The sequence below is a fragment of the Pseudomonas frederiksbergensis genome (genome assembly GCF_001952935.1).
GTDB classification, from domain to species: domain Bacteria; phylum Pseudomonadota; class Gammaproteobacteria; order Pseudomonadales; family Pseudomonadaceae; genus Aquipseudomonas; species Aquipseudomonas frederiksbergensis.
Genome location: NZ_CP018319.1, coordinates 3600851 through 3827882 on the forward strand (window position 1 = coordinate 3600851; position 227032 = coordinate 3827882).

The window sequence follows — 227032 nt, forward strand, 5'->3', positions numbered from 1 at the left end:
CTGACGGCGCTGTCAGTTTGGACCGCTGCGGGGCGATGCCGATCCTTCCTTGGCGGCCTTTGGGCCGACCATGTTGCTGTTGGTGGTGTACATATCCGTTTCTGCGGTAACGGCGGCTTAGGGTTTCGCCCTTACGGCGAGTCCCTTTTGTCAAACGCCACAAAATGAACCAAAAAGTCTCGCCCCGGCGTCCGGCCCCTCGCTTGGGCTCGGCGTTCCTTCGTTCCGAAGGGGCGGGTGGATCAAGATCAAGAGCTGCAGGCGAGCTAACGCTCGGCCTGATGAGTGGTGAGGAGCGAAAGGCGAAAGGCGTACGCGATCTCCTGTGAGCGAGCCTGCTCGCGATGGCGGCCTGACAGCCGACCAATGTCGCTCAGATGGATACTGTTCAATTGGGTCCGGGCGGGTTCCGACGAAGGCGTCAGGTCAGTCAATACAAAACCCGACGGACTCGCTTGCTGCTTGAAGCTTGCAACTCCCGACACAGGTATACTGCCGCCTTTCGCGGCTCGCTGATCGGGCCCGACTCTATTGCATCACCCGGAGCTTTCATGACTTCCCCGACACAACCGCCGGTTGCCGACGCTTTGAGCGACGACCAGGCAGACCTGCCAGACAGCGTCGACTCCAGCGCAGACAGCGAAACCAAAGCCGCGATCCCGGCGTTCAAGTTCCCGTTCAAGCCGGGCGACCTGGCCGCCGCGAAGAATGCCAGCCAGCCCTGGTACAAGAACGGCGCAAAGAACGGCCATACCAAGACCCCGGGCGCAGCGCCTCCTGGCACTCGTCGCTCGATGGGCAAGCGCTGACGGTCGGGCATTTTGTTGCGCGGTAATTGTTCTGTCTGTCATTGAGATAGTTCCCACAAGGATGAGCGATTCGTCCTCTGGGAAAGTCGGTGGCCTCTCGTCGAAGATTCATGCCCGTGAATTTTCGATGCAGGCCGCCAAAAATGTCTCTGGTAAAAACCCTCTCTTTCCTGTCGCTGGTGGCCCTGACCACTGGCTGCATGTCGACTGTGCCCGATCCACAAATCCGTTTCGGTGTCGAAGCGCTGGTTCCGCCGTTCGAGAGCCGTAACGACAAGGGTGAGCTGGTCGGATTGAATATCGAGTTGGGCAACGCGCTGTGTGCCGAACTCAAATCCCGCTGTGTCTGGGTTGATCAGGATTACGCGACCAACCTTCATGCCCTTGAAGCCAACCGTTTCGACGTGATCATGCCGATGACCGCCACCCCTGCGCGTCGTGAGCAGGTTGATTTCACCGAAGACCTGTATCCCTTGAGTAACCGTCTGGTGGCTCGCGTGGGCTCGAATCTGCAGCCGGATGCGCAATCACTCAAGGGCAAGCGTATCGGCGTGCTTGCGGGCACAAGCCGCGAGGCTTTCGCCAAGGCTCGCTGGGCAGCGGCCGGGGTGACGGTGCGCAGTTTCAATTTCAACAACCAATTGGTCGACAGCCTGCTCGCGGGTGATATCGATGCCACCCTGCAAGACTCCGTTGAAATTACCCACGCGTTATTAAGCCTGCCCCAAGGGCAGGCTTTCGAGTTTGCCGGAGCCCCTGTCAGGGACCCGATGCTGGGCAGTGGCGTGGCCATGGCCGTGCGAAAAACCGACACTCTGCTGCGCGATAACCTGAATGCGGCGCTGGAGCGTCTTAAGCAAAATGGCCAGTATCAGGCAATTACCCAGCGTTATTTGCCGCCCGCAGTGCCAGACTCACCACGCTACATTGCGAATGAGGAAGGTCTGGCATTTTCCGATGCGGTGCAGGTCGGCGAGACCCTTTACCTTTCCGGGGTGCTCGGCCTCGGGGCTGATGGCGAACTGGTGAAGGGCGGCATCGGCCCGCAGACGACCCAGGTCATGGAGAACTTGCGTACCGCGCTGCAACGCAACGGTTCGTCCCTGGCTCAAGTGGCCAAATGCACGGTCATCCTTGCCGACATAAGGGACTTTTCCGCCATGAATGCTGTGTATCGCAGTTTCTTTGCGGCAGATCGTTTGCCCGCACGTACGACGTTTGCCGGCAAGTTGGTCGAGAACGCGCGGGTAGAAGTGGAATGTCTGGCAGTGACGGCCAGCTAATCTTCTTGGCGACGAATCACTGCGCAACGGTATTGCGCAGTGATTCCGAGACTGGCGCCTCAGGCCACCCGCAACGAAATAAACGCATAGTTCGCTGGCGTATCTGTCGCCACTTGCGCACCCGCCGCCTGCACTTGCCCGGCGATGTCCTCGCCCGACACATGAAATAACCAGTCAGCGCCTGACCCGACCAATGGCTGCGCCGCAACCTGATCGATGACCCTCGCGAACGCCGTCATGTCCGGCAGGTAAGCGGTAAACCCATCACCCTTCAACGCTGTAGTCCCAATCCCCAGCAACGCGCAAATCGCTTCCTTGGTCCGAATGTCATCGCGATCCGCCTGACGGGAGCGCTGGATTAATTCCGCCAACTCCTGATCGACCAATTCACCTCCCACAATCAGGTTCGGTCCCTTTTCCCACGACTCGGGCGGACATTCTTTCGCCGCAGTGTTCAGGGGAATATGCGGATTGATTTCCATCGGGTAGATGCGGCACACCAGCGGTCGGCGTTCATAGATGCGGCAGAGGTTGTCGTCGTCAAGATTCCGGCAAGGACCGACGTTGTAAGCGGCAAAAGTGATGGCTATGTACGCCTCGGATACGCCGCTTCGAACCTTCACTGAGCGGCGTTCGGCATGTTCGCGCTGCTGCTCTTGCAAGCCCAGGCCATTGCCGAGGAAACCTTCCACCAGCACGATCACTTGACCGCCATCGGCCGCCCACATCCGCGCTTCGGGCAGGGTCAGGGGCACGTGATGGTCGTTGCAGCATTTGCCACAGCCTACGCAGGAAAACGTCGTATTCATTGAACGGCCAGTTGCATTGAAGAACATGAAAACGGCGACAGAATGTCGCCGCAAAGGCCGCTATCGAAGCAAGTTATGCGCCAGTCACTGCGCCTTGGCGGTTGGGCGAATGGAGTCCCATTCGGTGACGTAGGCGGTTTTGCTTTTTTTGTTATAGAGACACAGTTCGGTGCCTTGTTGGCCTTTCATGTGTTTTTGCGGGTATTGGCCTTGCACCAGCAGTGCGGTGTAGCCAACCCGGTCATCGAACTGCGCGGCGTTGCCCACGGGTTTGGCATTTTTCAAACCGCTGGCCTTGGTGCAACTGGCGAGCACGGCTTTGTCGTAGGCGGCCCAGGCGTCGGTGCTGGATGCGTGAGCCTGAAAGGCGAGAGCGGTGAGGCAGAGGAAGGTCAGGCTTGCGGCTTTCATGGGGCGGGCATCCTTGGGGGGGGGCAAGGTTGGAGTATGCCTGATGGTTTCAGGTTGAATGTGTCGGCCCCCTCGCCACAGTCAGGCCGGAACCGGTTCCCGGCGGACCACGCGCATCCCGGCACTTTCATACAGCCGCTGCGCCCGAAGGTTGTCTTCCAGCACCTTCAAGTCGACGAAACCCTCGCGCCGTTGCTGAAAAATGTTGAAAGCATGTAGCAGCAACGCGCGTCCCAAACCTTGGCCCTGAGCTCGTGGATGGACGACCAGGTTCTTGATGTAGGCGCTGGTCCAGCACTGGCACACCCCAACGATGCCTTCGGCATCCAGAGCGATGAAACACAGGCTCGGATCATATTCAGGATCGGTTTCAAAACGCTGTTGCCACACGTCCAGCGCCGGCACGCGACCGCCACCTTCCTGATAGCCCAATTCCATCAAACGATGAATGGCTTCAGCCAGATCGGGGCGGTATTCGCTGAGGACGATTCCCTCAGGCCAAGTGATTGCGGGCACAACTTCAGCGAGGTTACGCCGCATCAGAAAACAGAAGTCCTTGCTCAAGCCTCAATGACCTTGTTCAGCGACCGCCTTGGCCGCTTCGATCAGGCACTTGGTCAGTTCTGGCGAGGAGAACTTGGTCAGCACTGCGTTCGCGCCGGCAAGACGGGCCTTTTCGCTGTTCATCGCGCTGTCCAAAGAGGTGTGCAGCAGCACATAGAGGTGCGAGAAGTCGGGGGTTTCGCGCAGGGTTCGGGTAAATGCGTAACCGTCCATCTCCGACATTTCGATGTCCGAGACGATCAGGTTGATTTGCTGGGCCGTGCCTTGCAGGTCCAGCAGGCAGTCGATGGCTTCCTTGGCACTGCGAGCGGTGTGGCATTGCAGGCCGAGGTTGCGCAGGGTGTGCACTGATTGTTGCAACGCCACCTGGCTGTCATCGACCACCAGAATCCGCGCGTTGCCGAGTACTTCGGCGTCTTCCATGCTCAGTTCGGTCGGCGCCGTTTCGATCTGCGCCGGGGCGATGCCATGGATCACTTTTTCGATGTCCAGCACCTGTACCAACGTGCCGTCGACCGAGGTCACGCCAGTGATGTACGAACGCACGCCGCCAGAGCCAAACGGCGGCGGACGGATGTCGGTGGTCAGGCAGTGGACGATCTTGCTCACGGCTTGAACGTGCAAACCCTGCTTGGAGCGGCTGACATCGGTGACGATCAGGCAGCCACCGTTCGGGTCTTCCAGCGGTCGTTCGCCGATGGCACGGCTGAGGTCGATCACTGATAACGACGCGCCGCGCAAGGTGGCGATGCCTTTGACGTGGGGATGCGCCTCCGGCAGCTTGGTCAGCGGTGGGCAGGGAATGATTTCGCTGACTTTCAGCAGGTTGATCGCCATCAGCTTGCCGCTGCGCAAGGTAAACAGCAGAAGCGAAAGTGAATCTGCGCGGGCTTTGTTTGAAGACATAAAAACCTTCTGTGGAAAAAGGTGATGGGCAGTCGCGAGGATCGCCAACAGCTATCGATGCCGGGTTATCGACTTGTTACGGGCAGGCTTTAGGGTTATTCCCTATCCATTGGTCCAACAGCAAACCCTGTGGTGAGGGGGCAAGCCCCCTCGCCACAAGGATCCCATTCGCCACACTGATCGGGTTACTTCATGCCCAGGCGTTTGGCCATCCTTCCAAGATTCGCCCGATCCAAGCCTAGCTCACGCGCTGCGCTTGCCCAATTGTTATGGTGCCGTTCCAGGCAGGCGTTGATCAGTCGACGCTGATAATCCTCGGTCGCCGCCCGCAAGTCTCCCGAGACCAAAGCCGCAGGGCTGGCAGGGACCGGCTCGGTTGCCAGCTCAACGCTGCCATTGGGCAAATCCAGATCCGCCGCGCTCAAACTCAGAATCTTCGGCCGTTCCTTGCAGTTACCCAACGCCTTCAAGGCACTGCGGCCAATCAAGTGTTCCAGCTCCCGCACATTGCCCGGCCATGTATAGGCCAGCAATGCCGCCTGCGCATCGCTGGTCAGCCGCAGGCTGTTGAGGCCCATGCGCGAGCGGTTTTGCTCCAGGAAGTAGCCGCTGAGCAGCAGCACATCCCGCCCACGGTCACGCAACGCTGGCACCAGCAGCGGATAAACGCTCAGACGGTGATAGAAGTCGGCGCGGTAGCGGCCGCTGCGCACTTCCTCGGCCAGGTCGCGGTTGGTCGCGGCGATCAGTCGTACGTCGACCAGATGCTCTTTATCCGACCCCAATCGCTGCAGCTGACCGCTTTGCAGGACGCGCAGCAATTTGGCCTGGACGGTCAGGGACAGCTCACCGACTTCATCGAGAAACAGCGTGCCGCCATTGGCCAGTTCAAACTTGCCGCGCCGATCGTTCATCGCGCCGGTGAAGGCGCCGCGAACGTGGCCGAACAATTCGCTCTCCACCAGTGTGTCCGGCAGCGCGGCGCAGTTGAGGCTGATGATCGGCTTGTCAGCCCGGGGCGATGCGGCGTGGATGGCTTGGGCGACCAGTTCCTTGCCGACTCCGGTTTCGCCGGTGATCAGCACGGTAAGGTCGCTGCCGCCCACCAGATTGATTTCTTCCACCAACCGTTTGTGGGCCTTGCTCTGGCCAATCATCTCGCGGTTCTGCTGGCCGCTGGCCTGTCGGTAAACCTCGGCACGCTGATGTTCGTCTTCGACACGATTGGCCAGGCGTTCGATGCGCTCGGCGGCGTTGACGGTGGCGGCGGCGAGGCTGGCGAAAGCTTCCAGGGCGTCCAGTTCGATCGGTTCGAAGCGCTCCGGATCGAGGGCGTCGAGGGTCAGCAAACCCCACGGACGCTCATCGATAAACAGCGGGCAACCCATGCAATCGTGGACTTCCAGATGCTCATCGAGGCCATCGACCAATCCGTCGTAAGGGTCGGGCAGGTCGCTGTCGGCGGCAAAACGGGTCGGGCCGTGGCTGCTGAGCAGCGCTTCGAAACGCGGGTGTTCGCTGACTTTGAAGCGTCGGCCGAGGGTGTCGGTGCTCAACCCGTCGACGGCCAGTGGCACCAGCCATTCGCCATCAAGTCGCAGCAGGGCGGCGGCATCGCACGGGAGCAAGGCGCGCATGGCTTCGAGCAAGCGTCGATAGCGCTCGCCTTCAGGGAGTTCGCGGGACAGGTCAGCGACCAGTGGCAGCAGGGTGGTGAGCAAGGCTTTTGCAGTCATAGTGACTCCGTGTAGTCGGTATGACTATAAGTCAGGGTGTGTCGATATGACTATCAAGAATTTAACTTGTTGATTTATAGGGTTTTAATTTTTGGCACGAAAACTGATAGCTATAAGGCAAACAGTTAGCAATCCAAGTAGTTCAGGAGTCGCCTTATGCTTAGCGTTCAAGACCGTGCAATCGTCAAATCCACTGTGCCCTTGCTGGAAAGCGGTGGCGAAGCATTGATCACCCATTTCTACCGCATGATGCTGTCCGAGTACCCGGAAGTTCGCCCGCTGTTCAACCAGGCCCACCAGGCCAGCGGTGATCAGCCGCGTGCCCTGGCCAACGGTGTCTTGATGTATGCGCGGCACATCGATCAGCTCGACCAGTTGGGCGACCTGGTGGCCAAGATCATCAACAAGCACGTGGCCCTGCAAATCCTTCCGGAACATTACCCTATTGTCGGTTCATGCCTGCTGCGAGCCATCTCTGAAGTGCTGGGTGAAGAGATCGCCACACCTGAAGTAATGGCTGCCTGGGGGGCTGCTTACGGTCAATTGGCCGACATCCTGATCGGCGCCGAAACCAGCATCTATGACCAGAAGGAGCAGGCACCGGGCGGCTGGCGCGGGGCGCGGGAATTCATCGTGGTGGCCAAGATCGACGAAAGCGAGGAAATCACCTCGTTCTACTTTGAACCGGCCGACAAAGGCCCGATTCTGGCGGCAGAGCCAGGCCAGTACATCGGCATGAAACTGATCCTCGATGGCGAAGAAATTCGTCGTAACTACTCGCTGTCGGCCTTGACCAACAAGGGCCAGTACCGGATCAGCGTCAAACGTGAAACCGGTGGCCGCGCCTCCAACCACCTGCACGATCATTTGCATGTGGGCTCCAGCATCCAGTTGTTCCCGCCATCGGGCGAATTCACTCTGACCGACAGCGACAAACCGCTGGTGCTGATCAGCGGCGGCGTCGGCATCACTCCGACCCTGGCAATGCTCGAAGCGGCGCTGGCGACCGAACGGCCGGTGCACTTTATCCACTGCGCACGTAACGGTAGCGTTCACGCCTTCCGCGACTGGATCGATGGCTTGGCCGAGCGTCATCCGCAACTCAAACGCTTTTATTGCTACGACGAAGATGACGGCGTGAGCCCGGCTGCGGACAAGGTTGGGTTGTTGAGTCAGGAGCAACTGGGCGAGTGGTTGCCGCAGCAGCGCGATCTGGACGCGTACTTCCTCGGCCCTAAAGGCTTCATGGCGGCGGTGAAGCGTCACCTGAAAGCGTTGGGTGTACCGGAGAAGCAAAGCCGTTACGAGTTCTTCGGGCCGGCGTCGGTTCTGGAGTAACCACTAAAGCGAGAAACCTGTGGCGAGGGAGCTTGCTCCCGCTGGGCCGGGAACCGGCCCCGCTCTACCTGAAAAGAAGGGACTGCTGCGCAGTCCAGCGGGAGCAAGCTCCCTCGCCACAATTAGCCCTTCAATTCCTTCAAATGTTTGTACACCGTTGCCCGCCCCATGTTCAGCACGTTCGCCACATAGTTGGAGGCGCTTTTGCCTTTGAAGGCGCCTTCGGCGTGCAGTGCCAGCACCAGTTCGCGCTTATGGTCACGGGTCAGCAGGTTCAGGCTCAGCTGACGCTCGCGCAGCCAGGCGTGCAGGAACGTGTTGATCCGCTCCTGCCAGTCATCGCGAAACAGCGAATCGGGCTGCGGAATCAATTTGCTCGGTGACAGGAACAGATCCAGCGCCGCCTTGGCATTTTCGAACAACGAAATATTCAGGTTAATGCACAGCACCGCCAGCGGACGACCTTCGCTGTCGCGCAGGACACTGCTCAGGCTGCGAATCTTCTGGCCATCCCAATTGAGCTTTTCGTACGGCCCGATGTTTCGTTCGCTGATCTCCTCGCTGAGCATGTCCTCCAGCGACGAGTCGTCACCGATTTCCCGTTTGGACAGGTTGTTGGCGATGTAGTCGACCTTCTGCGTGCGCAGGTCGTGCAGCACCACCTCGGCGTGCGGAAAGAACAATGTGGCGATGGCATCGGCGATCGCGCGGAAATTGTCCAGCGGCGAACTCTTCAATGCAGAGTCGTTACCGACTGGTTCTTGTTCTTGGGCGTTCATAGAGTGGAGCTCCGGACAGCATCAGCGCCCCGTCAAAAAAGGGCGCTGGAAGTTTGCCGCAATCGTGTCGACACGTCACCTGCGTCCGAAAGTCAGCCCAGTCGCGAAGGAGAGAGCATTTGGGTGTTCAGACCGAAGCGCGTCAGGTGTTCGGGCAAGGCTTCACCGCGGACCAGTGCAGCGCTGGCCTGGCCCATGGCCGGCGAGGTCTGGATGCCATAACCGCCTTGTGCCGCTACCCAGAATAACCCCGGCACCTGCGGATCGAAACCGCACAGCAAATCACCGTCACTGACGAAACTGCGCAAGCCGGCCCAGGTGCGGGTCGGACGCCGGATGGTCAGGGTGGTGGCTTCTTCGATCTGGTAGATGCCCAACGCGATGTCCAGCTCTTCGGGCTGCACATCGTGCGGTTCCACCGGGTCGGCGTTGGCGGGCGAGCCGAGGAACATTCCGGCGTCGGGCTTCATGTAGAAGGATTCGTCGAGGCTGACCAGCATTGGCCAATCGTGGATGTCCACGCCCTCGGGGCCGGCGAAGATGAACGCTGCACGGCGCTTGGGTTGCAGGCCCAGTGGACTGGCACCGGCGAGCTCAGCGATTTTGTCGGCCCAGGCGCCTGCCGCGTTGATGATGATCGGGGCACTGTAGGTCTGACCGTTGGTTCGCACGTGCCACATACCTTCGGCGTCGCGGGTCAGGCTCAGGACTTCGCTGTCGGTATGAACTTCACCTTTGTTGCGTCGGATGCCGCGCAGGTAGCCCTGGTGCAAGGCATCGGTGTCGATGTCGCTGGCGGTCGGGTCGTAAATCGCACCATGGACTTTTTCCCGGCGCAGGATCGGCAGGCGTACGCAGGCCTCGTCGGCGCTGAGCAACTGCATCTGCGGCACCGTGGCTTTGGCGCTCAGGTATTGATTATTCAGTTCGGCCGGGTCACCGGTGAAGTCCACGGTCATCTCGCCACGCGGGGTCAGCAGCGGGTGCTCGCAGAAACCGGCCGGCGGCGCGTCGAAGAAATCACGGCTGGCCTGAGTCAGCGCTCGAACCTGCGGGGTACCGTAGGCGGCGGTGAACAGTGCGGCGGAACGTCCGGTGGAGTGGTAAGCCGGATGGGATTCGCGTTCGAGCACGATCACCCGGGCGTGCTGCGACAACCAGAAACCGGTGGAAGCACCGGCAATCCCGCCGCCGATGATGATGAAATCTGCCTGGCTCATGAACGTCTCCTGATGGGGCGTAAATGCCGAATGTGTCGATGATCCTTGTGGGAGCGGGCTTGCTCGCGAAAGCGGTGTGTCAGTCGACATCATTGGTGAATGTCAGACCGCTTTCGCGAGCAAGCCCGCTCCCACAGGGTTTGTGGTGTTTGTGGTGTTAGTGCTGTAGGCGGTAGATGGCATTGGCCAGTGCGATGTCTTCCAGGCCCAGGCCAATGGAGCGGAAGAACACATGACGGTCGTAGCCAGGGCGCTGGACTTTTTCGCTGAGCAGGTCGGGCAAGTCGCCGATGATCGCGTTTTTGTCCCAGCCATATTGTTCACCGGCAATCAGCATCTCGCCGGCCGAGCCCGGGGTGGTCAGGCGATAGTCGCAGAACACTTGCATGCCATTGAGGCTCTGCGGCGGCACCTCGTGGGCACGCGGTGCGTTGGTACTGATGGAGGTGATCAGCGCCGGTTTGCTCAAGCTCGACGGGTCGATCACCGGGCCTGCGGACGAGGTGCAGAGCATGATCACGTCGGCGTCTTGAACCGCTGCTTCAAGACTGTCGAGGATGCTCAGGCGCGGATCGAGGCGTTTGAGCTGCGCCAATTCTTCGGGACTCTTGTCGCTCAGGCTCGGCGAGTAGAGGCTGATGCTCTGCCAGTCGCGCAGGCCTTTGACGTAGTGCACGTGCGCCTGGGCGACCTTGCCGCTGCCGATGATCGCCAGGCGCTGCGCCTTCAGCGGGGCGAGGGCGTCGACCGCCACGGCGGTGGTTGCGGCGGTGCGTGCCGTGGTCAGTTCACCGGCATCGCAGAGCAACAGCGGCTGGCCGGTTTGCATCGACATCAACAGCGTCCAGGCGGTCACCAGCGGGCCTTGTTCACGCACGATGTACGGCGAGGTCTTGACCCCGTAAACGCCGTCTTCGGCCAGCACGCCCAGGTAGTTGATGAAGTCGCCAGCGCCCTGGGGAAACTCCACCAGTTGCTGCGCCGGTTGTACGGCTTGGCCGGCGGCCAGGTCGCGGAACAGCTTGCGCAGGATCTGCGGCACGTCGACCTGCGCCAGCAGCTCGCGAACTTGAGGTTGGGTGATCACGTAAGGCGTACTGGGCATGGTCGGCTCCGAGAGCTGAAAGTAAACTAATTTGTCTATTATGGACATTTAGTTGTCGCGAGCAAGCCTGTTGAAAAAACTGGACGAAAAAAAAGCGCAGTCCGTTTCCGGCTGCGCCTCTTTTAGTGCGACCCGCGTTACGGGCGCTTGCGCTCAACCGCTCGCAGCAGATGCGTCGGTGGCGTTTCGCAGCTGATCTTGCGACCCAGCAGCGCCTCGATGGACGGTAGCTGGTAGGAGTCGTCTTCACCGGCAAAACTGATGGACACGCCATCGGCGCCGGCACGACCGGTACGACCGATGCGATGCACGTAGTCGTCCGGGACTTCCGGCAGGGTGAAGTTGATCACGTGGCTGATACCGTCGATGTGAATGCCGCGACCAGCCACATCGGTGGCGACCAGGACGCGGATCTTGCCTTCGCGGAAACCTTCCAGGGTCTTGATGCGCTTGTGCTGCGGCACGTCGCCGGACAGTTGCGCGGCGTTGACGCCATCGCGCACCAGGCGTTCTTCGATGCGCCGCACTTCATCCTTGCGGTTGGCGAACACCATCACCCGCTCCCAACCGTTGTCGTTGATCAGGTTGTAGAGCAGTTTGTATTTGTCGGCACCGGCGACCGCGTAGATGTGCTGCTCGACGTTTTCGCTGGCCACGTTCTGCGACTCGATCTCGACGATCGACGGGTCGGTGGTCCATTGCTTGGCGAGGTTCATCACGTCTTCGGTGAAGGTCGCGGAGAACAGCAGCGTCTGACGCTCGTTCTTCGGCGGAGTCTGGCGAATGATCTGACGCACTTGTGGGATGAAACCCATATCGAGCATCCGGTCGGCTTCGTCCAGGACCATGACTTCGACCATGTCCAGGTGCACGTCGCCGCGCTGGTTGAAGTCCAGCAGACGGCCCGGTGTGGCGACGAGGATGTCGCAGTGACGGGCTTCGAGGTGCTTGAGCTGCTTGTCGAAGTCCATGCCGCCGACGAACGTCATGACGTTGAGGCCGGTGTACTTGGTCAGGTCGGCCGCGTCCTTGGCGATCTGCACCACCAGTTCCCGGGTCGGCGCGATGATCAGTGCCCGCGGCTCACCCATGTAACGCTCTTTCGGCGGTGGGGTTTGCAGCAGCTGGGTGATGATCGAAATCAGAAAGGCAGCGGTTTTGCCGGTGCCGGTCTGGGCGCGACCGATGGCATCTTTGCCGGCCAGGGTGAAGCCGAGGACTTGTGCCTGGATCGGCGTGCAATACGGGAAGCCCAGGTCCTGGATGGCATGCATCAGTTCGGGGGCGAGTTTGAAATCGTGGAAACGGGTTTTGCCTTCCTGGGGTTCGACGGCGAAGTCTTCGAGTTTCCAGGGGATGACCGGTGCTTTGGGCTTGGGTTCGCGACGCGGTCGGGCAGGTTTCGCAGCTTCGTTGCCCGGTTCTTCAGAGGCCTGGGCCTCAACGGGTTGGACGGCCGGTGTGGTGATCGGCTCGTGCTTCGGTACCGCTACGGTGGCGGTCCGGCCAGACTGACTACCGTCGGTGCGGTGGCTGGGATGGTGAGACGGAGCGCTGGAGACTGGCGCGAGCTGCTCAGTCTCGCTTTTACCGAACATTTTCTTGAGTGCTTTGAGCACGGTCATCTCATCGATTGGTTAAGGAATATACGCCGGCCAGTGTAATGCAAGAATCGGGCGCGGCGTAGGGGGATGGATCAATGGGTTGCTTTTCACATAAACAGTTAACGCAAGCGCTCGGCGAGCCAGACACTAATGTCGCGAATTTCCTCGGGTAACACTTCATGACCCATTGGGTATTCCTGCCATGTCACGGTGACACCATGCTGCTTTAGATACTCATAAGCGGTGCGGCCCATGGAGTTTTGAACGACGTCATCGTACTGGCCGTGCAAAGACAGCACGGGAATGCGCTGCTGGCTGGCGGAAAGCTCCAGTTCATCGCTGAAGGTCGGCGCATAAGTCGAGAGGGCAAGTACGCCACCCAGCGGCCCCTGCCATTTCAGGAAAGCGGTGTGCAGCACCACCGCGCCACCCTGGGAAAAACCTGCCAGAAAGATTCGCGAGGCGTCTATTCCGCTGGCGCGCTGCTCCTCGATCAAATCAAAGACTCTTTGCGCGGACGCTTCCAGCTGCTCGCGGTTGATCGCGCGCGCCGGGCTCATGGCCAATATGTCGTACCAGCTCGGCATCTCGTAGCCACCATTGATGGTCACGGCGCGGGTCGGTGCCTGAGGGAGAACGAAGCGGGTGGTCAGCAGGGTTTCCTGTAACGCCTCTGCCACCGGCAGGAAGTCGTAGCGATCGGCGCCCAGGCCGTGCAGCCAGATAACGCAGGCGTCTGCGGGCTTGACGGGCTGAAGAATCAAGGGCTCGGTCATGGTTGCTCCAATATTGTGCAGGCGCGCTCATTGAGTGCGAGGTCTGAGGGCGTGCCTGGTTGATCAGTTAAGAAGATGTCGCAAGGCTACAAGTTTTGCTATTGACCTGTCGCGTAATCGCTTCAGCGAGCGGTCTGGTACGGGCTTTGCTATGGGGAAACGGTGCAACCCATCTCGCGCCTTGCGGTAACACTATCAGTGTACTGCTGGCGGTGGGATAGCAAAGAATCCGGTGATGGATGTTCGCCAGTGGCCGCTACGGGCTTCGCGAACGTGAAAGGGCTACAGCCCGTTCGGCCGATTGGTGAGAAGTGAGTTGTCCATGATGTGGATTTTCTCCTACTAGACTCATAGCGCAGGTCTTACGTCGGTTGACCCCAAAAAAAGCCAACACGGGTCAACAACGCCTCATAAGGGTGCGACTGGACTCAAGCTCCGACACAACAAGAGCAAAACTGGAGGTTTGAATGAAGATGTTGAAATCCACCCTGGCTATCGTGACTGCAGCCGCAGTACTCGGTGTCAGTGGGTTCGCTCAGGCGGGTGCAACCCTGGATGCAGTGCAGAAGAAAGGTTTCGTACAGTGCGGCGTAAGTGATGGTCTGCCGGGCTTCTCGGTTCCAGACTCGACTGGCAAGATCATCGGCATCGATGCCGACGTCTGCCGCGCTGTGGCCGCTGCCGTATTCGGCGATGCGACCAAGGTCAAATTCAGCCAGTTGAACGCCAAAGAGCGCTTCACCGCGCTGCAGTCCGGCGAAATCGACGTGCTGTCGCGTAACACCACCTGGACCAGCTCCCGCGATTCGGGCATGGGCCTGGTGTTTGCCGGCGTGACGTACTACGACGGCATCGGCTTCCTGGTGAACAACAAGCTGGGCGTGAAGAGCGCTAAAGAGCTCGACGGCGCCACCATCTGCATTCAAGCCGGTACCACGACCGAGCTGAACGTTTCCGATTACTTCCGCGGTAACGGTCTGAAATACACCCCGATCACCTTCGACACCTCCGATGAAAGCGCCAAGTCGCTGGAATCCGGTCGTTGCGACGTGCTGACCTCCGACAAATCCCAGCTCTACGCACAACGCAGCAAGCTGGCGACCCCGACCGACTACGTCGTTCTGCCGGAAACCATCTCCAAGGAGCCTCTGGGCCCGGTCGTGCGTAAAGGCGACGAAGAGTGGTTCAGCATCGTCAAGTGGACCCTGTTCGCGATGCTCAACGCTGAAGAAATGGGTATCACCCAGAAAAACGTTGAAGCTGAAGCCAAAGCCACCAAGAACCCGGACGTTGCTCGTCTGCTGGGCGCTGACGGTGAATACGGCAAAGACCTGAAAGTGAAGAAAGACTGGGTCGTGCAGATCGTCAAGCAAGTGGGTAACTACGGTGAAGTGTTCGAGAAAAACCTCGGCAAGAGCACGCCACTGGCCATCGACCGCGGGCTGAACGCTCTGTGGAACAACGGCGGCATTCAATACGCACCACCAGTGCGCTGATGGTTCTATCACCCGGTGGGCCAACCACCGGGTGATGTTCTGTTCCATTCTTTGCGGGGCACTTCATGCAAAATTCAATCGGCGCACCAAAGCAGAGGCTCAGCCTCAGCGATCCAAAAGTGCGTGCGTGGCTATTTCAGATCATCACCATCGTGGCGGTGGTCTCGATGGGCTGGTATCTGTTCGACAACACACAGACCAACCTTGAGCACCGGGGCATTACCTCCGGTTTCAGCTTTCTGGAGCGCAGTGCCGGTTTCGGCATCGCTCAACACCTGATCGACTACACCGAATCGGACAGCTATGCCCGGGTGTTTGTCATCGGCCTGCTCAACACGCTGCTGGTGACCTTCATCGGCGTGATCCTGGCGACGATCCTCGGGTTCATCGTTGGTGTGTCACGGCTGTCGAAGAACTGGATCATTGCCAAGCTGGCGACGGTGTATGTAGAGGTTTTCCGTAACATTCCGCCGCTGCTGCAAATCCTGTTCTGGTACTTCGCGGTGTTCCTGACCATGCCGGGGCCACGCAACAGCCATAACTTCGGCGACACCTTCTTTGTCAGCAGTCGTGGCCTGAACATGCCGGCCGCGTTGGCTGCGGATGGTTTTTGGCCGTTTGTGGTCAGCATCGTCGTGGCCATTGTCGCCATCGTGCTGATGAGCCGCTGGGCGACCAAACGCTTCGAAGCGACCGGCGCACCGTTCCACAAGTTCTGGGTGGGGCTGGCACTGTTCCTGGTGATCCCTGCGCTGTGCGCATTGATCTTCGGCGCGCCAGTGCACTGGGAAATGCCGAAGCTGCAAGGCTTCAACTTCGTCGGTGGCTGGGTGCTGATCCCGGAACTGCTGGCGCTGACCCTGGCCCTGACCGTATACACCGCGGCGTTTATCGCCGAGATCGTGCGTTCGGGCATCAAGTCGGTCAGCCACGGCCAGACGGAAGCGGCGCACTCGTTGGGGTTGCGCAACGGTCCGACCCTGCGCAAGGTGATCATCCCGCAAGCCCTGCGCGTGATCATCCCACCGCTGACCAGCCAATACCTGAACCTGGCGAAGAACTCCTCGCTGGCGGCCGGTATCGGTTACCCGGAAATGGTCTCGTTGTTTGCCGGTACGGTGCTGAACCAGACCGGGCAGGCGATCGAGGTGATTGCCATCACCATGAGCGTATACCTGGCGATCAGTATCAGCATTTCCCTGCTGATGAACTGGTACAACAAGCGCATTGCGCTGATCGAGCGGTAAGGAAAAGCGCATGACGACTCATACTTTCAAACCTGACATGCCGCCCCCGAACCGCAGCATCGGTGTCGTGGCGTGGATGCGCGCCAACATGTTCTCCAGCTGGCTCAACACCCTGCTGACCCTGTTCGCGTTCTACCTGATCTACCTGGTGGTGCCGCCGATCCTGAGCTGGGCGATCCTCGATGCCAACTGGGTCGGCACCAGCCAGGCCGACTGCACCAAGGAGGGCGCCTGCTGGGTGTTCATCCAACAGCGCTTCGGCCAGTTCATGTACGGCTACTACCCGGTGGACTTGCGCTGGCGCGTTGACCTGACCGTATGGTTGGCGGTCATCGGCGTGGCACCGTTGTTCATCTCGCGTTTTCACCATAAAGCGGTGTACGGGCTGAGCTTTCTGGTGGTGTATCCGATTGTTGCCTGGTGCCTGCTGCACGGCGGCGTCTTCGGCCTGACCCAGGTGGCGACCAGCCAGTGGGGCGGCTTGATGCTGACCCTGGTGATCGCCACTGTCGGTATTGCCGGTGCATTGCCGCTGGGTATCGTCCTGGCGCTGGGCCGTCGTTCGAACATGCCGGCGATTCGTGTGGTCTGCGTGACCTTCATCGAATTCTGGCGCGGCGTGCCGTTGATCACGGTGCTGTTCATGTCCTCGGTGATGTTGCCGTTGTTCCTGCCTGAAGGCATGAACTTCGACAAACTGTTGCGGGCACTGATCGGTGTGATCCTGTTCCAGTCGGCCTACGTTGCCGAAGTGGTGCGTGGCGGTCTGCAAGCGATTCCCAAAGGTCAGTACGAAGCCGCTGCAGCGATGGGCCTCGGCTACTGGCGCAGCATGGGCCTGGTGATTCTGCCGCAAGCCCTGAAGCTGGTGATTCCCGGTATCGTCAACACCTTCATTGCGCTGTTCAAGGACACGAGCCTGGTGATCATCATCGGCCTGTTCGACTTGCTCAACAGCGTCAAACAAGCCGCCGCCGACCCGAAATGGTTGGGCATGGCCACCGAAGGCTATGTGTTCGCGGCCCTGGTGTTCTGGATTTTCTGTTTTGGTATGTCGCGCTATTCCATGCATCTGGAACGCAAGCTCGACACTGGCCACAAGCGTTAGGAGTTCTGAAATGAGCGAAGCAATCAAAAAGCCTGTGAGCCCTGAAGGCATTATTCAGATGCAGGGCGTGAACAAGTGGTACGGCCAGTTCCACGTGTTGAAAGACATCAACCTGAACGTTAAACAGGGCGAGCGTATCGTCCTGTGTGGCCCGTCGGGTTCAGGCAAGTCCACCACCATTCGTTGCCTCAACCGTCTGGAAGAACACCAGCAGGGCCGCATCGTGGTCGACGGCGTGGAGCTGACCAACGACCTCAAGCAGATCGAATCGGTACGCCGTGAAGTCGGCATGGTGTTTCAGCACTTCAACCTGTTCCCGCACCTGACCATCCTGCAGAACTGTACCCTGGCGCCGATGTGGGTGCGCAAGATGCCTAAGCGCAAGGCCGAGGAAATCGCCATGCATTATCTGGAGCGCGTACGCATTCCGGAACAGGCGCATAAATTCCCGGGGCAACTGTCCGGCGGTCAGCAACAGCGTGTGGCGATTGCCCGTGCACTGTGCATGAAACCGAAAATCATGTTGTTCGACGAACCGACTTCGGCACTCGATCCAGAGATGGTGAAAGAGGTTCTCGACACCATGATCGGCCTGGCCGAAGACGGCATGACCATGCTCTGCGTGACCCACGAAATGGGCTTCGCGCGCACCGTGGCCAACCGCGTGATCTTCATGGACAAGGGCGAAATCGTCGAACAGGCCGCGCCGAACGACTTCTTCGATAATCCGCAGAATGAACGGACCAAGCTGTTCTTGAGCCAGATTTTGCATTGATGCCAGCTGACTCGTAGAAACAAACCCGGCCTCGCGCCGGGTTTGTTTTTTGCGCTCAGGAAACAGTGAGGGTTTCGTGCTCTTTGTGCGCTGTATGCTTGAAACCCCTCAAATCCGCCCCTTCACCCAGTGATTTCACATCGGCGAGCAAATGCGGATAGCGGTCAAGCAGGCGCATCAGCAGCACCAATGTTTTCGGAGGAAGTATTTCGCCGCGCTCGTAACGGGAAAACGCGTTGTGTCCGCCACCGGACAGTAGTTGCACAGTTTCTTTTTGCGTCAGATGCAGTTTGCGACGGATTCGCTTCATCTCGTCGCCGATCATCTGCCTTGCTGCGATAACCAGTTCGTCGCCCGCATCTGAATGACGCTCTGAACAACTGTCGTCTAACTCGACCTCGCCACACATCTGGCATTCCCAGCCAGATAAATCATTTACGCGGCGCTCCATACCTTTGACGCTCATGGTTTCGCCGCGACCCTCGAAATGTCGCATTCCTTCCTGGGCTCCACAGCTAAAACACTGCCGGGTTTTCATTGGGATTTCTCCTTGAAGGAGATTACGGGTGGACCACCGCCGGGGCGATACGTCACCTTGATATAAATCTCCAGACCGTATGAGTTGATGTGATAAACGTCTTGCCAGACGCGATGATCGTCATAGGTGGTCATCGACTTGTACAGCATCTTTCCCTGGAGCTCGAAAATGACCTCCTGCATCTCCACGAGGTTTAAGCCAAGAACCCTGCCGCCGTTTTTAGCACTGCTGGTGAATGCTTTGCCTCCAAGTCGCCTGACATCCGCTTTGATCACCGCCAAGTCGTAATGGGGTGTGTTCTTTTCCATAAGAAGCCGCTAACCCTGTCCCTAAAATTACCCTTAAAGGGTAATTTTGACTAATCGAAAATCCCGCTCCATTTCCCTCTCCCTGACCGTAGGCGGTTGCCGTCCTACGCGTAGCTGACTAACATGTCAGAAAATTCATCCTATGATTGGATGAAAGGGCGAATCCAATGTCAGAAATTTCTCCACTCATAAAGCGGTCCTTGGTCGATCAGGCCCTGGATCAGTTACGCAAGCGCATCAACGAAGGCGCATGGGTTGTCGGCCAGCGTTTACCCACCGAACCCGAGCTATCCGCCGAGTTGGGCATCAGCCGCAATACCGTGCGTGAAGCCATGCGCGTACTGGCGTTTTCCGGATTGATCGAAATCCGTCAGGGCGACGGCAGCTATCTGCGGGCAGTGGTCGATCCGCTCGACACCATGAAGGCGTTGTCCCGTTGCTCCCACGAGCAAGCCCGGGAGACTCGGCACATTCTGGAAGTCGAGGCCATCGGCCTGGCCGCGTTGCGTCGTACCGACGAAGACCTGGTGGCATTGCGCGAGGCGTTGGGCGTCAGTGGCAGCCATTACCACGGCGATCTCGACACGTATATCGCTTGCGATCTGGTGTTCCACCGCCGCTTGGTTGACGCCGCACACAACCCGACCCTCAGCGAGCTGTATCGCTATTTTTCCAGTGTCATCGGCGCGCAATTGCGCGAAACCCTGAACATTTCCCCCGACGCCAAGAAGTGTTCGACCTCCATATCGAACTGCTTGATGCCGTCGAGCAACGCGACCCGGAACGGGCCAAAGCCCTGTCGAGGCAGTTGATCAATGAACCTTGAAACCGAGAACCCCATGTCCAGCCAGCAGGTCAACCAAAGCAGCCTCCCCCAAGCCAAGCGCACGGCGGAGCTTGAAGCGCTGCTGATCGACGCCGAGGCGGATGACGAACAGGTCCAGCTAAGTCCGCCGATCCTGCGGCGGCCGTGGCTGCTGTTGCTGGGCCTGATTCTGGTGGCGCTGAACCTGCGTCCGGCGCTGTCGAGCATGGCGCCGATGCTCAGCGAGGTGTCGAAGACCCTCGGTTTGTCGGCCGCCCACGCCGGTTTGCTGACGACGTTGCCGGTGTTGTGCCTCGGCTTGTTTGCACCGCTGGCGCCCGTGCTGGCTCGACGTTTCGGCGCTGAGCGAGTGGTGCTGGGCATTCTCTTGATGCTGGCCGGCGGGATCATCCTGCGCAGTTCTTTCGGCGAGATCGGCCTGTTTGCCGGCAGCGTGCTGGCCGGCGCGAGCATCGGCGTGATCGGCGTATTGCTGCCCGGCATCGTCAAACGTGACTTCGCGAAACACGCGGGCACCATGACCGGCGTCTACACCATGGCCCTGTGCCTGGGGGCGGCGATGGCCGCGGGCGCGACCGTGCCGTTGAGCGAGCATTTCGACAAGAGCTGGGCCTTGGGCCTCGGCTTCTGGGTGGTTCCGGCATTGGTCGCGGCGATTTTCTGGTTGCCACAAGTCGGGCAGAAACACGGCGCGCACAACGTCGCGTATCGGGTTCGCGGTCTGTTGCGTGATCCTCTGGCCTGGCAAGTGACGTTCTACATGGGCCTGCAATCCTCTTTGGCCTACATCGTGTTCGGCTGGTTGCCGTCGATCCTGATCGGTCGCGGCCTGACGCCGACCCAGGCGGGTCTGGTGCTGTCAGGTTCGGTCATCGTTCAGTTGGCGAGTTCACTGGCGGCGCCATGGCTGGCGACGCGTGGCAAGGATCAGCGTCTGGCGATTGTCATCGTCATGCTGCTGACCCTTGGCGGCTTGTTCGGTTGTCTTTACGCACCGATCGAAGGCTTGTGGGGCTGGGCGATCCTGCTGGGTCTGGGGCAGGGCGGGGCGTTCAGTCTGGCGTTGACCCTGATCGTGCTGCGTTCGCGGGACTCCCATGTCGCGGCGAACCTGTCGAGCATGGCCCAGGGCTTCGGCTACACCCTGGCGTCCATGGGCCCGTTCGCGGTCGGCATCGTGCATGACTGGACCGGCGGCTGGAGTGCCGTGGGCTGGATCTTCGGTGTCATTGGCCTCGGCGCGATCATCGCCGGCCTCGGTGCCGGGCGTTCGCAATACGTCCAGGTCGAAAGCGAAAAGGTCTGACACCCGCGCACTGTCGGTATTCGGCTCACGAATGCCGATAGTGTTTCGCGCCTTTGTTGACTATCGTGCAGGCAATCTTTTGAAACCACTTTGCGCATCTATTTGCACATACAGAGGGAGCCTGTTCATGAGTGATGCCCACAATGCATTGATCACCCAGTTCTACCAAGCCTTCCAGCGACTCGATGCCGAAGCCATGAGCGCCTGCTACACCGACGACGTGGTGTTCAGTGATCCGGCGTTCGGCGAACTTCACGGCCGCGATGCAGGCGACATGTGGCGGATGCTCACCACTCGGGCCAAGGATTTTTCCCTGACGTTCGATAACGTGCGCAGTGATGAGCGCACGGGCGGTGCCCATTGGGTGGCGACCTACCTGTTCAGCCAGACCGGCAACACCGTGGTCAACGACATTCAGGCGCGTTTCGTGTTTCGCGACGGCAAGATTTGCGAGCATCACGACAGCTTCGATCTGTGGGCCTGGTCCCGACAGGCGCTGGGTTTCAAAGGGCTATTGTTGGGCTGGACGCCGGTAGTGAGAAACGCCGTGCGCGCTCAAGCTTTGAAGGGGCTGAAGGCATTCCAGGCCAGTCGCTGATAAGATCGCGGCTTGTTTCCTTTCAAGCCTTGATCGTCACGTGAACACCCTCAGCGAATCTTCCGTCCCCGCCGCCGAACCCTCGCTGCCTGTCAGCAAGCCCTGGTTCGTCTACCTCGTTCGCGCGGCCAATGGTTCGCTCTACTGCGGGATCAGCGACGATCCCGCGCGCCGCTTCGCCACTCACCAGAGTGGCAAGGGCGCGCGCTTCTTTCTCTCCAGCCCTGCCGTAGCATTGGTTTACACGGAAGCCTGCCGCGATAAAGGCGAAGCGCTGCGTCAGGAACGGCTGATCAAAAAACTCAAGAAAAGCGCCAAGGAATGCTTGGTGGCGAGTGCTGCTGCGGGCTTATCAATCTGACTGATAAGCGCCCATCAGGGAGATGGGTAGGCCGCGTGCGGATTGCGCGCTAAGCTGCGGTTTCCTTATCCGAGCGACGGAACCGAGCATGTCCGAGTTGATTCTGCATCATTACCCGACGTCCCCTTTCGCCGAAAAGGCTCGCTTGTTGCTGGGCTTCAAGGGACTGTCCTGGCGTTCGGTGAACATCTCGCCAGTGATGCCGAAACCCGATCTGACGGCGCTGACCGGCGGCTACCGCAAGACGCCGGTGTTGCAGATTGGCGCTGATGTTTATTGCGACACGGCGCTAATGGCACGTTGTCTGGAGCAGGAAAAAGCCTTGCCGGCGTTCTTTCCGGAAGGTCAGGAAATGATCACCGCGACCTTCGCCGCGTGGGCCGATTCGGTGGTGTTCCAGCATGCGGTCAGCCTGGTGTTCCAGCCGGCGTCGGTGGCGGTGCGCTTCGGTAAATTGTCACCTGAAGCGATCAAGGCCTTCCTGGCCGATCGCGCCGGCCTGTTCAGCGGTGGCAGCGCCACACGGTTGTCGGCTGAACAGGCCCGGCATCAGTGGCCGACCATCATGGCGCGTCTGGAGCAACAGCTTCAGCGCGAACAGGGCGACTTCCTGTTCGGCGAGCCGTCGATTGCCGACTTCGCCCTGGCCCATCCGTTGTGGTTCCTTAAGGCCACGCCCGTCACGTCACCGTTGGTCGATGCTTATCCAGCGGTTTCGGCATGGCTGGGGCGCGTGTTGGGCTTCGGTCATGGCGCGTTCAGCGAGATGACTTCCGAGGAGGCGCTTGAAGTCGCGCGCAACACCACGCCGGCTGCATTGCCGGATGAGCAGTTCGATGAGCCGAACGGGTTCGAAGTAGGCCAGCAAGTGGTGATCGCTGCGACCGATTACGGCGTTGATCCGGTGGCGGGAGAGTTGCTGTTTGCGGGTAGCGAAGAATTGATTCTGCGTCGCGAAGACGAGCGGGCGGGTGTGGTGCATGTGCACTTTCCGCGGTTCGGGTTTCGTATCGAAAAACGCTGACGCACACTCATACCTGTGGCGAGGGGGCTTGCCCCCGTTCGGCTGCGCAGCAGTCGTAAATCCTGTAGTTGCGGCTCGACGATAAAATGCTGGGGCCGCTTCGCTGCCCAACGGGGGCAAGCCCCCTCACCACAGGGATTGAGTGAGCCAATAGGTTATTTCAGGGCAGCGAGAATGGCGTCCGGGTCATACCCGCGAAGCAACGTCCCGTTCACAGCGATGATCGGAATTCCGCCGCCACCCAGCGCTTCGTAGGCTTTGCGCGCCTCGGCATCTTTCTCGATATCGAACTCCTTGTACGGAATTCCCTTCTGATCGAGAAAGCGCCGGGTCAGTTTGCAGTAACCGCACCATTCGGTGGCATAGAGCACGACGTTGGCCTTGGCCTGAGTCTGCTCGGACACCCCTTGCGCCGGATGGAACACCCGCTCGATCTTGCCCCAGTTCTGGTAGACCACGACCACCAGCAGGATCAGCAGGCATTTCTTCAGTACGCTGCCGAGCATCAGTTACGTCGCTTGAGCTGATCGGTGAGCTGGGTCGGCAGACCTTTGATGATCAGCGTGCCGGCTTCTTCGTCGTATTCGATCTTCGAGCCCAGCAGGTGCGCTTCGAAGCTGATGGACAAGCCTTCGGCGCGACCGGTGAAGCGGCGGAACTGGTTGAGGGTACGTTTATCGGCCGGGATCTCCGGCGACAAACCGTAGTCCTTGTTGCGGATGTGATCGTAAAAGGCTTTCGGGCGCTCTTCGTCGATCAGCTCCGAGAGTTCTTCCAGGCCCATGGGTTCACCCAGTTTTGCCTGGCTGCTGGCGTAATCCACCAGGGTCTTGGTCTTCTCGCGGGCGGATTCTTCTGGCAGGTCTTCGCTTTCGACGAAGTCACTGAAAGCCTTGAGCAGGGTGCGGGTTTCGCCGGGGCCGTCGACGCCTTCCTGGCAGCCGATGAAGTCGCGGAAATACTCCGACACCTTTTTGCCGTTCTTGCCTTTGATGAACGAAATGTACTGCTTGGACTGCTTGTTGTTCTGCCACTCGGAGACGTTGATCCGCGCCGCCAGGTGCAGTTGGCCCAGGTCCAGGTGCCGGGACGGGGTCACGTCCAGCTGATCGGTCACTGCAACGCCTTCACTGTGGTGTAGCAGGGCGATCGCCAGGTAGTCGGTCATGCCTTGCTGATAATGCGCAAACAGCACGTGGCCGCCCACTGAGAGGTTCGATTCCTCCATCAGCTTTTGCAGATGTTCCACCGCCACCCGGCTGAACGCTGTGAAGTCCTTGCCGCCATCGAGGTATTCCTTCAGCCAGCCGCTGAACGGATGCGCCCCGGACTCGGCATGGAAGAAACCCCAGGCCTTGCCTTGTTTGGCGTTGTAGCTCTCGTTGAGGTCGGCAAGCATGTACTCGATGGCGCTCGACTCGGCCAGTTCGGAATCGCGAGCGTGGAGAACTGCGGGCGTGCCGTCGGGTTTTTTGTCGATCAGGTGGACGATGCAATGGCGGATCGGCATGGGCTTCTCGGCTGATGGAAGAGAGGAGGGCGTGCTCCCCCAAAAAGTGCCAAGTGTACCGCAACCACTGGTTTTGGCGCGGCACGAAGGGCAATTCGCAGGTGTCCGATGGCGCTTATGCAGTTTTTTGCCGATTTAGAGTAATAAAGCTGACCAAATGGGTAGCTAGAGGCGGATATTTCCCCGTCTCTGTGCTAGTTTTGCCCGGTCTTACGCGAAGTCACTGCGTTAAGCGTGCATTCAGCATTTGTCAGGTCGAACCAAACCCTGATTTCGGTATCTATAACCCCGACTCGTCGCGGTTGTGGCCGAGGGTGCCAGATCCAGAAGATCGGGCTCGATGGCTGACACTGCACTCTGCAATCCATATGAATTTGATAGGGAAGGAACACTACATGGCTCTTACTAAAGACCAACTGATCGCCGACATCGCTGAAGCTATCGACGCGCCAAAAACCACCGCGCGTAACGCTCTGGACCAACTGGGCCAAATCGTTGCCGATCAGCTGGAAAACGGCGGCGAAATCACTCTGCCAGGTATCGGCAAACTGAAAGTGACTGAGCGTCCTGCCCGTACCGGCCGCAACCCTTCGACTGGCGCTGCCATCGAAATCGCTGCCAAGAAAGTTATCAAGCTGGTTGTGGCCAAAGGCCTGACCGACGCTGTTAACAAGTAAGACTTGTTATAAAAAAACCGTGCTTCGGAGCAATCCGGGCACGTTTTTTTTGTGCCATAAATTCTTCAAACACCGCCGATCCTTGTGGGAGCGGGCTTGCCCGCGATGGCGGCGAGTCAGTCGCCTTCTTTGACGCCTGGCACACTGCTTTCGCGGGCAAGCCCGCTCCCACAGGGATTTCAGCACTCAGTAATTTGGCTTGTCAGCAATTACTCAGCTTTTACGCGCCCAACGTTCGCGCCAGACCTGCTGCTCGCTTTTAGTCTGGAACGTCCAGGCGACGAAGCGGCTTTGCTTCTGCCCTTGCGACATTTCCACGACCTGGCTTTCCAGCACGCCAGCCTTTTTCAGCGCCGTCTGGATCGCAGGCAGGTTTGAGGCTTTCGAGACCAGGGTGCTGAACCAAAGCACTTTGTGTTGAAAATGCGCGCTCTCGGCGATCAGTTGCGTCACAAACCGTGCTTCCCCGCCTTCGCACCACAGTTCGGCCGATTGACCGCCAAAGTTCAGCACCGGCAGTTTGCGTTTTGGATCGGCGCGGCCCAGGGCGCGCCATTTACGCTCGCTGCCCTTGGTCGCTTCGTCCATCGATGCGTGGAACGGCGGGTTGCACATGGTCAGGTCAAAACGTTCGCCGGGTTCAAGCAGGCCCAGCAGAATGTGCTTGGGGTTGCTTTGCTGACGCAACTGGATGGCCTTGTTCAGCCCGTTGGACTGGACGATGGCTTTAGCGGCGGCCACGGCTGTCGGGTCGATTTCCGAGCCGAGGAAGTGCCAGCGATAGTCGCTGTAGCCGATCAACGGATAGACGCAGTTGGCGCCCATGCCGATATCGAGCACCTTGACCGGCGCACCGCGCGGGATCTCACCGTCGTTGACGCTGGCCAGCAGGTCGGCCAGGAAGTGCACGTAATCGGCACGGCCCGGAACCGGCGGGCAGAGATAGTCAGCCGGGATGTCCCAGTGGGCGACGCCGTAGAACGACTTGAGCAAAGCACGGTTGAACACCCGCACCGCGTCCGGGCTGGCAAAGTCGATGCTTTCCTTGCCGTACGGGTTGATGATCACGAACTTCGCCAGTTCCGGCGTGGTTTTGATCAGCGCCGGGAAGTCGTAACGACCCTGATGGCGATTGCGCGGATGCAGGCTGGCCTTTTCACGCGGTTCCACGGTTTTGGCCGGGGTGGCGGAGTCAGGCTTCTTACGCGCAGGGCGGGGTGTGCGGGGGGCGTTCATGGGTGTGGTCGATTCGGGTATGGCTGAAAGTGGCGGGTATTGTCCCACATCCCGGCCTTGTGAACGCAATCCCTGTGGGAGCGGGCTTGCTCGCGAAGGCGGTTTCCCATTCAGCACTAATGTTGGCTGACACGCCGCCTTCGCGAGCAAGCCCGCTCCCACAGGGGATGTGCGGTGTTTGGGGATAAGGGGCGGGCATAAAAAAGGGAGGCCATTTCTGGCCTCCCTTTTTCATTGCGATTTGCCGTTACAGGCTGGCAATCCGCGCATGCTGCTCGGCCAGCTTGCCCAAAGCCTGTTCGGCTTCAGCCAGTTTGGCGCGTTCCTTCTCGATGACTTCGGCCGGGGCCTTGTCGACGAAACCGGCGTTGGACAGCTTGCCGCCCACGCGCTGAACTTCGCCCTGCAGACGCAGGATCTCCTTGTCCAGTCGTGCCAGTTCGGCGTCTTTGTCGATCAGGCCGGCCATCGGTACCAGCACTTCCATCTCGCCGACCAGTGCGGTGGCGGACAGCGGTGCTTCTTCGCCAGCAGCCAATACGGTGATCGATTCGAGGCGAGCCAGCTTCTTCAGCAAGGCTTCGTTTTCGGTGAGACGACGCTGATCTTCGGCGCTGACGTTTTTCAGGAACAGGTTCAACGGCTTGCCTGGACCGATGTTCATTTCGCCGCGGATGTTACGCGTGCCGAGCATCAGCTCCTTGAGCCATTCGATGTCGTTTTCGGCGCCCTGATCGATGCGTGCTTCATTGGCCACAGGCCATGGTTGCAGCATGATCGTCTTGCCTTCGATACCGGCCAGCGGCGCGATGCGCTGCCAGATTTCTTCGGTGATGAACGGCATGAACGGATGTGCCAGGCGCAGCGCGACTTCCAATACCCGAACCAGCGTGCGACGGGTGCCACGCTGACGTTCGACCGGCGCGTTTTCGTCCCACAGCACAGGCTTGGAGAGTTCCAGGTACCAGTCGCAATACTGGTTCCAGATGAACTCGTACAAGGCTTGTGCGGCCAGGTCGAAGCGGAACTGATCGAGTTGGCGGGTCACTTCGGCTTCGGTGCGTTGCAACTGCGAAATGATCCAGCGATCCGCCAGCGACAGCTCATAAGCTTCGCCGTTCTGCCCGCAGTCTTCGCCCTTGTCCAGCACGTAGCGCGCGGCGTTCCAGATCTTGTTGCAGAAGTTGCGATAGCCTTCGACGCGGCCCATGTCGAACTTGATGTCGCGACCGGTGGACGCCAGCGAACAGAAGGTGAAGCGCAGGGCATCGGTGCCGTAGCTGGCGATGCCGTCGGCGAACTCGTCGCGGGTCTGCTTCTCGATCTTCTTCGCCAGTTTCGGCTGCATCATGCCGGAGGTGCGTTTCTGCACCAGGTCTTCGAGCTCGATGCCGTCGATGATGTCCAGCGGGTCCAGGACGTTGCCCTTGGACTTGGACATCTTCTGTCCCTGGCCATCACGCACCAGACCGTGCACATAAACGGTCTTGAACGGAACCTGCGGCGTGCCGTCTTCGTTCTTCACCAAGTGCATGGTGAGCATGATCATCCGGGCAACCCAGAAGAAAATGATGTCAAAACCGGTGACCAGCACGTCGGTGGAGTGGAATTTCTTCAGGAATTCGGTCTGCTCAGGCCAGCCGAGCGTGGAGAACGTCCACAGGCCCGAACTGAACCAGGTGTCGAGTACGTCGTTGTCCTGTTGCAGTGCAACGTCCGGGCCGAGGTTGTGCTTGGCACGCACTTCGGCTTCGTCGCGACCGACATAGACCTTGCCCGACTCGTCGTACCAGGCCGGAATCCGGTGGCCCCACCACAGCTGACGGCTGATGCACCAGTCCTGGATGTCGCGCATCCACGAGAAGTACATGTTTTCGTATTGTTTCGGCACGAACTGAATGCGGCCGTCTTCAACCGCAGCGATGGCCGGCTCGGCCAATGGCTTGGTCGACACGTACCACTGGTCGGTCAGCCACGGCTCGATGATGGTGCCGGAGCGGTCGCCTTTCGGTACTTTCAACGCGTGATCGTTGACACTGACCAAGAGGCCGGCGGCATCAAACGCTGCAACGATCTGCTTGCGCGCTTCGAAGCGATCCAGGCCGGCGTATTCGGCCGGGATCTTGCCGTCGATGCTTTCGTTCAGGGTGCCGTCGAGGTTGAACACCTGACAGGCCGGCAATACAGCGGCGTTCTTGTCGAAGATGTTCAGCAGCGGCAGGTTGTGGCGCTTGCCGACTTCATAGTCGTTGAAATCATGGGCCGGGGTGATTTTCACGCAGCCGGTGCCGAATTCAGGGTCGCAGTAATCGTCGGCGATGATCGGGATGCGACGGCCGACCAGCGGCAGCTCGACAAATTTGCCGATCAAGGCTTTGTAGCGTTCGTCGTTCGGGTTAACCGCGACGGCTGCGTCGCCGAGCATGGTTTCCGGGCGAGTGGTCGCGACGATCAGGTAATCGTTGCCTTCAGCGGTCTTCACGCCGTCGGCCAGCGGGTATTTCAGGTTCCACAGGAAACCTTTCTCGTCGTGGTTTTCCACTTCGAGGTCGGAAATCGCCGTGTGCAACTTGGTGTCCCAGTTGACCAGGCGCTTGCCGCGGTAGATCAGGCCGTCTTCGTGCAGGCGCACAAAGGCTTCTTTCACGGCTTCCGAGAGGCCGTCGTCCATGGTGAAGCGCTCGCGACCCCAGTCCACGGAAGAGCCGAGACGGCGGATCTGACGGCTGATGTTGCCGCCGGACTGATCCTTCCACTCCCAGACTTTCTCAAGGAATTTCTCACGGCCCAGATCATGACGACTCTGGCCCTGGGCTTCGAGTTGGCGCTCCACCAGCATTTGCGTGGCGATACCGGCATGGTCGGTACCCGGCTGCCACAGGGTGTTTCGACCCTGCATGCGACGGAAACGGATCAGGGCGTCCATGATTGCGTTGTTGAAGCCGTGACCCATGTGCAGGCTGCCGGTGACGTTCGGCGGCGGGATCATGATGGTGTAGGACTCGCCCGCGCCTTGCGGGGCGAAGTAATTCTCTGACTCCCAGGTGTTGTACCAGGAAGTTTCAATGGCGTGCGGCTGGTAGGTCTTATCCATGCGCGGCGGGACCCTATTGGCATTTATTCAGGAAAAGCCGGCAAGTATAGCGGGGCATGGGGCGGAGGGCGAGCCGGGGTAGACCGGGCGCAGATCAAACTGTGGAATGAACCTGTGGCGAGGGAGCTTGCTCCCGCTGGGGCGCGAAGCGGCCCCGACATCAGCAAGTTAGGTATGCCAGGTACACGGCTTTGCGGCTGCTGCGCAACCGAGCGGGAGCAAGCCCCCTCGCCACAGAAACCCGCCGGGCTTGGGGTTATTCGTATTGGCTCAACAACCGTTCCATCCGCGCGCTGAGGCGGCGTTTGATTTCGGTTTCGATGTGCGGGGCGAAGTCGTCGATCACGTCTTGCATGATCAATTGCGCGGCGGCGCGCAGTTCGTCTTCCAGGTGCAGCAGCTCGTCGGCGCTCTTGCTGGCGGCGGGTGCCGGTTGGGCGGCAGGGGCTGCTGGGGTGGGTGGCGCCGGTTCGAGTATGGGCGGGTTGGCGCCAACGGTATCGAACAGCATCGGAATCTGCTCCTGGTCACCTTCCTCGACCGTTTCGGTGAGCAAGGGCGGTTGCAGGTTGTCGTCGCCGAGCAATTGACGGATCGACTCAAGGTCGTCCAGCAGGTGCGCGGACTTTTGCAGCGGTTTTGGAGTGTCCATCGGAATGCTCAGAGTCGCTGTAAACGGTGATCTTGCAAAGGATAGCCCTGTTCGCGGTAGAAACGGAAACTCTCCCGCGCAGCCGTACGAATCGTCGGATCTTCCACCACCACTTCCGCCACTCGGGCGAACTTGTTGGCGAATGCCGGGACTTTCAGGGCGAGATTGACCAACAGGTCCTGATGCGGACCGCAGTCATCGCCAAAGCCCAGGACAATCAAGCTGTCCGGCTCATTTTCAGCGGGGCCGTGAGGCACGAAGCTTTCGCCCTTGAAGGCCCACAAACGCGCATCGAGATCGTCACGCTGGGCAGCATCGCTGCAATGCAGGTAGATGCGGTGGCCCATGCGCCAGGCTTTTTCGGTGAGTTTGCAGGCAAAATCCAGCCGTGCCGAAGGATCGGCGCTGGGCAGGATATAGAAGTCGACTTTGGTCATTGCGGTTCCTGAGCTTCAAGTGGCATCACCCGAGAGTGACGCCACCGCAAGTCATCGGTTTCAGGCTTTGGCGCGGTCCAGCAGGTATTGGGTCAGCAATGGAACCGGACGGCCAGTGGCGCCCTTATCCTTGCCGCCGCTGGTCCAGGCCGTACCGGCGATGTCCAGGTGCGCCCAGTTGAGGTTCTTGGTGAAGCGCGACAGGAAGCAGGCCGCGGTGATGGTGCCGGCTTTCGGACCGCCGATGTTGGCGATGTCGGCGAACGGGCTGTCCAGCTGTTCCTGGTACTCATCGAACAACGGCAGTTGCCAGGCACGGTCGTCGGCGGATTGGCCAGCGCTCAGCAGTTGGCCGATCAGTTCGTCGTTGTTGCCCAGCAGGCCCGACGTGTGGGAACCCAGCGCAACGACGCAAGCGCCGGTCAGTGTCGCGATGTCGATTACCGCTTGCGGCTTGAAGCGCTCGGAGTAGGTCAGGGCGTCGCACAGCACCAGACGGCCTTCGGCGTCGGTGTTGAGGATTTCCACGGTCTGGCCGCTCATGGTGGTGACGATGTCGCCAGGACGCGAAGCGTTGCCGCTCGGCATGTTCTCGGCGCAAGCCAGGATGCACACCAGGTTGATCGGCAGTTTCAGCTCGAGCACCGCACGCAGGGTGCCGAAGACGCTGGCTGCGCCGCCCATGTCGTACTTCATTTCATCCATGCCGGCGCCCGGTTTCAGGCTGATGCCGCCAGTGTCAAAGGTGATGCCTTTGCCGACCAGTGCGTACGGCTTCTCGGATTTCTTGCCGCCGTTGTATTGCATGACGATCAGGCGTGGTGGCTGGGCGCTGCCCTGGCCGACGGCGTAGAACGAACCCATGCCCAGGTCCTTGATCTTCTTCTCATCAAGGACTTCGACTTTCAGGCTCTTGAATTCTTTGCCCAGGTTCTTCGCTTGCTCGCCGAGGAACGTCGGGTGGCAGATGTTTGGCGGCAGGTTGCCCAGGTTACGGGTGAACGCCATGCCGTTGGCGATGGCGGTGGCGTGGGCCACGGCGCGCTCGACTTCAGCTTGTGCAGCCTTGATGGTCACCAGGGTGATCTTTTTCAGGCTGCGAGGCTCGGCTTTCTGGCTCTTGAACTGATCGAACGTGTATTCGCCGTCCACCAGGGTTTCGGCCAGCAGGCGGGTCTTGCCGTAGCTGTCACGGCCTTTGACCACGACTTCGTCCAGGGCCAGCACGGCGTCGCTGCCGCCCAGGCCTTTAAGGGTATTGAGGATGCCGGCGATGATTTTGCGGAACGGGCGGTCGCCCAGCTCTTCGTCTTTGCCCACGCCTACCAGCAGCACGCGTTCAGCCTTGAGGTTCGGCAGGCTGTGCAACAACAGGCTTTGACCGACTTTGCCCGCCAGGTCGCCGCGCTTGAGCACAGCACTGATGGCGCCGCCGCTCAGTTCGTCGAGTTGTTTGGCAACAGCGCCGAGCTTGCGGCCTTCGCCGACGGCGACTACCAGAGTGGCGGTTTTCAACGTTTCTGGGCTAACGCTTTTTACAACCAGTTCCATGTCCGGGTCCCTGAATTAATGGTCAACACGCAAGAGCTCGACAGCATGCATTCGAGCTTGCTTATAAATAGAAAGACGCAGGTCACGGCCCGCGACAAAGGCCGCAGTTTGAACCTCGTGCCCCGAGCCTGACAACCCTCGGTCGTACGATCTTCAGCGCTTTACCCGCCTGCTTGAGCATGCGCAGTGACAGGCGCACCCAATCACAGGATAATGCGCCAACTTTTTCGGCGGCTCTGCCCTGCGGGCCGTCTGATACGTTTGCTTGTTTGGCCGCCTTAGCCTGACAACCCTGGAGTGTCTGGTTTGATCGTCTTCCGTTACCTATCCCGCGAAGTCCTGTTGACCTTGAGCGCCGTCAGCGCTGTGCTGCTGGTCATCATCATGAGCGGTCGCTTCATCAAGTACCTCGCCCAGGCGGCCTCAGGCCTCCTGGATCCGGGCTCGCTATTCCTGATCATGGGCTTTCGCCTGCCGGGTTTCCTGCAGTTGATTTTGCCTTTGGGCCTGTTTCTCGGAATCCTGCTGGCCTACGGTCGCCTGTACCTTGAAAGCGAAATGACGGTGCTGTCTGCCACCGGCATGAGCCAGCAGCGTCTGTTTGCCATGACCCTTTTCCCAGCCACCCTGGTCGCACTGGTGGTGGCATGGCTGAGCCTGAGCCTGGCGCCCCAAGGTGCCAATCAATTCCAGTTGCTGCTGAACAAGCAGGATGCCCTGACCGAGTTCGACACCCTCGAGCCCGGTCGCTTCCAGGCGCTGCGTGACGGGACGCGGGTGACCTACACCGAATCGCTGTCGGATGACCGCATCAACCTCGGTGGTGTATTCATTTCGCAGAAAAACGTCAATTCCGATAAGAAGGACCGCGGGATTTCCGTGCTGGTGGCCGAGAAGGGCCGTCAGGAAATTCGCCCCGACGGTAACCGTTACCTGATTCTCGACAACGGCTATCGCTATGACGGCAATCCGGGTCAGGCCGACTACCGGGCGATCAAGTACGAGGAGTACGGCGTACTGCTGCCCAAGCCGGACGTCAGCGACGAAGTGACCGACCGTGATGCAATGACCACCGGTTCCCTGATCGGCAGCGATGACATTCGCTCCCGCACCGAACTTCAGTGGCGTCTATCCCTGCCATTGCTGGTCTTCATCGTGACCCTCATGGCGGTACCGCTGTCGCGGGTCAATCCGCGCCAGGGCCGTTTCCTCAAGCTGTTGCCGGCGATTCTTCTATATATGGCTTACCTGTCCATCCTGATTGCCGCTCGCGGCGCCCTTGAAAAGGGCAAGATCCCGCCAGCTCTGGGGTTGTGGTGGGTGCATGCAATCTTCCTGGCCATCGGCCTGGGCTTGCTCTATTGGGAACCCCTGCAGTTGAAGCGGGCGAGTCGCCGCAGCGCGCTGGAGGTGGCTCGTGGATAAGCTCGATCGCTACATTGGCAGCAGCGTGTTCGTGGCCATTCTGGCGGTGCTGGGGATCATTCTCGGTCTGGCGACGCTGTTCGCGTTTATCGATGAGATGGGGGATGTCAGCGATACCTACACCTTGGTCGACGTGTTGAGTTATGTCCTGCTGACCGCGCCGCGTCGTCTTTACGACATGTTGCCGATGGCTGCACTGATCGGTTGCCTGATCGGCCTCGGCAGTCTGGCCAGTCACAGCGAGCTGACCATCATGCGCGCTGCGGGCGTGTCGATCGGGCGCATTGTCTGGGCGGTCATGAAGCCCATGCTGGTCTTGATGGTGGTGGGTGTGCTGATCGGCGAATACGTAGCGCCGGCCACCGAAGTCACCGCTCAGGCCAATCGCTCCCTGGCTCAGGGCGGCGGCGATGCGCAGAGCGCCAAGCACGGTTTGTGGCACCGCCAGGGGGATGAGTTCATTCACGTCAACTCTGTGCAACCCAACGGCCTGCTGTACGGCGTCACCCGTTATCGTTTCGACGATGAGCGGCATATGCTCTCTTCCAGCTTCGCCAAGCGGGCGGAGTTCGATCAGGATCACTGGCAGTTGAGCGACGTCACCACCACGCTGTTCCATGAAAAGAGCACTGAAGTGGTCACTACCCCGGTCGAGCGCTGGAATGTCGCCTTGAGTCCGCAGTTGCTGAGCACCGTGGTCATGTCGCCTGACACGCTGTCGATCAGTGGTCTGTGGGGGTACATCCACTACCTGGCGGACCAGGGCTTGAGCAATGGTCGTTACTGGCTGGCATTTTGGGTCAAGGTGTTGCAACCGCTGGTCACCGCCGCGCTGGTGCTGATGGCGATTTCCTTCATCTTCGGTCCGTTGCGCTCGGTGACCCTCGGTCAGCGGGTGTTCACTGGCGTGCTGGTGGGCTTCACCTTCCGCATCGTTCAGGATTTGCTCGGCCCTTCGAGCCTGGTCTTCGGTTTCTCGCCATTGTTTGCGGTGCTTGTTCCGGCAGGTGTTTGTGCCTTGGCCGGGCTCTGGTTGTTGCGCCGGGCCGGTTGATCAAGGGTTTCCCTTGCCCTTGATGGTCACTCGAAACGCCCCTGTCGCAAGACCGGGGCGTTTTTGTATCCGCCGTCTGACCTGCGAACGTGACGCTTGCGCCGTGGATCAGGTACAATTCCCGGCTATTTTTCGGCGGGCTATGCCTGCAGCCTTTTTGAGTGTTGATCCGTGAGTGATTTGAGTCATATCCGCAATTTCTCCATCATCGCCCACATTGACCATGGCAAGTCGACGCTGGCCGATCGCTTCATCCAGATGTGTGGCGGCCTTGCCGAGCGCGAAATGGAAGCCCAGGTTCTGGACTCCATGGACCTGGAACGTGAACGCGGGATCACCATCAAGGCCCACAGCGTCACCCTGTATTACACCGCTCGCGATGGCATCAAGTACCAGTTGAACTTCATTGACACCCCGGGCCACGTCGACTTCACCTATGAAGTCAGCCGGTCGCTGGCGGCCTGTGAAGGCGCGTTGCTGGTGGTCGATGCCGGTCAGGGCGTTGAAGCGCAGTCGGTAGCCAACTGCTACACCGCGATCGAGCAGGGCCTGGAAGTGATGCCGGTCCTGAACAAGATCGACCTGCCTCAGGCCGATCCGGACCGCGTGAAAGAAGAAATCGAAAAAATCATCGGTATCGATGCCACCGACGCAGTCGAGTGCAGTGCCAAGACCGGACTGGGCGTCGACGAAGTGCTGGAGCGCCTGGTCAAGACCATTCCTGCGCCGACCGGCAACTATGAAGATCCGCTGCAAGCGTTGATCATCGACTCCTGGTTCGACAACTACCTGGGTGTTGTCTCCCTGGTTCGCGTGCGCCACGGTCGTGTGAAGAAGGGCGACAAGATCCTGGTCAAGTCCACCGGCAAGATCCACCTCGTGGACAGCGTCGGTGTCTTTAACCCGAAACACACCGCTACCGTTGACCTGAAGGCCGGCGAAGTGGGCTTCATCATCGCCGGCATCAAGGACATTCACGGGGCACCGGTCGGTGACACCCTGACCTTGAGCTCCACGCCGGACGTCGACGTGCTGCCAGGCTTCAAGCGCATTCAGCCGCAGGTTTACGCCGGCCTGTTCCCGGTCAGCTCCGACGACTTCGAAGATTTCCGTGAGGCCCTGCAAAAGCTCACGCTCAACGACTCGTCCCTGCAATACACCCCGGAAAGCTCCGACGCGCTGGGCTTCGGCTTCCGTTGCGGGTTCCTCGGCATGCTGCACATGGAAATCATCCAGGAGCGCCTGGAGCGCGAGTATGACCTGGACCTGATCACCACGGCGCCGACGGTAATTTTCGAGCTGCTGCTGAAAACCGGTGAAACGATTTACGTCGACAACCCGTCGAAGCTGCCAGACCTGTCCTCGATCGAAGACATGCGCGAGCCGATCGTGCGGGCCAATATTCTTGTGCCGCAAGAGCACCTGGGCAACGTCATTACCCTGTGCATCGAGAAGCGTGGCGTCCAGCACGACATGCTGTTCCTCGGTACCCAGGTTCAAGTGACCTACGATTTGCCGATGAACGAAGTGGTCCTGGACTTCTTCGACCGTCTGAAATCCACCAGCCGTGGCTATGCTTCGCTGGATTACCATTTCGATCGTTATCAATCGGCTAATCTGGTGAAACTGGATGTGCTGATCAACGGTGACAAGGTCGACGCCCTGGCGCTGATCGTGCACAAGGATAACGCGCATTACAAAGGTCGCCAGCTGACCGAGAAGATGAAAGAACTGATTCCACGCCAGATGTTCGACGTCGCGATCCAGGCCGCCATTGGCGGGCAGATCATTGCGCGGACCTCCGTCAAGGCACTCAGAAAGAACGTATTGGCCAAATGCTACGGCGGTGACGTTAGCCGTAAGAAAAAACTGCTGGAAAAGCAAAAGGCCGGTAAGAAACGCATGAAGCAAGTCGGTAACGTGGAAATTCCACAAGAAGCCTTCCTTGCAGTGCTCAGGTTGGATAGTTAGGTCCTATGTCACTAAATTTCCCGCTGTTGCTGGTCATCGCCGTGTTCGTCTGCGGCCTGTTGGCGTTGCTCGATCTGCTGTTCCTGGCGCCACGGCGCCGGGCTGCCATTAACTCTTACCAGGGTAGCGTCAGCCAGGCTGACATGGTGGTGGTCGAGAAACTGAACAAAGAGCCGCTGCTGGTCGAATACGGCAAGTCGTTCTTCCCGGTGTTGTTCATCGTGCTGGTGCTGCGTTCGTTCCTGGTGGAACCGTTCCAGATTCCTTCCGGTTCGATGAAACCGACCCTGGACGTCGGCGACTTCATTCTGGTGAACAAGTTTTCTTACGGGATCCGCTTGCCGGTGATCGACAAGAAAGTCATCGAAGTCGGTGATCCACAGCGCGGCGATGTGATGGTGTTCCGCTACCCGAGCGATCCGAACGTCAACTACATTAAACGTGTGGTGGGCCTGCCGGGTGACCAGATTCGTTACACCGCCGACAAGCGTCTGTTCGTCAACGGTGAGTCGATTGCCGAACAACTGGTCGGCTCCGAGCCGGGCACGTTGGGCAGCGCCGAGCTCTACAAGGAAAAACTCGGCGTCGCCGAGCACCAGATCCGCAAGGAAATGAGCCGCTATCGTGCATCGCCGGACCGTACATGGACCGTGCCTGCCGGGCACTACTTCATGATGGGCGACAACCGCGACAACTCGAACGACAGTCGCTACTGGGATGACCCGAGCATTCCCAAGGATCTGCTGGGCATGGTTCCCGACAAGAATATCGTCGGCAAGGCCTTCGCAGTCTGGATGAGCTGGCCAGAACCTAAACTCAGTCACCTGCCGAATTTCTCGCGGGTTGGCCTGATCAAGTAATCACACACGGCGCTGTTGAACACAGCGCCGAATGCATTTCTGGAACCGGCACAATCGGCGCCAGAAGCATGAAAACAATGATATTCAGGACGTAATTTTTGAACACAGCGTTAATTGTCCCAAGCCTGCGCAGACTCTCGGCGATGGCGGTGGAATCCAGCCACGAACTCAGCGTGGGTAAACCGTGAGCGTCTCCTTAAGCCGTCTCGAGCGTCAGCTCGGTTACACCTTCAAGGATCAGGAACTGATGGTCCTGGCCCTGACTCACCGCAGCTTTGCCGGGCGTAACAACGAACGCCTGGAATTCCTCGGTGATGCCATCCTTAACTTTGTCGCTGGCGAGGCGCTGTTCGATCGCTTCCCGCTGGCCCGCGAAGGTCAGTTGTCGCGCTTGCGCGCACGCCTGGTGAAAGGCGAGACCCTGGCCGTACTGGCTCGTGGTTTCGATCTGGGCGAATACCTGCGCCTGGGTTCCGGTGAATTGAAAAGCGGCGGTTTCCGTCGCGAGTCGATTCTGGCCGATGCCCTTGAAGCGCTGATCGGTGCGATCTACCTGGATGCCGGCATGGACATGGCGCGCGAACGCGTGCTGGCGTGGCTGGCCGGGGAGTTCGAAGGCTTGACGCTGGTCGACACCAACAAAGATCCGAAAACCCGCCTGCAAGAATTCTTGCAGTCCCGTGGTTGCGAACTGCCGCGTTACGAAGTGGTGGATATCCAGGGTGAGCCGCATTGCCGGACGTTCTTCGTCGAATGTGAAATCACCTTACTGAATGAAAAAAGCCGAGGTCAGGGTGTGAGCCGTCGTATTGCCGAACAGGTAGCGGCCGCTGCAGCACTGATTGCCCTGGGCGTGGAGAATGGCCATGACTGATTCAACTGCAACTCGCTGTGGCTATGTCGCCATCGTTGGCCGTCCCAACGTGGGCAAGTCCACGCTGCTGAACCACATCCTCGGTCAGAAGCTGGCGATCACCTCGCGCAAGCCTCAGACCACTCGCCACAACATGCTCGGCATCAAGACCGAAGGCGCCGTGCAGGCGATCTACGTCGACACCCCCGGCATGCACAAAGGTGGCGAGAAAGCCCTGAACCGCTACATGAACAAGACCGCTTCGGCGGCGTTGAAAGACGTCGACGTGGTGATCTTCGTGGTTGACCGCACCAAGTGGACCGACGAAGACCAGATGGTCCTCGAGCGCGTCCAATACGTGACCGGCCCGCTGATCGTGGCGCTGAACAAGACTGACCGCATTGAAGACAAAGCCGAGCTGATGCCGCACCTGACCTGGTTGCAGGAACAGTTGCCGAACGCGCAGATCATGCCGATCTCGGCCCAGCACGGGCATAACCTCGAAACGCTGGAGCGCGTGATTGCCGGTTACCTGCCGGAAAACGATCACTTCTTCCCGGAAGACCAGATCACCGACCGCAGCAGCCGCTTCCTCGCCGCTGAACTGGTACGCGAGAAAATCATGCGCCAGATGGGCGCCGAACTGCCGTACCAGATCACCGTCGAAATCGAAGAGTTCAAGCAGCAGGGCAAAACCCTGCACATCCATGCCTTGATTCTCGTCGAGCGCGACGGCCAGAAAAAAATCATCATTGGCGACAAGGGCGAACGGATCAAACGCATCGGCACCGAGGCACGCAAGGACATGGAGTTGCTGTTCGACTCCAAGATCATGCTCAACCTCTGGGTCAAGGTGAAAGGCGGCTGGTCCGACGATGAGCGCGCCTTGCGTTCGCTGGGTTACGGCGACCTGTAACACCGGTTCCTGAGACACCGAAGTACCCTGTGGGAGCGGGCTTGCTCGCGAAGAGGATGTAACATTCAGCATTGATGTTGACTGTTACACCGCTTTCGCGAGCAAGCCCGCTCCCACATTGGTTTTGGGTGGTTTATAAATCTGTGCTGACTCATTGAGAACGCTGACTTCCATGTCCCCAACCCAACCCATCGGCCAACCCGCCTTCGTGCTCCACTCCCGCGCTTACCGCGAGAACAGCGCATTGGTGGATTTCCTCACGCCGCAAGGCCGGCTGCGGGCGGTGTTGCGCAGTGCGCGGGGCAAGGCCGGGACGTTGGCGCGGCCGTTCGTGCCGCTGGAAGTCGAGTTCCGTGGTCGTGGTGAACTGAAGAACGTCGGTCGCATGGAAAGCGCTGGCGTCTCTACCTGGCTCAACGGTGAGGCGCTGTTCAGCGGTCTCTACCTCAATGAGCTGTTGATTCGGCTGTTGCCGTCCGAAGACCCGCATCCCGCTGTGTTTGACCATTACGCCGCGACCCTGCTTGCGCTGGCCGAAGGTCGTCCGCTGGAGCCGTTATTGCGTTCCTTCGAATGGCGGCTGCTGGATGACTTGGGTTACGGCTTCGCCCTGACCACCGACATCCATGGCGAGCCTATCGCGCCGGACGGTCTCTACCGCCTGCAAGTGGATGCGGGGCTCGAACGGGTCTACCTGCTGCAACCCGGTCTGTTCAATGGCACCGAGCTGTTGGCCATGGCTGATGCAGATTGGTCTGCCCCCGGCGCGCTATCGGCAGCCAAGCGATTGATGCGTCAGGCTCTGGCGGTTCATCTGGGCGGTCGTCCCTTGGTGAGTCGCGAGTTGTTTCGCAAGCCCTGATCACCCCGTATGCTGTGCACCGAACTTTCCCTTCTTCAGGAGCGCTTCCGTGACCACCAGCAATCGCATTCTTCTTGGCGTGAACATCGACCACGTTGCCACTCTGCGTCAGGCCCGGGGCACGCGCTATCCAGATCCGGTCAAGGCTGCGCTGGACGCGGAAGAGGCGGGCGCTGACGGCATCACCGTGCACCTGCGCGAGGACCGTCGGCACATTCAAGAGCGCGACGTGTTGCTGCTCAAGGATGTGCTGCAAACCCGCATGAACTTCGAAATGGGCGTCACCGAAGAGATGATGGCGTTCGCCGAGCGCATTCGTCCGGCGCACATTTGCCTGGTGCCGGAAACCCGTCAGGAGCTGACGACCGAAGGTGGTCTGGACGTGGCGGGGCAGGAGGCGCGGATCAAGGCGGCGGTGGATCGTCTGTCAAAGATCGGCTGTGAAGTGTCACTGTTCATCGACGCTGACGAGCGGCAGATCGAAGCGTCCCGTCGTGTGGGTGCGCCGGCTATTGAGCTGCATACCGGTCGTTACGCCGATGCCGAGACGCCGACCGAGGTGGCTGAAGAGCTCAAGCGTGTGGCGGATGGCGTAGCGTTTGGCCTGGCCCAAGGGTTGATCGTCAATGCGGGTCACGGTCTGCACTACCACAACGTTGAAGCTGTAGCGGCGATCAAAGGCATCAACGAACTGAACATCGGCCATGCGCTGGTGGCTCATGCGTTGTTCGTCGGGTTCAAGTCGGCGGTGTCTGAAATGAAAGCACTGATCCTGGCTGCTGCAAAAGCCTAAGGCCAACCACAAAACACTGTGGGAGCGGGCTTGCTCGCGAAAGCTGTTCAACATTCGACATCTTAGTCGACTGTCATACCGCTTTCGCGAGCAAGCCCGCTCCCACATTTTGATTGGGGTCAGGCTTTAAAGCTGTGGGGTTTCCTGATTCGGCTTGGTCTTGTCGACCCCCGGCACATGCAGGTTGCCCTCGGCGACCTGATTGCCTTCCAGCTGCGGCTGCGTCACCCACGTCAGGATGTCGTAGTAGCGGCGGATGTTCGCCACGAAGTGAACGGGTTCGCCGCCACGGGCGTAGCCGTAACGGGTTTTGCTGAACCACTTCTTCTCGGACAAACGCGGCAGGATCTTTTTCACATCCAGCCACTTGTCCGGATTCAGACCTTCCTTGGCCGCCAGTTTGCGCGCGTCATCCAGATGACCACTGCCAACGTTGTAGGCCGCCAGTGCAAACCAGGTGCGATCCGGCTCCTGGATCGACTCGTCCAGCTGTTCCTTCATGTAGGCCAGGTACTTGGCGCCGCCCATGATGCTTTGTTTGGGGTCCAGTCGATTGGACACGCCCATGGCCTGCGCAGTGTTCTGGGTCAGCATCATCAGGCCGCGCACGCCGGTCTTCGACGTGACGGCCGCTTGCCACAGCGATTCCTGATAGCCGACCGCGGCCAGCAAGCGCCAATCGACTTTCTCTTTCTTGGCGTACGTCTTGAAGTGCTGTTCGTATTTGGGCAGGCGTTGCTGCAAGTGTTGGGCGAAGGTGGTGGCGCCCATGTAACCCAGTACATCGACGTGCCCGTAATAGCGGTCTTTCAGCCGTTGCAGGGTGCCGTTTTTCTTCACTTTGTCGAGGTAGTCGTTGATTTCGTTGAGCAGGCTGTTGTCGTCGCCAGCGGCCACCGCCCAGCTCTGGTTGCTGGCGTCACCGAGGTCGAAGGCTACCCGCACTTTGGGGAAATAGACCTGGTTCATCGCGACTTCGTTTGAGTCCACCAGGGTCAGGTCAATCTGATCTTCATCGACCATGCGCAGCAAGTCGACGACTTCAACAGCGTCGGACTCTTCGTATTCGATGCCGGGATATTTCTTTTTCAGCTCCGCCAATTGCTCGGCGTGGGTGCTGCCCTTGAGCACCATGATCTTCTTGCCCACCAGGTCCTTCGCGTCGGTCGGTCGCGATTGGCCGTTGCGATAGATGACCTGTGGGGTGACTTCGAGATAGGAGTGGGAAAACCGCACCTGCTTTTTACGTGCTTCGCTGCTGACCAGGCCGGCAGCAGCGATCACCGGGCCGTTGGGCTTGCCCACCTGATTGAACAGGTCGTCGAGGTTGTCGGCGGTTTCGATTTTGAGTTCCACCCCCAGATCGTCGGCGAAGCGCTTCACCAGCTCGTATTCGAAGCCGGTTTCACCGTTGCGATCCTGAAAGTAGGTGGCGGGGCTGTTTCGGGTAACCACCCGCAGCACGCCATCCTCCTTTACGCGCTCCAGCGTGTTGGGTTTATCAACACAGCCACTGAGCACCAGGAAGAGTCCGGTTGCGATCAGCCATTTGGCGAACCGCGGACGCAAAGCCGTTGGGGAAAACATCTGCGCAGTATACGCAAAGGACCACGAGCGCCATATCTCGACAGCGAAGGGCTTGTCTGCTAGGTAACTGAAAACCGCTCATGAGCCCGCAGGAATGGGCCCGGACAGCATTTTGTGACAAAAAAAATAACGCTCGGCATGCGCCTGTTTTATGTCCGAACCCCCGGCCCGACGCCCGGGTGCAGCCGCCCGTACCGTTTCGGGTGATGTCGCCGCCTGTTTAGGCTAGAATGCACGGCCTCAAAGCACACCCCTTCCCGAGGCTGTCCCGAAGATGTTGATCCTGCGCGGCGCTCCTGCCCTTTCTGCCTTTCGCCACAGCAAACTCCTTGAGCAACTGAGCCAGAAAGTTCCGGCTGTCAGTGGCTTGTATGCTGAATTCGCTCACTTCGCCGAAGTCACCGGCGTCCTGACCGGCGACGAACAGCAGGTGCTCGCGCGCCTTCTGAAGTACGGCCCAAGTGTTCCGGTACAAGAGCCGACCGGTCGTCTGTTCCTGGTGTTGCCGCGGTTCGGCACCATCTCGCCATGGTCAAGTAAAGCCAGCGACATCGCTCGCAACTGCGGCCTGACGAAAATCCAGCGCCTGGAGCGCGGCATCGCGTTCTACGTCGCCGGCCAGTTCAGCGACGCTGAAGCGCAGCTTATTGCCGATGGTCTGCACGACCGCATGACCCAGATCGTCCTCGGCAACCTTGAACAAGCCGCCGGCCTGTTCAGCCACGCCGAACCGAAACCGCTGACTGCCATCGACGTACTGGGTGGCGGCCGCGCCGCGCTGGAAAAAGCCAACACCGAGCTGGGCCTGGCCCTGGCCGAAGACGAGATCGACTACCTGGTCAACGCTTTCGTCGGCTTGAAGCGCAACCCCCACGACATCGAACTGATGATGTTCGCCCAGGCGAACTCCGAGCACTGCCGTCACAAGATCTTCAACGCCAGTTGGGACATCGACGGCCAGAGCCAGGAAAAAAGCCTGTTCGGCATGATCAAGAACACCTACGTGATGCACAGCGAAGGCGTTCTGTCGGCTTATAAGGACAACGCTTCGGTGATTGTCGGCAACGTCGCCGGCCGTTTCTTCCCGGACCCTGAAACCCGCCAGTACGGCGCGGTGCAGGAACCGGTGCACATCCTGATGAAAGTCGAAACGCACAACCACCCGACCGCGATTGCCCCGTTCCCGGGCGCGTCCACCGGTTCCGGTGGCGAGATTCGCGACGAAGGCGCTACCGGTCGCGGCGCCAAGCCAAAGGCTGGCCTGACCGGTTTCACCGTATCGAACTTGCAGATCCCGGGCTTCGAACAGCCGTGGGAAGTACCGTACGGCAAGCCTGAGCGCATCGTGACCGCGCTGGACATCATGATCGAAGGCCCACTGGGTGGCGCCGCGTTCAACAACGAATTCGGTCGTCCGGCCCTGACCGGTTATTTCCGTACCTTCGAACAGTCGATCACCACCCCGCGTGGCGACGAGGTTCGCGGTTACCACAAGCCGATCATGCTGGCCGGCGGTATGGGTAACATCCGTGCCGAACACGTGCAGAAAGGCGAGATCACCGTTGGCTCCAAGCTGATCGTCCTCGGCGGCCCGGCGATGCTGATTGGCCTAGGCGGCGGCGCGGCTTCCTCCATGGCCACCGGCACCAGCTCGGCAGACCTGGACTTCGCATCCGTACAGCGCGAAAACCCGGAAATGGAACGTCGTTGCCAGGAAGTCATCGACCGTTGCTGGCAGTTGGGTGAACACAACCCGATCAGCTTCATCCACGACGTCGGCGCGGGCGGTCTGTCCAACGCCTTCCCGGAACTGGTCAACGATGGCAACCGTGGCGGTCGCTTCGAATTGCGCAACATTCCAAACGACGAGCCGGGCATGGCCCCGCACGAAATCTGGAGTAACGAATCCCAGGAACGCTACGTTCTGGCGGTCGGCCCGGCTGACTTCGAACGCTTCCAGGCGATCTGCGAACGCGAGCGTTGCCCGTTTGCCGTGGTCGGCGAAGCCACTGCCGAACCGCAACTGACGGTCACCGACAGCCACTTCGGCAACAGCCCGGTGGACATGCCGCTGGAAGTGCTGCTGGGCAAAGCCCCGCGCATGCACCGTTCGGCCGTTCGCGAAAACGAGCTGGGCGACGATTTCGATCCGTCGACGCTGGAGATCGCAGACTGCGTCGAGCGCGTTCTGCATCACCCGGCCGTGGCGAGCAAAAGCTTCCTGATCACCATCGGCGACCGCACCATCACCGGCCTCGTGGCCCGTGATCAGATGGTCGGCCCGTGGCAGGTTCCGGTGGCCGACGTTGCCGTCACCGCCACCAGCTTCGACGTCTACACGGGTGAAGCCATGGCCATGGGCGAGCGCACTCCGCTGGCACTGCTGGACGCTCCGGCGTCGGGCCGCATGGCCATCGGCGAAACCCTGACCAACATCGCGGCTTCGCGCATCAACAAGATCTCCGACATCAAACTGTCGGCCAACTGGATGTCCGCTGCCGGTCACCCAGGCGAAGACGCGCGTCTGTACGACACCGTGAAAGCAGTCGGCATGGAACTGTGCCCGGACCTGGGCATTACCATTCCGGTGGGCAAGGACTCCATGTCCATGGCCACGCGCTGGAACGACGAAGGCGTCGACAAGACCGTGACCTCGCCGATGTCCCTGATCGTGACCGGTTTTGCGCCTGTGGCTGACATCCGTCAGACCCTGACGCCGGAACTGCGCATGGACAAGGGCACCACCGACCTGATCCTGATCGATTTGGGCCGTGGCCAGAACCGCATGGGCGCCTCGATCCTGGCCCAGGTTCACGGCAAGCTCGGTTCGCAAGCGCCGGACGTCGACGACGCCGAAGACCTCAAAGCCTTCTTCGCCGTGATCCAGGGCCTCAACGCCGACGGTCATTTGCTGGCTTACCACGACCGTTCCGACGGTGGTCTGCTGACCAGCGTCGTGGAAATGGCCTTCGCCGGTCATTGCGGCCTGAGCCTGAACCTCGATGGTCTGGCCGAGACTTCCGCCGACATCGCCGCGATCCTGTTCAACGAAGAACTGGGCGCCGTGATCCAGGTTCGCCAGGACGCCACTCCGGACATCCTTGCGCAGTTCAGCGCTGCCGGTCTGGGCGAGTGCGTGTCGGTGATCGGTCAGCCGATGAACAACGGCGAGATCAGCATCACCTTCAACGGCGAAACCGTGTTCGAAGGTCAGCGTCGTCTGCTGCAACGTCAGTGGGCGGAGACTAGCTACCAGATCCAGCGCCTGCGTGATAACGCCGATTGCGCCGAACAAGAGTTCGACGTGCTGCTGGAAGAAGACAACCCGGGTCTGAGCGTCAAGCTGAGCTACGACGTCAACCAGGACGTCGCCGCGCCTTACATCAAGAAAGGCATCCGTCCACAGGTTGCCGTGCTGCGTGAGCAGGGCGTCAACGGTCAGGTGGAAATGGCGGCCGCGTTCGACCGCGCCGGCTTCAACGCAATCGACGTGCACATGAGCGACATTCTGGCCGGCCGTGTCGACCTGAACGAGTTCAAAGGTCTGGTGGCTTGCGGCGGTTTCTCCTACGGCGACGTATTGGGCGCCGGTGAAGGCTGGGCCAAGTCCGCGCTGTTCAACAGCCGCGCTCGCGATGCGTTCCAGGGCTTCTTCGAACGTAACGACAGCTTCACCCTCGGCGTGTGCAACGGTTGCCAGATGATGTCCAACCTGCACGAGCTGATCCCGGGCAGCGAGTTCTGGCCGCACTTCGTGCGTAACCGTTCCGAGCAGTTCGAAGCCCGTGTGGCAATGGTTCAGGTCCAGGAATCGAACTCGATCTTCCTGCAAGGCATGGCCGGTTCGCGTATGCCGATCGCCATTGCTCACGGTGAAGGTCATGCCGAGTTCGCCAGCGAAGAAGCGTTGCTGGAGGCCGATCTGTCCGGTTGCGTGGCGATGCGTTTCGTCGACAACCACGGCAAGGTCACCGAAAACTACCCGGCCAACCCGAACGGCTCGCCGCGCGGGATCACCGGTTTGACCAGCCGCGACGGTCGCGTAACGATCATGATGCCGCACCCGGAACGTGTGTTCCGCGCCGTGCAGAACTCGTGGCGTTCGGAAGACTGGAACGAAGACGCACCTTGGATGCGTATGTTCCGTAATGCGCGCGTCTGGGTGAACTAAGAGCGGGTGAACTAAGCGCTGTGTACAAGCTCAGTTTTTTTGTTCCAACCAGTCACGTCGAAGACGTGAAAAGTGCCGTATTCGCCGCCGGTGGCGGACGGATCGGTGCGTACGACCATTGCGCCTGGCAAGTGCTCGGCCTCGGTCAGTTTCGCCCGCTGGATGGCAGTCAGCCGTTCATTGGGGAAGCGGGGCAGGTCGAGCAGGTTGAGGAATGGAAGGTTGAGCTTGTGGTCAGCGACGAGTTGATTCGCGCTGTGGTGTTGGCTCTGAAGCAGAGTCATCCCTATGAGACGCCGGCTTATGAGGTGTGGCGGTTAAAGGATTTTTGATCTGCCTGCCGCTGAAATGAAAAACCCGCTGATGAAGATCAGCGGGTTTTTTTTTTTGCCTGAAAATGATCGTTCCCACGCTCTGCGTGGGAATGCATCCCGTGACGCTCTGCGTCACATTCTGAAGCGGAACGCGGAGCGTCCCTGGCGGCATTCCCACGCAGAGCGTGGGAACGATCGGGCCAGGATCTAAACCTTGGCACTCACCTCACTGCGATTCACCAATGCCTCCAGTGCCTCATTCAAAATCGATGCCTTGTCGCCAATCAGCAGATGCCAAATCCCGCCCTCCAACTGACTGACACCCAGGCATCCCAACGCTTTCAGATCACATTCCGACAACGCCTTGCCGTCTGCCAGTTGCAATCGAATCCGGGTCATGGCGATGCAGTCCATCTGCAACACGTTCTCGCCGCCGCCCAACGCATTCAGCCATTGCTGCGCTTCGAGCGGCGCCACCGCAGCTAGTTTCGGCGCATCGATCACCGCAGCAGGGGAGGAAATGATCGCTCGTCCCAAAGCAGGCATCGCCAGGCGAATCTCATCGGCAATGCTGTCGGCCATCGGCCCGACCACCACCTGCAAACTCCCGCCCTTGCCCGGACGTACCACCGCCATCGCCCCCAACGCTTTCAACTGCGCATCGTTCGCTTTGTTGCGATCCACCATGTCCAGTCGTAACCGAGTAGTACACGCCCCCACGGTGATCAAATTCTGCGCACCGCCCAGCGCTTTGATGTAAGCGCCGGCCCGTTCGTTGTCGGCGATGACGACTTTGTCGCCATTGAGAACATCTTCACGCCCCGGCGTCTTCAAGTTGAACCGACGAATGCAGAAATCAAACACCCCGTAGTAGATCACCGCATACGCCAGGCCGACCGGTACCATCCGCCAGCCATTGGTGGATTTCCCCCAACCGAGAATCATGTCGATCAAGCCACCGGAAAACGTAAACCCGAGGTGAATGTTCAACAGGTTGGTGACGGCCATCGACAGCCCGGTCAGCAACGCATGCACTAGAAAAAGCAGCGGCGCGAGGAACATGAAGGCGAATTCGATTGGCTCAGTCACCCCCGTCAAAAATGACGTCAGCGCCATCGACAGAAAGATCCCGCCCATGACCTTGCGGCGCTCCGGCAAAGCATTGCGGTACATCGCCAGGCACGCGGCGGGCAGACCGAAGATCATCACCGGGAACATACCGGTCATGAACTGGCCGCCCTTCGGGTCACCGGCGAAGTAGCGCGACAAGTCACCAGTGACGATGGCGCCCGTGGTCGGATCAGTGAAGTTGCCGAAGACGAACCACGCCATGTTGTTGAGGATGTGGTGCAGCCCGGTGACGATCAGCAGGCGGTTGAATACGCCAAAGACGAACGCGCCGAAGCTGCCGCTCTCCATCATCAAGGTGCCGAAGCTGTTGATGCCGTGTTGGATGGGCGGCCAGATCAAACCGAAAATGACACCTAGGCCGACGGCGGCGAACCCGGTGACAATCGGCACGAAGCGCCGGCCGCCGAAGAACGCCAGGTACTCCGGCAGTTTGATGTCCTTGAAACGGTTGTACAGCGCGCCCGCCATCAAGCCGCTGACGATCCCGGCGAGCATGCCCATGTTGATGCTCGCGTCGAGCACCTTGAGGGTGGAGATCATCACCAGGTAACCGATGACTCCGGCCAAACCGGCGGTGCCGTTGTTGTCCTTGGCGAAACCGACGGCGATGCCGATGGCGAAGATCATTGCCAGGTTGGCGAAGATGACTTGGCCGGCGTCGTGGATGATCGCGATGTTCAGCAGGTCGGTGTCGCCCAGACGCAGCAACAGGCCGGCGATCGGCAGGATCGCGATCGGCAGCATCAGCGCGCGGCCTAGGCGTTGCAGGCCTTCGATGAAGTATTGGTACATGGCGAATCTCCCTGGGTTCTTGTTGTTTTGTTGTTGAGAGCTCAGCTCAGAGGCCATTGCTGGTGACAGGCGTGACGCACCGCAGTGGCGCTGCTCAACTTGAGCAAACCCTGGCTGATGCGTCGGCATTCGCTCGCGTCCAGATGGCGGACGCGATCCTTGATTTCACCGATCTGCACCGGGCTGACCGACAACTCGCTGACGCCCAGGCCAATCAGTACCGGGGTGGCTAGCGGATCGGAGGCGAGCGCGCCGCAGACACCGACCCAACGGTTATGCAGCGCAGCACCGGCGCAGGTCTGGGCGATCAGCCGCAGCAATGCCGGGTGCATGGCGTCGACCCGCGAAGCGAGGCCGGCGTGGTCGCGGTCCATGGCCAGGGTGTATTGCGACAAGTCGTTGGTGCCGATCGACAGGAAGTCCGCATGCTCTGCAAGCTGCTCGGCCAGCAGCGCGGCGGCGGGGACTTCGATCATCACGCCCAGCTCCGGGCGTTCAAGCACACCGAGTTCAGTGCACAACGCGTCGAGACGCTGGCGGATGTGCAGCAACTCATCGACTTCGGTCACCATCGGCAGCAGGATCCGGCAGCGCGACAGCGGGCTGACGTGCAGCAAGGCGCGCAGTTGCTGATCGAGGATTTCCGGACGGACCTGAGCCAAGCGAATGCCGCGCAGGCCGAGCACCGGATTGGCCTCAACCGGCAGCGGCAAGTAGTCGAGTTGTTTGTCGCCGCCAACGTCGATGGTGCGAATGATCACTGACTTGTCGCCCATGGCGTCGAGTACGGCTTGATAGGCGGCGCGCTGTTCCTCTTCGTCCGGCGCGGTGTTGCGGTCGACGAAGAGAAACTCGGTACGCAGCAAGCCGACGCCGTCGGCGCCATTGGCCAGGGCATCAGCCGCTTCGGCGCTGGAGGCCACATTGGCGGCGACTTCAATCTGCAAACCGTCGAGCGTCAGCGCCGGGGTGTGAGCCTGAGCCTGTTGCTCGGCGCGGCGCTGTTGATGATCGAGTTGTGCCTGATGCACTTCGGCCAAACGTTCGGCACTTGGCATCAGTTCGAGACGACCGCCATCGGCATCCAGCACAACCGCTTGGCCTTGCTGCTGATCCAGCAGCGTAGAACCCAGCGCGACCATGCACGGCAGGCCTTTGCCACGCGCGAGAATCGCCACGTGGGAAGTCGCGCCGCCCTCAACCATGCACAACCCGGCAACCCCTTGCTGACTGAGTTGCAGCAGATCGGACGGCGTCAGTTCATGCGCAGCGACGATGGCGCCGGCCGGCACGTCGTAGTGCCAGGTTTCGCCGAGCAAGGCACGCAGCACGCGTTGTTTGAGGTCGCGCAGATCGTTGGCGCGTTCGGCCAACAGCGGGCTGCCGAGTTGCTGGAGCACCTCGCACTGCACGTCGATTGATTGGCTCCAGGCGTGGGTCGCGGCCATGCCTTGGTCGATGGAAGTGTTCGCCGCGTTCAGCAGCGCCGGGTCTTCGAGCAGGGCGAGGTGTGCGGCGAAAATCGCTTCTTCGTCGGTGTTTTTATGTTTCCTGGCTTGGGCCAGCGTGTGGTCGATTTCACTGCGCACAACGGTCAGCGCGGTGTCGAGAATGTGCAGCTGTTGCTCGGGATCATGGTTGCCGGCGTCCACCGGAAGGCTGATGGCGGTCAAGCGGAACAACGGCCCGCCAACCAAACCGGGAGCGGCGCAGATACCGTGCAGCACGCCCGCTTCGGCAGTTCGAGTGCGTCGGGTAATCGGTGTCGGCGCGGCGGCGTGGCTGTCTTCGGCCAGCGCTGTGGATAACGCGATCAGCAACGCTTGCAACGCGGCTTCGGCGTCCGGGCCCTGGCAGCTGACCTGAACCTCGTCCTGCTCGCCGATAGCCAAGCCCATCAACCCGATCAAGCTGTCGCAGGTCGCCGATTTGCCAGCGAAGTGCAGCTGCGATTTGCTCTTGAAACCTTGCGCCGTCTGACGAATCAGCGCTGCCGGACGAGCATGCAGACCTCCACGATGGGCGATGCGAATGTGGCCATGAATCTCTTCCCCGCAGAGCTCCGCTTCGGCCTGCGCGCCCGACGCGTGCCGACGAATGATGTGCAGCAATGGCTCGCCAACTTTTACCGACTTCAGCGTGATTGGCCGCGCTTGAAAATCCTGGCTGTTGGTCAGGATCATCAGGCTGACCAGGCTTTTGCACTGCTGCGCGACCTTGTCCAGGTCATAGCGCAACAGCGGTTGGCCATTGCTGACCCGCGCGCCTTCCTTGACCAGCATCGAGAAGCCTTCACCCTGCAATTCGACCGTGTCGAGGCCCAAATGCAGCAGCAATTCGGCGCCGTTGTCGGCACGCAAGGTGACGGCGTGGCCGGTGCGCGCGACGTGCACCACGACGCCGGCGCACGGGGCGTGGAGGGTGTCGTTCAGTGGATCGATGGCGATCCCGTCGCCCATGGCGCCGCTGGCGAACACCGGGTCCGGGACTTTGGCGAGCGTGAGCACCGGACCGCTGAGCGGGGCGCTGAGGGTCAGCTCTTTATTATTGTTGTGCATGGCTCGGTCTCATCAGTAAAAAACTACGGTTCGGATCAACTCGCCCTTTCGGATCAACTCGCCCTGTAGCAGCTGTCGAGTGAAACGAGGCTGCGATCTTTTCAACGCAGGATCAAAAAACGCAGCCTCGTTTCACTCGACAGCTGCTACAGGGTTTTCCACTCAATGGGTGCGCGTCACTTTGCTCAAGTGCCGTGGCTGGTCCGGGTCCAGGCCTCGGGCGACGGCCAGACCGGCGGCCATGACGTAGAAACTCTGGATCGCCAGAATCGGGTCGAGGGCCGGGTGCTCGGCGCGGGTCAGGGTGAGGTCGCGTTCGGCAACATCATCCGGTGCGGCCAGCAATACACGGGCACCGCGCTGACGCATGTCGGTGGCGAGGCTCAGCAAACCGGCTTGCTCGGCGCCGCGCGGGGCGAAGATCAGCAGTGGATAATGTTCGTCGATCAACGCCATCGGGCCGTGGCGGACCTCGGCGCTGCTGAAGGCTTCGGCCTGGATCGCCGAGGTTTCCTTGAATTTCAACGCGGCTTCCTGGGCGATGGCGAAACCGGCGCCACGGCCAATCACCATCAGGCGCTGGCAATCACGCAAGGCATCGATGGCCAGGCTCCAGTCCTGTTTCGCCGCTTCGCGCAAACCTTCCGGCAGGGCGAGGCCGGCCTCCAGCAATTCCACGTCCTCTTTCCAGTGGCCGATCAGACGGGCGCTGGCGCTGAGAGTGGCGATAAAACTCTTGGTTGCCGCAACGCTACTTTCGGTGCCGGCGCACAGCGGCAGGCTGAATTCACACGCGGCCTCCAGCGGCGAACTCTCGGCGTTGACCATCGAGATGCTCAGGGCGCCGCGCTTGCGCAGCAGGCGCATGCTGTTCACCAGATCGGGACTTTGCCCGGACTGCGAAAAGGCGAACGCCACCTGGCCGCTGACCTTCAACGGCGCTTGCAGCATGGTCACCACCGACATCGGCAACGATGCCACCGGGAAGCCCAATTGCTGCATGGTCAGGTAGGCGAAGTAACTGGCGGCATGATCGGAGCTGCCGCGAGCGACGGTCATCACCACTTGCGGCGGCTGACGGCGCAGGCGCCCGGCGATCTCGATCATCTGCGGGTCGAGCTCTTGCAATTGGGCTTGCACGGCCTCGAACGAGGACAGCGCCTCTTCAAGCATTTTTGAAGTCAATGTCTTCTCCTTCGACCATGACGGCGGTCAGTGTGAGTGAACGATCGAGGCGCACGCAGTCGGCCCAGCTGCCGGGTTGCAGGCGCCCGCGTTCGTTGAGGCCGAGGTAGTCGGCGGGGAATTGCGAAAGACGTTGCGAGGCCTCGGCGATGGGCAAACCGATCTTCACCAGATTGCGCAGGGCCTGATCCATGGTCAGTGTGCTGCCGGCCAGCGTGCCGTCGGGCAAGCGCACGCCGCCCAGGCATTTGGTCACGGTGTGGCTGCCGAGCTTGTATTCACCGTCGGGCATGCCGGCGGCGGCGGTGGAATCGGTGACGCAATACAGGCACGGGATCGAACGCAAGGCCACACGGATGGCGCCGGGGTGCACGTGCAGCAAATCCGGAATCAGTTCGGCGTATTTGGCGTGAGCCAGTGCCGCGCCGACGATCCCCGGCTCGCGGTGATGCAGCGGGCTCATGGCGTTGTAGAGGTGGGTGAAACTGCTGGCGCCGGCTTCAAGCGCGGCAACGCCTTCCTCGTAACTGCCCAGGGTATGGCCGATTTGCATGCGCACGCCGCGAGCGCTGAGGTCACGGATCAAGGCGTCGTGGCCGGCGATTTCCGGGGCGATGGTGATCACTCGGATTGGCGCCAGTGCCAGGTATTCTTCGACTTCGGCCATCAACGCGGTGTGGGCGAAATTCGGTTGCGCGCCAAGTTTGCCGGGGTTGATGTACGGGCCTTCGAGGTGCACGCCGAGGACTCGGGCGCTGCCTTTCGGGCGCTGTTCGCAATATTCGCCGACGGCTTTGAGCACGCTGGAGATTTCTGCGGGCGGCGCGGTCATGGTGGTCGCCAGCAGCGAGGTCGTGCCGAAACGCACGTGGGTTTTGGTGATGGTCTCGAAGGCTGGCGCACCTTCCATGATGTCTTTGCCGCCGCCGCCATGAACGTGCAGGTCGATGAAACCCGGAAGCAGGTAAGGCAGGTCGTTGTCGGCCGGATCGCACGGTTGGCCTTCGATCGAGACGACCTTGCCGTGTTCGTGAATCAGCCGGCCGCGAACCCAGCCGTGGGCGGTGAGGATATTGTCTTCGGACATGATCGGTTCTCGTTGCTCGATTGGCGGCAATCTTTTAGCGGCGAAGCTCTGCGACAAAGTCGTAGTAGTCGTTGCGGCAATAGGTGTCGGTGACTTCGATCGGCGTGTTGTCTTCCAGGTAGCCGACCCGGGTCATCAGCAGCATCGCGGTGCCGGGGGCGATGCCCACCAGGGCGGCGAACTCGTCCGAGGCGTTGATCGCCTGAATGTGCTGCAGGGCACGGACGATCGGCTTGCCGATGCCGTCGAGGTATTCGTACAGGGAATCGCCCACCGCTTGCGGCTTGGGAATGATCGAGGCGGGCAGGGTGCTCATCTCGATCGCCATCACCGTATCGTCGGCTTTGCGCAGACGCTTGAGCCGCGCAACCTTGTCGTTCGGCGAGAGGCCCAGGCGGATCAGTTCTTCGTGGGTCGGCGGAGTGATTTCCCGTTCCAGCCATTGCGAGCCGGGGACGAAGCCTTTCAGCCGCAGCATCTCGCTGAAACCCGAGAGGCGCGACAGCGGTTGTTCCAGGCGCGGGGTGATAAAGGTACCGGAACCCTGGTTGCGGCGAATCAGGCCTTGTTCGAACAGAACTTCCAGTGCCTTGCGGGCGGTGACGCGGGAGATGCCCAGCATTTCGCTGAGGTTGCGCTCCGACGGCATGGCCTGTTCGGCTTTCCACTGGCCGGCATGGATCGCCGCTTCCAGATTACGCGCCAGTTGCAGGTACAACGGCGTGGGCTGGGTGTCGTCAGGGCGTAGGGCCTGGAGGTCATTCATGTAGGTTTGGTCCGATGCGGATATAGGATTGTTGTCGCCCGGTGGTGAGGTGAAACCTAATACCACTTAAATACCATGTCAATGAGACCACTTTGCGGTTGGCGCTGGAAAGCCTGCCCGGATTGATGGGCAATAGGGTTGATGGTTTGAAGTGGTATTAGCGGTGGGAGTTTTGAGCGCAAAGATCGCAGCTTGCGGCAGCTCTTACACGGTGAATTGGTATCTACCCGGTAGGCGCTGCCGCAGGCTGCGATCTTTTGAATTTATTTTTTGATGAGCGACCAAAGGTAGCCCAATTGATCGTTCCCACGCAGAGCGTGGGAACGATCATAGAAGGGGGATTACGGGCGGATTTCGATCATCGTGCCGTCCGGCACCAAACCCCAAACCTCGCGCATGTCCATGTTACGCATGGCAATGCAGCCGTCGGTCCAGTCCAGCGTGTGGAACAGGTCCTCTGGGTTTTCTTCCGTGTCCGGGGTGCCGTGGATCATGATCATGCCGCCGGGGTCCACGCCTTCACGCCGGGAACGCGCGGAATCACTGATGTTCGGGTAGGAGATGTGCATCGCCAGGTTGAATTTATCGCTGACCTTGCGCCAGTCCAGCCAATAGAAACCTTCAGGCGTGCGTTTGTCGCCTTCCATCAGCTTCGGCCCCTTGGGGCGTTTGCCCAGGGAAATGCGATAGGTCTTGATTGGCTTGCCGTCATTGATCAATTGCAATTGATGGGCGGACTTGAGCACCAGGACTTTTTCGATGACTTTGCCGTCCAGCGTTTCCGCAACGGAAGCCTGGGAAACAGCGACGAACGCCAAGCAAAACAGGGCAAGCAACCAGCGCATTGAAACGATATCCCTAAAAGGTGTCGCGACTATATAAGTTATAGGTGATTTTAGAGCCAGGAGCTTATGTGTTGGCAGGCTGAGCGAGCGGCGGGATTGACTCGGACCGCACGGGGTAGACCTCGGTCCGCCGGTCAGCGAAGAAGCATTCTAAGGTACGGCCCACTGTGCGGAAAGCCAACTCGGACCACGGGATGTCGGCTTCGTCGAAAAGCTGCACTTCCAGGCTTTCGGGGCCGGCGGCAAAGTCCAGGTCCACCAGTTCGGCACGGAAGAACACATGCACCTGGCTGATGTGCGGCACGTCGATCAACGTATAGAGGGTCAGGTTGCGCACCCGCGCGCAGGCTTCTTCGGCCGTCTCGCGAATGGCCGCCTGCTCGATGGTTTCACCGTTTTCCATGAAGCCGGCGGGCAGGGTCCAATAACCGAGCCGAGGCTCGATGGCGCGTCGGCACAGCAAGACCTTGGAACCCCAGGTCGCGACGCAACCGGCGACGATATTGGGGTTCTGGTAGTGAATCGCCTGACAGCTGTCACAGACAAAACGCAGGCGCGAATCGCCCTCTGGAATACGCTGGGTCACCGGGTTGCCGCACTGACTGCAAAATTTCATGCTTGGGTTCCTGAATGCTGCGCCTATCTTGGCGTGCGGCGGTGTCTGTCGGCAAGTTGTCGTTTAGCGACATGCAGTGTTTATGGGGTTGGGCGGCCGGTTCGATTGGTGCATGATGCGAGATAGAGAACAAATCGAGAAGACTCATGCTGGACGAGCTACTTCACCGAGTTAGCAATCACACCCCAAGCACACTGGAAACCGATAAACGTTTCCCTGAAGCCGCCGTGCTGGTGCCCATCACCCGCAGCGACGAGCCGGAACTGGTTCTGACCCTGCGCGCCAGCGGGCTCTCGACCCATGGCGGCGAAGTCGCCTTTCCCGGCGGGCGACGCGACCCTGAAGACCCGGACCTTGTTTTCACCGCCCTGCGCGAAGCCGAAGAAGAAATCGGCCTGCCGCCGGGACTGGTCGAAGTGATCGGCCCGCTGAGCCCGTTGATCTCCCTGCACGGCATCAAGGTCACACCCTATGTCGGTGTGATTCCGGACTTTGTCGAGTACCGGGCCAACGATGCCGAGATTGCCGCCGTTTTCAGCGTACCGCTGGAGTTCTTCCGCAAGGACCCACGCGAGCACACCCATCGAATCGATTACCAGGGGCGCAGTTGGTACGTGCCGAGCTATCGTTATGGCGAGTACAAAATCTGGGGCCTCACGGCGATTATGATCGTCGAGTTGATCAACCTGCTCTATGACGCCAAAATCAGCCTGCACCAGCCACCCAAGACATTTATCAATACCTGACGCCATCGCCCGTATGGCGTGAAGCCGATTTTTGCAAGTGAGCCAGCCTGGCCTTGAGGACAACAAGATGAAATATCGCCTGGGCGACGCCCGTGTCGAAACCCATCCGCAGAGCTGGGTCGCACCCAATGCCGTGCTGGTGGGCAAGGTCAAGCTGGAAGAGGGTGCCAACGTCTGGTTCAACGCGGTGCTGCGTGGCGACAACGAACTGATCCTGATCGGCAAGAACAGCAACGTCCAGGACGGCACGGTGATGCACACCGACATGGGTTATCCCCTGACCATCGGCACCGGCGTGACCATCGGCCATAACGCCATGCTTCATGGCTGCACGGTGGGCGATTACAGCTTGATCGGGATTAACGCGGTGATCCTCAACGGCGCGAAAATCGGCAAGAACTGCATCATCGGCGCCAACTCACTCATCGGTGAGGGCAAGGAGATTCCAGACGGTTCGCTGGTCATGGGCTCCCCCGGCAAAGTAGTACGAGAGCTGACGGAGCCGCAGAAAAAAATGCTGGAAGCCAGTGCTGCTCACTATGTGCATAACTCGCAACGTTATGCCCGCGATCTGGTCGAGCAGGAAGAATGAGCACGCCCGAACGCCCGGTTCGATCGCCTTGCGTGAATATATGCGCGCTGGATGAAGACGATATTTGCACCGGGTGTCAGCGCACAGTGGAAGAAATCACCCGCTGGAGCCGGATGGACAACGAAGAGCGGCGCACGGTGTTGGGGTTGTGTCATGAGCGGGCCAAATCCAGCGGGATTCTCTGGATGCTGCCTTCAAAATCCGATACCTGAGGTATTGGGGCTTTTGTGGCGAGGGGGCTTGTCGGAACGCCGTATCGCCCCGTTGCGCTGCGAAACAGCGCTAAAACCTGCAATCGTGTTCAGCCAGACCCACCGCGCATACCGAATTTACGACTCCTGCGCAGCCGAACGGGGGCGAGCCCCCTCGCCACAGGTTATTTGTGAGCCAAAGATAAAGTACCCTGTGCGCCAAATTGACAGGTATCCCGCCGTCCCATGCTCTTCCTGATCGCCTACATCAGCAGCGTCGTGCTGACCAACTACGCCTTTTCCACCGCCCCGCACCTGGACATCATCTGGTCGGCCTGGGGTGGTTTGATCTTCGTTTTGCGCGACATGGTGCAAACCCGTTTCGGCCATGGCGCAATCGTGGCGATGCTGGCAGCGCTGGTGTTGTCCTACGTGACATCCGATCCCTCCATCGCGCTGGCCAGCGCCACGGCGTTCGCCGTCTCGGAGTGCATCGACTGGCTGGTGTTCAGCATCACCAAGCGTCCCTTGCACGACCGCCTGTGGATAAGTTCGGCGCTGAGCATTCCCCTCGATACCTTCATTTTCTTCGGCATGATCGATGCTTTTACTCCAGGCGTGATCCTCACGGCCATGGGCTCGAAGTTCGCAGGAGTGACCGTGGTGTGGATCGTGATGGCCTGGCGCTTGCGCAAGCAGGCAGTCGTCAGCTGAAGCCAAACCCGCCGGTTCATGTAAAATGCCGCGCTTTCTCCCCATGGGAAGCGCGCCAGGCGTCGCGTCCCTCGATGATCCGCTCCTTTGAGGACCTGAGATGACCCGTATCGGAACTCCATTGTCGCCAACCGCGACCCGCGTACTGCTGTGTGGCTGTGGTGAGTTGGGCAAGGAAGTGGTGATCGAGCTGCAACGCCTGGGCGTTGAAGTGATTGCCGTGGATCGCTACGCCAACGCGCCGGCCATGCAGGTCGCGCATCGCAGCCATGTGATCAACATGCTCGACGGCGCCGCCCTGCGTGCGGTGATCGAAGCCGAAAAGCCGCATTTCATCGTGCCGGAAATCGAAGCCATTGCCACCGCGACCCTCGTGGAACTGGAAGCCGAAGGCTTCACGGTGATTCCGACTGCTCGCGCCGCGCAATTGACCATGAACCGCGAAGGCATCCGTCGTCTGGCCGCTGAAGAACTGGACCTGCCGACCTCGCCGTACCACTTTGCCGACACCTTCGAGGATTACAGCAAGGCTGTCGAAGACCTCGGTTTCCCCTGTGTGGTCAAGCCGGTGATGAGCTCGTCGGGCAAAGGCCAGAGCCTGCTGCGCAGCGCCGATGACGTGAAAACCGCTTGGGATTACGCGCAAGAAGGTGGCCGTGCCGGTAAAGGCCGCGTGATCGTCGAAGGCTTTATCGACTTTGACTACGAAATCACCCTGTTGACCGTGCGCCACGTTGGCGGCACTACGTTCTGCGCGCCAGTCGGCCACCGTCAGGAGAAGGGCGACTATCAGGAATCCTGGCAGCCACAAGCCATGAGCCCGATTGCCCTGGCCGAATCCGAGCGCGTTGCCAAAGCCGTCACTGAAGCCTTGGGTGGCCGTGGTCTGTTTGGTGTCGAGCTGTTCATCAAAGGCGATCAAGTCTGGTTCAGCGAAGTCTCGCCGCGTCCACATGACACCGGTCTGGTGACGTTGATTTCCCAGGACCTGTCGCAATTCGCACTGCACGCACGGGCGATTCTGGGCCTGCCGATTCCATTGATCCGTCAGTTCGGGCCATCGGCTTCGGCGGTGATTCTGGTGGAAGGGCAGTCGACTCAGACAGCTTTCGCCAATCTCGGTGCTGCGTTGAGCGAGCCGGATACGGCGTTGCGTCTGTTCGGCAAGCCTGAGGTCAATGGTCAGCGCCGGATGGGTGTGGCGTTGGCGCGGGATGAGTCGATTGAGGCTGCACGGGCTAAAGCGACCCGCGCTTCCCAGGCTGTTGTTGTAGAGTTGTAACCGAGTCGCGCCATTCGCGAGCAAGCCCGCTCCCACACTTGACCGGTGTGAACACAGATTTTGTATACATCCAAAATCTAATGTGGGAGCGGGCTTGCTCGCGAAGCTTTTGCTTTTTCTTCAGGCCACTCGATTCAGATCGTTATCACGCGTTTCCTTCAGGCACAGCACAGCAATCAAGCTCAGCACCGCCGCCCCCGACACATACCCGCCGACATAACTCAAACCACCCATCGCCACCAGCTTCTGGGCGAAGAACGGTGCCGCCGAGGCCCCGACAATGCCGCCCAGGTTGTAGGCCGCCGACGCACCGGTATAACGCACGTGGGTTGGAAACAGTTCCGGCAGCAGTGCGCCCATCGGCGCAAACGTCACGCCCATCAGAAACAGCTCGATGCACAGAAACAGCGCCACGCCCCAGGTCGAACCTTGGGTCAACAGGGGCTCCATCAGGAAACCGGACAGAATCGCCAGCACACCGCCGATGATCAGCACCGGTTTGCGCCCGTATCGATCACTGGCCAAGGCCGACAGCGGCGTGGCGGCGGCCATGAACAGCACGGCGAAGCACAGCAGCGCGAGGAAGGTCTCGCGGGTGTAGCCGAGCGTCGACACGCCATAGCTCAGCGAAAACACCGTCGAGATATAGAACAGCGCGTAGCACACCACCATCGATCCGGCACCCAGCAGCATCGGTGCCCAATATTGGCTGAACAGCTCGACCAGCGGGATTTTCACCCGCTCCTGGCGCGCCATTGCGTTGGCAAATACCGGGGTTTCGTGAAGCTTGAGCCGCACGTACAGGCCAACCATCACCAGCGCGGCACTGAGCAGGAACGGAATCCGCCAGCCCCATGAGCGGAACTGCTCGTCGTCCAGGGTCATGGCCAGTGTAAGAAACAGGCCGTTGGCCGCGAGGAAACCAATCGAGGGGCCGAGTTGCGGGAACATGCCAAACCAGGCGCGTTTGCCCTTCGGTGCATTCTCCGTCGCCAGCAACGCCGCGCCGCCCCATTCGCCGCCGAGTCCCAGGCCTTGGCCGAAGCGCAGCACGCAAAGCAGGATCGGCGCCCAGGCGCCAATGCTGTCGTAACCCGGGAGCACGCCGATCAGCGTGGTGCATACGCCCATCAGCAGCAGCGAGGCAACCAGTGTCGATTTGCGCCCGATACGGTCGCCGAAGTGACCGAAAAGCGCTGAGCCCAGCGGTCGAGCCAGGAAGGCGATGCCGAAGGTGAGGAATGCCGACAGCATCTGGGCTGTGCCGGAGGTCTGCGGAAAAAACACCGGACCGATCACCAGCGCAGCGGCAGTGGCATAGACGTAGAAGTCGTAGAACTCGATGGCGGTGCCGATGAAACTCGCGGTCGCCACGCGGGTGGCGGAGTTCGTCGGTTGTGCAGGCGCGGTGTCGTTATAAGTCGTGCTGGTCGTCATGCGGTTATCCCTGACAGTCATGTGCCCCAGTGGAGCGAATTATTATGGTCGAACACCCAGGGATGTGGGTTTGATGCGGGGTGCGGGTAGCACGGGGGTATGGCGGGGCTTTGGTAAGCTGGGGGGATTATAGGAAGGAGGCTAACGATCGAACAAGGGGCCAAGGACTGGCGATGGAATTGTGGCGAGGGGGCTTGCCCCCTCGCCACAAGGTACGTGCTGGGTCTTAGATAACAACAGGCACTGAACTGGTATGCCAGATCAATACGCGACTGACGCGATTGTCTTCAGTCTCCAGAATCTCCAGCCGATAACGCCCGATCTTCAGGCATACCGCACTGTCCGGAATCGTCTCCAGGGCCTCGGTCACCAACCCGTTGAGGGTTTTCGGGCCGTCGCTCGGCAAGTGCCAGCCCAGGCTCTTGTTCAGTTCGCGAATCGACGCTGCACCTTCGATCACCAGGCGGCCATCGGCCTGTGGGTGGATATGCGGGTTATCCAGGCTGTGCTGGCTTTCGAACTCGCCGACGATTTCTTCGAGAATGTCTTCCAGGGTGACGATGCCAAGCACTTCACCGTACTCGTCGACCACCATGCCCAGGCGTCGCTGTTGTTTGTGGAAATTCAGCAGCTGCAATTGCAACGGAGTGCTTTCCGGCACGAAGTAGGGGTCGTGACACGCTGACAGCAGTGCTTCACGGGTCAGGCTGGCGTCGGGCAGCAGATGACGGATCTGGCGGGTATTGAGCACCGCTTCGACCTGATTGATGTCGCTGTGGAAAACCGGCAAGCGCGTGCGTTTATTGGCGCGAAGCTGTTCGATGATCTCCTCGAGGGAGTCATCCAGATTGACCCCTTCGACGTCACTGCGTGGCACCAGAATGTCGTTGACCGTGATGTTGTCCAGCGCATGGATGCCTGACAGCGGGTGCGGGCGGCAGACGGCGTGTTCGTGATCGTCGTGCCGATCGTTCGGGGTCTCGTCTTCGCTCTGCTGCACCACTTTGACTTGGCGGGCGAACGGTCGCATCAGCAGTTGGCTTATGCCATTGAGCAGCCAGGCGGCGGGATAGATGATTTTCAGTGGTACGCCAAGCAAGGTGTTGCCCAGGGCCAGGACGGCGTCCGGATAACGGGCGGCGAGGGTGCGCGGCAGGTAGTCGGCGAACACCAGAAGCACAGCGCCAGCCCCCAGGCAGGCGATCCATGGACCGTTTTCCGCCCAAATGAAAATCGCCAGCAAGGTGCTGATGACCACCACCAATGCGCGGCATAGGGTGTTGCAGAGGATCAGGCTATTGAGCGAAAAGCTCAGCTTTGCCACCGGTTTGTCGCTCGAACGCGAAGCGGTTCGCTGGGCGAGCAAGTGCTGTTGCGCCGCTTCGATGGCGGTAAACAGCCCCGACCATAAAATCAGCAGGGCCATTACCGCGAGCATCGGCCCTATGGGCAAGTCGTCCATTAATGCCGCCCGTCAGATATGCAGGATGTATTCACGGACCAGTTTACTGCCGAAATAGGCCAGCATCAGCAGGCAGAAACCGGCGAGGGTCCAGCGAATGGCCTTGTGTCCGCGCCAGCCGAGGCGATTGCGCCCCCATAGCAGCACGCTGAAAACGATCCAGGCCAGGCAGGCCAGCAAGGTTTTGTGCACCAGGTGCTGGGCGAAAAGATTGTCCACGAACAGCCAGCCGGAAATCAGCGACAGCGACAGCAGGGTCCAGCCGGCCCAGAGGAAACCGAACAGCAGGCTTTCCATGGTTTGCAGCGGCGGGAAGTTCTTGATCAGGCCGGACGGGTGTTTGTGCTTGAGCTGATGGTCTTGAACCAGTAGCAGCAACGCCTGGAACACCGCAATGGTGAACATGCCGTAGGCGAGGATCGACAGCAGGATATGGGCGAGGATGCCCGGCTCTTCGTCGATGATCTGCACGGTGCCGGCGGGGGCGAGCTGTGCGAGCAGTACGGTGGCGGCGCCGAGCGGGAACAGCAATATAAGCAGGTTTTCCACCGGGATCCGTGAGCAGGCCAACAGCGTCAGGGCAATCACCGCGGCGGCAATCAGGCTGGCGGCGCTGAAAAAATCCAGGCCCAGGCCAATCGGTGTCAGCAGGTGGGTGAACAGGCTGGCGCTATGAGCCAGCACGGCGAGCACGCCGAGCGTGACCAGCAGGCGTTTGTTCGCCTTGGCACCGGTGGCCAGGCGAGTGCCCTGATAGAGGGTCGCAGCGGCGTATAAGCAGGCGGCGGCGAGGGTAACTAGCAAACTGGGTGGCAAGGGGAGCATAAATCCTGTTAGGCAAGCCCGAAAGGCGCTGAGTTTGGCATAGAACCCCTACAGCACGAAAGACCATGCAAGCTGACGACGAGGTGTCCGCCAGACGCAGTCTTCGCTATAATCCGCGACCTGCCCACGCCGCAGGCTCGCCGAGCACATGTTTATTCCGGTCTGGGCCGCCATTATCCCGGTCTACACAGGGCCTGAAAGGATCGCGCAATGTTTGAAAACTTAACCGACCGTCTCTCGCAGACGCTGCGCCATGTCACCGGCAAGGCCAAGCTGACCGAAGACAACATCAAAGACACCCTGCGCGAAGTGCGCATGGCGTTGCTCGAAGCTGACGTCGCCCTGCCGGTCGTCAAGGACTTCGTCAATTCGGTCAAGGAACGCGCCGTCGGCACCGAGGTGTCGCGCAGCCTGACGCCGGGCCAGGCCTTCGTGAAGATCGTCCAGGCCGAACTCGAAAGCCTGATGGGCGCGGCCAACGAAGACTTGAACCTGAGCGCCGTTCCTCCGGCCGTCGTGCTGATGGCCGGTTTGCAGGGCGCGGGTAAAACCACTACCGCCGGCAAACTTGCGCGCTTTCTCAAAGAGCGCAAGAAGAAGTCGGTCATGGTCGTATCGGCGGACGTTTACCGCCCGGCGGCGATCAAGCAGCTGGAAATGCTCGCCGGTGAAGTCGGCGTAACCTTCTTCCCGTCCGACCTGAGCCAGAAGCCGGTCGACATCGCGCAAGCGGCTATTAAAGAAGCAAAACTGAAATTCATCGACGTGGTCATCGTCGATACCGCCGGTCGCCTGCACATCGATGAAGAGATGATGGGCGAGATCAAGGCGCTGCATGCCGCGATCAACCCGGTCGAAACGCTGTTCGTGGTCGACGCCATGACCGGCCAGGACGCCGCCAACACGGCCAAGGCCTTTGGCGACGCGCTGCCGCTGACCGGTGTGATCCTGACCAAGGTCGACGGTGATGCCCGTGGCGGTGCTGCACTGTCGGTGCGCGCAATCACCGGCAAGCCGATCAAGTTCATCGGTATGGGCGAGAAGAGCGACGCGCTCGAGCCGTTCCATCCTGAACGTATTGCTTCGCGCATCCTCGGGATGGGCGATGTGCTCAGCCTGATCGAGCAGGCCGAACAGACCCTCGACAAGGACAAGGCCGACAAACTGGCCAAGAAGCTGAAGAAGGGCAAGGGTTTCGACCTCGAAGACTTCCGCGATCAGCTGCAACAGATGAAAAACATGGGCGGCCTCGGCGGCCTCATGGACAAACTGCCAAACATGGGCGGTATGAACCTGGCGCAGATGGGCAACGCCCAGGGTGCGGCAGAGAAACAATTCAAGCAGATGGAAGCCATCATCAATTCCATGACCCCGGCCGAGCGCCGCGACCCTGAGATGATCAGCGGTTCGCGCAAACGCCGGATCGCCATGGGTTCCGGCACTCAGGTGCAGGACATCGGTCGCTTGATCAAGCAGCACAAGCAGATGCAGAAGATGATGAAGAAGTTCTCCGCAAAAGGCGGAATGGCCAAAATGATGCGCGGCATGGGCGGTATGTTGCCCGGCGGCGGCATGCCAAGAATGTAAATAATTTACGCAAGGGCTTGCCCTTGCACCTCCCACACGGAAGTGGGATCTCCAGCAAACCCGCACTTGGCGGGAGCTGACTGGCCGTTTTCAACGACGGCTCTATAGCAAATCTTGATGGCGGCCGAAAGACCGCTGGAAAAAGACATTTGCAAAAGTCCGGATATTCCTTAGAATATGCGGCCTTTCGGGCACCTATGCCCGCTGTGCCTTTAGATTTGCAGCACCGACTACAGGAACGATGTTCACATGCTAACAATCCGTCTTGCCCTTGGCGGCTCCAAAAAGCGCCCGTTTTACCACTTGACCGTAACCGACAGCCGCAACCCGCGCGACGGTTCGCACAAGGAACAGGTTGGTTTCTTCAACCCTGTTGCTCGTGGTCAAGAAGTCCGTCTGTCCGTGAACCAAGAGCGCGTAGCCTACTGGCTGAGCGTTGGTGCACAGCCTTCCGAGCGTGTTGCTCAGTTGCTGAAAGACGCGGCTAAGGCTGCGGCCTGAGCAATATGAACGCGACGCCAGCTGTTGCTGATGATTTGATCGTTATCGGCAAAATTTACTCGGTTCATGGCGTTCGCGGCGAAGTGAAGGTGTATTCCTTTACTGATCCGACTGAAAACCTGTTGCAGTACAAAACCTGGACGCTCAAGCGCGAAGGCAATGTGAAACAGGTCGAGCTGGTCAGCGGACGCGGGAACGACAAGTTCCTGGTCGCAAAGCTCAAGGGTCTCGATGATCGTGAAGAAGCGCGTCTTCTGGCCGGTTATGAGATCTGCGTGCCGCGCAACCTGTTCCCTGAATTGACCGACGGCGAGTACTACTGGTACCAGCTGGAAGGTCTGAAGGTCATTGATCAACTCGGGCAATTGCTCGGGAAAATCGATCATCTTCTGGAAACCGGCGCCAATGATGTAATGGTGGTCAAGCCTTGCGCTGGCAGCCTGGATGATCGCGAACGCCTGTTGCCCTATACGGAGCAATGCGTGTTGGCTGTCGACCTTGCCGCAGGCGAGATGAAGGTGGAATGGGATGCGGACTTCTAAGCGTGGCTAACTTGCGCGTAGAAGTGATCAGTTTGTTTCCCGAGATGTTCTCCGCCATCAGCGAGTACGGCATCACCAGTCGTGCGGTGAAACAGGGGCTCTTGCAGCTCACCTGTTGGAATCCGCGAGACTACACGACGGATCGACATCACACTGTGGACGATCGCCCATTTGGCGGTGGTCCGGGCATGGTGATGAAGATCAAGCCCCTGGAAGATGCGTTGGTTCAGGCCAAGGCAGCAGCCGGGGAGGCGGCGAAGGTGATTTACCTGTCCCCCCAAGGCCGTCAACTGACTCAGTCGGCGGTACGCGAGTTGGCGAATCTGGATGCATTGATCCTGATTGCCGGCCGCTATGAAGGCATTGACGAGCGTTTTATTGATGCTCATGTCGATGAAGAGTGGTCGATTGGCGACTATGTACTGTCTGGCGGCGAGCTGCCGGCGATGGTCCTGATCGATGCGGTTACACGACTGCTGCCTGGAGCTTTAGGGCATGCGGACTCCGCCGAGGAAGATTCCTTTACGGATGGTTTGCTGGATTGCCCGCACTACACCCGACCGGAGGTGTATGCGGATCAGCGTGTTCCCGACGTATTGCTAAGTGGCAATCACGCGCATATCCGGCGTTGGCGTTTACAGCAGTCCCTTGGTAGGACCTTTGAACGACGCGCCGATCTTCTGGAAAGCCGCTCGCTTTCTGGAGAAGAGAAGAAGCTGCTCGAGGAATACATCCGCGAGCGGGACGATAGTTAACAACGTATCGATGGTAGATCCGACGATTTACCTTAGGAGCACAGCATGACTAACAAAATCATCCTTGCACTCGAAGCAGAGCAGATGACCAAAGAGATCCCTACCTTTGCCCCGGGCGACACCATTGTCGTTCAGGTGAAAGTGAAGGAAGGCGACCGTTCGCGTCTGCAAGCGTTCGAAGGTGTTGTTATCGCCAAGCGTAACCGCGGCGTAAACAGTGCTTTCACCGTTCGTAAAATCTCCAACGGTGTTGGCGTAGAGCGTACTTTCCAGACCTACAGCCCGCAAATCGACAGCATGGCCGTTAAACGTCGCGGTGACGTACGTAAAGCCAAGCTGTACTACCTGCGTGACCTGTCCGGTAAAGCAGCTCGCATCAAGGAAAAACTGGCTTAAGTCCAGCTTCCGATGCAGAAAAAAGCAGCCTACGGGCTGCTTTTTTGTTGCCTGCGATTTATCTTCCCTGACCGTACTGTCGGTCTTGCCTGAGCCTTTATGCCCGCCATCGATCATCCTTTGATAGACCAGTTTCTCGACGCGCTATGGCTGGAGAAAGGTCTTTCCGATAACACCCGCGATGCCTATCGCAGCGACCTTGCCCTGTTCAACGGCTGGCTGCAGGAAAAAAACCTGGAGCTGATCAACGCCGGACGCGAGTTGATCCTCGATCACTTGGCCTGGCGTCTGGAGCAAAATTACAAGCCCCGTTCCACCGCGAGATTTCTCTCGGGGGTGCGCGGCTTTTATCGTTATCTGCTGCGGGAAAAGTTGATCGCGGTCGATCCCACGTTACGGGTCGATATGCCTCAACTCGGTAGGCCGTTGCCCAAATCTCTGTCGGAAGCAGACGTAGAAGCGCTGTTGAAGGCTCCGGACTTGAGCGAAGCCATCGGCCAACGCGACCGCGCCATGCTCGAAGTGCTTTATGCCTGCGGCTTGCGCGTGACGGAACTGATCAGCCTGACGCTGGAACAGGTCAACCTGCGCCAAGGCGTTTTGCGGGTGATGGGCAAGGGCAGCAAGGAGCGGCTGGTGCCGATGGGCGAAGAGGCGATTGTCTGGGTCGAGCGTTACCTGCGCGATGGCCGCCAGGAGCTGCTTGGCGGGCGTCCCAGCGATGTCATGTTCCCCAGCCAGCGTGGCGAGCAGATGACGCGGCAGACCTTCTGGCATCGCATCAAGCACCAGGCCAAGGTTGCCGGGATCGGCAAGTCGTTGTCGCCGCATACCCTGCGTCATGCCTTTGCCACCCACTTGCTCAACCACGGCGCCGACCTGCGGGTGGTGCAAATGCTGCTCGGCCACAGCGATCTGTCGACTACGCAGATCTACACCCACGTCGCCCGCGCCCGCTTGCAGGACCTGCACGCCAAACACCACCCCCGCGGATAACACAATTCCTGAAGTGGAATGCTCACCTGTGGCGAGGGGGTTTACCCCCGTTCGGCTGCGCAGCAGTCGTCAAGTCGCACACACCGGTCTATCTGGCTGCTTGAGATCGTCAAAATGGGGCTGCTTCGCAACCCAACGGGGGCAAGCCCCCTCGCCACAAGGGCCTTATGTGGTAGGCTTTGCCGGTTTGCACGATGGGCGTTTATGACCCGGTGTTTCGGCACGGGCGTTCTGATCGTCCCATTTGTCCGCCTTCAGGAGTTCTCATGCGTCTGACCCAGATTTTCGCCGCCGCAGCCATTGCGTTGGTCAGCACCTTTGCCGTCGCCGATGACGCGGCCGACAAAGCCATTCGTAAAAGCCTGGAAAACCTCCAGCTGGAAGTGCCGGTAGAAAGCATCTCCGCCAGCCCGCTGCCGGGCCTGTACGAAGTCAAGCTCAAGGGCAGCCGCGTGCTCTACGCCAGCGCCGACGGCCAGTACGTCGTTCAGGGGTATATGTTCCAGCTCAAGGACGGCAAACCGGTCAACCTGACCGAGAAGACCGAACGCCTGGGCGTGTCCAAACTGGTCAACGCCATTCCAGTCGCGGAAACCGTGGTCTACCCCGCGATCGGCGAAACCAAATCGCACATCACCGTGTTCACCGACACCACCTGCCCGTACTGCCACAAACTGCACGCCGAAGTGCCTGAGCTGAACAAGCGCGGCATCGAAGTGCGTTATGTCGCCTTCCCGCGCCAGGGCCTGGGCTCGCCGGGTGATGAGCAGCTGCAAGCGGTCTGGTGCTCCAAAGACAAGAAAGCGGCGATGGACAAGATGGTCGACGGCAAGGAAATCAAGGCCGCCAAGTGCGATAACCCGGTTTCCAAGCAGTTCGCCCTCGGCCAGTCGATTGGCGTGAACGGTACACCGGCCATCGTTTTGGCCGACGGCCAGGTCATTCCGGGCTACCAGCCAGCGCCACAAGTCGCCAAACTGGCGCTGGACGCGAAATAAATTCGCATCGTCACGGCCAGCCATTGACGATCATGGTTCGACGGCAGTGTTCGCCGAGCCATTAATAGAGAGCCGCGAGTATGCGGTTGTTTTCACGGCCGGCCTTGAGTCGGCCGTTTTATGGGGAGTTCACAGTGAAACCGGTCAAAGTAGGCATCTGTGGGTTAGGGACCGTCGGTGGCGGTACCTTCAACGTACTTCAGCGTAACGCCGAGGAAATTTCTCGTCGTGCCGGGCGTGGAATCGAAGTGGCACAAATTGCCATGCGCACGCCAAAGCCTCAGTTCCAGACGACCGGTATTGCGATTACCAACGATGTCTTCGAAGTGGCCACGAACCCTGAGATCGACATCGTCATAGAGCTGATGGGCGGCTACACCGTTGCCCGCGAGCTGGTACTCAAAGCGATCGAGAACGGAAAACATGTGGTGACCGCGAACAAGGCGTTGATCGCCGTTCACGGTAATGAAATTTTCGCCAAGGCCCGCGAGAAGGGCGTGATTGTGGCGTTCGAAGCCGCCGTGGCCGGTGGCATCCCGGTGATCAAGGCGATTCGTGAAGGCCTGTCGGCCAACCGCATCAACTGGGTCGCCGGCATCATCAACGGCACCGGTAACTTCATCCTCACCGAAATGCGTGAGAAGGGCCGTACCTTCGAAGACGTACTCGCCGAGGCTCAAGCCCTGGGTTACGCCGAGGCCGATCCGACCTTCGACGTTGAAGGCATCGACGCCGCCCACAAACTGACGATCCTGGCGTCCATCGCCTTCGGTATTCCGCTGCAATTCGACAAGGCCTACACCGAAGGCATCACCAAGCTGACCACCGCTGACGTGAACTACGCCGAAGCGCTGGGCTATCGCATCAAGCACCTGGGCGTGGCGCGCAGCACCGCGGCCGGCATCGAGTTGCGCGTGCACCCGACGCTGATCCCGGCCGATCGCCTGATCGCCAACGTCAACGGCGTGATGAACGCAGTGATGGTCAACGGTGATGCTGCCGGTTCGACCCTGTTCTACGGCGCTGGCGCTGGCATGGAGCCGACCGCTTCGTCGGTGATCGCCGATCTGGTGGACGTGGTTCGCGCCATGACGTCCGACCCGGAAAACCGCGTACCGCACCTGGCGTTCCAGCCGGATTCGCTGTCGGCCCACCCGATCCTGCCGATCGAGGCCTGCGAAAGCTCCTATTACCTGCGCATCCAGGCCAAGGATCATCCGGGCGTGTTGGCGCAGGTGGCGAGCATCCTGTCGGAGCGCGGCATCAACATCGAATCGATCATGCAGAAGGAAGTCGAAGAACACGACGGCCTGGTGCCGATGATCCTGCTGACTCACCGCGTGCTGGAACAGCACATGAACGACGCGATCGCCGCCCTGGAAGCCTTGGCGGGCGTAGTCGGTCCGGTCGTACGGATCCGCGTCGAGCACCTGAACTAAGCCGTTATCGTTCACCGGGCTCGCCTGCGGGCCCGGGTTTGCGAACACTGTCTATTGGAGCCAGTCATGCGTTATATCAGTACCCGCGGCCAGGCACCGGCCCTGAATTTCGAAGACGTCCTGCTGGCCGGCCTGGCCACGGACGGTGGTCTGTACGTCCCGGAAAACCTGCCACGCTTCACCCAGGAAGAAATCGCTTCGTGGGCCGGCCTGCCGTATCACGAGCTGGCCTTCCGGGTGATGCGCCCGTTCGTCACCGGCAGCATCCCTGATGCCGATTTCAAAAAGATTCTGGAAGAAACCTACGGCGTGTTTTCCCACAACGCCGTGGCACCATTGCGTCAGCTGAACGGTAACGAATGGGTGCTGGAGCTGTTCCACGGTCCGACCCTCGCGTTCAAAGACTTCGCCTTGCAGCTGCTGGGTCGTCTGCTCGACTACGTGCTGGAAAAACGGGGTGAGCGCGTTGTGATTGTCGGCGCCACCTCCGGCGACACCGGCTCGGCCGCCATCGAAGGCTGCAAGCATTGCGAAAACGTCGACATCTTTATCCTGCACCCGCACAACCGCGTGTCCGAAGTGCAGCGCCGCCAGATGACCACCATCTTCGGCGAGAACATCCATAACATCGCCATCGAAGGCAACTTCGATGACTGCCAGGAAATGGTCAAGGCCAGCTTCGCCGACCAGAGCTTCCTCAAAGGCACGCGTCTGGTGGCGGTGAACTCGATCAACTGGGCGCGAATCATGGCCCAGATCGTTTACTACTTCCATGCAGCCCTGCAGTTGGGCGGCCCGGCACGTTCGGTATCGTTCTCGGTGCCGACCGGCAACTTCGGCGACATTTTCGCCGGTTACCTGGCGCGCAACATGGGCCTGCCGATCAACCAGTTGATCGTCGCCACCAACCGCAACGACATCCTGCACCGCTTCATGAGCGGCAATCAGTACGTCAAGGACACCCTGCACGCCACGCTGTCGCCGTCGATGGACATCATGGTGTCGTCGAACTTCGAACGCCTGCTGTTCGACCTGCACGGTCGCAACGGTGCAGCGATCGCCGGGTTGATGGACACCTTCAAACAAGGTGGCGGTTTCAGCGTCGAACAGGAACGCTGGACCGAAGCTCGCAAGCTGTTCGATTCGCTGGCCGTGGATGACGCTCAAACTTGCGAAACCATTGCCGAGGTTTTCGAGCAAACCGGCGAGCTGCTGGATCCGCACACTGCCATCGGCGTGAAGGCAGCGCGCGAGTGCCGTCGCAGCCTGGATATCCCGATGGTGATCCTCGGTACGGCGCATCCGGTCAAATTCCCCGACGCAGTGGAAAAAGCAGGTGTAGGAAAAGCACTCGAACTACCTGCACATCTTTCTGATTTGTTTGAGCGAGATGAGCGCTGCACCGTGCTGCCAAATGACTTGAAAGCCGTGCAGGCCTTTGTCAGCAAGCATGGCAACCGCGGCAAGCCTCTGTAACCAATTAAATCTGTCACATTTTGAAGCCCGTCTCCTGACGGGCTTTCTCATTTCTGCATGTCACACTTGCTGGGTTTTCGCCCTATGAAGGACGGGCGAGTTGATCACGAAGGAAGTGGCAATGCTGTTTTTCATAGGGTTAAAACCAGCCGCGTGCTGGATGTTTTTTTTACTCGGCACCCTGGGCTTTGCTCAATGGGGGAGCGCGTCGCAATTGGCGGCAACCGATTCCAAAGGGACGGTGGCTGGCCCCAGGATCGAGCTGGATGCTCAGGAGTTGAAGTGGATTGCCGAGCATTCAAATGTCGTCGTCGCGTCGGTGCAATATCCGTTGTACCTGTTCAAGGATAAGCACGGCCAATGGAATGGCTTGAACAATGATCTGCTCAACCGCATCAGCGCGATGACGGGGTTGCGGTTTGTTCACGAAGAGTCGTTTTCCACCGATCAGTTGCTCGGGCGCCTGGAAAGTGGTGCAGCGGACATGAGCACGACGCTGGCGATGAATGACGAACGCAAGACGTTTCTGGATTTCAGTCATGCATTCGGTGGTGCTGGCTGGGTGTTCGTCGGGCGGGCCGGAGCGCCAGAGGTGCAATCGCTGGAGCAGCTGTCGGGAAGGGTTCTGGTGTTGCCGACCCGGCATGCGCTGGAGGCTACGATTCGCCGCGACTATTCGGACATCGAGCTGCGCTCGGTTAAAACCTACGCGGAGGCCCGGGCGCTGGTCGAGAGCGGCGAGGCCTATGCCACCATCGAAAACGAAACCGGAGCCCACCTCTATCCGTCCGGGCAACTCAAGGTCGGGTATACGGTGGAGGGCAAATGGGAGGCGGACCACCTGGCCGTCCGCAAAGGTCAACCTCAGCTGTCGAGCATTCTCAACAAGGCGCTTGAGGCGCTTGATCCTGCCGAACTGCGCGCCATGCGCCTGAAATGGCTCAATGGGATTGTCCCCGTCAAGGTGCCCGGTACCTGGAATCGACTCGCCGAGTGGGGCTGCTGGGGAATGTTTATCGTCAGTCTGTTCGGCTTGTTGTCCCTGCTCTGGAACCGACGGCTCACGATATTGATCCAGCAGCGCCTGGATGCCGAGAAAAGTCTGAGTGATCAACTCACCTTCCAGCACGCGTTGATGGACGCCATGCCCGATCCGATGTTTGTTCGCGATCTGGAAGGGCGTTTGATCATGTGCAACAAAAGTTATGAGGAAGGCTTGTCGACCCGTTTCGACCAGGTTCAGGGACGACAGCTGATTGAACTGGATGTCTTGCCCAAAGAGACTGCTGAACTGCTGCACGCAGAGTTCATGGCCCAGCTCGGTACGCGCAAGACGCGCTTCAGTGAGCGTCAATTGAAGTTCAACAACGGCGTCAGACATATCTATCAGTGGACGGTGCCTTTTTACGGTGCCGACGGACAATTGCGGGGCCTGCTGGGTGGATGGACCGATATCGGCAAGCGCAAGCAGCAGGCATGACGCGGCTGTTTTCTATCTGTCATCTTGGCCGTGCATGCTCTATTGACCCGCAGCGCAGGTTCACCAGCAGTCGGTATCCAGAACTTTCTTCTCGAGCCCGTGGTCATTTACTGTAGGAACGCCTCTGGCACTTTGTTTTCGGACTATTGAGTGGTGATCGAGATGGAAAGTATCAGTCTATTGCTCGGTGAAGCTCTGAGCCCGTATCAGGTAACGTTGACCCCGTCGGGAACCCATGGCGAATGCCTGGTGACACTGAAAAATGCGACCGGCGCGATCGTGGTCGAACGGGCGTTCAATCAGGCCCAACTGACCAGCAAGCGTCTGCTGACGGATGTCGTCGACGGATTGCATCGCGACGTGCTGATTGCCGAAGGCAGGCTGGAGCCCTGCGTCATCGCGGCGTTGCGCAATGCTGCCCAGGACAAGATCCTGGCCAACCGAAATTGAATTGTTTTTTGTGGGAACCTTCCTGCGCTCGGGTCAGTCAGACCATGTAACAGCAGGATCGAGCATTGTGCTCCGGTGCTTGTAGCTTGCTGCCACTGGTCTTTATGTAGGCCACGTTTAACCCCGAGTCGTCTCCCCACTTCTCGGGGTTTCTTTTTGCCTGCGATTTGTCATTGCCCGGCCTGCTGCAGGAAAAATACCCGACTGGCTTCCAGGTAGTCGCTGCGGCTTTCGGGGTCCAGCCAGGCGGCATATGCCTCGCTCAAGTGATCGTGGGGCAGGGTGCGCAGCACTTGGTTGATCTCGATGATCGCCTGCCGGCCCTGAGGGGTGTCGGTACAGCCGATGTAGCCGGACAGGTATTTACCCGTGCCGCGAATCGGGTAGAACTGCAGTTCCTCTTCCGCGATCCCTTGCTGCTGGGCCTGGTAGCGGATCTCCGAACGGTACCCCAACAGCGTCCGCAAGCGCCCCAGGCGTTGCATTTGCAACAGGCTGCCCAACGCATCGTTCCCGTAATGGAGAGTCAGTGAGTTGGCTGGCGCTTGTTTGAGCAGCGCGTCGAGATATTCGCCGTAATTGCGCTCGGCAATAATGCCCAGTTTCTCCCGGCCACTGGTCAGCAGGGCCGCCAGGTCCACTTCGCCGTCCTTGATAAAGGGCGCCAGCGCCTCTCGATCAATGCGCCGCACTGCCAGGCCGTTACTCATGGCGCGAAAGACCGGAATGGAAAACGCAATCCAGCCAGCGCGCTCCTTGCTCCAGTTCAGCGCCGCATCGCACGTGAGGGAGGGCTCGTGGAGCATTTGCAAGCCGCGAGCGCGATTGACTCGCATCAGGGTGTGTTCGTATTGCGGCATGCGGGCGATCAGCATGGGTAATAGCTGATCGATGACTCCCTGGCCCTTTTTCGATCCCTCGAAAATCATCAGCGGTGGAAGGTCGCGCAGTAACCAGACCAGGGTTTCTTTCGGTTGCGCCAACGTTGGCTGAGCCTGGCCAGCGAGCAGCAAGAAAAACGCAAACGCGCACAAAGCTCGCCCGCCGCGCAACAGGCAGTGGTTGATGGGGCGCGCAAGCAGGCAGCCCAGCTTAGATGGCCCCGTCTTCACGCAGCTTTGCGATCTGTTCCTTGTCATAACCAAGATCGTTGAGTACCTGCGCATTGTGTTCGCCCAACTGCGGCCCGACCCATTCCGATGTTCCGGGTGTCTCTGAGAGTTTCGGCACGATTCCCGGCATCTTGAAATCTTTGCCGTCCGGCAACTTGGCCTTGAGGAACATTTCCCTGGCCAGGTACTGCGGATCACTGAACATGTCCTCAGCACTGAAGATCCGGCTGGCCGGTACGTCGGCCTGATTCAACTGCTCGATGAGGGTGTCCAGCGGCAGCGAGTTGGCCCAGCGATCAATCACCCCATAAATCTCGTCGCGACGGTTATCGCGTCCGTCGTTGCTGGCCAGCGCAGGGTCGTTGGCCAGATCCTCGCGTCCAATGACCAGCATGAAACGCTTGAAGATCGCGTCGCCATTGGCGCCGATCTGCACATGTTTGCCGTCGGCACTGGTGTGGATCGACGAGGGCGTGATGCCCGGCATGATGTTGCCGGTGCGTTCGCGGATGAAACCGAACACGTCGAATTCCGGGACCATGCTTTCCATCATGGCGAAGATCGCTTCATATAGCGCCACATCCACCACTTGGCCAAGGCCACCGTTGACCTCGCGATGACGCAAAGCCATCAATGCGCCGATCACGCCCCAGAGCGCGGCAATAGAGTCGCCGATGGAAATCCCGGTGCGCACCGGTGGTCGGTCTTCGAACCCGGTGATGTAGCGCAAGCCGCCCATGGATTCACCGACGGCGCCAAAGCCTGGCTGGTCCTTCATCGGCCCGGTCTGACCGAAACCCGAGAGGCGCACCATCACCAGTTTCGGGTTCAGTGCGTGCAAGACTTCCCAGCCCAGGCCGAGTTTTTCCAGCACGCCAGGGCGAAAGTTCTCGATCAGGATGTCCGCCTCGCTGAGCAGTTTTTTCAGAATCGCCAGCCCGTCGGGGTGTTTGAGGTTCAGGGTCAGGGATTTTTTGTTGCGCGCCTGGACGAACCACCACAGCGAGGTGCCTTCATACAGTTTTCGCCATTTGCGCAACGGATCGCCGCCATCGGGGGACTCGATTTTGATCACCTCGGCACCGAACTCGCCGCAAATGCGCGAGGCAAACGGCCCGGCGATCAACGTACCCAATTCAATGACTTTCAGCCCTGAGAGCGGTTTTCCGGTGAGCGGCATGCTGGATCCTGTAGGACAAAGGTTGAGCGAAGACAGGGTTTTAACATAGCCGAACGTCAGACGACCAAGGTTGATCGCCTTCAATTCGTGGATTGCCTACCGCATCGGTTAGACTTGCCGCCTTTCCCCGTATCAAGAAGCCCGTTCATGGCCCAGCCGTCCACGACCTACAAGTTTGAACTGAACCTTACCGACCTCGACCGCAGCGTGTACGAGAGCGTGAAGCAGACCATCGCCCGTCACCCTTCGGAGACCGAAGAGCGTATGACCGTGCGGCTGCTGGCCTACGCCTTTTGGTACAACGAGCAGTTGTCGTTCGGTCGCGGTCTGTCAGACGTGGACGAACCTGCCCTGTGGGAAAAGAGCCTGGACGACCGCGTCCTGCACTGGATCGAAGTCGGCCAGCCAGACGCCGATCGCCTGACCTGGTGCTCGCGTCGCACCGAGCGCACCAGCCTGCTGGCCTACGGCAGCCTGCGCGTCTGGGAGACCAAAGTGATCCCGGCGATCAAAAACCTGAAAAACGTGCACATCGCTGCTGTTCCGCAGGAAGTGCTGGAAACCCTGGCCAAAGACATGCCCCGGGTTATCAAGTGGGACGTGATGATCAGCGAAGGAACGATTTTCGTCACCGACGACCGTGGTCAGCACGAAGTCCAGTTGCAGTGGCTGAGCGGCGAACGCGGCTGATTATTCGCTGCTGGTCCGCGTTATCCGGTTTTGTCCTACGTCTCCAAGAGAAGCACCTGTCACCCCATGCGCATCGAACCTCGCCTGTTGCCCGATACCCTGCCATTCCTCGGTGATCTGCCGCCACTGCTGACCCGTCTGTACGCGGCGCGGGGCGTGCTGTCCGAGGCTGAACTGGACAAGAGCCTGGCGCGGCTGATTCCGTTCCAGCAGCTCAAAGGCATCGATGCCGCGGTGGATTTGCTGGTGACGGCGCTCGAGCAGCGTCAGCGGATTCTGATCGTCGGTGACTTCGACGCCGATGGCGCGACGGCCAGCACCGTGGGCATGTTGGGCTTGCGCCTGCTGGGCGCGGCGCACGTCGACTATTTGGTGCCGAACCGGTTCGAGTATGGCTACGGCCTGACGCCGGAAATCGTCGAAGTGGCGCTGACCCGTACACCCCAATTGCTGATCACTGTGGACAACGGGATCTCCAGCGTTGAAGGCGTGGCGGCGGCGAAAAAGGCCGGGCTCCAAGTGCTGGTCACCGACCACCACTTGCCCGGTGACGAGTTGCCGCTGGCCGATGCCATCGTCAATCCGAATCAGCCGGGTTGCGGGTTTGCGAGCAAGGCGCTGGCCGGCGTCGGAGTGATCTTCTATGTACTGATGGCCCTGCGCGCGCGTTTGCGTAGCCTCGGCTGGTACGAGAGCAAGCCGCAGCCGAACATCGGCGAGTTGCTGGACCTTGTGGCCCTGGGCAGCGTCGCCGACGTGGTTCCGCTGGATGCCAACAACCGGATTCTGGTGCACCAAGGCCTCGAGCGGATTCGCGCCGGGCGTGCACGACCGGGGATCAAGGCGATCCTCGAAGTTGCCAAGCGTGATCACACGCGCATCACCTCTACCGACCTGGGTTTCATTGTTGGCCCGCGTCTGAACGCGGCGGGGCGGCTGGATGACATGAGCCTGGGCATCGAATGCCTGCTCACCGAAGACGCTGGTCTGGCACGTGAAATGGCCGCTCAACTCGACGGCATGAACCAGGACCGCAAATCCATTGAGCAGGGCATGCAGCGTGAAGCGCTGGCTCAACTCAAGGATTTGCCGGTCGAGTCGATGCCGTTCGGCCTGTGCCTGTTCGATCCCGAGTGGCACCAGGGTGTCATCGGAATCCTCGCATCGCGTATGAAAGATCGCTATTTCCGTCCGACCATTGCCTTTGCTGATGCCGGCGATGGCTTGCTTAAGGGCTCGGGACGTTCGGTTCAGGGTTTTCATATTCGCGACGCATTGAGCGTGGTGGCGGCGCAGCATCCGAATCTGATCAGCAAATACGGTGGCCATGCGATGGCCGCCGGCCTGACGCTGCCGGAAGCGAACTTTCCGTTGTTCGCCGAAGCCTTTGACGCGGAAGTGCGTAGGCAATTACGCGAAGAAGACCTGACCGGGCGATTGTTGTCGGACGGCACGCTGGCGGTCGAGGAATTCCACCTGGAACTGGCCCGTGCCCTGCGCCATGCCGGACCTTGGGGGCAGCACTTCCCGGAGCCGTTGTTCCACGGCGTGTTCCAGCTGGTCGAGCAGCGAGTGGTCGGTGAGCGGCACCTCAAAGTGGTGCTGAAGAGTGAATGCGGTTCGGTAAAACTGGATGGCATTGCCTTCGGAATCGACCGCGACATCTGGCCGAATCCGACCATCAAGTGGGTGGAATTGGCCTACAAACTCGACCTCAACGAGTTTCGTGGCAACGAAACGGTGCAGTTGATGATTGCCCACATCGAACCGCGTTGAATCCTTCGCGAGCAAGCCCGCTCCCACAGGATTTGCGCAACCCCTGTGGGAGCGGGCTTGCTCGCGAAGGCGATCTCCGTGACACCAAATATCCCCGGAACCCTCCCTCATCCCCCGATGTCGACTAGTCTCTAAGCACTGCTTGATTCTCCTTGTGACGTCTTGTCGAATTTTTTGCCCGCGGGGGCGGGTGCTGCACCTTTTTCCTGTCACTCGTCGACTTTCAAACAGAACCCTGGAGCCTGCCCACTGATTCGAGAGGTGCCCCATGAGTCTGCTGCTTGAACCCTATACCCTTCGTCAATTGACCCTGCTCAACCGCATTGCGGTATCGCCGATGTGCCAGTACTCCAGCGTTGATGGACTGGCCAATGACTGGCACCTGGTCCACCTCGGCAGTCGCGCTGTCGGCGGGGCCGGCCTGGTATTTACCGAAGCCACGGCGGTCACGGCCGACGGGCGCATCACCGCCGAGGACCTCGGCCTGTGGAACGATGAACAGATCGAACCGTTGCAACGCATCACTCGCTTCATTGCGGCGCAAGGCGCTGTGGCCGGCATTCAGTTGGCTCACGCCGGGCGCAAGGCCAGCACCCATCGGCCGTGGATCGGTAAACATGGCAGCGTCAAACCCGAAGACGGTGGCTGGATCCCGGTGGGGCCGTCGCCGATTGCTTTCGACCCGCAGCACACCCATCCCAAACAGCTCGATGAAAGCGAGATTGCCGAGGTCATTCAGGCGTTTGTCGCTTCGGCCAAGCGAGCGCTGACCGCCGGTTTCAAAGTGGTGGAAATACACGCTGCCCACGGCTACCTGTTGCATCAATTTCTTTCGCCCCTGAGCAATCAGCGGCGCGATCAATTTGGTGGCTCGTTCGAGAATCGCATCCGGCTGGTGCTGCAAGTCACCGAAGCGGTGCGGGCGGTGTGGCCTGAAGAGTTACCGCTGTTCGTGCGGGTGTCGGCCACCGATTGGGTGGAAGACGGCTGGAACCCGGATGAAACCGTGGAGCTGGCGCGACGCCTCCACGCGTTGGGCGTAGACCTGATTGACGTCTCGTCGGGCGGTACGGCGGTGAACGCCGAGATTCCTACAGGTCCCGGTTATCAGACCCGCTTCGCTGAACGTGTACGCAAAGAGTCAGGCATTGCCACCGGCACGGTAGGAATGATTACCGAGCCGGCGCAGGCCGAGCACATTCTGCGCACCTGTCAGGCTGACATCATCTTTCTGGCCCGCGAGCTGTTGCGTGATCCGTACTGGCCGCTGCATGCCGATGATGACCTGGGTGGACGCAAGGCCATCTGGCCGGCGCAGTATCATCGGGCTACCCATCGTGAGCAGCCGATTCATGAGTCGGATTTGCGCGACTGATTGAGGCGGTAAAACCAAAAAGCCCCGATTGTTGTGATCGGGGCTTTTCTGATTCTGTGCAGTGAGGTTTGTTGTCTGTCAGGCCCTCATCGCGAGCAGGCTCGCTCCCACATTGGATCTCCATTGGATGTAAATTTTGTATCCAACAAAGATCACCTGTGGGAGCGAGCCTGCTCACGATGGGGCCAGCCCAGACCCCCCGATTACTCTCAGGTGTACTTGCGCTTCTCAGGCGCCGGCGGGAAATACTGGTACAACCAGGTCTCACTTAACGTCCGGTCATTGGTGCGAATGAACAACCGCAGCTCAACCGGAGCCACGCTGTCATTGGTCGGGTACCAGTCAAAGGTAATGCGGTAACCCTTGATGTCATCCAGCACCAGCACGTTGAAATCCTTGACCTGCCCATTCGAGCACGTGACCACCGGCTCGATCCCCGTGCCTTCAGGCAAGCGATCCAGGCCGCCTCCGGTGAAGTCCACGGCAAACCGTCGAGCCCAGACCTCCGGGTAATGCTCGCCAGGTGCCCAGCCTTCGATGAAGCCGCCCATGCCCGAACGAGTGGCGTTGACCCGCGCCAACGGTGTGCCGACCGGTGGCAGTGCGCTCCAGTACAGCTTGTAGCCGTAGTTCAGGGAGTCGCCGGCCGCGACCGGTTTCTTCGGGGTCCAGAACGCGACGATGTTATCCAGTGTTTCGCCAGTCGTAGGAATTTCCAACAGATCGATAGAGCCTTCGCCCCACGCGGTCGTAGGTTCTACCCACAGGCTCGGACGCTTGCTGTACCAGTCGACGGTGTCTTGATAACTGTCGAACTCATGATCGGTCTGCACCAGACCGAAACCTTTCGGGTCGGTGTCGGCGAAGGCGTTGAATTGCAGGGTGGCCGGGTTGTTCAGCGGGCGGCAGATCCACTCGCCGTTGCCGCGCCACATGGCCAGGCGATCAGAGTCGTGGATTTGCGGGTGAATCGTGTCGCACATCCGCCGTTCATGGGTGCCGCAGCTGAACATGCTGGTCATCGGCGCGATGCCCAGTTGTTCGATGGAAGTGCGCGCATTGATGTGGGCATCGATGGCCATGACAACCTGGCTGGCCTGGCAGTCGATGTCGAAACGGTAGGCACCGGTGGCGCTCGGCGAATCCAGCAGGGCGTAGACCACGAAGCGGGTGCTGTTTTTGTCCGGGGTCTCGAACCAGAACTTGGTGAAATCCGGGAATTCTTCACGCTTCTTGGCATAGGTATCGATCGCCAGCCCGCGTGCCGACAGACCGTACTGCCCTGAGGCATCGACCGCGCGGAAATAGCTGGCGCCGAGGAAGGACAGTACGTCGTGCCGGTCCAGCTCCGGGGCCTTGAACAGCTTGAACCCGGAGAACCCCAGGTCGCCCGTGAGCTGTTTGGTGTCGACCGTGGTTTTTTCATAGTTGAACAGGGAAGGGCGGAAATGCACTTCCCGCGCCTGACGCGTCTTGGGGTCGACGCTGTACATGCGCACCGGCTGCTTGAACCCCATGCCCACATGGAAGAACTGCACATCCAGCTGACCCTTGAGGTCATGCCAGAGCGAGTGATTGCCGTCGTAGCGGATCGCGTTGAAGTTTTGCGGAGTCATGGTCGCCAGGGTCGGCGGCAACACCTGCTTGGTGTCCTGATAGCGATTGCCGGCGAGCTGCTTGGCCTGGATCTTCAGCGCTTCGAAATCGAACGCCTGAGCCTCGCCATCTGCCGCGCCGGTACCGGCCCAGGCCCGCGAAGCCAGCAGGCCGGTGGCTGATAAACCGGTGTAGGCGGCGATGGCCATGGATGCTTTGAGCAAATTCCTGCGGTGCATAAGTTCAACCTGTCGTGAACAATCCCGCGCCGTTCCTGGCACGTGCTGGATCAAAAATAAAGGTTCGGACATGCCTTCGGCCAAACGCAACGGACATTAAACAGATAACAAATAGCTTAAACCGTTCGGTTGTGTAGAAAAAATGATTGGTAGCACTTTGGCTTCGCGGCAATGAAACAAGAAATGTCGGTTAAGTTTTCTGACAGTGCTTTCTGATTTATAGGGCATTTCTGCTTTTTTCGACTAATTACTCTAAAAATCGCTTTTCACCGCCGCGATAGTTCCTATTCTGTGTTCATGACCGACCCTGCCCTTCAGGCCGGCGACTAGAAAAAGGAGAGGGCGATGCGGTTTTTGAAGTTTTCTCGGGCTTATAGAAGGACATCGTCCATGACGAAAGTACAAGGCATCACTCAGTTGCTGGGAATCCTACCTTGCCTGAGCACTGCGCGCCGAAGGCGTCGGGTCAGCTCGGACGAGATGAAGTTGTTGGAGCGCTATCGGGAGCTGTCGGAAAGCGACCAGATTGCGATGCGGTATCTGGTGGAGGCGATGAGGAGTGTTTCGCGGTTTTAAGGGGGTACGACATTCAGCCGCGGCGATAGTGTTGCGGCTGAATGTCGCCGATTACCAATTTTGCGATCGCTCTGCCCGCTGGTGCAGAACACGCAGTACCTGTATCTGGCCATGCATCAATCGATAGGGAGCGATAAATGGATAACGGCCAAATACCAGCTCACGTACATCCGGTACTACTGAAGGCCTTCCTGACCCTGGAAACTGCTCCAGTTGATGGAAGGATTGCAGAAAAATCGCTATGACCTCCAGTGCGGCATCAGCACCAAGGATGCCTTGGTAATACTCATGAATAGAATCGAGGTCACTTTCAGCTTTTTCAGTCAGTGCTACGCTCGGCACGTTTTGCCCACTTAGCCTTTACGGCATCCAGATCGGTGAGATTTCCTGCGTCGGCGTCTTTTATGCCGTCGCTTATGGCTTGCAGATGCCATGACTCGGCTTCTACATATCGAACCAATGCACGCTTGAGATGGTACTGACGGTCTCGATCGGTGGCCGCTGCCAGATTATCCAGCTGTTGGGCCAGCGATTCTTCAACTCGAAAGGACAAAACGGGTGAGGCCATGGTGGCTCTCCTAGAGGTGTATACGCTGTAAACGACGTAAACACCCTAGGTCTTACCGGCTTGTTCGTCAACCGATTGCCTTGCATTGGTTTGAAGAAACCTTAGCGGGCGAAAGAAGAATGGGAGGAGGGGATGTATTTCGAAATGCTCTGAGTGCCCCGCTGCCATTGGTGGCACAGGTTTCGGTTTTCCGGGACGAAGTGGTGCACCAGAAGCCATCGCGGGCAAGCCTTGCTCCTACAGGTTTTGTGGTCGTGCACCAGTCTTGCGAACGACATCAATCCTGTAGGAGCAAAGCCTGCTCGCGATGCTTTTAGTGCTTGAACATCACATGCCGAACGACGGTGTAGTCCTCCAGCCCGTACATGGACATGTCCTTGCCATAACCGGACAGTTTCTGACCGCCGTGGGGCATTTCGCTGACCAGCATGAAGTGCGTATTCACCCAGGTGCAGCCGTACTGCAAACGCGCAGACAGGCGATGCGCACGACCGACGTCCGAGGTCCAGACCGACGACGCCAGGCCATAGTTCGAATCGTTGGCCCAGCCCAGCACCTGTGCTTCATCGGTGAATTTGGTCACCGACACCACCGGCCCGAACACTTCACGACGGACGATTTCATCGTCCTGTTGCGCGTCGGCCAACACGGTGGGTTCGAAGAAGAATCCATTGCCTTCCACAGCCTTGCCGCCGGTGATCAATCGGATATGCGGCTGCGCCACGGCACGCTCGACAAACCCGGTCACGCGGTCGCGATGTTGCGCGGTGATCAACGGACCCAGCTCGGTCGATGGATCATCCTGCAAGCCGCACTTGATGCTGCTGACCGCTTCGCCGAGCTTCTCGACGAACGTGTCGTAGATGCCTTCCTGCGCGTAGATGCGGCAGGCGGCGGTGCAGTCCTGGCCGGCGTTGTAGAAACCGAAGGTGCGAATGCCTTCCACGGCGGCGTCGATGTCGGCGTCGTCGAAGATGATCACCGGGGCCTTGCCGCCCAGTTCCATGTGCATGCGTTTGACGCTGTCGGCGGTGCTGGAAATGATGTTCGAACCGGTGGCGATCGAACCGGTCAACGAGACCATGCGCACTTTCGGGTGTGTGACCAGTGGATGACCCACCGTAGGACCACGACCGAACACCAGGTTAAGCACGCCGGCCGGGAAAATATCCGACGCCAGTTCCGCCAGGCGCAGCGCGGTCAGCGGGGTTTGTTCCGACGGTTTGAGCACCACGGTATTACCTACGGCGAGGGCCGGGGCGATTTTCCAGGCGACCATCATCAGCGGGTAGTTCCATGGTGCGATGGACGCGATCACGCCGACCGGGTCGCGGCGGATCATCGAGGTGTGGCCGGGGAGGTATTCACCGCCCGCCGAACCGCTCATGCAACGGCTGGCGCCAGCGAAGAAACGGAACACGTCGGCAATCGCCGGGATCTCGTCGTTCAATGCGGCGCTGTAGGGTTTTCCGCAGTTATCCGATTCCAGTTTGGCCAGTTCTTCGCCATGGGCTTCGATGGCGTCGGCGAGTTTGAGCAGCAGCAATGAGCGTTCTTTCGGCGTGGTTTGCGACCAGCCTTCGAAGGCGCTGTCGGCGGCACGCACGGCGGCATCGACCTGGGCTTCACTGGCTTCGTTGATTTCCACCAACACACGACCGAGGGCCGGGTTGAACACCGGTTGGGCGGGGCCTTCGCCGTCGATCAGTTGGCCATTGATCAAGAGTTTGGTTTGCATGGCTTTGTCCTCTTCGCAACTGTTGTTTTTTCTCTGTAGGAGCCCGATCAAATTGTGGGAGTGAGCCTGCTCGCGATAGCGGTGTATCAGCTGACATCAATGTTGAATGTGATGTCCTCATCGCGAGCAGGCTCACTCCTACAGAGATTCGATTCCTTCAGTGGTCATTCGGTTATTTCCCGCCACTGCCCGCAACGCTTTCGCCGCCACGGGTCAGGTAATAGGCGCCGAGGATCGGCAGCATGGTCACCATCATCACCAGCATCGCGACGACGTTGGTCACCGGCACGTCCCGTGGGCGGCTGAGCTGGTTGAGCAGCCACAGCGGCAGGGTGCGTTCATGGCCGGCGGTGAAGGTAGTGACGATGATTTCGTCGAACGACAGGGCAAACGCCAACATGCCGCCGGCCAGCAACGCCGAGCCGAGGTTCGGCAGGACGATGTAGCGGAAGGTCTGCCAGCCGTCGGCACCGAGGTCCATCGAAGCCTCGATCAAACTGTGAGACGTGCGACGCAAGCGGGCGATGACGTTGTTGTAGACGATCACCACACAGAAGGTCGCGTGGCCGACAATGATGGTGAACATTCCCGGCTCGATCCCCAGCGTCTTGAAGGTCGCCAGCAAGGCGATGCCGGTGATGATCCCCGGCAAGGCAATCGGCAGGATCAGCATCAGCGAAATGCCTTGCTTGCCGAAGAAATCCCGCCGGTACAAGGCCGCCGACGCTAGCGTGCCGAGGATCAGCGCAATCAACGTCGCGACGGAAGCGATTTGCAGTGACAGCTTGATCGCTTCCAGCACGTCGGGACGCGAGAACGCCACGCCGATCCACTTCAACGTGAAGCCTTTAGGCGGAAAACTGAACGCCGCGTCTTCGGTGTTGAAGGCGTACAGGAAGATGATCAGGATCGGAAAGTGCAGAAACAGCAACCCGCCCCAGGCTGCGATGCGCAGGCCAAGCGAAGCTTTCTCTCCGTGGGTTTCCGGCACTGGTTTTTTTGCATCAGAGCGCATCGAAGGCCCCCAGTCGTTTCACGATAGTCAGGTAAATGGCGATCAACACAATCGGCACCAACGTGAAGGCCGCAGCCATCGGCATGTTGCCGATCGCGCCTTGCTGGGCGTACACCATGCTGCCGACGAAGTAGCCCGGCGGGCCCACCAGTTGCGGCACGATGAAGTCGCCCAGGGTCAGTGAAAAGGTGAAGATCGAACCGGCCGCGATGCCCGGAATCGACAGCGGCAAAATCACTTGCATAAAGGTCTGGCGCGGCTTTGCGCCAAGGTCGGCCGACGCTTGCAGCAAGGACGGGGGCAGACGTTCCAGCGAGGCCTGGATCGGCAGGATCATGAACGGCAGCCAGATGTAGACGAACACCATGAACCGGCCCAGGTGCGAGGTCGACAAGGTGCTGCCGCCGACACCCGGAATGCCCAAAACGAATTGCAACACCGGCTCAAGCCCCAGGTGCTGAACGAACCACTGTGCCACGCCGCCCTTGGCCAGCAGCAACGTCCAGGCATACGCCTTGACGATGTAGCTGGCCCACATCGGCATCATCACCGCGATGTAGAAAAACGCCTTGGTCTTGCCGGTGGTGTAGCGCGCCATGTAGTAGGCGATCGGGAACGCGACGATGGCACTGGCGATCGACACGACGACGGCCATGCTCAAGGTGCGCAGGATGATGTCGAAGTTCGACGGCTGGAACAGGGCTGCGAAGTTCGCCAGGGTCAGGTCGGGCGTGACCGCCATGGTGAAGTCATCGAAGGTGTAGAAGCCTTGCCACAACAGAACCAGCAGCGAGCCGAGGTAGATCGCGCCGAACCACAGCAGTGGCGGCACCAGCAGCAGCGACAGGTAAAAATTCGGCCGGCGATACAGCAGGTTGGAAAACCGGCGCAGCGGCGAGCCGCCGGCCGGGGTTTGAGGGAGAGCCACGCTGTTCATCTCACACCCCGCCGACAGCGTTGTCGTGCAGCGGGATCATCGCTTCCCGTGCCCAGCGTGCGCTGATGCGTTGGCCGGTCTGATGTTGCGCGCTGACGTCGAGCCACTGGACGTTGGCCTGGCTGATGTTCAGGGTCTGGCCGTTTTCCAGTTTCACTTCATAGCGCGTGGCGCTGCCCTGGTACTGAATGTCGTGGAGCAAGCCGCTGACTTCGATTTCATGACTGGCCAACGGTCCTTCGGCGAAACGCACGTGTTCCGGGCGAATCGAAAACGGCTGTGGATTGCCACTCAATTGTTTCGCCAGGTCGCCGCGAATCACGTTGGAGGTGCCGACGAATTCGGCGACAAAGGTTGTGGCCGGTTTCATGTAGAGGTTGCGCGGGGTATCGACCTGCTCGATGCGCCCCTTGTTGAACACCGCCACCCGATCCGACATTGACAGCGCTTCGGTCTGGTCGTGGGTGACGAAGATGAAAGTGATGCCGAGCTGGCGTTGCAGCTTCTTCAATTCACTCTGCATTTGCTCGCGCAGTTTTAAATCGAGCGCGCCCAACGGTTCATCGAGCAGCAGCACGCGCGGACGATTGACCAGGGCGCGGGCCAGGGCCACACGCTGGCGCTGACCGCCGGACAGTTGCACCGGTTTACGCGCGCCGTAGCCGCCGAGGGCGACCATGTCGAGGGCTTCTTCGGCGCGTTTCTGGCGTTCGGTTTTGCCGACGCCTTTGACCTTCAAACCGTAGGCGACGTTGTCGAGTACGTTCATGTGCGGGAACAACGCGTAATCCTGGAACACGGTGTTCACGTCACGCTGATAGGGCGGCAGCCCGGCGGCCTCGAAGCCGTGAATCCGGATAGAGCCTGCACTCGGTTGTTCGAAACCGGCGATCAGGCGCAGACAGGTGGTTTTGCCCGAGCCGGAAGGGCCCAGCATGGAAAAGAACTCGCCGTCCTGGATGTCGATGGAAACCCGGTCAACGGCCTTCACTTCGCCGAACTGACGGGAAACGTTGGTGAACTGGACTGCAAGCGTCATGGTGCGGTGCTCCAAAAAATCGAGGGCTGGTGATGATCGTTCCCATGCTCTGCGTGGGAATGCAGCCCGTGACGCTCTGCGTCACTTTTGCGCGAATGGACGCGGAGCGTCCGGTGATGCATTCCCACGCAGAGCGTGGGAACGATCGGTACGGGGTGTGTCAGCGACCACCCATGATCGAGATGTAGTCCTGGGTCCAGCGGCTGTACGGCACGAATTTGCCGCCCTCAGCCTGTGGGGTCTTCCAGAAGGCGATCTTCTCGAACTGGTCGAAGCCATTGGTTTTACAACCCTCGGCGCCGAGCAACTCGCTTTCTTTGCAGCCCGCAGGAACCGCTGGCAACGAACCGAACCAGGCCGCCAGGTCACCCTGGACTTTCGGTTGCAGCGACCAGTCCATCCACTTGTAGGCGCAGTTCGGGTGCTTGGCTTCGGCGTGCAACATGGTGGTGTCGGCCCAGCCCGTTGCACCTTCTTTTGGAATGACCGAGGCAACCGGCTGCTTGTCCGCCACCAGGCCGTTGACCATGTAGCCCCAGGTGCTGGACGCCGCCACGCCTTCGTTCTTGACGTCACTCATCTGGACCGTTGCGTCGTGCCAGTAGCGGTGGACCAAGGGCTGTTGCTTGCGAAGCAGGTCCAGCGCCGCTTTGTATTGCGCTTCATTGAGCTGGTACGGGTCCTTGATGCCCAGTTCCGGCTGTTTCGATTTGAGATAAAGCGCCGCATCGGCGATGTAGATCGGGCCGTCATAGGCCTGGACCCGGCCCTTGTTGGACTTGCCGTCCGGCAGGGTCTGTTCTTCGAACACCACGCTCCAGCTGTCCGGCGCCGTTTTGAAGATATTGGTGTTGTACATCAACACGTTCGGCCCCCATTGGTACGGGGTGCCGTAGGTTTGCTGGTTGACGACATACCACGGGCCATCCTTGAGCCGAGGGTCAATGGTCTTCCAGTTCGGGATCAACGCCGTATTGATCGGCTGCACACGTTTGCCGGCGATCAACCGCAGGGAGGCGTCGCCGGATGCCGTCACCAGGTCATAACCACCCTTGGACATCAGGCTGACCATCTCATCGGAGGTTGCAGCAGTCTTGACGTTGATCTTGCAGCCGGTTTCTTTTTCGAAACCGGTGACCCAGTCATAGGCCTTGTCGCTTTCGCCACGTTCGATGTAGCCAGGCCAGGCCACAATATCCAGCTGACCTTCGCCGGCACCGACGGCTTTCAGCGGTTCGGCGGCCTGGATACTGGCACTGGCCAGCAGCGCGGTGGTAATTGCACTGAGCAGTGCGGTCTTGTGCACGAACATGGGGTTTCCCTCTTCTTTAATTATGGTCGGGGCAGTTTTGAACGTGGTGAGGCAGGCCGTTAGCGGGCTTGTTATAAGCGTAGTCAGAGATGCTGGCCGTGGCGGGCCATGATGTGCCGCACCACGCTGTAGTCCTGGAGCGAATCGCTGGATAAGTCTTTGCCGTAGCCCGAACGCTTCAGGCCGCCGTGGGGCATTTCGCTGACCAGCATGAAATGGCTGTTGATCCAGGTGCAGCCGTACTGCAAGCGCGCCGCAACCTGCATCGCCTTGTCCAGGTTCTGGGTCCAGACCGAGGAGGCGAGGCCGTATTCCGAGTCGTTGGCCCAGTCCACGGCTTGTTCGAGCTGATCGAAACGGGTCACGGTGACCACCGGCCCGAACACTTCGCGCTGGACGATCTCATCAGTCTGTTTGCAACCGGCCAGCAAGGTTGGCTGGTAATAGAAGCCGGCCCCGGAATGCACCGCCGCGCCGGTCACTCGTTCGATGTGCGGCTGACCGAGGGCGCGCTCGACGAAACTCGCCACGCGATCACGCTGGCGGGTGCTGATCAGCGGGCCGATCTCGTTGTCGGCGTCGCGCTTGCCGGCGAAGCGCAAACTGCTGACCGCCGCCCCGAGTTCGGCCACCAAGCGATCATGAATTCCGGCCTGTGCATAAATGCGGCAGGCCGCGGTGCAGTCCTGGCCGGCGTTGTAATAGCCATAAGTGCGAACGCCTTCGACCACGGCTTGTATGTCCGCATCGTTGCAAACGATCACCGGGGCCTTGCCACCGAGTTCGAGGTGAGTGCGTTTCAGGGTTTTCGCCGCGGCCTGGAGGATTTTTTGCCCGGTGACGATATCGCCGGTCAGCGACACCATGCGCACTTTAGGATGACTGACCAAGTGGCTGCCGACGCCTTCACCGCCACCGCAAATGATGTTGATCACACCGCGCGGCAGGATCTCGGCCAGCGCCGGCGCCAGGGCCAGAATCGACAGCGGCGTGTGTTCGGAGGGCTTGAACACCAACGTGTTGCCGGCAGCCAGGGCCGGGGCGATTTTCCACGCGGCCATCATGATCGGGTAGTTCCACGGCGCAATCGACGCTACCACACCAATCGGATCGCGGCGAACCATGCTGGTATAGCCGGGCAGGTATTCGCCGCTGAGCTGGCCGGTCTGGCAACGCACGGCACCGGCGAAGAAGCGGAACACATCGACCGTGGCGCTCAAGTCATCCTGACGCGCCAGGTGCAACGGCTTGCCACAGTTCAGGGATTCGAGGCGGGCGAGAAGGTCGGCTTGTTTTTCGATGGCGTTGGCGATGTCCAGCAACAGGTTCGAGCGTTGTTGCGGCGTGGTCCGCGACCAACCGGCGAAGGCGCGGTGGGCGGCGAGGATCGCGGCTTCGACTTGCTCGGTGCTCGCTTCGGCGATGTGGGTCAGCACTTCCCCGGTGGCTGGGTTGAGGATCGGTTCGACAAAACCCTGGCCCGCGACCAATTCGCCATCGATCAACAACGCGGTGAACAACGGGGTCTGCGCGCCAGCCATTTTTCGGGTTCTCTTTTCTTGTGTGGCCATGCTGCTCCCTGTGACCGGGGCGCGACCGTCTTTTAGATGTACCAAGACTAGGCGCCGCACCCGAGGTCGACAAATTCTAAATACTGAAGGTGGCGTTCGATTAAATAGATGGCTTGCGCCCGCCGGGAGGTTGCTCGCGGGCGACGGTCAGGAACGGGTCCACCAGCGCTGGGCGCGCGGTGCCGCGACGCCAGGCCAGACCGACGTCGAGGGTCTGGCTCAGGTCGGCAATCGGCCGCGCTTCGATGATGTCGCCCTCCAGTGACCATGGGCGATAAGTCATGTCGGGCTGGATCGACACGCCCAATCCGGCTGCCACCAGGCTTCGCACCGCTTCCGTCGATGCCGTTCGCAAGGTAATGCGCGGTTGCAGGGAGGCGGCTGCCCACATGCGCTGGGCGTTGCGGTCCATTTCATCGACGTTCAGCTGAATCAACGGCTCACGGGCCACATCGGCGAGGTTGATGCTGTCGTGTTCCAGCAGCGGATGCTGGGCCGGCAGCCACAACCGATGGGGTGAGTGGGTCAGCACTTCGGTCTGCAAGGCGTGGCGGTCCTCAAGGTTGGAGAGAATCAGCACGCCGACATCGATCTCACCGCTGACCAGCAAATGCTCGATATATGGGCGCTCATCTTCCATCACCCGGATTTCGACGTTGGGGTAGGCGCGCTGGAAACGAGTGAGTAGATCCGCGAGGTAATAACCGGCCACCAGGCTGGTCACGCCGATGATCAACTGCCCGGCGACCTGATCGGTGCTCTGTTGCAGGCTGCGTTTGGCGTTGTCTACCGTTGCCAGAATCAGGTGCGCCTGGCGTAGGAATTGGTGACCCTGGTGGGTCAGCGTCATGCCCTTGGCGTGGCGGTTGAACAGGCCGACGCCGATTTCCTGCTCCAGTTGCTGGATCGCCAGGGTCAGTGTCGATTGCGAAATAAACGCGGTTTGTGCGGCGGCGGAGATCGAGCCGGTCTCGGCCACGGCGATGAAATGACGGATCTGACGCAAGGTCATCATGGGCGCATTACCGGGTGGGCGGTTTTTATAGATTTGCTTGAGTGTATATCCATTTTTCTGAAGGGCCGTGATCAGCGCAATAGCGCTACGCAACATCTCGAAGCACTCTCGCTCCCGAATGCCGGGCACTTTCGATCTAGGCTGGTGGCCTTATTGATCCGGTTAACCCCTTTTTTGGAGGCGGCAAATGAACACGCGTGGATTGCTCGATCAGCTACTCAAGTCCGGTCAGGACATGTTGCAGAACAAGGCCGGCGGCTCACAAAACAAGTCCTCCAGTGGTGGTTTGGGCGGATTGCTCGGCGGCAGCGGCGGTTCGAGCGGCCTCGGCGGCTTGCTCTCGGGCGCAGGCGGCGGGGCGTTGGCAGCGGGTGCGATGGGCTTGTTGCTCGGCAGCAAAAAGGCACGCAACGTCGGCGGCAAAGTCGCCATCTACGGCGGCCTCGCGGCGCTCGGCGTCATTGCCTACAAAGCCTACGGTAATTGGCAGGCCCAGCAGGGCACCGTGTCAAAGACTGAACCGCAGACACTCGACCGCCTGCCTCCAGCGCAAGTCGAATTGCACAGCCAGGCGATCCTCAAGGCGCTGGTTGCAGCGGCCAAAGCCGATGGCCACGTTGATGAGCGCGAGCGTGCATTGATCGAAGGCGAATTCAGCAAGCTTGATAACGATCAGGAACTGCAGCAGTGGCTGCATGCCGAACTCAGCAAGCCGCTCGACCCGACAGAAGTCGCGCGCGCCGCCAGCACGCCGGAAATGGCTGCCGAGATGTACATCGCCAGTGTGATGTTGGTGGATGAGGAAAGCTTCATGGAAAAGTCCTACCTCGATGAGCTTGCACGTCAGCTGAAGCTTGAGCCGGGGTTGAAGGCAGAGCTGGAGAAGCAGGTTCGCCAGGCTTCTATCTAAGCGCTGTCTGGTCCTGAAATAGGTTTACAGCTGTTTTACCCCAGCGCCCGATGCACCGCGTCGGGCGTTTTGTATTTTAAGGACAACTCGGTCGAGTGTGGGAGAGCCTGCTCGCGATGGCTTTTTAAGCAGCACCAGAAATTCTATTGTCATTTCCACGGCCCGTTTCTTCCGATGCACTCCTGACAACAGTCTTATAAATGAAACACAGCCCTCAGCTATACTCCGCAACATTTGAACCGCACCCGAGGACTGACTGTGAAGAACTGGACGTTGCGCCAACGCATCTTGGCGAGCTTTGCGGTGATTATCACCATCATGTTGCTCATGGTCGTGGTGTCGTATTCCCGTTTACTGTCGATTGAGGCCAGCGAGAACGTTGTGCGCTCGGACAGTGTTCCCGGGATTCACTACAGCTCCCTGATTCGCGGAGCCTGGGTCGATGATTACGTCCTGACCCAGCAACTGATCGGGCTGGGTGGCGGTCGAGACATGACCCAGGCTGACAAGGATATGTACCAGCGTATTGAGGAAAGGCTGGGACGCGCGATGGCCAGCTACCAGGGCACCATTTTCGAGAAAGATGATCAGGCAAGGTTCGACGAGTTTGAAAAGCTGCACGACCAATATGACGAGCAGCTCGAAGCGGTACTCGATGTCTACCAGAAAAAGGACTTCGAACAGGCCCGTCGCCTACTCGCCGAACAGTTGACCCCGGCCTGGACTGCCGGCCGCAAACAGCTGGATGAACTCATTGAATTCAACAGGCGGGCGGCTGAAGAGGCCACTGACTCGATCATTTCATCGGTCGCCGTGGCGAAGCTGATCATGGGCATTTCGTTGCTGGTCGCAGTCCTGTGTGCCGGATTGTGTGGTCTTTTGTTGATGCGCGCGATCATGGCGCCGATGAATCGCATTGTGCAGATCCTCGAAATAATGCGTACCGGCGATCTCAGCGGTCGCCTCAACCTGGCGCGCAAGGACGAATTCGGCGCCGTGGAAACCGGTTTCAACGACATGATGGCCGAGCTGACGTCCCTGGTGTCCCAGGCCCAGCGCTCCTCGGTGCAGGTCACCACCTCGGTGACCGAGATCGCCGCCACCTCCAAGCAACAACAAGCGACCGCCACCGAAACCGCCGCCACCACCACCGAAATCGGCGCGACGTCCCGTGAGATTGCGGCCACTTCGCGGGATCTGGTGCGCACGATGATCGAAGTCTCCACCGCCGCCGATCAGGCCTCGGTGCTCGCCGGTTCCGGGCAGCAAGGCCTGGCGCGGATGGAAGAGACCATGCACTCGGTGATGGGCGCGGCCGATCTGGTCAACGCCAAACTGGCGATCCTCAATGAGAAGGCCGGCAACATCAATCAGGTGGTGGTGACCATCGTCAAGGTCGCCGACCAGACCAATCTGCTGTCGCTCAACGCGGCGATCGAGGCCGAAAAGGCCGGTGAATATGGCCGTGGTTTTGCCGTGGTCGCCACCGAAGTGCGGCGTCTGGCAGACCAGACCGCCGTCGCCACGTACGACATCGAACAGATGGTGCGCGAGATCCAGTCGGCGGTGTCGGCCGGGGTGATGGGCATGGACAAGTTCTCTGAAGAAGTGCGCCGTGGCATGTCCGAAGTGCAGCAAATCGGCGAGCAGTTGTCGCAGATCATCCATCAGGTTCAGGCATTGGCGCCGCGGGTGTTGATGGTCAACGAAGGCATGCAGGCCCAGGCCACGGGCGCTGAACAGATCAACCACGCGCTGGTGCAGTTGGGCGATGCCAGCAGCCAGACCGTCGAGTCCCTGCGCCAGGCCAGTTTCGCCATCGATGAACTGAGCCAGGTGGCCGTAGGGCTGCGCAGCGGCGTTTCGCGATTCAAAGTCTGATGAGCGAACCCACGGCCAAACGCACCGCCGTGAAGCCGGCGCTGCAATCATTGTTTCTGGTGTTCCGCATCGGCAGCGAGCGTTACGCCCTGCAGGCGATCGAGGTGGCGGAAGTGCTGCCGCGTCTGCCGTTGAAACCGATTCCCCGCGCGCCGGAATGGGTGGCCGGGGTGTTCGCCTACCGCGGCGCGGTGGTGCCGGTGATCGACCTCAGCGCGCTGACGTTCGGCCAACCGGCCCAGGCCCGCACCAGCACCCGCCTGGTGCTGGTCAACTACTGCCCGGATGAGTTCGCTGAGGCGCAATTGCTCGGGCTGATTCTGGAGCAGGCCACCGATACCTTGCGCTGCGATCCGGCAGATTTTCAGCCCTATGGCCTGGACAATCGTCAGGCGCCGTACCTCGGGCCAGTGCGTGAAGATGACCAGGGTTTGCTGCAATGGGTGAGGGTCGCCGATTTGCTTGACGATCAGGTTCGCGCGCTGCTGTTTCCATCGCAGCCGTCGGACCTGGCGCTGCTTGAGGAGCGGCCATGAGTAACGATCAGCGGTTTTTCGATTTCCTCAAAGAGCGCATCGGTCTCGATGTGACCTCGGTGGGCCCGGCGATCATCGAGCGTGCGGTGCGCCAGCGCAGCAAGGCGTCCAACGCGTCGACAGCCGATGAGTACTGGCACACCTTGCAGGGTTCGCAGGACGAGCAGCAGGCGCTGATCGAAGCGGTGATTGTCCCCGAGACCTGGTTTTTTCGTTATCCGGAATCCTTCGCCACGTTGGCGAAACTGGCCACCAAACGCCTTAGCGACATCAACAATATGCGCGCGCTGCGGATTCTCAGCCTGCCGTGTTCCACCGGTGAAGAACCGTATTCCATCGCCATGGCGTTGCTCGATGCCGGGTTACAGCCGCACCAGTTCAAGGTCGAAGGCATGGACGTCAGTCCGTTGTCGGTGGAAAAAGCCCGGCGCGCGCTGTATGGCAAGAATTCGTTTCGGGGCCAGGACATCGCCTTTCGTGACCGGCATTTCACCGCCGAAGGCGAGGAGGGCTATCGCCTCAGCGGGCGAGTGCTCGAACAGGTGCGTTTGCAGGTCGGCAATCTGCTGGATCCGACGTTGCTGGCCAACGAACCGCCGTATGACTTTGTGTTTTGCCGCAACCTGCTGATCTATTTCGATCAGCCGACCCAGCAGCAAGTGTTCGAAGTGCTCAAGCGTCTGACTCATGTGGATGGCGTGCTGTTTATCGGCCCGGCCGAGGGCAGCTTGCTCGGCCGTTTCGGCATGCGTTCGATCGGCATCCCGCAGTCCTTTGCGTTCAGTCGTCAAAGCGCACCGGAGCCTGTGCCCATTGCGACGTTCGTGCCGACGCCTCTGCCCGTGCGCCAACCGGTGCCCAGCGTGGCACCGCCGCCCGTTCGCAACCGGCCCTTTGCAACGCTGGCGCCGCTACCTGCCGTGACGAAAGTCGCCAACCCGGACACCGGCACACTGCTGGCAAACATCGCCGCGCTGGCCAACGAAGGCAAAAGTGCCGAGGCCCGCGCCGCGTGCGATAGCTATTTGCGCAGTCATGAACCCGTGGCCCAGGTCTTCTACTGGCTGGGCTTGCTCAGCGATGTCGCCGGCAGAGTCCTTGAAGCCCAGGGTTTTTATCGCAAGGCGTTGTACCTCGACCCGCAACATCCCGACGCGTTGATGCACCTGGCAGCGTTGCTGCAATCCTTGGGCGACACGGCGGGAGCCAGACGATTGCAGGACCGCGCCGCCCGCAGCGAGCGCGCCGCTGACAGTGAGCGTAAACGATGAATGCCGCCGACACCTTTAGCCTCACCCATGAAGATGCCCAGGCCATCGACGACTGCTGGAACCGCATCGGTATCCACGGCGACAAGTCCTGCCCGCTACTGAGCGATCACATTCACTGCCGCAATTGCGCGGTGTATTCGGCCGCCGCGACGCGCTTGCTCGATCGCTACTCGCTACAGCAGGAAGACCGCGGTCAAGCCTCCAGCACGCTCGAGAGCGAGGTGAAAACCCGTTCACTGCTGATGTTCCGCCTGGGCGAAGAATGGCTGGCCCTGGCCACTCGCAGTCTGGTGGAAGTGGCGCCGCTGCAAGCGATTCATTCCCTGCCGCACCAACGCTCCCGGGCTTTGCTCGGCGTGGCGAATGTGCGCGGCGCGTTGGTGGCGTGCCTGTCGCTGGTGGAATTGCTCGGGCTCGACGGCGCCAGCAGCGCGGCGTCCGGTGCGCGGGTCATGCCGCGCATGCTGATCATCGCCGCACACGGCGGGCCGGTAGTGGTGCCGGTGGATGAAGTGGACGGGATTCACGCCATCGACGAGCGCGTCCTCGAGGCGGCGTCCCGCTCTGGTACGCAGGCCAGCGCCAAATACACCCGTGGCGTGTTGCAATTCAAAGGTCGCAGCCTGCGTTGGCTGGATGAAGAACAGCTGTTGTCCGCCGTGACCCGGAGCCTTACATGACCCCCGAGCAAATGCGCGACGCCTCTTTGCTGGAACTGTTCAGTCTGGAAGCCGAGGCCCAGACGCTGGTGCTGAGCGCAGGTCTTCTGGCGCTGGAGCGCGACCCGACCCAGGCCGATCATCTCGAATCGTGCATGCGCGCGGCGCACTCGCTCAAGGGCGCGGCGCGGATTGTCGGCGTCGATGCCGGGGTCAGCGTCGCGCATGTGATGGAGGATTGCCTGGTCAGTGCCCAGGAAGGGCGCCTGTACCTGCGGCCCGAGCACATCGATGCCTTGTTGCAAGGCACCGATTTGCTGATGCGCATTGCGACGCCGGACAACAACCCTGAACCGGCGGAAATCGAGGCCTATGGGGTGTTGATGGCGCTGTTGCTGGATCCGATGGCGGTGCCCGCGCCGGTCACTGCGCCAGTCGCGCCAGTGATGGCGGAACTTCAGCTCGAAGCACCTGCGCCCAAGGCCGATGCACCAATCCCAGTCGCCGAACCGCAATCCGCAGAACCGCCACGCAAGGCCAAGCGCACTACCGAAAATGGCGAGCGGGTGCTGCGAGTCACGGCCGAACGCCTGAACAGCCTGCTTGATCTGTCGAGCAAATCCCTGGTGGAAACCCTGCGGCTCAAACCGCACCTGGCCACCATGCAACGCCTCAAGCGCATGCAGAACAACGGCCTGCGAGCCCTGGAAAATCTCAACGTCCACCTCAAGGAACATGCCTTGAGCCTGGAAGCACAGGAAGCCCTCGAAGTCGCTCGTCGGCTATTGGCTGAGTCTCAGCAATTGCTGGCGGAAAAGAACGCTGAGCTGGATGAGTTCGCCTGGCAGGCCAGTCAACGGGCGCAAGTGTTGTACGACACCGCGCTGGCCTGTCGCATGCGGCCGTTTGCCGATGTGTTGACCGGGCAGGAGCGCATGGTTCGCGACCTCGGTCGCAGCCTTGGCAAGCATGTGCGGCTGGAGATCGAGGGCGAGAAAACCCAGGTCGACCGTGACGTATTGGAAAAGCTGGAAGCGCCGCTGACTCACCTGCTGCGCAATGCCGTGGATCACGGCATCGAATCCCCGGAACAACGGCTATTGGCGGGCAAACCCGCTGAAGGCCTGATCCGTTTGCGTGCATCCCATCAGGCCGGTTTGCTGGTGCTGGAGCTGAGCGATGACGGCAATGGCGTCGATCTGGAAAAGGTCCGCCGCAGCATCATCGAACGCCAATTGTCCCCGGCCGAAACCGCCGCGCAATTGAGTGAGGAAGAGCTGCTGACCTTCCTGTTCTTGCCGGGTTTCAGCCTGCGCAACACAGTCACCGAAGTCTCCGGGCGCGGCGTCGGGCTGGATGCGGTCCAGCACATGGTCCGCCAGGTGCGCGGCGCGGTCGTGCTGGAGCAGGTGGCGGGCGAGGGCAGTCGTTTTCACCTCGAAGTGCCGCTGACCCTGTCGGTGGTGCGCAGTCTGGTGGTGGAAGTCGGCGACGAGGCGTATGCCTTCCCGCTGGCCCACATCGAACGGATGTGCGATCTGGAGTCGGCGGACATTGTCCAGGTCGAAGGTCGTCAGCATTTCTGGCACGAAGGCCGGCATGTCGGGCTGGTCGCCGCCAGTCAGCTGTTGCAGCGTCCAGCGGGCCAGAACAGTCAGCAAACCCTCAAAGTGGTGGTGATTCGCGAGCGCGAGGCGATTTACGGCGTGGCGGTCGAGCGGTTTATCGGCGAGCGGACGTTGGTCGTGTTGCCGCTGGACGAGCGTCTGGGCAAGGTGCAGGACATTTCCGCCGGGGCCTTGCTCGACGATGGTTCGGTGGTGCTGATCGTCGATGTCGAAGACATGCTGCGTTCGGTGGACAAACTGCTCAATACCGGGCGTCTTGAGCGCATCGCCCGACAGGGCAACCAGGCGGTTGAAGCGGCTCGAAAACGGATTCTGGTGGTCGACGATTCGCTGACGGTGCGTGAGCTGCAACGCAAGTTGCTACTCAATCGCGGCTACGACGTGGCGGTGGCGGTGGACGGAATGGATGGCTGGAACGCATTGCGATCGGAGGATTTCGATCTGCTGATCACCGATATCGATATGCCGCGCATGGATGGCATCGAGCTGGTGTCTTTGCTGCGTCGGGACAATCGCCTGCAATCCCTGCCGGTGATGGTGGTGTCTTACAAGGATCGTGAAGAGGACCGTCGCCGTGGACTGGACGCTGGAGCCGACTATTATCTAGCCAAGGCCAGTTTTCATGACGACGCCCTGCTTGACGCGGTGGTTGAGCTCATTGGAGGAGCGCGTGCATGAAAATAGCGATCGTCAACGACATGCCCATGGCGGTGGAGGCCCTGCGCCGCGCCTTGGCTTTCGATCCGGCGCACGAGGTGGTCTGGGTCGCCAGCAATGGGGCCGAGGCGGTGCAGCGCTGCGCTGAAAATACGCCGGATCTGATTCTGATGGACCTGATCATGCCCGTGATGGACGGCGTGGAGGCGACTCGGCGGATCATGGCCGAGACGCCGTGCGCGATTGTCATCGTTACGGTCGACCGCGAGCAGAACGTGCATCGGGTGTTCGAAGCCATGGGCCACGGAGCGCTGGATGTGGTCGATACGCCGGCCATCGGTGCCGGCAATGCCCAGGAGGCAGCAGCCCCGTTACTGCGCAAGATCATGAACATCGGTTGGCTGATCGGTGACCGGGGCAATCGCGAGCGAGCCGCCCCGAGCCCGCACCGCAGTTCAGGTTCGCGCCAGCGCCTGGTCGCCATTGGCTCATCGGCAGGTGGGCCGGCGGCGCTGGAAGTATTGCTCAAGGGGCTGCCGCAAAATTTTTCGGCGGCCATCGTGCTGGTGCAGCATGTCGACCAGGTGTTCGCCGCCGGCATGGCCGAATGGCTCAGCAGCGCCAGCGGCCTGGATGTGCGCCTGGCCCAGGAAGGTGAGCCTCCGCAGGCCGGCTCGGTGTTGCTGGCGGGCACTAACCACCATATTCGCTTGTTGAAAAACGGCACGCTGGCCTACACCGCCGAACCGGTCAACGAGATCTACCGACCCTCGATCGATGTGTTTTTCGAGAGTGTGGCCAGTTACTGGAACGGCGATGCCGTGGGTGTTTTGCTCACTGGCATGGGACGCGATGGCGCACAGGGGCTTAAACTCATGCGCCAACAGGGCTACCTGACCATCGCTCAGGACCAGAACAGCAGTGCGGTGTACGGAATGCCGAAGGCGGCAGCGGCCATCGATGCCGCGATGGAAATCCGTCCACTGGACAAGATAGCGCCACGATTGCTGGAGATATTCCCCAAATGAAGAACTTTCACAGCAATCCTGGACCAAGTAGTACTCAGGTGACTGCCTATGAATGACTTACAGCTCGACGGCTTCAAAACCGACGAAAACGCCGCCATGGTGTTGTTGGTAGACGATCAGGCAATGATCGGCGAGGCGGTGCGCCGCGGGTTGTCGAACGAAGAAAACATCGACTTCCATTTCTGCTCCGACCCGCACCAGGCCATCGCCCAGGCGATCCGTATAAAACCGACGGTGATTCTCCAGGATCTGGTGATGCCCGGTCTTGACGGCTTGAGCCTGGTGCGCGAGTACCGCAACCATCCGGCGACCAAGGACATCCCGATCATTGTCCTGTCGACCAAGGAAGACCCGTTGATCAAGAGCGCGGCGTTTGCGGCTGGGGCCAATGATTACCTGGTCAAGCTGCCGGACAACATCGAACTGGTGGCGCGCATCCGCTATCACTCGCGCTCCTACATGACGTTGCTGCAGCGTGACGCCGCGTATCGCGCGCTGCGGGTCAGCCAGCAGCAGTTGCTCGACACCAACCTGGTGCTGCAACGCTTGATGAACTCGGATGGCTTGACCGGGCTGTCGAACCGTCGGCATTTCGACGAATACCTGGAGCTTGAGTGGCGCCGTTCGCTGCGCGACCAGAGTCAACTGTCCCTGCTGATGATCGATGTGGATTACTTCAAGTCCTACAACGACAGTTTCGGTCACCTTGAAGGCGATGAAGCCTTGCGCAAAGTGGCCACGGCGATCCGTGATGCCAGCGCCCGACCTTCGGACCTGCCGGCCCGTTACGGCGGCGAAGAGTTCGCCCTGGTGCTGCCCAACACGTCGCCGGGCGGGGCCCGGATGGTGGCGGAAAAACTGCGCCAGACCGTAGCTTCGCTAAAAATTCCGCATATTTCCCCGATTGAAGGTTCGAGCCTGACCATCAGCATCGGCCTGTCGACCATGACCCCGCAACCGGGCGGCGATTGCCGTCAATTGATCTCGGCGGCAGACAAGGGGCTGTATCTGGCGAAGAACAATGGGCGCAATCAGGTTGGGATCGAATAACCCACAAACCACCTCACGCCGTAGCACCGTAGCAGCTGTCGAGCCCCGCGAGGCTGCGTTCGGTGCGGGCCGCGTTCGGACGCAGCCGTCGTAAAACCAGGCAACGCGGTCTTCCAGACAAACCGCGTGCGCAGGACTGGCGAGGACTTCGTCCTCGAACGCGGCCTCGCGGCCTCGCGGGCTCGCGGGCTCGACCGCTGCTACAAGTGTTCGCCGTTTAGCCAAAACCATTCGCCCCTAAAGCCGCCAGGCGGGCTGCCGTGACAGCCTGTTTACGTTATACTCGCCGGCTTTCAAAAGTTCGCCAACGAGTGCTGCCCGCCATGGAAATCAACCCGATCCTTAACAGTATCAAGGACCTGTCCGAGCGCTCCGAAACTATTCGGGGGTATCTTTGACTACGATCAAAAGCATGAGCGTCTGACTGAAGTCAATCGCGAGCTTGAAGATCCGTCTGTCTGGAACAACCCGACGTACGCTCAGGAGCTGGGCCGCGAGCGGTCGCTGCTGGCTCAGATCGTCGAAACCCTCGACGAAATGCACACAGGCCTGGCCGACGCCAAAGACCTGCTGCTGATGTCCGCCGAAGAAGATGACCAGGCCGCCGTCGATGACGTCGCTGCCGAAGTCGAGCGCCTGCGCGAATCCCTGGAAAAACTCGAATTCCGTCGCATGTTCAGCGGTGAGATGGACGCCAACAACGCCTACCTGGACATCCAGGCCGGCTCTGGCGGTACCGAGGCTCAGGACTGGGCCAACATCCTGCTGCGTATGTACCTGCGCTGGGCCGACAAACGCGGTTTCGACGCGACCATCATGGAACTGTCGGCCGGTGAAGTCGCCGGTATCAAAGGCGCTACCGTGCACATCAAGGGCGAATACGCCTTTGGCTGGTTGCGTACCGAAATCGGCGTGCACCGCCTGGTGCGCAAGAGCCCGTACGATTCCGGCAACCGTCGCCATACCTCGTTCTCGGCCGTGTTCGTGTCGCCGGAAATCGATGACAACATCGAAATCGACATCAACCCGTCGGACCTGCGCATCGATACCTATCGCTCCTCCGGTGCCGGTGGTCAGCACGTAAACACCACCGACTCGGCCGTGCGTATTACGCACGTACCGACCAACACCGTGGTCAGTTGCCAGAACGAACGCTCCCAGCACGCGAACAAAGACACCGCGATGAAAATGTTGCGGGCGCGCTTGTACGAGCAGGAAATACAGAAACGCAACGCCGCCTCCCAGGCCCTGGAAGACACCAAGTCGGACATCGGCTGGGGTCACCAGATCCGTTCTTACGTGCTCGACCAGTCGCGAATCAAGGATTTGCGTACTAACGTCGAACGCAGTGACTGCGACAAGGTGCTCGACGGCGACATCGACGAATACCTGGTGGCCAGCCTGAAGCAAGGCCTGTAAACCGCCAGTCAAGACCTTAAGTCCCCTGCCACCCGCGGGGGCAACGAACCTGTGATGGAATATTTAAAGACATGAGCGACCTAGAACTCGACCCGCAAGCCCTGCAACAGGAAGAAAACTCCCTGATCGCCCTGCGCAAGGAAAAGCTGGCTGCCGAGCGCGCCAAGGGCAATGCCTTCCCGAACGACTTCCGCCGCGACAACTACTGCGAAGACTTGCAGAAACAGTACGCGGACAAGACCAAGGAAGAGCTGGCAGAGGCTGCGATCCCGGTCAAGGTTGCCGGTCGCATCATGCTCAACCGTGGCTCGTTCATGGTGATCCAGGACATGACCGGTCGCATTCAGGTCTACGTCAACCGTAAAACCCTTTCCGAAGAAACCCTGGCCTCGGTGAAAACCTGGGACATGGGCGACATCATCGCAGCCGTTGGCACCCTGGCCCGTTCCGGCAAGGGCGACCTGTACGTCGAAATGACTGAAGTGCGCCTGCTGACCAAGTCCCTGCGTCCGCTGCCGGACAAACATCACGGCCTGACCGACACTGAACAGCGCTATCGCCAGCGTTACGTTGACCTGATCGTCAACGAAGAAGTGCGCCAGACTTTCCGCGTACGTTCGCAAGTGATTGCGCACATCCGCAGCTTCCTGATGCAGCGCGACTTCCTGGAAGTGGAAACGCCGATGCTGCAAACCATTCCAGGTGGCGCGGCAGCCAAGCCGTTCGAGACTCACCACAACGCGCTGGACCTGGAAATGTTCCTGCGTATCGCGCCTGAGCTGTACCTCAAGCGTCTGGTGGTCGGTGGTTTTGAAAAGGTCTTCGAGATCAACCGCAACTTCCGTAACGAAGGCGTTTCGACTCGTCACAACCCTGAATTCACCATGTTGGAGTTCTATCAGGCTTACGCCGACTACGAAGACAACATGGACCTGACCGAAGAACTGTTCCGCGAACTGGCGCAGCTGGTTCTGGGCAGCACCGACGTGCCGTACGGCGACAAGGTGTTCCACTTCGGCGAACCGTTCGTGCGTCTGTCGGTGTTCGACTCGATCCTCAAGTACAACCCTGAGCTGACCGCTGACGACCTGACTGATATCGAGAAGGCCCGCGCCATCGCCAAGAAGGCCGGCGCCAAGGTGCTGGGCTTCGAAGGTCTGGGCAAATTGCAGGTGATGATTTTCGAAGAACTGGTCGAGCACAAGCTGGAGCAGCCGCACTTCATTACTCAATACCCGTTCGAAGTGTCGCCGCTGGCCCGTCGTAACGACGACAACCCGAACGTCACCGACCGTTTCGAACTGTTCATCGGTGGCCGCGAAATCGCCAACGCCTACTCCGAGTTGAACGACGCGGAAGACCAGGCCGAGCGCTTCATGGCGCAGGTGGCTGACAAGGACGCCGGCGACGACGAGGCCATGCACTACGACGCCGACTTCGTTCGCGCGCTGGAGTACGGCATGCCGCCAACGGCCGGTGAAGGTATCGGCATCGACCGTCTGGTGATGCTGCTGACCAACTCCCCGTCGATCCGCGACGTGATCCTGTTCCCGCACATGCGGCCTCAAGCGTAAGTGTTTCGATAAAAAAGCCGCCTAAAACAGGCGGCTTTTTATTGCCTGTCTGGTACAAACGTATCAATTGGTTACTTTTCAAGTAAGAGAGGAATACCTGTCGTGAACCGTGCAATTGCTCAAGAGGGTGCAGCGGACGTCGCCACTGCGGTCGCTGAAAGTGTTCAGTACCAGGGTCGCAAGGCCAGCCGACAGGGCAGTGAACAGCGTCGACAGGACATTCTCGATGCGGCGATGCGCATTGTCGTGCGCGATGGCGTGCGGGCTGTGCGTCACCGCGCGGTGGCCGCCGAGGCCGGTGTGCCGCTGTCGGCCACCACTTACTATTTCAAGGACATCGATGACCTGCTCACCGATACCTTTGCCCAATACGTGGAACGCAGCGCGGCGTTCATGGCCAAGTTGTGGACCAGCAACGAAGGCCTGCTGCGCGAGATGGTTGCTTATGGCGATGGCAGCCCTGAGTCGCGTTCACAGCTGGCCGACGATATCGCGAGACTGACCGCCGATTATGTGCAGCGTCAATTGCACAACCGTCGCGAACACTTGATGGCCGAGCAGGCGTTCCGTCAGGAGGCGCTATTGAACCCGCGTCTGGCGGAGTTGGTGCGCTCGCATCAGCAAATTCTTCTGCAAGGCACCTGCCATTTTTTCGAGGTGTTGGGTTCCCGCGAACCACAACAGGATGCCAAAGTGTTGACGGCGATTATCGGACGGATGGAATATCAGGGCCTGCTCAACGACGCCGAGCCTGTCGCCGAAGCCGAAATGCTCGGCATCCTCACGCGGTATATGCACCTGGTATTGGCGTCGGTGTAACCCTTGTGGGCGCCACACCTCCTGTGGGAGTGAGCCTGCTCGCGATAGCGGTTTAACATTCAACATTGATGTTGGCTGACACACCGCTATCGCGAGCAGGCTCGCTCCCACAAGGGGAGTTGGTGTTCACTTGAGGTCCGCGTGTATTCAAAGGGAGTGTTGAATGAAAGCCTGGCGTGTCGTTGTGATCGCCTTGTCGTTCCTGCTGCTCAGCGGCTGTCTGGTGACCTTCAAGGAGCCGCTGCCCTCGAGCGAGCCCGCGCCTGAAGGGTTGCTCGGCAAATGGACCAGCACCAACGCCTGGGGCGAGCCGATGAATCTGGAGCTGACACGCCTGGGCGACAATCACTATCAGGCCGTCAGCTACTTCAAGGCTAAACCCAAGGAGCGTGAAGCCTATCCCTTCACGGTGACCCGCCATGGCAGTCGCTGGTACTTGTCGGCCAAAGTGCCGGCGCAGTTCGGTGGGCATTTCACTATCGCCGGTTTTGAACTCACCGATAAGCATGAGCTGGTGGTCTACAACCTCGACCTCGAGCAGATCAACCAGGCCCTGAGGGAAAAAATCCTCAGCGGCGAAGGCTTCCAGACCGACGATGGCGACGGCGTATTGGTCAACAACACGCTGGACCAGGTCTTCGCCTACCTTGACGACCCGGCCAATTCCGATGTGTTCGTCGAGGCCGTGCGCTATCAGCGCCTGGCCAAAGCCAAATAAACCCAGCACGTAAATGGTTTTTCTACAGGAGTTTCGGGTGGACGATTACCAGCAGTCGATACGCATTTTGTCCGATCGCATTGTGCTGGCGCAGACGCCGATTCGCGTCCTGGATGCGGTGAAGTGGGACGACAACATCCGCAAGGGTTTCCTCAAGGCCAAGGGCAAGGAAATGCCGGCGGTGGACCGCGATTACTACCTGAACCGGCCCCTGGCGTTCGACTCCAGCAAGGTGAAGCTGGAATTCCAGAACATCGAACGCGACATCACCCGTCAGCTTGGTCAGTTCAACCCGGTCGGCCAGATCATGCGCCGCATGTGCAAGGAATACAGGATGGTGGTGCGCATGCTCGAAGCGCGCGGCACCGAGGATTTCGGGCTGATTTCACAGGAGCTTTACGGTGCCGCTTCCGACGCGTTCCACGCCGGCGATCCAACCCTTTCCGACCTGGGCCTGATGCTCTCGGATTACCTGAACAATATCGATGGCCGTGGCGACCTGAAGGACGAACCGAAACTCCTCACCGCCAAGGAAGCTGTCCACCTGCTGCAAACCCGCTTGAACAAGGTGTTCGGCGAGGCCGAGGAAACCATTCGCGTATTCGAGTCTGACGGGATCGTCGCCGATGCGGCGGCTGGCGCCGACTACATCAAGATCCGCGCCGACGCGATGTTCAACGACCGTGACGTGCGCGCTCTGGAAGTCCACGAAGGGCTGGTGCATGTGGGAACCACGCTCAATGGTCTGAACCAGCCGATCTGCACCTTCCTCTCCAAAGGCCCGCCGTCGTCGACGGTGACTCAGGAAGGCCTGGCGATCCTGATGGAAATCATCACCTTCGCCTCGTACCCGAGTCGCCTGCGCAAACTGACCAACCGCACCCGCGCCATTCACATGGTGGAGGAGGGCGCGGACTTCCTGCAGATCTTCGAGTTCTTCCGCGAGCAAGGCTTTGAGATGGCTGAAAGCTACGGCAATGCCAGCCGGGTATTCCGTGGCTCGGTGCCGACAGGTCTGCCATTTACCAAAGACTTGTCCTACCTCAAGGGCTTCATCATGGTTTACAACTACATTCAGTTGGCCGTGCGTAAAGGCAAGCTTGAGCAGATACCACTGCTGTTTTGCGGCAAGACCACGCTGGAAGACATGCGGACCTTGCGCCAGTTGGTGGACGAAGGGCTGGTGGTGCCACCGAAGTATTTGCCGGATCAGTTCCGTGACCTGAACGCGCTGTCGGCGTGGATGTGCTTCTCCAACTTCCTCAATCATCTGAGCCTGGACCGGATTGAAGCGGATTACTCCAATATCCTCTAACGTGTATGCCGTTCAAATGTGGGAGCGGGCTTGCTCGCGAATGCGGTCTAACATTCAACATTTCTGTTGTCTGACACACCGCTTTCGCGAGCAAGTCGGATCGCCGCACCGCCGCTCCCACATTGGGTCCGCATTCCAACCACACTTCACGAGGTTTCATCGGATGAGAATCCTCGGCTTCTTCTGCCTGCTGGTGATCTTGAGCGGCTGCAGTTCGCTGCTGTTCTACCCTGAGCCCGGCCAGCTGTTTACCCCGGAAAAAGCCAAGCTCGAATACCGCGACGTCACCCTGACCACCGCCGATGGCCTCAAGCTGCACGGCTGGTGGTTGCCGGCGAAAAAAGGTGTCGAGGTCAAAGGCACGGTGCTGCATTTGCACGGTAACGGCGGCAACCTGCCCATGCACCTTGGGGGCAGTTGGTGGTTACCGAAAGAAGGGTATCAAGTGCTGCTGGTGGACTATCGCGGTTACGGGCTGTCTGAAGGCAAACCGAGTTTGCCGGCGATCTATCAGGACATCGACGCCGCGTTCAAATGGCTCGACCAGGCGCCGGAGGTCAAAGGCAAGCCGCTGATCCTGCTGGGCCAGAGCCTCGGCGGTTCGATGGCCGTTCACTATCTCGTTCAACACCCCGAGCGACAGAAGCAACTCAAGGCCTTCGTGCTTGACGGCGTGCCCGCCAGTTACCGCAGTGTCGGTCGCTTTGCGTTGAGCAATTCATGGGTTTTCTGGACATTCCAGGTCCCGCTGTCCTGGCTGGTGCCGGACGGAGACAGCGCGATCAACTCCATGGCGCAGCTCAATGGCGTGCCGAAACTGATCTACCACAGCATCGACGATCCGATCGTGCCCCTTTCCAACGGCATCCGTCTGTATCAAGCTGCGCCGCCGCCGCGAGTGCTGCAACTGACCCGTGGCGGGCATGTGCAGACGTTCGCCGACCCGGTCTGGCGCAAAGTCATGTTGCGTTATCTCGACGACCCGCAGCATTTCAACGGTCTGCGCCGCTTGGGCGAAGTGCCGAATTACCCGGCGCCGAACAATTCTGAAGATGAACCACCAGAGAGTCCGCAATGAGTGAAGAACGTAACGCCATCCCGCTGATCATCACCGGTATCTGCAGCATCCTCGGCACCGTCGGAGCCCTGTGGTTCTACGGCTACTTGCACTTCGCCAAACCCGAAGATGCACTGCTGCTCAGCGATTTCACCATGCTCAAGACGGTGCCGGGCGAAGACTACAAAGTCTCCCTGGAACCGGCCGCGCAAGTCGCGCAGTGCATCGACGGCGTGCTGGTGATGTTCGACACCGAACAGAAAGGCCTGAGCGGTGTGTTGATCAACAACAAGAAAAAAGCGGTGCGCTGCATGGGCGAGGAAACCCCGCAGAAGCTGCAACCGTAACGCTCCTTTTGATCTTAAAAACAAAAGCCCCGCCTGATCAAATCAGGCGGGGCTTTTGTGTTTCAGCAGGCGAAGCTTAGTTCGAGCTGACCGCCGAACGCGGGATCACTGGCTGGTTGTCGTTGGAAATGGTCACTTCCACCCGACGGTTCATCGCACGGCCCGAGACGCTGCTGTTCTCGGCCACCGGGTATTCCTTGCCGTAACCCTGCGCCACGATGCGCGCCGGATCAACGCCCATTTTCACCAGCGCCATGCGCACGGAACCGGCACGACGCTCGGACAGCGACTGGTTGTGGTTGGCGGCGCCCGTGCTGTCGGTGTAGCCCTCAACGATCACTTTGCGATCAGGGTTTTCCGAGAGGAACTGCGCCAGTTTGTTGATATTCACCAGACCGCTGGACTTCAGGTCAGCCCTGTCAGTGGCAAACAACACATCACCGAACGTTACCAAGGTGCCGCGATCGGTCTGCTTGGCGTTCAGGCTGTCCTGCAATTGCTTGATTTGCGCATCGCGGGCATCCAGACGAGCCTGGGCACGTTGCGCGGAAGCATTTTTCAGATTGGCTTCGGCGGTGCGCAGGGCGATGGTCTGCTTCGCCACTTCCACACGTTGATTGGTCAGGTAAGCCAGTTGATCGACCTTGGCCTGGTCTTGTTTGTCCTGGTAAGCCTTGTCGGCCTTGTCCAGGTAATCGCTGGCTTCTTTGGTTTCCAGTGCCGCCACTTTGCTGGCTTGCGGGTTGGTCTGCAGGCCGGTGTAGTTGCTGCGGGCCTGTTCCAGGTTCGCGTTCGGCGGCGTGGAACAGGCGGCCAGTGCAACGCTTGCAGCCAGCAGGGCAGGGATCATCAATTGTGTACGCATGGTGGTTTCGTCCTTTTAATCGAGTAAGAAGTGCGTCGTGCCGGCCGTTTATTGAACGGTGCGCTGGCTTTCCTGACGCAGTTCTTGAACACCTTTCTGAGAGTCCTTCACAGCCTGTTCAGCTTTGATCGCCTGGGCTTTGCGCTCAGCCACGCGAGCGTCCCACTCGGCCTGTTCGGCCAGGATTTTGGCTTCGTCATACTTTTTGTCGTGCATGGCGATTTCGGCTTGTTTGAGCTTATCCTGCGCGGACTTCATTTCCACTGCCGCGAATTCTGTACCGCCGGCACTGACGGCGCTGTTGACCGCCGATTCCGTCACGGCGAATTGCTCGCTTGGCGGGTTACCGGCACAACCGGCCAGAATGAGACTGCTGCCGATGGCCAGTGCTACCAGTTTCAGGCTGCGCAGAGGGGGGAACGAGGATTTGGCAATTCGGGTTTTCATAGTCTTCAACTCCATTGGAATAACTCCTGAGAAACTTAAAAATCCATCCTGGGTATGGAGCCGCAGCCTTCAATTTTCGGGGGTGTTTTGAAACGGCCGTCCCAGGCGTGGTTAATGGGTGTGACCCGAGGGGTTTTTCGAAAGTTCAGAGAATATGGCTCATTGCCCAAAAAAATTGACCGGGTGGACAAGGCTCTAAACCGGGAATTCTTGCCGCAAGCAGCCGTATTCCGGGCCTTGTAGGGGTCAGGAATACGCATTTTGGAGGGGGAAAGAAGTGCGGTAATCAGTGTTTCTGTTTGTCGTCGACGGCCGACAAATCATGCAAATGACGACGGGACAATGCGAGAAAGCGCGGAGTCGGGCCGATGTCTTCGTACAGCGGGTCACCTTCTTCGTCGGTGGCCACGACGGTTGAGCCCTTCACGTACGGGAAGCTTTTTTCGAGTTCTTCCAGGGCGGCGCCGATCAGTTCGCCGAGCAGTTCTTCGGGCTGCCGTTTCGGGTACATCTCGATAATGGCCGCCAACCGAGCGGCGGCCTCCACATCCAGATGAATCGAGTATCCGGTGTCGGTCAGGCGACCTTTGGCGTTTTCTTCCCAATGTTGGGCAAGCTCGCGAATTTTCATAGTGACCTCAATGCGCACCTGCTCGTGGCAGGCAGTGTCAGTGTCCGGCCATTGCCGGTGGCAGCCGTTGTACGGCTTATTCTTCAGACTAGCCTTAACGCTCAGGGTTTAAAGTCCCTTCGTCGTCTTATGGCGTTGGGAGGCATGGGGGGCATGGGGTTCATTGGGGAATTGGGTGTATATCCGTTTTTGGGGTGATGGCTGATTACGGTTTCGCTTTTACAGCGAGTCACTTGGAAGAGCCCCAAGTAACCAAGGGCTCTTGCCCCTTTCGTTCGGTGGCTCGCCTAGGCTCGCCATGCCCTCGCTCCGGTCCTGCTCCGTGGGCCCGCCGCCATCGGCCATCCATGGCCGGGGGCGGCTAACCCGGCATCCATGCCGGGTTGCCCACTGCGCAGAACCTCCACTCGGCCTCCCGAGGGGGCGTGCACCGCAAAAGCAAAGCAAGGCGGCCTACCGGCCGGCCTGTTTCCTCAACGCTTGCACGTATTGATCGTTCCCATGCTCCGCGTGGGAATGCCGCCGGGGACGCTCCGCGTTCCGCTGTCGACGCAAGGCTCGAGTCTTGCGCAGGGGTGACGCGGAGCGTCACGGGATGCATTCCCACGCGGAGCGTGGGAACGATCAGTGGGTGTCGGGAGCTGTTGATCTGGCTCTGGCTCTGGCTTTTGATCTTGATCTGCCTGCCCCTTTCCCAGAGGCCGAACGCAGGCGTTGCGCAGGGGGCACCGCGGCAAGGATGCCGCGGTAGCCGCCCCCGGCCATGGATGGCCGATGGCGGCGGGCCCCCGGAGCAATGCCGGAGTGAGGGCATGCCGAGCCTAGGCGAGGCACCGAATGGCGGGGCAGGAGCCCTTGGTTACTTGGGGCCTTTCCAAGTGACTCGCTGTAAAAGCGAAACCGCCAGCAGCCGTTACCGCAGAAACGGATATGCCCCCAGCAATCCCAATCCCCACCCCCAACCCCAAACTTTCTCAGGTGAACAGCATTCCCATTCTCGTCCGCTTGTAAGAACCGCTTTACAGCGGCACTCTCTAACCCAAGAGCATGGACCTCAAGTCACCCGGATTTTCGCTGGAGAACTGCTGATGACCGATATTGATGCACGCTTGCGCGAGGATGTTCACCTGTTGGGTGAACTGTTGGGCAACACCATTCGTGAACAGTACGGGGACGGTTTTCTCGACAAGATCGAGCAGATCCGCAAAGGCGCCAAGGCCGACCGTCGCGGTTCGATGGACGCTGAACTGAGCGCCAGCCTCAACCAATTGAGCGAAGCAGAGTTGCTGCCGGTGGCGCGGGCGTTCAACCAGTTTCTCAACCTGGCCAATATCGCCGAGCAATATCAGCTGATTCACCGTCGCGAAGAGTCACAGCCTGCGCCGTTCGAAGCGCGGGTACTGCCAGAACTGCTCGCCCGCCTGAGTGCTGAAGGTCATGGCGCCGACTCCCTGGCCCGGCAACTGGGACGGCTGGAGATCGAGTTGGTCCTCACCGCGCACCCGACCGAAGTCGCGCGCCGCACGCTGATCCAGAAGTACGACGCGATTGCCGCGCAACTGGCCGCCCAGGACCATCGCGACCTGACCACTGCCGAACGCGAGCAGATCCACACGAAGTTGCAGCGCCTGATCGCCGAAGCCTGGCACACCGAAGAAATCCGCCGCACTCGCCCAACCCCAGTGGATGAAGCCAAGTGGGGCTTCGCGGTGATCGAGCATTCGCTGTGGCAGGCGATCCCCAATTATTTGCGCAAGGCCGATAAAGCCTTGCATGACGCCACGGGCCTGCACCTCCCACTGGAGGCCGCGCCGATTCGCTTTGCCTCGTGGATGGGCGGTGACCGCGATGGCAATCCCAACGTAACCGCCGCCGTGACCCGTGAAGTCTTGCTGCTGGCGCGCTGGATGGCGGCGGATTTGTACCTGCGCGATGTCGATCATCTGGCGGCCGAGTTGTCGATGCAGCAGGCCAGCGATGACTTGAAGGCCAAGGCAGGGGACAGCGCCGAGCCCTACCGTGCGGTGCTTAAACAGCTGCGCGAACGCCTGCGCGCGACGCGCAACTGGGCTCATGCCTCCTTGACGAAGACCACGCCGGCACCTGCCGATGTGTTGCAAAACAACCGCGAACTGCTTGATCCGCTGGAGCTGTGCTACCACTCGCTGCATGAGTGCGGCATGAGCGTGATCGCTGATGGTCCGTTGCTCGATTGCCTGCGCCGGGCGGTGACGTTCGGGTTGTTCCTGGTACGGCTCGATGTGCGTCAGGACTCGACGCGACATACCGCGGCCATGACCGAGATCACCGATTACCTGGGCCTGGGGCGTTATGAGGACTGGAGCGAGGAAGAGCGCATCGCTTTCCTCATGCGCGAATTGAACAATCGCCGACCGTTGTTGCCGGCGTACTTCAAGCCATCGGCCGACACCGCCGAAGTGTTGGCGACCTGCCGGGAAATCGCTGCCGCGCCGGGGGCTTCGCTCGGTTCGTATGTGATTTCCATGGCCGGCGCCGCTTCCGATGTGCTGGCCGTGCAACTGCTGCTCAAAGAGTCGGGCGTATTGCGGCCGATGCGCGTGGTGCCGTTGTTCGAGACCCTTGCCGACCTCGACAACGCCGGCCCGGTGATCGAACAGCTGTTGCTGCTGCCCGGTTATCGCTCGCGCCTGCAAGGGCCGCAGGAAGTGATGATTGGCTACTCGGACTCGGCCAAGGACGCCGGCACGACGGCGGCGGCCTGGGCGCAGTACCGGGCGCAGGAGCGCTTGGTCGACATCTGCCGCGAGCAGCAAGTGGAACTGCTGTTGTTCCATGGTCGCGGTGGCACCGTGGGGCGCGGCGGCGGTCCGGCACACGCGGCGATTCTGTCGCAGCCGCCGGGTTCGGTGGCGGGGCGTTTCCGCACCACCGAGCAGGGGGAAATGATTCGTTTCAAATTTGGCCTGCCGGACATCGCCGAGCAGAACCTCAATCTGTACCTGGCAGCGGTACTGGAAGCGACCTTGCTGCCGCCACCACCACCGGAGCCTGCCTGGCGCAATCTGATGGACGAATTGGCCGCTGACGGTGTCAGCGCTTATCGCGCCGTGGTGCGGGAAAATCCGCAGTTCGTCGAGTATTTCCGCCAGTCCACTCCGGAGCAGGAACTGGGGCGCTTGCCGCTGGGCAGTCGCCCGGCCAAGCGCCGCGCCGGCGGGATTGAAAGCCTGCGGGCGATCCCGTGGATCTTCGGCTGGACCCAGACACGCCTGATGTTACCGGCCTGGCTCGGCTGGGAAGCGGCGTTGAGCAAGGCGCTGGAGCGTGGCGAAGGTGAGCTGCTGGGGCAGATGCGCGAGCAGTGGCCGTTCTTCCGTACGCGCATCGATATGCTGGAAATGGTGTTGGCCAAGGCTGACGCCGATATCGCCCGGTCTTACGATGAGCGTTTGGTCGAGCCGGATCTGCTCCCTTTGGGTGCGCATTTACGCGACCTATTGTCGCAGGCCTGCTCGGTGGTCCTGGGGCTGACCGGTCAGTCGCAGCTACTGGCACATAGCCCCGCCACGCTTGAATTCATCCGCTTGCGCAACACCTACCTTGACCCTCTTCATCTATTGCAGGCTGAGTTGTTGGCGCGTTCGCGACAGCAGGAAGTGGCGCAGGGCAGCCCGGTAGAACAAGCGCTGCTGGTGTCTGTGGCGGGGATTGCCGCCGGTTTGCGTAATACCGGCTAAGGTTTTCGTCGTGGGTCAAGGCACTCGGCGCGAGCGTCGGGTTGCCGGTGGGCGAGGGGTTGAAAAGTGCGGCCAAGCGACAGTTAGTGATGGGGTTGCGACTAGGGTTACCCCGACGAAAGGCCACATCAGGCGCAGGTTTCTCCGACTTTCGGCGGCTTGTGTGGTCCGGGCCTGCTGTGTATCTTGATCAGCCTTTGGCCGTTTGGGCGGTCACGACCCTTTTTTGAGATTGGCCCCACGAGGCGAATCTGACGTTATCCATATAAAAAATTGAGGAGCACATCGATGCGCGTCATTCTGCTGGGAGCTCCCGGGGCCGGTAAAGGTACTCAGGCTAAGTTCATCACCGAAAAATTCGGCATTCCGCAAATCTCCACTGGCGACATGCTGCGTGCAGCGGTCAAGGCCGGCACCGAGCTGGGCCTGATCGCCAAGAGCGTCATGGACAGCGGTGGTCTGGTTTCCGATGACCTGATCATCAACCTGGTCAAGGAACGCATCAGCCAGGCCGATTGCGCCAACGGTTTCCTGTTCGACGGTTTCCCGCGCACCATTCCTCAGGCTGAAGCCCTGGTGAAAGCCGGCGTCGAGCTGGATCACGTGTTGGAAATCGACGTTAAAGACGAAGACATCGTTCAGCGTATCGCTGGCCGTCGTGTTCACGAGGCCAGCGGCCGTGTGTACCACATCGTCTACAACCCGCCAAAAATTTCCGGTAAAGACGACATCACCGGCGACGAGCTGGTGCAGCGCAAAGACGACACTGAAGAAACCGTGCGTCATCGCCTGTCGGTCTACCACGCCCAGACCGAGCCTTTGGTGAAGTTTTACCAGGAGCTGTCCGTCGCTCAAGGCAAACCGAAGTACAGCCATGTCGAAGGTGTTGGCTCGGTTGAAGCGATCACCGGCAAGGTGCTTGAAGCACTGAGCTAAAAAAACGCTTCATCTTCTACGGCCCGCTTGCGGGCCGTAGTTGTTTATACTGGCGCACTTTTTCTGACCTCTCTTACGGAAACATCGATGAGCACCTTGCTGGCCCTGGACACCGCGACTGAAGCTTGCTCCGTTGCCTTGCTGCATGACGGCAAAGTCACGAGCCATTACGAGGTGATCCCGCGCCTGCATGCGCAGAAGCTGCTGCCGATGATTCAGCAGTTGCTGGCGGATGCCGGGACCACCCTGCAAGCGGTCGATGCCATCGCTTTCGGCCGTGGTCCGGGGGCGTTCACCGGCGTGCGGATCGCCATCGGCGTGGTGCAGGGGCTGGCGTTTGCGCTGGATCGCCCGGTATTGCCGGTGTCGAACCTGGCCGTGCTGGCGCAGCGGGCCTATCGCGAACATGGCGTAAGCCAGGTTGCGGCCGCCATTGATGCGCGCATGGACGAAGTGTATTGGGGTTGCTATCGCGAAACGGCGGGGGAGATGCGGCTGGTCGGCAATGAAGCAGTGCTGTCGCCGGAAGTGGCCGCATTGCCGGCGGACGCCAGCGGTGAGTGGTTTGGCGCCGGCACTGGCTGGGGTTATGCCGAGCGAATCGCCGTCAGCCTGACCGGGCAGGATGCGGGCATGTTGCCTCACGCTGAGGATCTGCTGACCCTGGCACGTTTTGCCTGGGCGCGGGGTGAGGCGATCGTGGCTGATGAGGCTCAGCCGGTGTACTTGCGCGATAAAGTCGCGACCCCCAAAGCACGATAATCCGCATTGCTTTAGTGGCGAGGGAGCTTGCTCCCGCTGGGCTGCGAAGCGGCCCCAATCGTAGGCAAGTACACCCCCGCCGTCTGATTTTACGACTGCTTCGCAGCCGAGCGGGAGCAAGCTCCCTCGCCACAATGTGTACCAACGCAGCCAATCGTCGTTTTATATCCCCCAGCTTTTAAACCTTTTCCATTTTCTGTGTTCTAGTTATCACTCGGCGGTTTGCGAAGCGGGCTATGCGCCACTAAACTGCCATCATTGATACCGGACATGTACTCATGCGTATAGACGGCGTTCCCTCTCAGTCCTACCCCATCAAGCGCAAGCCTCGCAAAGGCCCCGTGGCGGATGACGACTACGTCGATATCGACGGCGAGCAGGAAATTCCATCCGAAGAGCAAATGGCCGCCCGCGCCGCCAAGGCTTCTGCGCAACGCTTGAGTAATCTCCCCGCCCGTCAACAAGACATGCTTTATCACCGTGCCATGAGCAGCAGTGTCGCCAAGGCCCTGGCCAGCTACCTGAGCACCGCCGGTTTTGTCGATTGGGATTCGGATGTGCTGGGCCTCGACCTGTACATCTGATGCAGTTGCCTTACTACCTGGGCTGTCCGTCCTGGAGTGAAAACGCCTGGCGCGATTACCTGTATCCGCAAGACGCAAAACCCACCGAATTTCTGAATCTCTATTCCCAGGTTTTCAACGCCGTTGAAGGCAACACGACCTTCTACGCGAGCCCGGCTGCGACCACCGTGCAGCGTTGGGCCGAGACTATGCCCGAACACTTTCGCTTCACTGCCAAGTTCCCCGGTGACATCAGCCACAGCGGTGACCTGCGCGAACAATTGACCGCTGCCGAGACCTTCCTGCAATTGCTCAGCCCCCTCGGCGAACGGGTTTCACCGCTGTGGCTGCAACTGTCGAAAAGCTTCACGCCGCAGCGACTGTCGGAACTTGCCGGTTTTATTGATGCGGTGGACCGGCCTCTGGCGGTTGAAGTGCGGCATGACGAGTTCTTCGCCAAGGGCGATGCCGAGAGAATGCTCAATCGCCTGCTATTGGATCGCGGTGTCGAGCGTATCTGCCTCGATCCCCGCGCGCTGTTCAGCTGCACATCGACCGATCCCTCGGTACTACACGCCCAATCGAAAAAGCCCCGGGTGCCACCCCGTCCGGCCGCCTTCACGCAATGTCCGCAGGTGCGTTTCATCGGCCATCCGCAGCTCGAGGCCAACGATCCGTTCCTGGTGCCGTGGGTCGAGAAAATCGCCGAATGGATCGAAGAGGGCCGTACGCCCTATATCTTCCTGCACACTGCCGACAACCTGCTGGCCGCCAAACTGGCGCAACGCTTTCACGCAAAGCTGATGCTACGTTTGCCTGGCCTGCCGCCGCTGCCTGAGCTATACAGAGAACCCGCTGCCGAGCAACTTGACCTGCTCTGAAGCGGATTCCCTGTCCTTTTCAGGAGCCTGCCAAATGGATGCGCAAACCCTTCGAGCCCAAGCGTTCAAAGCACTGCACGAACGCGCAGGGGCTTTTGTCATTCCCAACCCGTGGGATGCCGGCTCGGCGAAGATGCTCGCCAGCCTTGGTTTCGAAGCGCTGGCGACCACCAGCGCCGGATACGCTTTTTCCAACGCCCGCCCCGATGGCGGGCTGACGCTGGACGACACCCTGGCCAACGTTCGGGCGATTGTCGCGGCAACTGATCTGCCCGTCGCCGTCGATCTGGAAAACGGCTTCGCTGACGATCCCGCCGAATGCGCACAGAGCATTTTGCGTGCGGCAGAGGCCGGTGCAGTCGGCGGCTCTATCGAAGATGCCACCGGCCGTGAAGACGCGCCGATCTACTGTTTCGAGCACGCTGTCGCGCGCATCGAGGCTGCCGTGGCCGCCGCTCGCAGCTTGCCGTTCCCGTTCATGCTCACAGCCCGAGCGGAAAACTTTCTGCACGGCAATCCTGATCTCGCCGATACCATTCGCCGCTTGCAGGCATTTGCCGAAGCGGGTGCCGACGTGCTTTATGCGCCGGGGCTGCGCAGCGCTGAAGACGTGTTGGCGGTGGTCCGTGCCGTGGCGCCGAAACCGGTCAATGTGTTGATGTCTGGCGGACTGAAATTGACGGTCGAGCAGCTGAGCGAAATGGGCGTCAAACGCATCAGCGTCGGTTCGGCACTGGCCTTGGCCGCCTATGGCGAGTTTTTCCGCGCTGCCGAAGAGATCAAGACGTCGGGCACGTTCGGGTTCACGTCGCGGTCCATGCCGTACGCCCAGGCCAATCAATTGTTCAAAGGCTGACGATGCGGTTTCGATGGTGGCTGCTGTTGATGCTGTTGATCATCGGCACGGCGGCCGTGAGCGTCTGGCGCGGCTGGGTCTCAGTGCCGGCGCAGTGGAATCCCTGGGCACCGCTGGACGTGAAGGCCGCGCCCAATTTTCTGACCCGCTACAAACTGATGCGCCTGCGCAATGATCAGCAGTTGTGCGATCAAGCCCTGAGCAGCTCCGGATTACGCGTAACCCATCAGGCCGACAGCCCCGACGCGACGTGCCCGTTGGTCAACACCTTGCGTGTGCAAGGCGGCGAGGTGGCGCTGAGCAGCAGTTTCCTCGCCAGTTGCCGCCTGGCGGTGTCGTTCGCCCTGTTCGAACACCACGCCCTGCAACCCGCCGCACAAGCGGTCTACGGCCAAGCGGTCACGCGAGTCGACCATCTCGGCAGCTTTGCCTGTCGCAACGTCTACAGCCGCGAGAACGGCAGGCGCAGCCAGCATGCCAGCGCTGATGCGCTGGATATCGCCGGTTTTCGCTTGGCCGATGGCCGCACCATCAACGTGCTCAAGGATTGGCCGAAGGATAATCAGGACGCGCGGTTTTTACGTCAGGTCCGCGATGGCGCCTGCGACATGTTCAGTGTGGTCTTGAGTCCGGATTACAACGCCGCCCACCGCAATCACTTTCATGTGGATGTCGGGCCGTGGTGGGTGTGTCGCTGAGGGCTTGTTATTGAAAGTCAGGCGGCGATGCGCAGGTTTTGCAGGACGATCGGGCGAGCCCAGCCGTTATCGAAATCGAGTTGTTTCTGTTGTTCCACCAGCTCTTCGGGCGAGAACGGCGGGAAGGGCTTGTCCAGCAGATCGAGTTCGAATTCGGCGATTGGCAGGTGCAGCGCACGCGGTTGTGGCGCCGGACCTGCTTGCGGCACAGGCTGACCTGCGGTGAGCACGATCGGGCGGACCCAACTGCTTTCGAAGTCCTGTTGTTTCTGCTGAGCGACGATTTCTTGCGGCGGGAACGGTGGGAAAGGTTTGTCGGCCAGGTCCATTTCGAACTCGGCAATCGGCAGGAACAGTGGCTCGGGCGGGCGGACCTCGGTTTCTTTCACATCGCATTCGCGTTGGGAAATGATGTGCGCCAGCAGTTCGCTGCCAACGGTGGGTTCGACCGGGCTGTCGAGATCGACCGGTGGAAAGTTGAGAGAAGCCGGTACGACATCGCCCGACTGATCGGCCAGGGCCTGGGCAAAAAAATCTTGCCACAGGTGACTGACGCCGCTCAGTGCTTGGGAGTTTCGTAGGCCAAAATCGCCGTGTCGCGAAATGTAGCCTATCGATGTGCGTTGAATGTCTGACATTTCTCTCGGTCGACGCTCAGCTCTGGCAAAATGCTCGATAGTTTTGTTATCGGCCGTTTTTGCCGATCATTAATTTTTTGAGCGTGTTTTCTCATGATTGAGCAACCTGCGGCCTGCCGCATCCACGTCGAGGCCCTGGCCGCGACTTTTCAGCCACAGGCCGAACAATGGGCCGAGCGCCTGGGTTTGCCGATGCAGGTGGATGACGGTGAGTTCGCCTTGCAGGTCGGCGACCAGGGGTTGCAGCTGCAGCAACTGGGCCCGGACGCGCCGGGGCCGGTGCGGGTGGACTTTGTCGAGGGCGGTGCGGCCCATCGCCGCTTGTACGGCGGCGGCAGCGGTCAGATGATCGCCAAGGCTGTCGGGGTTGCCCAAGGCGTGCGTCCGCGCGTGCTGGATGCCACGGCGGGGCTGGGCAAAGATGCGTTCGTGCTGGCGAGCCTGGGCTGCGAGATGAGCCTGATCGAGCGTCAGCCGCTGATTGGCGCGTTGCTTGAAGATGGCCTGGCGCGCGGCGCGGAGGACTTTGAGGTGGCGCCGATCGTGGCGCGGATGCGCTTGCTCAAGGGCAATTCGATCGAGGTGATGCGCAATTGGGAAGGCGAGCCGCCACAGGTGATCTACCTCGACCCGATGTTTCCCCATCGTGAGAAAACCGCCTTGGTGAAGAAGGAAATGCGCCTGTTCCGGCCGCTGGTAGGTGATGATCCGGATGCGCCTGCGCTGCTCGAAGCGGCGTTGGCGTTGGCCAGCCACCGGGTGGTGGTCAAGCGCCCGCGCAAGGCGCCCTGCATCGAAGGGCCGAAGCCGAGTCATGCGCTGGACGGTAAATCCAGCCGGTATGACATTTATCCGAAGAAAGCGCTGAAGCCTTAAGATCGCGTCGCCCCCTTCGCGAGCAAGCCCGCTCCCACAGCGGTCCTACGGTGTCGCATAGATCCAGTGTGGGAGCGGGCTTGCTCGCGAAGGCGTCCGCCCAAACACTGCAAAATGATCAGGCTGGCTAAGGCCGATACGCCCGCATAAACAACGCCACCACTTCCTGCACATGACTCTCGGCCGCATCCCCGATCAGCGGTTCGCCACAACCATAAAGCAGCCTGAAATTCCCCGCCCCCTTGAGCAGGCAGAAGAAATGCTCGGCCGCATTGCGCGGTTTGTCGATGCTCAGCGCGCCGCTGTGATCAACCTTGCTCAGCAACCGCTCCATGCCTTGCAGCATGCGCTCAGGCCCGGCCTCGAAGAAGATCAGCGAGAGTTTCGGGTCCTGGCTGCCCAGCGTCATCATCAGCCGATGCAGGTTGACCGATTCGTCGCTGTTGATCAGCTGATGAAAGCCGCGCGCGATGTTCAACAGCACCGTTTCTACGGCAACGCCGTCCGGCAATTCGAAAAACAGCGTCGGCAATTGCTCTTCGCACTTGGCCATCACAGCGGCGGAGAACAGCGTCTCCTTGTCGTTGAAATGGCTGTAGACCGTCAGCTTCGACACACCGGCCTCGGCCGCGACGGCGTCCATGCTGGTATTCGCATAACCCTTGCTCAGAAACAGAATTTTCGCCGCATCGAGGATTGCCTGGCGCTTGGCCAGATCCTTGGGACGGCCCGGACCGTTGGGTGCTGGGAGATTGTTCGACATTCTTCGCTTTTAATACTGGACTGGTGAGTTTGCTATTAATAACATACCGCCCAGTATAATTATTCCAAGCACCATTAGCGAAAGGTCCTTCACCATGTTCCGCTATGCCTTGCCCCTCGCGTTGCCAGTCAGCCTGGCGTTTTTATTGTCTGCGTGTGGTCACGAAGAGGCGCCTCAAGTCACCGTTCGTCCGGCCATGGTCGTGCAGCCAGAGCCGTCATCCCAGGCGATGGAGAGTTTTCCGGGTGAAGTCCGGGCAAGGTATGAGCCGGAGCTGGCGTTTCGCATTGGCGGTAAGGTCAGTCGACGACTGGTCGAAGAGGGGCAGCGGGTCAAGGCCGACCAGCCTCTGGCGGAGCTCGATCCGCAGGACGTGCGCCTGCAACTGGAAGCCACCCGCGCCCAGGTCGCCGCTGCCGAGGCCAACCTGAGCCTGGTGCGCGCCGAACGTGACCGCTACAAGACCCTGATGGAACGTCAGATGGTCAGCCGTTCGCAGTACGACAATGCCGAAAACCTTTACCGATCCGGTGAAGCCCGCCTCAAGCAAATCAAAGCCGAATTCAACGTCTCGACCAACCAGGCCAGTTACGCCGTGCTGCGTGCGCCGCAAGATGGCGTGGTGGCGAAACGCTCGGTTGAAGTCGGGCAAGTCGTGGCGGCGGGGCAAACCGTATTTACCCTCGCCACCGATGGCGAGCGCGAAGTGTTGATCAGCTTGCCGGAACAAAGCTTTGGCCGCTTCAAGGTCGGTCAGCCAGTGTCGGTGGAACTCTGGACCCAACCCGACCAACGTTTCGCCGGGCGCATCCGTGAGCTGTCGCCCGCTGCCGACCCAAAATCGCGCACCTTTGCCGCCCGCATCGCCTTCACTGCCGGCAAGGTGCCTGCCGAACTCGGCCAGAGTGCCCGGGTGTTCGTTCAGACCTCCGATGTGGTGCCGCTGTCGGTGCCGCTTTCCGCGCTGACTGCGGAAAACGGCGCGACCTACGTCTGGGTCGTCAATGCCAACAACACCCTGAAGAAAACCCCGGTGCGGGTCGGTGCCTTCGGCGAGAAAACCGTCCCGGTACTCGAAGGACTGAGCGCCAGCGACTGGGTAGTGGCCGCTGGCGTCCATGTGCTGCTGGAAGGGCAGCAGGTGCGTCCGGTGGATCGCTCCAACCGCGTGGTCAATCTGGCGGACAAGGAGTAATCCCCGATGGGTTTCAATCTTTCCGAATGGGCGTTGCGCAATCGCCAGATCGTACTGTTCCTGATGCTCTTGCTGGCCATTGTCGGCGCACTGTCCTACACCAAGCTCGGCCAAAGTGAAGACCCGCCGTTCACCTTCAAGGCCATGGTGATTCGGACCATCTGGCCAGGGGCCACGGCGCAGGAAGTGTCGCGCCAGGTCACCGAGCGTATTGAAAAGAAACTGATGGAAACCGGCGAGTACGAACGCATCGTTTCGTTCTCCCGTCCGGGCGAATCCCAAGTGACGTTCGTTGCCCGTGATTCCATGCATTCGGTGGAAATCCCGGAGCTCTGGTACCAGGTTCGCAAGAAGATCAACGACATTCGTCATACCCTGCCACCGGGCATCCAGGGGCCATTCTTCAATGATGAGTTCGGCACGACGTTTGGCAATATCTACGCCCTGACCGGCGATGGTTTTGATTACGCGGTGCTCAAGGACTACGCCGACCGTGTGCAGATTCAGCTGCAACGGGTCAAGGATGTGGGCAAGGTCGATCTGCTCGGGTTGCAGGACGAGAAAGTCTGGATCGAGCTCTCCAACGTCAAGCTCGCCACCCTCGGCCTGCCTTTGTCGGCGGTGCAGCAGGCCCTTGAAGAGCAGAATGCGGTGTCCACCGCCGGGTTCTTCGAGACCTCCAGCGAGCGATTGCAGCTACGCGTCTCGGGGAATTTTCAGACGGTCGAAGAGATCAAGAGCTTCCCGATCCGCGTCGGTGATCGTACGTTCCGCATCGCCGATGTGGCGGATGTGCGGCGGGGTTTCAACGATCCCCCAGCGCCGAGCATGCGCTTCATGGCGGAAAACGCCATTGGCCTGGCCGTTGCCATGAAGGACGGTGGCGACATTCTGGTGCTGGGCAAGGCACTGGAAATCGAGTTCGACCGAATCCAGAAAAACCTTCCTGCCGGTATGCAGCTGCGCAAGGTCTCCGACCAGCCCGCCGCCGTGAAAAGCAGTGTCGGCGAATTTGTTCAGGTGCTGGTGGAAGCGCTGGCAATCGTCCTGCTGGTGAGTTTCTTCTCCCTCGGCGTGCGCACCGGCATGGTGGTTGCGCTGGCGATTCCTTTGGTATTGGCGATGACGTTCGCCTGCATGTATTACCTGGGAATCGGCCTGCACAAGATTTCCCTCGGGGCGTTGGTACTGGCGCTGGGCTTGTTGGTGGACGACGCGATCATCGCTGTGGAAATGATGGCGATCAAAATGGAGCAGGGCTTCGACCGCATCAAGGCAGCCAGCTACGCCTGGACCAGCACCGCATTCCCGATGCTCACCGGTACGCTGATCACCGCTGCCGGCTTCCTGCCGATTGCCACTGCGCAATCGGGCACGGGTGAATACACCCGTTCGATCTTCCAGGTGGTGACCATCGCGTTGCTGGCCTCGTGGGTGGCCGCGGTTGTGTTTGTGCCTTATCTCGGGGAAAAACTCCTGCCGGATCTGGCGAAGATTCATGCCGCCAAACATGGCACCGGCAATGGCCAGCCCGATCCTTATGGCACGCCGTTCTATCAGCGCGTCAGGCGCCTGGTGGAGTGGTGCGTACGGCGGCGCAAGACGGTCATTGTCCTGACGGCGGTGTTGTTTATCGGCTCTGTCATCCTGTTTCGCTTCGTGCCGCAACAGTTCTTCCCGGCATCGGGTCGTCTGGAATTGATGGTCGATCTGAAGCTGGCGGAAGGTGCCTCGTTGAGCAACACCCGCGATGAGGTCAAACGCCTCGAAGCACTGCTCAAGGATCACGCCGGTATCGACAACTATGTCGCGTACGTCGGCACCGGTTCGCCACGTTTTTACCTGCCGCTGGATCAACAACTTCCTGCCGCGAGCTTCGCGCAGTTTGTCGTCCTGGCCAAAACCATCGAAGAGCGCGAAGTCCTGCGCACCTGGCTGATCGAAGCCCTCAAGGAACAATTCCCGGCCCTGCGCGCGCGGGTGACACGTCTGGAGAACGGGCCTCCGGTGGGTTATCCGGTGCAGTTCCGGGTCACCGGTGAGCACATCGAGGAAGTTCGCGCGCTGGCCCGTAAAGTCGCGGCCAAGGTTCGCGAGAACCCGCACGTGGTCAACGTCCATCTGGATTGGGAAGAACCGAGTAAAGTCGTTTATCTGAACGTCGATCAGGACCGCGCCCGGGCGCTTGGCGTGAGCACTGCGAACCTGTCGAGGTTCCTGCAAAGCTCGCTGACCGGTTCCAGCGTCAGCCAGTACCGTGAAGACAACGAGTTGATCGAGATTCTGTTGCGCGGCACGTTGCACGAACGCACCGAACTGTCGCTGCTGCCAAGCCTGGCGGTGCCGACCGACAATGGTCGCAGTGTTGCACTGTCGCAAGTCGCGACCCTGGAATACGGTTTCGAAGAAGGCATCATCTGGCACCGCAACCGCTTGCCGAACGTGACGGTCCGCGCCGACATCTACGGCAAGGAACAACCGGCGACGCTGGTGAAGCAGATCATGCCGACCCTCGATCCGATTCGCGCCGAACTGCCGGACGGGTATTTGCTGGATGTCGGCGGCACGGTGGAAGACTCGGCTCGCGGGCAGGATTCGGTGAAGGCCGGTGTGCCGCTTTTCATCGTGGTGGTGCTGACGTTACTGATGCTGCAACTGCGCAGTTTCTCACGCACGGTGATGGTATTTCTGACGGCGCCTTTGGGGCTGATCGGGGTGACCTTGTTCCTGATGGTGTTCCGTCAGCCGTTCGGTTTCGTTGCCATGCTCGGCACCATCGCGCTGTCCGGGATGATCATGCGTAACTCGGTGATTCTGGTGGACCAGATCGAGCAGGACATCGCTTCCGGGCTCAAGCCCTGGCAGGCAATTATTGAAGCCACGGTGCGGCGTTTCCGGCCGATTGTGTTGACTGCGCTCGCGGCGGTGCTGGCGATGATTCCGCTGTCGCGCAGCGTGTTTTTCGGTCCGATGGCGGTGGCGATCATGGGCGGGTTGATTGTCGCGACGGCGCTGACGTTGCTGTTTCTGCCGGCGCTGTATGCGGCGTGGTTCCGAATCAAAAAGGACCCAGCCTAAACCTCTGTAGGAGCAAAGCTTGCTCGCGATGCAGGCGCCTCGGTTCAAATGGCCGACCGAGGTGCAGCCATCGCGAGCAAGCTTTGCTCCTACAGTTGTTTCAGAATCTTCCGATATTGAGTCAAAGGGATCGGAATGCTGTACTCAAAACTCGGTTTTACGAGTGTTTGAGACAACAATAATGAAAAAGCCGCCCATTTTTAGGGGAAGGACCGACCCGGTATTCGACCTGTTGGGGAAGTCGCCCCACAAGGAACGCCTCTCGGATTACCTCGGCTTGCTCAAGCCGATGGACGACCAGGGGCGTTATCTGCCGTTCGATGAATTGCGCTACCGCTGGGCGCCGGGGCTGGATTCGAATCTGTGCTGGGCGTTGGTGAAGAAAGCACGGACTGCGCAGTACTCAAGTCTTTTGCCTTTGGGCGAGCCGCTTCAATGGGGCAACTTCGTGCTCACTCCGCTCGCGCAGAAAGCTATTTCCGCTGTCGATCGAAAAGCCACGACGGCCGCGCTGGAGTACATGACCAGTCAGATCGGTGAGCATGCGCATTTCAGCTACCTGTTGAATGACTTGATCGAAGACGAAGCCATCAGCAGCAGTCAGCTCGAAGGCGCAGCGACCACCACGCGGGTGGCCAAGGACATGCTCAAGCGCAATCGCCTGCCGCGCACACCGGATGAGCGAATGGTGATCGGCAACTACAAGATGATGAATTTCGCCTGGGAAAAGCGTTATGACGCCCTGAGTGCCGAACTGATTTCAGCCATGCACCGGGTGGGTGTCGAGGGCATTGATGACACGCAATATTCACCGGGGGAGTTCAGGGGCAACGATGATGTGGTGGTGCAGGACGGTGAGGGAAACACCGTGCATACACCGCCGCCCGCCGCAGGGCTGGCGTCACGATTGCGGGTGCTGTCGACGTGGATCAATCAGCCCCACAACGATCCCGATCAAGAGGATTACCTTCATCCACTGATCAAAGGCATCGCACTGCATTTTGCTCTGGGCTATGAGCATCCTTTTCGTGATGGCAACGGCCGGGTGGCGCGGGCGCTGTTTTATTGGTTCATGTTCAAGAGTGACTTCTCTGCCTTTCGCTACATTGCGATCAGCATTTTGCTGCGCAGTGCGCCGGTGAAATACGGACGGTCGTATCTGAACACTGAGGCTGACGACCTCGATCTGACTTATTTCATCGACTTCCAGTGTTCGGTCATCCTGCGGGCTGTCAGCGGTTTTACCGATGCTTATCGGAAAAGTCTGGCGTATGCCGAAAGCTTTGATCGTTGGTTGTTGGAATCCGGTTTGTTAGACCGATTGACCGAGAAGCAACGAGCCGTATTCCAGGTGGCCAAGAGTGGGATGGCCAAGGAGTTTACGGTGGTCAATATGAAGGAGAACCTGGGCTGTTCTTACAACACCGCGTCGGCCACATTGAATGGCCTGGTCGAACTGGAGGTGTTTGAGAAAAGGAAGATGGGACGCGAGTGGGTGTTCTTTCTGCGGGTTCAAAACACAACCCCGTTCTGATCATTCCCACGCAGAGCGTGTGAATGATCAGCGGGAGAGAGTACTAGAGGGTGCCAAACACCTTCTTCGCCAAACTGGTCGCTGCCGCCGCAGGATTCTGGCGAATGGTTTCTTCCTGTTTACCAATCATTTCGAACAAACCGTTCAACGCCTGCTCGGTCACGTAGCTTTCGATGTTGGCGCTCTTCGCATCCACCACACCCAGCGTCGCGGCTTGCCCGGCGAATGAGTTGTATTGCTTGGCCAGGCCCACCTGATCTGTGGCTTGCTTGACGATTGGCAGGAACTTGACGCGGATCTGTTCGCGGCTGGTTTTGCTCAGGTACTGAGTGGCCGAGTCCTTGCCGCCGCTGAGAATGCCCTTGGCGTCCTCCACGCTCATCTTCTTCACCGCGTCCACCAGGATCGGCTGGGCTTGCGTCACCGCGGTTTCAGCCGCTTTGTTCATGCTGGTTTCCAGCTGATCGACCTGGGCGCCCATGCCGAACTGTTTCATCTTGCTGGCGACTTTGCCCAGTTTGCCCGGCAATTCGATTTTCACGTCCGGGTTGTTGCTGAAGCCGCCCGGCGTGCCCAGTTGTTTCACGGCCAGTTGCGCACCTTGAGTCAGGGCATCCTTGAGGCCGCCGGTGGCGTCTGTTTGCGACAGGTCGTTGAGTGACAGCGCCAAGGCGCTGGCGGAAATCATCAAGCCTGCGCACAGGCCGGCGAAGCGAAGGGTAGGGCGGAACATGGCAGCTTCCTTGTACAAAATAGAGAATTAGCGGGCGGCGTCGACGCGGATTTTCAGTGGCTGCGGATCGCTGCCATCCAGCTGCACGGCGTGATGTTCGGTGGTGATGAACATCAGTTCGCCATTCACTTCGATCCGTGCGCTGACCGAATAACGATGGCCCGGTTTGATCTGGGCTGGATCGTAACTCAGATGAAACGGCAGCGGCACCTGGCCTTTGACCGGGCCTTTGTGTTCGTCGAGGACCACGGCGGGCGCGTCGGCCAGGGAAACGTCCTGCAAGCTGACGCTTAAGGTCGCACTCGGCGGCAGGGCGATGCGTTGCAGGTAGAACACTTCGCCATTGAAGCTGGTTTTCGCAGCAGGTTGTATTGATTGGCAGGCAGCGAGTAGAGCCGTAAGCCCTAGAAGCGAGCGTTTTTTCATGAGTTGAATCCCTGTCGTTGGCGCCCGAAGTAGACGAGCGCCAACAGCAATTTAACGGAATTTTCCGGTGATTTCTCCCCATGAATCTTTCGATAAGCGCTTTTTTCAGGTTCTACCAAAAGGTTTCAATACAACGGATCCTGGATATATCGTAATTGAATTGTGGTATTCATTTTCAGTGGCTGCCAGCGTATAGCGTTTACCAGGTACGACAGTGTCCGGATCGTATTCCAGGTAAAACGCCTCCGCCATTTTTTCGCTGATATGTATTTGCGTCAGTTGTGCTGCGGTATCGCCGTGCTCGTGGGCGACAACGGTCACAGCGTGTTCAGGTTGTACTGCCCGAGGCTCCTGTGCCTGGAGATAGAGGCGGCCGATGGGGCTAAGGTGCAGGGTTTGTCGGTGCGGCGCACGGTGGACGATCACGAAGTAGTCCAGGTCAATCAGCAGTGGAACGCCGTTGTGGGTCATGCTGACGGTGACAAGGTATTTAACGCTGACATCGGAATAGTTGTGTGCAAAGTAAAAGTTCCAGCGCCCACTGCGCAGTACGGGTTCACGGGATTGCGCCACTTTGATGGGGGTGGAAGAGTTTGCGGTATGAACGCTTATATAAGTTTCGCCTTCGCCACCGCTGGGCGGCAGATAGTCTTCAGGCAAACTAAAGGTGAGGGTTACATGTGGGGTGGTGTTTTCTAATGGGTTCATCGCGATATCCGTATCGGGATTAGTTGTAGAGGGTCTTTATTAATTCATAACTGGGTGATTATAAAAACATCCTTGTTCTTATAATCATTGTCAGAAAGTTACAGCTAATCTCAACTAAACTTGATCCGCCGCATCTTCACTGCGATGCAACGCAACTTGACGAATCGACAAGCGAATCTCCGCTGGCAGCACTCGCTTGGCCGCACCTTCGGCCAGTTCGCCGAGCAGTTCGTGATAGCTCAGCTTGCCGGCCTCGTCTCGCTTGAGCACGTCCAGATCCAGCAGGGTCTGGATGAAGTGGCGGAACAGGCTCTTGTCGAAAAACTCCGGGGCGTTGAGGCCATGGAGGATCGACAGGCGCTGGGCCATGACCGTGCACAGGTCTTCCAGCTCTTCGGCGCTGATGCTGTTCTGACCGCTGTTGAGCAGCAGCGAGACCGTCATGTAGAAGCGTTGTAGGGTCTGGGCGATGCTTTTCGACAGCAGCGTCAGCAGCACGAAATGCCGCGAGCTCGGCGCCGGCCGCAGGTAGACGTCGTTCTCGAAACGCAGCAGACCCTGCTCGACGAAGGCTTCGAGCCATTGATCGATCACCGCATCCAGTTCGTCCAGCGACCAGCGAATGAACAGCTCCGATTGCAGGTACGGATACAGCGCGCGGGTGTAGCGCAGGATCTGTTCGCGGCTCATGCGCGAGGCGCTCTGGAAGAAGCTCGCCAGCAGCGCCGGCAAGGCGAAGATGTGCAAAACATTGTTGCGGTAGTAGGTCATCAGGACGGCGTTTTGTTCGTCCAGATACAAAATCTTGCCCAGGGCATCGCTCTGCTCGGACAGCAAATCCATGTCCTTCACATGCTCGATCAACGCGCGACCGTTACCTTCGGGCAACGTGGTGTGCGGCGAATACGGGACCTTGCGCAGCAGTGCCAGGTACAGATCGAGGACGCGCGCCATGGCGCGATCATCCAGCGCGAGACGGCTGGTGGACAGCAGCGCCAGGGCCACCAGGTTGACCGGGTTGATCGCTGCCGCCTCGTTCAGGTGTTGCGCGACTTTCTCGCCGAGGCGGTTGGTGGTTTCGTTGAGCCAGGCCGGTTTGAATTGCGGACCGAGTTCCTGCTGACGCCAGTCCGGCTGCTCGCTGTCGAGGAATTCCGCCAGTTTGATCGGCTCGCCAAAGTTCACCGCCACTTGGCCGAAGCGCTGCTTGAGCGCGCCGATGACTTTAAAGATGTCGAAAATCGATTCTTTCTTCTTCGTCGCCCCGCGCAGTTCGCCAAGGTAGGTCCGGCCTTCCAGCACACGCTCGTAGCCGATGTAGACCGGGATGAAAACGATCGGCATCCGTGACGAACGCAGGAAGCTGCGCAGGGTGATCGCCAGCATGCCGGTTTTCGGTTGCAGCATGCGCCCGGTGCGCGAACGGCCACCCTCGACGAAGTACTCCACCGGGAAGCCTTTGGTAAACAGGGTGTGCAGGTATTCGTTGAACACTGAGGTGTAGAGCGGGTTGCCCTTGAAGGTGCGGCGCATGAAGAACGCACCGCCACGGCGCAGCAGACTGCCGATCACTGGCATGTTGAGGTTGATCCCTGCGGCGATGTGCGGCGGGGTCAGGCCATTGCGGAACAGCAGATAGGACAGCAGCAGGTAGTCGATGTGACTGCGATGGCACGGCACATAGATCACTTCGTGACCCTGGGCGACCTTCTGCACGCCTTCGATGTGGTTGACCTTGATCCCGTCGTAGATCTTGTTCCAGAACCAGCTCAGCACCACTTCCAGAAAGCGGATCGCGGTGTAGGTGTAGTCGGAGGCGATCTCGTTGCCGTAGCGCAGGGCCTGGGCCTTGGCTTTCTCCGGGGAGATGTTTTCACGCTCGGCTTCGTCGAGGATCGCTTGCTTGACCAAGGGCTGATTGAGCAGGCCTTTGACCAGGTTGCGGCGGTGGGAAATGTCCGGGCCGATCACCGCGGCTTTCAGGTTGCGGAAGTGCACCCGCAGAATTCGCTGGGCCATGCGCACGGTGCGCTCGTGGCCCTTGTTGTGGTCGATCAGCTCGCGCAAATGGATCGGCGCGGAGAACTGAACGCGGGTCTTGCGCCCCAGCACAATGATGCTCAGCAACCGACGCAAACGCCCGGTGACCGCCCAGCTATCGGCGAAGAGCAGCTTCCACGGGCTCGATTCGCTGTCCGGCGACTGGCCCCAGAACACGCTGACCGGAATGATCTGCGCGTCTTCGGCGGCATTCTGGCTGAGGGCGCTGACCAGGCGGGTGAGGGTCGGCGGCGCACCGCGTTTGTCCTGGCGGCCAAGCCAGTCAGGCTCCGGCGTCAGGTAAAAGAACGCGGCGGGTTCTATCAACGCACCCACGGATACCGGCAGCACCGGTCGCGGCAGGCCGGCCTTGCTGCATTCGGTGTCGACCACGGCGAGGTCGGTCAGTGAAGGATTTTGCAGGACGTAGAACACCGGGCGGCTGCGGTCGAGGTTGAGGGTGAACGACGACTGATTGATCGTCTCCGAGCGAACCCAGAGGTAGAGCAGTCGGCGCAGGGTGCCAAACACAAGACGGCGGAACGGGGAACGGGTCATACGGCTTCTGCGTGAGTGGAAAAAACCGAGCAAATGCTCGGGCGGCCGATAGTGTGCCGTATTCGCCGAAAATCGGCAAAAAAGCGGCTAAGTAAAGTGAGTTGAGAGTTTTGGCGGCTGTCATATACTCGGCCGTTCAAAATAAAAACAAGGGGGTACTGACATGGCTACGCGCGAAACCGGCAATGTGAAGTGGTTCAACGACGCCAAAGGTTATGGCTTCATTCAGCGCGAGGATGGGGTGGACGTGTTCGTGCATTACCGCGCGATCCGCGGCGAGGGGCACCGCTCGTTGGCTGAAGGCCAGCAGGTTGAATACGGCGTGGTGACTGGCGAGAAGGGTTTGCAGGCTGAGGACGTTGTAGGCTTGTAAACCCGATCTTCAGATCACCCAAAACCAGTGTGGGAGCGGGCTTGCTCGCGAATGCGGTGTGTCAGTCGATATCAACTCTGACTGACACACCGCATTCGCGAGCAAGCCCGCTCCCACATTTGATCGGCGTTGCTTTTAGACAGTTTTCCAGGTGATTTCTTCTTCACCATCGGCGCTGATGCGCATCCAGCGATCCGCTGTCTCTTCACCTTCTTCCTCGACCCAGCTACCCGGTGCGCAACGCACTTCGACGTTCAGCGCGGCAAACGCTGCGCGGGCGCAGGCGATGTCGTCTTCCCACGGGGTCTGGTCGCTGTCCAGGAACAGGCTGTTCCATTTGCCCACGGCTTTCGGCAGCCAGGTGACCGACACATTGCCGGCCTTGCACTTGTAGGTCTGGCCTTTCTGGACCCAGTCGGTGCATGGGCCCAAAGCAGTGCCGAGCCAGGCCGCGACGGCCTTGTAGTCGACGTCGGCGTCTTTCAGGTAAATCTCGATATCGGGTTGGCGCATGGATGTCCTCACTGCGGGTCTGAAAAATCCATTCGCGGATTTAGCCGGCCTAGGGCAAATGCCGAAGACCAAAAAATAGAAAATTATTGAAGTACGAAGTAATCGTAGCGCATCGATACAGTGACCTCGAACGGCTCGACCTGTTCGATGACCGCCGCCCGGCGTTCAGCACTGGCGCGCCAGCCGTGGGGTGTCATGGCCAACAGGTTTGCACGGTCCTGACCCTTTTCCAGCGTCAGTTTGAACTCCAGGGTTTCACTGTGTTGCAGCGTCATGCCTTCAGGCACCAAAGCCAGATGCTTGTCGTCGGTGTATTCACGCACTTCGTCGTACAGACGCTCGCGCAATTCCATCAGATGGCCGCTGGTCGGCCCGACTTTCATCAAGCCGCCGCCGGGGCTGAGCAGGCGTTTGGCTTCCTCCCAGTCCAGCGGGCTGAACACGCTGGCGAGAAACTGGCAGCTGCCGGAGGCCAACGGTACCCGCGCCATGCTGGCGATCAACCACGTCAGTTGCGGGTTGCGTTTGCAGGCACGTTTGACCGCTTCCCGGGAGATGTCCAGCGCGTAACCGTCGGCATTCGGCAAAGCCTCGGCGATTTGCGCGGTGTAGTAACCCTCGCCACAACCGATGTCCAGCCAGCGCTGCGGTGCGTATTGCGCTGCCAGTTCAGCCAGACGCTTGGCCACCGGCGCGTAATGGCCGGCATTCAAAAAATCGCGGCGGGCCTCGACCATCGCCAGGTTATCCCCAGGGTCGCGGCTGTTCTTGTGCTGCACCGGCAACAGGTTCAGGTAACCCTGGCGCGCACGGTCGAAACGATGCCCGGCGGGGCAGGCCACGCCGTTGTCCACCGCGTTAAGCGGTTCGCTGCAGATCGGGCAGGCGAGCATCAGGCGAGCAACTTGATCAGGGTCTGGTAGTAGATTTCGGTCAGCACATCGAGGTCGGCAGCCAGCACGCGCTCGTTGACCTGATGGATCGTCGCGTTGACCGGGCCCAGTTCAACCACCTGCGTACCCATGGTCGCGATGAAGCGCCCGTCGGAGGTGCCGCCACTGGTGGAAGCTTTGGTTTCGCGCCCGGTGATGTCCTTGATGCTCGACGCCACGGCATCCAGCAATGCCCCCGGTTCGGTGAGGAACGGCAGGCCGGACAGCGCCCAGTCGATGTGCCAGTCCAGGCCATGCTTGTCGAGGATGTCGGCGACGCGTTTTTGCAGGCCTTCAACCGTGGATTCGGTGGAGAAGCGGAAGTTGAACACCGCCACCAGGTCGCCCGGGATCACGTTGGTCGCGCCAGTGCCGGAATTCACGTTGGAGATCTGGAAGCTGGTCGGCGGGAAGAAATCGTTGCCGTGGTCCCAGTGCTCGGCGGCCAGTTCGGCCAACGCCGGGGCCGCGAGGTGGATCGGGTTCTTCGCCAGATGCGGATACGCCACGTGACCCTGCACGCCGCGCACGGTCAATTTGGCGCCAAGGGAGCCGCGACGGCCGTTCTTGACCACATCGCCCACCAGGGTGGTGCTCGACGGTTCGCCGACGATGCACCAGTCCAGACGCTCCTTGCGGGCGGCAAGGCGTTCGATCACCGCTTTGGTGCCGTGGTGCGCCGGGCCTTCTTCGTCGCTGGTGATCAGGAAAGCGACCTTGCCCTTGTGATCCGGGTAGTCGGTGACGAAACGCTCGGCCGCCACGGTCATGGACGCGAGGCTGCCTTTCATGTCCGCCGCGCCACGGCCGCAGAGCATGCCGTGTTCATCGATCACCGCGTTGAACGGGTCGATCTGCCAGGCGGTCACTGGGCCGGTCGGCACCACGTCGGTGTGGCCGGCGAAGCACAGCACCGGGCCGTCGTGTTTACCGTGGGTCGCCCAGAAGTTATCCACATCTTCGATGCGCATTGGCTCGAGCGCAAAACCGGCATCGCCCAGGCGCTGCATCATCTGCTTCTGGCAATCGGCGTCGACCGGCGTCACGGACGGACGGCGGATCAGGTCGATGGCGAGTTGAAGGGTCGGCGAAAGGTCGGCGTGGGCCGTCATGGAAAACTCCGGAAGCTTGAAATTGGGCATGGGCTATGTGGGAGCGGGCTTGCTCGCGAATGCGGTGTGTCAGTCAGCATAAAAGTTGATTGTTACACCGCATTCGCGAGCAAGCCCGCTCCCACAGGTTTTGAGTACGGTCAGAAAGACCGTATATCACGCCAAGCCCTGCAAAATGGCGGTTATCTTAAAGCAAAACGGCGGCCATTGGCCGCCGTTTAGTGCATCTGGAACGATTTAGACCGCCGGAGCCGTCTCGCCCTCGACCGCCGGTTTCGGCAGCGAAGACAAGAACGCCATGATCAGCGCCGCCAGGTACGGCAGCGACTGCACCAGCAACATGGTCACCCAGAAGCGCATGTCGTTGCTCGGCAGGCCGTTCACCAGGAAAATCCCCAGCGCCGCGCTCCACAGCAGCAGCATGATGAACATTTCTTCGCGAGCCTCCGAAATCGCCACCCAGAAGCCGTGGTTATCGGCGTTTTTCGGGGTGCGGAAGAACGGAATGCTGCTGGTGAAGAAGCCGTACAGCACCGCTTTGGCGATGGTGTGCGACAACGCCAGGCCGGCCAGCGCCGCGCAGAACGCATCCTTCAGGTTCACGCCAACGGCGCGACGGTAAAGGAAGATGATCTTGCCCACCTTGAACACGAACAGCGCCAAGGGCGGGATCGCGAAAATCAGCAACGGTGGATCGACCCGTTGCGGCACGATGATCATCGCCGCCGACCACAACAGGGCGCCGACGGTGAAGAAGATGTTCATGCCATCCGCCACCCACGGCAACCAGCCCGCGAGGAAATGGTAACGCTGGCCACGGGTCAGTTCGGTGTCCTTGCCGCGCAGCAGGCTGGCGGTGTGACGCTTGATGATCTGAATCGCACCGTAAGCCCAGCGGAAACGCTGTTTCTTGAAGTCGATAAAGGTATCGGGCATCAGGCCTTTGCCGTAGCTGGTGTGGTAATACGCCGCTGACAAGCCTTTTTCGAACACGCGCAGACCCAACTCGGCGTCTTCACAGATGCACCAGTCGGCCCAGCCCAGTTCCTCGAGCACCGAGCGTCGGGTCATGGTCATGGTGCCGTGCTGAATGATCGCGTCACGGTCGTTACGGGTGACCATGCCGATGTGGAAGAAACCTTTGTATTCCGCGTAGCAGAGCTTCTTGAAGGTGCTTTCGTTCTGGTCGCGGTAATCCTGTGGCGACTGCACTACGGCGATTTTCGGGTCGGCGAAGTGCGGCACCATGTGCTTGAGCCAGTTCGGGTCGACGCAGTAGTCCGAGTCGATCACCGCAATGACTTCGGCATCCTTGGCAGTGTGCGGAATCAGGTAATTCAGCGCGCCACCCTTGAAGCCGGCCAATGGCGCGACGTGGAAGAACTTGAAGCGCGGGCCGAGGGTTTCGCAATAGTCGCGCACCGGTTCCCAGACCGCCGGGTCCTTGGTGTTGTTGTCGATGATCAGGACTTCGAAGTCCGGATAGTCGAGGTTGGCCAGGGCGTTGAGGGTCTGTTTGACCATCTCCGGCGGCTCGTTGTAGCAAGGTACGTGAATCGATACTTTCGGTCGGTAGTCCGAATCGCCGACCACCGGCAGGAATTCGCGCCGGCGTTTGTGGGTCCAGACCGCTTCGGCGAGTTCATGGGCCTCGGTCAGCAGCACGATAAACACCCCGAGTGCGCCGAGGGCAAGCAAGAAGCCCACCGTCAGGCTGAACCAGGTGCTGTATTGCTGGCTGTAGTCGTAACCGATCCACACCAGCACCGAACCACAGAGGAACGCGATGAAGGTCAGGAAGGTGCGGCCACGCTGACGCAAGGCCGAGCCGTCGATCATCAGCAGGGTCAGGGACAGCAATGCCAACACTACCGAACCGATGGCCAGCACGCGCCATTGCGGGATCGCGACGACCGGGCCTTCAAAGTTGAATTTCTGCTGGCGTGCGGCGTTGAACACGCCCCAGTAAGCGCCCACGGAACCTTCGTCACTGGCCTTCCACGGCTGGTCAAAGGCTTCGATCACGAAGTAGTTGAAGCCCTGGCGATTGAGCTTGTTGACCAAGGTCCGCAGATAAATCGCCTGGTCTGCCGGCGACGCGTCGGCGCCACCGCGCATACGGCCGTTGCTCGGCCAGCCGACTTCCGACAGCAGCAGCGGTTTTTTCGGGAACATCTTTTTCAGGTCGCGGGCGCGGTCGAGGACGAACTGTCCGGACTGCTCCATCGGCACATGTTCCCAGTACGGCAGGACGTGGGCGGCGATCAGGTCGACGTGCTTGGCCAGGCTCGGGTTATCTTTCCAGATGTGCCATTGCTCGGAGGTCGTCACCGGTACTTTCACGGCCGCGCGGACGCGATCAAGGATCACGCTCAGTTCGGCGGCGGTAATTTCCTTACGAAAAATTGCCTCGTTACCGACCACTACACGAACCACGCTACGGGAGGTCTTGGCCAGGTCGATGGCGCGCAGGATTTCACGCTCGTTGCGTTCAAGGTCCGGGCTGATCCAGATACCCAGCGTCACGCGCAAACCGAACTCTTCGGCGAGCCTGGGAATATCACCCAGGCTGCCATCGACCGAGTAAGTACGGATGTTGTCCGTCAGCTTGCTCATGATCTCCAGATCGCGACGCATTTCATCGTCGGTCGGGTATTGCTCTTTTTGCGGGTACTGCCCTTGCTGGAACGGCGAGTACGAAAAGCCGGAGATCTGTTCAGGCCAGTTGGGGGCGGTGACCGGGCGATTGATCAGCGCCCAGAAGCCGGTAAACAAGGCTGCGATGGCGAGCACCACGACCAGGTTGAGTCCAAATTTACGCGATGACATAGCTATTTGAGGTTCCAGGAGCTGCTGAACGAAGGAACGGTCGGCGGCCGATTGCCAAGAGGCTGGGGGCGCGCATCCTACACCGGGCGTTCACTGACCGTACAGCGGACAGGGAAAGGCCGGACGTTGGGCAATCCAAGTCGACTTAAGTTCTTTGACCTGGGCGCTGCAGCTCAATTCCAATAAATTTGTCGTCAATTGAAGCCCTCAAGACTGCCGTCCATAGCCCAAAGGTGCTCTTGCCCGCTGACGGCCCTATAATGCGCGCCGGTTTTTGGGGTAATGGTCATGAGTACAGAAGATCCGCGGTTTGCAGGCATCGCCCGTTTGTATGGCATCGAAGGCCTGGAGCGTTTGCGCGCGGCCCATGTGGCGATCGTCGGCGTCGGTGGCGTCGGTTCCTGGGCGGCTGAAGCCGTCGCCCGTTGTGGCGTGGGCGAGATTTCGCTGTTTGACCTGGATGACGTTTGCGTCAGCAACGCCAACCGTCAGTTGCATGCGCTGGACAGCACCGTCGGCAAACCCAAGGTCGAGGTAATGGCCGAGCGCCTGCGCGGGATCAACCCGGACTGCACCGTGCATGCGGTGGCGGACTTCGTCACCCGGGAAACCATGGCCGAGTACATCACGCCGAACATCGACTGCGTGATCGATTGCATCGACAGCGTGAATGCCAAGGCGGCGCTGATCGCCTGGTGCAAGCGCCGCAAGATCCAGATCATCACCACTGGTGGTGCGGGCGGGCAGATCGATCCGACGCTGATTCAGGTGTGCGATTTGAACCGGACCTTCAATGATCCGTTGGCTTCGAAAGTGCGCTCGACCTTGCGCCGCGATTACAACTTCTCACGCACCGTCACCCGCCACTACAGCGTGCCGTGTGTGTTTTCCACCGAACAACTGCGCTACCCGAAACCGGATGGCAGCATTTGCTTGCAGAAGAGTTTTGTCGGTGACGGCGTGAAGCTCGACTGTGCCGGCGGGTTCGGTGCGGTGATGATGGTGACGGCGACGTTTGGCATGGTCGCGGCGACCAAGGCTGTGGATAAGATTGTTGCCGGGGTACGTCGCCCCGCCGATCGCATCAAACCGGCCTAACCTGATCGTTCCCACGCTCTGCGTGGGAATGCAGCCCGGGACGCTCCGCGTCCCTTTCAGGAGCTGGAACGCGGAGCGTCCCTTGAGGCATTCCCACGCAGAGCGTGGGAACGATCGGTCAGGCGGCCAGTTCACGCATCCGCTGTAGCACGGCATTCAGGCCATTACTGCGCGACGGCGACAGCTGTCTGCTCAGCCCCAACTGATTGAACCAATCCGGCAGATCCACCTGCTGCAACTCAACCGCTGACAACCCGTTAACCCGGGCCAGCAGCAACGCCACCAACCCACGAATCAACCGCGCATCGCTGCTCGCGGCAAATTGCCAGTGACCGTCATCCAGCGCGCCCATCAGCCACACCTGACTTTCACAGCCATGCACGCGGTTGGCCTCGACTTTATCCACATCGCTCAAGGCGGGCAGACGGTCGCCCCACTGCATCAACAGCCGCGCCCGTTGTTCCCAACCGGCAGCATTCTGAAAAACCTCCAGCGCCGCAACCGCATCGGCAGGCAAGCTCATCGCAACAACTCCAGCGCCTGATCCAGCGCTTCAAAGAACCGTTCCAGATCTTCGGAATCGTTGTACAGCGCCAACGACACCCGAATCGCCCCGGCCAATTCAAAGCTTTTCAGCAACGGCATGGCGCAGTGATGGCCGGCGCGCACCGCGATCCCCTGTTCGGTCAGCAAATGCGCCAAATCGGAGTTATGCACACCCTCGACGACAAAACTGGCCAGCGCCAGTTGCGGCTTGCCCAGCAATCGAATGCCGTTGCGCGCTTCAAGGCCTTTGAGTAAATAGTCATGCAGCGCTGCTTCATGGGCGGACACGGCGTCCTGATCGAGCCCCGCAAGATAATCCAGCGTCGCCCCCAACCCAATCACCCCGGCAATCGGCGGCGTACCTGCCTCAAAACCCAGTGGCGCCGGGCGGAACCGTGCGCTGTGGTAATCGGCATCCAGCACCATTTCACCGCCGAACTGCCAATGGCGCAGCTGCTCAAGCGATTCATTGCGACCGAACAGCACGCCCAGTCCATCGGGGCCGTAGAGCTTGTGGCTGGAAAACACATAGAAGTCGCAACCCAACGCCTGCACGTCATGCCGGCCATGAACTACGCCTTGGGCGCCATCGACCACGGTCAGCGCGTTATGCGCCTTGGCCATCGTCAAGAGGGCGGGCAACGGCTGCCAGGCACCGAGCACGTTGGACAGCTGACTGACCGCCAGCAAGCGGGTTCGCGGACCGATCAACTGCGCGGCGGCTTCAAGGTCGATCAAACCGTCGGCGTCCAGAGGCAGGATCACCAGCTTCAGGTCGCGACGCTGGGTCAGTTGCTGCCATGGCAACAGGTTGGCGTGATGCTCCAGGGCGCTGATGACTACTTCATCGCCCGGATTGAAAAGATGTTCCAGGCCATAAGCCAGGAGGTTCAGCGCAGACGTTGCGCCGTGGGTAAAGACAATCTGCCCGCAATCGCCGGCATTGAGCCAATGGGCGACTTTGCTGCGGCTGGCCTCGAACGCCTGGGTGGCGTGGGCGCCGGGCAGATGCTGCGCCCGATGCACGTTGGCCGCGCCGTTGGCGTAGTAATGCGCCAGGGCATCCAGCAAGGCTTGAGGTTTTTGCGTGGTGGCGGCGTTGTCCAGATAGGTCTGGTCTTGCCGTTGCAATGCGGCGATGGCCGGAAAATCGGCGCGCCAGGGAGAAGGAATCATCATGCTATCGGGCCCTGTTAAACATGGGCGGGTGTACGCCTGAACCTTGTAGGAGCAAAGCTTGCTCGCGATGCTTTTGGCGGCCTCAAGGGCCCCATCGCGAGCAAGCCTCGCTCCTACAAGTTCAGGTGATCGTTTGACGCTCTGCTTAGTTGTGAGCGTGCAGCGCTTCGTTCAGTTCGATGGCCGATTTGTGGGTTTTGCATTCCACGGCACCGGTCTCCGAATTGCGACGGAACAGCAGGTCAGGCTGACCGGCCAGTTCACGGGCCTTCACGACTTTGACCAGTTTGTTGTTTTCGTCCAGCAGCGCCACTTTGGTACCAGCGGTCACGTACAGGCCCGACTCAACGGTGTTGCGATCGCCCAACGGAATGCCGATACCGGCGTTCGCGCCGATCAGGCAGCCTTCGCCAACCTTGATCACGATGTTGCCGCCGCCCGACAGGGTGCCCATGGTCGAGCAACCGCCGCCCAGGTCCGAACCCTTGCCGACGAATACGCCAGCGGAAACGCGGCCTTCGATCATGCCCGGGCCTTCGGTGCCGGCGTTGAAGTTGACGAAACCTTCGTGCATCACGGTGGTGCCTTCGCCCACGTAGGCGCCCAGGCGAATACGTGCCGCGTCAGCGATACGCACGCCGGCCGGAACCACGTAGTCGGTCATTTTCGGGAACTTGTCCACCGAGAACACTTCCAGCAGCTCGCCACGCAGGCGGGCTTCCAGTTGATGCTCGGCCAGTTCGGCCAGGTCGATTGCGCCCTGGCTGGTCCATGCCACGTTCGGCAGCAACGGGAACACACCCGCCAGGTTCAGGCCGTGCGGCTTGACCAGGCGATGGGACAGCAGGTGCAGCTTGAGGTAAGCCTCAGGGGTGGAGGTCAACTGAGCGTCTTCGGCCAGAATGGTCGCGACCAGCGGCTTGTGGCTCTCGGCCAGACGGGTCAGCAAGGCAGCCTGGGCAGCGTCGACGCTTTTCAGGGCCTCAGCCAGTTGCGAGGCCTGGGCGGTGCTGAAAGCGATGGCCTGATTGCCGTCGGTGTAGCCCAGGATTGGCGCAATGGCAGCAACCAAATCGGCCGACGGATTGAGCAGTGGCTGAGCGTAAAACACTTCCAGCCATGCGCCTTGACGGTTTTGAGTGCCGACACCAAAGGCCAGGCTGAACAGGGTAGTGGACATGTTGATACCTCTAACAAAATGGAACGGGCTGCCTTACTTGAGTGCTGCCGCGTAGATATCTGGCTTGAAGCCAATCAGGGTTCGGTCACCGAGATCAAGCACCGGGCGCTTGATCATCGAGGGTTGTGCGAGCATCAGTTCGATGGCTTTCGGCTGGTCGAGATCGGCTTTGCGTTCGTCGTCGAGCTTGCGAAAGGTCGTGCCTGCACGGTTCAACACCACTTGCCAGCCGTGCTCGTCGCACCATTGGGTCAGGTGTTCACGGTCGATTCCGACCGCTTTGTAATCATGAAAGTCATAGCTGACAGCGTGTTCATCGAGCCAGGTGCGCGCCTTTTTCATGGTGTCGCAGGCTTTGATGCCGAAAAGGTGCAACGTTTTGCTTGAAACGGTCAAGGAATTGCCCCCTTTGCAGGTGCTGGAAATAAAAGGTGACGGATTATGCCATGACCGGACGGTTTCGCGTCGGCGATGGTCGGGTTTGTCTGTAGGTCATGGCGATCAGCTATTGCGTGCGACATGGGTGTAACGGTACGCCCGCAGTCTAGACGGCGAATATGGCACTTCAATGCTGTCGATTGGCTTGGTGAATGCGCTCAGGACATTGCCGGACTGACGGTGCAGCATTTGGAAAGGGCAAGCGCAGACGTCATTACCCGCTGGTGATGACGTCTGCGAGAGGTGTCTCGGAAGAACCGGATTGGGATGAGGCCAATCTCGGGGTGAGGCTCACTTGACTTGATGGACCGCTTGACTGTTAACGTTTGGGATAAAGCAACTTCATGAGTTTTTTATCTTTTTTACTGATCTTTCGGTTGATAGGTAACTCCCAATCGCCCTCTGTCAGTGTGTTAGCGACTGGGTGGTGCATGATCGACTTTCTGTCGTAAGGCGTATAAATCGCTTCGATTGTATTGAAGGGTTGAAAGAGGTTTCTATCGACTTGCTCTTTGGTCAGAGGATTCATTTCCCGATTCTGGTAGAACTCATACACCTTCGGTTTATCCCAGGGAATATTGGCCTCCGGGTGTTGGTGTTCATGCATCGCGCCTAAAGCATGCCCAAACTCATGAGTCACGATTACTTCAAAATCTTCATGTTCAGGTTTGACCCCCAGGTTCATGGTGGGCCAGTCTGGATGGATCAATAGCGCGTCAGTGCCCAGCATTGAGCTGTTGTCGTTGTTTTTGGTTGCGATCCGGATATCGCCGTCGAGCCCTTCAACGAAATCGAAGCTCAGATTGATATGGGGCAGCCATTGGCGTGCTGCTTTGATGATCTTCTGTTTGTGTTCATCATCGGGGCCGTCGATAAACGCGATCTTGAGCGTGCGTCCGTTCGCCCACAGCTTTGAGTAATTGATCAGAGAGCGCTTGCGACGAGTGCCGCCGCCGGTGCCGGCATTCTCTGGGTTCTCGTTGATGGCGGCTTCATAGGCTTGTTGATCGTCGGGCCATTGGATAAGGGTGCAGTCTTCAATACTGTTCATTGGCTACTTCTTCCTTGAAGTGAGTTGCGTGAATACGCGCGCTAATGCGCTGCATGAGAGTAAGGGGGACTCCGCAGTTCGGTGAGTTTTAATTTCGGGGGAAGTGTTACCGGTTATAAATGTGTGCCCGCACTGCGTTGCACAGTGCGGGCGGGAGATTACTTGTTACGGGTAATGAACGCGCGAATTCGTTCTGCGGCTTCTATGCATTCGGCCAACGGCGCGACTAACGCCATGCGTACACGACCAGCGCCAGGATTGGCACCGTCGACGTCACGGGACAGATAAGACCCTGGCACGACGGTCACATGCTCTTCGACAAACAGGTCGCGGCAAAACGCTTCGTCATCACCGTCAACACTTGGCCACAAGTAAAAGCCGCCGTCCGGGCGCTGCACATCCATGACCGGGCTGAGAATTTCCAGCACCGCGTCATACTTTTCGCGATACAACGCACGGTTGGCGCGCACATGCACTTCGTCATTCCATGCGGCAACGCTGGCCAGTTGGGTTTGAACCGGCATCGCGCAACCATGGTAGGTGCGGTACAGCAGGAAGCCTTTGAGAATGTCGGCATCACCGGCCACGAAGCCTGAACGCAGGCCTGGAAGATTGGAACGCTTGGACAGGCTGTGGAACACCACGCAGCGCTTGAAGTCCTGACGGCCAAGTTCCACGCAGGCACTGAGCAGGCCAGCGGGCGGGGTTTGTTCGTCGAAGTACAGTTCGCTGTAGCACTCGTCGGCGGCGATCACGAAGTCGTATTCGTCGGCCAGGGCGATCAGCTTTTTCAGGGTTGCAACCGGGATCAATGCGCCGGTCGGGTTGCCCGGTGAGCACAGGAACAGGATCTGGCAGCGTTTCCAGATGTCCGGTGAAACCGCATCGAAATCCGGATTGAAGCCGTTTTCGTCCAGGCACGGCAGGTAATGCGGCTTGGCCCCGGCAAGGAACGCGGCGCCTTCGTAGATTTGATAGAACGGGTTCGGGCTGACCACCAGCGCATCGTCGCCACGGTTGACTACGGTCTGGGTGAACGCGAACAACGCTTCACGAGTGCCATTGACCGGCAGCACATTGCGCGCCGGGTCGAGCCAGCCGTGCGGAACGCTGAAACGACGTTCGCACCACGCGGCGATGGCTTCGCGCAGGGCCGGAATGCCAAGGGTGGTCGGGTACACAGCCATCTTGTCCAGATTGCTTGCCAGGGCTTCGGCGACAAAGCTTGGCGAACGGTGTTTCGGCTCACCAATGGACAGCGCAATGGCACGCTTGTCCGGGTTTGGCGTGACGCTGCCGAGCAGGGCGCGGAGCTTCTCGAACGGGTAAGGCTGCAACTGGTTCAAAGCGTTGTTCATGGGGGCCTCGTTCAATGTGGGAGGGCTAGTCTGGTGTTGGGGGCTTGTGTGGTGAGGGGGCTTGCCCCCGTTCGGCTGCGCAGCAGTCGTAAAACCTTTGTATGCGGTGTGTCTGATACATCGCGATGCAGGTTTTGGGGCCGCTTCGCAGCCCAACGGGGGCGAGCCCCCTCGCCACAACAAGCCCCTCTCCACAGGAAGTCCATTCCCACAGGGGGAAATTTTGTTAATTCAGATACTGAGTCGCGACAGTTTGATTTCTGATTCCTGGTTGACAGTCAGCTGTTCCACGATCGCATCCTGCAAGCGGCTGCACAGCAATGGGTCCGACAACGGCTGGTTGTTCGCGTCGGTGATGAAGAACACGTCTTCCACGCGCTCGCCCAAGGTGGCGATCTTGGCGTTCTGCAGCGACAAATCGAACTCCAGGAAGATCGTGCCGATGCGTGCGAGCAGGCCCGGGCGATCGGGCGCGCTGAGCTCCAGCACGGTCACCGGACGCTGGGCGTCGTTGTGGATCGTCACCTGTGGCGCAAACGCGAAATGCTTGAGCTGGCGCGGTACCCGACGCTGAATGATGGTCGGGTAGTCGTCCGGGTTGCGCAGGGCTTCGGTCAGGCCGTCGCGAATCTGTTTGACCCGCGCCGGGTTATCACCGATCGAGTCGCCGTCGGTGTCGAGCACGATGTAGGTGTCGAGGGTGAACTGGCTGCTGGAGGTGATGACCCGGGCGTCGTGAATGTTCAGGTTGAGCTGGTCCATCGCGGCCACGGTCACGGCGAAGAAGTCGTGCTGATCCGGCGCATAGATGAAGATCTGCGTGCCGCCTTCGAACTCGCGCTGGGTGGTTTCCTTTATCAGCACCAGCGGACCGCCGTCGGCTGGCTGCTGGAGGATCGCGTCGCTGTGCCAGGCCACGTCGCCAGCGGTGTGACGCAGGAAGTAGTCATCGCCCAATTGCGCCCACAGTTGCTCGACGTCGTCCGGGTCGGTGCCGCCGCGTACCAGAATGTCCAGCGCTGCGCTTTGGGTCTGGCGAATCTGCTCTTCGCGGTCCACCGGGTTTTCCAGGCCGCGACGCAAGGCCCGCTTGGTCTCGGTGTAGAGCTGGCGCAACAGGCTGGCGCGCCAGGAATTCCACAGCGTCGGATTGGTGGCGTTGATGTCGGCGACCGTCAGCACGTACAGATAATCGAGGTGGGTTTCGTCGCCGACGATCTGCGCAAAATCGTGGATGACCTGCGGGTCGGACAGGTCCTTGCGCTGGGCGGTGGTCGACATCAGCAAGTGGTTCTGCACCAGCCAGACGATCAGGCGGCTGTCCCACACCGGCAATTGGTGGCGCTGGCAAAAGGCTTCGGCATCCACGGCGCCGATTTCCGAGTGATCACCATGCCGGCCCTTGCCGATGTCGTGGTACAGGCCGGCCAGGTAGATCAGCTCGGGTTTGGGCAATTTGCCCATGAGCTTGCTGGCCAGCGGGAATTTTTCCGACACTTGGGTGTACTGCAACTTACGCAGATGCTTGATCAGGTTCAGGGTGTGAGCATCGACCGTATAGATGTGAAACAGGTCGTGCTGCATCTGCCCGACGATAAAGCCGAATTCCGGCAAGTAGCGCCCGAGGATGCCGTAACGGTTCATCCGGCGCAGGTTGCGGTGAATGCCGATCTTGCACTTGAACAGCTCGATAAACAGGCTGGTGTTGCGGATGTCGTTACGGAAATCGTCGTCGATCAGGTGGCGGTTTTCTCGCAGCAGGCGAATGGTGTCGGCGCGCACGCCTTTGATTTCCGGCTGCTGGGCCATCAGTACGAAGATTTCCAGCATGGCGAACGGTGTACGGCGGAACACGTTGTCGTTGCGCGCCTCGATGTATCCGTCGTGCAGCTGGAATCGCGAGTTGATCGGCTGCGGCGGCGCTTCGTCTTCCGGCGCGAGGATCACTTCTTCGAAGTGCTGGATGATCAGGTCGCTGAGCTGGGCAATGCTCATGACCACCCGGTAATACTGTTGCATGAAGTTTTCGATGGCTTGCTTGGCGTCATCACCTTTGAAGCCCAGTAGCCCGGCGATGGTGCGCTGGTGATCAAACAGCAAGCGGTCTTCGGAACGGCCGGCGAGCATGTGCAGGGCGTAACGAACCTTCCACAGGAATTCCTGGGAGGAGGCCAGCAGCGCGTTTTCGCTCTCGACCAGGAACCCTTCGCCGGCCAGGGCTCGCAGGTTCAGGGTGCCGTATTCACGACGGGCCACCCACAGAATCGTCTGAATATCCCGTAGGCCGCCGGGCGAGCCTTTGACGTTGGGTTCCAGGTTGTATTCGGTGTCGTTGTACTTGTGATGACGGGCCTTCTGCTCGGCGCGTTTGGCCAGGAAGAAATCCTTGCTCGGCCACATGTGCGCGGTGCTGGTCACGTCCAGCATGCGTTGGCGCAAGCGCTCGGGGCCGCAGATGGTGCGGCTTTCCATCAGGTTGGTGACGACCGTCAGGTCGGCGCGGGCCTCCTGGACGCATTCGTCCACGGAACGAACGCTCTGACCCACTTCAAGGCCGATGTCCCACAACAGCGTCAGAAAACGCTCGATGGAATCTCGGAAAACTTCGTGATCGGCGCTGTCCAGCAGGATCAGCAAATCGATGTCGGAGTAAGGGTGCAACTCACCGCGACCGTAGCCGCCGACCGCGACCAGCGCGATGTCGGCGTCTTCGCTCCAATCGAACTGCTCCCAGGCCTTTTGCAGGATGTTATCGACGAACCAGGCGCGATCTTCGATCAACCGGCGAATGTCGCGGCCGCTGCGAAAGCGCTCGTCGAGCACCTCGCGGGCCTGGCGAATCGCTTTCTTGAAGGCCGCGATCGGGCTTGCCTTCAGGGCCAGTTCAGCCTGGAACTGGCCACGGTCGAAGAGTTCTGGATCCACCTGCGGCATCGATTGGCTTTCCTGTCTATAAGGCTGTGGAACTGCGCGCCCGGATCAGGCCGAAACGCGCGGGATGGTGTCGTCGGCGCGCAGGGTGAAGATCTCGTAACCGGTTTCGGTTACCAGCAGGGTGTGTTCCCACTGTGCCGACAGCTTGCGGTCCTTGGTGATCGCGGTCCAGCCGTCGCCCAATACCTTGGTGTCGGCCTTGCCCTGGTTGATCATCGGCTCGATGGTGAAGGTCATGCCGGCTTTCAGTTCCATGCCGGTACCGGCGCGGCCGTAGTGCAGGATCTGCGGCTCTTCGTGGAATACCTTGCCGATGCCGTGACCGCAGAATTCGCGAACCACGGAAAAACCGTTCTTTTCAGCGTGCTTCTGGATCACTTCACCGATGTCGCCCAGGCGGCAGCCGGGTTTGACGATTTCGATGGCCTTGTACATGCATTCCTGGGTGACCTGCGACAGGCGCTCGGCCCAGACCGGCACGGTGCCGACGTGGAACATGCGGCTGGTGTCGCCGTGGTAGCCGTCCTTGATGACGGTGACGTCGATGTTCAGCGTGTCGCCATCTTTCAGCGGCTTCTCGTTCGGGATGCCGTGGCAGACCACATGGTTGATCGAGGTGCAGATCGACTTCGGGAAGCCTTTGTAGTTGAGCGGGGCAGGGATGGCTTTCTGCTCATTGACGATATAGTCGTGGCAGATGCGGTCCAGTTCTTCAGTGGTAATGCCCGGCTTGACATGTTCGGCAATCATTTCCAGCACATCGGCGGCCAGTTTGCCGGCGATGCGCATTTTTGCGATGTCCTCTGGGGTTTTGAGGGTGACGGTCATACAGGCTCTCTCTGCGCTCGATGGCGCCTTCTAAAACGGAATGGGCGTTGCGCGATTGATCTTCGCGGCCCTTAAAAACGCGATTCTAACAGACGAGCAGCGCAAATCTGAGCCTCTGTGCATCGCTTCTCCTTATAGAATGGCGCATTCTTGGAGGATTCCAAGGGCCGGAACCAAAGCACGCGCCAGGATTTAACAATCCGGGTTCCGTTTTTTTCTGCCTTGTGATATAAAATGCGCCGCTTTCCGGGGATCCCCTGAAAAGCCTAAATCCACACACGTGTCGACACGATGACCTGGGTGCCTTCAGCTGATGCTGCTGGTTGGTCATTGGGATACGTGGAGGCCAAACCCGACTTATTAAGGAACTATCATGTCCCAAGTCAACATGCGCGATATGCTGAAGGCCGGTGTGCACTTCGGTCACCAGACCCGTTACTGGAACCCGAAAATGGGTAAGTACATTTTCGGCGCGCGTAACAAGATCCACATCATCAACCTTGAAAAAACCCTGCCAATGTTCAACGAAGCTCTGACTTTCGTAGAGCGTCTGGCCCAGGGCAAAAACAAGATTCTGTTCGTCGGCACCAAGCGTTCCGCTGGCAAGATCGTTGCTGAAGAAGCAGCACGTTGCGGTTCGCCGTACGTCGATCACCGCTGGTTGGGCGGCATGCTGACCAACTTCAAAACCATCCGTGCTTCCATCAAGCGTCTGCGTGACCTTGAAGTGCAAGCCGAAGACGGTACTTTCGCCAAGCTGACCAAGAAAGAAGCGCTGATGCGCACTCGCGATCTTGAGAAGCTCGATCGTTCCCTGGGTGGTATCAAGGACATGGGCGGTCTGCCAGACGCACTGTTCGTTATCGACGTTGATCACGAGCGCATCGCGATCACCGAAGCCAACAAGCTGGGCATCCCGGTTATCGGCGTAGTCGATACCAACAGCAGCCCGGAAGGCGTTGACTACATCATCCCAGGCAACGATGACGCAATCCGCGCTATCCAGCTGTACATGGGTTCGATGGCTGACGCTGTTATCCGCGGTCGCAACCACGTTGCTGGCGGCACCGAGCAGTTCGTTGAAGAAGCTCCGGTAGCAGCAGCTGAGTAATTGACGCCCAGGCGTTGACTCAGTAAGCAAAAAGGGGGCTTGGCCCCCTTTTTGCCACCTCGAAAACCGTTTGTCGGCAGCGCAGTTACAGCCTTTGTAGCCTGCAGCAGCCAGCAAAGGTAGTTCGGGAAGAATTGATCGCCCGTTCGGTCGGGTGGAATGGTTGAAAACCTATCCAAGAGGAATTTTGAAATGGCAGAGATTACTGCAGCGTTGGTCAAAGAACTGCGCGAGCGTACTGGCGAAGGCATGATGGACTGCAAAAAGGCCTTGACCAAGGCTGGCGGCGACATCGAAAAAGCCATTGATGACATGCGTGCTTCGGGCGCCATCAAGGCTGCCAAGAAAGCTGGCAACGTTGCCGCTGAAGGCGCGATCGCTCTGAAGGAAGACGGTAAAACTGCCGTTCTGCTGGAAGTGAACTCGCAGACCGACTTCCTGGCTCTGCAGGACGACTTCAAGGCATTTGTTGCCAGCAGCGTTGAAAAAGCGTTCGCTGACAAACTGACTGACGTCGCTCCGCTGATCGAAGCTCAAGAAGCTGATCGCCTGGTTTTGGTCGGCAAGGTTGGCGAAAACGTCAACATCCGTCGCCTGGCTCGCGTTGAAGGTGATGTTGTTGGTGGTTACCTGCACGGCAACAAGATCGGTGTTGCGGTTGTTCTCAAAGGCGGCACCGTTGAGCTGGCCAAAGACATCGCTATGCACGTAGCGGCCACCAACCCTGAATTCCTGCTGCCATCGGAAGTTTCCGCTGAAGCGGTCGAGCGCGAGAAAGGCGTGTTCCTGACCCTCAACGCTGACAAGATCGCTGGCAAGCCAGAAAACATCGTTGAAAACATGGTCAAAGGCCGTATCAGCAAGTTCCTGGCTGAAGCGAGCCTGGTTGAGCAGGCGTTCGTCAAGAACCCTGAAATCAAGGTTGGCGAACTGGCCAAGAAAGCCGGTGCTGAAATCGTTTCTTTCACCTACTTCAAAGTAGGCGAAGGCATCGAGAAGCCGGTCGACAACTTCGCTGAAGAAGTTGCTGCCCAGCTGGCTGCCGCCAAGCAATAAGACGGTTTTTTAACTGTCGCCCTGAAGAGGCTGCCCGCTCACGCGCGCAGCCTCTTTTCAGATGGGGCACCAATTTTTAATTGGTTTCCCTTTGGAACTGGCTTACAAAGCCATGTTCCGATGGCGCTGAAGCAGCGCCAAGTTAGAGTGAACGCCAGCTGTAAACAGCTCGCAAAGAATTTTTAAAATACGCCGCAGGAGAGATTCGCAATGGCTCAGCAGGGCAGTGGTTATCAGGCTCGCTATAAACGCATTCTACTCAAGCTTAGCGGCGAGGCCCTGATGGGCTCGGAAGAGTTCGGGATCGATCCGAAAGTTCTGGATCGCATGGCACTGGAAGTCGGCCAGCTGGTCGGCATCGGTGTTCAGGTCGGTCTGGTGATCGGCGGCGGCAACCTGTTCCGCGGTGCAGCGCTGAGCGCCGCCGGCATGGATCGGGTTACCGGTGACCACATGGGCATGCTGGCCACTGTGATGAACGCCCTGGCCATGCGCGATGCGCTGGAACGTGCCAATATCTCGGCCATCGTGATGTCGGCCATTTCCATGGTTGGCGTAACCGATCACTATGATCGCCGCAAAGCCATGCGCCACCTGAACGCCAAGGAAGTCGTGATTTTCGCGGCCGGTACCGGCAATCCGTTCTTCACCACGGATTCGGCAGCGTGCTTGCGTGCGATCGAAATCGATGCTGATGTCGTGCTCAAGGCGACCAAGGTCGATGGCGTCTATACCGCTGACCCATTCAAAGACCCGCATGCCGAGAAGTTCGATCATCTGACTTACGATGAAGTACTGGATCGCAAGCTGGGCGTGATGGATCTGACCGCCATTTGCCTGTGCCGCGACCACAAGATGCCGTTGCGCGTATTTAACATGAACAAGCCCGGCGCCCTGCTGAATATCGTACATGGCGGCGCTGAAGGGACCCTGATCGAGGAAGGCCAACAATGATCAACGAAATCAAGAAAGACGCTCAAGAGCGCATGAAAAAATCCGTCGAGTCGCTGATGCACAACTTCGGCCGTATTCGTACCGGCCAGGCGCACCCAAGCATTCTGGAAGGCGTTATGGTGCCGTATTACGGCTCCGACACCCCGATCAAGCAGGTGGCGAACATCACCGTCAAAGATGCGCGTACCCTGCAAGTCGTTGCCTTTGAGCGCAACATGCTGGGTGCCGTCGACAAAGCCATCGGCAGCGCGGGTCTGAACCTCAACCCGACCAACCTGGGTGAATTGCTGCTGATCTCCATGCCGGCCCTGACCGAAGAAACCCGCAAGGGCTTCACCAAGCAGGCTCGCGATGTCGCTGAAGATGCTCGTGTTGCGGTGCGCAACATCCGTCGTGATGCGAACAGCCAGCTCAAGGATCTGGTCAAGGAAAAGGAAATCAGCGAAGACGAAGAGCGCCGCGCCACTGGCGAGATCGATGATCTGACCAAAAAATACGTGGCTGAAATCGACGCGAATCTGGCGCAGAAAGAAAAAGACCTGATGGCCGTATAAGGGTCACGTTTTAATGGATAAGACAAAGCAGACTGCGCCGTCCGCGGTGCCGCGCCATGTCGCGATCATCATGGATGGTAATAATCGCTGGGCGAAAAAACGCTTTATGCCGGGTGTCGCCGGTCATAAAGCGGGCGTGGATGCGGTTCGTGCGGTAATCGAGGTGTGCGCCGAGGCCGGGGTCGAAGTATTGACCCTGTTCGCCTTCTCCAGCGAGAACTGGCAGCGCCCGGCCGACGAGGTCAGCGCCTTGATGGATCTGTTCTTCAAGGCATTGCGTCGCGAGGCCAAGCGCCTGAATGAAAACAACATCAGTTTGCGCATCATTGGCGACCGTTCGCGTTTTCACCCAGAGCTTCAGGCTGCCATGCGTGAAGCTGAGGCAATGACGGCGGGCGCCAATCGCTTCGTTCTGCAGATCGCTGCCAACTATGGCGGGCAGTGGGATATCGCGCAGGCCGCACAGCGTCTGGCTCGGGAAGTTCAGGCCGGGCACCTGCGTCCGGAAGACATTACCCCGGAACTGTTGCAAACCTGTCTGGCTACCGGCGATTTGCCGTTGCCGGACTTGTGCATCCGTACCGGTGGCGAGCACCGCATCAGTAACTTCCTGCTGTGGCAACTGGCATACGCCGAGTTGTACTTCTCCGACCTGTTCTGGCCGGACTTCAAACACGATGCCATGCGTACCGCGCTGGCCGATTTTGCTTCTCGGCAGCGCCGCTTCGGTAAAACGAGCGAGCAGGTCGAGGCTGGAGCCCGGGTTTAATGCTTAAACAACGAATCATCACCGCACTGATCCTGCTGCCGATTGCCTTGGGCGGGTTTTTCCTGCTCGAAGGTACCGGTTTTGCGCTGTTCATCGGGCTGGTCGTGACCTTAGGTGCATGGGAGTGGGCTCGCCTGGCGGGCTTCACTGAGCAGCGGGTCCGCGTTGCCTATGCGGCTGTGGTCGCGTTGATGCTGTTTGTCATGCATGTCGTGCCTGGGCTCGCGCCTTGGGTATTGGGCGCTTCGGTGCTGTGGTGGGGCGTTGCAACCTATCTGGTGCTGACGTATCCGCGCTCCAGCGAACTTTGGTCCAGTGCTGCCTGCAAGCTGATGATCGGTCTGCTGATCCTGCTGCCGGCCTGGCAAGGCCTGGTTCAGATCAAGCAGGAGCCTTTGGGCAACTGGTTGATCATGGCGGTGATGGTGCTGGTCTGGGGTGCTGATATCGGTGCTTATTTCTCTGGCCGGGCTTTTGGCAAGCGCAAGCTGGCGCCCCAGGTCAGTCCTGGCAAAAGCTGGGAGGGCGTCTACGGCGGCCTCGCGGTGAGTCTGGTCATAACTGTCATTGTCGGTCTGGTTCGGGACTGGACGGTGGCGCAGCTGTTCAAAGGTTTGATTGGTGCAGCCATCATCGTGTTTATCTCGGTGGTAGGTGATCTCACCGAAAGCATGTTCAAGCGTCAGTCCGGGATCAAGGACAGCAGTAATCTGCTTCCCGGGCACGGCGGCGTGCTGGACCGTATCGACAGCCTGACGGCAGCGATTCCAGTGTTTGCCGTGCTGCTGTGGATGGCGGCACCGTGAGCCGCCCGCAGCAGATTACCGTCCTGGGGGCGACCGGTTCGATTGGGCTGAGCACGCTTGACGTCATCGCTCGTCATCCTGAGCGTTATCAGGTTTTCGCCGTGAGCGGTTTCACCCGTCTGAGCGAATTGTTGGCGTTGTGCGTTCGTCATACGCCGCAGTTCGCCGTGGTGCCCGAGGCGGGTGGTGCCCGAAGGTTGCAGGACGACTTGCGTGCCGCAGGTCTGTCGACTCGCGTGCTAGTGGGTGAAGAGGGCCTGTGTCTGGTTGCTTCCGACCCTGAGGTCGATGCAGTCATGGCGGCCATCGTTGGCGCTGCGGGCTTGCGACCGACTCTGGCGGCGGTCGAAGCCGGCAAGAAAATCCTCCTGGCCAACAAAGAAGCGCTGGTGATGTCCGGTGCGCTGTTCATGCAGGCGGTGCGCAAGAGTGGTTCGGTGTTGCTGCCGATCGATAGCGAGCACAACGCGATTTTCCAGTGCATGCCTCAGGATTTTGCTCGTGGGCTGGGTGCCGTCGGGGTGCGTCGGATTTTGCTCACGGCCTCTGGCGGTCCGTTCCGACAGACACCTATGGCTGAACTGGTGCATGTTTCCCCTGAGCAGGCGTGTGCTCATCCGAACTGGTCCATGGGGCGCAAGATTTCGGTGGATTCGGCCAGCATGATGAACAAGGGGCTGGAGTTGATCGAAGCCTGCTGGCTGTTTGATGCCAAGCCGTCCCAGATCGAAGTGGTGATTCATCCCCAAAGCGTTATTCATTCGCTGGTCGATTACATCGACGGTTCGGTATTGGCCCAGTTAGGTAACCCTGACATGCGCACGCCGATCGCCAACGCGCTGGCCTGGCCGGAGCGAATCGATTCGGGTGTTGCGCCGCTGGACCTGTTTGCAATTGCGCGGCTGGACTTCCAGGCGCCTGACGAAGAGCGATTCCCGTGTCTGCGCCTCGCGCGTCAGGCGGCCGAAGCCGGCAACAGCGCGCCGGCCATGCTGAACGCGGCGAATGAAGTGGCGGTCGCGGCCTTTCTCGACGGGCGGGTTCGCTACCCGGAAATCGCGAGTATCATCGAAGAAGTGTTGAGCATTGAGCCCGTGGTTGCGGTTGGCGATCTCGAGGCAGTGTTCACGGCCGACGCAAAAGCGCGAGTACTGGCCGAACAATGGTTGAGTCGTCACGGGCGGTAAATGCTGCAATACGTTGACCCATGCGGCACTGGACAGGATTGCGGAGAAAGTAGATGAGCGCGCTCTATATGATTGTCGGCACCCTGGTGGCTTTGGGCGTGCTGGTCACCTTCCACGAATTCGGCCATTTCTGGGTCGCGCGTCGCTGTGGAGTCAAAGTGCTGCGTTTCTCCGTGGGCTTCGGTATGCCATTGCTGCGCTGGCACGACAAGAAGGGCACTGAGTTCGTCGTCGCCGCGATCCCGCTGGGCGGTTACGTGAAAATGCTCGACGAGCGCGAAGGTGAAGTGCCCGCCGATCAGCTTGATCAATCTTTCAATCGCAAATCCGTCCGCCAGCGTATCGCTATTGTGTCGGCGGGGCCGATTGCCAACTTTTTACTGGCGATGTTTTTTTTCTGGGTGCTCGCCATGCTCGGCAGCGAGCAGGTGCGCCCGGTCATTGGGGCGGTCGAATCCGGCAGTATCGCCGCCAGGGCTGGTTTGAGCGCGGGTCAGGAAATCATTGCCATCGATGGCGAGCCAACTTCCGGCTGGGCCGCGGTGAACCTGCAGTTGGTCCGTCGTCTTGGGGAGAGCGGTTCTCTGCAATTGCTGGTCCGTGACCAGGGTTCCACGGTGGATTCGCCCCGTGAGCTGATGCTGGATAAATGGCTCAAGGGTGCCGATGAGCCGGATCCGATTCGTTCGCTGGGTTTGCGCCCTTGGCGTCCGGCGCTGCCACCGGTCCTGGCTGAACTTGATCCGAAAGGCCCGGCACAAGCGGCTGGCCTGAAGACCGGTGACCGACTGTTGGCCCTGGACGGCAAGCCGCTTGATGACTGGCAGCAGGTGGTGGACACGGTCCGTATGCACCCTGATACCAAAATCATGCTGCGCGTCGAGCGCGATGGTGCTCAAATCGACGCCCCTGTGACGTTGGCCGCTCGCGGCGAGAAGAAGGCGCCCAGTGGTTATCTGGGGGCTGGGGTGAAGGCTGTTGATTGGCCGCCAGAGATGATTCGTGAAGTTAGTTATGGTCCTGTGGCCGCGATTGGGGAGGGTGCTCGACGCACCTGGACCATGAGCGTACTGACCCTCGATTCGCTCAAGAAAATGTTGTTCGGTGAGCTCTCGGTAAAAAACTTGAGTGGACCGATAACCATTGCTAAAGTGGCGGGCGCTTCTGCCCAGTCGGGTGTCGCTGATTTCCTGAATTTCCTTGCTTATCTGAGTATTAGCTTGGGAGTTCTGAATTTGTTGCCCATTCCTGTACTGGATGGGGGGCATTTGTTGTTTTATCTGATCGAGTGGGCGCGTGGTCGCCCCTTGTCGGATCGGGTGCAGGGTTGGGGGATACAGATCGGTATCAGTTTGGTGATCGGGGTGATGTTGCTTGCTCTTGTCAATGATCTGGGTCGACTGTAACGCTTCGCTGAATTGCGAATCTGCCGCATTTTGCGGCAGTTTGTTTATTGCCAGTTGGAATAAGAAAGGACTTCATGAAACGTCTGCTGCTAACTGCGGTTCTCACCGTATTGATGATCGCCGAAGTTCACGCCGAGTCCTTCACTATCTCTGATATTCGCGTCAATGGCCTCCAGCGGGTCTCCGCGGGTAGCGTCTTTGGTGCTTTGCCGTTGAACGTCGGTGAACAGGCGGATGATCGTCGCCTGGTGGAATCCACTCGTGCGTTGTTCAAAACCGGTTTCTTTCAAGATATCCAGCTGGGCCGCGATGGCAACGTCCTGGTCATTACTGTAGTCGAGCGCCCGTCGGTCGCCAGTATCGAGATCGAGGGTAACAAGGCGATCTCCACTGAAGACCTGATGAAAGGCCTCAAGCAATCCGGTCTGGCCGAAGGCGAGATCTTCCAGCGCGCCACCCTCGAAGGTGTGCGTAACGAGCTGCAGCGTCAATACGTCGCTCAAGGTCGCTACTCGGCTACCGTCGACACCGAAGTGGTGCCGCAGCCGCGTAACCGCGTTGCGTTGAAGGTCAATATCAACGAAGGCACCGTTGCTGCTATCCAGCACATCAACGTGGTGGGTAACACCGTCTTCCCTGAAGAAGACCTGATCGACCTGTTTGAACTCAAGACCACCAACTGGCTGTCGTTCTTCAAGAACGATGACAAGTACGCTCGTGAAAAACTTTCCGGTGACCTGGAGCGTCTGCGTTCCTACTACCTGGACCGTGGCTATATCAACATGGATATCGCTTCGACCCAGGTGTCCATCACCCCGGACAAGAAGCACGTCTATATCACCGTCAACGTCAATGAAGGCGAGAAGTACACCGTCCGTGACGTCAAGCTGAGCGGCGACCTGAAAGTTCCTGAAGACCAGGTCAAGTCCCTGCTGCTGGTGCAGAAAGGCCAGGTGTTCTCGCGCAAGTTGATGACCACCACATCCGAACTGATTACCCGCCGCCTGGGTAACGAGGGTTACACCTTCGCCAACGTCAATGGCGTGCCTCAGCCGCACGATGAAGACAACACTGTCGACATCACATTTGCCGTCGATCCGGGCAAGCGTGCTTACGTGAACCGCATCAACTTCCGTGGCAACACCAAGTCCGAGGACGAAGTGCTGCGCCGCGAAATGCGTCAGATGGAAGGCGGCTGGGCTTCGACCTACCTGATCGACCAATCCAAGACCCGTCTTGAACGTCTGGGCTTCTTCAAGGAAGTCAACGTCGAAACACCGGCCGTGCCGGGCGTCGACGACCAGGTAGACGTGAACTACAGCGTTGAAGAACAGGCCTCCGGTTCGATTACCGCCAGCGTCGGTTTTGCCCAGAGCGCCGGTTTGATCCTCGGCGGTTCGATCACCCAGAACAACTTCCTGGGTACGGGTAATAAGGTCAGCGTCGGCTTGACTCGCAGTGAATACCAGAGCCGTTATAACTTCGGTTATGTCGACCCGTACTGGACTGCTGATGGCGTGAGCCTGGGTTACAACGCGTTCTATCGCACCACTGACTACGACGACCTCGACGTCGATGTTGCCAGCTATGCCGTAGACAGCCTGGGTGCAGGCGTGAGCGTCGGTTACCCGATCAGCGAGACTTCGCGTCTGACCTTCGGCCTGTCTGCGCAGCAAGACAAGATCAAGACCGGTCAATACACCGTTGACGAGATCTTCGACTTCGTTAACAAGGAAGGCGACAACTACCTGAACTTCAAGGCTTCGGCCGGTTGGTCCGAGTCCACCCTGAACAAGGGCGTACTGGCGACCCGTGGTCGTTCCCAGAGCCTGACTCTGGAAACCACCACCCCTGGCAGCGACTTGTCGTTCTTCAAGCTCGATTACCGTGGCCAGTTGTTCCAGCCGTTGTCTGAAAACTACACCATGCGCCTGCACACCGAACTGGGCTATGGCGATGGTTATGGTTCTACCGATGGCTTGCCGTTCTATGAAAACTACTATGCTGGTGGTTTCAACTCGGTTCGTGGCTTCAAGGACAGCACTCTGGGGCCTCGCAGTACACCAAGTACCGGTAAAAACCCGGGTACGTCGTTTGACCCGGATCAGGATCCGCTGCCGTTCGGTGGTAATGTCCTGATCCAGGGCGGTGTTGAGGTTCTGTTCCCTCTGCCGTTCGTCAAGGATCAGCGCTCCCTGCGTACTTCGGTATTCTGGGACGTGGGTAACGTGTTCGACTCGACGTGCAAAGAGACCAGGAACGCTGACGGTTCGAAGTCCAATACGCAGTGCAACGATATCAGCCTGAGCAACATGGCCAGCTCCGTCGGTGTCGGCGTGACCTGGGTTACCGCGCTGGGTCCTTTGAGCTTCGCGTTGGCCATGCCGGTCAAGAAACCGGATGACGCTGAGACTCAAGTGTTCCAATTCTCCCTCGGCCAGACGTTCTAAGCGTCTGACCCAAGATAACGACAATGGATTTTGTAGGAGTGCATCGTGCGTAAGTTGACTCAATTGGTTCTCCTGGCGACCGTACTGGTCGCAGGTCCGGCTTTTGCCGACATGAAAATCGCCGTTCTGAACTATCAGATGGCTCTGCTGGAATCTGATGCGGCCAAGAAGTACGCCGTTGATGCCGAGAAGAAGTTCGGCCCACAGCTGACCAAGCTCAAGACACTGGAAAGCAGCGCTAAAGGTATCCAGGACCGTCTGATGGCTGGCGGCGACAAGATGCAGCAAGGTGAGCGTGAACGCCTGGAGCTCGAGTTCAAGCAAAAGGCCCGTGACTTCCAGTTCCAGTCCAAGGAACTGAACGAAGCCAAAGCCGTTGCCGACCGTGAAATGCTGAAACAGCTCAAGCCGAAACTGGACAGCGCTGTGGAAGAAGTCATCAAGAAAGGTGCTTTTGACCTGGTCTTCGAGCGTGGCGCAGTGATTGATGTCAAGCCTCAGTACGACATCACTCGCCAGGTTATCGAGCGCATGAATCAGCTGAAGTAACCATGACAGCGACTATAAAGCTCGGCCAATTGGCCGAGTTCCTCGGCGCCACACTGCGTGGCGACCCGGAGAAAGAAATTTCTGGGCTAGCCACTTTGCAAGAGGCTGGCCCAGCTCAGTTGAGCTTTCTCGCAAACCCCCAATACCGTAAATACCTGGCTGACAGCCGGGCCGCAGCCTTGTTGCTGAAGGCCGCTGACGCTGAAGGTTTTGCAGGTAATGCGCTGGTCGTGTCCGATCCGTATCTGGCCTACGCGCGGATTTCCCATCTGTTCGATCCCAAGCCAAAGGCCGCTGCCGGTGTTCATCCGACAGCTGTTGTAGCGCCGGATGCAGTGGTCGATCCAGCGGCGAGCATTGGTGCTTTTGCGGTGATCGAAAGCTGCGCACGTATTGCAGCGGGTGTGACCGTTGGCGCGCACTGCTTCATCGGTGCCCGCTGCGAGATTGGCGAGGGCGGCTGGTTGGCCCCGCGAGTCACGCTGTATCACGACGTACGCATCGGTAAGCGGGTAGTGATTCAATCCGGTGCCGTACTGGGTGGCGAAGGTTTCGGTTTTGCCAACGAGAAAGGTGTCTGGCAGAAGATCGCCCAGATCGGTGGTGTGCTGGTCGGTGACGACGTTGAGATTGGCGTGAATACCGCTATTGATCGCGGTGCGCTGGCCGATACCGTTCTGGGTAACGGGGTGAAACTCGACAACCAGATTCAGATCGCCCACAACGTCCAGGTCGGTGATCACACCGCCATGGCTGCGTGCGTGGGGATCTCCGGCAGCACCAAAATCGGCAAGCATTGCATGCTCGCCGGTGGCGTAGGGCTGGTGGGGCATATTGAAATTTGCGACAACGTTTTTATCACCGGGATGACCATGGTGACCCACTCGATTACCGAAAAGGGTTCCTATTCTTCCGGTACAGCCATGCAACCGGCGGCCGAATGGCGCAAAAGCGCGGCCCGTATCCGTCAGCTCGATGACATCGCGCGGCGTCTGCGACAGCTGGAAAAGCGTGTAGGGGACGTGACCCCTGACGGTAATGCTTCATCTGATGGCTGATACCATTTCCATATCAAGTGTGCACAGCCGCTAGACTGCCTCCTTGATTTGCTAGAGGGGTGCGCGTCAGTCGCGCCTCCCAATCTTTACATAGGCTTCCCCCCGAAATGATGGACATCAACGAGATTCGCGAATACCTGCCTCACCGTTACCCGTTCCTGCTGGTGGACCGGGTCGTGGATCTGGATGTGGAAGGCAAGCGCATTCGCGCCTACAAGAATGTCAGCATCAACGAACCTTTCTTCAATGGTCACTTTCCTGCGCATCCAATCATGCCGGGCGTATTGATCATCGAAGCGATGGCTCAGGCTGCTGGCATCCTTGGCTTCAAAATGCTCGATGTGAAGCCTGCCGACGGTACGCTCTACTACTTCGTCGGTTCCGACAAGCTGCGCTTTCGCCAGCCCGTCACCCCAGGCGATCAATTGATCCTCGAAGCCCGCTTCATCAGCTGCAAGCGCCAGATCTGGAAGTTCGAGTGCCAGGCTTCGGTCGATGGCAAGCCAGTCTGCTCTGCTGAAATCATCTGCGCGGAACGCAAACTATGAGTTTGATTGACCCTCGCGCAATCATCGATCCGGCGGCTATCCTGGCCGACGGCGTCGAGGTCGGCCCTTGGTCGATCATCGGTGCAGGTGTGGAAATCGGCGAGGGGACAGTGATCGGGCCGCATGTGATTCTCAAAGGCCCGACCCGAATCGGAAAGCACAACCGCATCTACCAGTTTTCTTCGGTAGGCGAGGACACGCCCGATCTGAAATACAAGGGTGAAGAAACCCGTCTGGTCATTGGTGACCACAACGTCATCCGTGAAGGCGTGACGATTCACCGTGGGACCATCCAGGATCGTGCTGAAACGACCCTGGGTGATCACAATCTGATCATGGCCTATGCCCACATCGGCCACGACAGCGTCATCGGCAACCACTGCATCCTGGTCAACAACACCGCGTTGGCGGGCCATGTGCACGTTGAAGACTGGGCGATCCTGTCCGGTTTTACCCTGGTTCACCAGTATTGCCATATCGGCGCCCACAGTTTTTCCGGTATGGGCACCGCCATCGGCAAGGATGTCCCGGCGTACGTCACGGTGTTCGGCAACCCGGCCGAAGCCCGCAGCATGAACTTCGAAGGCATGCGTCGTCGCGGTTTCAGCGAAGATGCGATCCACGCTCTGCGTCGTGCCTACAAAGTGGTTTATCGCCAGGGCCTGACAGTTGAACAGGCACTCGCCGAGCTGGCCGAACCTTCGGATCAGTTCCCGGAAGTCGCGGTATTTCGTGATTCCATCCAGTCTTCGACCCGCGGCATCACTCGTTAATCATGGCTAATCTGCGTATAGCGCTGGTGGCGGGTGAGGCTTCCGGCGACATTCTCGGCGCGGGTCTCATGCGCGCACTCAAGGCACAGCACCCGGCAGTCGAGTTCATCGGTGTCGGTGGTCCGCTGATGCAGGCCGAAGGCCTGACTTCGTATTTCCCGATGGAACGTCTTTCGGTCATGGGCCTGGTGGAAGTGCTGGGCCGCTTGCGCGAGTTGCTGGCACGCCGCAAAAAGCTGGTTGCCGACCTGATCGCCCAGAAGCCGGACGTGTTCATCGGTATCGATGCTCCGGACTTCAACCTCAATATCGAACTCAAGCTGCGTCAGGCCGGCATCAAGACCGTGCATTACGTGAGTCCGTCGGTTTGGGCCTGGCGGCAGAAACGGGTGCTGAAGATTCGCGAAGGCTGCGATCTGATGCTGACGCTGTTCCCGTTCGAAGCGAAATTCTATGAAGAGAAGGGCGTGCCGGTGCGATTTGTCGGGCACTCCCTGGCCGATGCTATTCCGCTTGAGGCTGATCGCGCCGCAGCGCGGGCCGAACTTGGCTTGCCGGATGGGCCGCTGGTCGCCCTGATGCCGGGCAGCCGTGGCGGTGAGGTTGGGCGCCTTGGTGCGCTGTTCCTCGATACCGCCCAGCGCTTGCGGGCCCTGCGTCCGGGCGTACGCTTCGTCATGCCATGCGCGAGCCCGCAGCGCCGGGCCCAGCTTGAAGAGCTGCTGGCCGGTCGCGATCTGCCGCTGACCTTGCTCGACGGCAAATCCCACCTGGCCCTGGCTGCTTGCGACGCCGTGTTGATTGCTTCGGGCACCGCTACGCTGGAAGCATTGTTATACAAGCGGCCGATGGTGGTCGCTTATCGCTTGGCACCGCTGACGTTCTGGATTCTCAAGCGGATGGTGAAGAGTCCCTACATCTCGTTGCCGAATTTGCTGGCCCAGCGCCTGCTGGTGCCGGAGTTGTTGCAGGACGATGCGACGGTAGAGGCTTTGGCCCAAACCCTGTCGCCACTGATTGAAGGTGGCCAGGAACAGACCCGAGGCTTTGACGAAATCCACCGAACCCTGCGCTTGGACGCCTCCAATCAGGCAGCGGACGCGGTACTGAACCTGATTGGCAGAGCATAATGAGCAAAGCAAGCAAGCAGATGGGCCTGGATTTTATGCTAGTCGATGAGCTTGAAGATCTGGTGGCGGGTGTCGATGAAGTCGGTCGCGGCCCGCTGTGTGGTGCGGTGGTGACGGCGGCAGTGATCCTCGATCCGAGCCGCCCCATCCTGGGCCTCAACGACTCGAAGAAGCTCACCGAAGCTCGCCGTGAAGCGCTTTACGACGAAATCTGCGAAAAGGCCCTGAGTTGGTATGTCGCCCGCGCCGAAGTAGAAGAAATCGACGACCTGAACATCCTGCACGCCACCATGCTGGCCATGCAGCGTGCCGTCGAAGGGCTGCACATTCAGCCGAAACTGGCGATGATCGACGGCAACCGTTGCCCGAAACTGTCCATGCGCGCCGAATCGGTGGTGCAGGGCGACGGCAAGGTACCGGCCATTGCTGCAGCGTCGATTCTGGCCAAGGTCAGCCGCGACCGCGAGATGGCAGCGTTCGAATTGATTTACCCGGGTTACGGCATCGGTGGCCACAAAGGCTACCCGACGCCCGTTCACCTGGAGGCGCTGGCCCGCTTGGGGCCGACGCCGATTCACCGCCGCTCGTTCGCCCCGGTACGCCTGGCTTACGAGGCGCGGGAAAACCTGATCGAGAGTTAGTCGCAAGGCTGATGTTTTTGCCAAGGCCCGGTACAATCCGGGCCTTGTTGTCTTCACGTTTCTAGTTTCTAGACAGGATCACTATGCCGGCTTCATTCGTTCATCTACGCCTGCACACTGAGTATTCCCTGGTCGACGGTCTGGTGCGGATCAAACCGCTGGTCAAGACCCTGGTCGGCATGAACATGCCTGCCGTAGCGGTCACCGATCAGAACAACATGTGTTCGCTGGTCAAATTTTATAAAGCCGCCATGGGCGCCGGGATCAAGCCGATCTGTGGCGCCGACCTGTGGCTGTCGAACAAGGATCCGGATAACGCCCTGAGCCGGATCAGCCTGCTGGCGATGAACGCCGTGGGTTATCGCAACCTCACCGAACTGATTTCCCGCGGCTTCATCGACGGCCAGCGCAATGGCTCGGTCATCATCGAGCGCGAGTGGGTAGCCGAAGCCAGCGAAGGCTTGATCATGCTGTCGGCGGCGAAAGAAGGCGAGATCGGCCTGGCGATGCTCAGTGGCAACCCGGCCGAAGCGGAAAACCTGGCACGCGAATGGATGGCCGTGTTTCCGGATCGTTTCTATCTGGAGATCCAGCGCACCAACCGCCCCAACGACGAAGAACAGTTGCACGGCGCCGTGGCCCTGGCTGAAAAAATCGGTGCGCCGCTGGTCGCGACCAACGACGTGCGCTTCATCAAACAGGAAGACTTCGCCGCCCACGAAACCCGCGTTTGCATCGGTGAAGGCCGCGCCCTCGACGATCCGCGGCGTTCGAAGAATTACAGCGATCAGCAATACCTCAAAAGCGCCGAGGAAATGGCCGAGCTGTTCAGCGACATTCCCGAAGCGCTGGAAAACACCGTCGAGATTGCCAAGCGCTGCAACATCGAAGTGAAGCTGGGCACTCACTTCCTGCCCAACTTCCCGATCCCCGATGGCATGACCATCGACGAATATTTCCGCAAGGTTTCCTTCGATGGCCTGGAGGATCGCCTCAGCGTTCTGCTGCCCAAGGACACTACCGAAGACTACGAAGCCAAGCGTCAGGTCTACGTCGACCGGTTGAACTTCGAGCTGGATATCATCATCCAGATGGGGTTCCCGGGTTACTTCCTGATCGTTATGGACTTTATCCAGTGGGCCAAGAGCAACGGCGTGCCGGTGGGCCCAGGCCGTGGATCGGGTGCCGGGTCGCTGGTGGCCTACGTGCAGAAGATCACCGACCTTGACCCGCTGGAATATGACCTGCTGTTCGAACGTTTCCTTAACCCGGAACGGGTATCCATGCCCGACTTCGACGTCGACTTCTGCATGGACGGTCGTGACCGTGTAATCGACTACGTAGCCGAAAAATACGGCCGCAACGCGGTAAGTCAGATCATCACCTTCGGTTCCATGGCGGCGAAAGCGGTGGTCCGTGACGTGGCGCGGGTGCAGGGCAAGTCTTACGGCCTGGCGGATCGTCTGTCGAAGATGATTCCGTTCGAAGTCGGCATGACCCTGGAAAAGGCCTACGAGCAGGAAGAAATCCTGCGTGACTTCATCAAGGTTGATGAAGAAGCCGCCGAAATCTGGGAAATGGCCCGCAAGCTGGAAGGCGTTGTGCGTAACGTCGGCAAGCACGCCGGTGGTGTGGTTATCGCGCCGACCAAGCTGACTGACTTCTCGCCGATTTATTGCGATGAGGCCGGTGATGGCCTGGTGACCCAGTTCGACAAGGACGACGTTGAAGCGGCGGGCCTGGTGAAGTTCGACTTCCTCGGTCTGCGGACCCTGACGGTCATCGACTGGGCGCTGAAAACCATCAACCGCGATCGCGCCAAGGTCGATGAGCCGCCGCTGGATATTGCGTTCATCCCTCTGGACGACAAGCCGACCTACCAGTTGCTGCAAAAAGCCGAAACCACCGCGGTGTTCCAGCTCGAGTCGCGCGGCATGAAAGAGCTGATCAAAAAGCTCAAGCCCGACTGCCTGGAAGACTTGATCGCACTGGTGGCCCTGTTCCGTCCGGGCCCGTTGCAATCGGGCATGGTGGACGACTTTATCAACCGTAAGCACGGTCGCGCCGAACTCGCGTACCCGCACTCGGACTACCAGTACGAAGGCCTCAAGCCGGTTCTGGCACCGACTTACGGCATCATCCTGTATCAGGAACAGGTGATGCAGATTGCCCAGGTCATGGCCGGTTACACCCTCGGCGGTGCGGATATGCTGCGTCGAGCCATGGGTAAGAAAAAGCCCGAAGAAATGGCCAAGCAGCGCGGCGGTTTCATTGAAGGTTGCAAGACCAACAATATCGAAGCCGACCTGGCCGGTAACATTTTCGACCTGGTAGAAAAGTTCGCCGGTTACGGCTTCAACAAATCCCACTCCGCCGCTTATGGCCTGGTGTCCTACCAGACCGCCTGGCTGAAAACGCACTACCCGGCGCCATTCATGGCCGCGGTACTGTCGGCGGATATGCACAACACCGACAAGGTCGTGACCTTGATCGAAGAAATTCGCACCATGAAGCTGCGTCTCGACGCGCCGGATGTGAATACTTCGGAGTTCAAGTTCACGGTGAATGACGAAGGCCGGATTATTTACGGCCTCGGCGCGATCAAAGGGGTGGGCGAAGGCCCGGTGGAAGCCATCACCGAGGCGCGTCAGGAAGGTCCATTCAAGGATCTGTTCGATTTCTGCGCCCGTGTCGACCTCAAGCGAATCAACAAGCGCACCCTGGACGGTTTGATCCGCAGCGGTGCGCTGGATCGCCTGGGCCCTTACTTCCATGACGAGCAGAAAGCCTATCAGGCCAATATCGACCGCAACCGGGCGGTCTTGCTGAATGCCATGGAAGGAGCGATCAAGGCGGCCGAACAAACCGCGCGTACCCATGACAGCGGTCATGTCGACCTGTTTGGTGGTCTGTTCGTCGAAGAAGATGCCGACGTCTACGCCAATCACCGCAAAGCCAAGGAATTGACTCTCAAGGAGCGCCTGAAAGGGGAGAAAGACACCCTCGGCCTGTACCTGACCGGTCACCCGATCGACGAATACGAAGGTGAGATCCGCCGTTTCGCCCGTCAGCGCATCATTGACCTGAAACCGGCCCGTGATACCCAGACCGTTGCAGGCATGATCATCGCCTTGCGGGTGATGAAGAACAAAAAGGGCGACAAGATGGGTTTCATCACCCTCGACGACCGTTCGGGCCGGATCGAAGCGTCGCTGTTCGCCGAAGCATTCCATTCAGCGCAGTCGCTGTTGCAGACCGACGCGATGGTGGTGGTCGAAGGCGAAGTCAGTAACGATGATTTCTCCGGTGGGCTGCGGCTGCGCGTCAAGCGGGTGATGAGCATGGAAGATGCACGCACCAATTTGGCCGAAAGCCTGCGCTTGAAGCTGCAGACCCAGGATTTGAAAGGCGATCAGCTACGCTGGCTCGGTGAGTTGTTCAAGCGTCACCGTGGCGCGTGCCCGATCACCATGGAATACACCAGTCCCGATGCGAAGGCCTTGCTGCAGTTCGGCGAGACCTGGCGGATCGACCCGGCGGATGCCTTGATTCAAGCCCTGCGTGACCAGTTCGGGCGAGACAACGTCTTCCTCCAATACCGTTGACGGTCAGGCGCTATAGAAGCGCCTGATCTCGACCTGAATTTTTAATCTCGACCTGAACGCGCCTCTCCCTTAAGGTAGGGCGCGAATAGACAACCGGCCGGCCCAAGCTCTCTTGGATGTCGACCCAAGACGGACGCCTATGAACCCGAATTTTCTAGATTTCGAACAGCCGATCGCCGACCTGCAAGCCAAGATCGAAGAGTTGCGCTTGGTCGGTAATGACAATTCGCTGAATATCGGCGATGAGATCTCCCGCCTGCAGGACAAAAGCAGCACGCTGACCGAAGACATCTTCGGCAAGCTGACCAGCTGGCAGATCGCGCGTCTGGCGCGTCACCCGAAACGTCCGTACACCCTGGACTACATCGAACACATCTTCACCGAGTTCGACGAACTGCACGGCGACCGTCATTTCTCCGACGACGCTGCGATCGTGGGCGGCATTGCCCGTCTGGACGACCAGCCGGTGATGATCATCGGTCACCAGAAAGGCCGTGAAGTGCGCGAGAAAGTTCGCCGCAACTTCGGCATGCCGCGTCCGGAAGGCTACCGCAAGGCGTGCCGCCTGATGGAAATGGCCGAACGCTTCAAGATGCCAATCCTGACCTTCATCGACACCCCGGGCGCTTACCCAGGTATCGATGCTGAAGAGCGCAACCAGAGCGAAGCGATTGCCTGGAACCTGCGCGTCATGGCTCGCCTGAAAACCCCAATCATCGCCACCGTGATCGGTGAGGGTGGTTCTGGCGGTGCTTTGGCGATCGGCGTTTGCGATCAACTGAACATGCTGCAGTACTCGACCTACGCGGTGATTTCGCCGGAAGGTTGCGCCTCGATTCTGTGGAAGACCGCCGAGAAAGCGCCGGACGCAGCCGAGGCCATGGGTATCACTGCCGAGCGCCTGAAAGGCTTGGGTATTGTGGATAAAGTGATCAGCGAGCCTTTGGGCGGCGCGCACCGTAATCCGGCAGCTGCGGCTGCATCGATCCGTGCAGAACTGAGCTCGCAACTGGCGATGCTGAAGAAGTTCGATAACGAAGCGCTGTTGGCTCGCCGTTACGAGCGTCTGATGAGCTACGGTCTCTGATCTGACCTCGCTATACCCATGTGGGAGCGAGCCTGCTCGCGATGGCGGCTTAACATTCAACTAATCTGTTGGTTGTTATGCCCCTATCGCGAGCAGGCTCGCTCCCACATTTGTTTTGTGTAAAGGGAACGCTATGAGTCGGCCAATGATTGATTTGCCTGCCAAGCTGTTGCTGAATCTGAAACCGTGGCGCAATGCTACAACCTGGCGCATCGCCTTCTCCGGTGGTCTCGACTCCACCGTTCTGCTGCACCTTCTTGTACACCTCGCGAAAACCGAATCCCTGCCGGCGCTAAGCGCCATCCATGTTCATCACGGCCTTCAAGCGGCGGCTGATGCGTGGCCGGATCATTGCCAGTCGGTCTGTGATGCGCTGGGTGTGCCGCTGCAGGTTGTTCGTGTGCAGGTTCAACCCGGCGCCAGTATCGAGCGTGCAGCCCGGGATGCGCGATATGCCGCGTTCATCGAGGCGACTCAGGCCAATGAGGTGTTGATGACCGCCCAGCACCGTGACGATCAGGCGGAAACCTTGTTGTTTCGACTGTTGCGTGGGGCAGGCGTGAGAGGGTTGTCGGGAATGCCGAGCGAACGTCCGTTGGGTCGCGGGCATTTGCTGCGCCCCTTGCTCGATGTCACTCGCGCCGAGCTTGAAGCCTACGCGACTGAACATCAGTTGAGCTGGATCGAGGATCCGTCGAACCAGGACCACCAGTTCTCACGCAATTATCTGCGTCATCAAGTGTTCCCCGTACTGACCGCGCGCTGGCCGCAAGCGGTGGCGACCATGGCGCGCAGCGCTGCGCATCTGAGCGAAGCGCAGGGATTGCTCGACGAATTGGCGCAAATCGATCTGTCCCACGCCAGCACCGCCAGTGATTTCGATTGGTTGGGTTTGCCGTCGCTGGAGTTGGCACCGCTGGAGAAACTGTCTGATGCGCGTCAGCGCAATGCGCTGAGTCATTGGCTCAAACCTCTGACGACCTTGCCGGACAGTGACCATTGGTCGGGTTGGGAGAATGTGCGCGATGCGACCGGCGATGCGCGTCCGCTCTGGCGGCTGGCGGCGGGTGAATTGCATCGCGCGGGCGGGCGTCTCTGGTGGTTGTCAGGTGGCTGGCTGCGCACTCCGCCATCCCCGGTTTCTTGGGCTGAGCCCTCGGTATCACTGGTGTTGCCGGATAACGGCGTGCTCACCCTCACCGGTCAAATTCCCGATGGCCTGCTGCATATCCGCTATCGTGAGGGAGGTGAGGTGATGAATTTACCCGGTCGCGGCCATCGCGATCTGAAGCGATTGCTCAATGAAAGCGGTGTGCCGGGATTTGTCCGTGGCAGATTGCCGCTGCTCTATCGAGGCAAGCAATTGCTGGCGGTGGCCAACCTGCGGGGCTTGGACGGCAGTGCAAAGAATCATTGGCGTTTGCATTGGCAACCATCGCACGAAGATCAAGGTTTGAGCTGAAAGGGGCTTTCCGGTAGACTACGCTCCCTTCTTGATACAACTTCTGTGGATTCGCCTGAATTGCAGGAGTTGCCGATTACCAAGCAGTCTTTGCTGGGCGATTCCAAAAAATGTGTAGCGAGCAACCTACCGGTGTTTCATCTTCCGGTCTGTCCCAACGCGGCGGTTTTTTTGAAAGATGCACTGTGATTAATGCAGGTGATCGGGGGCTTCGGCCTTCCTTCGCTTTCCCCGGCGGCTCGGACCGCTTTAACGCAGACTTCTAGGGTTTTTCATGACGCGCTACATATTCGTCACGGGCGGTGTTGTTTCTTCATTGGGGAAAGGCATCGCATCGGCTTCATTGGCGGCCATCCTGGAGGCGCGGGGACTTAAGGTCACCATGCTGAAGCTGGACCCGTACATCAACGTTGACCCGGGCACCATGAGCCCGTTCCAGCACGGTGAAGTGTTCGTCACCCACGACGGCGCCGAGACCGACCTGGACCTGGGCCACTACGAGCGGTTCATCCGCACGACCATGACCCAGAACAACAACTTCACCACCGGCCGTGTCTACGAACACGTCCTGCGCAAAGAGCGCCGTGGTGATTACCTGGGCGCCACCATCCAGGTGATCCCGCATATCACCGACGAAATCAAGCGCCGGATCATCAAGGGCGCCGGCGATGCCGACGTGGCCATGGTCGAGATTGGTGGCACCGTGGGTGACATCGAATCGCAACCGTTCCTCGAAGCGATCCGTCAATTGCGTTTCGAAGTCGGCGCCAAGCGCGCGATGCTGATGCACCTGACACTGGTGCCGTACATCGCCACTGCCGGTGAAACCAAAACCAAGCCTACCCAGCACTCGGTCAAGGAACTGCGTTCCATCGGCCTGCAGCCTGACGTGCTGGTCTGCCGTTCCGATCACCCGATCGACATCTCCTCGCGTCGCAAGATCGCTCAGTTCACCAACGTTGAAGAACGTGCGGTGATTGCGCTGGAAGACGCCGACACCATCTACAAGATCCCGGGCATCCTGCACTCCCAGGGCCTGGATGATTTCGTTGTCGAGCGTTTCGGCCTGCAATGTGGCGGCGCCGATCTGTCCGAGTGGGAAGCCGTCGTCGATGCCAAGCTCAACCCTGAGCATGAAGTCACCATCGCGATGGTCGGCAAGTACATGGAACTGCTGGACGCCTACAAGTCGCTGATCGAAGCGATGAGTCACGCCGGCATCAGCAACCGCACCAAGGTCAACCTGCGCTACATCGACTCCGAAGACATCGAAAACCAGGGCACCGCGCTGCTGGAAGGTGTCGACGCGATTCTGGTACCTGGCGGCTTCGGTCTGCGTGGCGTGGAAGGCAAGATCACTGCCGTTCAATTCGCTCGCGAAAACAAGGTTCCGTACCTGGGCATCTGCCTGGGCATGCAAGTGGCCGTGATCGAGTTCGCTCGTAACGTGCTGGGCTGGAAAGACGCCAACTCCACCGAGTTCGATCGCGCCAGCGGCCATCCGGTCGTGGGTCTGATCACCGAGTGGGAAGATGCCACCGGCGCCGTCGAAACCCGTACCGAAACGTCCGATCTGGGCGGCACCATGCGCCTCGGCGCCCAGGACTGCCTGCTGGAGCAGGGTTCCCTGGTGCACGATTGCTACGCCAAGGACGTGATCGTCGAGCGTCACCGTCACCGCTACGAAGTGAACAACAACCTGCTGCCGCAAATCATGGAGGCTGGCCTGAAAATCACTGGTCGTTCCGGTGATGGCGCGCTGGTTGAAGTGGTTGAAGCCCCGGATCATCCATGGTTCGTCGCTTGCCAGTTCCACCCTGAGTTCACCTCCACACCACGCGACGGTCACCCGTTGTTCAGCGGTTTCGTTAAAGCAGCTTTGGTTCAACACCAGAAGAAGGCATAAATCCGATGGCCCAGAAGATCATCCGCGTAGGCGATATCGAGATTGCCAACGACAAGCCAATGGTGCTTTTCGGTGGCATGAACGTGCTGGAAAGCCGCGACATGGCGATGCAGGTCTGTGAAGAATACGTAAAGGTCACCGAGAAACTCGGTATCCCTTACGTGTTCAAGGCCAGCTTCGACAAGGCCAACCGTTCCTCCGTGACTTCTTACCGTGGCCCTGGCCTGGAAGAGGGCATGCGGATTTTCCAGGACATCAAGCAAGCGTTCGGCGTGCCGATCATCACCGACGTCCACGAGCCTGATCAGGCCGCGGTCGTCGCTGAAGTCTGCGATATCATCCAGCTGCCGGCCTTCTTGTCGCGCCAGACCGACCTGGTGGTTGCGATGGCCAAGACCGGTGCGGTGATCAACATCAAGAAAGCCCAGTTCCTTGCGCCTCAGGAAATGAAACACATCCTGAACAAGTGCGTGGAAGCCGGTAACGATCAGTTGATCCTCTGCGAGCGCGGTTCGAGCTTCGGCTACAACAACCTGGTCGTCGACATGCTTGGCTTCGGCATCATGAAGCAGTTCGAATACCCGGTATTCTTCGACGTGACCCACGCGCTGCAAATGCCTGGCGGTCGTTCCGATTCCGCCGGCGGTCGTCGCGCCCAGGTCCTTGATCTGGCCAAGGCTGGCATGAGCCAGTCGCTGGCCGGTCTGTTCCTCGAAGCGCATCCGGACCCGGACAACGCCAAATGCGATGGCCCTTGCGCCTTGCGTCTGGACAAACTGGAGCCATTCCTGGCCCAGCTCAAAGCTTTGGACGAACTGGTGAAGAGTTTTCCGACGGTAGAAACCGCGTAATCCTCATTTCTCCGGTAAAGTACCGCACGAATTAATGCTCAGGCCCTCGGGTCTGGGCCTTATCGTCCGCAAGTCTGCCCGCTGCACATTGCTTGCCGGCGATACAAGATTTCCTTCAGCTGCGTCGTTTTCGTCAACTTTGGAGTGTTTACAACAATGGCAAAAATCGTCGACATCAAAGGTCGTGAAGTTCTCGACTCCCGTGGCAACCCCACTGTGGAAGCAGACGTGCTTCTCGATAACGGCATCATCGGCAGTGCTTGCGCGCCGTCCGGTGCTTCCACTGGCTCGCGTGAAGCACTCGAGCTGCGTGATGGCGACAAGAGCCGTTACCTGGGCAAAGGCGTACTCAAAGCCGTCGCCAACATCAACGGTCCGATCCGCGACCTGTTGCTGGGTACAGACCCAAGCGACCAGAAAGCGCTGGATCACGCGATGATCAAGCTCGACGGTACTGAAAACAAAGGCTCCCTGGGCGCCAACGCGATCCTCGCCGTTTCCCTGGCCGCCGCCAAGGCAGCCGCACAGGACCAGGACCTGCCGCTGTACGCTCACATCGCCAACCTGAACGGCACCCCGGGTGTTTACTCGATGCCGGTTCCGATGATGAACATCATCAACGGTGGCGAACACGCCGATAACAACGTCGACATCCAGGAATTCATGGTTCAGCCAGTAGGCGCCAAGTCTTTCTCGGAAGGTCTGCGTATGGGCACCGAGATTTTCCATCACCTGAAAGCTGTTCTGAAGGCCCGTGGCCTGAGCACTGCTGTGGGTGACGAAGGTGGTTTCGCACCGAACCTGGCCTCCAACGAAGACGCTTTGAAAGTAATCTCCGAAGCCGTGGCCAATGCCGGTTACAAGCTGGGCACCGACGTGACCCTGGCGCTGGACTGCGCTGCCAGCGAGTTCTACGAAGACGGTAAATACAACCTGTCCGGCGAAGGCCAGGTGTTCACCGCCGAAGGTTTCGCTGACTACCTGAAAGGCCTGACCGAGCGTTATCCGATCATCTCGATCGAAGACGGTCTGGACGAGTCCGATTGGGCTGGCTGGAAAATCCTCACCGACAAGATCGGCGAGAAAACCCAGCTGGTGGGCGACGACCTGTTCGTGACCAACACCAAGATCCTGAAAGAAGGCATCGATAAAAAGATCGCCAACTCGATCCTGATCAAGTTCAACCAGATCGGCACCCTGACCGAAACCCTGGAAGCCATCCAGATGGCCAAGGCCGCTGGTTACACCGCCGTGATCTCGCACCGCTCCGGCGAAACCGAAGATTCGACCATTGCCGATCTGGCTGTGGGCACCGCGGCTGGCCAGATCAAGACCGGTTCCCTGTGCCGTTCGGACCGTGTTTCCAAGTACAACCAACTGCTGCGTATCGAAGAGCAGTTGAATGGCAAAGCCAAGTACAACGGTCGCAGCGAATTCCGCGGTTAATCGTTAATTGGTAAAAAAGACACCGGATTGTGTCGGAAAAATCGCAGCAGCGATGGATTTGCCACTAATCTGATGCCTTATAAGCACAAGCCTGGATCTTCCAGGCTTCGTGCTATCAGAAGCTTCAAAGTTTTGGCATGGCTGTCTTTTTTCACTGGATACCTGATATTCGATGCGCAGTCCCAATTGGTTGTTCCTCGTCTTGCTCCTGCTGCTGGCTGGCCTGCAATACCGCCTGTGGGTGGGTAATGGCAGTCTGGCGCAAGTGGCCGAACTGACTCAGCAGATCGCAGATCAACACGCTGAGAATGAGGGGCTGCTTGAGCGCAATCGGGTGATGGACGCTGAAGTCAGTGAATTGAAAAAGGGCATGGAGACCGTTGAAGAGCGGGCTCGTCATGAATTGGGCATGGTCAAGGACGGTGAAACCCTTTACCAGCTGGCTCAATGAACCTTTCGTTACCGGCCTTCTGGGCTGTAATTCCTGCCGCGGGCGTCGGTGCCCGTATGGCCGCGGACCGTCCCAAGCAATATTTGCAATTGGACGGGCGCACTATTCTCGAACACAGCCTCGGCTGTTTCCTTGACCATCCTGCCCTGAAGGGATTGGTGGTCAGTCTTGCTGTTGATGATCCTTATTGGCCGAACCTGGCATGCGCTGGCGATCCACGAATTCAGCGGGTTGAAGGTGGTTCCGAGCGTTCCGGGTCGGTACTCAATGCGTTGCTGCATTTGCATGCGCAAGGCGCTGACGATGACGATTGGGTGCTGGTTCACGATGCGGCGCGGCCGAATCTGAGCCGTGATGATCTGGACAAGTTGCTGGGTGAACTCGCAGATGATCCGGTTGGCGGACTGCTGGCGGTTCCGGCACGCGATACCCTCAAGCGGGTCGACAAGCACGGTCGCGTGGTCGAAACCGTGGATCGCAGTGTGATCTGGCAAGCCTATACGCCGCAGATGTTTCGTCTGGGTGCATTGCATCGGGCGTTGGCGGACAGTCTGGTGGCCGATGCGGTGATTACTGACGAAGCTTCGGCGATGGAGTGGGCGGGGCTGGCGCCGCGCCTGATCGAAGGCCGGTCCGACAACCTCAAGGTTACGCGTCCCGAAGATCTCGAATGGTTGCGCCAGCGCTGGTCCAACCGCCGCTGACTGCTGTGGTGTCCGGCAGATTGCTTTCGCGAGCAAGCCCGCTCCCACATTCGACCGCATTCTTTCTGAAGAAACTCGGTTAAATGTGGGAGCGGGCTTGCTCGCGAAAGCGGTATCTCAGTCAATAAAACTGGCACTGAAACATACCTTAGCTCCGATACTCCGGCCGCTCAGCCAATCCTTCCTTCAAGTAATCCACCAACTTGCGCACCTTCGGCGACAAATGCCGTTGCTGTGGATAAAGCGCCCACACGGCAGTGTTCGGCGGTTGGTGGGCTTCCAGCAGCGAAATCAACTCGCCGCTTTTAAGGTGCTCCAGCACGTAGTAGTCCGGCAACTGACACAAACCCACTCCCTGTAACGCCGCATCCAGCACCGCTTGCCCACTGTTGCAGCGCCAGTTTCCCTGCACTCGCTGGGAAAATTCCCGCCCGTTCTGTTCCAGTTGCCAGATGTCCGAGCTACCGATGAGGCAGTTGTGGCGGCTCAGTTCCGACAAACTGTGCGGCCGGCCGTAGCGTTCCAGATAGGACGGCGATGCACACAGGTACATGCGTCGTGGCGCCAGGCGTGTCGCTACCAGCCGCGAGTCCTGCAGGCGACCGAGACGGATCGCCAGGTCCAGCCCTTCGTGCACGAGGTCGAGTTGACGATTGCTCAGTTCGATGTCGATGCGCAGTTGCGGATAGAGCCCCATGAAACGGGTTACCAGCGGCACGATGAATCGTTCGCCGTACGCCACGGCGCAGGTCATGCGCAGCATGCCTTTGGGTTCGCTGGTCAGGTCGCCCACCGCTCGCAGTGCTTCTTCGCGACCATCCTGCAGGCGCTGGCAATGTTGCAGAAAGGTTTGCCCGGCTTCGGTCAGCGTGACCCGGCGGGTGCTGCGATACAGCAGTCGCGTCTGAAGTCGCTCTTCGAGGCGTACTATTTGTCGACTGATGTGGGAGGAAGAAACCCCGAGGCGTTCTGCGGCAGCCGTGAACTGACTGCACTCGGCGACGGCGACGAACTCGTCGATACCTTCCCAGCGGTTTTCGGACATCAAGGATTATCCCTGTATGGCAATAATGTTTTGCTTTTGTCCGGATTATTCACCGTAAGGCGCTGTATTACACTCCTTGTCTTGTTTTTATTCACTGGAGAATCCACATGATCAAGTCACGCGCTGCCGTTGCCTTCGAGGCCAAGAAACCCCTCGAGATCGTTGAAGTCGATGTCGCCATGCCCAAGGCCGGTGAAGTCCTGCTGCGTGTGGTTGCCTCCGGTGTCTGCCATACCGACGCCTACACACTGTCGGGCGCGGACCCGGAAGGTATCTTCCCGTCGATCCTCGGTCACGAAGGTGGCGCGGTGGTCGAGGCGATCGGTGAAGGCGTTACCTCCGTGGCCGTCGGTGATCACGTGATCCCGCTGTACACCCCGGAATGCCGCCAGTGCAAATTCTGTCTGTCGGGTAAAACCAACCTGTGCCAGGCGATTCGCGCGACTCAGGGTAAAGGCCTGATGCCGGATGGCACTTCGCGCTTTTCCTACAAAGGCCAACCCATTTTTCACTACATGGGGACCTCGACGTTCTCCGAGTACACCGTGCTGCCGGAAATCTCCGTCGCCAAAATTCAAAAAGAAGCGCCACTGGAGAAAGTCTGCCTGCTGGGCTGCGGTGTCACCACCGGCATCGGTGCAGTCCTTAATACCGCCAAGGTAAAACCAGGTGATACCGTCGCTATTTTCGGTCTCGGCGGCATCGGTCTGTCGGCAGTCATCGGTGCTGTCAAAGCCAAGGCTGCGCGGATCATCGCCATCGACATCAACCCGGCCAAGTTCGAGATCGCCAAGCAGTTGGGTGCAACCGATTGTGTGAACCCGAAAGATTTCGATCGTCCGATCCAGGAAGTCATCGTCGACATGACCGACGGCGGCGTCGACTTTTCCTTCGAATGCATCGGCAATGTCCAATTGATGCGTGCTGCACTCGAGTGCTGCCACAAGGGGTGGGGCGAGTCGGTAATCATCGGCGTCGCCGGTGCTGGCCAGGAAATCTCCACCCGTCCATTCCAGCTGGTGACCGGTCGCGTCTGGCGCGGTTCGGCGTTCGGCGGCGTGCGTGGTCGTACCGAGTTGCCAAGCTATGTCGAGATGGCTGAAACCGGCGAAATCCCGCTGGATACGTTCATCACCCACACCATGGGCCTGGAAGATATCAACAAGGCGTTCGACCTGATGCATGAAGGCAAGAGCATCCGTTCCGTCATCCATTTCTGAGGTCGGTCATGAGCCTGGAAAATATCTCCTGCCAGAAAAGCTTCGGTGGCTGGCACAAACGCTATCTGCACCGCTCCGATGTGCTCGGCTGCGACATGGTGTTTGCCGTGTACCTGCCGCCGCAAGCGGAGCAGGGTGTCAAGTTGCCGGTGTTGTATTGGTTGTCCGGCCTGACCTGCACCGACGAAAACTTCATGCAAAAGGCTGGCGCCATGCGCATGGCCGCCGAGCTGGGGCTGATCATCGTTGCCCCGGACACCAGCCCTCGCGGTCCTGATGTGCCGGGTGATCCGGATGGCGCCTGGGACTTCGGTCTCGGTGCCGGGTTTTATCTGAATGCCACGCAGGAACCCTGGTCGCGGCACTATCGGATGCATGACTATGTCGTGCAGGAATTGCCCGCATTGGTCGAAGCCCATTTCCCGGCCTCGGACAAGCGCGGCATCAGCGGTCATTCCATGGGCGGCCACGGCGCGCTGGTCTGCGCGTTGCGTAATCCGGGGCGTTATCAGTCGGTGTCGGCGTTCTCGCCGATCAACAATCCGATGGACTGTCCTTGGGGGCAGAAGGCCTTTTCCCGCTACCTGGGTGAAGACCGGTCGAAATGGCGCGAATGGGATGCCTGCGTCCTGATTGCCGAAGCGAACGAGAAGTTGCCGCTGTTGGTCGATCAAGGTGATCGCGACGATTTCCTCGCCACCCAGCTTAAGCCTGAAGCCTTGCAACAGGCCGCCAAACTGGCCGGTCATCCGCTGACGTTGCGCCTGCAACCCGGCTACGACCACAGCTATTTCTTCATCGCCAGCTTCATTGATGACCACTTGCAGCATCACGCACGCGCCCTAGGCGCCTAATGCAGGTAGAATCACGCCCTGACAAAAATCGGGGCGTTTTTTTATGCGTATTGGCCACGGCTATGATGTGCACCGTTTCGCTGAAGGCGATTTCATTACTCTGGGCGGCGTGCGCATTGCACACGGCTTCGGGCTGCTCGCTCATTCCGACGGTGACGTCCTGCTGCACGCCTTGAGCGATGCCTTGCTCGGCGCCGCTGCGCTGGGTGATATAGGCAAACATTTTCCGGACACCGACCCGACATACAAAGGCGCCGACAGCCGAGTGCTGTTGCGTCACGTCGTCGCACTGATCCACGCCAAGGGCTGGAAAGTCGGCAACGTCGATAACACTATCGTCGCCCAGGCGCCGAAAATGGCCCCGCATATCGAATCGATGCGCGCGCTGATTGCCGCGGATCTTCAAGTTGAGTTGGATCAAGTGAACGTGAAAGCTACCACCACCGAAAAGCTCGGCTTTGTCGGTCGCGAAGAAGGCATTGCCGTGCACTCCATTGCCTTGTTGCTGCGCGCATGAACGAACTGCAATTGCTCGGCCCGCGGGCCTATGGCGAAGCCCTTGGCACCGCCGTACTGAAAGCCACGGCGGAAGATTTCCAGGTCGATGAAGTCCTCGATATTCCCCTCAGCGGCGACGGCGAACACTTGTGGATCTGGGTGGAAAAGCGCGGTCTGAATACCGAAGAAGCGGCACGGCGGATCGCCAAGGCGGCAGGCGTGCCATTGCGAACCGTCAGTTACGCGGGCCTCAAGGATCGTCAGGCGCTGACTCGCCAATGGTTCAGCGTGCAACTACCGGGCAAGGCTGATCCTGATCTGTCGGCGGCGGAAAACGATACGCTGAAGATCCTCAAGACCGGCCGGCACAAACGCAAGCTGCAACGCGGTGCTCACTCGGCCAATGGCTTCACGTTGCGACTGACGCAATTCGCTGGCGACAAAGCGGCGATCGACGAGCGTCTGCAACTGATCGCCAAGCAAGGTATTCCCAATTATTTCGGCGCCCAGCGTTTCGGGTTTGACGGCGGTAACGTGGTCGATGCCCGTGCCTGGGCGGCGCGTAAAGCGTTGCCGGAACAGCGCAACGTGCGTTCGCGTCTGCTCTCTACGGCGCGCAGTTTTCTGTTTAATCAGGTGTTGGCGGCGCGTGTCGCCGATGGGAGCTGGCAGCGTGCTCTGGTTGGCGATCTGCTGGCCTTCACCGACAGTCGCAGCTTCTTTCCGGCAGGTGTTGCCGAGTGCAGCGACCCGCGCCTGGCGATTCTCGATCTGCACCCGACCGGTCCGCAGTGGGGCGAAGGTGACTCGCCGGCCACTGGCGTTGTCCATGAACTGGAGCAGGCAATCGCCACTCGCGAAGCGGACTTGCGTGATTGGTTGATTAACGCCGGTATGAGCCACGAACGTCGCATCCTGCGGCTGCCCATTGGTGGGTTGACGTGGCATTATCCCGAGCCTGACATTCTGCAACTGGAATTCGTCCTCCCGGCCGGATGCTTCGCCACCGTATTGGTGCGCGAGCTCGTTGATCTGGTGCCGGTGGGGCAGACGGACAGCCCATGCGTATTCTGATTTCTAACGACGATGGGGTAACCGCACCCGGTCTCGCCGCGCTTTATGCTGCGCTGGCGGATTACACCGAATGCGTGGTTATCGCCCCGGACCAAGACAAAAGCGGCGCCAGCAGCTCGCTGACGCTCGACCGTCCGTTACACCCGCAAACCCTGGCCAACGGCTTTATCAGCCTCAATGGCACACCGACCGATTGCGTGCACCTGGGCCTTAATGGCTTGCTGGAGTGCGAGGCGGACATGGTGGTTTCAGGTATCAACCTGGGCGCCAACCTGGGTGATGACGTGTTGTATTCCGGCACCGTGGCGGCGGCCCTTGAGGGACGTTTCCTGGCGCGTCCTTCGTTTGCCTTTTCGTTGGTCTCACGGCAAGTGGAGAACCTTCCCACAGCCGCGTACTTTGCGCGCAAACTGGTAGAGGCTCACGCGGACCTTGAACTGCCACCGCGTACGGTACTGAACGTGAACATTCCGAATTTGCCGCTGGACCACATCCGCGGTATTCAGCTGACCCGCCTCGGTCATCGCGCACGTGCTGCAGCGCCGATGAAAATGGTCGATCCGCGCGGTAAATCCGGTTACTGGATTGCGGCGGCGGGGGATGCCGAAGATGGCGGCCCGGGCACCGATTTTCATGCGGTGATGCAAGGCTATGTTTCAATCACCCCGCTGCAACTGGATCGCACCTTTAATGATGCCTTCAGAAGTCTCGATGGCTGGCTGGAGGGGCTGAACTAATGGCTCGTGAACAAGACGATATTCTGCGTCGTGGTATCGGGATGACCTCGCAACGGACTCGTGAGCGCCTCATTCAACGCCTGTATGAAGAAGGAATTTCCAACGCCAAGGTGCTGGAAGTCATTCGCCGTACACCGCGTCACCTGTTTGTCGACGAGGCGCTGGCTCACCGTGCCTATGAAGACACGGCACTGCCGATCGGCAATAACCAGACCATCTCGCAGCCTTATATGGTGGCTCGCATGAGCGAGCTGCTGCTGGAGGCAGGTCCTCTCGACAAGGTGATGGAAATCGGCACCGGCTCGGGCTATCAGACGGCGGTCTTGTCGCAACTGGTCGAACGGGTATTTTCCGTCGAGCGCATCAAGGTTCTGCAGGACCGGGCCAAGGAACGCCTGGTGGAACTGAACCTGCGCAACGTAGTGTTCCGCTGGGGCGATGGTTGGGAAGGCTGGCCGGCGCTGGCGCCTTACAACGGCATTATCGTGACGGCGGTGGCGACCGATGTACCTCAGGCGCTGCTCGATCAGTTGGCACCGGGAGGGCGGCTGGTGATTCCGGTCGGCTCGGGCGAGGTTCAACAATTGATGCTGATCATCCGGGAAGAGCAGGGCTTTTCCCGGCGTGTTCTGGGGGCTGTTCGCTTCGTCCCGTTGCTCAATGGGCCACTGGCCTGAGCATTTGTTTCAGGGCGCTGAATTCTCTTCGATTGCTTGTGTCTTACACCGGCATCGATCAGTTAAACGGATTTCATCGTCAGGCAGCAAACGTGTGCGCGAAGCCATTTCGCTTCATTAAAGGTAAAGCCTGCACGGCTCGTTATACTTGCGACATTTCATGCCGGAACACGGCAATCCACATTTTCAGCCACCACAAAGGGAGCGGCGGGTGAGTCTCACAGTCATTGCGCAGCGAATGGGTAAAACGAGCTTTCAGCGCCTGGTGACTGGCCTTGTCTTGAGCACCTTGCTGGTAGGTTGCTCCAGCAACAAGTCGAGTGATGTTCGCGTCGTCGATCGCAACAAAGCCGTCGCCCAGCGTCCGGCAGTGACCACGGGTCAATACGTCGTCCGGCCTAAAGACACCTTGTTCTCCATTGCCTTTCGCTACGGCTGGGACTACAAAGCCCTCGCGGCACGCAACAACATTCCTACGCCTTATACGATCCATCCGGGTCAGACGATTCGCTTTGACGGTCGCACCGGTTCAACGCCGACGCCGATGGCCAGCTCCGCCGATTCAACGCCTTCTTCGTCGCTGAAAACCACGGTAATCCGACGCCAGGCGAATGGCGCAACCACCAGTACTGCGGTGGTTACACCGTCCGTCGGCAGCAAGCCGACCCCTGCTCCGATGCGTCCTGCCGGCCCGGCCCCGACCGGCTGGGGGTGGCCATCTAATGGCATTCTTATTGGAAAATTCTCTTCAAACGGGAGTTTGAATAAAGGAATTGATATCGCCGGGGATTTGGGACAGCCTGTTTTAGCTGCGTCTGATGGGACGGTGGTATACGCCGGGAGTGGCTTAAGGGGCTACGGCGAATTAGTCATCATCAAACACAGCGACACCTACGTCAGTGCCTACGGACATAACCGCAGGCTGTTGGTTCGGGAGGGGCAGCAGGTCAAGGTCGGACAGACAATTGCCGAAATGGGGTCAACGGGTACAGACCGGGTGAAGCTGCATTTTGAGATTCGCCGACAAGGTAAACCAGTAGATCCGCTGCAATTCCTGCCACGTCGTTGATCGCTTTCCAGCCTGTTCCGTCGCGTAGAGGGAACAGGTTCCAGCGTTGCCAGGGATAAAGGCGCCGCTTGAGCCTGAGGTCGAACTCACCAAAGGACTATAACAATGGCTCTCAGTAAAGAAGTGCCGGAGTTTGACATCGACGATGAGGTTCTCCTGATGGAGACCGGCATCGGTACGGATTCGATGTCGAATGATGAAGGGGCTGCTCCACCTTCCGTTCGTGCCAAATCCAAACACTCCGCCTCGTTAAAGCAACACAAGTACATTGACTACACGCGTGCGCTCGATGCCACGCAGCTGTACCTCAATGAGATTGGTTTTTCCCCTCTGTTATCCCCCGAAGAAGAAGTTCATTTTGCGCGCTTGTCGCAAAGTGGAGATCCGGCCGGGCGCAAACGCATGATTGAAAGTAACCTGCGGCTGGTGGTGAAAATCGCCCGGCGTTACGTCAATCGGGGTCTGTCGCTGCTTGACCTGATCGAAGAGGGCAACCTCGGTCTTATCCGGGCGGTAGAGAAGTTCGACCCCGAACGCGGCTTCCGCTTTTCGACCTACGCGACCTGGTGGATTCGTCAGACCATCGAGCGCGCGATCATGAACCAGACCCGGACCATCCGGTTGCCGATTCATGTGGTCAAAGAGCTCAACGTGTACCTGCGGGCTGCACGGGAGCTGACGCAAAAACTCGATCACGAACCCTCACCCGAAGAAATTGCCAACCTGCTGGAAAAACCGGTGGGCGAGGTCAAGCGCATGCTCGGCCTGAACGAACGGGTTTCTTCGGTCGACGTCTCACTGGGTCCGGATTCGGATAAAACCCTGCTGGACACCCTTACCGATGACCGTCCAACCGATCCATGTGAACTGTTGCAGGATGACGACCTGTCCCAGAGCATTGATCAATGGCTCTCGGAGCTGACCGACAAGCAACGCGAAGTGGTGATACGCCGCTTCGGCCTGCGCGGTCACGAGAGCAGCACGCTTGAAGATGTAGGCCTGGAAATTGGCCTGACCCGGGAGCGGGTCAGACAGATTCAGGTTGAAGGCCTGAAGCGTCTTCGGGAGATTCTCGAGAAGAACGGCCTGTCGAGCGAGTCGCTGTTTCAATAAGTAATTTTCTGGCTGGCATTAAAAAGCCCCGACTGTTCGGGGTTTTTTATTGCCTGGAAGACAGGCTGGGAGTTCCGTCCGTAGTTCCTCTGGTTTGTAGTCTCCCGCTGTAAGAGTTTGCTTACTCTTTCGTAAGTGTTCGCTAATTTCAATGCGTAGCAGTCGTACATATTCCTACATGAGCTAAGATTAACTAATTGATTTTTATGATTATTTTTTTATGTGAATAGCGTGTGACAGCCAATTTCAGCTATTGGAGGCGATTGCTCTTGGTAGGGAATTCTCTAGTATCTGAACTGTGTCGACGGACAGACACACCCTTCAAGGATGAGGGGAAGGACATCGCAGGAAGCGATTCATCAGGACGATGAAAAGGAACACAGGGAATAGGGAAAAAATGTGGGCGGGTCAAACCGCCCCTTTTTTTGCCTGCAGAAAAGCAAAAAGGCCCACAAGGGGCCTTTTCGGGAACGCGGGGGCAATCAGCGTTCGAGGTCTTTGATCTTGCCTTTGACACCATCCCACTCTTCGGCATCGGGCAAAGATTCTTTCTTCTCGGTGATGTTGGGCCAGATTTCCGCCAGCTCAACGTTCAGCTGAATGAATTGCTGCATGTCTTCCGGGACTTCATCTTCGGAGAAGATGGCCACGGCAGGGCATTCTGGTTCGCACAGTGCGCAGTCGATGCACTCATCCGGGTGAATCACCAGGAAATTCGGGCCTTCGTAAAAGCAGTCCACCGGACACACTTCTACGCAGTCGGTGTACTTGCACTTGATGCAGTTGTCGGTGACGACGAAGGTCATTTCTAATTTTCTCCTCAGGCGGCGGCAGCGGAGCCCCTTCACGTTGGGGTCGCCAGGTTTGGGAGCGATAGTCTGCTGGTCAGGCTATAAGCCAGCAGCATCCCAAACCGCGCGAGATTCTAACAGCTTGCAGGCAAGTGCGTTAGATCCGTGTCTTTAGTGTATAGAGCATTTCGAGCGCACGACGCGGCGTCATGTCGTCCAGATCAAGTTTGGCCAGATCATCCAGCACCGGATGCGGCAGGCTGGCGAACATGTCGCTCTGCTGCGGCGTGGCTGGTTTGCCTTTGGCGGTCTTGGGAGCTTCATGAGGCAGGGCGGTCGCTTCCAGCCGGCCCAAGTGTTCGCGAGCGCGCACGATCACTTCGCTCGGCACACCGGCCAACTGCGCTACCGCAAGGCCGTAGCTTTGGCTGGCAGGCCCTGGCAGCACGTGGTGCAGGAACACGATGCGTTCGTTGTGCTCGGTGGCGTTAAGGTGGACGTTAGCCACCAATGGCTGGGCTTCCGGCAACACGGTCAGCTCGAAGTAGTGGGTGGCAAACAGCGTATAAGCCCGCAGATGCGCGAGGCGTTCGGCCGCCGCCCACGCCAGGGACAGACCGTCGAAGGTGCTGGTGCCGCGACCGACTTCGTCCATCAGCACCAGGCTGCGTTCGGTGGCGTTGTGCAAAATGTTCGCAGTTTCGCTCATTTCGACCATGAAGGTCGAACGTCCGCCGGCCAGGTCATCGCTGGAGCCGATCCGGGTAAAGATCCGATCCACCAGCGACAACTCGCAACTGGCCGCCGGAACGAAGCTACCGATGTGTGCCAGCAGCACGATCAGTGCGGTCTGGCGCATGTAGGTGGATTTACCGCCCATGTTCGGACCGGTAATCACCAGCATGCGGGTGTTGTCGTCGAGGCTCAGGTCGTTGGCCACGAACGGCGTGGTCAGCACTTGCTCGACCACCGGGTGACGACCCTGGCTGATGCGCATGCACGGCTCGCTAACGAAACGCGGACAGTTCAGATCGAGGTTCAGCGCGCGCTCGGCAAGGTTGCTCAGCACGTCCAGTTCGGCCAGTGCCGCTGCGGTGTCCTGCAACGGCGGCAACTGGGCGATCAAATCTTCGAGCAGTGCTTCGTAGAGCATCTTCTCGCGCGCCAGGGCGCGGCTCTTCGCCGACAAGGCCTTGTCCTCGAACGCCTTCAGTTCCGGCGTAATGAAGCGCTCGGCACCTTTCAACGTCTGGCGACGGATATAGTCTGCCGGCGCCGATTCAGCCTGCTTGCTTGGCAACTCGATGAAGTAGCCATGAATGCGGTTGTAACCGACTTTCAGGTGCGACAGACCGGTACGGGCCTTCTCGCGGGCTTCGAGGTCGATCAGGAACTGCCCGGCGTTTTCGCTGAGCGATTGCAAATCGTCCAGTTCGGCGTCGTAACCGGTTTTCAACACACCACCGTCACGGATGACGGCCGGTGGGTTGTCGATGATGGCTTTTGCCAGCAGCGCCGCCAGTTCCGGGTAGGTGCTGGTGGTCTTCGCCAGCTGAATGATGTGCGGGGCTTCCAACTCGGTCATCGCCACTTGCAACTCAGGCAATGCACCAAGCGCATCGCGTAGGCGAGCCAGGTCGCGAGGACGGGCATTGCGCAGGCCGATCCGCGCCAGGATCCGTTCGATATCGCCGATTTCCTTGAGCTGCGGTTGCAGTTTCTCGAAACGGTAACCGTCAAGCAGGCAGGTGATCGAGGTCTGGCGCGCCAGCAGTACGGTCAAATCCCGCAGCGGGCGGTTCAGCCAGCGGGTCAGCAGACGGCTGCCCATGGCGGTCTGGCAGCGATCGACCACCGATTGCAACGTGTTGTCGCGACCGCCGGCCAGGTTGGTGTCCAGTTCCAGGTTGCGACGGCTCGCGCCGTCCAGCACCACGGTGTCGTCCAGGCGTTCATGGCGCAGGCTGCGCAAATGGGGCAGGGCGGTGCGCTGGGTTTCCTTGGCGTAGCTGAGCAGGCAACCGGCGGCGCCGATGGCCAGGGTCAGGTTCTCGCAGCCGAAACCTTTCAGGTCCTGGGTGGAAAACTGCTGGCAAAGACTTTTCAGTGCCGAGTCACGCTCGAAATCCCACGGCGCACGGCGACGAACGCCACGACGTTTTTCCGCCGGCAGATCCTTCGGCCAGTCATCCGGGATCATCAGCTCCACCGGATTGACGCGCTCCAGTTCCGCCAGCAGGTTTTCCCAGCCCTTGATCTCCAGCACGGTGAAGTTGCCGCTGGTGATATCCAGCACCGCCAGGCCAAACAGACGTTCGTCACCCAGCACCGCTGCGATCAGATTGTCCCGACGTTCATCCAGCAGCGCTTCATCGCTGACCGTACCCGGCGTGATGATCCGCACCACCTGACGATCCACCGGTCCCTTGCTGGTCGCCGGGTCGCCGACCTGCTCACAGATCACCACCGACTCGCCGAGCTTGACCAGTTTCGCCAGGTAACCTTCCGCGGCGTGGTAAGGAATCCCACACATCGGAATCGCCTGGCCCGCCGACTGCCCACGGGCGGTCAAGGTGATGTCCAGCAACTTGGCGGCCTTCTTCGCGTCTTCATAGAAGATCTCGTAGAAGTCGCCCATGCGGTAGAACATCAACTGGTCAGGGTGCTGGTTTTTCAGGCGCCAGTACTGCTGCATCATTGGCGTGTGGGAGGACAGATCAGAGAGCGCTTTATTCATCGGATAATCAGGCAAATTCGTTGAAAGGTGTAGGGCAAAGGAGGGGCATCGGCCCGGCTTTTCCGCGATGGGCGCAAGGTTAACATGGGCGGTCCACCCGACGCAGGCATGAAAGCCCCGCGATACATTTCTTCGGTGTATGCACCGCATATGCGCAATTTATGCAATTTGGCATTTGTCTTCCGCGAAAAGAACAAGCACTATGCGTTTTATGCAAAAACGCAATGTTTCTACCGTCTTAAGAGCGCTGCTCGTTCAGCACGGGATCTCCCCTACGGAGCTTCACCGTCGCACCGGCGTGCCTCAATCCACTCTCTCGCGGATCCTCAGCGGGAAGATCGTCGATCCCTCGGATAAACACATCTCGAAGATTGCCGAGTACTTCGGCGTAAGCACCGACCAGTTGCGGGGGCGAGCGGATGTCGTGCCGGCAGCCAGCGCCGGGCGCGATCAACTGCATTCGGAGCTCAAGGACATAAGTCTGTGGGACGACGATACGCCTGTTGATGATGACGAGGTATCGGTCCCCTTTCTTCGCGAGGTTGAATTGGCTGCAGGATCAGGAAGATTCGTCATCGAAGAGAGCGAGCGCTCTAGCCTGCGCTTCGGCAAGCGGAGCCTGCGCCACAACGGTGTTCAGTTCGACCAGGCCAAATGCGTGACGGTGCGCGGCAACAGTATGTTGCCGGTGCTGCGCGACGGCGCCACGGTAGGCGTCAACGCCGGCAAGTGCGGGATTGGTGACATCGTGGATGGTGACCTCTACGCCATCAACCACAACGGCCAGTTGCGAGTGAAACAGCTTTATCGTCTGCCGACAGGGATACGCCTGCGCAGCTTCAATCGCGATGAACATCCGGACGAGGACTACACCTTCCAGGAAATCCAGGAAGAGCAGATTGTCATCCTCGGTCATGTTTTCTGGTGGGGCATGTACGCCCGTTAACCTCACCGCTGTCAGATAAAACCCGCTGCCCGGCGGGTTTTTTTCGCCTGTCGAAAACCGCCAACACCTTCATTTGCGGGGCTTTAATGCGCCAATGCATTTTAAGCGCATAAACAAATGCATTAATGCATTGACTGTATATGCATTCATGCATATTCTTTGTCTCAAGCCGCTCAACAAAGCAGCTCGAAACGAAGATCTCTAGTTCCACCACAAAGGCAGCGATGAACCGGCCTCAACGGTTCAGAGGGTTGGCAACTGACCCGGGTGTGCAGCGTAAAGCACCGCAAGCAGTTATCCGGCGGGCAGGGACCGCGGTCGGAAAAACAATATGAATGGACCCGTACGGCGCCAGTAGCGCCGAAAGGTCGACGCGAAGGACCGCATTCTGAAAAGTCCGGTTAGCGCCGTAATGCTGTTCACTTAAGACATTCTTCAGTCGAGCTAGAACCTGTGGCGAGGGGGGGGTTATCGGAATGCCGCACCACCCCGTTCGGCTGCGAAGCAGTCGTAATCCAGACAACTTAGTCTGTCTGAAAAGACGCTGGGGCCGCTTCGCAGCCCAACGGGGTGGTGCGACGTTTCGCTAAATCCCCTCGCCACAAATGTGGACGCCGCGCTTAAGTGAACAGTATTACGGTTAGCGCCGGGCTTTTTGGAATGCCCACCTACCGTCAGGCAACTCAAGAGACCGTTTGAAAGACACCCCCCATCACTCATCAATCCCCCCTCAGGAGACGCGACATGACAAACGAGCAACAAGCGTTGCTGGAGATGCCGATCTGGCTCGTCATCGTCCTCGCCCTGGTGGGCGGGGTGTCCGGCGAAATGTGGCGCGCCGACAAGGAGGGCGCTCGCGGCTGGTCATTGCTGCGGCGCCTGGCCTTGCGATCCGGGGCCTGCATGGTCTGCGGGGTCTCGGCCATCATGCTGCTGTATGCCGCCGGCGTGTCGATCTGGACGGCTTGCGCATTCGGTTGCCTGACGGCGATGGCTGGGGCAGACGTTGCCATTGGCCTTTATGAGCGCTGGGCGGCCAAGCGGATTGGCGTTTGCGAAGTGCCGCCGCGAGATACCCGCCAGGATCGCTGAACACAAAGCCCAATGGAATGGCGAGCAGCGGTGCCGACCGGCATCCGACCCGCAAGGACGCGGGTTTCCCAAGGCCAGTACCTTTCACTCAAACCCGCACTCAAGCGGGTTTTTTAGTACACCGATGAAAAACCCATGAAGATCACTCCGCTGATCGACCCACTGCATGATCATTGCCCAAGTCTTGTACATCGAGTCGCCGCCGGCATTCTGGAGGCTATATGACTGTTACGCAGCAACAACTACAAATCGTTATGCCTAACGCCTGCTCCCAAGCGGGCGTTTTCATTTCCGCACTCAACACCGCCATGACCCGCCACAACATCAACACTCCGAAACGCATTGCTGCGTTCCTTGCGCAAGTCGGCCACGAGTCGGGGCAGTTGCAGCACGTGCGTGAGTTGGGCAGCGCTCAATACATGAAAAAGTACGACACTGGCGCACTGTCTGTACGCTTGGGTAATACGCCAGAGGCCGACGGCGACGGTCAAAAATACCGTGGCCGAGGCCTGATTCAGATCACGGGTCGCGACAATTACCGTCAGTGCAGTCTCGGACTCTTCGGTGATGATCGTTTGCTGTTTTTGCCAGCACTTCTGGAAAAGCCCCGGTGGGCCGCTGAATCGGCTGCCTGGTTCTGGGAGCACAATGGCTTCAACGAACTGGCCGACCGTGACCAGTTCAACAGCATCACCCGCCGCATCAATGGTGGGTTGAACGGCTTGCAGGATCGTCTGCAACTCTGGGCGCGGGCGAGGGCGGTGTTATGCCAGCCTTCGGTTTGATCCCGATGTCTTGCTGCATCATTGGCGTTGTTGTGTTTCTGACTGTGTTGGCCGGCGGCTCGGCGGCGCTGAGGTGGCGCTTTCAGGATTGGCGTTGGTCGGCAGCTGGCGGAACTGGCAGCGTGCAACGAATTATCGCCATCATCGACGCCGGGAGCTGCGGACTGATTGCCTTGCAAGCCTGTCAGGCTTATATCAGAGCCCTCGCTCGCTAACATTTTGATCGATCCTTCGCCTTGCAAGCGCGTTACGCTCGTGTACGGTAGTTCTCATTCCGCTTGCTCAGGAGATGACCGTGAAAGAAATCACCCAACTGGCCGCTGAACTTGGCAGGCGCATGCAGGTTCTCAATGCCCACGTCACCGCCGCAGAGTCCTGCACCGGCGGCGGGATCAGCGAGGCGATCACCCGGGTTCCGGGGAGTTCGGCATGGTTCGAGGCCGGTTATGTCACCTATTCCAATCGCCAGAAAACCGAGCAGTTGAATGTCCCGGTCGAGTTGTTTGCGACGGAGGGGGCGGTCAGTCGCGAGGTGGTCGAGGCGATGGTCCGAGGCGCGCAGGAGAAAAGCCGGGCGCGTTTTGCCGTGGCGGTCAGCGGTGTGGCGGGGCCGGATGGGGGGTCGCCGAGCAAACCGGTGGGCACCGTCTGGTTAGCCTGGGGCGTCGGTGAGCAGGTGTTCAGCGAGGTCCAGCACTTCCCCGGCAATCGCGACGAGGTCCGCCGACAAACGGTCAAGGCCGCGCTAGAGGGGCTGCTGCGCCATGTCGCTGGAGAAATCTCAAATCAGGGGTAGGCGATCCTGAAACGCTGTGGAATAATACTGGCTACTTATACAGGTGTTGGCCGTCAGGCCTTATTGATTACGTGAGGACTTTAATGGACGACAACAAGAAGAAAGCCTTGGCTGCGGCCCTGGGTCAGATCGAACGTCAATTCGGCAAGGGTGCCGTAATGCGTATGGGCGATCAGGACCGTCAGGCGATCCCGGCTATCTCCACTGGCTCTCTGGGTCTGGACATCGCGCTCGGCATTGGCGGTCTGCCAAAAGGTCGTATCGTTGAAATCTACGGTCCTGAATCCTCCGGTAAAACCACGCTGACACTGTCGGTGATCGCTCAGGCTCAAAAAGCTGGCGCGACCTGTGCGTTCGTCGATGCTGAACACGCCCTCGATCCTGAATACGCCGGCAAACTGGGCGTCAACGTTGACGACCTGCTGGTTTCGCAGCCAGACACCGGCGAGCAAGCCCTGGAAATCACCGACATGCTGGTGCGTTCCAACGCGGTTGACGTGATCATCGTCGACTCCGTGGCTGCTCTGGTGCCGAAGGCTGAAATCGAAGGCGAAATGGGTGACATGCACGTGGGCCTGCAAGCCCGTCTGATGTCCCAGGCGCTGCGTAAAATCACCGGTAACATCAAAAACGCCAACTGCCTGGTTATCTTCATCAACCAGATTCGTATGAAAATCGGTGTGATGTTCGGCAGCCCGGAAACCACCACCGGTGGTAACGCGCTGAAGTTCTACGCTTCGGTTCGTCTGGACATCCGCCGTACCGGCGCGGTGAAAGAAGGTGACGAGGTTGTCGGTAGCGAAACCCGCGTCAAGGTTGTGAAGAACAAGGTGGCTTCGCCGTTCCGTCAGGCTGAGTTCCAGATTCTTTACGGCAAGGGCATCTACCTCAACGGTGAGATGATCGACCTGGGCGTGCTGCACGGTTTCGTCGAGAAGTCCGGCGCCTGGTATGCCTATGAAGGCACCAAGATCGGTCAGGGCAAGGCTAACTCGGCCAAGTACCTGGCAGACAATCCGGAAATCGCCGCCAAGCTCGAGAAGCAACTGCGCGACAAGCTGCTGACTCCGGCGCCGGACGTCAAAGCATCGCCAGTCAAAGAGACTGCTGATGACCTGGCTGACGCTGATATCTGATTGATCCGATGACCGCCGTACTCGATACACTCGTCGCGGTGCGGCGAACCGCAATGGACCTGCTCGCTCGACGCGAGCACGGTCGAGTCGAGTTGACGCGTAAACTGCGTCAACGCGGCGCCCTCCCTGAAATGATTGACACGGCACTCGACCGTTTGACGGAAGAAGGCCTGCTGTCCGAATCCCGTTATCTAGAAAGCTTTGTTTCGTACCGTGCCCGTTCCGGTTATGGCCCTTTGCGTATTCGTGAAGAGTTGAGCCAGCGCGGCCTGCAACGTACCGACATCGAACTTGCTTTGCGCGAGAGTGGTATCAACTGGCAGGAACAACTGGAAGACACCTGGCGGCGAAAGTTTTCCGGGCATTTACCGATAGACGCCCGGGAACGTGCCAAACAGGGCAGGTTCCTGAGTTATCGGGGATATTCCATGGAAATGATCAGCCGCTTGTTCAGCGGCCGAGGGATGGACGATTGACTGAAACGGCTCGCTATTTCGATAGCGGGCCGTTTTTTTTGACTACGTTACCTTGAACGGTTCCCGCGAGCGCTGTTGCGCCTGGGGTTGGGATTGCGCCCAGTTTTCCGGCAGGTTGATGTAGTCCACCAGTTCCCGCAGGCGTCCATGATCACGGGCGTTAAAGGTGAAGGCGAGCCGCGCCAAGTGGCTGAACTGCGCTTCGTCGTGTTCTTCTCCGCTGTAAGCGTGTTGATGGAAGTGATCGCTCAGGCACAGGTCGGCAAATGCTTCTTGCATGTGTTCGAGCGCCTGGTCGCTGAGCTTGTGATTCATGCGGATCACGAATTGATGCTTGAGCCAGCGGCTGGAGTGGAAGTTGCTGTAGAACTGGTTGATCTGCTCAACAGCGTCTTCCGCGCTGTAGACCAGACTGACAAGTTTCATATCGGTCGGCAGGATGTAGCGATTTTCCTCCAGTTGATGGTGGATGAAGTCCAGCGCACCTTGCCAAAACGTGCCGCCGGGCGCGTCCAGCAATATCACGGGCACCAGCGGGCTTTTGCCTGTCTGGATCAGTGTCAGCACTTCCAACGCCTCATCCAGGGTGCCGAAACCGCCAGGGCACAGGACCAGCGCATCGGCTTCCTTGACGAAAAACAGCTTGCGGGTAAAGAAGAAGTGGAAGGGCAGCAGGTTGGTGGTGCCATTGACGGTGGGATTGGCATGTTGCTCGAAGGGCAGGGTGATATTGAATCCCAAGCTGTGTTCCAGGCCAGCACCTTCGTGGGCCGCCGCCATGATGCCGCCACCGGCACCGGTAATGACCATCAGGTCCGAGCGCGCCAGCTCGGCGCCAAGTTCCCGGGCCAGACCGTATAAGGGATGTTCTATAGGTGTTCGGGCCGAGCCAAAGACAGTGACCTTTCGGCGCCCCCTGAATTGCTCCAGAACACGGAAGGCGTGTTCCAGTTCACGAAGGGCTTGAAGGGTGATCTTGGCATTCCAGCGGTTGTGATCTTCCTGGGCCATGCGTAGCACGGTCAGGATCATGTCGCGGTAAATCGGGATGTTGGGGCTGTTGGGTGAAACCAGGTTGAGTTGCTCTTCGACCTTTCTGATGAGGTCGTGGCCGCTTTCTTCAAAATGACGGCTCAGTAGGTCATTCGGTTGGTAAGGCATCAACTTCTCCTTCCATACAGGCTCTGTTTTTCCCTTGGATGAAGGAAACATTGGCACAACAAGTCGCATATTGGGCAGCCCCTTTCCTGCCCTGAAAAAGTAAACGTGAACACTATGAATTTAGACCCTCATAGTGTTTTTCGCTGACTGATCATTGCGCCGCAAAGTCTTTCCTGGCAACCGCTTATTGGCGATTTGCAAGGTGCTTTCACCGCTCGTCCGAACGCAAGGCGAGTGTCCGACAGTCTGATTTACTGAATTACAGGCACTACACGACAACTTTGCGTCAAAGGCAGGGCGCTCGTTACAAGCGGTTGAAGGATTTTATCGCTCAAGCAAGGGCGAGGTGCATGGAGGCGGGAAGGTATGACCAGAGTTATTCTGGAGATCGATACGCAACTGTATCGATTACTGAAATCATCGGCCGAGACCAATCATTTGAGTCTTGAAGAGGAGTGTTGCCGACGTCTGGAGGGCGCCGACCGACGCTCGCGTTACTTGCAAGCGCTGTTGGCAGAACTGCGCGCCGAGGATGAACAGCGGCGCGCCAATTCCCGATGATTACTTCTTCTTGGTCGGAGCCGCTTTCGGGCAGTCCGATTCCTGATAGCTGGCGGAGCCGACTGAGCGGTTGGTCTTCACTTCAGTGAAGTCGTAACGCATGACCGCGCCCTTGGCCATCAGTTTGCGGAACGATGGGTTGTTGCATACAGAGGCGCCAAGCTGGAAATACACGGCTTTGGGGTCGGCACGCATCTTGTTGGCGTGGCTGCTTTGTACGCTCAGATGATTGATCAGCGTGTTGCCTTCGACGGTGTAGCCCTGATCAAGAATGTCTTCGTTGATCGCCCGTGGAGTACCAACACTGCTTTGTGTGGCGACGTTTCGCAGCTCTCTGTTGAGATTCTGCTCACTCAATGAAGCAGCCTGAGCGCTGAAGGACGACGCCAGCAAAATGGCAGCGGTGGGAACGATAAGGCGCAGCATGAAACTCTCCTGGTTCAGTGACTGGTGGTTCGACCCGTCACATGACTGTGCGTTCAGTGGCGGCGAATTATAGGGGACGAGGCCTGGACGGTACAGGCTTGCGCCGGCTGCTCTGATAAACTGCCGCCACTTTCTGCCCTGCCGAGTGTTTTTCGTGTCGATTTTCTTCCCCTGCCGGCCTTGCCTGCGATGATCCCTGCAACCCCACGCTTTGCTGCAAACGCAGTAGCCCGCTTGCGCGATGAGCGAGAGGAAGAGGGCATCAAGCCGATTCAGGCCCGAGGCTGGAGGGCACCGCGTTGCCGAGCCTGCCGCGTGATCGAGAGCCACTGCCTGTGCGCCTGGCGCCCACAGGTCGAGGCCCGTTCTGGCGTGTGCCTGATTATGACGGGCAAGGAAGTGTTCAAACCGAGCAATACCGGTTGGCTGATCGCCGATGTAGTGCGCGATAACCATGCGTTCATCTGGTCGCGTACAGAAGTTGACGAGCAACTGCTGGCGCTGCTGGCCGATCCGCAATGGCAGCCTTATCTGGTGTTTCCGGGAGAGTACGTCGAACCCGAACGTGTCACAAACAGCGTCGATGCCGATAGTTCGAAGCGTCCGCTGTTCATTCTGCTGGATGCCACCTGGACAGAAGCCCGGAAGATTTTCCGCAAAAGCCCCTACTTTGACCGGCTGCCGATCCTGAGCCTGTTGCCCGAGAAGTTATCGCGGTACCGGTTGCGCCGATCGACCCGTAGCGAGCATTTATGCACAGCCGAAGTGGCGGCGTTGTGTCTCGATCTGGCGGGTGATACCGCGGCGGCGTCGGCACTGGACGCTTATTTCGATGTGTTCAGCCAGCATTACCTTGATGCCAAGCATCAGCTTGAAATGAATGTTTCAACACCGGCACACGCCGAACTGATGCCTTTTGTGTAAATCGGCGCCCTGTCCCGCGCCGATTGTCGCCCATACTGCAAAGAACTGTACTGGCCAAGCACCTTGACCACCCCGACTTCGCTGGGCATGCTTGGCGCCGATTAGGGCGCGGCCAAAGTTTGATACGCCGTATTCTTTACGTGGGATAACCATGTGATTGGCGTTGAACGTGCCCTGTTGGTACAGCTCCGTGGCTGTACCTCGAGTTGTTTGAAAAACAGGATCATTTGAAAAATGGCCACATACGAAATCCTGATTGCCGATGACCACCCTCTTTTCCGTAGCGCCCTGCATCAAGCGTTGACCCTGGGCCTGGGCCCGCAAGTCCGTCTGGTGGAAGTGGCAAGCATTGCCGAGCTGGAAACCCGTCTGGACGAGAAGTCCGACTGGGATCTGGTGCTGCTGGACCTGAACATGCCGGGGGCCTACGGTTTTTCAGGGCTGGTGTTGTTGCGCGGTCAGTATCCGCAGATTCCGGTGGTCATGGTGTCGGCTCAGGAAGAAGCCTCGATCATGGTCAAGTCCCGTGAGTTCGGCGCCAGCGGCTTCATCCCCAAGTCCAGTGATCTGAGCGTCATCCAGAAAGCCGTGCGTGCGGTGCTCGATGGTGATGTGTTCTGGCCGCCCCAGGCGTTCGAGGCGGTCAGCGTTTCCGCCGAAGCCAAGGCCGCCAGCGAAGGCCTTGCGAGCCTGACGCCGCAGCAGTTTCGTGTGCTGACCATGGTCTGTGAAGGCTTGTTGAACAAGCAGATTGCCTACGAGCTGAGCGTTTCCGAAGCGACGATCAAGGCCCACGTGACGGCGATTTTTCGCAAGCTGAATGTGCGGACCCGGACCCAGGCGGCGTTGCTTCTGCAACAACTGGAGTCAATTTCGAGCTAAGCAGGCGCGGCGCGTTCACGCTTTTTTGACTTGGCTTACTCTAGCTTTCCCACTTCCTTTTTGGTCAGTTGCCTAATTTATGTCACCTTTTAAAGGCCAAACCGGCCTGAAACGCATCCTCAACGCCTCCGGTTATTCGCTGGACGGTCTGCGTGCAGCCTTCACTGGCGAAGCGGCCTTTCGGCAACTGGTGTTGCTTAACGTCATATTGATCCCGCTGTCGTTCTTCCTGAACGTCAGTCGCGTCGAGCAGGCGTTGCTGATTGCAGTCTGTCTGTTGGCGTTGATTGTCGAATTGCTCAATTCGGCCGTGGAAGCGGCCATCGACCGCATTTCCCTTGAGTTGCACCCGTTGTCCAAGAACGCCAAGGACATGGGTAGCGCCGCTCAGTTAGTGGCGTTAACCATGATCGGGCTGGTGTGGGCGGTCATCCTGCTTTAAGCGATGGTGGGCAGGACGATCTCGTCGCTGCGCTGAACCCCGGCGGTGAAAGCGCGGCACAGGTCGAGGAATTCACGCATCGCCGACGTCTGATATTTCTGTTTGTGCCAGATGAAATAGAACTGCCGCGCCAGATCCAGATCCGGCGTCTCCACCGCCACCAGGCTGCCGCGACGGAATGCGTCGCGCAGTGCCAGGCGAGAAATGCAGCCAATCCCCAACCCGGACTCCACCGCACGCTTGATCGCTTCGGTGTGTTCCAGTTCCAGCCGGATATTCAGCGAGCTGCGATGGTGACGCATGGCCTGGTCAAAGGTCAGTCGCGTGCCGGAGCCCTGTTCCCGCAGAATCCAGGCCTCGTGGGTCAGCTCTTCCATGGTCGCCGTGCCGCGCTTGGCCAGTGGATGCTGGGGCGCGCAGAACACCACCAGTTCATCCTCGACCCAGCTCTGCACTTCGATGTCTGGATGGCTGCAGTCACCTTCGATTAGACCCAGATCAATTTCATAGTGGGCGACCTGCTGCACAATGTTGGCAGTGTTCTGCACGTGCAGCTTCACCTGGCTTTCCGGATGGCGCTGCATGAAGCTGCCAATCAGCAAGGTGGCCAGGTAATTGCCGATGGTCAGGGTCGCGCCGACCGCCAGAGAGCCGAATCCGGACTTGCCATTGAGCAAGTCTTCGATTTCCTTGGACTGGTCGAGCAGCGCCACCGCTTGCGGCAGCAGCTGTTTGCCGAGGGCATTGAGACTCAGCCGTTTGCCGGCGCGGTCGAACAGCTGACAGCTGGACTGGCGCTCTAGCTCGGTGATCGAGGTGCTCGCCGCCGATTGCGAGAGGTTGAGCAGACCCGCAGCACGGGATACGCTTTCCTGCTGGGCGACGGCGACGAATACTTGAAGTTGACGGAGAGTAAATCGCATATCGATATAACCGATAACCCTTATCTTAATAATCCAGTTAACAGATATTGTGGCTGCCATTAGAATGCGATGCAATTGCGCACAGCAGCTCATTTTTTTGCAGAGCCGGCGCAGAGCTCGCGCAGACCAATCTCCAGGAGTCCCACGTACATGAGCAACATGAACCACGAGCGTGTCCTCAGTGTTCACCACTGGAACGACACTCTGTTCAGCTTCAAGTGCACCCGCGATCCGGGCCTGCGCTTCGAGAACGGTCAGTTCGTGATGATCGGCCTGCAACAGCCCAACGGCCGGCCGCTCATGCGCGCTTACTCGATTGCCAGCCCGAACTGGGAAGAGCATCTCGAGTTCTTCAGCATCAAGGTGCCTGATGGCCCGCTGACTTCCCAGTTGCAGCATCTGAAGGAAGGCGACGAGATCATCATCAGCAAGAAGCCTACCGGCACGCTGGTGCTGGATGACTTGAAGCCTGGCAAACATTTGTACCTGCTGAGCACCGGTACCGGTCTGGCGCCGTTCATGAGCGTCATCCAGGACCCGGAAACCTACGAGCGTTTCGAAAAAGTGATCCTGTGCCACGGCGTACGTTACGTCAACGAAGTCGCTTACCGCGAATTCATCACCGAGCACTTGCCGCAGAACGAGTTCTTCGGCGACGCCCTGCGTGACAAGTTGATCTACTACCCGACCGTGACCCGCGAGCCGTTCGAGAACGAAGGTCGCCTGACCGACCTGATGCGCAGCGGCAAGCTGTTCAGCGACATCGGTCTGCCACCGATCAACCCGCAGGACGACCGCGCCATGCTGTGCGGCAGCCCGAGCATGCTCGACGAGACCAGCGAAGTGTTGAACAGCTTCGGCCTGAAAGTGTCGCCGCGGATGCGCGAGCCGGGTGATTACCTGATCGAGCGAGCGTTCGTCGAGAAGTAAGCCACTGCACTGCTCTACCTGTGGGAGTGAGCCTGCTCGCGATAGCGGACCGTCAGTCAACGTCATCGTTGAATGTTACGCCGCCATCGCGAGCAGGCTCGCTCCCACATTGGTTTGGTGGTTACCATAAAAAGCCCGCGTTGCCTGTAAAGGCAGCGCGGGCTTTTTCGTTTTTGGCGTTCAGACGTTCGCGGGAATGACTTCGAGAACGCGGATCAGGTCAGGCGTGGGGTAATGCCAGCGCACATCCAGGTCCCAGAATTGCGCACCGTATTCCCGTTCGGGTGCAGGAATCTGGTACGCCGGACGTGGGTTTTGTGCCAGGCATTGCTCGATCAACTCCACCAGCGGTTCTTCAAGGCGCTGAGCATGGTCGTGAGCCTGTTGCAGCGCTGAATCCGTCCACTGCACGGGAATCAACTGCGGCGCAGCGCTGGCGATGCGGTTGGAGGCCGTATCGATGATGTCGGCGTAAGGCACGTAAGGTTTGATGTCGAGAATCGGCGTGCCGTCCAGCAGGTCAATGCCGGATATCCACAGGCGATTGACTTCAACCTTGTCCAGCTTCACCACGGATTGACCGATGCCATTGGGCCGATGCGTCGCGCGGGTGGCGAATACGCCCATGGATTTGTTACCGCCCAGGCGTGGAGGGCGGACTTTCAGTCGTGGCTTTTCTTCCAGGGCCTGGTGAAACAGGAACAGCAGCCACACGTGGCTGACCTGTTCCAGACCTTGCACCGCATCGCCCTGATCGAACGGCGCCACCAGTTCCAGCACGCCGCGAGCGGCCGGGGCCAGTTGTGGCTGGCGCGGGATGGCGAACTTCTCCTTGAAACAGGAGCGCACGAAGCCGATGGGGGAAACGCTGTAGGTCATGGTCTGGGGTCGAGGCGGGGTGAGGGTGGGCATGATAACCCACACCATGATCGTTCCCACGCTCTGCGTGGGAATGCCTCAATGGACGCTCTTGGGACGCGGAGCGTCCCGGGCTGCATTCCCACGCAGAGCGTGGGAACGATCATCAGGAGAAGGTCAGAGACTGAACCCGCCATCCAACGGGATGATGTTCCCGGTCATATACGCCCCGGCCGTACTCGCCAGACTGATCGCCAGCGCTGCCATCTCTTCCTCCCGGCCCCAGCGTTTCATGGGAATCAACGCAGTGTCCTCGGCCAACGCCTGCTCATCATTGCCGATGTGCTGAGTCATTTTGCTCGGAAAACGCCCCGGCGCGATGACGTTGACGTTGATGTGCTGGCTCACCAGCTCCCGCGCCAGAATCCGCGACAGCTGATGCAGGGCAGCTTTACTCGGCCCGTAGGCATACGCCTGCTCGCCGAAGGACGAAATGCCCGCCACTGAACCGATATTGATAATTCGCGCCGGATTCGCTGCCGAACCGGCCTTGCGCAGCAGCGGCAAAAACTGCTGGATGCAGTTGAACACCGAGGTCACGTTCAGCTGCATGACCTTTTCCCAGCCCTTGACCGGGTAGCTCTCCAGCGGCGCGCCCCACGTGGTGCCGGCGTTGTTCACCAGAATATCCAGCTGACCGATCTGCTCGCCCAGTCGCGTAGCCAGTTGAAGTACGCCTTCTTCGGTGTCCAGGTTGGCCGCCAATCCGTGGCAACGACCGAATGCGCTCAGCTCATCAGCCGTTTGCTGGCAGGCTTCGGCATCCCGGGCGCAGACGTACACGGTGGCACCGGCCTCGACATAGGCCTTGGCGATCATTTTGCCGATACCACGGGTGCCGCCGGTCACCAGGGCGGTGCGGCCTTGCAGGGAAAAGTACGGGTGCATGGCGAATCCTGAGAGCTGAGGGTCAATACACCCTAGTCGTCAGCCGCCGGAAGCGGAGCCACTATTTTTGCGAGGAATGAGGGTCTATACAGCGCTACGCTTGCCGGCCCTTCTTGTAGGAGCAAAGCTTGCTCGCGATGGCGATCTCGAAACGCTATCGCCAGCAAGCTGTGCTCCTACGGGATGGGCGGTTTACTGCGGGCGCACGCGCAGGGTCAGGCCCTTGAGGAAATTGCGCAGCAACTGGTCGCCGCACGGGCGGTAGTTGGTGTGGCCGAACTTGCGGAACAGCGCGCTCAGCTCAGGCTTGGACACCGGGAACTCGGAGGCCTTGAGGATGGCGTGCATGTCATCTTCTTTCAATTCGAAAGCCACACGCAGTTTCTTCAGGATGATGTTGTTGGTCACTGGCACTTCGATCGGCTGTGGCGGACGGCTTTCGTCTTTGCCGCGCTTGAAGGTCACCAGGCCGTCGAGGAAATGCGCCATGACTTCATCCGGGCAGCGTACGAAGCCTTCCTCGTCTTCCTCTTTCTTGTCGAGGTACGTCACCAAGTCTTCCAGGGCCACGTCCATGCCGCCGAGCTTGATGATCTCGATGACTTTCTTGTCGCTGATGTCGAGCATGTAGCGCACGCTGCGCAGTACGTCGTTATGAATCATGGTGTGCAATCCTGATATTCAGCAGTGGGCGCCGCGTAAACAGCGGCGCCAAAATGTGTGGCGGCGTGAAAAGTCTTAGAACTTCTCTTTGCCGGACAGGTAACGCCATTGCCCCAACGGCACTTTGCCGATGGACACGCCGCCGATGCGGATGCGGCGGATGGCGACAACCTTCAGGCCTACGGCCTGGCAGAACAGGGCGATGACGCCCGGTTGTGGGTTCTTCATCGCAAAACGCAGGCGGTTTTCGTTCTGCCAGCTGGCTTTGACCGGCGGCAGTTCCTTGCCCTTGTAAGTCAGGCCGTGGTTCAGACGGTTGAGGCCGTGAGCCACCATGTCGCCTTCAACTTCGACCACATACTCTTGCTCGATCTTGGCGGAATCGGCAGTGAGTTTGCGCAGGATCTTCCAGTCCTGGGTGAACACCAACAGACCGCTGGCGTTGGCCTGCAGATCGGTGCTGGCGGTCAGGCGCAGGAAGTGGCCCTTGAGCGGGCGTTTGCCGTAGCGGTGTTCTTCGCTCAAGGTCTCGGCGCTGATCGTTGCCATGGCCGTTTCCGCGTCCATGCCCGCAGGGACGTTGAACAGGATGGTCACCGGCTCCGGCGCAGTGGCCTTGGCTTCCGGGTCGAGCTCGACTTTCTGGTTCTCGACCTTGAACTGCGGCTCGTCGATGACTTCGCCGTCCACGGTGACCCAGCCGCCCTCGATGAACAGCTCAGCCTCCCGACGGGAACAGCCGACGAGTTCGATGAGGCGTTTGGAGAGACGAATCGGGTCAGTCATGACAGGGCCGTAACAAAAAAGGGGTGGGCATTGTACCTGCTGGGCGCCGGTTAATCCCGGCTCCATTTGCGCCGTGTGGCTTTTTGTGGGAGCGGGCTTGCTCGCGAAAGCGGTAGATCAGTCAATTATCTGTTGAATGACACACCGCATTCGCGAGCAAGCCCGCTCCCACAGTTGTTCTGTGTTGTGTCAGCCGTTGCGCGTGCGTTGTTGTGTTTGGCGCAAACGCATGTGCAGCAGCGGATAAGGCTGGCCCATGCCATCGACTTCCGAACGGCCAATCACCTCGAAGCCTTGTTTGAAGTAGAACCCCAGCGCTTGCGGGTTCTGTTCGTTGACGTCCAGTTCATCGGCATTCAGGTGTTCCATCGCATAGCGTAGCAACTGCTTGCCCAGGCCCTGACCACGGTGAGCCGGATCGATGAAGAGCATTTCGATCTTGCCCGCCGCGACCCCGGCGAAGCCGGTGATGCGCTGGCGCGGGTCTTTGGTGCAGATCAGCATCACCGCATCGAGGTAGCGCGTCAGCACCAGGTTCTTCAACAGTTCGATGTAGCTGTCCGGCAGAAAGTCATGGGTGGCGCGCACCGAGGCTTCCCAGACCTGAGTGAGTTCTTCGTAGTCGCTCTGTTTCGGCGTATGGATGACCGAATGTTGGCGCATGGCCGGCTGCCCCTTTTCCTGTGAGTGTCGAGAATCCTTTCCTCACAAAACGATAGACGTAAAAAAGCCCCGCATCTCGTCAAGAGAGCAGGGCTTTTCGTATTTTTTGCGTTTAGATCTGTTCAGCCCACAGGTCGTATTCGTCGGCGTCGGTCACTTTGCACCAGACTTTATCGCCTGGTTTCAGGTTGCTGCCGTTGTCGATGAACACGTTGCCGTCGATTTCCGGGGCATCGAAGAAGCAGCGGCCGACCGCGCCTTGCTCGTCGACTTCATCGACCAGCACTTCGATTTCACGGCCGACGCGCATTTGCAGGCGTGCCGAGCTGATGGCTTGCTGGTGCGCCATGAAGCGGTCCCAGCGGTCTTGCTTGACGTCGTCCGGCACGATGGCCGCGTCCAGCAGGTTGGCCGGTGCGCCTTCGACCGGCGAGTACTGGAAGCAGCCGACGCGATCGAGTTGCGCTTCGGTCAGCCAGTTCAACAGGTACTGGAAGTCTTCTTCGGTTTCTCCAGGGAAGCCGACGATGAAGGTCGAACGGATGATCAGGTCCGGGCAGATTTCGCGCCAGTTCTTGATGCGCGCCAGAGTCTTGTCTTCGAACGCCGGGCGTTTCATGGCTTTCAGGACTTTCGGGCTGGCGTGCTGGAACGGGATGTCCAGGTACGGCAGGATTTTCCCGGCGGCCATCAGCGGGATCAGCTCGTCGACGTGCGGGTACGGGTAAACGTAGTGCAGACGAACCCAGACGCCGAGGGTGCTCAGGGCTTCGCAGAGTTCGGTCATGCGGGTTTTCACCGGCGCGCCGTTCCAGAAACCGGTGCGGTATTTCACGTCGACACCGTAGGCGCTGGTGTCTTGCGAGATCACCAACAGCTCTTTGACGCCGGCCTTGACCAGGCGCTGAGCCTCGTCCAGTACATCACCGACCGGACGGCTGACCAGTTTGCCGCGCATCGACGGGATGATGCAGAAGCTGCAGCTGTGGTTGCAGCCTTCGGAAATCTTCAGGTAGGCGTAGTGGCGCGGGGTCAGCTTGATGCCTTGCGGCGGCACCAGGTCGATCAGCGGGTTGTGATCCTGGCGCGGCGGCACGGCGTCGTGCACGGCGTTGACCACCTGCTCGTACTGCTGCGGACCGGTCACGGCCAATACGCTTGGGTGCACCTTGCGAATGTTGCCTTCTTCGACGCCCATGCAGCCGGTCACGATGACCTTGCCGTTTTCCTTGATGGCTTCGCCGATCACTTCCAAAGACTCAGCCTTGGCCGAGTCGATGAAGCCACAGGTGTTGACCACCACGACATCGGCGTCCTCGTAAGTGGACACGACGTCATAGCCTTCCATGCGCAGCTGGGTAAGGATGCGCTCGGAGTCGACCAGTGCTTTGGGGCAACCCAGGGATACGAAGCCAACTTTTGGATTGGCCGGCGCAGGAGTGGTGGACATGTCTAACCTCGGTATTTGTGACGCCTCCAGCCGAAGACGGCAAGGCGACAAGCGGGCACTTGGCGTGCCTCTGATCAAAAAGTGCGCAATTCTAGCGATGAGAGGCGCACTTGACCAGCTTTATGCAGGGAAATACGACGAGTGCTGCGCTATGCTTCGCGCCTTTAGGCTTTACCGATTTTTTACGGTCAATGAAACGTCTGTAACGTGATGTAAAACAGCGCATGCTGCACGGCAAAGCATAGTGCTTCTTATAAGAAGTCCGGGTCTGAGTAGTAGGAGTTTTGGATGGGGCAGGCAAGTAGTCAGGCGGCGGGCGCTGAGCATTCGGCGGCAAAACCGATCGGCATGCTGGTCGCGGCGGTCGGTGTGGTTTATGGCGATATCGGCACGAGTCCGCTGTACACCCTTAAAGAGGTTTTCGCCGGGCACTATGGGGTTCCGGTCAACCATGATGGAGTCTTCGGGATTCTGGCACTGATCTTCTGGTCGTTGATCTGGGTCGTTTCGATCAAATACGTGCTGTTCGTGCTGCGTGCCGACAACCAGGGCGAAGGCGGAATCATGGCGTTGACCGCCCTCGCTCGGCGGGCTGCGGCCGGGCATCCGAAATTGCGCACGTTGCTGGTGGTCTGCGGGCTGATCGGCGCGGCGCTGTTCTATGGCGACAGCATGATCACTCCGGCGATTTCCGTTCTTTCGGCGATTGAGGGGCTGGGGCTGGCGTTTGACGGCATCGACCATTGGGTGGTGCCGCTGTCGTTGGTCGTGCTGGTGGCGCTGTTCCTGATTCAACGTCACGGCACCGCGCGGATCGGCATTCTGTTCGGGCCGATCATGGTGACCTGGTTTGTCGTGCTGGGGGCGCTGGGTGTCTACGGCATCCTGCAGCACCCGGAAGTGTTGCAAGCGATGAACCCGGTCTGGGGTGTGCGTTTCTTCATCGTTCACCCGGGCATGGGCGTGGCGATTCTTGGTGCGGTGGTGCTGGCGCTGACCGGTGCCGAAGCGCTGTACGCCGACATGGGCCACTTCGGCCGCAAGCCGATTGCCCGTGCGTGGTTCATCCTCGTGCTGCCGGCGCTGGTGCTGAACTACTTCGGCCAGGGCGCCTTGCTGCTCGGTGACCCGGAAGCCGCTCGCAACCCGTTCTACTTATTGGCTCCGAGCTGGGCGCTGATTCCGTTGGTGGGGTTGTCGACCCTGGCCACGGTGATTGCTTCTCAGGCAGTGATTTCCGGTGCGTTCTCCCTGACTCGTCAGGCGATTCAGCTCGGTTACATACCGCGCATGCACATTCAGCACACCTCCAGTGCCGAACAAGGCCAGATCTACATCGGCGCGGTGAACTGGGCGCTGATGGTCGGCGTCATCCTGTTGGTGCTGGGCTTCGAATCCTCCGGCGCGCTGGCTGCGGCTTACGGCGTGGCCGTGACGGGCACGATGCTGATGACCACCATCCTGGTGTCGGCGGTGATATTGCTGCTGTGGAAATGGCCGCCGATCCTGGCGGTTCCGCTGTTGCTCGGATTCCTCTTGGTGGACAGTCTGTACTTCGCTGCCAACGTGCCGAAAATCATTCAGGGCGGGGCGTTCCCGGTGATCGCCGGTATCGTGCTGTTTGTGCTGATGACCACCTGGAAACGCGGCAAGCAATTGCTGGTCGATCGTCTCGACGAGGGTGGCTTGCCGCTGCCGATCTTCATCAGCAGCATTGCCGTGCAACCGCCGCATCGCGTCCAGGGCACCGCCGTGTTCCTGACTGCGCGCCCGGACGCCGTGCCTCATGCACTGTTACACAACCTGCTGCATAACCAGGTGTTGCACGAGCAGGTGGTGCTGCTGACGGTGGTGTACGAAGACATCCCGCGGGTGCCGGCATCACGGCGTTTCGAGGTCGATTCCTACGGCGAGGGTTTCTTCAGGGTGATCCTGCACTTTGGCTTCGTCGACGAGCCGGACGTGCCGCAAGCGCTGAAGCTGTGTCATCTCGATGACCTGGATTTCAGCCCGATGCGCACCACCTACTTCCTCAGCCGCGAGACGGTCATCGCCTCCAAACTCGAAGGCATGGCCCGCTGGCGTGAGGCGTTGTTTGCCTTCATGTTGCAGAACGCCAACGGCAATTTGCGCTTCTTCAATCTGCCGCTGAACCGGGTGATTGAATTGGGGACGCAGGTAGAGATGTAACCCACAACAAAAAGCCCCCGTTGCCATTGTGGTTGCGGGGGCTTTTTTGTGGGCGGTGTTTCGTCCTGAAGGCAATGAAAACCCCTTGTGGGGGCGGGCTTGCTCGCGAAAGCGGTCTGACGTTCAACATTTATGTCGGCTGACAGATCGCCTTCGCGAGCAAGCCCGCTCCCACAGGGGATGTGCGGTGTTTGCACGTATTCCGTCTCTGCTCCTTTACTTGCTTTCGGGCCGCTATTTTTTAGATTCGGCTTTTGTCCGGGCAGGTGGCGGTGGCGGCGTCAGTACCTTCACCGCATCATCAATCACGGCCTTGCTCATTGCCGTCAGGTAATGCGCGGCCCAGGCATGTCGGTCGGTGTCTCGGGCGTAGGCAGCGTCTTTAGTCAGCTCCTTGGCAAGGAACAGAAAATCAGAAGCCATGGCTAGCGCATCACCGAGGGGGACGCCGTGACTGACATGGAACAGCGCTTTGTTGGAGCAGTAGATGAGGGGGGTGAAGCCGATGGTTTTCAGTTCGTCAGGTTCTGACGGATTTGTTTTGGTCATGGTTTTTCTCCTGGGTTCGAGGAGCTGCCATTTTCGTTACCACACGAAAGGGAGGCAGCTGTACGCAGGGTGGTAAACCGGGAACCAAGGAAACCGGCACGCCCGAGGGCGTCCCACGCACAGCCGCCATAACTCGAGATCGCAGACATAAAAATGCCTGTGTTCGGGATGAAGGCGCTGTTGCGCTGGTTTCGCCGGGTTACCACACCCGATCGCTGAATGGTCAGCGACGTCCGGAGAGTATCCCGTCGAAGAAAAGCGCAACAAGGCATCAAAGTGCCCAAACGCGAGATTCGGAGTTTGCCTACAAGGTCTGCGGGTGTCATCCGATATTGCGACACCTTGAAATAAACAAAACTAAACACGGCGGGGCAGGTTTCCCGGTGAAACCTGATAAATCTCGGAAGGGCTTGACGGTCCGACATTTTCAATGAGACAAGTGTCCACGTTTTATGGAGTGTGGACACTTGGAGTTTCTGTCTTCATGAAGAGTCAAGATATTTTGCTTTTGTTCAAGATGGCCAGCCTGCACGCCCAGGAAGAAAACCTCTTTGGGGAGATGGAATCTGAGTCGAATTCGAACAGGGTTGAGGAATTGTTGAAGCCCCAGCAGATAAATCGAATGCCGGCAGGGGGGCGAGTGGGGGAGTCGCTAGCCACCTACCTTACTGGTGGTGAAGACGTGGTATTCCACCGCCGGGAGTTCGACTCACCCTTGGGCGAGGAGGATGGATGGGAAGGGTGGTCGGAATCCGTACCTTCTGCGCCGCTGACGAGCTGGAGTGAAGCTTACTCGTTGCGTGCGTTGTCGGCGTCTCTTGGGCTAAGCAAAAGTGAGATTTCCAACGCCATGGCAAGATGTCGCGAGTCTGGATTGCTGACCAATGACTACGACACCGGGCTTGCGAAAGTTAATCGGCGAGAGCTGCTGAAAATCACCGAGCACGCTCTGAAATACTTTTTCCCCGTGAGGCCGGGCGCAATGGTTCGCGGTATTCCAACCGGCTTCGCCGCACCCGCGCTGTCCAAAAGCATCAAGAGCGCTGGCGGGCTGATTCCGGTTTGGCCTGATGCACTCGGAACTGAGCGTGGTCAGGCGATAGAGCCGCTCTACAAAACTGTGCCGGAAGCGGTGAAGAAGGACAGAATCCTTTACCACTATCTAGCGCTTGTTGATGCGATCCGTCTTGGCGGCCCGCGAGAGTGTGGTGTGGCGGTTGGCATTCTAAAAGCAGGGATGGGGCTGAAATAACATGTCATCAAATGCTGATCACAACTATGAGCTCATAGAGTTTGTGGCAGACGGCTTGGGGGAGGCGTTTCTCGCTGAGGTTGCCTTTGTCGGCGGTTGCACCACGGCCATGCTGGTAACTGACGCTTCTGTGCTGGACGACATTCGCTTCACCGATGATGTTGACTTGGTGATCGAGCTGGCAGGTATTAGCGCCTGGCAACACCTCACAGAACGGCTGGCGGTCAAGAACTTCAAGATCACCGGTGAAGATGAAGTTAACTGTCGCTTCCGCTTCAACGACGTCGTCGTTGACGTGATGCCTTCTGATCCCGAAGTTCTCGGATATGCCAACCGTTGGTTCGTGGAGGGGCTGTCGAGGGCTGATAAATTTACATTGCCCAGCGGTACGGTCATCCAGATATTCAAACCGACCTACTTTCTTGCGACGAAGCTGGAGGCCTTTAGCGGTCGCGGTGAGGGCGACCCGTACCACAAAGACGTCGAAGACATCATCATCTTGATTGATGGTCGTACAGAGCTTTTGGAAGAAGTTCGCCAGGCTGAGCCTGAGCTCAAGGGCTTCATTACGACTGGAATTCGAAAACTCACGGCGCTCAGTGGTATCGACTACGTGATTGAAAGCTCTGGCTCGGTGCAGGCGAATCCAGGTAGAGGGCGAATCATCCACATGCGCATGAAGGATCTGGGCAACGCATGAGATACACAACCAGGTCAGTCATCGGACGGACCAGGAAAGCCAATCATGACTGTGCTGGAGCTTTGTGCGACGGCGACAGAGGGCTGTTCGTCATCACGGACGGCATGTCGAAGCCCGGCAGCGGCCGACTGGCTGAATGTTTCGTAAAAGGTGTTTTAGCGGCCTACCCGAAACACATGGATCGGGAGGGTGATATCACTGAGCATGGAGCAGTTGAGCAAGTACTTGGTTCAGTGCTGGCCGAGCTTCACCCCACTTTGTATGCGCAGCAGACAGGGACTACCTGTTACCTGATCGGTTTTGCTGCTTATGGGAAGCTCACACTTGCGTATGAGGGGGACTGTTCGTGCGGTGTAGTGACACCGGCAGGCACCATCGAGTGGATTACGCCGCCTCACTGCAAGGCCAATTGGAGGCGCGACCGTTCGCACTGTGAGCTGGCGCAAGATCCGGCTCGAAACAGGGTAACCCGATGCCTGAAGGTTAATCGTGCCCCGGACCCTGACTTTGTCTTTCATCAATTGGCCGTCGGTGAGCGACTGGTGTTCGTAACCGATGGCTTCTGGGCGGAGTTAACGGAGTCTCAGCAAAGCAGCTTGCTGGCTGCTCCAGATAGAGACTTTATAGCTGTTGAAGACGACGTAACGTGGATAGATGTTCAGCTTTAGACGTGGAATCACAGAGCATCGACATGAAGACAGGCTCGCTGATAGCGCTTCATGTTTGTACATGTAAAAAAGCCCCCGCAACCTCAAGGCTGCGGGGGCTTTTTCGTAGGCGGGACTCAGATCACTCCTGAGCCGCTGTCTCCTTCGCTTGACGCTTCTCGATCACATCCACCAACCGCTGCGCCAGTTTCGGGTAGTTCTCATCGAAGTGATGACCGCCAGGCAATTTGATCGCCTCTCCAACCGCGGTCTTGTCGGTACAGCCGCTCTCGTCGACTTCCTCTTCACCGTAGATGCACACCACTTTCTCCGGTGGCAGCTTGGCCATTTCCGGGCCGGTGGCGGCTTCTTTGCCGGCGTTGCCGAGCCAGCCTTCGACTTCGATTTCGAAGCTGCCGGTGCGGGCGAAGGCCAGCAGGATAATTGCGTCGACGCGTTGCTGCTCCGATGGCTCCAGGCGATTGTAGATCGCCGGCAGGACGTCGGCGCCGAACGAGTAACCGGTCAGGATGAAGCGCTTGGTGCCCCATTTCTGCCGGTAGTGCTGCATCAGCTCGGTGAGGTCCAGGGCGCTTTGCTCCGGACTCTTGTGTTGCCAGTAGTAGCGCAGGGTGTCGATGCCGACGACCGGGTAGCCGATCTTCGCCATCTCGCCCGCTACGTCACGGTCAAGGTCGCGCCAGCCGCCGTCACCGGACAGGAACAGGGTCACAGTGTCCTTGGCTTGGCCGGCGGGCACTTCGACGACCGGGATCTGCAGGCCGCCAGCGGCTTTATCGCCGCCAACGAGGATCTTGCGCAGTTCGTTGTTCAGCACTTGCGGCAGGTTGATGTCGTAGTCGCTGATGCTGGTTTCGGCGTTGGCTTGGTCGCGCACGAAGCCGGCGCTGGTGTCGTCCGGGTTGTCGTTCCAGGCCACCAGCCAATGCCCGTGAGGGGCGCTTTTCGGTAGCAGGTGGGTGCAGCCTGGTTTTTCCAGGGCCAGGTCCACCGAGACGGCTTGAGCCTTGTCGTCCTTCTGCTCGGACAACCAGCGCCACGCCAGCACGGCGCCAGGGCCGATACCGCTGACCAGGGTCGCCGGGCCTTTGAGCTCTCTGAGGGCCGATTGCAGGGCGCGACTTTGCAGCAGGCAGTCTTGGGGCAGGATCACCTGAACAATCTGCGCCGAACCGGTGCGGCTCAGGGTCATCAACTGTTTGTTGCTGAGCTTCTGGTCCTCATTGACCGCCACCAGCACCTGGGCGCGTGGCGTGTTGCCGGGAATGACACGGGTCATCGCGGCGCCATCGGCCGGCGTCAGTAGTTCGAGGGTCGGTTCGGGTGCCGGGCGTTTCAGGTACCAGTAACCGCCACCGAGAATCAGGGCCAGCACTACCAGTGTGGCCAGGACGTACCGCAAGGAGCGTTGAATCATCAGCGTTTCACCAATCCAGTCAAGCCGCCTGCAATCAGGGCGGCAGTGTCGGCCAAGGCAACCAGCGGATCGAGTCCGGCGGGCACGGCCATATAACGGGGTTCCCAGTCAGGCTGGAATTTGTCTTTGAAACGGCGCAAGCCTTGGAAGTTGTAGAGCTGCTCACCACGGCGGAAAACCATCGAGCCCAGACGCTGGGTCAGTGGGGCACCACGACGGGGTTGCAACCCCGACAACGGCACCATGCCCAGGCTGAAGCGCGCGTATCCATGATTTTTATAATGTTGAATCAGGCCGACCATCATGAACTCCATGGTCAGCTTGGGCGCGTCCGGATGCGCGCGCATCAGGTCAAGGCTGGCCAGGTCATGACCATAAGTCTCTAGCAGGTTGGCGAATGCCACCGGACGTCCTTCGAAACGAATCACCGCGATGCGGAAATGCTGGAGGTAGTCATCGCTGAAACGGCCGAGGGAGAAGCCTTTCTCGCGCACGTTCTTGCCGGTCAGCCAGGCATCGGAAATCACCTTGAGTTCTTCCATCGGCGCTTGCCCCGGTTCAAAGATCTCCAGCGACAGGCCATCGCGAGTGCCGCGGTTCCAGGTGTAGCGCAGGTCTTTCATCTCTTTGCCTTTGGCCTCGAGATCAAAGCGCAGCAGATCGACCCGGGCTTCTTCGCCGAGCTTGATCGCGGTCAGGCCGATGTCCATGTAGTACGGCAGGTTCTCGGCGCGCACTTGATAGAACACAGGGCGGGCGTGGTGGATATCGCAAAGGTCGCGGAACTGCCAGATCATTTCCGCCCGTTGCTGGGTCGGGCCGATCGGGTCATACAAGGCCACCAGGCTGCGACCACGGCGGGCGTACATCAGGAACGCTTCATCGTTGGGGTGAAACAGCAGCGCCTTGTCACCGGTCAGGGCGAGGCCGCCATCCGGTTGTGCGGAAGCCATCAGGATCTTTGCCGCGCGGTCCAGCTCATCGACTGTTGGCAGATGGATCACCGGGCGCGCGGTGCGCAGCAGCCAGGTCAGGGACACCACCACCAGCAACACTGCGGCGCCGAGCAGCGAGCGCAAACCACGCGGGGCATCGGCGTCGAGGGTGAACTGCCACCAGAGCTGATGGCTGTACGGGACGTCCTGATAGGCGAACAGCAACAGCCAGATCGATGCACCGAGTACGCACAGGCTCGCCACCAGGTACAGCGGCGAAAACGGCACTTCAGTCAGACGGCTGGGGCGATAGAACGAGCTGCGGAAAACGCCTAGCAAACTCGCCGTCAGCGTCAGCAAGCAGGCTTCTTCCCAATCGAAGCCTTTGAGCAACGAGAGCAGGGCGCCGACCAGCAACAAAATGGTGGTCAGCATCCAGGCGGCCGACAGTCGGCGGCGCAGCCCTTGAGCCAGCAGCAAGCAAAGCACGCCGATCAGGCTGGCACCGAAGTGCGAGGCGTCGACCAGTCGATGCGGGATCAGAAAACCGATGTGTTCCAGGCGTGTATCGATTTCCGGGGTAACGCCGGAGAACAGCAGCACCACGCCGGACAGAAAGACCAGCACCGCCAGAATCGGCGCGGCCAGGCCGGACGCCACCCTTAAGGATTGACGCGATTGAAACAGGCGCTGACCTTCGTTGATCAGCAGCAATACGCAGGCCACCAATAACGGCAGCACCACGTAAATCAGGCGATAAAGCAGCAGGGCGGCAGCGAGTGGCGCGGCGCCGAGTGTGTTGGAGAAGGCGGCCAGAAGAATCGCTTCGAACACCCCGACTCCACCGGGAACGTGACTGAGCACCCCGGCGGCAAGGGCCAGCAGGTACACCAGCAGGAACGCGCCGAAGGGCGGCGCTTCAGGCAGCAACAGATAAAGCACGGTGGCCGCGGCGGCCACGTCCAGCGCCGTGATGATCAGTTGCAGGAATGTCAGGCGTCGGCCCGGCAGGCGCACAGTGCGGCGTCCTGCCTTGACCAGCAAATTGTCCGGGTAAGGCTGTTCTGGCAGGCGGCGACGGTAGATGCCGATGGCCAGTACGCTGAAGAGCAGCAAAACGGCTACAGCGATGGCACCCAGCAACGTTTCGGACAGACCCAGGGCGGCAGAAGCGCCAGGCAGATTGCTGAGGGTGGCGAGGGCGGCCAGTGGCGGCAGGGCGCAGCCGAGCGAAAGGCTGGCGAACAGCGTCATGCGAGCGACTTCAGAAGCGCCGAGGCCGTGACGTGCATATAAACGATAGCGAACCGAACCCCCGGAGAGCATCGAAAGGCCGATGGCATTGCCGATGGCGAAAGCGGTGAACCCGCCCAGGGCCAGGATTCGCGGCGCCAGTGTCACGCCAGCGTAGCGGCTGGCCGACCATTCATAGCCCAGCAGGATGATGAAACCGACCACGGTCGCGCCCAGCGCGCCCAATAATGCCGGTTTCGGAACATCGAGAATCGAGTCGTGCAGAGCGTACAGATCGAGTTCGCTCAGCAGGTGGCGACAGGCAATCAGCGCGATAGCGAACAACAGCAAAGTAACTGCCAGGCCGATGGGCTGGCGGTATTTGCTGATTCGATCAAGCAAGCGCAGACGCTCGGCCTTGATCGGTTGTGTCGCTGTGACGGTGTCTTGTGAATCAGACGAGTTGGCGCGCATCAATCACCTCTTGGATTGTGCGCGACAGGATGGGGGTATCCAGCCAAGTTACCAATCCCTGTAGAAAAAAATAATCACAAATATTAACGCCTCTCACCGACCCTCGACGAGGGTGTGTCATCAGTTGTAGAGGGTACTGTCTGCCGCGCTGGGGGATCCCGGACGGCTCGCTTCACAGTGGCAGATCATTGTTGCGAAAGGACTTTTTCAGCAGATACAAAAAAGGCCACTCTTTCGAGTAGCCTTTTTTGATGTTTGGTTGCGGGAGCCGGATTTGAACCGACGACCTTCGGGTTATGAGCCCGACGAGCTACCAGACTGCTCCATCCCGCGTCTGTGTGGCGGCATTCTACAGGCGAACGCCTGAGTGTCAACCGTTAATCCTGAATCGGGTCAAATAAGCGTAACTGAGCGGCGAACGGTGGTGATGGAGAGTTAAGTTTCGGAATCAGAACGATTTCTCAATTCTTGTTTACAAAAGAGGCGCGCACAAAAAAGGCCACTCTTTCGAGTAGCCTTTTTTGATGTTTGGTTGCGGGAGCCGGATTTGAACCGACGACCTTCGGGTTATGAGCCCGACGAGCTACCAGACTGCTCCATCCCGCGTCTGTGTGGCGGCATTCTACAGGCGAATGCCGGCGTGTCTATCTTTAATCCTGAATCGGCTCAAATAAGCGTAAATGAGCGGCGAACTGTCGTGGGGGAGCGTTAAGTTGCGGAATCAGAACGATTTCTCAAACCTGCAGCGTCAGCCGTTACCGCTCGTTCTATCTTAGTTTTACAAAAGAGACGCGCACAAAAAAGGCCACTCTTTCGAGTAGCCTTTTTTGATGTTTGGTTGCGGGAGCCGGATTTGAACCGACGACCTTCGGGTTATGAGCCCGACGAGCTACCAGACTGCTCCATCCCGCGTCTGTGTGGCGGCATTCTACAGAGGATCGGCAGGCTGTCAACCTTCAGCCCAGAGAAAACCTCTTCCTGTTCAATCGCTTAGCTTGAAAACAGGACGGGGTAATTGGCTGTAAGGTCGGTATGGCGGGGCTTTCAGCTCTATCGGTTGAAGCTTGGCGATTGAGAAAATAAATTCATCGACACTTTTCCTACAGCTGGAAAAGAACATTCAGACTACTGGTGCTATATACAGGTGCCAGTGAGATACTGCCGATCTGACTCGCCAATACTCCATTTCTTCACCATGAACACTGCTTTTATATGACGCAGCGAAAAATCATCCACGTCGATTGTGATTGCTTCTACGCCGCCATCGAGATGCGGGACGACCCGCGCCTGGCCGGAAAACCCCTGGCGGTGGGCGGTTCTGCGGATCGACGTGGCGTGATCGCCACCTGCAATTATGAGGCACGGGCTTATGGGGTGCGCTCGGCCATGTCTTCCGGGCATGCCTTGAAGCTGCGCCCGGACCTGACCATCGTCAAGCCACGCATGGACGCCTATAGAGAAGCCTCTAAGGAAATTCACACGATCTTTCGCGATTACACCGACTTGATCGAGCCGCTTTCCCTGGATGAGGCTTACCTCGACGTGTCTGACAGTGCGCATTTCGGTGGCAGCGCCACACGGATCGCCCAGGACATTCGTCGTCGCGTCTCTAATCAATTGCACATCACCGTTTCGGCGGGCGTTGCGCCGAACAAGTTTCTGGCCAAGATCGCCAGCGACTGGAAGAAGCCCAACGGCTTGTTCGTCATTACGCCGGATCAGGTCGAGGATTTTGTCAGTGGTTTGCCGGTGAGCAAGCTGCACGGCGTTGGCAAAGTGACCGCAGACAAATTAGGCAGGCTTGGCATTGTGGACTGCTCCCATCTACGCGAATGGGGCAAGTTGGCGCTTGTGCGCGAATTCGGCAGCTTCGGCGAGCGACTCTGGAGCCTGGCCCGTGGGATCGATGACCGGTTGGTGCACAACGACAGTCGTCGGCAGTCAATCAGTGTCGAAAACACCTACGACGTGGATTTGCCGGATCTGGTGAGCTGCCTCGATAAATTACCCGAGTTACTGGAAACCCTGGCCGGCCGAATGGCGCGAATCGACAGCAGCTATCGGCCGGGCAAGCCGTTCGTCAAAGTGAAATTCCATGACTTCACCCAGACCACTCTGGAGCAGGCCGGGGCAGGGCGGGATTTGGGCAGCTATCAGTTGTTGCTGACGCAGGCGTTCAATCGCGGCGGGAAACCGGTGCGGTTGCTGGGGATTGGGGTGCGGCTGGAGGATTTGCGGGGCGGGTTTGAGCAGATGGAGTTGTTTGAACGGTAGTTCAGGGGGGGATTTAAGGGCCTCATCGCGAGCAGGCTCGCTCCCACATTAGACCGCGTTCGTCTGAACAACTCGATCAACTGTGGGAGCGAGCCTGCTCGCGATGCTTTTCGGCCTTAATTCGGTCCCGGATCCGCTACCAGTCGCCCGGCATCCTTGGTCAATGACTTGAGGAATTCGGTCTGCAACTCAGGATCGTTGCGCGTCAGTTCGATCAGGCTCTGTTCCAGTTCGGTGGCTTCTTCTTCCAGGCCCAGTTCCGACAAGCGTTTGACCCGGTGTACCCACTGGCTCACTTCGTCGTCTTCGAGGTCGTCGTAAATCAGCCCGTGAGCTTCGAGCAACTTGCCGCGCAAGGAGCTACTGACCGCCAGGGCCGAATTGGTGTGCACGTCGTCCTGAGCATCCTGGACACTGATCAGCAACCGGCTTAGATGATTGATGTCGTGTTCGGCAAACGGGCTGTCCAGCAGGTTCACGCGCAATACACCGTTTTTGTCGGTGCTCATCTCGAACGTTTCCTTGCCCGCCTTGACCTCAACCGGACGCTCGCTCCATGGCAGGCTCGAGTATTCGGTGCGCTTGTCGAGCTGAACTTCGTCGATTCCCGCCAGGTTCTGTTGCGCGCGACCATGAGACTGTACGTTCATGAACGGGTTGAGCCCGGCGAAACCGTAGCTCAACCAGTCTTTCGTCACGCTGTCCGGCAGGCTGCCGAGGGCGAACACGTTGACCACGTTCGCACCGACACCGGCCACCACGGCCACCGCACCCAGCGGGATCTCGTAAGCCTCCCGCCAGGGTTGGTAAGGCGTGTAGCGGTCGTAGTGGCGTGTGACTTCGAATTCGGTGACTTCGAAAGTCTTCTGCTCGTGGATCTTCACCCGACGTTGCGGCAACTCAAGCACCTTTGGCTCGCCGACATCAATCTGCAGGCTGTGATCGAGCAATTTACGCTCGACACGTTCCTCGTGCTCGCTGCGTTGTGACATTTGATTGGCACAGCCGCTGACCAGCAGGGCGCCGCACAGGGCGGCACCACCGAGGCCTAAGGTGTTTCGCTTGAACATGACTTCTCTATCTGGTGTCAGCGGCGGATACGGGACTGAAGGAAGGCCAGCACGTCTGCCACCGGCAGCGCTTGCGCTTCGGGCTCGGTGCGGCTCTTGTATTCAAGATTGCCTTCGGCGAGGCCGCGGTCACTGACCACGATCCGGTGAGGAATGCCGATCAGCTCCATGTCCGCGAACTTGATGCCCGGGCTGGTTTTCTTGTCGCGGTCGTCCAGCAGTACTTCGAAGCCGGCGGCAGTCAATTGTGCATACAGCTTGTCGGTGGCTTCGCGAACCTGTTCGGTTTCGTAGCGCAGCGGTACCAGTGCGACCTGGAACGGGGCCAGCGTGTCACTCCAGATGATCCCGTTGGCGTCGTTGTTCTGCTCGATGGCCGCAGCCACCACGCGGGAAACGCCGATGCCGTAGCAACCCATTTCCAGGGTGACCGGCTTGCCATTCTCGCCCAGCACTTCGCACTTCATCGCTTTGCTGTACTTGTTGCCCAGCTGGAAGATGTGCCCGACTTCGATGCCGCGTTTGATTTCCAGGGTGCCCTTGCCATCCGGGCTTGGGTCGCCAGCGACCACGTTGCGCAGGTCGGCAACGGTCGGAACTGGCAGATCACGCTCCCAGTTCACGCCGAAGTAGTGCTTGTCATCAATGTTGGCACCAATGCCGAAGTCGCTCATCAGTTCGACGGAGCGGTCGATGATGATTGGCAGCGGCAGGTTCAACGGACCGAGGGAGCCGGCGCCGGCGCCAATGGCGTCACGCAGTTCGGCTTCGGAGGCCATGACCAGCGGGCTGGCAACGCCAGGCTGGTTGCCGGCCTTGATTTCGTTCAGCTCGTGGTCGCCACGGATGATCAGGGCAATCAGCTTGCCTTTCTCTTCAGCGTGAACCACCAGGGTCTTGATGGTCTTTTCAATCGGCAGGTTGAAGCCTTCGACCAGTTGCGCAATGGTCTTGGCATTCGGCGTGTCGACCAGGCGCAGCTCTTCGGCAGGTGCGGCGCGGGAGGTCTCGCGTGGCACGGCTTCGGCTTTCTCGATGTTCGCCGCGTAGTCGGAACCGTTGCTGAAGACGATATCGTCTTCGCCGGATTCGGCCAGCACGTGGAATTCGTGGGAGCCGGCACCACCGATCGAGCCGTTGTCGGCTTCAACCGGGCGGAATTTCAGGCCCAGGCGGGTGAACACGTTGCAATACGCCTGGTGCATGCGGTCGTAGGTGACCTGCAGCGATGGCTGGTCAGCGTGGAAGGAGTAGGCGTCCTTCATGATGAATTCGCGGCCGCGCATCAAACCGAAGCGTGGGCGGATTTCGTCACGGAATTTGGTCTGGATCTGGTACAGGTTGATCGGCAGCTGTTTGTAGCTGCTCAACTCGTTGCGCATCAGGTCAGTGATGACTTCTTCGTGAGTCGGGCCGGCGCAGAAATCGCGACCATGGCGATCCTTGAAGCGCAACAATTCAGGGCCGTACTCTTCCCAGCGACCGGATTCCTGCCACAGCTCAGCCGGTTGGGTGCTCGGCATCAACACTTCGAGAGAGCCCGCGGCGTTCATTTCTTCACGAACGATGGCTTCGACCTTGCGCATCACTCGCAAGCCCATCGGCAGCCAGGTGTACAGGCCCGAGGCGAGTTTGCGGATCATGCCGGCGCGAAGCATCAGCTGATGGCTGATCACGACCGCATCGGAAGGCGTTTCTTTCTGTGTGGCGAGCAAAAATTGACTGGTGCGCATGGTTGGCCGTTGTCGGTTGCTGATGACGAGAAATGACGGGCATTGTACGGGCGAGATCCGCTGGCGTACAGGCGTGCGGTCGGCTGTGTGGCAGGAGGGCGAGAATCACTCAGCCCTCGGTGATGCTTCCTACGTATAGAGCCTACGACTCTTCCGCCACCTGAGTCGGAATCGGTTCCGGCGTGGGGGTCGGGCCTTCGCGGCGGCTCTCCTGGAACCAGTGCAGGGCAATCAGCAATAGTGTCGGAACGCCGAGCAGGGCGGTGATCAGGAAGAAATCGTGATAACCGAATTTTTCCACCATGACCCCGGAGTAGCCGCCGATCAGGCGCGGCAGCAGGAGCATGATCGAGCTGAGCAGGGCGTACTGGGTCGCGGAGAACTTCAGGTTGGTCAGGCTCGACAGGTAGGCGACAAACGCTGAGGTCGCCAGGCCCGAGCTGAAGTTATCCAGGGAAATGGTGGCGATCAGCATGTTCAGGTTGGCGCCCATGTCGGCGAGCATCAGGAACAGCAGGTTGGTGCCGGCTGATGCTATACCGCCGATGAGCAGAATCGGCAAGATACCGAAGCGCACAATCAGCAGGCCACCCATGCCGGCGCCGACCAGAGTCATGATCAGGCCAAAGATCTTGCTGACGCTGGCAATCTGGTCCTTGGTGAAGCCTTGGTCGATGTAGAACACATTCGCCATCACGCCCATCACCGTATCGGACATTCGATAGGTGGCGATCAGCCCAAGCAACAGGAACGCTTGCCAGCGGTAGCGCAGAATGAAGTCGTTGATCGGCGTCAGCACCGGCGCCAGGCCACGGCGGCCAATGGCCGACAGGCACATGGCGGTGAGCGTGGTGTAGAGGATCGCCCGCAGGAATGCGCGGTCTTCGAGCAGCAGGTCGAGCACACTCACACCGTCGAACAGCACGCTGGCGAAATCGGTGTTGTACAACTGAGTGAACATGGCCGGCACGGAAACCAACAGCACGATCAGCACAAACACCGATGCCAGTTGATGCACAAAGCTGTAGCGCCCGGCCTGAAGCTGGGTGCGCAGCGGCACCGGCGGTTCGCGCATGAAAAAGGACGTGAGCAGTGCCGGAACCATCAAGGCGCCGAACAGGATGTAGGTGCCGGCCCATGCCGAATGCTTATAGTTGAAACCGGTAGAGCCGAAGCCTTCAGCGAAGAACAGGGCGCCAGCGGTGGCCAGCAACGCGGCGATCCTGTAACCAGACATGTAACTGGCGGCGAGGGCGGCCTGACGAGTGTCGTCGGCGATTTCCAGGCGATAGGCGTCGACCGCGATGTCTTGCGTCGCCGAAGCGAAGGCGACAACCACAGCAATAGCGATCAGCCAGGACAAATGCTTTTGCGGGTCGCAGAAACCCATCCCGATCAGGCCGAGAATGACCAGTGCCTGTGAAAGTACCAGCCAGGAACGTCGGCGACCGAGCTTGCCGAGCAATGGCAGGCGCCATTGGTCGAGCAGCGGTGACCAGACCCATTTAAAGGCGTAGGCCAGGCCGATGAGGCTTGCATAGCCAATGGTTTCGCGAGCCACGCCGGCTTCACGCAGCCAGACCGAAAGTGTCGAAAACACCAGCATGTAGGGCAGGCCGGCGGCGAAACCAAGCAGCAACAGTACAAGCGTCGAAGGGCTGGCATAGGCGGCGAGCGCGGCGCGCCAGGTTTTACGGGGCATGGGCTGGAGTCTGCCTCAAGAAATACGGAAACAAAGCGCGCACTCTAACCGCTGTGCTCTACCGGGCGCCAGCCATGGCGCTGAATATCAACACGATTGTTCAGGATACTGATGCCCTCCATGCGCAAACGCGCGCGTTGTTCATCCCCCGAAGGGCTGCCGGCAGGCAGGCTGATACGTCCGCCGGCGCCGAGCACGCGGTGCCAGGGTAATTTGCTGTCGCCCGGCAGTTGGCTCAACGTTCGCCCGACGAAGCGGGCGGCGCGACCCAGTCCCGCCAACTCGGCGAGCTGGCCATAACTGACGACTTTGCCCTCGGGGACTTGCGCCAGAGTCAGGTACAACGCCGTGCGTCGGATTTGCGCCGGACTATCGGTTGCAATGGGTGAGTCGGTCACATCGGCAGTTCCTGAAAAAGTTCGCTTTACCGTCTGTAGAGTAAATCCTGGATCACCTATTGAGAAATGAACTCATTAGAAATAGTTGGGTCAGTCCTTGCTAGGGTCTTATTCGTATGGATAATGCCGACTTTTTTTCGCAAACTTGAGCCTGTATTTGCTTATGTTGTCCAGAACTCTGCTGTGCCTCGCTGTCGTCAGTGCCTCCACGCCCTTGCTTGCCGATACCGTCTGGTTGAAGAACGGTGACAAGCTGAGCGGCAAGATCACCGTTTTCGATGGCGGCAAGCTGTTGATCCAGACCGAATACGCCGGTGCCGTCCCGATCGACTGGAAGCAGGTCAAAACCCTGGAAAGCGATCAACAGTTGCTGGTCAAGCAGGATGCCTACACTGGTGAAAAAGCCAAGGCACTGCATGCGGCAGAAGACGGCAAGGTTACCCTGGCCAATGGTGACACTCCCAAGACGGTGGAGCTGGCAAGCATTCAGCAGATTCTCAAGCCCAAGCCTGTCGTTGAGGATTTGGTGTGGAAGGGGCATGTCGATGCCGCGCTGGATTATCAGCGAGCCGAGAAAGACACCGACGATTACGATATCGACTTCAAGACCAGTGCGCGTCATGGCAGATGGCGACATACCGCTGAAGGCGAGTACAACCGCGAATTTCAGGATGACGTGGTCACTACCGACAACTGGCGCGGCGAATACTCGCTCGATCGCTTCCTGACCGAAAAATGGTTCTGGCAGGGGCGCGCAGTTTATAAACGTGACAAGGTCGAAGAGCTCTCTCGTCAGCGCACCGTCGGTACCGGTCCGGGTTACCAGTTCTGGGATAATGAACTGGGCGCATTCTCGCTAGGCTCGCTGCTCAACCGCACCGACTATGAGTTCAGCGATGGCAGCAAGGAAAACTTCTACTCCCTGGCGATGAAATGGGATTACAACCGCTACCTGATCGGCAAGCAGGTGGAATTCTTCACCAATGGCGAAGTGGGCAAGCCGTTGTCGGGCGTGGCAGATTACGCGCTCGATGCCGAGCTGGGCTTGCGCTACAAGGTGACTGAGTGGGCGTCGCTTAACCTGAAGGCCGAGCGAGATATCATCAGCGGCACCGATGATGCGGATTTGAACAAGACCCGATACACCGCCGGGTTTGGCGTGACTTGGTAAGCCACAAAAAATCGCAGCCATGGGCTGCGATTTTTTTTGCCTGCAAAACAGACAGGCACAAAAAAGCCCCGCTTTTGAGGGCGGGGCTTTTTACTAAAGCAAGTACAAGTTAGATAACTTGAACTTCTTCAGCTTGCATGCCTTTCTGACCGCGGGTAGCGATGAAAGAAACCTGTTGGCCTTCTTTCAGGCTTTTGAAGCCGTCGGATTGGATAGCTTTGAAGTGAACGAACAGGTCGTCACCGGATTGTGGAGTGATGAAGCCGAAGCCTTTTTCATCGTTGAACCACTTAACGGTACCAGTTTGGCGATTAGACATGGTGTAACTCCTTGAACAAAGATAACTGCGACGCAGGAAGAACCCTGGCCGAGACTGAGTGCAAAGAGCAGGAAAAATTCTTGTAGATGGTTGGATCGAAATTCAACATATCGTGTAGAGATTCTCAGTGACACAAGCAGCACAGTGGCGCCACCTTAACCCTTTTTCCGGAACGTGCCAATGCTTCCTGCAAAGGTTTCTCTGTTTTCGTGACTGACGGTCCGCCGGTTTACCCGCAAGGGCCGGAAATTACGGGGGGATCGGCAAAGTTTGTGCCTCGGACTTTGAACCCGAAGCGCGCGCCCGGTAAGATGCCGGACAGATTTTTTCCACCTCGCTATTCAGGACACCCGCCATGAGCATCAAATCGGACAAGTGGATTCGCCGCATGGCGCAAGAGCACGGCATGATCGAGCCCTTCGTAGAGCGCCAGATGCGCGGCGAAGGCGCCGACCGAGTGATTTCCTACGGCGTGTCGAGCTATGGCTACGACGTTCGCTGCGCCGATGAATTCAAAGTGTTCACCAACATCAATTCGGCGACCGTTGATCCGAAGAACTTCGACGAGAAGAGCTTCGTCGACGTCAAGAGCGATGTCTGCATCATTCCGCCGAACTCCTTTGCCTTGGCGCGCACCGTGGAATTCTTCCGTATTCCGCGCAATGTGCTGACGATCTGCCTGGGTAAAAGCACCTACGCGCGTTGCGGCATTATCGTCAACGTGACGCCGCTTGAGCCTGAGTGGGAAGGCCACGTGACCCTGGAATTCTCCAACACCACCACGCTGCCGGCAAAAATCTACGCCAACGAAGGTGTGGCTCAGATGCTGTTCTTCGAATCCGACGAAGAGTGCGAAGTGTCCTACAAGGACCGTGGCGGCAAGTATCAGGGCCAGCGCGGCGTCACCTTGCCGCGCACCTGATCCGTTCGTCAGGCAAGTCGTGGGAATTCTTGAGCGGGTAGACACTCTATGGGGTGTACTGCCCGGTTCGCGCAACGCGGACGGGCCATCGCTCAGGAGTGCTTTATGAAGATCGATCCGCGAATAAGTGCCGAACTGGCAAGGCTTGAGCCCAATCAGGTTGGCGTTTTGGCCTGGTCCTTGTTGGCACATCCACCTATCGACATGGCAGGGGGCATCCCCGGTCAGCCCGATCCCGATACCCCCAATGAACAACCCACCGAGCCCGGTGAGCCTACCTTGCCGGATGAGCCGCCTCCTGCGCCCGTTGCCTGATACCAACACGCGTGTAGGAGCAAAGCTTGCTCGCGATGAACGCGACGCGGTCTATTAACGACCGAGTTATCGTTCATCGCGAGCAAGCTTTGCTCCTACGGGTGGTGGGGGTTACTTGAGGTTGCCGCTCAGGAACTGCTTCAACCGCTCACTCTTCGGATTGCCCAATACGTCTTCCGGTGCACCTTCTTCCTCCACCAACCCCTGGTGCAGGAACAGCACCTGATTCGAGACCTTGCGGGCGAAGCTCATTTCGTGGGTCACCATGATCATGGTTCGGCCTTCTTCGGCCAGGCCCTGGATCACCCTGAGCACCTCACCCACCAGTTCGGGATCGAGGGCCGAGGTGGGTTCGTCGAACAGCATCACTTCCGGCTCCATAGCGAGTGCCCGGGCAATCGCCACGCGTTGCTGCTGACCTCCGGAAAGAAACGCCGGGTATTGATCCGCCACGCGCGAGGCCAGGCCCACCTTGTCGAGATAGCGTCGGGCACGGTCTTCGGCTTCCTGCTTGCTGCACCCCAACACCCGACGCGGGGCCATGGTGATGTTTTCCAGTACCGTCATGTGGCTCCACAGATTGAAGTGCTGGAACACCATGGCCAGGCGGGTGCGGATCCGTTGCAGTTCATTGGCATCGGCCACGTGCATGCCGTGGCGATCCTTGATCATGCGGATGTTCTGGCCGTCCAGGCTCATGGCGCCGTCGTTGGGCTGTTCGAGAAAGTTGATGCAACGCAGGAAGGTACTTTTGCCCGAGCCGCTGGCGCCGATCAGGCTGATGACGTCGCCGGTGTTGGCCTTGAGCGAAACGCCTTTGAGTACTTGATGTTCGCCATAGCTTTTATGCAGGCCTTCAATGGTCAGTTTGTACATGGGGCATGCATCCTCAAGGCGAAAGTAGGTAGCCACTGCGATAGGCTTCGGTGCCCGCAATATGGGCGATCACCATGCCAGCAGTGGCCATGCGCCGTAGCGAGCGGGCGTACATCAACCCGGCGACGGTGCAATGAACGGGGGTGACGCGGTCAAGGATCGGGTCGATGATTTCAGCGATCAGTTGCCCGGCTTCGAGGTATTCCCCTGGCAGCGCGGTGAACACCAGCAGCCCGCCGACCGGTGTCGCTACCGGTTCAACGCCGGCTAGCGGCGTCGCCGGGTAAGGCAGTTCAGGCAGCGAAGCGGGTTCGCCGGCAATGGCGCCGAAGTGAGTCAGGTAATTGATCAGCGCCTGGCAATCGAGGCTGGCCAGCGGGTGATTGACGTCACCCTGGCCGCGCAATTCGACGGTGACCGAAAAACTGCCCAGCGGAATATCGAAGTGTTCGCCGAAGCGTTCCTTCAACTGCCACCAGAGCAGGGTGAAACATTCATCGAACGACTGACCGCCGGAGTCGGTAGCCAGCAGGCTGGCTTCGGCACCGATATAACGCGCCAACGGCTCGACCTGCGGCCAGGCCTCGGGCGTGGTGTAAAGGTGCGCGACCGCTTCGAAATCGCAATGCAGGTCCAGCACCATGTCGGCATCGCAGGCCAGCCGTTGCAGAACCAGGCGCTGGGATTGCAATTGCGTGCTGGCGGTCTGCCGGGCGAGGGCATTGCGCAGGCTGCTGCGAATCAGTTCGAGGTTGCGCTGCGGGTCGTCGCCGAGCAGGCCTTCGATCTCGTTGCCGACGGCTTCGCTCAGATCGACGAACCAGCGATTGAAGTTCTGCCCGCTTTCAAGGTCGTAACGGCCCAGCGGCACATCCATCAGTATTTGTTCGAGGCCAACCGGGTTGGCCACCGGCACCAGCACGATTTCGCTGCGCAGACGGCCGGCGGCTTCGAGTTCCGCCAGGCGTTGCTTGAGGTGCCAGGCAACCAGCATGCCGGGCATTTCGTCGGCATGCAGGGATGACTGGATGTAAATCTTGCCTTTGGCCGATGAGGGGCCGAAGTGAAAGCTGTGAATCTGTCGAGCGGTCCCCGGCAGCGGGGCCAGCAAGTCATGAATCTGGTGGCGCATGTCTCTTTATCCCTAAAGCGGGTCCTAGTGGGTCGGCCCGAGGAAGGCCAGCCATCGGCGTTCGGCGAGGCGGAACAGGCCGACCAGCGCAAAGGTAACGGTCAGGTAGATCAGCGCGGCGATGCCGAACGACTGGAAGGTCAGGAAGGTCGCCGAGTTGGCGTCCCGCGCGACTTTCAATACGTCCGGGATGGTCGCGGTGAATGCCACGGTGGTCGAGTGCAGCATCAAAATCACTTCGTTGCTGTAATAAGGCAACGAACGACGCAGGGCCGAAGGCATGATCACGTAGGCATAAAGCTTCCAGCCTGTCAGACCGTAAGCCTTGGCCGCTTCCACTTCACCATGCGCCATGCTGCGAATCGCCCCGGCGAAAATCTCCGTGGTGTAGGCACAGGTGTTCAGGGCGAAAGCCAGGATCGTGCAGTTCATCGCATCGCGAAAGAACGCATCCAGCACAGGTTGGGCGCGCACGGCAGCCAGACTGTAAATCCCGGTGTAGCAGATCAGCAGCTGAATATAGAGCGGCGTACCCCGGAACAGATAGGTGAAGAACTGAACCGGCCAGCGGATGTAGAAGTGCGGCGAAACCCGGGCGATGGACAGCGGGACCGACACCACGAAACCGATGAAGATCGACGCGCTGAGCAGCCACATGGTCATGGCCAGGCCGGTGATGTTGTAGCCGTCGGTATAAAGGAAAGGTTTCCAGTATTCCTGCAAGAGCTCGATCATCGTACGGCCTCCCGGGAACCGGCGGCGTAGCGGCGTTCGAGCCAGCGCAGGACGAAGTTGGAGGCGCTGGTGATTACCAGGTAAATCAGCGCTGCAAGCACCAGGAAGTAGAACAGTTGATAAGTGCTTTTGCCGGCATCCTGCGCCGCCTTGACCAGATCGGCCAGGCCGATGATAGAGACCAGGGCTGTGGCCTTGAGCATCACCATCCAGTTGTTACCGATACCCGGCAGGGCAAAACGCATCATCTGCGGGAACACCACGATCCAGAAACGCTGGCCGCGCTTGAGGCCATACGCGGTTGCCGCTTCGACCTGGCCCCGTGGTACCGCGAGAATCGCGCCACGGAAGGTTTCGGTGAAATACGCGCCATAAATGAAGCCCAGGGTGATAACCCCGGCGCTGAACGGGTTGATCTCGATGTATTCCCATTCCATGAAATCGGTAAAGGTCGTCAGCCAGGTTTGCAGGCTGTAGAAGATCAACAGCATCAGCACCAGGTCCGGCACACCGCGAATCAGTGTGGTGTAGAGCTGGGCCGGTATGCGCACCAGTTTGACTTTTGACAGCTTGGCGCTGGCGCCGAGCAAACCGAGCAAAACGGCCACCAACAGCGACAACACCGACAATTTGATGGTCATCCAGGTGCCTTCCATCAGCAACGGGCCGAAGCCGTGGAGGCTGAAGGCGGAGAGCCCCAGGTTTTGTAATAGGTTTTCGAACATAAATCAGCAACCTGATCGGAAGAAAAAAGCGCCCATCGCAAGATGGGCGCCGGGCATCATTTGCCGCTGTACAGATTCAGATCGCCAAAGTGTTTCTTCTGAATGGTGGCGTAGGTGCCATCTTCGTGTAACGCTTTGATACCTTTATTCAAAAGGTCTTTGAGGTCTTTGTTACCTTTAGAGATACCGATAGCTGTTTTGGACGGCAGCAATTCGCTGTCGACCGGCTTGCTGACTTCGTAGCCTTCGCCTTTTGGCGACTTCAAAAAGCCCAGTTCAGCTTGCAGCATGTCCTGGATCGCCGCGTCGAGGCGACCGGAAGTCAGGTCCGAATACACCTGATCCTGGTTCTGATAGGCCTGGGTTTTCACCCCGGCCTTGTCCAGCACGGCTTTGGCATAGGCTTCCTGAATGGTGCCTTGCTCGTAGCCGACGGTCTTGCCCTTCAGCGAAGCGACGTCTGCGGTCAGGCCGGAACCTTTCTTGAACACATAGGCGGTTGGGCCGGAGAACAGCTCGTCGGAGAAGTCGATGACTTTTTCGCGGGCCGGGGTGACGGTCATCGAAGAGATCACACCGTCGAATTTATTGGCCTTCAAGCCCGGAATCATGCCATCGAAATCACTTTCGACCCATTTGCACTTGACCTTCAGCTCGGCGCAGATCGCGTTACCCAGGTCGATGTCGAAACCTACCAGGTTACCGTCAGCCGCTTTTGACTCAAACGGAGCGTAGGAAGGATCAACGCCAAAACGCAATTCCTTGTATTCCTTGGCCAGCGCGGAACCGGCTGCCATGCACAACGCCAGTGCAGAAAGGGTCAGCAATGCTTTTTTCATTATTCAATCCCTAAAAACCAATATGAGCGCTTGTGGCGCAGAATTATTGTTACTGGAAAGCGTAAGACCCTATGAAAGTAGCAATTTCCGAACCAGAGTCCCGAACAAGTGTTTTAAAAGGTGATTCAAGAAATGGCAAGGAGGGATTTGTGCACGAAAACGGGCGCCTGGAAACGGCTGCACCTATAAGGGGCGTAACTGATCGTTCCCACGCTCTGCGTGGGAATGCAGCCCGGGACGCTCCGCGTCCCAAAAGCGGACGCAGAGCGTCCGTTGAGGCGTTACCACGCGGAGCGTGGGAACGATCTGGAAGGTGGATCAGCCGAGCAAGTCCTGCAACGTTCCCAAATTGTCCGCTTCCTCGACCGACTTATCCTGCCGCCAACGCAACATCCTCGGGAACCGCACCGCAATCCCGCTCTTGTGTCGCCTGGACAGGGCGATGCCCTCGAAACCCAGTTCAAACACCAGGCTCGGTGTGACACTGCTCACCGGCCCGAATTTCTCTACGGTGGTCTTGCGCACGATGCTGTCGACCTGACGCATTTCTTCGTCGGTCAGCCCGGAATACGCCTTGGCGAACGGCACCAGTGCGCGTTGGCTCGCGCCAG

210 protein-coding genes, 3 tRNA genes and 2 pseudogenes (1 of these 215 only partly in view) are annotated in these 227032 nt (G+C 59.3%); 123 read left to right on the forward strand and 92 right to left on the reverse strand.

What is annotated here, in order from left to right:
- The first annotated feature begins 551 nt into the window (after positions 1 to 551).
- Entirely contained in the window at positions 552 to 809 is a 258-nt protein-coding gene (locus PFAS1_RS16720) for a hypothetical protein (protein ID WP_007943495.1), read from the forward strand.
- 143 nt (positions 810 to 952) lie between these two features.
- Positions 953 to 2092 carry a transporter substrate-binding domain-containing protein gene (locus tag PFAS1_RS16725; RefSeq protein WP_076029843.1) on the forward strand — a complete coding sequence of 380 codons (1140 nt, stop codon included), beginning with the start codon at positions 953 to 955 and terminating at the stop codon, positions 2090 to 2092.
- Positions 2093 to 2151: 59 nt separating this feature from the next.
- Here PFAS1_RS16725 and PFAS1_RS16730 read toward each other — a convergent pair whose 3' ends face one another.
- From PFAS1_RS16730 to norR, 5 genes are all read right to left on the reverse strand, one after another.
- Positions 2152 to 2901 (reverse strand): YkgJ family cysteine cluster protein, encoded by a 750-nt coding sequence (locus tag PFAS1_RS16730; protein ID WP_076029844.1) that lies wholly within the window; start codon positions 2899 to 2901, stop codon positions 2152 to 2154.
- Between the two features lie 84 nt (positions 2902 to 2985).
- On the reverse strand, positions 2986 to 3312 hold the full coding sequence (locus PFAS1_RS16735; protein WP_076029845.1) for a hypothetical protein: 327 nt from the start codon (positions 3310 to 3312) through the stop codon (positions 2986 to 2988).
- A gap of 81 nt (positions 3313 to 3393) precedes the next feature.
- Positions 3394 to 3852 carry a GNAT family N-acetyltransferase gene (locus tag PFAS1_RS16740; protein ID WP_076029846.1) on the reverse strand — a complete coding sequence of 153 codons (459 nt, stop codon included), beginning with the start codon at positions 3850 to 3852 and terminating at the stop codon, positions 3394 to 3396.
- A 27-nt stretch (positions 3853 to 3879) separates the two neighbouring features.
- Positions 3880 to 4782 carry a chemotaxis protein CheV gene (locus PFAS1_RS16745; protein ID WP_074880028.1) on the reverse strand — a complete coding sequence of 301 codons (903 nt, stop codon included), beginning with the start codon at positions 4780 to 4782 and terminating at the stop codon, positions 3880 to 3882.
- A 185-nt stretch (positions 4783 to 4967) separates the two neighbouring features.
- Positions 4968 to 6518, reverse strand: coding sequence for a nitric oxide reductase transcriptional regulator NorR (gene norR, locus PFAS1_RS16750; RefSeq protein WP_074880025.1), 1551 nt, complete (start codon positions 6516 to 6518; stop codon positions 4968 to 4970).
- A 156-nt stretch (positions 6519 to 6674) separates the two neighbouring features.
- On the opposite strand from norR, the gene hmpA reads away from it, so the two are divergent.
- Positions 6675 to 7856 (forward strand): NO-inducible flavohemoprotein, encoded by a 1182-nt coding sequence (gene hmpA / locus PFAS1_RS16755; protein WP_076029847.1) that lies wholly within the window; start codon positions 6675 to 6677, stop codon positions 7854 to 7856.
- A 122-nt stretch (positions 7857 to 7978) separates the two neighbouring features.
- Here hmpA and PFAS1_RS16760 read toward each other — a convergent pair whose 3' ends face one another.
- The 5 genes from PFAS1_RS16760 to PFAS1_RS16780 all read right to left on the reverse strand — a co-directional run bounded on the left by PFAS1_RS16760 (position 7979) and on the right by PFAS1_RS16780 (position 13340).
- On the reverse strand, positions 7979 to 8635 hold the full coding sequence (locus tag PFAS1_RS16760; protein WP_076029848.1) for a helix-turn-helix transcriptional regulator: 657 nt from the start codon (positions 8633 to 8635) through the stop codon (positions 7979 to 7981).
- 92 nt (positions 8636 to 8727) lie between these two features.
- Positions 8728 to 9855 (reverse strand): NAD(P)/FAD-dependent oxidoreductase, encoded by a 1128-nt coding sequence (locus PFAS1_RS16765; RefSeq protein WP_076029849.1) that lies wholly within the window; start codon positions 9853 to 9855, stop codon positions 8728 to 8730.
- 157 nt (positions 9856 to 10012) lie between these two features.
- The gene (locus PFAS1_RS16770) at positions 10013 to 10960 is read right to left on the reverse strand and encodes an ornithine cyclodeaminase family protein (protein WP_076029850.1); all 948 of its coding nucleotides are present in this window, start codon (positions 10958 to 10960) and stop codon (positions 10013 to 10015) included.
- 137 nt (positions 10961 to 11097) lie between these two features.
- Positions 11098 to 12585, reverse strand: coding sequence for an ATP-dependent RNA helicase RhlB (gene rhlB / locus PFAS1_RS16775; RefSeq protein ID WP_076029851.1), 1488 nt, complete (start codon positions 12583 to 12585; stop codon positions 11098 to 11100).
- A 98-nt stretch (positions 12586 to 12683) separates the two neighbouring features.
- Entirely contained in the window at positions 12684 to 13340 is a 657-nt protein-coding gene (locus PFAS1_RS16780) for an alpha/beta hydrolase (protein ID WP_074880008.1), read from the reverse strand.
- Positions 13341 to 13807: 467 nt separating this feature from the next.
- Here PFAS1_RS16780 and PFAS1_RS16785 point away from each other — a divergent pair, with 467 nt between their 5' ends.
- The 4 genes from PFAS1_RS16785 to PFAS1_RS16800 all read left to right on the forward strand — a co-directional run bounded on the left by PFAS1_RS16785 (position 13808) and on the right by PFAS1_RS16800 (position 17966).
- A complete protein-coding gene (locus PFAS1_RS16785; protein ID WP_074880005.1) occupies positions 13808 to 14836 on the forward strand; it encodes an amino acid ABC transporter substrate-binding protein in 1029 nt (342 codons plus the stop codon).
- 65 nt (positions 14837 to 14901) lie between these two features.
- Entirely contained in the window at positions 14902 to 16083 is a 1182-nt protein-coding gene (locus tag PFAS1_RS16790) for an amino acid ABC transporter permease (protein ID WP_076029852.1), read from the forward strand.
- A gap of 10 nt (positions 16084 to 16093) precedes the next feature.
- Positions 16094 to 17191 (forward strand): amino acid ABC transporter permease, encoded by a 1098-nt coding sequence (locus PFAS1_RS16795; protein WP_074879998.1) that lies wholly within the window; start codon positions 16094 to 16096, stop codon positions 17189 to 17191.
- A gap of 10 nt (positions 17192 to 17201) precedes the next feature.
- Entirely contained in the window at positions 17202 to 17966 is a 765-nt protein-coding gene (locus tag PFAS1_RS16800) for an amino acid ABC transporter ATP-binding protein (protein WP_008147575.1), read from the forward strand.
- A 55-nt stretch (positions 17967 to 18021) separates the two neighbouring features.
- Here PFAS1_RS16800 and PFAS1_RS16805 read toward each other — a convergent pair whose 3' ends face one another.
- Both PFAS1_RS16805 and PFAS1_RS16810 read right to left on the reverse strand, forming a co-directional pair.
- Positions 18022 to 18504 carry a type II toxin-antitoxin system MqsA family antitoxin gene (locus PFAS1_RS16805; protein WP_076029853.1) on the reverse strand — a complete coding sequence of 161 codons (483 nt, stop codon included), beginning with the start codon at positions 18502 to 18504 and terminating at the stop codon, positions 18022 to 18024.
- The gene (locus PFAS1_RS16810) at positions 18501 to 18812 is read right to left on the reverse strand and encodes a type II toxin-antitoxin system MqsR family toxin (RefSeq protein ID WP_074879991.1); all 312 of its coding nucleotides are present in this window, start codon (positions 18810 to 18812) and stop codon (positions 18501 to 18503) included. Before PFAS1_RS16810 ends, PFAS1_RS16805 begins: the two co-directional genes overlap by 4 nt.
- A gap of 167 nt (positions 18813 to 18979) precedes the next feature.
- Here PFAS1_RS16810 and PFAS1_RS30420 point away from each other — a divergent pair.
- From PFAS1_RS30420 to PFAS1_RS16835, 6 genes and pseudogenes are all read left to right on the forward strand, one after another.
- A pseudogene (locus PFAS1_RS30420) lies at positions 18980 to 19141 on the forward strand (FadR/GntR family transcriptional regulator); the annotation flags it as partial.
- A 90-nt stretch (positions 19142 to 19231) separates the two neighbouring features.
- Positions 19232 to 19638 (forward strand): annotated as a pseudogene (locus PFAS1_RS30425) (FadR/GntR family transcriptional regulator).
- A complete protein-coding gene (locus PFAS1_RS16820; RefSeq protein ID WP_076029854.1) occupies positions 19628 to 20944 on the forward strand; it encodes a CynX/NimT family MFS transporter in 1317 nt (438 codons plus the stop codon). Before PFAS1_RS30425 ends, PFAS1_RS16820 begins: the two are co-directional and overlap by 11 nt.
- Before the next feature lie 127 nt (positions 20945 to 21071).
- Positions 21072 to 21542: a nuclear transport factor 2 family protein gene (locus tag PFAS1_RS16825; protein ID WP_076029855.1), complete on the forward strand. Its 471-nt coding sequence runs from the start codon at positions 21072 to 21074 to the stop codon at positions 21540 to 21542.
- A gap of 40 nt (positions 21543 to 21582) precedes the next feature.
- Complete coding sequence (locus tag PFAS1_RS16830) at positions 21583 to 21903, forward strand: GIY-YIG nuclease family protein (RefSeq protein ID WP_076029856.1); 321 nt, start codon at positions 21583 to 21585, stop codon at positions 21901 to 21903.
- Positions 21904 to 21991: 88 nt separating this feature from the next.
- A complete protein-coding gene (locus PFAS1_RS16835; RefSeq protein ID WP_076029857.1) occupies positions 21992 to 22927 on the forward strand; it encodes a glutathione S-transferase family protein in 936 nt (311 codons plus the stop codon).
- 155 nt (positions 22928 to 23082) lie between these two features.
- Here PFAS1_RS16835 and PFAS1_RS16840 read toward each other — a convergent pair whose 3' ends face one another.
- On the reverse strand, positions 23083 to 23433 hold the full coding sequence (locus PFAS1_RS16840; RefSeq protein WP_076029858.1) for a glutaredoxin family protein: 351 nt from the start codon (positions 23431 to 23433) through the stop codon (positions 23083 to 23085).
- The gene (yejK, locus tag PFAS1_RS16845) at positions 23433 to 24437 is read right to left on the reverse strand and encodes a nucleoid-associated protein YejK (protein ID WP_008147593.1); all 1005 of its coding nucleotides are present in this window, start codon (positions 24435 to 24437) and stop codon (positions 23433 to 23435) included. The genes PFAS1_RS16840 and yejK overlap by 1 nt, the downstream gene beginning before the upstream one ends.
- 395 nt (positions 24438 to 24832) lie before the next feature.
- Between yejK and PFAS1_RS16850 the strand changes: the two genes are divergently transcribed.
- Positions 24833 to 25114, forward strand: coding sequence for an HU family DNA-binding protein (locus PFAS1_RS16850; protein ID WP_007905514.1), 282 nt, complete (start codon positions 24833 to 24835; stop codon positions 25112 to 25114).
- Positions 25115 to 25327: 213 nt separating this feature from the next.
- On the opposite strand, the gene rlmF is transcribed toward PFAS1_RS16850, so the two are convergent.
- The 5 genes from rlmF to PFAS1_RS16880 form a co-directional block, all read right to left on the reverse strand.
- Positions 25328 to 26350: a 23S rRNA (adenine(1618)-N(6))-methyltransferase RlmF gene (rlmF, locus tag PFAS1_RS16855; RefSeq protein WP_074879971.1), complete on the reverse strand. Its 1023-nt coding sequence runs from the start codon at positions 26348 to 26350 to the stop codon at positions 25328 to 25330.
- A gap of 247 nt (positions 26351 to 26597) precedes the next feature.
- Positions 26598 to 29444, reverse strand: coding sequence for a valine--tRNA ligase (locus tag PFAS1_RS16865; RefSeq protein ID WP_074879966.1), 2847 nt, complete (start codon positions 29442 to 29444; stop codon positions 26598 to 26600).
- A 256-nt stretch (positions 29445 to 29700) separates the two neighbouring features.
- A complete protein-coding gene (locus PFAS1_RS16870; RefSeq protein WP_076029860.1) occupies positions 29701 to 30096 on the reverse strand; it encodes a DNA polymerase III subunit chi in 396 nt (131 codons plus the stop codon).
- A gap of 8 nt (positions 30097 to 30104) precedes the next feature.
- The gene (locus PFAS1_RS16875; RefSeq protein ID WP_076029861.1) at positions 30105 to 30533 is read right to left on the reverse strand and encodes a DNA polymerase III subunit chi; all 429 of its coding nucleotides are present in this window, start codon (positions 30531 to 30533) and stop codon (positions 30105 to 30107) included.
- Between the two features lie 60 nt (positions 30534 to 30593).
- Positions 30594 to 32084, reverse strand: coding sequence for a leucyl aminopeptidase (locus tag PFAS1_RS16880; RefSeq protein WP_074879959.1), 1491 nt, complete (start codon positions 32082 to 32084; stop codon positions 30594 to 30596).
- Between the two features lie 306 nt (positions 32085 to 32390).
- Here PFAS1_RS16880 and lptF (PFAS1_RS16885) point away from each other — a divergent pair, with 306 nt between their 5' ends.
- The 8 genes from lptF (PFAS1_RS16885) (at position 32391) to pdxJ (ending at position 40818) form a co-directional block, all read left to right on the forward strand.
- Positions 32391 to 33509, forward strand: a complete 1119-nt coding sequence (lptF, locus tag PFAS1_RS16885) for an LPS export ABC transporter permease LptF (protein WP_076029862.1) — start codon at positions 32391 to 32393, stop codon at positions 33507 to 33509.
- On the forward strand, positions 33502 to 34563 hold the full coding sequence (gene lptG / locus PFAS1_RS16890) for an LPS export ABC transporter permease LptG (protein ID WP_076029863.1): 1062 nt from the start codon (positions 33502 to 33504) through the stop codon (positions 34561 to 34563). Before lptF (PFAS1_RS16885) ends, lptG begins: the two co-directional genes overlap by 8 nt.
- Before the next feature lie 171 nt (positions 34564 to 34734).
- Positions 34735 to 36534, forward strand: coding sequence for a translation elongation factor 4 (lepA, locus tag PFAS1_RS16895; protein ID WP_008151572.1), 1800 nt, complete (start codon positions 34735 to 34737; stop codon positions 36532 to 36534).
- Positions 36535 to 36539: 5 nt separating this feature from the next.
- Complete coding sequence (lepB, locus tag PFAS1_RS16900; RefSeq protein WP_076029864.1) at positions 36540 to 37394, forward strand: signal peptidase I; 855 nt, start codon at positions 36540 to 36542, stop codon at positions 37392 to 37394.
- Positions 37395 to 37578: 184 nt separating this feature from the next.
- Positions 37579 to 38268 carry a ribonuclease III gene (gene rnc / locus PFAS1_RS16905; protein ID WP_033053426.1) on the forward strand — a complete coding sequence of 230 codons (690 nt, stop codon included), beginning with the start codon at positions 37579 to 37581 and terminating at the stop codon, positions 38266 to 38268.
- On the forward strand, positions 38261 to 39163 hold the full coding sequence (era, locus tag PFAS1_RS16910) for a GTPase Era (RefSeq protein ID WP_008151577.1): 903 nt from the start codon (positions 38261 to 38263) through the stop codon (positions 39161 to 39163). Before rnc ends, era begins: the two co-directional genes overlap by 8 nt.
- Positions 39164 to 39335: 172 nt before the next feature.
- Complete coding sequence (gene recO / locus PFAS1_RS16915) at positions 39336 to 40025, forward strand: DNA repair protein RecO (protein WP_076029865.1); 690 nt, start codon at positions 39336 to 39338, stop codon at positions 40023 to 40025.
- Between the two features lie 49 nt (positions 40026 to 40074).
- Positions 40075 to 40818, forward strand: coding sequence for a pyridoxine 5'-phosphate synthase (pdxJ, locus tag PFAS1_RS16920; protein WP_076029866.1), 744 nt, complete (start codon positions 40075 to 40077; stop codon positions 40816 to 40818).
- A 126-nt stretch (positions 40819 to 40944) separates the two neighbouring features.
- On the opposite strand, the gene mltF is transcribed toward pdxJ, so the two are convergent.
- Positions 40945 to 42405: a membrane-bound lytic murein transglycosylase MltF gene (gene mltF, locus PFAS1_RS16925; RefSeq protein ID WP_076029867.1), complete on the reverse strand. Its 1461-nt coding sequence runs from the start codon at positions 42403 to 42405 to the stop codon at positions 40945 to 40947.
- 274 nt (positions 42406 to 42679) lie between these two features.
- Here mltF and purL point away from each other — a divergent pair, with 274 nt between their 5' ends.
- Positions 42680 to 46576, forward strand: coding sequence for a phosphoribosylformylglycinamidine synthase (purL, locus tag PFAS1_RS16930; protein ID WP_076029868.1), 3897 nt, complete (start codon positions 42680 to 42682; stop codon positions 46574 to 46576).
- A 20-nt stretch (positions 46577 to 46596) separates the two neighbouring features.
- Complete coding sequence (locus PFAS1_RS16935) at positions 46597 to 46908, forward strand: YqfO family protein (protein ID WP_076029869.1); 312 nt, start codon at positions 46597 to 46599, stop codon at positions 46906 to 46908.
- 189 nt (positions 46909 to 47097) lie between these two features.
- Here the strand turns inward: PFAS1_RS16935 and nagE are convergent, their stop codons facing one another.
- From nagE to PFAS1_RS16970, 7 genes are all read right to left on the reverse strand, one after another.
- Entirely contained in the window at positions 47098 to 48813 is a 1716-nt protein-coding gene (gene nagE / locus PFAS1_RS16940) for an N-acetylglucosamine-specific PTS transporter subunit IIBC (protein WP_076029870.1), read from the reverse strand.
- A gap of 41 nt (positions 48814 to 48854) precedes the next feature.
- Entirely contained in the window at positions 48855 to 51371 is a 2517-nt protein-coding gene (ptsP, locus tag PFAS1_RS16945; RefSeq protein ID WP_076029871.1) for a phosphoenolpyruvate--protein phosphotransferase, read from the reverse strand.
- A gap of 162 nt (positions 51372 to 51533) precedes the next feature.
- Positions 51534 to 52556 carry an SIS domain-containing protein gene (locus tag PFAS1_RS16950; protein WP_156886727.1) on the reverse strand — a complete coding sequence of 341 codons (1023 nt, stop codon included), beginning with the start codon at positions 52554 to 52556 and terminating at the stop codon, positions 51534 to 51536.
- On the reverse strand, positions 52537 to 53643 hold the full coding sequence (gene nagA, locus PFAS1_RS16955) for an N-acetylglucosamine-6-phosphate deacetylase (RefSeq protein ID WP_076029873.1): 1107 nt from the start codon (positions 53641 to 53643) through the stop codon (positions 52537 to 52539). The genes PFAS1_RS16950 and nagA overlap by 20 nt, the downstream gene beginning before the upstream one ends.
- Positions 53644 to 53677: 34 nt before the next feature.
- Positions 53678 to 54409 (reverse strand): GntR family transcriptional regulator, encoded by a 732-nt coding sequence (locus tag PFAS1_RS16960; protein ID WP_008151596.1) that lies wholly within the window; start codon positions 54407 to 54409, stop codon positions 53678 to 53680.
- A gap of 341 nt (positions 54410 to 54750) precedes the next feature.
- On the reverse strand, positions 54751 to 55254 hold the full coding sequence (locus PFAS1_RS16965) for a L,D-transpeptidase family protein (RefSeq protein ID WP_074879915.1): 504 nt from the start codon (positions 55252 to 55254) through the stop codon (positions 54751 to 54753).
- A 64-nt stretch (positions 55255 to 55318) separates the two neighbouring features.
- The gene (locus tag PFAS1_RS16970) at positions 55319 to 55870 is read right to left on the reverse strand and encodes an NUDIX hydrolase (protein ID WP_074879912.1); all 552 of its coding nucleotides are present in this window, start codon (positions 55868 to 55870) and stop codon (positions 55319 to 55321) included.
- A 146-nt stretch (positions 55871 to 56016) separates the two neighbouring features.
- Between PFAS1_RS16970 and PFAS1_RS16975 the strand changes: the two genes are divergently transcribed.
- From PFAS1_RS16975 to purT, 5 genes are all read left to right on the forward strand, one after another.
- Positions 56017 to 56616: a CoA pyrophosphatase gene (locus tag PFAS1_RS16975; protein ID WP_074879909.1), complete on the forward strand. Its 600-nt coding sequence runs from the start codon at positions 56017 to 56019 to the stop codon at positions 56614 to 56616.
- 67 nt (positions 56617 to 56683) lie between these two features.
- Positions 56684 to 57208: a gamma carbonic anhydrase family protein gene (locus PFAS1_RS16980; protein ID WP_007954617.1), complete on the forward strand. Its 525-nt coding sequence runs from the start codon at positions 56684 to 56686 to the stop codon at positions 57206 to 57208.
- The gene (locus PFAS1_RS16985; RefSeq protein ID WP_076029874.1) at positions 57205 to 57420 is read left to right on the forward strand and encodes a DUF1289 domain-containing protein; all 216 of its coding nucleotides are present in this window, start codon (positions 57205 to 57207) and stop codon (positions 57418 to 57420) included. Before PFAS1_RS16980 ends, PFAS1_RS16985 begins: the two co-directional genes overlap by 4 nt.
- A 225-nt stretch (positions 57421 to 57645) precedes the next feature.
- The gene (locus tag PFAS1_RS16990) at positions 57646 to 58113 is read left to right on the forward strand and encodes a 7-cyano-7-deazaguanine/7-aminomethyl-7-deazaguanine transporter (protein ID WP_076029875.1); all 468 of its coding nucleotides are present in this window, start codon (positions 57646 to 57648) and stop codon (positions 58111 to 58113) included.
- A gap of 100 nt (positions 58114 to 58213) precedes the next feature.
- Complete coding sequence (purT, locus tag PFAS1_RS16995; protein ID WP_074879900.1) at positions 58214 to 59395, forward strand: formate-dependent phosphoribosylglycinamide formyltransferase; 1182 nt, start codon at positions 58214 to 58216, stop codon at positions 59393 to 59395.
- A 120-nt stretch (positions 59396 to 59515) separates the two neighbouring features.
- Here the strand turns inward: purT and PFAS1_RS17000 are convergent, their stop codons facing one another.
- From PFAS1_RS17000 to PFAS1_RS17010, 3 genes are all read right to left on the reverse strand, one after another.
- Entirely contained in the window at positions 59516 to 60832 is a 1317-nt protein-coding gene (locus PFAS1_RS17000; protein WP_074879896.1) for an MFS transporter, read from the reverse strand.
- 226 nt (positions 60833 to 61058) lie between these two features.
- Positions 61059 to 62294 carry a transporter associated domain-containing protein gene (locus tag PFAS1_RS17005; RefSeq protein WP_076029876.1) on the reverse strand — a complete coding sequence of 412 codons (1236 nt, stop codon included), beginning with the start codon at positions 62292 to 62294 and terminating at the stop codon, positions 61059 to 61061.
- A 12-nt stretch (positions 62295 to 62306) separates the two neighbouring features.
- A complete protein-coding gene (locus tag PFAS1_RS17010; protein ID WP_076029877.1) occupies positions 62307 to 63119 on the reverse strand; it encodes a cytochrome C assembly family protein in 813 nt (270 codons plus the stop codon).
- A gap of 210 nt (positions 63120 to 63329) precedes the next feature.
- Between PFAS1_RS17010 and ffh the strand changes: the two genes are divergently transcribed.
- The 11 genes from ffh (at position 63330) to PFAS1_RS17065 (ending at position 73739) form a co-directional block, all read left to right on the forward strand.
- Entirely contained in the window at positions 63330 to 64706 is a 1377-nt protein-coding gene (gene ffh, locus PFAS1_RS17015; RefSeq protein WP_074879887.1) for a signal recognition particle protein, read from the forward strand.
- 249 nt (positions 64707 to 64955) lie between these two features.
- Positions 64956 to 65207, forward strand: coding sequence for a 30S ribosomal protein S16 (rpsP, locus tag PFAS1_RS17020; protein WP_007944872.1), 252 nt, complete (start codon positions 64956 to 64958; stop codon positions 65205 to 65207).
- A 5-nt stretch (positions 65208 to 65212) separates the two neighbouring features.
- The gene (gene rimM, locus PFAS1_RS17025; protein ID WP_008014731.1) at positions 65213 to 65749 is read left to right on the forward strand and encodes a ribosome maturation factor RimM; all 537 of its coding nucleotides are present in this window, start codon (positions 65213 to 65215) and stop codon (positions 65747 to 65749) included.
- A complete protein-coding gene (gene trmD, locus PFAS1_RS17030) occupies positions 65731 to 66504 on the forward strand; it encodes a tRNA (guanosine(37)-N1)-methyltransferase TrmD (protein WP_173860472.1) in 774 nt (257 codons plus the stop codon). Before rimM ends, trmD begins: the two co-directional genes overlap by 19 nt.
- Positions 66505 to 66549: 45 nt before the next feature.
- Entirely contained in the window at positions 66550 to 66900 is a 351-nt protein-coding gene (gene rplS, locus PFAS1_RS17035) for a 50S ribosomal protein L19 (protein WP_003175895.1), read from the forward strand.
- A 99-nt stretch (positions 66901 to 66999) separates the two neighbouring features.
- Positions 67000 to 67896, forward strand: coding sequence for a site-specific tyrosine recombinase XerD (xerD, locus tag PFAS1_RS17040; protein WP_074879884.1), 897 nt, complete (start codon positions 67000 to 67002; stop codon positions 67894 to 67896).
- Positions 67897 to 68162: 266 nt separating this feature from the next.
- Positions 68163 to 68894 carry a bifunctional protein-disulfide isomerase/oxidoreductase DsbC gene (gene dsbC, locus PFAS1_RS17045; protein WP_074879881.1) on the forward strand — a complete coding sequence of 244 codons (732 nt, stop codon included), beginning with the start codon at positions 68163 to 68165 and terminating at the stop codon, positions 68892 to 68894.
- Positions 68895 to 69028: 134 nt separating this feature from the next.
- On the forward strand, positions 69029 to 70333 hold the full coding sequence (locus tag PFAS1_RS17050; RefSeq protein ID WP_074880855.1) for a homoserine dehydrogenase: 1305 nt from the start codon (positions 69029 to 69031) through the stop codon (positions 70331 to 70333).
- Between the two features lie 66 nt (positions 70334 to 70399).
- The gene (gene thrC, locus PFAS1_RS17055) at positions 70400 to 71809 is read left to right on the forward strand and encodes a threonine synthase (protein ID WP_076029878.1); all 1410 of its coding nucleotides are present in this window, start codon (positions 70400 to 70402) and stop codon (positions 71807 to 71809) included.
- Between the two features lie 121 nt (positions 71810 to 71930).
- Positions 71931 to 73289, forward strand: a complete 1359-nt coding sequence (locus PFAS1_RS17060; RefSeq protein WP_076029879.1) for a transporter substrate-binding domain-containing protein — start codon at positions 71931 to 71933, stop codon at positions 73287 to 73289.
- A gap of 162 nt (positions 73290 to 73451) precedes the next feature.
- Positions 73452 to 73739, forward strand: a complete 288-nt coding sequence (locus PFAS1_RS17065) for a DUF3509 domain-containing protein (RefSeq protein WP_033056390.1) — start codon at positions 73452 to 73454, stop codon at positions 73737 to 73739.
- A 170-nt stretch (positions 73740 to 73909) separates the two neighbouring features.
- On the opposite strand, the gene PFAS1_RS17070 is transcribed toward PFAS1_RS17065, so the two are convergent.
- Both PFAS1_RS17070 and PFAS1_RS17075 read right to left on the reverse strand, forming a co-directional pair.
- Positions 73910 to 74878, reverse strand: a complete 969-nt coding sequence (locus PFAS1_RS17070) for a TIGR02285 family protein (RefSeq protein ID WP_076029880.1) — start codon at positions 74876 to 74878, stop codon at positions 73910 to 73912.
- Positions 74832 to 76031: a CaiB/BaiF CoA transferase family protein gene (locus tag PFAS1_RS17075; protein ID WP_074879869.1), complete on the reverse strand. Its 1200-nt coding sequence runs from the start codon at positions 76029 to 76031 to the stop codon at positions 74832 to 74834. The genes PFAS1_RS17070 and PFAS1_RS17075 overlap by 47 nt, the downstream gene beginning before the upstream one ends.
- Before the next feature lie 147 nt (positions 76032 to 76178).
- Between PFAS1_RS17075 and PFAS1_RS17080 the strand changes: the two genes are divergently transcribed.
- The 3 genes from PFAS1_RS17080 to PFAS1_RS17090 all read left to right on the forward strand — a co-directional run bounded on the left by PFAS1_RS17080 (position 76179) and on the right by PFAS1_RS17090 (position 79872).
- On the forward strand, positions 76179 to 76721 hold the full coding sequence (locus tag PFAS1_RS17080) for a YaeQ family protein (RefSeq protein ID WP_007897614.1): 543 nt from the start codon (positions 76179 to 76181) through the stop codon (positions 76719 to 76721).
- Positions 76722 to 76787: 66 nt separating this feature from the next.
- Complete coding sequence (recJ, locus tag PFAS1_RS17085; RefSeq protein WP_076029881.1) at positions 76788 to 78497, forward strand: single-stranded-DNA-specific exonuclease RecJ; 1710 nt, start codon at positions 76788 to 76790, stop codon at positions 78495 to 78497.
- 268 nt (positions 78498 to 78765) lie between these two features.
- Entirely contained in the window at positions 78766 to 79872 is a 1107-nt protein-coding gene (locus PFAS1_RS17090) for an NADH:flavin oxidoreductase/NADH oxidase (protein ID WP_076029882.1), read from the forward strand.
- Positions 79873 to 80081: 209 nt separating this feature from the next.
- On the opposite strand, the gene PFAS1_RS17095 is transcribed toward PFAS1_RS17090, so the two are convergent.
- Complete coding sequence (locus tag PFAS1_RS17095; RefSeq protein WP_076029883.1) at positions 80082 to 81707, reverse strand: glucan biosynthesis protein D; 1626 nt, start codon at positions 81705 to 81707, stop codon at positions 80082 to 80084.
- A 390-nt stretch (positions 81708 to 82097) separates the two neighbouring features.
- Between PFAS1_RS17095 and PFAS1_RS17100 the strand changes: the two genes are divergently transcribed.
- Positions 82098 to 82283, forward strand: a complete 186-nt coding sequence (locus PFAS1_RS17100; RefSeq protein ID WP_074880851.1) for a hypothetical protein — start codon at positions 82098 to 82100, stop codon at positions 82281 to 82283.
- 51 nt (positions 82284 to 82334) lie between these two features.
- Here the strand turns inward: PFAS1_RS17100 and PFAS1_RS17105 are convergent, their stop codons facing one another.
- The 9 genes from PFAS1_RS17105 to PFAS1_RS17145 all read right to left on the reverse strand — a co-directional run bounded on the left by PFAS1_RS17105 (position 82335) and on the right by PFAS1_RS17145 (position 91478).
- Positions 82335 to 82625, reverse strand: a complete 291-nt coding sequence (locus PFAS1_RS17105; protein WP_076029884.1) for a type II toxin-antitoxin system RelE/ParE family toxin — start codon at positions 82623 to 82625, stop codon at positions 82335 to 82337.
- Positions 82603 to 82851 carry a CopG family ribbon-helix-helix protein gene (locus PFAS1_RS17110; RefSeq protein WP_074879854.1) on the reverse strand — a complete coding sequence of 83 codons (249 nt, stop codon included), beginning with the start codon at positions 82849 to 82851 and terminating at the stop codon, positions 82603 to 82605. The genes PFAS1_RS17105 and PFAS1_RS17110 overlap by 23 nt, the downstream gene beginning before the upstream one ends.
- A 313-nt stretch (positions 82852 to 83164) precedes the next feature.
- Positions 83165 to 84589: a gamma-aminobutyraldehyde dehydrogenase gene (locus PFAS1_RS17115; protein WP_076029885.1), complete on the reverse strand. Its 1425-nt coding sequence runs from the start codon at positions 84587 to 84589 to the stop codon at positions 83165 to 83167.
- A gap of 172 nt (positions 84590 to 84761) precedes the next feature.
- Complete coding sequence (locus PFAS1_RS17120; protein WP_076029886.1) at positions 84762 to 85604, reverse strand: ABC transporter permease; 843 nt, start codon at positions 85602 to 85604, stop codon at positions 84762 to 84764.
- On the reverse strand, positions 85594 to 86541 hold the full coding sequence (locus tag PFAS1_RS17125; protein ID WP_076029887.1) for an ABC transporter permease: 948 nt from the start codon (positions 86539 to 86541) through the stop codon (positions 85594 to 85596). Before PFAS1_RS17125 ends, PFAS1_RS17120 begins: the two co-directional genes overlap by 11 nt.
- A 1-nt stretch (position 86542) precedes the next feature.
- The gene (locus PFAS1_RS17130; protein ID WP_076029888.1) at positions 86543 to 87580 is read right to left on the reverse strand and encodes an ABC transporter ATP-binding protein; all 1038 of its coding nucleotides are present in this window, start codon (positions 87578 to 87580) and stop codon (positions 86543 to 86545) included.
- Between the two features lie 160 nt (positions 87581 to 87740).
- Entirely contained in the window at positions 87741 to 88892 is a 1152-nt protein-coding gene (gene ydcS, locus PFAS1_RS17135; protein WP_074879836.1) for a putative ABC transporter substrate-binding protein YdcS, read from the reverse strand.
- 83 nt (positions 88893 to 88975) lie between these two features.
- Positions 88976 to 90463, reverse strand: a complete 1488-nt coding sequence (locus PFAS1_RS17140) for a gamma-aminobutyraldehyde dehydrogenase (RefSeq protein WP_074879833.1) — start codon at positions 90461 to 90463, stop codon at positions 88976 to 88978.
- Between the two features lie 100 nt (positions 90464 to 90563).
- Complete coding sequence (locus PFAS1_RS17145) at positions 90564 to 91478, reverse strand: LysR family transcriptional regulator (RefSeq protein WP_074879830.1); 915 nt, start codon at positions 91476 to 91478, stop codon at positions 90564 to 90566.
- A gap of 187 nt (positions 91479 to 91665) precedes the next feature.
- Between PFAS1_RS17145 and PFAS1_RS17150 the strand changes: the two genes are divergently transcribed.
- The 15 genes from PFAS1_RS17150 to PFAS1_RS17220 all read left to right on the forward strand — a co-directional run bounded on the left by PFAS1_RS17150 (position 91666) and on the right by PFAS1_RS17220 (position 108347).
- The gene (locus PFAS1_RS17150; protein ID WP_076029889.1) at positions 91666 to 92388 is read left to right on the forward strand and encodes a tellurite resistance TerB family protein; all 723 of its coding nucleotides are present in this window, start codon (positions 91666 to 91668) and stop codon (positions 92386 to 92388) included.
- A 258-nt stretch (positions 92389 to 92646) separates the two neighbouring features.
- Complete coding sequence (locus PFAS1_RS17155; protein WP_076029890.1) at positions 92647 to 94269, forward strand: methyl-accepting chemotaxis protein; 1623 nt, start codon at positions 92647 to 92649, stop codon at positions 94267 to 94269.
- Complete coding sequence (locus PFAS1_RS17160; protein WP_076029891.1) at positions 94269 to 94805, forward strand: chemotaxis protein CheW; 537 nt, start codon at positions 94269 to 94271, stop codon at positions 94803 to 94805. The genes PFAS1_RS17155 and PFAS1_RS17160 overlap by 1 nt, the downstream gene beginning before the upstream one ends.
- Positions 94802 to 96076 carry a CheR family methyltransferase gene (locus PFAS1_RS17165; RefSeq protein WP_076029892.1) on the forward strand — a complete coding sequence of 425 codons (1275 nt, stop codon included), beginning with the start codon at positions 94802 to 94804 and terminating at the stop codon, positions 96074 to 96076. Before PFAS1_RS17160 ends, PFAS1_RS17165 begins: the two co-directional genes overlap by 4 nt.
- Positions 96073 to 96756 carry a chemotaxis protein CheW gene (locus PFAS1_RS17170; RefSeq protein WP_076029893.1) on the forward strand — a complete coding sequence of 228 codons (684 nt, stop codon included), beginning with the start codon at positions 96073 to 96075 and terminating at the stop codon, positions 96754 to 96756. Before PFAS1_RS17165 ends, PFAS1_RS17170 begins: the two co-directional genes overlap by 4 nt.
- A complete protein-coding gene (locus PFAS1_RS17175; RefSeq protein WP_076029894.1) occupies positions 96753 to 99041 on the forward strand; it encodes a hybrid sensor histidine kinase/response regulator in 2289 nt (762 codons plus the stop codon). Before PFAS1_RS17170 ends, PFAS1_RS17175 begins: the two co-directional genes overlap by 4 nt.
- On the forward strand, positions 99038 to 100048 hold the full coding sequence (gene cheB, locus PFAS1_RS17180) for a chemotaxis response regulator protein-glutamate methylesterase (protein ID WP_074879811.1): 1011 nt from the start codon (positions 99038 to 99040) through the stop codon (positions 100046 to 100048). The genes PFAS1_RS17175 and cheB overlap by 4 nt, the downstream gene beginning before the upstream one ends.
- A gap of 48 nt (positions 100049 to 100096) precedes the next feature.
- Positions 100097 to 101098, forward strand: coding sequence for a response regulator (locus tag PFAS1_RS17185; RefSeq protein WP_076029895.1), 1002 nt, complete (start codon positions 100097 to 100099; stop codon positions 101096 to 101098).
- 323 nt (positions 101099 to 101421) lie between these two features.
- A protein-coding gene (prfB, locus tag PFAS1_RS17190) for a peptide chain release factor 2 (protein ID WP_156886728.1) occupies positions 101422 to 102517 on the forward strand; the annotation gives its coding sequence in 2 pieces (ribosomal slippage) (positions 101422 to 101493 and positions 101495 to 102517; 1095 coding nt in all).
- A 71-nt stretch (positions 102518 to 102588) separates the two neighbouring features.
- On the forward strand, positions 102589 to 104091 hold the full coding sequence (lysS, locus tag PFAS1_RS17195; RefSeq protein ID WP_074879805.1) for a lysine--tRNA ligase: 1503 nt from the start codon (positions 102589 to 102591) through the stop codon (positions 104089 to 104091).
- A 102-nt stretch (positions 104092 to 104193) separates the two neighbouring features.
- Positions 104194 to 104910: a TetR/AcrR family transcriptional regulator gene (locus PFAS1_RS17200; protein WP_076029896.1), complete on the forward strand. Its 717-nt coding sequence runs from the start codon at positions 104194 to 104196 to the stop codon at positions 104908 to 104910.
- Between the two features lie 163 nt (positions 104911 to 105073).
- Positions 105074 to 105628, forward strand: a complete 555-nt coding sequence (locus PFAS1_RS17205) for a hypothetical protein (protein WP_076029897.1) — start codon at positions 105074 to 105076, stop codon at positions 105626 to 105628.
- Positions 105629 to 105641: 13 nt separating this feature from the next.
- Positions 105642 to 106943 (forward strand): flavohemoglobin expression-modulating QEGLA motif protein, encoded by a 1302-nt coding sequence (locus PFAS1_RS17210; RefSeq protein ID WP_198044918.1) that lies wholly within the window; start codon positions 105642 to 105644, stop codon positions 106941 to 106943.
- Between the two features lie 163 nt (positions 106944 to 107106).
- Positions 107107 to 108021: an alpha/beta hydrolase gene (locus PFAS1_RS17215; protein WP_076029898.1), complete on the forward strand. Its 915-nt coding sequence runs from the start codon at positions 107107 to 107109 to the stop codon at positions 108019 to 108021.
- Positions 108018 to 108347, forward strand: a complete 330-nt coding sequence (locus tag PFAS1_RS17220; protein ID WP_074879789.1) for a hypothetical protein — start codon at positions 108018 to 108020, stop codon at positions 108345 to 108347. The genes PFAS1_RS17215 and PFAS1_RS17220 overlap by 4 nt, the downstream gene beginning before the upstream one ends.
- Before the next feature lie 76 nt (positions 108348 to 108423).
- Here PFAS1_RS17220 and lptF (PFAS1_RS17225) read toward each other — a convergent pair whose 3' ends face one another.
- The 3 genes from lptF (PFAS1_RS17225) to PFAS1_RS17235 form a co-directional block, all read right to left on the reverse strand.
- Positions 108424 to 109212, reverse strand: coding sequence for a lipotoxin F family OmpA-related lipoprotein LptF (gene lptF / locus PFAS1_RS17225; protein ID WP_074879786.1), 789 nt, complete (start codon positions 109210 to 109212; stop codon positions 108424 to 108426).
- A 48-nt stretch (positions 109213 to 109260) separates the two neighbouring features.
- A complete protein-coding gene (locus tag PFAS1_RS17230) occupies positions 109261 to 109674 on the reverse strand; it encodes a DUF4398 domain-containing protein (protein WP_076029899.1) in 414 nt (137 codons plus the stop codon).
- A 271-nt stretch (positions 109675 to 109945) separates the two neighbouring features.
- Positions 109946 to 110290 carry a pilin assembly protein gene (locus PFAS1_RS17235; protein ID WP_076029900.1) on the reverse strand — a complete coding sequence of 115 codons (345 nt, stop codon included), beginning with the start codon at positions 110288 to 110290 and terminating at the stop codon, positions 109946 to 109948.
- A 1088-nt stretch (positions 110291 to 111378) separates the two neighbouring features.
- On the opposite strand from PFAS1_RS17235, the gene ppc reads away from it, so the two are divergent.
- From ppc to PFAS1_RS17275, 7 genes are all read left to right on the forward strand, one after another.
- Positions 111379 to 114009, forward strand: a complete 2631-nt coding sequence (ppc, locus tag PFAS1_RS17245) for a phosphoenolpyruvate carboxylase (RefSeq protein ID WP_076029902.1) — start codon at positions 111379 to 111381, stop codon at positions 114007 to 114009.
- 288 nt (positions 114010 to 114297) lie between these two features.
- Positions 114298 to 114945 carry an adenylate kinase gene (adk, locus tag PFAS1_RS17250; RefSeq protein WP_076029903.1) on the forward strand — a complete coding sequence of 216 codons (648 nt, stop codon included), beginning with the start codon at positions 114298 to 114300 and terminating at the stop codon, positions 114943 to 114945.
- Positions 114946 to 115032: 87 nt separating this feature from the next.
- On the forward strand, positions 115033 to 115707 hold the full coding sequence (gene tsaB / locus PFAS1_RS17255) for a tRNA (adenosine(37)-N6)-threonylcarbamoyltransferase complex dimerization subunit type 1 TsaB (RefSeq protein WP_074879772.1): 675 nt from the start codon (positions 115033 to 115035) through the stop codon (positions 115705 to 115707).
- A gap of 278 nt (positions 115708 to 115985) precedes the next feature.
- Entirely contained in the window at positions 115986 to 116291 is a 306-nt protein-coding gene (locus tag PFAS1_RS17260) for a hypothetical protein (protein WP_076029904.1), read from the forward strand.
- On the forward strand, positions 116291 to 117151 hold the full coding sequence (locus PFAS1_RS17265; protein ID WP_076029905.1) for a DUF72 domain-containing protein: 861 nt from the start codon (positions 116291 to 116293) through the stop codon (positions 117149 to 117151). The genes PFAS1_RS17260 and PFAS1_RS17265 overlap by 1 nt, the downstream gene beginning before the upstream one ends.
- Positions 117152 to 117185: 34 nt before the next feature.
- Complete coding sequence (locus PFAS1_RS17270; protein WP_076029906.1) at positions 117186 to 118007, forward strand: isocitrate lyase/PEP mutase family protein; 822 nt, start codon at positions 117186 to 117188, stop codon at positions 118005 to 118007.
- 2 nt (positions 118008 to 118009) lie between these two features.
- Positions 118010 to 118705 carry an extensin-like domain-containing protein gene (locus PFAS1_RS17275; protein WP_076029907.1) on the forward strand — a complete coding sequence of 232 codons (696 nt, stop codon included), beginning with the start codon at positions 118010 to 118012 and terminating at the stop codon, positions 118703 to 118705.
- A gap of 17 nt (positions 118706 to 118722) precedes the next feature.
- Here PFAS1_RS17275 and PFAS1_RS17280 read toward each other — a convergent pair whose 3' ends face one another.
- On the reverse strand, positions 118723 to 119343 hold the full coding sequence (locus tag PFAS1_RS17280) for an energy transducer TonB (protein WP_076029908.1): 621 nt from the start codon (positions 119341 to 119343) through the stop codon (positions 118723 to 118725).
- 93 nt (positions 119344 to 119436) lie between these two features.
- Between PFAS1_RS17280 and PFAS1_RS17285 the strand changes: the two genes are divergently transcribed.
- Positions 119437 to 120219 (forward strand): class I SAM-dependent methyltransferase, encoded by a 783-nt coding sequence (locus PFAS1_RS17285; RefSeq protein WP_008146717.1) that lies wholly within the window; start codon positions 119437 to 119439, stop codon positions 120217 to 120219.
- A gap of 127 nt (positions 120220 to 120346) precedes the next feature.
- On the opposite strand, the gene PFAS1_RS17290 is transcribed toward PFAS1_RS17285, so the two are convergent.
- Entirely contained in the window at positions 120347 to 120982 is a 636-nt protein-coding gene (locus tag PFAS1_RS17290; RefSeq protein WP_076029909.1) for a TetR/AcrR family transcriptional regulator, read from the reverse strand.
- Positions 120983 to 121076: 94 nt separating this feature from the next.
- Here PFAS1_RS17290 and PFAS1_RS17295 point away from each other — a divergent pair, with 94 nt between their 5' ends.
- The 3 genes from PFAS1_RS17295 (at position 121077) to PFAS1_RS17305 (ending at position 126789) form a co-directional block, all read left to right on the forward strand.
- A complete protein-coding gene (locus tag PFAS1_RS17295; protein ID WP_074879759.1) occupies positions 121077 to 122177 on the forward strand; it encodes an efflux RND transporter periplasmic adaptor subunit in 1101 nt (366 codons plus the stop codon).
- A gap of 6 nt (positions 122178 to 122183) precedes the next feature.
- Positions 122184 to 125255 carry an efflux RND transporter permease subunit gene (locus tag PFAS1_RS17300; protein WP_076029910.1) on the forward strand — a complete coding sequence of 1024 codons (3072 nt, stop codon included), beginning with the start codon at positions 122184 to 122186 and terminating at the stop codon, positions 125253 to 125255.
- A 181-nt stretch (positions 125256 to 125436) separates the two neighbouring features.
- Entirely contained in the window at positions 125437 to 126789 is a 1353-nt protein-coding gene (locus PFAS1_RS17305; protein ID WP_076029911.1) for a Fic family protein, read from the forward strand.
- Positions 126790 to 126832: 43 nt separating this feature from the next.
- On the opposite strand, the gene PFAS1_RS17310 is transcribed toward PFAS1_RS17305, so the two are convergent.
- The 4 genes from PFAS1_RS17310 to plsB all read right to left on the reverse strand — a co-directional run bounded on the left by PFAS1_RS17310 (position 126833) and on the right by plsB (position 131254).
- Complete coding sequence (locus PFAS1_RS17310; RefSeq protein WP_076029912.1) at positions 126833 to 127522, reverse strand: DUF4197 domain-containing protein; 690 nt, start codon at positions 127520 to 127522, stop codon at positions 126833 to 126835.
- Positions 127523 to 127549: 27 nt separating this feature from the next.
- On the reverse strand, positions 127550 to 127948 hold the full coding sequence (locus PFAS1_RS17315) for a YbaY family lipoprotein (protein WP_076029913.1): 399 nt from the start codon (positions 127946 to 127948) through the stop codon (positions 127550 to 127552).
- 105 nt (positions 127949 to 128053) lie between these two features.
- Positions 128054 to 128656 (reverse strand): hypothetical protein, encoded by a 603-nt coding sequence (locus tag PFAS1_RS29540; RefSeq protein ID WP_076029914.1) that lies wholly within the window; start codon positions 128654 to 128656, stop codon positions 128054 to 128056.
- Between the two features lie 114 nt (positions 128657 to 128770).
- On the reverse strand, positions 128771 to 131254 hold the full coding sequence (plsB, locus tag PFAS1_RS17325; protein ID WP_076029915.1) for a glycerol-3-phosphate 1-O-acyltransferase PlsB: 2484 nt from the start codon (positions 131252 to 131254) through the stop codon (positions 128771 to 128773).
- A gap of 163 nt (positions 131255 to 131417) precedes the next feature.
- Here plsB and PFAS1_RS17330 point away from each other — a divergent pair, with 163 nt between their 5' ends.
- On the forward strand, positions 131418 to 131627 hold the full coding sequence (locus tag PFAS1_RS17330; protein ID WP_008146705.1) for a cold-shock protein: 210 nt from the start codon (positions 131418 to 131420) through the stop codon (positions 131625 to 131627).
- A 135-nt stretch (positions 131628 to 131762) separates the two neighbouring features.
- Here PFAS1_RS17330 and PFAS1_RS17335 read toward each other — a convergent pair whose 3' ends face one another.
- The 4 genes from PFAS1_RS17335 to PFAS1_RS17350 form a co-directional block, all read right to left on the reverse strand.
- Positions 131763 to 132140: a hypothetical protein gene (locus PFAS1_RS17335; protein ID WP_008146702.1), complete on the reverse strand. Its 378-nt coding sequence runs from the start codon at positions 132138 to 132140 to the stop codon at positions 131763 to 131765.
- 83 nt (positions 132141 to 132223) lie between these two features.
- The gene (locus PFAS1_RS17340) at positions 132224 to 133033 is read right to left on the reverse strand and encodes a putative RNA methyltransferase (RefSeq protein ID WP_056739139.1); all 810 of its coding nucleotides are present in this window, start codon (positions 133031 to 133033) and stop codon (positions 132224 to 132226) included.
- Positions 133033 to 134184, reverse strand: a complete 1152-nt coding sequence (gene dapE, locus PFAS1_RS17345; RefSeq protein WP_008146697.1) for a succinyl-diaminopimelate desuccinylase — start codon at positions 134182 to 134184, stop codon at positions 133033 to 133035. Before dapE ends, PFAS1_RS17340 begins: the two co-directional genes overlap by 1 nt.
- A 237-nt stretch (positions 134185 to 134421) precedes the next feature.
- On the reverse strand, positions 134422 to 137013 hold the full coding sequence (locus tag PFAS1_RS17350) for a glycosyltransferase (protein WP_076029916.1): 2592 nt from the start codon (positions 137011 to 137013) through the stop codon (positions 134422 to 134424).
- 288 nt (positions 137014 to 137301) lie between these two features.
- Here PFAS1_RS17350 and tcdA point away from each other — a divergent pair, with 288 nt between their 5' ends.
- Positions 137302 to 138111 (forward strand): tRNA cyclic N6-threonylcarbamoyladenosine(37) synthase TcdA, encoded by an 810-nt coding sequence (tcdA, locus tag PFAS1_RS17355; protein ID WP_173860471.1) that lies wholly within the window; start codon positions 137302 to 137304, stop codon positions 138109 to 138111.
- 118 nt (positions 138112 to 138229) lie between these two features.
- On the opposite strand, the gene PFAS1_RS17360 is transcribed toward tcdA, so the two are convergent.
- The 8 genes from PFAS1_RS17360 to map form a co-directional block, all read right to left on the reverse strand.
- Positions 138230 to 138634 carry a SufE family protein gene (locus PFAS1_RS17360; RefSeq protein WP_074879723.1) on the reverse strand — a complete coding sequence of 135 codons (405 nt, stop codon included), beginning with the start codon at positions 138632 to 138634 and terminating at the stop codon, positions 138230 to 138232.
- Positions 138631 to 139836, reverse strand: a complete 1206-nt coding sequence (locus PFAS1_RS17365) for an aminotransferase class V-fold PLP-dependent enzyme (RefSeq protein ID WP_076029918.1) — start codon at positions 139834 to 139836, stop codon at positions 138631 to 138633. The genes PFAS1_RS17360 and PFAS1_RS17365 overlap by 4 nt, the downstream gene beginning before the upstream one ends.
- Positions 139837 to 139981: 145 nt before the next feature.
- Entirely contained in the window at positions 139982 to 141016 is a 1035-nt protein-coding gene (dapD, locus tag PFAS1_RS17370) for a 2,3,4,5-tetrahydropyridine-2,6-dicarboxylate N-succinyltransferase (RefSeq protein WP_074879716.1), read from the reverse strand.
- 33 nt (positions 141017 to 141049) lie between these two features.
- Positions 141050 to 141358, reverse strand: coding sequence for an arsenate reductase (locus PFAS1_RS17375; protein ID WP_232252269.1), 309 nt, complete (start codon positions 141356 to 141358; stop codon positions 141050 to 141052).
- 415 nt (positions 141359 to 141773) lie between these two features.
- Positions 141774 to 142505 (reverse strand): M12 family metallopeptidase, encoded by a 732-nt coding sequence (locus PFAS1_RS17380; RefSeq protein ID WP_076029920.1) that lies wholly within the window; start codon positions 142503 to 142505, stop codon positions 141774 to 141776.
- 158 nt (positions 142506 to 142663) lie between these two features.
- The gene (dapC, locus tag PFAS1_RS17385; RefSeq protein ID WP_076029921.1) at positions 142664 to 143863 is read right to left on the reverse strand and encodes a succinyldiaminopimelate transaminase; all 1200 of its coding nucleotides are present in this window, start codon (positions 143861 to 143863) and stop codon (positions 142664 to 142666) included.
- Between the two features lie 231 nt (positions 143864 to 144094).
- On the reverse strand, positions 144095 to 146797 hold the full coding sequence (locus tag PFAS1_RS17390; protein ID WP_076029922.1) for a [protein-PII] uridylyltransferase: 2703 nt from the start codon (positions 146795 to 146797) through the stop codon (positions 144095 to 144097).
- Positions 146798 to 146842: 45 nt separating this feature from the next.
- Positions 146843 to 147625, reverse strand: coding sequence for a type I methionyl aminopeptidase (gene map / locus PFAS1_RS17395; protein ID WP_008146676.1), 783 nt, complete (start codon positions 147623 to 147625; stop codon positions 146843 to 146845).
- Positions 147626 to 147998: 373 nt separating this feature from the next.
- On the opposite strand from map, the gene rpsB reads away from it, so the two are divergent.
- The 23 genes from rpsB to ispD all read left to right on the forward strand — a co-directional run bounded on the left by rpsB (position 147999) and on the right by ispD (position 174129).
- On the forward strand, positions 147999 to 148736 hold the full coding sequence (gene rpsB / locus PFAS1_RS17400; protein WP_003219330.1) for a 30S ribosomal protein S2: 738 nt from the start codon (positions 147999 to 148001) through the stop codon (positions 148734 to 148736).
- Positions 148737 to 148928: 192 nt separating this feature from the next.
- The gene (gene tsf / locus PFAS1_RS17405; protein ID WP_010462832.1) at positions 148929 to 149792 is read left to right on the forward strand and encodes a translation elongation factor Ts; all 864 of its coding nucleotides are present in this window, start codon (positions 148929 to 148931) and stop codon (positions 149790 to 149792) included.
- A gap of 210 nt (positions 149793 to 150002) precedes the next feature.
- Entirely contained in the window at positions 150003 to 150746 is a 744-nt protein-coding gene (pyrH, locus tag PFAS1_RS17410) for a UMP kinase (RefSeq protein WP_003172271.1), read from the forward strand.
- On the forward strand, positions 150743 to 151300 hold the full coding sequence (gene frr / locus PFAS1_RS17415; RefSeq protein ID WP_074879698.1) for a ribosome recycling factor: 558 nt from the start codon (positions 150743 to 150745) through the stop codon (positions 151298 to 151300). The genes pyrH and frr overlap by 4 nt, the downstream gene beginning before the upstream one ends.
- Before the next feature lie 13 nt (positions 151301 to 151313).
- Complete coding sequence (gene uppS / locus PFAS1_RS17420) at positions 151314 to 152069, forward strand: polyprenyl diphosphate synthase (RefSeq protein WP_074879695.1); 756 nt, start codon at positions 151314 to 151316, stop codon at positions 152067 to 152069.
- The gene (locus PFAS1_RS17425; RefSeq protein ID WP_076029923.1) at positions 152069 to 152875 is read left to right on the forward strand and encodes a phosphatidate cytidylyltransferase; all 807 of its coding nucleotides are present in this window, start codon (positions 152069 to 152071) and stop codon (positions 152873 to 152875) included. Before uppS ends, PFAS1_RS17425 begins: the two co-directional genes overlap by 1 nt.
- Positions 152872 to 154062, forward strand: coding sequence for a 1-deoxy-D-xylulose-5-phosphate reductoisomerase (gene ispC, locus PFAS1_RS17430; protein WP_076029924.1), 1191 nt, complete (start codon positions 152872 to 152874; stop codon positions 154060 to 154062). The genes PFAS1_RS17425 and ispC overlap by 4 nt, the downstream gene beginning before the upstream one ends.
- A 53-nt stretch (positions 154063 to 154115) precedes the next feature.
- Positions 154116 to 155468 carry a sigma E protease regulator RseP gene (gene rseP, locus PFAS1_RS17435; protein ID WP_076029925.1) on the forward strand — a complete coding sequence of 451 codons (1353 nt, stop codon included), beginning with the start codon at positions 154116 to 154118 and terminating at the stop codon, positions 155466 to 155468.
- Positions 155469 to 155542: 74 nt separating this feature from the next.
- Positions 155543 to 157918: an outer membrane protein assembly factor BamA gene (bamA, locus tag PFAS1_RS17440; protein WP_076029926.1), complete on the forward strand. Its 2376-nt coding sequence runs from the start codon at positions 155543 to 155545 to the stop codon at positions 157916 to 157918.
- A gap of 45 nt (positions 157919 to 157963) precedes the next feature.
- Positions 157964 to 158467 (forward strand): OmpH/Skp family outer membrane protein, encoded by a 504-nt coding sequence (locus PFAS1_RS17445; RefSeq protein WP_008028980.1) that lies wholly within the window; start codon positions 157964 to 157966, stop codon positions 158465 to 158467.
- Positions 158468 to 158469: 2 nt separating this feature from the next.
- A complete protein-coding gene (gene lpxD / locus PFAS1_RS17450; protein ID WP_076029927.1) occupies positions 158470 to 159525 on the forward strand; it encodes a UDP-3-O-(3-hydroxymyristoyl)glucosamine N-acyltransferase in 1056 nt (351 codons plus the stop codon).
- A gap of 107 nt (positions 159526 to 159632) precedes the next feature.
- On the forward strand, positions 159633 to 160073 hold the full coding sequence (gene fabZ, locus PFAS1_RS17455) for a 3-hydroxyacyl-ACP dehydratase FabZ (RefSeq protein WP_008154051.1): 441 nt from the start codon (positions 159633 to 159635) through the stop codon (positions 160071 to 160073).
- Positions 160070 to 160846, forward strand: coding sequence for an acyl-ACP--UDP-N-acetylglucosamine O-acyltransferase (lpxA, locus tag PFAS1_RS17460; protein ID WP_074879681.1), 777 nt, complete (start codon positions 160070 to 160072; stop codon positions 160844 to 160846). Before fabZ ends, lpxA begins: the two co-directional genes overlap by 4 nt.
- Before the next feature lie 2 nt (positions 160847 to 160848).
- A complete protein-coding gene (lpxB, locus tag PFAS1_RS17465) occupies positions 160849 to 161976 on the forward strand; it encodes a lipid-A-disaccharide synthase (RefSeq protein WP_076029928.1) in 1128 nt (375 codons plus the stop codon).
- The gene (gene rnhB / locus PFAS1_RS17470; RefSeq protein WP_076029929.1) at positions 161976 to 162617 is read left to right on the forward strand and encodes a ribonuclease HII; all 642 of its coding nucleotides are present in this window, start codon (positions 161976 to 161978) and stop codon (positions 162615 to 162617) included. Before lpxB ends, rnhB begins: the two co-directional genes overlap by 1 nt.
- Before the next feature lie 83 nt (positions 162618 to 162700).
- Complete coding sequence (dnaE, locus tag PFAS1_RS17475) at positions 162701 to 166222, forward strand: DNA polymerase III subunit alpha (RefSeq protein WP_076029930.1); 3522 nt, start codon at positions 162701 to 162703, stop codon at positions 166220 to 166222.
- A 139-nt stretch (positions 166223 to 166361) separates the two neighbouring features.
- Complete coding sequence (locus PFAS1_RS17480; RefSeq protein WP_008154040.1) at positions 166362 to 167309, forward strand: acetyl-CoA carboxylase carboxyltransferase subunit alpha; 948 nt, start codon at positions 166362 to 166364, stop codon at positions 167307 to 167309.
- 133 nt (positions 167310 to 167442) lie between these two features.
- Positions 167443 to 168771, forward strand: a complete 1329-nt coding sequence (tilS, locus tag PFAS1_RS17485) for a tRNA lysidine(34) synthetase TilS (protein ID WP_076029931.1) — start codon at positions 167443 to 167445, stop codon at positions 168769 to 168771.
- A 274-nt stretch (positions 168772 to 169045) separates the two neighbouring features.
- On the forward strand, positions 169046 to 170677 hold the full coding sequence (locus PFAS1_RS17490; protein WP_076029932.1) for a CTP synthase: 1632 nt from the start codon (positions 169046 to 169048) through the stop codon (positions 170675 to 170677).
- Positions 170678 to 170682: 5 nt separating this feature from the next.
- Positions 170683 to 171528 (forward strand): 3-deoxy-8-phosphooctulonate synthase, encoded by an 846-nt coding sequence (kdsA, locus tag PFAS1_RS17495; RefSeq protein WP_056720954.1) that lies wholly within the window; start codon positions 170683 to 170685, stop codon positions 171526 to 171528.
- A gap of 156 nt (positions 171529 to 171684) precedes the next feature.
- The gene (gene eno, locus PFAS1_RS17500) at positions 171685 to 172974 is read left to right on the forward strand and encodes a phosphopyruvate hydratase (RefSeq protein ID WP_010462792.1); all 1290 of its coding nucleotides are present in this window, start codon (positions 171685 to 171687) and stop codon (positions 172972 to 172974) included.
- 172 nt (positions 172975 to 173146) lie between these two features.
- A complete protein-coding gene (gene ftsB / locus PFAS1_RS17505; RefSeq protein ID WP_008028992.1) occupies positions 173147 to 173425 on the forward strand; it encodes a cell division protein FtsB in 279 nt (92 codons plus the stop codon).
- On the forward strand, positions 173422 to 174129 hold the full coding sequence (gene ispD, locus PFAS1_RS17510; protein WP_076029933.1) for a 2-C-methyl-D-erythritol 4-phosphate cytidylyltransferase: 708 nt from the start codon (positions 173422 to 173424) through the stop codon (positions 174127 to 174129). The genes ftsB and ispD overlap by 4 nt, the downstream gene beginning before the upstream one ends.
- A gap of 148 nt (positions 174130 to 174277) precedes the next feature.
- Here ispD and PFAS1_RS17515 read toward each other — a convergent pair whose 3' ends face one another.
- Entirely contained in the window at positions 174278 to 175174 is an 897-nt protein-coding gene (locus tag PFAS1_RS17515; protein ID WP_074879661.1) for a LysR family transcriptional regulator, read from the reverse strand.
- Positions 175175 to 175281: 107 nt separating this feature from the next.
- On the opposite strand from PFAS1_RS17515, the gene PFAS1_RS17520 reads away from it, so the two are divergent.
- The 8 genes from PFAS1_RS17520 (at position 175282) to rpoS (ending at position 182416) form a co-directional block, all read left to right on the forward strand.
- Positions 175282 to 176394 carry an S-(hydroxymethyl)glutathione dehydrogenase/class III alcohol dehydrogenase gene (locus tag PFAS1_RS17520; RefSeq protein ID WP_008154027.1) on the forward strand — a complete coding sequence of 371 codons (1113 nt, stop codon included), beginning with the start codon at positions 175282 to 175284 and terminating at the stop codon, positions 176392 to 176394.
- An 8-nt stretch (positions 176395 to 176402) separates the two neighbouring features.
- On the forward strand, positions 176403 to 177248 hold the full coding sequence (gene fghA / locus PFAS1_RS17525; RefSeq protein WP_076029934.1) for an S-formylglutathione hydrolase: 846 nt from the start codon (positions 176403 to 176405) through the stop codon (positions 177246 to 177248).
- Positions 177249 to 177291: 43 nt separating this feature from the next.
- Positions 177292 to 177765 carry a 2-C-methyl-D-erythritol 2,4-cyclodiphosphate synthase gene (gene ispF, locus PFAS1_RS17530; protein ID WP_076029935.1) on the forward strand — a complete coding sequence of 158 codons (474 nt, stop codon included), beginning with the start codon at positions 177292 to 177294 and terminating at the stop codon, positions 177763 to 177765.
- Positions 177762 to 178820, forward strand: coding sequence for a tRNA pseudouridine(13) synthase TruD (gene truD / locus PFAS1_RS17535; protein WP_076029936.1), 1059 nt, complete (start codon positions 177762 to 177764; stop codon positions 178818 to 178820). The genes ispF and truD overlap by 4 nt, the downstream gene beginning before the upstream one ends.
- Positions 178808 to 179557, forward strand: a complete 750-nt coding sequence (gene surE, locus PFAS1_RS17540) for a 5'/3'-nucleotidase SurE (RefSeq protein ID WP_076029937.1) — start codon at positions 178808 to 178810, stop codon at positions 179555 to 179557. The genes truD and surE overlap by 13 nt, the downstream gene beginning before the upstream one ends.
- 41 nt (positions 179558 to 179598) lie before the next feature.
- A complete protein-coding gene (locus tag PFAS1_RS17545) occupies positions 179599 to 180234 on the forward strand; it encodes a protein-L-isoaspartate(D-aspartate) O-methyltransferase (RefSeq protein ID WP_173860469.1) in 636 nt (211 codons plus the stop codon).
- A 211-nt stretch (positions 180235 to 180445) separates the two neighbouring features.
- On the forward strand, positions 180446 to 181303 hold the full coding sequence (locus tag PFAS1_RS17550) for a peptidoglycan DD-metalloendopeptidase family protein (protein WP_076029938.1): 858 nt from the start codon (positions 180446 to 180448) through the stop codon (positions 181301 to 181303).
- Between the two features lie 105 nt (positions 181304 to 181408).
- On the forward strand, positions 181409 to 182416 hold the full coding sequence (rpoS, locus tag PFAS1_RS17555; protein ID WP_008154012.1) for an RNA polymerase sigma factor RpoS: 1008 nt from the start codon (positions 181409 to 181411) through the stop codon (positions 182414 to 182416).
- Positions 182417 to 182898: 482 nt separating this feature from the next.
- Here the strand turns inward: rpoS and fdxA are convergent, their stop codons facing one another.
- On the reverse strand, positions 182899 to 183222 hold the full coding sequence (fdxA, locus tag PFAS1_RS17560; protein ID WP_008154011.1) for a ferredoxin FdxA: 324 nt from the start codon (positions 183220 to 183222) through the stop codon (positions 182899 to 182901).
- 142 nt (positions 183223 to 183364) lie between these two features.
- Complete coding sequence (gene mutS / locus PFAS1_RS17565; protein WP_076029939.1) at positions 183365 to 185944, reverse strand: DNA mismatch repair protein MutS; 2580 nt, start codon at positions 185942 to 185944, stop codon at positions 183365 to 183367.
- Between the two features lie 211 nt (positions 185945 to 186155).
- Here mutS and PFAS1_RS17570 point away from each other — a divergent pair, with 211 nt between their 5' ends.
- The 6 genes from PFAS1_RS17570 (at position 186156) to recX (ending at position 191175) form a co-directional block, all read left to right on the forward strand.
- A complete protein-coding gene (locus PFAS1_RS17570; protein WP_076031545.1) occupies positions 186156 to 186890 on the forward strand; it encodes a LexA family transcriptional regulator in 735 nt (244 codons plus the stop codon).
- Between the two features lie 744 nt (positions 186891 to 187634).
- Positions 187635 to 187982: a phage holin family protein gene (locus PFAS1_RS17575; RefSeq protein ID WP_074879641.1), complete on the forward strand. Its 348-nt coding sequence runs from the start codon at positions 187635 to 187637 to the stop codon at positions 187980 to 187982.
- 221 nt (positions 187983 to 188203) lie between these two features.
- Positions 188204 to 188767, forward strand: coding sequence for a glycoside hydrolase family 19 protein (locus PFAS1_RS17580; protein WP_076029940.1), 564 nt, complete (start codon positions 188204 to 188206; stop codon positions 188765 to 188767).
- 295 nt (positions 188768 to 189062) lie between these two features.
- Positions 189063 to 189563 carry a CinA family protein gene (locus PFAS1_RS17590; RefSeq protein WP_076031546.1) on the forward strand — a complete coding sequence of 167 codons (501 nt, stop codon included), beginning with the start codon at positions 189063 to 189065 and terminating at the stop codon, positions 189561 to 189563.
- 83 nt (positions 189564 to 189646) lie between these two features.
- Positions 189647 to 190699 (forward strand): recombinase RecA, encoded by a 1053-nt coding sequence (recA, locus tag PFAS1_RS17595; protein WP_076029942.1) that lies wholly within the window; start codon positions 189647 to 189649, stop codon positions 190697 to 190699.
- A gap of 8 nt (positions 190700 to 190707) precedes the next feature.
- Positions 190708 to 191175, forward strand: a complete 468-nt coding sequence (gene recX, locus PFAS1_RS17600) for a recombination regulator RecX (RefSeq protein WP_008010154.1) — start codon at positions 190708 to 190710, stop codon at positions 191173 to 191175.
- 42 nt (positions 191176 to 191217) lie between these two features.
- On the opposite strand, the gene PFAS1_RS17605 is transcribed toward recX, so the two are convergent.
- Positions 191218 to 192336, reverse strand: coding sequence for an LOG family protein (locus PFAS1_RS17605; RefSeq protein WP_076029943.1), 1119 nt, complete (start codon positions 192334 to 192336; stop codon positions 191218 to 191220).
- A gap of 366 nt (positions 192337 to 192702) precedes the next feature.
- Between PFAS1_RS17605 and PFAS1_RS17610 the strand changes: the two genes are divergently transcribed.
- Positions 192703 to 192897 (forward strand): hypothetical protein, encoded by a 195-nt coding sequence (locus PFAS1_RS17610; protein ID WP_008153987.1) that lies wholly within the window; start codon positions 192703 to 192705, stop codon positions 192895 to 192897.
- On the opposite strand, the gene PFAS1_RS17615 is transcribed toward PFAS1_RS17610, so the two are convergent.
- Positions 192898 to 193323, reverse strand: coding sequence for a PA3611 family quorum-sensing-regulated virulence factor (locus tag PFAS1_RS17615; RefSeq protein WP_033053929.1), 426 nt, complete (start codon positions 193321 to 193323; stop codon positions 192898 to 192900).
- A gap of 189 nt (positions 193324 to 193512) precedes the next feature.
- Here PFAS1_RS17615 and PFAS1_RS17620 point away from each other — a divergent pair, with 189 nt between their 5' ends.
- From PFAS1_RS17620 to PFAS1_RS17630, 3 genes are all read left to right on the forward strand, one after another.
- Positions 193513 to 194247 carry a tRNA-uridine aminocarboxypropyltransferase gene (locus PFAS1_RS17620; protein WP_074879627.1) on the forward strand — a complete coding sequence of 245 codons (735 nt, stop codon included), beginning with the start codon at positions 193513 to 193515 and terminating at the stop codon, positions 194245 to 194247.
- Positions 194248 to 194481: 234 nt separating this feature from the next.
- A complete protein-coding gene (erdR, locus tag PFAS1_RS17625; protein ID WP_074879624.1) occupies positions 194482 to 195129 on the forward strand; it encodes a response regulator transcription factor ErdR in 648 nt (215 codons plus the stop codon).
- 79 nt (positions 195130 to 195208) lie between these two features.
- On the forward strand, positions 195209 to 195571 hold the full coding sequence (locus PFAS1_RS17630; protein ID WP_074879622.1) for a diacylglycerol kinase: 363 nt from the start codon (positions 195209 to 195211) through the stop codon (positions 195569 to 195571).
- Here PFAS1_RS17630 and PFAS1_RS17635 read toward each other — a convergent pair.
- Positions 195568 to 196494 carry a LysR family transcriptional regulator gene (locus PFAS1_RS17635; RefSeq protein WP_074879619.1) on the reverse strand — a complete coding sequence of 309 codons (927 nt, stop codon included), beginning with the start codon at positions 196492 to 196494 and terminating at the stop codon, positions 195568 to 195570. The genes PFAS1_RS17630 and PFAS1_RS17635 overlap by 4 nt on opposite strands.
- A 150-nt stretch (positions 196495 to 196644) precedes the next feature.
- On the opposite strand from PFAS1_RS17635, the gene fpr reads away from it, so the two are divergent.
- Positions 196645 to 197424, forward strand: coding sequence for a ferredoxin-NADP reductase (gene fpr / locus PFAS1_RS17640; protein WP_008054100.1), 780 nt, complete (start codon positions 196645 to 196647; stop codon positions 197422 to 197424).
- 180 nt (positions 197425 to 197604) lie between these two features.
- Here fpr and tsaA read toward each other — a convergent pair whose 3' ends face one another.
- The 6 genes from tsaA to rimO all read right to left on the reverse strand — a co-directional run bounded on the left by tsaA (position 197605) and on the right by rimO (position 202792).
- Positions 197605 to 198303 carry a tRNA (N6-threonylcarbamoyladenosine(37)-N6)-methyltransferase TrmO gene (gene tsaA / locus PFAS1_RS17645; protein WP_076029944.1) on the reverse strand — a complete coding sequence of 233 codons (699 nt, stop codon included), beginning with the start codon at positions 198301 to 198303 and terminating at the stop codon, positions 197605 to 197607.
- 156 nt (positions 198304 to 198459) lie between these two features.
- Positions 198460 to 199230 (reverse strand): SDR family oxidoreductase, encoded by a 771-nt coding sequence (locus tag PFAS1_RS17650; RefSeq protein WP_076029945.1) that lies wholly within the window; start codon positions 199228 to 199230, stop codon positions 198460 to 198462.
- Between the two features lie 192 nt (positions 199231 to 199422).
- Entirely contained in the window at positions 199423 to 199893 is a 471-nt protein-coding gene (locus PFAS1_RS17655; RefSeq protein ID WP_074874076.1) for a YehS family protein, read from the reverse strand.
- Between the two features lie 75 nt (positions 199894 to 199968).
- Positions 199969 to 200679 carry an rRNA pseudouridine synthase gene (locus PFAS1_RS17660; RefSeq protein WP_076029946.1) on the reverse strand — a complete coding sequence of 237 codons (711 nt, stop codon included), beginning with the start codon at positions 200677 to 200679 and terminating at the stop codon, positions 199969 to 199971.
- A gap of 189 nt (positions 200680 to 200868) precedes the next feature.
- The gene (locus PFAS1_RS17665; RefSeq protein WP_076029947.1) at positions 200869 to 201342 is read right to left on the reverse strand and encodes a GNAT family N-acetyltransferase; all 474 of its coding nucleotides are present in this window, start codon (positions 201340 to 201342) and stop codon (positions 200869 to 200871) included.
- A 112-nt stretch (positions 201343 to 201454) separates the two neighbouring features.
- Positions 201455 to 202792, reverse strand: a complete 1338-nt coding sequence (gene rimO / locus PFAS1_RS17670) for a 30S ribosomal protein S12 methylthiotransferase RimO (protein WP_010462684.1) — start codon at positions 202790 to 202792, stop codon at positions 201455 to 201457.
- On the opposite strand from rimO, the gene PFAS1_RS17675 reads away from it, so the two are divergent.
- Positions 202791 to 203003: a hypothetical protein gene (locus PFAS1_RS17675; RefSeq protein WP_076029948.1), complete on the forward strand. Its 213-nt coding sequence runs from the start codon at positions 202791 to 202793 to the stop codon at positions 203001 to 203003. The two genes, rimO and PFAS1_RS17675, sit on opposite strands and share 2 nt — an antisense overlap.
- 77 nt (positions 203004 to 203080) lie before the next feature.
- Positions 203081 to 204982 carry a potassium transporter Kup gene (locus tag PFAS1_RS17680; protein WP_076029949.1) on the forward strand — a complete coding sequence of 634 codons (1902 nt, stop codon included), beginning with the start codon at positions 203081 to 203083 and terminating at the stop codon, positions 204980 to 204982.
- A 234-nt stretch (positions 204983 to 205216) separates the two neighbouring features.
- Here the strand turns inward: PFAS1_RS17680 and PFAS1_RS17685 are convergent, their stop codons facing one another.
- The gene (locus PFAS1_RS17685) at positions 205217 to 205531 is read right to left on the reverse strand and encodes a DUF3077 domain-containing protein (RefSeq protein ID WP_076029950.1); all 315 of its coding nucleotides are present in this window, start codon (positions 205529 to 205531) and stop codon (positions 205217 to 205219) included.
- A gap of 484 nt (positions 205532 to 206015) precedes the next feature.
- On the opposite strand from PFAS1_RS17685, the gene PFAS1_RS17690 reads away from it, so the two are divergent.
- Genes PFAS1_RS17690 through PFAS1_RS17700 form a run of 3 tightly spaced genes read left to right on the forward strand, consistent with a single transcriptional unit; the run spans position 206016 to position 208151 of the window.
- Positions 206016 to 206783, forward strand: coding sequence for a MarR family transcriptional regulator (locus PFAS1_RS17690; protein ID WP_076029951.1), 768 nt, complete (start codon positions 206016 to 206018; stop codon positions 206781 to 206783).
- A 1-nt stretch (position 206784) separates the two neighbouring features.
- A complete protein-coding gene (locus tag PFAS1_RS17695; RefSeq protein ID WP_076029952.1) occupies positions 206785 to 207483 on the forward strand; it encodes a hypothetical protein in 699 nt (232 codons plus the stop codon).
- Positions 207480 to 208151 carry a PP2C family protein-serine/threonine phosphatase gene (locus PFAS1_RS17700; RefSeq protein ID WP_076029953.1) on the forward strand — a complete coding sequence of 224 codons (672 nt, stop codon included), beginning with the start codon at positions 207480 to 207482 and terminating at the stop codon, positions 208149 to 208151. Before PFAS1_RS17695 ends, PFAS1_RS17700 begins: the two co-directional genes overlap by 4 nt.
- Positions 208152 to 208272: 121 nt before the next feature.
- Here PFAS1_RS17700 and PFAS1_RS17705 read toward each other — a convergent pair whose 3' ends face one another.
- The 5 genes from PFAS1_RS17705 to PFAS1_RS17725 all read right to left on the reverse strand — a co-directional run bounded on the left by PFAS1_RS17705 (position 208273) and on the right by PFAS1_RS17725 (position 213122).
- Positions 208273 to 209568, reverse strand: a complete 1296-nt coding sequence (locus PFAS1_RS17705) for a virulence factor family protein (RefSeq protein WP_076029954.1) — start codon at positions 209566 to 209568, stop codon at positions 208273 to 208275.
- Entirely contained in the window at positions 209568 to 212210 is a 2643-nt protein-coding gene (gene mprF / locus PFAS1_RS17710) for a bifunctional lysylphosphatidylglycerol flippase/synthetase MprF (RefSeq protein ID WP_076029955.1), read from the reverse strand. The genes PFAS1_RS17705 and mprF overlap by 1 nt, the downstream gene beginning before the upstream one ends.
- Before the next feature lie 256 nt (positions 212211 to 212466).
- Positions 212467 to 212543 (reverse strand) — tRNA-Met (locus PFAS1_RS17715).
- Positions 212544 to 212739: 196 nt separating this feature from the next.
- Positions 212740 to 212816 (reverse strand) — tRNA-Met (locus tag PFAS1_RS17720).
- Between the two features lie 229 nt (positions 212817 to 213045).
- A tRNA-Met gene (locus tag PFAS1_RS17725) sits at positions 213046 to 213122 on the reverse strand.
- A gap of 300 nt (positions 213123 to 213422) precedes the next feature.
- Between PFAS1_RS17725 and dinB the strand changes: the two genes are divergently transcribed.
- Positions 213423 to 214484, forward strand: a complete 1062-nt coding sequence (gene dinB, locus PFAS1_RS17730) for a DNA polymerase IV (protein ID WP_076029956.1) — start codon at positions 213423 to 213425, stop codon at positions 214482 to 214484.
- A gap of 116 nt (positions 214485 to 214600) precedes the next feature.
- On the opposite strand, the gene PFAS1_RS17735 is transcribed toward dinB, so the two are convergent.
- From PFAS1_RS17735 to PFAS1_RS17750, 4 genes are all read right to left on the reverse strand, one after another.
- Positions 214601 to 215554 (reverse strand): hypothetical protein, encoded by a 954-nt coding sequence (locus PFAS1_RS17735; protein ID WP_074874084.1) that lies wholly within the window; start codon positions 215552 to 215554, stop codon positions 214601 to 214603.
- Between the two features lie 17 nt (positions 215555 to 215571).
- Positions 215572 to 217287, reverse strand: a complete 1716-nt coding sequence (locus PFAS1_RS17740; RefSeq protein WP_076029957.1) for a proline--tRNA ligase — start codon at positions 217285 to 217287, stop codon at positions 215572 to 215574.
- 142 nt (positions 217288 to 217429) lie between these two features.
- Positions 217430 to 218989 carry an AmpG family muropeptide MFS transporter gene (locus tag PFAS1_RS17745; RefSeq protein ID WP_074874086.1) on the reverse strand — a complete coding sequence of 520 codons (1560 nt, stop codon included), beginning with the start codon at positions 218987 to 218989 and terminating at the stop codon, positions 217430 to 217432.
- 44 nt (positions 218990 to 219033) lie between these two features.
- On the reverse strand, positions 219034 to 219387 hold the full coding sequence (locus tag PFAS1_RS17750) for an MGMT family protein (protein WP_076029958.1): 354 nt from the start codon (positions 219385 to 219387) through the stop codon (positions 219034 to 219036).
- A gap of 163 nt (positions 219388 to 219550) precedes the next feature.
- On the opposite strand from PFAS1_RS17750, the gene PFAS1_RS17755 reads away from it, so the two are divergent.
- Complete coding sequence (locus tag PFAS1_RS17755) at positions 219551 to 220558, forward strand: DUF481 domain-containing protein (RefSeq protein ID WP_076029959.1); 1008 nt, start codon at positions 219551 to 219553, stop codon at positions 220556 to 220558.
- 109 nt (positions 220559 to 220667) lie between these two features.
- Here PFAS1_RS17755 and PFAS1_RS17760 read toward each other — a convergent pair whose 3' ends face one another.
- Complete coding sequence (locus PFAS1_RS17760) at positions 220668 to 220877, reverse strand: cold-shock protein (protein ID WP_002554837.1); 210 nt, start codon at positions 220875 to 220877, stop codon at positions 220668 to 220670.
- Positions 220878 to 221232: 355 nt separating this feature from the next.
- Between PFAS1_RS17760 and dcd the strand changes: the two genes are divergently transcribed.
- Both dcd and PFAS1_RS17770 read left to right on the forward strand, forming a co-directional pair.
- Positions 221233 to 221799 (forward strand): dCTP deaminase, encoded by a 567-nt coding sequence (dcd, locus tag PFAS1_RS17765; protein WP_074874089.1) that lies wholly within the window; start codon positions 221233 to 221235, stop codon positions 221797 to 221799.
- A 105-nt stretch (positions 221800 to 221904) separates the two neighbouring features.
- On the forward strand, positions 221905 to 222114 hold the full coding sequence (locus PFAS1_RS17770; protein WP_074874090.1) for a hypothetical protein: 210 nt from the start codon (positions 221905 to 221907) through the stop codon (positions 222112 to 222114).
- Between the two features lie 111 nt (positions 222115 to 222225).
- Here the strand turns inward: PFAS1_RS17770 and PFAS1_RS17775 are convergent, their stop codons facing one another.
- The 6 genes from PFAS1_RS17775 to PFAS1_RS17805 all read right to left on the reverse strand — a co-directional run.
- On the reverse strand, positions 222226 to 222990 hold the full coding sequence (locus PFAS1_RS17775) for an ABC transporter ATP-binding protein (RefSeq protein WP_076029960.1): 765 nt from the start codon (positions 222988 to 222990) through the stop codon (positions 222226 to 222228).
- A 13-nt stretch (positions 222991 to 223003) separates the two neighbouring features.
- Positions 223004 to 224122, reverse strand: a complete 1119-nt coding sequence (locus PFAS1_RS17780) for a succinylglutamate desuccinylase/aspartoacylase family protein (RefSeq protein WP_076029961.1) — start codon at positions 224120 to 224122, stop codon at positions 223004 to 223006.
- Between the two features lie 24 nt (positions 224123 to 224146).
- A complete protein-coding gene (locus PFAS1_RS17785) occupies positions 224147 to 224857 on the reverse strand; it encodes an ABC transporter permease (RefSeq protein WP_074874093.1) in 711 nt (236 codons plus the stop codon).
- Positions 224854 to 225582 carry an ABC transporter permease gene (locus tag PFAS1_RS17790; RefSeq protein WP_076029962.1) on the reverse strand — a complete coding sequence of 243 codons (729 nt, stop codon included), beginning with the start codon at positions 225580 to 225582 and terminating at the stop codon, positions 224854 to 224856. The genes PFAS1_RS17785 and PFAS1_RS17790 overlap by 4 nt, the downstream gene beginning before the upstream one ends.
- Before the next feature lie 56 nt (positions 225583 to 225638).
- Positions 225639 to 226421: a transporter substrate-binding domain-containing protein gene (locus PFAS1_RS17795; protein ID WP_076029963.1), complete on the reverse strand. Its 783-nt coding sequence runs from the start codon at positions 226419 to 226421 to the stop codon at positions 225639 to 225641.
- Positions 226422 to 226739: 318 nt separating this feature from the next.
- A protein-coding gene (locus PFAS1_RS17805; protein ID WP_076029965.1) for an ATP-dependent DNA ligase crosses the window boundary here: on the reverse strand, positions 226740 to 227032 show its 3' portion. 1396 nt of this gene lie beyond the right edge of the window; 293 of the gene's 1689 nt are visible here — the last part of the coding sequence; its start codon lies beyond the right edge, outside the window; the stop codon is at positions 226740 to 226742.

Coding starts and splice junctions, on each gene's coding strand:
- PFAS1_RS16720 (WP_007943495.1), top strand. CDS start 552: ATGACTTCCCCGACACAACCGCCGGTTGCCGACGCTTTGAGCGACGAC.
- PFAS1_RS16725 (WP_076029843.1), top strand. CDS start 953: ATGTCTCTGGTAAAAACCCTCTCTTTCCTGTCGCTGGTGGCCCTGACC.
- PFAS1_RS16730 (WP_076029844.1), bottom strand. CDS start 2,901: ATGAATACGACGTTTTCCTGCGTAGGCTGTGGCAAATGCTGCAACGAC.
- PFAS1_RS16735 (WP_076029845.1), bottom strand. CDS start 3,312: ATGAAAGCCGCAAGCCTGACCTTCCTCTGCCTCACCGCTCTCGCCTTT.
- PFAS1_RS16740 (WP_076029846.1), bottom strand. CDS start 3,852: ATGCGGCGTAACCTCGCTGAAGTTGTGCCCGCAATCACTTGGCCTGAG.
- PFAS1_RS16745 (WP_074880028.1), bottom strand. CDS start 4,782: ATGTCTTCAAACAAAGCCCGCGCAGATTCACTTTCGCTTCTGCTGTTT.
- norR (WP_074880025.1), bottom strand. CDS start 6,518: ATGACTGCAAAAGCCTTGCTCACCACCCTGCTGCCACTGGTCGCTGAC.
- hmpA (WP_076029847.1), top strand. CDS start 6,675: ATGCTTAGCGTTCAAGACCGTGCAATCGTCAAATCCACTGTGCCCTTG.
- PFAS1_RS16760 (WP_076029848.1), bottom strand. CDS start 8,635: ATGAACGCCCAAGAACAAGAACCAGTCGGTAACGACTCTGCATTGAAG.
- PFAS1_RS16765 (WP_076029849.1), bottom strand. CDS start 9,855: ATGAGCCAGGCAGATTTCATCATCATCGGCGGCGGGATTGCCGGTGCT.
- PFAS1_RS16770 (WP_076029850.1), bottom strand. CDS start 10,960: ATGCCCAGTACGCCTTACGTGATCACCCAACCTCAAGTTCGCGAGCTG.
- rhlB (WP_076029851.1), bottom strand. CDS start 12,585: ATGACCGTGCTCAAAGCACTCAAGAAAATGTTCGGTAAAAGCGAGACT.
- PFAS1_RS16780 (WP_074880008.1), bottom strand. CDS start 13,340: ATGACCGAGCCCTTGATTCTTCAGCCCGTCAAGCCCGCAGACGCCTGC.
- PFAS1_RS16785 (WP_074880005.1), top strand. CDS start 13,808: ATGAAGATGTTGAAATCCACCCTGGCTATCGTGACTGCAGCCGCAGTA.
- PFAS1_RS16790 (WP_076029852.1), top strand. CDS start 14,902: ATGCAAAATTCAATCGGCGCACCAAAGCAGAGGCTCAGCCTCAGCGAT.
- PFAS1_RS16795 (WP_074879998.1), top strand. CDS start 16,094: ATGACGACTCATACTTTCAAACCTGACATGCCGCCCCCGAACCGCAGC.
- PFAS1_RS16800 (WP_008147575.1), top strand. CDS start 17,202: ATGAGCGAAGCAATCAAAAAGCCTGTGAGCCCTGAAGGCATTATTCAG.
- PFAS1_RS16805 (WP_076029853.1), bottom strand. CDS start 18,504: ATGAAAACCCGGCAGTGTTTTAGCTGTGGAGCCCAGGAAGGAATGCGA.
- PFAS1_RS16810 (WP_074879991.1), bottom strand. CDS start 18,812: ATGGAAAAGAACACACCCCATTACGACTTGGCGGTGATCAAAGCGGAT.
- PFAS1_RS16820 (WP_076029854.1), top strand. CDS start 19,628: ATGAACCTTGAAACCGAGAACCCCATGTCCAGCCAGCAGGTCAACCAA.
- PFAS1_RS16825 (WP_076029855.1), top strand. CDS start 21,072: ATGAGTGATGCCCACAATGCATTGATCACCCAGTTCTACCAAGCCTTC.
- PFAS1_RS16835 (WP_076029857.1), top strand. CDS start 21,992: ATGTCCGAGTTGATTCTGCATCATTACCCGACGTCCCCTTTCGCCGAA.
- PFAS1_RS16840 (WP_076029858.1), bottom strand. CDS start 23,433: ATGCTCGGCAGCGTACTGAAGAAATGCCTGCTGATCCTGCTGGTGGTC.
- yejK (WP_008147593.1), bottom strand. CDS start 24,437: ATGCCGATCCGCCATTGCATCGTCCACCTGATCGACAAAAAACCCGAC.
- PFAS1_RS16850 (WP_007905514.1), top strand. CDS start 24,833: ATGGCTCTTACTAAAGACCAACTGATCGCCGACATCGCTGAAGCTATC.
- rlmF (WP_074879971.1), bottom strand. CDS start 26,350: ATGAACGCCCCCCGCACACCCCGCCCTGCGCGTAAGAAGCCTGACTCC.
- PFAS1_RS16865 (WP_074879966.1), bottom strand. CDS start 29,444: ATGGATAAGACCTACCAGCCGCACGCCATTGAAACTTCCTGGTACAAC.
- PFAS1_RS16870 (WP_076029860.1), bottom strand. CDS start 30,096: ATGGACACTCCAAAACCGCTGCAAAAGTCCGCGCACCTGCTGGACGAC.
- PFAS1_RS16875 (WP_076029861.1), bottom strand. CDS start 30,533: ATGACCAAAGTCGACTTCTATATCCTGCCCAGCGCCGATCCTTCGGCA.
- PFAS1_RS16880 (WP_074879959.1), bottom strand. CDS start 32,084: ATGGAACTGGTTGTAAAAAGCGTTAGCCCAGAAACGTTGAAAACCGCC.
- lepB (WP_076029864.1), top strand. CDS start 36,540: ATGTCACTAAATTTCCCGCTGTTGCTGGTCATCGCCGTGTTCGTCTGC.
- era (WP_008151577.1), top strand. CDS start 38,261: ATGACTGATTCAACTGCAACTCGCTGTGGCTATGTCGCCATCGTTGGC.
- recO (WP_076029865.1), top strand. CDS start 39,336: ATGTCCCCAACCCAACCCATCGGCCAACCCGCCTTCGTGCTCCACTCC.
- mltF (WP_076029867.1), bottom strand. CDS start 42,405: ATGTTTTCCCCAACGGCTTTGCGTCCGCGGTTCGCCAAATGGCTGATC.
- purL (WP_076029868.1), top strand. CDS start 42,680: ATGTTGATCCTGCGCGGCGCTCCTGCCCTTTCTGCCTTTCGCCACAGC.
- nagE (WP_076029870.1), bottom strand. CDS start 48,813: ATGTACCAATACTTCATCGAAGGCCTGCAACGCCTAGGCCGCGCGCTG.
- ptsP (WP_076029871.1), bottom strand. CDS start 51,371: ATGCACAACAATAATAAAGAGCTGACCCTCAGCGCCCCGCTCAGCGGT.
- nagA (WP_076029873.1), bottom strand. CDS start 53,643: ATGTCCGAAGACAATATCCTCACCGCCCACGGCTGGGTTCGCGGCCGG.
- PFAS1_RS16960 (WP_008151596.1), bottom strand. CDS start 54,409: ATGAATGACCTCCAGGCCCTACGCCCTGACGACACCCAGCCCACGCCG.
- PFAS1_RS16965 (WP_074879915.1), bottom strand. CDS start 55,254: ATGCGCTGGTTGCTTGCCCTGTTTTGCTTGGCGTTCGTCGCTGTTTCC.
- PFAS1_RS16970 (WP_074879912.1), bottom strand. CDS start 55,870: ATGAAATTTTGCAGTCAGTGCGGCAACCCGGTGACCCAGCGTATTCCA.
- PFAS1_RS16975 (WP_074879909.1), top strand. CDS start 56,017: ATGCTGGACGAGCTACTTCACCGAGTTAGCAATCACACCCCAAGCACA.
- PFAS1_RS16980 (WP_007954617.1), top strand. CDS start 56,684: ATGAAATATCGCCTGGGCGACGCCCGTGTCGAAACCCATCCGCAGAGC.
- PFAS1_RS16985 (WP_076029874.1), top strand. CDS start 57,205: ATGAGCACGCCCGAACGCCCGGTTCGATCGCCTTGCGTGAATATATGC.
- PFAS1_RS16990 (WP_076029875.1), top strand. CDS start 57,646: ATGCTCTTCCTGATCGCCTACATCAGCAGCGTCGTGCTGACCAACTAC.
- purT (WP_074879900.1), top strand. CDS start 58,214: ATGACCCGTATCGGAACTCCATTGTCGCCAACCGCGACCCGCGTACTG.
- PFAS1_RS17000 (WP_074879896.1), bottom strand. CDS start 60,832: ATGACGACCAGCACGACTTATAACGACACCGCGCCTGCACAACCGACG.
- PFAS1_RS17005 (WP_076029876.1), bottom strand. CDS start 62,294: ATGGACGACTTGCCCATAGGGCCGATGCTCGCGGTAATGGCCCTGCTG.
- PFAS1_RS17010 (WP_076029877.1), bottom strand. CDS start 63,119: ATGCTCCCCTTGCCACCCAGTTTGCTAGTTACCCTCGCCGCCGCCTGC.
- ffh (WP_074879887.1), top strand. CDS start 63,330: ATGTTTGAAAACTTAACCGACCGTCTCTCGCAGACGCTGCGCCATGTC.
- rpsP (WP_007944872.1), top strand. CDS start 64,956: ATGCTAACAATCCGTCTTGCCCTTGGCGGCTCCAAAAAGCGCCCGTTT.
- rimM (WP_008014731.1), top strand. CDS start 65,213: ATGAACGCGACGCCAGCTGTTGCTGATGATTTGATCGTTATCGGCAAA.
- trmD (WP_173860472.1), top strand. CDS start 65,731: ATGGGATGCGGACTTCTAAGCGTGGCTAACTTGCGCGTAGAAGTGATC.
- rplS (WP_003175895.1), top strand. CDS start 66,550: ATGACTAACAAAATCATCCTTGCACTCGAAGCAGAGCAGATGACCAAA.
- xerD (WP_074879884.1), top strand. CDS start 67,000: ATGCCCGCCATCGATCATCCTTTGATAGACCAGTTTCTCGACGCGCTA.
- dsbC (WP_074879881.1), top strand. CDS start 68,163: ATGCGTCTGACCCAGATTTTCGCCGCCGCAGCCATTGCGTTGGTCAGC.
- thrC (WP_076029878.1), top strand. CDS start 70,400: ATGCGTTATATCAGTACCCGCGGCCAGGCACCGGCCCTGAATTTCGAA.
- PFAS1_RS17060 (WP_076029879.1), top strand. CDS start 71,931: ATGCTGTTTTTCATAGGGTTAAAACCAGCCGCGTGCTGGATGTTTTTT.
- PFAS1_RS17065 (WP_033056390.1), top strand. CDS start 73,452: ATGGAAAGTATCAGTCTATTGCTCGGTGAAGCTCTGAGCCCGTATCAG.
- PFAS1_RS17070 (WP_076029880.1), bottom strand. CDS start 74,878: ATGACAAGGAACAGATCGCAAAGCTGCGTGAAGACGGGGCCATCTAAG.
- PFAS1_RS17075 (WP_074879869.1), bottom strand. CDS start 76,031: ATGCCGCTCACCGGAAAACCGCTCTCAGGGCTGAAAGTCATTGAATTG.
- PFAS1_RS17080 (WP_007897614.1), top strand. CDS start 76,179: ATGGCCCAGCCGTCCACGACCTACAAGTTTGAACTGAACCTTACCGAC.
- recJ (WP_076029881.1), top strand. CDS start 76,788: ATGCGCATCGAACCTCGCCTGTTGCCCGATACCCTGCCATTCCTCGGT.
- PFAS1_RS17090 (WP_076029882.1), top strand. CDS start 78,766: ATGAGTCTGCTGCTTGAACCCTATACCCTTCGTCAATTGACCCTGCTC.
- PFAS1_RS17095 (WP_076029883.1), bottom strand. CDS start 81,707: ATGCACCGCAGGAATTTGCTCAAAGCATCCATGGCCATCGCCGCCTAC.
- PFAS1_RS17100 (WP_074880851.1), top strand. CDS start 82,098: ATGACGAAAGTACAAGGCATCACTCAGTTGCTGGGAATCCTACCTTGC.
- PFAS1_RS17110 (WP_074879854.1), bottom strand. CDS start 82,851: ATGGCCTCACCCGTTTTGTCCTTTCGAGTTGAAGAATCGCTGGCCCAA.
- PFAS1_RS17115 (WP_076029885.1), bottom strand. CDS start 84,589: ATGCAAACCAAACTCTTGATCAATGGCCAACTGATCGACGGCGAAGGC.
- PFAS1_RS17120 (WP_076029886.1), bottom strand. CDS start 85,604: ATGCGCTCTGATGCAAAAAAACCAGTGCCGGAAACCCACGGAGAGAAA.
- PFAS1_RS17125 (WP_076029887.1), bottom strand. CDS start 86,541: ATGAACAGCGTGGCTCTCCCTCAAACCCCGGCCGGCGGCTCGCCGCTG.
- PFAS1_RS17130 (WP_076029888.1), bottom strand. CDS start 87,580: ATGACGCTTGCAGTCCAGTTCACCAACGTTTCCCGTCAGTTCGGCGAA.
- ydcS (WP_074879836.1), bottom strand. CDS start 88,892: ATGTTCGTGCACAAGACCGCACTGCTCAGTGCAATTACCACCGCGCTG.
- PFAS1_RS17140 (WP_074879833.1), bottom strand. CDS start 90,463: ATGGCCACACAAGAAAAGAGAACCCGAAAAATGGCTGGCGCGCAGACC.
- PFAS1_RS17145 (WP_074879830.1), bottom strand. CDS start 91,478: ATGATGACCTTGCGTCAGATCCGTCATTTCATCGCCGTGGCCGAGACC.
- PFAS1_RS17150 (WP_076029889.1), top strand. CDS start 91,666: ATGAACACGCGTGGATTGCTCGATCAGCTACTCAAGTCCGGTCAGGAC.
- PFAS1_RS17160 (WP_076029891.1), top strand. CDS start 94,269: ATGAGCGAACCCACGGCCAAACGCACCGCCGTGAAGCCGGCGCTGCAA.
- PFAS1_RS17165 (WP_076029892.1), top strand. CDS start 94,802: ATGAGTAACGATCAGCGGTTTTTCGATTTCCTCAAAGAGCGCATCGGT.
- PFAS1_RS17170 (WP_076029893.1), top strand. CDS start 96,073: ATGAATGCCGCCGACACCTTTAGCCTCACCCATGAAGATGCCCAGGCC.
- PFAS1_RS17175 (WP_076029894.1), top strand. CDS start 96,753: ATGACCCCCGAGCAAATGCGCGACGCCTCTTTGCTGGAACTGTTCAGT.
- cheB (WP_074879811.1), top strand. CDS start 99,038: ATGAAAATAGCGATCGTCAACGACATGCCCATGGCGGTGGAGGCCCTG.
- PFAS1_RS17185 (WP_076029895.1), top strand. CDS start 100,097: ATGAATGACTTACAGCTCGACGGCTTCAAAACCGACGAAAACGCCGCC.
- lysS (WP_074879805.1), top strand. CDS start 102,589: ATGAGCGACCTAGAACTCGACCCGCAAGCCCTGCAACAGGAAGAAAAC.
- PFAS1_RS17205 (WP_076029897.1), top strand. CDS start 105,074: ATGAAAGCCTGGCGTGTCGTTGTGATCGCCTTGTCGTTCCTGCTGCTC.
- PFAS1_RS17210 (WP_198044918.1), top strand. CDS start 105,642: ATGGTTTTTCTACAGGAGTTTCGGGTGGACGATTACCAGCAGTCGATA.
- PFAS1_RS17215 (WP_076029898.1), top strand. CDS start 107,107: ATGAGAATCCTCGGCTTCTTCTGCCTGCTGGTGATCTTGAGCGGCTGC.
- PFAS1_RS17220 (WP_074879789.1), top strand. CDS start 108,018: ATGAGTGAAGAACGTAACGCCATCCCGCTGATCATCACCGGTATCTGC.
- lptF (WP_074879786.1), bottom strand. CDS start 109,212: ATGCGTACACAATTGATGATCCCTGCCCTGCTGGCTGCAAGCGTTGCA.
- PFAS1_RS17230 (WP_076029899.1), bottom strand. CDS start 109,674: ATGGAGTTGAAGACTATGAAAACCCGAATTGCCAAATCCTCGTTCCCC.
- PFAS1_RS17235 (WP_076029900.1), bottom strand. CDS start 110,290: ATGAAAATTCGCGAGCTTGCCCAACATTGGGAAGAAAACGCCAAAGGT.
- ppc (WP_076029902.1), top strand. CDS start 111,379: ATGACCGATATTGATGCACGCTTGCGCGAGGATGTTCACCTGTTGGGT.
- adk (WP_076029903.1), top strand. CDS start 114,298: ATGCGCGTCATTCTGCTGGGAGCTCCCGGGGCCGGTAAAGGTACTCAG.
- tsaB (WP_074879772.1), top strand. CDS start 115,033: ATGAGCACCTTGCTGGCCCTGGACACCGCGACTGAAGCTTGCTCCGTT.
- PFAS1_RS17260 (WP_076029904.1), top strand. CDS start 115,986: ATGCGTATAGACGGCGTTCCCTCTCAGTCCTACCCCATCAAGCGCAAG.
- PFAS1_RS17265 (WP_076029905.1), top strand. CDS start 116,291: ATGCAGTTGCCTTACTACCTGGGCTGTCCGTCCTGGAGTGAAAACGCC.
- PFAS1_RS17270 (WP_076029906.1), top strand. CDS start 117,186: ATGGATGCGCAAACCCTTCGAGCCCAAGCGTTCAAAGCACTGCACGAA.
- PFAS1_RS17275 (WP_076029907.1), top strand. CDS start 118,010: ATGCGGTTTCGATGGTGGCTGCTGTTGATGCTGTTGATCATCGGCACG.
- PFAS1_RS17280 (WP_076029908.1), bottom strand. CDS start 119,343: ATGTCAGACATTCAACGCACATCGATAGGCTACATTTCGCGACACGGC.
- PFAS1_RS17285 (WP_008146717.1), top strand. CDS start 119,437: ATGATTGAGCAACCTGCGGCCTGCCGCATCCACGTCGAGGCCCTGGCC.
- PFAS1_RS17290 (WP_076029909.1), bottom strand. CDS start 120,982: ATGTCGAACAATCTCCCAGCACCCAACGGTCCGGGCCGTCCCAAGGAT.
- PFAS1_RS17295 (WP_074879759.1), top strand. CDS start 121,077: ATGTTCCGCTATGCCTTGCCCCTCGCGTTGCCAGTCAGCCTGGCGTTT.
- PFAS1_RS17300 (WP_076029910.1), top strand. CDS start 122,184: ATGGGTTTCAATCTTTCCGAATGGGCGTTGCGCAATCGCCAGATCGTA.
- PFAS1_RS17305 (WP_076029911.1), top strand. CDS start 125,437: ATGAAAAAGCCGCCCATTTTTAGGGGAAGGACCGACCCGGTATTCGAC.
- PFAS1_RS17310 (WP_076029912.1), bottom strand. CDS start 127,522: ATGTTCCGCCCTACCCTTCGCTTCGCCGGCCTGTGCGCAGGCTTGATG.
- PFAS1_RS17315 (WP_076029913.1), bottom strand. CDS start 127,948: ATGAAAAAACGCTCGCTTCTAGGGCTTACGGCTCTACTCGCTGCCTGC.
- PFAS1_RS29540 (WP_076029914.1), bottom strand. CDS start 128,656: ATGAACCCATTAGAAAACACCACCCCACATGTAACCCTCACCTTTAGT.
- plsB (WP_076029915.1), bottom strand. CDS start 131,254: ATGACCCGTTCCCCGTTCCGCCGTCTTGTGTTTGGCACCCTGCGCCGA.
- PFAS1_RS17330 (WP_008146705.1), top strand. CDS start 131,418: ATGGCTACGCGCGAAACCGGCAATGTGAAGTGGTTCAACGACGCCAAA.
- PFAS1_RS17335 (WP_008146702.1), bottom strand. CDS start 132,140: ATGCGCCAACCCGATATCGAGATTTACCTGAAAGACGCCGACGTCGAC.
- PFAS1_RS17340 (WP_056739139.1), bottom strand. CDS start 133,033: ATGCTCGCCTGCCCGATCTGCAGCGAACCGCTTAACGCGGTGGACAAC.
- dapE (WP_008146697.1), bottom strand. CDS start 134,184: ATGACGGCCCACGCCGACCTTTCGCCGACCCTTCAACTCGCCATCGAC.
- PFAS1_RS17350 (WP_076029916.1), bottom strand. CDS start 137,013: ATGTCATCGCGTAAATTTGGACTCAACCTGGTCGTGGTGCTCGCCATC.
- tcdA (WP_173860471.1), top strand. CDS start 137,302: ATGAGTACAGAAGATCCGCGGTTTGCAGGCATCGCCCGTTTGTATGGC.
- PFAS1_RS17360 (WP_074879723.1), bottom strand. CDS start 138,634: ATGAGCTTGCCTGCCGATGCGGTTGCGGCGCTGGAGGTTTTTCAGAAT.
- PFAS1_RS17365 (WP_076029918.1), bottom strand. CDS start 139,836: ATGATGATTCCTTCTCCCTGGCGCGCCGATTTTCCGGCCATCGCCGCA.
- dapD (WP_074879716.1), bottom strand. CDS start 141,016: ATGTCCACTACCCTGTTCAGCCTGGCCTTTGGTGTCGGCACTCAAAAC.
- PFAS1_RS17375 (WP_232252269.1), bottom strand. CDS start 141,358: ATGAAAAAGGCGCGCACCTGGCTCGATGAACACGCTGTCAGCTATGAC.
- PFAS1_RS17380 (WP_076029920.1), bottom strand. CDS start 142,505: ATGAACAGTATTGAAGACTGCACCCTTATCCAATGGCCCGACGATCAA.
- dapC (WP_076029921.1), bottom strand. CDS start 143,863: ATGAACAACGCTTTGAACCAGTTGCAGCCTTACCCGTTCGAGAAGCTC.
- PFAS1_RS17390 (WP_076029922.1), bottom strand. CDS start 146,797: ATGCCGCAGGTGGATCCAGAACTCTTCGACCGTGGCCAGTTCCAGGCT.
- map (WP_008146676.1), bottom strand. CDS start 147,625: ATGACCGTCACCCTCAAAACCCCAGAGGACATCGCAAAAATGCGCATC.
- rpsB (WP_003219330.1), top strand. CDS start 147,999: ATGTCCCAAGTCAACATGCGCGATATGCTGAAGGCCGGTGTGCACTTC.
- tsf (WP_010462832.1), top strand. CDS start 148,929: ATGGCAGAGATTACTGCAGCGTTGGTCAAAGAACTGCGCGAGCGTACT.
- pyrH (WP_003172271.1), top strand. CDS start 150,003: ATGGCTCAGCAGGGCAGTGGTTATCAGGCTCGCTATAAACGCATTCTA.
- frr (WP_074879698.1), top strand. CDS start 150,743: ATGATCAACGAAATCAAGAAAGACGCTCAAGAGCGCATGAAAAAATCC.
- uppS (WP_074879695.1), top strand. CDS start 151,314: ATGGATAAGACAAAGCAGACTGCGCCGTCCGCGGTGCCGCGCCATGTC.
- PFAS1_RS17425 (WP_076029923.1), top strand. CDS start 152,069: ATGCTTAAACAACGAATCATCACCGCACTGATCCTGCTGCCGATTGCC.
- rseP (WP_076029925.1), top strand. CDS start 154,116: ATGAGCGCGCTCTATATGATTGTCGGCACCCTGGTGGCTTTGGGCGTG.
- bamA (WP_076029926.1), top strand. CDS start 155,543: ATGAAACGTCTGCTGCTAACTGCGGTTCTCACCGTATTGATGATCGCC.
- lpxD (WP_076029927.1), top strand. CDS start 158,470: ATGACAGCGACTATAAAGCTCGGCCAATTGGCCGAGTTCCTCGGCGCC.
- fabZ (WP_008154051.1), top strand. CDS start 159,633: ATGATGGACATCAACGAGATTCGCGAATACCTGCCTCACCGTTACCCG.
- lpxA (WP_074879681.1), top strand. CDS start 160,070: ATGAGTTTGATTGACCCTCGCGCAATCATCGATCCGGCGGCTATCCTG.
- lpxB (WP_076029928.1), top strand. CDS start 160,849: ATGGCTAATCTGCGTATAGCGCTGGTGGCGGGTGAGGCTTCCGGCGAC.
- rnhB (WP_076029929.1), top strand. CDS start 161,976: ATGAGCAAAGCAAGCAAGCAGATGGGCCTGGATTTTATGCTAGTCGAT.
- dnaE (WP_076029930.1), top strand. CDS start 162,701: ATGCCGGCTTCATTCGTTCATCTACGCCTGCACACTGAGTATTCCCTG.
- PFAS1_RS17480 (WP_008154040.1), top strand. CDS start 166,362: ATGAACCCGAATTTTCTAGATTTCGAACAGCCGATCGCCGACCTGCAA.
- tilS (WP_076029931.1), top strand. CDS start 167,443: ATGAGTCGGCCAATGATTGATTTGCCTGCCAAGCTGTTGCTGAATCTG.
- PFAS1_RS17490 (WP_076029932.1), top strand. CDS start 169,046: ATGACGCGCTACATATTCGTCACGGGCGGTGTTGTTTCTTCATTGGGG.
- kdsA (WP_056720954.1), top strand. CDS start 170,683: ATGGCCCAGAAGATCATCCGCGTAGGCGATATCGAGATTGCCAACGAC.
- eno (WP_010462792.1), top strand. CDS start 171,685: ATGGCAAAAATCGTCGACATCAAAGGTCGTGAAGTTCTCGACTCCCGT.
- ftsB (WP_008028992.1), top strand. CDS start 173,147: ATGCGCAGTCCCAATTGGTTGTTCCTCGTCTTGCTCCTGCTGCTGGCT.
- ispD (WP_076029933.1), top strand. CDS start 173,422: ATGAACCTTTCGTTACCGGCCTTCTGGGCTGTAATTCCTGCCGCGGGC.
- PFAS1_RS17515 (WP_074879661.1), bottom strand. CDS start 175,174: ATGTCCGAAAACCGCTGGGAAGGTATCGACGAGTTCGTCGCCGTCGCC.
- PFAS1_RS17520 (WP_008154027.1), top strand. CDS start 175,282: ATGATCAAGTCACGCGCTGCCGTTGCCTTCGAGGCCAAGAAACCCCTC.
- fghA (WP_076029934.1), top strand. CDS start 176,403: ATGAGCCTGGAAAATATCTCCTGCCAGAAAAGCTTCGGTGGCTGGCAC.
- ispF (WP_076029935.1), top strand. CDS start 177,292: ATGCGTATTGGCCACGGCTATGATGTGCACCGTTTCGCTGAAGGCGAT.
- truD (WP_076029936.1), top strand. CDS start 177,762: ATGAACGAACTGCAATTGCTCGGCCCGCGGGCCTATGGCGAAGCCCTT.
- surE (WP_076029937.1), top strand. CDS start 178,808: ATGCGTATTCTGATTTCTAACGACGATGGGGTAACCGCACCCGGTCTC.
- PFAS1_RS17545 (WP_173860469.1), top strand. CDS start 179,599: ATGACCTCGCAACGGACTCGTGAGCGCCTCATTCAACGCCTGTATGAA.
- rpoS (WP_008154012.1), top strand. CDS start 181,409: ATGGCTCTCAGTAAAGAAGTGCCGGAGTTTGACATCGACGATGAGGTT.
- fdxA (WP_008154011.1), bottom strand. CDS start 183,222: ATGACCTTCGTCGTCACCGACAACTGCATCAAGTGCAAGTACACCGAC.
- mutS (WP_076029939.1), bottom strand. CDS start 185,944: ATGAATAAAGCGCTCTCTGATCTGTCCTCCCACACGCCAATGATGCAG.
- PFAS1_RS17570 (WP_076031545.1), top strand. CDS start 186,156: ATGCAAAAACGCAATGTTTCTACCGTCTTAAGAGCGCTGCTCGTTCAG.
- PFAS1_RS17575 (WP_074879641.1), top strand. CDS start 187,635: ATGACAAACGAGCAACAAGCGTTGCTGGAGATGCCGATCTGGCTCGTC.
- PFAS1_RS17580 (WP_076029940.1), top strand. CDS start 188,204: ATGACTGTTACGCAGCAACAACTACAAATCGTTATGCCTAACGCCTGC.
- recA (WP_076029942.1), top strand. CDS start 189,647: ATGGACGACAACAAGAAGAAAGCCTTGGCTGCGGCCCTGGGTCAGATC.
- recX (WP_008010154.1), top strand. CDS start 190,708: ATGACCGCCGTACTCGATACACTCGTCGCGGTGCGGCGAACCGCAATG.
- PFAS1_RS17605 (WP_076029943.1), bottom strand. CDS start 192,336: ATGCCTTACCAACCGAATGACCTACTGAGCCGTCATTTTGAAGAAAGC.
- PFAS1_RS17610 (WP_008153987.1), top strand. CDS start 192,703: ATGACCAGAGTTATTCTGGAGATCGATACGCAACTGTATCGATTACTG.
- PFAS1_RS17615 (WP_033053929.1), bottom strand. CDS start 193,323: ATGCTGCGCCTTATCGTTCCCACCGCTGCCATTTTGCTGGCGTCGTCC.
- PFAS1_RS17620 (WP_074879627.1), top strand. CDS start 193,513: ATGATCCCTGCAACCCCACGCTTTGCTGCAAACGCAGTAGCCCGCTTG.
- erdR (WP_074879624.1), top strand. CDS start 194,482: ATGGCCACATACGAAATCCTGATTGCCGATGACCACCCTCTTTTCCGT.
- PFAS1_RS17630 (WP_074879622.1), top strand. CDS start 195,209: ATGTCACCTTTTAAAGGCCAAACCGGCCTGAAACGCATCCTCAACGCC.
- PFAS1_RS17635 (WP_074879619.1), bottom strand. CDS start 196,494: ATGCGATTTACTCTCCGTCAACTTCAAGTATTCGTCGCCGTCGCCCAG.
- fpr (WP_008054100.1), top strand. CDS start 196,645: ATGAGCAACATGAACCACGAGCGTGTCCTCAGTGTTCACCACTGGAAC.
- tsaA (WP_076029944.1), bottom strand. CDS start 198,303: ATGACCTACAGCGTTTCCCCCATCGGCTTCGTGCGCTCCTGTTTCAAG.
- PFAS1_RS17650 (WP_076029945.1), bottom strand. CDS start 199,230: ATGCACCCGTACTTTTCCCTGCAAGGCCGCACCGCCCTGGTGACCGGC.
- PFAS1_RS17655 (WP_074874076.1), bottom strand. CDS start 199,893: ATGATTCATAACGACGTACTGCGCAGCGTGCGCTACATGCTCGACATC.
- PFAS1_RS17660 (WP_076029946.1), bottom strand. CDS start 200,679: ATGACTGACCCGATTCGTCTCTCCAAACGCCTCATCGAACTCGTCGGC.
- PFAS1_RS17665 (WP_076029947.1), bottom strand. CDS start 201,342: ATGCGCCAACATTCGGTCATCCATACGCCGAAACAGAGCGACTACGAA.
- PFAS1_RS17675 (WP_076029948.1), top strand. CDS start 202,791: ATGTCTAACCTCGGTATTTGTGACGCCTCCAGCCGAAGACGGCAAGGC.
- rimO (WP_010462684.1), bottom strand. CDS start 202,792: ATGTCCACCACTCCTGCGCCGGCCAATCCAAAAGTTGGCTTCGTATCC.
- PFAS1_RS17680 (WP_076029949.1), top strand. CDS start 203,081: ATGGGGCAGGCAAGTAGTCAGGCGGCGGGCGCTGAGCATTCGGCGGCA.
- PFAS1_RS17685 (WP_076029950.1), bottom strand. CDS start 205,531: ATGACCAAAACAAATCCGTCAGAACCTGACGAACTGAAAACCATCGGC.
- PFAS1_RS17690 (WP_076029951.1), top strand. CDS start 206,016: ATGAAGAGTCAAGATATTTTGCTTTTGTTCAAGATGGCCAGCCTGCAC.
- PFAS1_RS17695 (WP_076029952.1), top strand. CDS start 206,785: ATGTCATCAAATGCTGATCACAACTATGAGCTCATAGAGTTTGTGGCA.
- PFAS1_RS17700 (WP_076029953.1), top strand. CDS start 207,480: ATGAGATACACAACCAGGTCAGTCATCGGACGGACCAGGAAAGCCAAT.
- PFAS1_RS17705 (WP_076029954.1), bottom strand. CDS start 209,568: ATGATTCAACGCTCCTTGCGGTACGTCCTGGCCACACTGGTAGTGCTG.
- mprF (WP_076029955.1), bottom strand. CDS start 212,210: ATGCGCGCCAACTCGTCTGATTCACAAGACACCGTCACAGCGACACAA.
- dinB (WP_076029956.1), top strand. CDS start 213,423: ATGACGCAGCGAAAAATCATCCACGTCGATTGTGATTGCTTCTACGCC.
- PFAS1_RS17735 (WP_074874084.1), bottom strand. CDS start 215,554: ATGTTCAAGCGAAACACCTTAGGCCTCGGTGGTGCCGCCCTGTGCGGC.
- PFAS1_RS17740 (WP_076029957.1), bottom strand. CDS start 217,287: ATGCGCACCAGTCAATTTTTGCTCGCCACACAGAAAGAAACGCCTTCC.
- PFAS1_RS17745 (WP_074874086.1), bottom strand. CDS start 218,989: ATGCCCCGTAAAACCTGGCGCGCCGCGCTCGCCGCCTATGCCAGCCCT.
- PFAS1_RS17755 (WP_076029959.1), top strand. CDS start 219,551: ATGTTGTCCAGAACTCTGCTGTGCCTCGCTGTCGTCAGTGCCTCCACG.
- PFAS1_RS17760 (WP_002554837.1), bottom strand. CDS start 220,877: ATGTCTAATCGCCAAACTGGTACCGTTAAGTGGTTCAACGATGAAAAA.
- dcd (WP_074874089.1), top strand. CDS start 221,233: ATGAGCATCAAATCGGACAAGTGGATTCGCCGCATGGCGCAAGAGCAC.
- PFAS1_RS17770 (WP_074874090.1), top strand. CDS start 221,905: ATGAAGATCGATCCGCGAATAAGTGCCGAACTGGCAAGGCTTGAGCCC.
- PFAS1_RS17775 (WP_076029960.1), bottom strand. CDS start 222,990: ATGTACAAACTGACCATTGAAGGCCTGCATAAAAGCTATGGCGAACAT.
- PFAS1_RS17780 (WP_076029961.1), bottom strand. CDS start 224,122: ATGCGCCACCAGATTCATGACTTGCTGGCCCCGCTGCCGGGGACCGCT.
- PFAS1_RS17785 (WP_074874093.1), bottom strand. CDS start 224,857: ATGATCGAGCTCTTGCAGGAATACTGGAAACCTTTCCTTTATACCGAC.
- PFAS1_RS17790 (WP_076029962.1), bottom strand. CDS start 225,582: ATGTTCGAAAACCTATTACAAAACCTGGGGCTCTCCGCCTTCAGCCTC.
- PFAS1_RS17795 (WP_076029963.1), bottom strand. CDS start 226,421: ATGAAAAAAGCATTGCTGACCCTTTCTGCACTGGCGTTGTGCATGGCA.